This is a genomic window from Agrobacterium sp. A3-95, from assembly GCF_053521785.1.
Map to the genome: position 1 here is coordinate 219,851 of NZ_JBNWDR010000004.1, position 229,713 is coordinate 449,563.

The window sequence follows — 229,713 nt, forward strand, 5'->3', positions numbered from 1 at the left end:
GTTCCTGCTCGAGGATAGCGCCGAGTAGATCGGTTGTAGCCTCGCAGTTATCGTGGCCCCACAGGTTCGCGAGGATTATCGGGGCAGCCTGACAAGGTTCGCGACTCCGGACAGAAAATCGCCCGGCTCCTGCATCAATGCGATCTCGATACCGGCCAGATTGCCATATTTTTCCGCGAACTGCTCGAACGACTTCTCGATGTCGGTCGGCTCCAGTGCCTCAATCACGGTTTTTGACGTCTGTTTGGCGTTGATAGGGCTTTGGGTGCCGGAGTTCGTCGAAATTGCAACCGGGATAAAAACGCCTACCCACATTCCAAGCAACTGAATCGCGCCAATGAATGCGCTGCGGACCTCGACGAGGTCGTGCGGATGAGGTTCATCAGTGGGGATATCAAAGAATGCGCCCACACGCTGCATGGTCGCGCCGATGAATTTGACTGCCTCTTGGTCACATCTGAGGTCGGCGAGCGCAAAAGCCTCATCCTCGTGTCCTAGAGCCTTCTCGATGGGCCGCCAGCAACCTAGAAGTTCGAGAAATTCGTCCGCCTCCGATGTGTCCGTGGTAGAAGATTGATCGGATACTTCATATCCAAACGGTGGCGATCCGGCATCGTTTTCAAACCGCATGGTGAAATCGCGGTTCCCGATGATGGAAGCAAGCTTGAAGAACCCTGTCCACTGGTGGGCGGTATGCGCTTGGTCGGTTGCGTAATCGTCGGATTTTCGAAAAGCCCAGGAGTCCAGCCTCAGCACCACATCTCCATACGGCGTTTGTGCGAGAAAGCCAAAGTCCTCACCTTCACGCGCTGGCGGCACCACCGCGTAGTTCGCCTGCAGCATGACATAATCTGCAGAGTTGTCGCGACCACGATAGAACAGGATAATGCCCTTGGACGTAGGCGGGATGATGTTGACCATCTTTTTCGCCGACGTGGCGACGGGGAAATCTAAACCAAATCTCCGCTCATTGACGACGAGGTCATGAACTTCGACGGGCTCAAGCCCAAGGAGGCCGTCAATCGCGGCGCGTGATTGGGGAATGCTGAACCGCACATTGAACCGATTAGGGGTAAAGCCGAGCTCTCGAAGTTGATGCGATTTCTTCGCTGAATATTCCAACATTCCTTCTCCACCGAGATCGAAGAGCATTGTCCTGAAGAGATCCGGGTCTAAGGAAGCGCGTAATGCGTGGGTAGTTTTGAAAGTAATATTCTTGTTGTTGAGCGATTTTTCTCCTGCGGATGCCCGGCGTAGTGCTTTCAGAACCCTGGCGAGCTGATCATCGATCAGATGAAGTAGATACAATTCTACTGGTCGATCTTTGTGATCTACTTTAAATATGGCGATCACTGCGGGTCTTGTGTCTTTCGCCAGACGCTCGGCGACGGACAAGCTCAATTTCACGGTGTCATTCTTCAGTAAGATCGATTTGAGTTGAACAATCACCTGCAGAGGAGGAGAACGGGTGTCGATTGAAGCGCCGTCGCTGTTTGCTGCATCTTCCAGTCTCGATTCAACAACGAAATCTTTCCCAGTCATATCGGGCGTAAGCGAGCTGCACTCGAATTGCGACTGACGGCAAATCATCTCGAAGGCCAGCTCACCGATCCTGCCGATGTTTGCCAGACTGGCACCGTCGTTCCTGTATTCTGGCATAGGTGTCTGACTTTGCGAATTGCGTGAGGTTTTTTCTGGGACGCCTCATATCGTTGATATGCTACTGCGGTCTTAAGAGCGCGCGACCGTAGATGCGCGCCAGCGCACCAGATCCCTAAACCGACGCTATTTGGGTTTTACCGTACAAATCGTTTGACGGCATGTTTTTTGTTCACTATACGTTCCGATCATGAAGCTCACTCAACGACAATACCAACGACGCACCTGACGAACCGCCGCAAGCGCGGCAGTCCTTCAACCGTGTCGAGGTATTCTCACCATGAGTTCGGAACGCTTCCATCAGCGCGGCGGCGAAGCTGTACGCGTCGAGTACACAGCCCATCCTCCCAAAGCCACGATTTTCTGCAGAGGCACCGCCGCCTTCCGATCCCGTCTCGCACGCGATCTCGCCTGCCTCCTCGACGTCGATTCCGAGGTGGAGGGTTGGGAATGCCAGCCGTTCGAGCTGGCGGTGGGCGATACTCTTCATACGCCTGATTTCCTGGTGACCTACGTTGGGGGCGCCCGGTGGCTGCTGGATGCGAGCGATGCGGGCGGCGATCCCGACGTGACCGATGCGGCAACGTCGCGTGGGTTCAATCATCGATATGTGGCTCGCGACAAGATCGAGACCGGCTACCGGCTCCGCAACGCACGAGACCTTCTCCGATACGGCAGTTTTCGATGCCCTTTGGGTGACAGAATACGAGTGATGGCCGCTCTGGACGAAGTGGGCTCTTTCACCGTTGCCGAGGGCCTTGGTCTCTTCAGGGAGGGCCCGCCGATGGCTGGCCTAGCTTCCCTGGTGCTTCAACGGATCCTCTCTCTGGAGCTCGACGATGCCCTAATCAGTCCCGACACTCTCGTGCGACGCGCCGACAGATAGGAAGCCAGCCATGAACCTGACATTCGTAGACCGCGCTGCCACAATCGAGATCACGACTTACACGCACGGAGTCAAAAGCGCGCTTCGTAAAGCTGGTGTCTTTATCCGTCACGAAACATCCGTCGGCCTCGAAGTGCCTCCAGGCGCGAGTGCGAGCAGGTATGCAGACGCCGTCAGATCGGTGTTGAGAGCAAACAACAGGGCCGACCTTTACACGCAGATCACCGTGGAGGCCTCGAAGAAAGGGCATGGGGAGTGGCAGCCCGCCGCCGATGTGCTGATCTCGAAGCCGGGCGTTGTCCTGATCATTCCAAATGGGATTTCAGTTCCTCGAGAGATCAGGATCGCTTTGGACGAAATCATCAGGATCAAGCCCATGAAAGCTGCCCATGTGGCAGCCGCGATCAAATCCGCCACAGGAATCCCGGCTTCCATCGACGAGGCCGAGGCACTGATGCGCTATCCTCCAGAACTGATGTTTTCGGCGTTGAGACCAGGACGGAGCATCACGCATGCTCTGGCCCGGCTTTCCACCAACGACGAAGTGCAGCAGGAAGCCCCTCGAACGCCGGAACGTGGCGTCGAAGATCTGCCGGGCTTCGGCAAAGCAACCACTTGGGCTCTCGAACTGGCGGACGATATCCGGGCCTGGTCCGCAGGAACCCTCGAATGGCAGGACGTCGATTGCGGTCTGCTGCTCAGCGGGCCGCCGGGTACGGGCAAGACCACGTTCGCCGCCGCCGTGGCGGAGACCTGCGGAGCGTCATTCATCTCGGCATCTTGCGCGCAGTGGCAGTCACACGGTCACCTGGGCGACTTTTTGAAGGCTATGAACCGGTCCTTTGCGGACGCTGCGGAGAAAGCGCCTTGCATCTTGTTCCTGGACGAATTCGATGCCGTGGGCAACCGGTCCAAATTTCAGGGCGACAATGCCAGCTATGGCGTGCAGGTGGTCAACGGACTTCTCGAAGCCCTCGATGGATCGAAACGCCGGGACGGCGTTGTTGTCATCGCAGCGACAAACCATCCGGATGCGATCGATCCGGCGTTAAGGAGGCCGGGTCGGTTGGATCGACATATCGAAATCGAGCTCCCGAGCTTTGAGGCGCGGAAGGGAATCATTGCGCTGCATCTTCGTGCCGAGGTGCCCGACGATGTTCTTGCTGAAGCGGCGAGGGCGACGAGTGGCTATTCCGGCGCTGACCTCGCTCAGCTGGCCAAGGATGCCCGCAAGAGGGCTCGCCGCGGTCGACGCTCGGTATCGGCGGAAGACCTCAAGGCTGCCACGCCACCGCTGCTCGTGATCGATGATACGCTCAGATATGCCGCGTGCGTGCACGAGGCTGGGCATGCTGTGGTCGGTACCGAGCTGGGATTCGGTAGTGTGGAAATCATAACGGTGCTCCGAGAGCTGAGCCTATCTGGAGATCGTGCCGGGTATGTGGGATGGCTTCGTCCCAATCCGCTTTACCGATCGCGAGATTCCTACCTTAATGAAATCGCGATGTTCATGGCCGGGCACGCGGCAGAGGCTGTCATCGTGGGATCCGTTAGCGACGGTTTCGGCGGCAGCAAGGGATCTGACCTCCACCGGGCGACTGATGTCGCTACGTTGATGGAGGCGAATTTGGGTCTGGGGCAGGGGCTTTCCTACAGCAGCGTCAATAGCTCCGAGGAGCTCGAGAAGCTGAGGCGGTCGGACCCGGTGCTTCGGCGCCGTGTGGAGAGGTTGCTGGGGGCGGAGCTGGAACGTGCCAAATCCATTGTTCTTGCCAGGCGCCAGCACGTCGAGGCGCTTGCGAAAAACGTTTTTGAGACGGGGGTAATGGGTGGGCGCGATGTTGAGTTGCTTCTTGCACCATTTCGGTGACGCAGGCTTGGGCCGGATTGCCTAGAAGAGAATTTTTCCTATGCTTTGTCGAGCGACACAATCCAGTTCTAAATGGTCACGGGATCCATAAGCGAGCAGAAAGACACGTCCGAGGGCCGTTCGTTGGAGACCAGGCATGTCTTTCTTGACACCGATGCCTTCCGGCAGCTCGGCCACAATCCTGATGCGGCGCCTCTCGTGGAATTGGGCAAAAAGATTGCCGAAGGCCAGCTCATCCTGCACATGACCGACATAACTTTGGCTGAGATTAGACGCCAGTTATCGGAGCATATCGCTGAGGCCGCTCGAGAGGGGAAGGCCGCTCGGAAAAGTGTCTTCAAATGGCGCCAACGGCATCCTGCTCTCGTCGCGGACATACAGGACATCGATGTCGCGGCAGTTTCGGCTGCCGCGTTCGAGAAGTTCAGACATGCTGTCGAAGAAAAATGGAATGCGACCTGGCACGACGCTACGTCCATCTCATCGTTGAGCATCTTCGAAGATTACTTTGCGGGACGACCACCTTTCTCCCAACCAAAAAGCAAAGAGTTTCCGGATGCCTTCGTCATCAAGGCTTTGGACGAATGGTGCCAAGAGCGGGGCGAACGTCTCTATGTGGTCTCCAGAGACAAGGCTATGCAGCAGGCTGTCGAAGCATCCCCAAGATTGATTTCGGCCATAAATCTGAAGGATATCTTGGCGGCTGCCACGAAGGTCTGGACACCGGATATCGTCCGCAGGGCTGGTGGACTCCTGACGAAGAAGTCGGTGATCAATGACCTTCAAAATGCGATAGAATTAGAGATCGACGACCTGATCCCGGTGTACGGCGGAGACTTCTCAGAGGGCGAGGTGACAGGCCACTCGATGTCGGGAGACATTAGAATAGCGAGCTACGGTGTGATTGCGGCCACATCTGAGGAGTTAAGCGTCATAATGGATGTTTATGTGCCGCTGACGATCGAGCTCTCCTATGAAGATCGATCTGGCGCGGTTTATGAAAATGAGGACGACACCTACTATGGGGGCGAAACAGCGGAGACGGAATTCCAGGATGATCCTGCGGTCCGGATTTTCGCCCGGCTACGTCAGCAAGCTCCTCACGTCCAAGCCGTCGAGATCTTGACCGGCGAAGTAAGGGTTCACGAACCCGCCGAAAACTATAAGTAAAACGCGCCTTTTCAGTTCGCCAGGACAATTGGCGAGCCCGAAGCAAAGTTCCTGCGAAAGCCAGAATCGATCTAGGTTCCGTGGAAAGCGCATTGATTGACAAGAAGCCGAAATTGGAAAAACAACCAAAGAGTATGGGGCCGACTCCGAGCGTGAATCCGTGCTCGGTGATCGACCCTTCTCGAAATCTACACGTGGCTATCTCGAGAGCCGAAATAGAGCGAGACAGGATCATCGCCCCCGAAGTCGAATTGCGGAAGACCTATGCGCACGCCTTCGCACACCCGATGCTCGCGACATCGCCTCCCGTGGAAGAAAACACTCACCATCCAGCACCGTGGCACGTAATCTCCGCGCCCGGCGTTGTGGAGACCGCAACCGTCGAAATGGTTCTTTCCCCCCGAGAAACGAACAGCATTGATCGCCTCGGACATGCCCGGAATGTGGTTTCGCTCATTCGCCTTCTAGCAGGATCGCCCGTTCATGCCCCTGTGTATTCGGACATCGCGTTCTCAGAAATGGCAACAGCCAAGGGCATTGAGGTCTGGCAGTTCGAGGCGCCGATTGACTGGTCCATCTCTCGGGTAAAGCTCGATGATGAGATGCTCGCCGAAATCGAGACGATGCTTGTTCCACTACAGACACTGCTGCGCAATGAGGGGTTCAATTCTGCATTCCGCCTTGCCGACGCCATGTGGTGGCTTCCAACACTCGACGCACAGATGGTTGCCATCTGGACAGCTTCAGAAGCACTCATGAAGCCTGATCGGAATGACATGACGAAGCAGCTCGCCCGTTTGATCCGGGCCTACTCCGGCGTGTCCCGACAGGACGGCGACAACTGTTACCAGCGTGTCATTTCCCTCTGCCGCGCGCGCGGAGAGGCAGTCCACGCTGGTGTGCAGCCGCGACCGCAGGATGTTCAGGAATCGTATTATATGCTCCGGCGGCTTTTGCTCAGGGCTTTGGCTGAAGGCGCCGTTCCGGGCCGATTGGAAACGATTACGCCTGTGTGGCAGCATACCGCCAAAAAGGGTCAGGACTGACGCATGGGGACATCGATTGAGCTGACCATAGGTGGGGTTTCCCTGTCGTATGCGAAGAACAACATGGGCATCGATTTCGGCTTTCTGTTTCAGGAGGGAGACGAGACACGTCGAAAATTAGACGGCATAGACTACGAATATTATGCGGATCATCCGGAGTTGCAGGATAACTTGCATGAGCACGAAGCGGTCTTTGCCCGGCCACTTGCCCGCATGTTGCCTCGTCTCGCATTGCTGAATTACAGCATAGAAACGGCACGCGCCGAATACGAATCTATTGTCGCCGAGGCTACGGAGACGCGATCCTGGGGCCCGCCGCTGGCCGGCCCTTTTCTCACCTTTGACGAATACTGCGAACTCGTCTGCCGCTACCCGCTCGATAGTCTTTCCCGTGGCTACATAGAAAAGGATGAGGAGGCGAAAGGCCGCCTGAAATTGGAGACGGATTTCGATCGTGTTCCGTGGACGGATAATTCGGATATGTTCTGGTCCGAGGTCAGCTATTTCGGCGCGAAGCTGGCGATCCTGAGTGCGGAGTCGATGCTACACGTTTTCGCGCTCAATCCCGACAATCTCCCCGTCGACGTGGTGTGGGAGTTTGGTCCCCTTGTTCATGCAGGCTGGGAGTGTCGTGAGGCGTTCCATCCTGGGGTGAGGCGCAACCATAAAGTCTTGATAGCTACGGAGGGTGCTTCCGACGTTCGCATCATAAAGCGAGCGCTCGGTATTCTGCGTCCAGACGTCACCGATTTTTTCAACTTCGTGGATGTCGACGAGCGTCATCACTTCTGGGGCACTGGAAACCTAGTCAAGTTTGCAGAGGGGCTGCTACGCATCGACATCCACAATAAGGTGCTGTTCGTTTTCGACAACGATGCCGAAGGTGTGGAGGCTTATCGAAAACTCGAAGCGCTCAATTTGCCATCAAACATGCGTTCGATGGTTCTTCCCAGCCTCGACGAGCTTCGAAATTTTCCAGCACGCGGCCCGGAAGGGGTGAGTATCGCAGATATCAACGGGCGTGCTGCAGCCATCGAGTGCTATCTGGACCTTAATTTGCCAGCCTATCCCCCGGCGCGAATCCTCTGGAGCAATTACAAGGCCGACATCGATGCATGGCAAGGCGCTTTGGAATTCAAGGAATCCTACCAGCGTCATTTCTATGACCAGTCGCCTGAAGCGATCCGGACGGGGCCATACGACGCCACCAAGCTAGTGCAACTTCTCGACAGCTTGATTGCTGAAGCGGCCGCTGTTCGTCCGTCAGTCTGAAGTCCAGTCTCCAGATGCAAAGTTGGTTTTCCGCACCAGATTGGATCGCGGTATCGGCATGAGCCAGAGTTGAGAGGCCGTCGAAGCGCGAAGGCGAAACCTTACCCACTATCGTCTCTGTCGGTGCATGGCTCGGAGTACTGCCGCCGATCGGTACAGGAATTTCGATCCCGCTTTCAGAATCAGGATATCGTGGATCCAAGGAAAAGAATGCGGGATTGCCCATGGGATTTCTTCTGGAGGATTACGTTAGGTCAAGGGCGCGGTCGTCTGCAAAAGCCACCGGCATGTCGGCTGGCCGGATTTTAGAGCGCCAGGCAAGGTCGGCATTGCCACGCTATGATGTCTTCCTCTCCCAAGCGATTAGGGACGAGGATCTCGTACTTGGTGTTTTCAGCATCCTGACCGAGGATCTCGGCTTGTCCGTCTTTTGCGATTGGCTGGAGTCTTCACAAGCCGATCACAGCGTGACGACGCCTGCGGATGCCGAACACATCCGGCGGATGATGGTTGCCTCGACCGCGCTGATTTTCATCGACTCGGAGCATTCCAAAACCTCAACCTGGATGAGCTGGGAGATTGGCTGGTTTCACGGGGCCAAGAGGCGGGTTTGTGTCCTTCCCGTCGTTCGAAGCAAGGCTAGTCCACACCGGGGCCGAGAGTTTCTTGGTCTCTATCCGGCGGTCGAGGAGGACGATCGATTCACCCTGCGCGTTCCCGCGCGAATGACGGATATCGCTGCCCGCTTCCCGCCGGGAACGCCGCTCGGACTGGCGACATCGATGCCGTTACGGTTGTGGGCAACGGCCGAAGCACTCCCGGATATTTTCCTGGCGTGAACCTATCGCTTTAGCCAGGCAGACAGCTCCGTAGCAGTGTTTTTTCGGTGATCCCACACCATCCAGATTTCTTTCTGGTAGTCGCTATGCTTTCCCCACACGATACGATCGTAGAGGCCCAGATATTCAGAATTTGCCCATGCCTTGTCTTGGGCGCTGTCGGCTGACGGGAACAGTGCAATATTGGAAAGGTTCTTGTAGGCGTCCCCCAGACCAAGTTCCCACGGAACCCATTTGCTGTCCTTGCTGTTCTTGCTCGTGAGCAGCACGAACTTCTTTGATTGGCGGATCCTGGTTTTGAGGAGGTCTGCAGTCTTGACGTTCGTGTAAGGTGGCATTTCGGGATCTATCTCATCAATGTACACCTGCGCCCCATGCCCTTCCAAGACAAGAATCGCACCGACGACGAGGTCGTGATCCTTGCTCGAATGGGACAGGAACGTTGCGCCCTCTGGAGATCGTGACCGCGCGGTCATGCGGATGTGGGCCTGTTCGGCCGGCGTCCGCCGGCCGGAGAAGCCACGCAGTTCTGCGGATGTTATGAAGTCTACCAAGGTGCCTACCTGCTACGATGCCTTCGCCAGCCTGTCGAGAATGCTCTTCACCGTGGCCAGGAGTTCGGCGTCGGTCGCATCGGTGTCCAGCAGTGCGTTAATTTCGTGATCCAAAGGACGACCCGGGCGCGGGCCAGAGTAAGGCGTTGACGATCCCACTAGCTCTCGGGCGATTTCTTGTGCTGCGCCACCGAAGGCTCCTATTGGCAAGACGAAAGAACCCGCCTCTTGAGCAAACTTGAACTCCTCGAGCACGCCACCGGCGGCGCTTGGCGCAAGAGTATCCATCTTCAGGCCACCGAGGAAAATGCTGACCCCTGACATGCGCGCCATCTCGGCACGAAGCGCATCCCACTGAGCCTTGTTGGCTGGTTGGCCAGGAATTGGCTGAGGGAAGGGGCGGGCAATCAGCCTTCTGTCGATGTCCCAGCCACCATTTGCTCGCAGTGCGGTCATGAAGCCCGAGACCACTGCGGGGCCGAGGAGGAGACCAGTGCCCGTGACAAGATCTCGATTGTTTTCACCGATCATCCGGCCGATAGCCTCGGCAATGCCATAAATGCGAGCAGTGTTGTGGATCCCGGCATCGAGCGGCCAACTGCCGCTGACAAACACACGCTTCGCAGCCACACGCCTTTCCACTTCGCGAAGCAGCTCGGGAACTTCCTCATAGTCGTCTACTTCGACGGCAACGAGCCCATAACGTCTGAGATCCTTTGCCCACAGGTTGTGTTGGGCCAGGCGTGCCCTGAACTCGCCGTCTGTCTGGAAGTCTCCGGCCTTCGGTGGCTTGAGGATCGCGAAGTGCTCCGGCGGCGCATCCGTAAAGCTCTCTCTTATAAGAGATAGGACGTGGCGGATATTGGGATCCGTGAGGCTGAGGCCGACGAAGAGCATGGACATGCTGCTGAGGTGAGCCTCAAGCAGCGGGAGGAATGCCTTGCGTTTTGTCCGATACAGCTCGTAATCGTCGGTGGAGATGACGATGTCGTCGAGACGATCCACTGTGCCGTGCATTTTGTAAAGGCGCGCCGCGCCCGGCATCGACTTGAGCGAGAGGTCACGTCCGGTAGAAACCGAAGTCAACGGTCGTCCGATCTCGGTGAACGCGCGTTCGACCAGGCGGTCGTAGTTGGTCGTCCAAATGTGGCGAACGGGAAGCCGGGCGAGAGTCTGGACGACGTCCGGAAGGGGGCGCTCAAGTCCGATTTCCCGCCTGATAACGCTTCGAACGCCAGTAGCGGCACCAGTCTCCAGGATGTGCCATTGAGCCAGGGCTGCGAGATCCAGTATGTCGCGCGAGTTGACTCCGATCTCGGCGCCTATGTCAGTGAGAAGCTCTGACCACGATGGATAGCCCGCCGCCATCGATACTCCGGCGCCCACGAACACGGCGCCAGTGCCATCATGCAAGGATTCAGGAAACTCACGGAGAAATCGAGTCCTTGCGGCGTTGCCGGGCATCTTCATCTCCCCGCAGCGCGAGCTGCCCTCTCGATCCAGGAACTGATGTTGTTGTAGCCATCGTCATTGACCCAGTCGTAATCCCCATACCGGAAGTTCAGCGGTGAGCCATCTACGGCGAAGTTGGACAGTGGATTCCGTCCGGGGAAGTCCGAGCCAACCCGTGGGTCTCGAATGTTATGGATGTCGATGGCGAGCAGACCCTTGCCGAGCTTGTAGCTTCGCTCGATCTCGTAATTAACCCACTCACGGGTGGAGGTTTCATTTCCGTACAGAACGACTGTGACCGAGGTTCCCACGAGCTGCTCCTCGATCCAGTTCGCGATGCCGCCAGCACGGCGCTTTACCGTCTCGAATTCGGCCTTGTCGTAGAAGGGAGGGGCTTCGCCTCTTGCTCGAACGATCCACGAGTTTCGGACTTGGTTTACGCGAAATACGTCGCGGTCGTAGTGAAAGCTGAAGAATACCTTGCGCGTCAATTGATGTCCCCCGACTTGTACGCGAAATTCGACACTTGTCCTGTCTGCTGAACGTCTACTTTCCGAACAGCCACCCCATGATGCCTTTCCGACGTGGCTTCGAAGCGACCGCATCTACGACCTCTTGTGGCTGGCGAGATGGTGCGGTCCGTATGGGAGCGGCTGTTGGAGCCGCCTGAGGCGCTGCGGTCGGCCTGAGGTGGCTCGGACGCGCCGCGGTAGTTGTCTGTCGAGCCTCGACGCGTTCTCTCTGCGGCGGGATTCCACGCTCAATGAAGTCCGTGATGGAGGATGGTAGCTCCAGAGATTCTTTGGCGCGTGTTAGCGCAACATAAAGAAGTCGCATCTCGGCCGGATCAGGTCCGCTACTTTTCTTGTCGGTCGGACTGCTGCGGAGGAAGTCATCCATGAGCCGAACAGATTTCCACTCGCGTCCCTTTGACTTGTGAGCTGTCGATATGACGAGATCAGCCTTCTCCTCGTCCACGGTCTTGTTCAAAGCCCACATCAACTGCTTCTCGCCCCGTTTTTCGACAAGGTTGACGAACATGACGAGATGCGCGCCTTCGTCAGTGCGGGCGAACTCGACGACTTCGACCCACGACTTGAAGCCAAAAAACGCAGGGCACGTCGACGGTTCATTCTCCTTCAGGGCCTGGACGCCGCGGAGCATATCCATCAGCTCAGATTTGTCGCCCACGAGGTGTGGGCGACGGCCAGCGTCGAGTGCCTCGATTACGGCGCTGATGGTAGTGGCGTTCGTGCGCGCCAGAACCGCAACCGGATTGGCGATCGTGCCGATCCGGCTGGCAATGCCCGCGTTTCCTCTGACTGGCTGGGTCTCGCCGAGCTTCACCAGCATCTTGGTCGCCAAACCTGCTATTCCGTTTCCGAAACGGAATGAAGTCGTGAGATAGGTGCTTGCGTCAGTCTCTATGGATTCCATCGCATTCACGGCGCCCCGCCACTCGTAGATCTGCTGATATCGATCACCGACGTAGATCAGCTGACCGCGCTGCCGCTGCAGGATGTCGAGCACGACAGGATTGGTGTCCTGTGCCTCGTCCAGCATGATGTAGTCGGCGGCGATTATGGGACGCGATAGTCCCCAGAGCTTGAGATACCCGTCGTGTCCAAGCGGTAGGGGATCTCGCTCCGAAAGCATGCGGCTCCAGACTTCCCGGGCACCGTCGAGCGCAAAGCCCGTCACTTCCTCCAGAATATCGTCGGGGGCGGCTCGGAGCGCGCCGAGCGTCGGAACATGCTGAGGGCCAATCTCGTCGTCCGCACTCTGGGCGTAGCGCCTGATGGTCTCGAGATACAGGTAGCCCTGGGAATCGGGTGTAACGGCATATTTGTCGCCGAAGCGGCGGCGCTTGATGTCGAGAACCTCGACCAGTTGCTTTGCCGTGCACCTGTTCGTCAGCTTGCCGATATCCTGCTTGTATCCAGCGGGCGCCGCCCGAAATGCAAGGCTGTGGGACGTGGAGCAATCGACTGTGTCCGGAAACTTCTCGCCAGCGTCGGCGACGATGCTCTTGTTGAACGCCAGATACTGCCCCCGGAGTCCCGTGGCGTTCGCAAGAAGCTGGAGTGTCGACGTTTTCCCAGATCCGGCAAAAGCATTGATCTTCAGAGACTTGCCTTGCAGGAAGGAGTCGAGCGCAGCAGCCTGTTCGTCGGTTGGCGTGAACTTGGGCTTCTTGCGGGTGCGAGGCTTCGTGTGGACCGCACTGGCCTTGATGTCACCTCTACGTACTGAGCTCGATGCCGCTGACCGATCGAAGAGGTCGGTCTGCCTTGCTGGCGCTTTTGCAAGCGCGGCGGCAACCCTTTTCCTGAGGTCCGGAGTCTTCTGGTTCCTGTTCCGGAACGAGAGCTCATGATCCAGAAGCTTGAGGTATTCGTGGTCCTTGCCCCGTGACGCCTTGCGGAAAACATCCTCCAGTTCAAGAAAAGTCATGGAAATGAAAGGGCGCTGCACGATCTGTTATTCCAACGTGACTGATTGGGAGCACTATCAACCACGGGATGCACTTTCACAAGTGAGGAGAGGAGCCTACGGCCTCATCCACTTGATTTTCACGCATGGGAATTGTAGTGAGGTACCTGAAATCACGATAACCGGGTCGGCTGAGGCCGGACGGCCGTGAAAGCGCCCAGGGTGCCGGGACAGGCGTGAAATACCGCTCCTCCCGGCATTCCGACCACTTAATACTCCTCGAGAAGTCCCTGCGCGGCCATCTTATCGATGACCAGTACATTCACCTGTCCGCCACCAAGGACGCGCGGACCGCGGGCACCGTCTCTTGTACCAATGGCATCCGCAATCACAGCAGATATCTGGAATAGTTCTCTCGCATGTGCCGTCTGGAGTAATTGGGCATTGGGCCGCCTGGAATTGTCGCAGACTTCCCTGGTTCAAATGCAATTATTAGATGCGAATAGTTTTGCAGTGGATATTGACTTAAACGTGCATCCGTTCACCTTGAGCAAGCCTCGTGCGAGGCTGTTGAGGGGACAAGATAATGAATATCAAAATCATCGGAGCCATGATGGCATCGGCGATGTTGGTCACCGCGTGCGGAGGTCCGATCGTGGAAGCGCTGACAGTGGAGCAGGCTACCAGAAGCGCGCCAGGCGATGGCGCCTTCCAGCGATATTTCCTGCCGAAGGGCGAACTGGACGTAACCGTTGCCTATAATGGCGACTCTGGCTTCCAGCTAGAGTACGCGAAGACGGTCGTCGCAGATCTCGACCATCCACCATACTACATCAGGTTTCTGCATGACGGTCTCGGAAAGGAAACAGCGACCATATCAGTGGATCCGAACACGCAGCTCCTGACGACCGTGAAGTCTCAGGGCACGCAGCAATTCAAAGAGCTAATCGAGGCTGGCAACGCGATCCTCAAGGGGATGAAAGATCTGCGGGATACGCTAACCCACGCACTCGAGAAGAATTGCTCCGGCATCAAGTCGCTACTGAAGTTTGATATCCTAACGCGTGATGACATCAAACCAGTCGAACAGCCCATAGCGGTCAAAGGCGGCTGCAAGTTCAATGCGAGGCTCTCTGTCGTGGACGTGGACAAATATCCCAGCGTGGTAGCGTCCCAAAGCATCGCGCAGGGTCAGACCTCGCCGGGAGGGGTAGTCTATTTCCGTGCACCAAGGACCTACGAGCTCACGTTGACCCTCGACGTTAACGGTGACGCAAATGGCCCCGCGAAAATGACTGTTTCCGCTCCGGACACGAAAACGCTTGGCTACCTTCGCTTCCCCAGAGGCGTGTTCGCAAGCAGAAGCCTGTCGGTCACTTTCTCCAATGGCATGGTGTCGTCCCAGGAATTCAGCCGTGACAGCGAACTTATAGGTTTCCTCGCGATCCCAGCAGCTGGCCTCGCCACTGCGGCTCTCATCAAGCAGTTCTAGGGCGGAGTAGTTTCATTTACTCACGCCGATACCGCGCTTTTGCAAAGAGCGCCCAGCGCCTCGCAGCTCGGCAGCCGCTAGATCGAATAAACACTGATCGCGGCGCCGCGGCCGGGAACGAAATGACTGCCCACTGAGATGGTCGCGTCTCGTTCTTCCGCAAGTTTGAGGAAGGTTTCCTCATCCAGCAGGCGGCGGGTTCCGAGTGCCTTGTTCAGCGCTTCGAGCCGCTGCGCCGTATTTACGGCGTCGCCGTACAGGGTATAGCTTTGGCGATCGAAGCTTCCGACGGTTCCGGCCGCCACTTGACCGGACGCGATCCCTATCCGAACGCGCAAATTCTCGCCGTCGAAAGTTCGCTCTTTGACAAGTCGCAGGATTTCGCCTGCGCAGGACACTGCCCGTCGTTCGGGCCTGTCGATCGGCAGGGGAGCGTTGAACGAGATGAGCATCGCGTCGCCTACATGACTGATTACCAGGCCGCTGTTACTCGACACGATCCCGGTGACGGCTTCAAATAGCTCGTTCAGCATCCCCAGCACTTTTTCCGGGGCCTTCCTCTCAGATATCGAAGTGAAGCCTTCAAACAAAACTGCTGTGGCGCGAACTTCCTTTGTTCGATCAACTGGAAGATTGCACCTTCTGCAACTCTTGATAAGAATCGGGGGAATCGATCGAACATGGTCCCTTATGAGCGACACCAATGAAATCCTTGCGGGTCTACCCGGCCTCCTACATGAGCAACAGGAAAACCGGAAAGACTTGCCGCCGCAGCTATCGCACTATTGCGATCTATACGCTCTCCAATCCATTCTCACGCACAATCAGCTTTGGGGATCGAACATTCGCTTCCTGAACGACAAGCAAGAGATGGACTACGGGATTGCCGTGGCAAAAAACGTCATGGAGGAACTCCTGCTGCGGTTCTACAGGGGCACCACTGGTCCAAGTAGACGTCGCTGGCAGATACCGAATATTCCGGATGTCTATGCGGTTTGCTTTTGCCGAGAGCCGGATTTGCTTAGCCAGTGGCGCGGGTACGGTTCCCACAGCCAGAATGTCTCGATCCAGTTTGATGCCCTGAACGTGGCCGTCCTCGGATATATGAGGTCGTTTCTTTTGAAAAAGGTCATCTATGGCGAGAATGACGCAATCGAGAGGTTGCGTTCGGAATTGGATGCCATTCCGAATTTCGCCCAGCAGATCATGCAAACCAAGACAATCGATACGACGTCTGAACAACGCAACGTCATCCTCCGTCTCTCACCACAGTTCAAAAACGAGCATTTCCGTGAAGAACAAGAGTGGCGATTGATATCAACGGATGATCATTATGAGGTCAGCCATCGCCCTCGAGATAACGTGTTGCTTCCCTATGTGAAGATAGGCTTCCCGAATGATGGCCCCCTTCCAATCACAGGGATCACGGTCGGCCCTGGCAAGGACTCTGAACTTACCAAGAAGAGCATCGAGCACTTCTTGAAGACGAACCCCAACTATCGCGACGTCTGCGTTGAAGTCTCGAAGATCCCGTTCCGTGTCTGAATATTCTCTTTCCGAGGCGTCCAGCGCCTTTCGATCCACTTTGCAGGCTCATCAATGTCGCACCAAACGCAAGAACCTCGCCTTCGCGAAACCATCGTGGTCGAGAGCTTGGAAGCACTCGACTGGGATATGCTCAGCGACCATCTCAACACCCTAGTGCTCGATAAGGAGTCCGGCGAGAAGCTTGTCGAATTAATCATGCGCGCGGGCACGATGGTGTTTCGGTATCCGGGCAAAACTAAGAAGCGGGCGGCAATCTTGGATGGGGCAGCTGCAAAGATCCGCAGCGACGTCGGCGACGAAGCGGCAGAACACGCGATTTCCCGCTTCGCGCACTTCGAACTCATTGATGAGGGGTACGCGGGACTGCGGGGATACATCGAAGCGTTGCCCATGGCGTCCCTATCCCACGATGCTGCGTTGACTGCGTATCTATCCTTCGTCGCTCGGAATTGGATCGACCTGCAAGATCAGGTTGAGAAGGCGCTGCCAAATGCAGGCGGCCCGGCTGGCGTTATGCTGACGACGCCTGACGGTGAACGCTACGGCGCTGATGCTGCGCTAGGGCAGTTGGTCAACCTGATGTCGATGAACGTCAAGCTCTTGGCGTTTAGGGGCAAATGGTTCGGCGCGGATGACATCATCAGGGTGCCCGACTTGGCTGTGGTAACCGACGTGCAGATTGATCAAGCGGGCGCGGCAGACGTCACCGCGCTCAGTTGGCAACAATGGCAGCTCATCGAAGAACGCTGCCGCTTCCTGGATGGCAGTCTCAGCAAGTCGCCATCGACTGACGAGCGTTTTCCTCCCGGCACAGATGTCATTCGTCACGACGCCGACGGAATCGGCTGGGAGATGATCGATCTTGCGGCGAACGAACGCCTTGGCGATAGACTGTCGCAGACATTTCGGGACATGATGCTGAAGACGAATTTGTCGAGGATGGGGAAGGGCATCGACCCCGGCGCGGCGATGCCTCCTACTGAGTACATTTCGGCCGTAGAGGTGCATACGGTCGTGATGCTCAGCGAATACCTCGGCCTCGATGTTGCAAGCCATCCAGCCGACCTTGGGGGGCTTCGCCTGATTGAATGGATCCGCGGATTTGCAGTTCTGCAGCAACTGGCACACGATCGTCTCGAGATCACGGCCGACGACTTTGACAGGGTCTTCCCGAAACTCACTCTTTCTGAGCTAGAGGCGATCCTCAATCGAAATGGTGTTGTCGGACCGAAGGCGAGGATTTTCATCGACAATGCAAGTTTCCATAAGTCGAGCCGTGACCTGTATGACGCTCCGATCCTACGAGGTGACGGTGACTGGTGCCGTATTGCCGCGCCCGGCCTCGTCGGTGCGCTCATAATGCGTTTGGTTCTGTCGACGCTGGCGAACAAGGAAATCGATATCGAGGGCAAGGGCCCGGCGTTTGAGGTGCAGTTTCGCAATAGCCTCAAGGCGCAGGGCTTGTCTGTTTACAATTTTCAGGCGAACCGCGCAGGCGGCCCCTTCGAGTACGACGCCTTGGTTCCGTGGGGAGACTACCTCTTCGTTTTCGAATGCAAAAACCGATCGCTTTCGGGCAGTAATCCTGTGGCATCCTACAATCTGCTCCGGTCGATCGGCAGCCACCTCAAGCAGGTGAAGCGGTTGGCGAAAGCCCTGGAGGACTATCCCGATATCCTTTCTGAGTTCGTGGCTGAGGATTGCACGAACCGGACGATTGTTCCTGTAGTGATGAACTCGATGCCGTTCAGTACCAGCGGAAGCCTCGAGGACGTATTCTTCGCGGATGCGGCAGCTGTAGGTCGCTTCTTCGAGGAGCGAAACATGCACTTCTCGCAAGTCCATCAAGTCGGCGAGAAACTCGTGATTCACCGGGTGCCGACACATTCACAGTGGGCCGGAGAGACACCAACGGCCGACGATTTCATGCGGCATCTGGAAGATCCGCTTCCATTGAAGATCATGATCGCCCATTTGCACGAGCAGCCATTCCTTCTTTACATAGGGCCCAACCTGCTCGCAGAATCGCGGTCACCCCGTCGAGGTGAGATGACCATGGAATCCCTGGCCGGGCTGGCGGGCATGACGCTCGCGCAATATCAGGCAGAAGTGGATCGCTTCGTCGCCGGAGCGCTTCCACGCCTGCGAGCATCGTTGGACACGGACCCAAAACCAGCCCAGCCCAACTAGACTGTGCCTCAACGGAAAATTGGGCGCTCGGAAAACTGCTCTTCAAATGCTTCCGTTGTCGCCGGAAGAGTTTGTGTCTCATCTGATTCACTGCTGGTTCGAGCAAGGTTGATGAGAGCGACATGGACTCGGCCGACGGTTAGCCTCGTCGTATCAAGTACATTCGAAGGCGAGGGGCGCTTGAATTTGCAGGCAGTCCGCAACCATATCCAGCGACGGTGCCAAAACCGCTACCCGCGCCTTGTGTTCGTCCGGCCACAACAGAGCTTCCCAATCGATCAGCATGTTTCGCATAGCCCCGAAGAGTGCCAGTCCCGCTACCTGCCCGATCCGCGGGGGAACGGCATTCCCTATCTGTCGCGAGACGGCCACCTTGCCACCCGAGAAGGTCCAGTCATCTGGGAAGTTTTGCAGGCGCGCTTTCATTCGCATCGTTAGCTCCGGCTTGAACCCGTCTGCCGCGGCGTCTTCGTTAGTCGGCGCGTCGTTCGACAGTTTGGACATGTCGAAACCAAGCCCATCCCATTTCGTCTCGGCGTTCTTCCGGCGCTTGCCCCGGCTGGTTACGAGCGTCGATGCCTGCGCACCGTGAGCAACGACGTTTCCGTTTCTGTCGAGGACCGGGTGTTCGCGCATCTCTCTTGCCCAATCGGCGGCACCCGTCCAGCCGTTCTCGCTCATCAGATCGACAAGGGAATCACCCAGGTTGGCTCGACGGGAAGGGAACGCAGGCGGTAGTCGGAATGCCCCAGCGTACTCCTTTTTCAGGCCGACGATCAGGATGCGGGTCCGCGACTGGGCGATACCGAAGTCGCTAACCTCCAACCGGTGGATCTCGGTTTGGTATCCCGCCTTCCTAAAACCGCGCAGCACGTCAGCGAGATGATCCGCATGGCGTGCGTGCAGCAGGCCAATCACGTTCTCAAACAGAAAGGCCCGAGGGCGCACTTCCCGAACGATCCGGACAGCTTCAGGCAGCAGGTCGCGGGGGTCGTTCTTCCCCAGCTTCTTACCCTCCTGGGAGTAAGGCTGGCATGGAAGACCTCCCGCAACGAGTGCGATGTTCTGGTCACGATACGGGCGGAAGTCGACCGTGCGGATGTCGTCTGTGAATACCTGCCAGTCTGGCCTGTTCCGGCTCAGGGTAGCAGCCGCGTCCTTGTCGAACTCGAACAATCCCACATGCCGGAATCCCGCACGCTCGAGGCCGATGGACATGCCGCCGGCGCCTGCGCAGAGCTCCAAGGCCGTCAGTCTGACGTGGCGGGGCGGCTGCTCGATTAACAAGCGGTTTCGACCCTCCCTGCCACCCATCGGAACGGGAAGGCCCGCCATCTTGCGCAAGGCAGTCACCATGGCGAAGTCGGACGACAGCACCCCGCTATCGGCGCCATAGTGATCCGAATCCCCATATTTCCCTTCCGCGACACGGCAGAGGGCCTGATATCCGACCGGGACTACCTGCGTGGCACCTTGACAAGGCGGGTGGGCTTCAACGCCCTCGCTTCCAAAGATGGAAAGGCACTCGTCTCGCAGTCGCGATGCTAATCGGAGAACCTGTTTCGAGGCTGCAAGGATCGGAAGATCCGCCGCTTTCGCGTCGTCCAGCTTCTGGATCAGCGGGACCAGATTTCTCTGAAAGTCAGACGATGCCTCATTGCTTCGTTTCCGAGCTGCGGCTCGGACCGCACGATTGTTCGTCTCCATGAGCGGATGGAAAGGTGTCAGCTTCGCAAGCCGGAGTCTTTTCCGGATAGCGGTGATCTCCTGCGTGTCGATACGGGCTCCGATCTCCATTCGAGCGAGTATCTCCGCGCGGGCGTCATCTTCGGCAGCCACCAAGGCCTTCACGACTGGGAAGGATGCCCTGGCGGTCTCGAGGATCGCTTCCTTCCCTTTGAGCTTTGTGGCAAAGCCGACGTAGGTTGAGAGCTCGCTGGTGGGCAGATTGCAGGTTATCCGCAGGAAGTCCCTGGCTTCTTTCGCGGGCATCAGCGCTTCGAGTTTTTCAACTTCCGCTGCGATCTTCAGGATTCGGTCTGTCATCTGCCGCTGGAGGCTAATTACCCTTGTCTTGAGGTCTGCCAGTGCCTGCGCTTTCGAATCCATGCCTACGTCCGTCCGTGTATCATTTCAGGACGGCATATCCGGAGGCGTCTTAAAGGCCCGGGAACCTATTCGCTAAAATGCGAACCACATCAAAAATAGGCACTTTCTCAACTCTACGGCAACCCGGCTGCTTCCATATGCGCAAGGATTCGAAACGTGGAACTCACATGCGCGGCCAAGGATCTCCGCGGCTTGAAGGCGTTGTCGTGGTTGTCATCGACATGGCGGAAAGCGTTCGGATACGCAGGCAAGGGGGCGTCAGCGATCCGCAGTTGAAAGTTGTAATTTTGCGCGCGGCTTTCAGCGAATCCCGATACGGTTTCACCTTCTGGAAGGGCACGCTGTTCGGGAGGAGTTGTGAAGTCGGGTACCGCTTCAAAGGAAACAATCGCAGCCGCACTGGCTGATGGAAGCTTCATCGCGTCCATCGCTAACCTGACGTTCGAAGCAGCGGAAGCAGCGGGTGTCATTGCCGCCGAGATTCACGACGCGGGCACCGCTGACATCATATCGACAGCTGAGGGCTTGGTCTGGCCAGCGCTGGATCGTAGTCACGCGGTCCGTCTCACGTTTATGCTGCGCGGATTCATCGGCGCAACTGCGCAAACGGCATCAAGGCTGATCCCATTTGCGCATTCAATGATCTCGAAGTCGCCAGAGCACAGTTCTTATGGATATGAGCAGGCGATAGGTCGCTGGCTGGAGGGAGATGTCGCACGCTGCGTAGCGACGATGGACATTCTGCGCTCGAACAGCGAGAGCCCTTTCCTGGCGTTGTTGCTGGACAAATGGCGCCCAAAGGATCCGTCTGCCGCGCTGCGCGCCGCCCTAGGATTCAGCCTGGACATCCGTCCGTCTACAGCGAGGACTGCAATCATAGCACTCGGGGGGTACGCGGCAGCGCCCAAGGATGTCCGATCGAAGGCTGTCGAAGCTCTCGTAATCCGCCTTGCTGACGATCGACCCGAAATTCGGCATGCGGCGATCTTCGCGGCAGCCCGGCACCTATCTGAGGGCGATCAGCCGCCGAGCCTTGTAGCATCGTTGGAAGCGTTGGCCTGTGATCCGGATCCAGGTGACCGCGATCAGTTGATCACCTGTTTCGTCCAGAACAGGTATCCATATCCCGATCCGCTACGGCGCAGAACATTTGAACTGATGAAGGATGTAACCGCGAATAGCCGGCAGGCGCTAGGCTTGGTCGACGCCGCTTTGTCTGAAACAGGGCTTGCGAAGGATCGTCAGCTAGTTGCTGATACAATCGCTGCAATCGTCGGCAATCAAAATTCGGACGTAGAGCTGAAACACTTCCAAAGCAGCCTATATAGAATCCGTGAATCAGGCAGTGAAATGACGTTCTGGTTTGCGACGGAATGGCTGCTACATGGCGGGATTGCGATCCGCGATCAGGTCCACGACCTATTCGAGCCGCTAGACCAGAATATCGTTGATGTCAGAATCGAAACCTTCGCTCTTGATCTGGACGAGGTCTTCTTCATTGCAAGGAAGATTTTCGGTTTCATGCTAGTTGCCCACGGCCCTGCCGTTTCGCTTCTCTGCGCCTGCCTGAAAGCGCTCAGCGATAGGAACCGGAAGAACCTTGAAACTGGGATCGTTTCCTTCTGGCTGATGAACTATCCCAGTGACATTGATCTTTTCGAGAAAGCTGCGACAATTTCCAAGGATCGTCGACTGACGGCGTCCGTCGGACGCATCCGTAAGCAGCATGTCGCTCGCGAAGCAACCTATGAAGCGCTCCCGCGGAATCCTGCCCTCCAGCCATCGACAAGCGAGCGCCGCATCCAAGCCGAGATAGAGTTCGACGAACGGACCCGCATCGACAGGTCGTCCGCCGAGGGATCAATCTTTGGCAGTCTTTTCCAAAAAAGTACCATTTTGCATGGTCGGTCATCGGTCTTCTACATCGAAGATCCATCGAACGGAGAGCGCGTGAGGCAGGTTACGCCGTTGGCCAGCTTCGAGATCTCTACGCCCATTGCTCGCATGGGGGTGCTTCAACCTGGAATATTCGATCGATTGGTGAGATCGTTCAGAGTGGAAGAGCTGCCATCATGAAGCTAATGCTGAAGCAATATCTCGCGTCACTTAATGAACGCGACGAACTCGATGTTGTTCTACCCGACATTCTCAGCGAGCTGGGCTTCAATGTTATATCGAGACCAAAGCGGGGCACGACCCAGTATGGCGTCGACGTAGCTGCGATTGGGCCGCACCCAACGACCGGAGAAAACGCGCTCTATCTCCTTTCAATCAAGGCCGGAAATCTTGGTAGAAGCCATTGGGAAGACGGCAGCCAAGCCCTTAGAGTGTCGCTGGATCAGATATTGGAGGTCTACATCCCAACGCACGTAGCTGCGAGACATAAGGATCTTCCGATTGTAATCGCACTCTGTTTCGGAGGAGACATACAGGAAGAGGTTCGCCTTCGTGTCCAGAAGTACATGGACAAGAACATGGTCGCGGGCAAGGTCGAGTTCATCGAGTGGAACGGTGACAAGATCGCCGAAATGATGGTCTCGGGCCTCTTGCGGGAGAAGATGTTTCCAAAGGAAATGCAGGCTTCATTCCGAAAGGCGTTGGCTTTCGTCGATGAGCCATCTGTGTGTGTCGCTCATTTCTCCCAGCTGCTCTGGCAGCTTTTCGATGACTTGCCAAAGAACCATGAAACCCTGATGCGCAAGGCACGCCAAATCTATATCGCGGCGTGGAACGTCTTCGTATGGGCGCGCGATGCTCAGAACCTAGAGGCAGCTTACAGAACAAGCGAGCTGGCCGCGTTGTGGATGTGGGACCTCGGACGACGACACGTCGCAGACTCGGCAAAGGGCAGGGAGGTCGGCAGGGTGATGATGAGATGCGTGCATCTCCATCAGATGATTGCAGAGCAGTATATCCTACTCCATGTCGACGCGTACTCGGAGGTCGAAAACGGTCTCGCGATTGCCGTCCAATCGCGGGCGCCAATCGATGTGAACCTACGTGTGTTTGAAGTCCTTGGTCGAGCGGCGCTGCATGGCTTGTGGGTACTTAATGCCCGAGAAAATGTCGACAAGGGCGCGAGTGTGGAGGTCCGTGCGGCAGCCGACGCCGGGGTCGCGCGTGCTCATCGTATCGTGCGAGACATCATTCGCAATAACCGCGTTCTCGAATGCCCCGTGCGTGATGATCATGCAATCGAGATCACGCTCGCAGCGATGTTTCTGGCCCGGTGTGACGATCTTCAATTTCTCGCAGGGTGGATCGAGAGCGTCTTTCATGCGTCTGCGTTCGCTTACCGAACAGGAGGAGCGTATCCATGTATCCTCAGGGAATACAGCCAACTTGCTCTGCATCCGCAGAGATCCGAGGCCTATCGGAAAGACGTTACCGCTGGAAGCGACCTTTATCCTACCGTCGCGTTGTGGCTCGCGCTTCTTCAGAACAAAGCCGCCCTCGGGGAATTGGCAGAATTCCAAGCCAAGCATCTCTCACATTGCACCTGGCAGTTCTGGCTGCCTGACGAAATTTCGGAAGATCATCTTTACCGGAATACGAAGACCCACGGTGCCGCTATAACTGACATCAAGCTGTCCGGCGGCGAGGAAAAGCTTATTGAGCAGGTGAATCTGGAAATCCAGAGCTCGAAGGACTTCGGCAACCTATCCGCAGTTCGATTCAGCCATGACAACCTGGTGCTGGTCGCGTGCAGACTTTATCGGTTGCCGATCCCTCTTCATTTCCTCGCCGGGAAGGCGGATATTCCTGAGGCGAGTGAAAGCCAAACGCACGCTTGATGCGGCGGGAAGCGCGAATGAGATTTGTTCTAGGGATTGATGTCGCGTGGACCTAGCGGGCCGGGCGGCGTAGCGCTGATCGCCGACGTCGGATCCGGTTGGAGCTTGTCGAGGCAACGGCATCATATGCCGCTTTCCTTGGCTCTGATCACATAGGGCGCGTAGCATTGGAACGGGGCTGTCGCGCCCTCAGGCTATCCTTGCGATCTCGCCTCACGCTCGAATCATGATAATCCACGGTTGAAAATATCCGGTTCGCCACCCAGCTTTGGAACAGGTTCATGCACTACGATATCTATCCCGCATCCAGGGATTACCTCAGCTCGATCAAAGGGCAGGTCGCTCTGCAGCAGGATAACTGGGACGATTATAACTTCAAAACCACTTACCAGCTCTATTACCGCGCAGTGAATGCCACCGAGCCGGTGCTTATAGGTAGCGTGAAGATCCTGAAGCTTGGGCAAAAGGGTCGAGAACCCTTGCAAATTACGGAGCCTTTCGAGCGCCTCGATGAGCAATGGTGCTCTATCGGAGGGACCCTCGATTACTACGAGCGACTATCAACCATTGGCGACGGAGATCGGGCAGAGATTCTCGCCTCACTGAGGGATGTTGTCGCCAATCCATCCATCATTCCAGAATTCCAAAACGAACTCGGGTGGAGGAGGTCACTCTTCCGTGAAAATGGCCATTGGGATCGCTTTCTTGACGACGCGACAGCCATGCTGAACAAGGATTTCTCGAAGCTCGCCAACCTCGATACTCCATTTTCCTTTCGGCCTACCGAAGTTTCGGACATCCTCGATCTCGATTTTTCAGCTCCTTCTGTTCCAAACTATTATCGGCAAATGCGTATGCTCGGCCCTAGCCGGAAGGAAGTACTGCTCCCGCAGCGTATTGTCGCTCTGATCGGCCGAAACGGCTCGGGCAAGAGCACATTGCTTTCACGATTGTCGCATGTCGCGTTCGCCTCTGGTTCCGGCCGTCAGCGGGAGGAAGTACGCAAACTTGGTTTATTCGATCCACCCGACATCAATTTTTCAAGGATCATCACGATCTCCTACAGTGCTTTCGATAGCTTCGATGTCCCGGGGCTGGACGGACGTGACAGGATGCAAGTCGCCAAAGACATCACTCTGGGGCAGGGACGGTTCGCATACTGCGGACTACGTGACATCTCCGCTGAAGCTCAGGAACGCGAGAACACAGATGATGCTTCGGCAACGTCGAAAACCATCACCCGCCTGAAGTCTATCGACGCGCTTGCTACCGAGTTCGAGCAGTTGGTCAATGTCATAAGCAACGGTGGGCGGCGCCCGGTTTTTCTTGAGGCGCTCGCGCCCCTGCTTTCCGAACCATCTTTCGCTCAGCGAGGTGACGAGGGCGAAGCCGAGTTCATCCTCAATGAACCGAAGCGAGCATTTCTCAGTTGGAGTACCGGGCACAAGATTGCGCTGCACGTGATCGCATCCTTGACAGCGCGCTCGGCCAGGAAGTCGTTGGTGCTCTTCGATGAGCCCGAGATGCATCTCCATCCTCCTCTGACCGCCGCTCTGATGCAGGCAATCCGTATAATCTTGGAAGAGGTTGACGCGTTCTGCATCGTGGCTACTCACTCGCCAGTCGTTGTTCAGGAGACGCTCGCCCGTCATGTGCGGATCGTGACAAGGGCCGGAGATACAGTTCATTTCAAGCAGCCGAGGTTGGAAACTTTCGGCGAGAACGTGGGTATCCTCACCTATGATATTTTCGGTCTGGTAGCCTCCTCAACGGACTTTCATGAGGTCCTTGATCTTCTCGTGGGGGCCGATCTCGGCCTTGATGTGATTGAAAACCTCTTCACGCCAGCATTGAGCGGGCAAGCTCGTGGCTACGTTATGTCTCAGATAGCGGGGCGTTCGCGAACGAAATGAGAAACCTGCCGAAACCCTCGAGGGATACTGCAAAGGCGGATCTCGAAGAGGTTCTCTACACGTATACCTACAAGAACGAACAGCGTGGATATGCACCGACGGACGCTGAGATCCTCGACGTTCTGGCTATTTATGACCTTTACGACCAAACGCTCGGTGCCCCCGCAGCGGCTCTCAAGGGGCCGAATCTCACCGAAGGGCTGCGGGGAGCTATCAGACATGCTTATCCGCAAACCTACGAAAACGGGAAAATTCCCCACATTCGGGAAACGGCCTTTGAAAAGGTCGATATGTGCCCAATGTGCGGTATTGACCCGCCCGTTGAACTCGACCATCACCTCGCAAAATCGATCTACGAGCCGCTTTCCGTTTACTCCCGGAATCTCGTTCCGCTATGCGAGGCCTGCAACGGCGCCAAACTGGCGAGTGACTCCGGTAAATACGCTCACGCGTATTTCGACGAACTTCCAGATGTCCAGTTTCTTCGGGTTGAGGTCGACATTCATGACGGCGGTTTGGTCACTACCTACGAAATCGACGATGCCGCCGCGCTGCCGCCGCCTCTACTGGCAAAAATCAAATTCCAAATGGAAGCGTTGTCATTGAACGCCCGGTTCAAAAAAGACGTGAACAGTTACATGGTCGCGCATACGACCGGGCTCCACATGGCTGCCGACATGATGGGCGGCGGCGGCACTCGATATTATCTGCGGAAGCAGGCCGATATCGAAGCAGCGAAGTTCTATCGCAATCATTGGCGCCCTGTTCTGCTGTACGCACTGGCCGCGCATGACGGGTTCTGTGATGGAGGGTTCAGGACCGTCTTGCCTGATGTGCAGGCCGCCCGGCAGGCCGAGGATTTGATCGCCAAAGAGGCCGTCGAGGCTGCGTGAGGAGTGTTGACAGCTGACCCGGACTCGCGTTCTGGCTCCTGCAGGTTGCAATCAGGAGGCCTGCGTTGAGAAAACCCGAGTCCGACACCGCGCCCGTCAACTGGACGCCTATCGTTGTCCTGCCGAGCGTCGATGTTCGCACCAAGAAACTGGGAGGCGCCCATATTGCATTGATCGGATCTGGCGATCCTCGCTACGAGGCCTGTATCGAAGCGAACGCCGATCTCGAGACTTTCCTGACCCGGTTCACAGGGAGCCATGGCGAAACCGTTCGCCCAAGCTTGATCGCTACCAGTCGCGAATATGAGGGAAAGCCCGTCTCGCACGCGATAGCCAGCTTCAAGGACATCGTTGTCGCTGCGGTGACCCTCGATACTCGCATAGTCACGATCCTCTCCGATAACAACCGCGGCCCGTTCTACTCGAATTCATTCGACATCTACCCTTGGATGGTCACGACCCGCGGAGACAGGCTGATCGCGACCACTCCTGCTATTTCCGCTCTCCACCAGTTGAAGAATTTTCGCGGGCTGGCGTCACCCGGCGTGCCGATCCATCGAGTGGAGGACAGTCATGTTCACGCGGGCCTGTTCAATGGGCTTTATCGTCTATGGATGCGGCAATACCTTGAGGAGCAGTGCCTCGAGGCGCAGGACGCCTGGGAGGCGCGTTCTATCCTGCGGTCGTTAAATATGGCGACGACGGCGATGGAGGTGCCCAATACCAGCGTTACGGAGACCATATATGACTGGGGCAGGGTGATCGCCCACTGGGTCAGCGCGTTCGAGATTCTCGTCCATCCGGGCGCCGACGGCCGGGCCGATGAACTCAAGGTCCTCGAGATGCTGTCGCAAGTCGAATGGCGCCGTGGAAAGCTCATCGAAGCAAGCCATCCTGTCAAAATCGGCAGAAGCGCCGCTTCCGACCGAACGCTCGCCGAATGGCTCTATCATCGGCTCTTCAAGCTGAGGAACGATTACCTGCATGGCAACCCGGTTGAGGCGCGCGGGTTCAATATGGATAACGGCACATCGATTCTGGACGTGCCCGCCGCGCTCTACCGGATGGCTTTGACGACGAAGGTGCCGCCTGAGGATCCGATAACCCATGAGGATGTGACCGAGAAACGTCGGACGCATGCCGAGTACAGCCGATTCTACAAGTCCACGATGTTTCAGAACGATTGCGAGGATCTCCTGCTGCGCGCCGTCGATCCGGGTGCGCTGAAGGATGAGGAGTGAAATTTCGATATTTGCTGATCATCACTATTCCACCACGCAGGCTATAACTGGCTGACGCTGGCCCTCGCAAGGTGCGGTAACGACCAGCTTCAGTCATTCGCGCCGGCGGCGGATCATCTCTCCGAGAACGGAGAGTATAAATGAGCATTCATTCGTCGCCGGGCGCTGAGCCCATCAAAGATTTACGTCGATACAGCGCGGGCCAGTTCCATTTCCACCGCACGGGTCATGACAACTACGCAAGACCACCCTTCGAGCACGGCTATGTATGGTTGCCGCCAGCTGACTTCACAGACTTCTTGAGTGGCCAGCCCGAACGACTTGTGATCGTGCGGGAGGATCACGATTTCGTTGTTCGTGACACTAGGAACGGAGATATCTACAACACCGAGTTCGATGAGCAGGAAGTCGCGGCGAGGCTGTTTTCTGTAGCCCTCGCGCGCTTCAAAAACGAGATTTCCAAAGAATTCGGCGTCGACCTAAGGGAAGCTTCGATCAAATGCCGAAGCGACCATTTCGTTATGAAATGGGAAAACACTTCGGTGAAGTTTTCCAGTCCGTCCGAGTGGAGCCTTTATGACGGTTACGATCTCATCGAAACCGCCCGGACCATTCGCGAACTTCTGGACAACCATCCGGAAATTGCCATTCCGCGTAGAAATGACGGAGCCAATGTTTCCGAGTCTCGTGAACTTGAGGGCCTCACTCCGCGGAACCGTGTCACACCGCAGTTGCTACAGATGAAGAAGACCGACGACGTGTTCGCTTCGCCTCAACCCTTCTTCGAAAAGTTCGAGAAGGACAGAATTCTCGATCGCAGAAGAACTCCGCTACCTTGCATTTATGGCTACGATTGGATTCATCCTCGGAACTGGGAAGAATTTTTGTCCGATAAGGCCGAGAGAACCGTTGTCCTGCAGACGAAGCAAGGATTTGAAATCCATTCGCCGCGGTCCGATAGCGTGATCAAGGGGGAGGACTTCCGTGCGGGCGTCGACCAATTTCACCGTGAAGCACATGATCGATTCAGAGATAGTCTTCAGGCGAAATTCGGCCTCGATCTGTCCGGCGCCGAAGTCGTCGCCCATGCGGACGCGGTACGGATCGAGTGGGTGGAACTCGGCCTGAGTGCCGAGTACAGATTGGATATGGATGCCTGGTGGATTGTCGACGAGTGGTACTTCGACGAAGGCGATCTCACACGCGTTATCGGTGAGCGATACCCAGACTTACTGATCAACGGGCCGACGGCAACGGCAAGAACCTCCTGAGCGAGCAGGTCACCGCGTTCGCGACACAATGAAATAGGCCAGGATGCTCGGCTTGCTGGTGGAACACCTCAATTAGGCAGGCGACACTCCGGTAGCGACCCCGGAGTTCTGGACCATGCTTCGGCTAGCCTGCGCTGACAGCCTTCTTCAGAAAGGCAAACATTTCCGGGCCGTGTGGTGCACTTTCATAATCCGGCCCGGGACCAAACTCGTCGTCCTCCTCGTCGGGCAGAGGCTTCAGATACAGGTCGAAGAATTCCTCGCCCGAGTAGCCTATCAATTCGGCATCCTCGAGAAGCATTTCCGCTCTTCCCGGATCAGAGTCTACCAAGGCGATAGCCTTCTGCCGGATCGACGGCATCCCTGCAAAATGGAACTTCACTAAGGATTGGCAGCGCGGTCTAGCTGCTCTGCCCGCTTCGCAAAGATTGAGTACCAGTCGAAATGCCGTTTCCTGGTCGAGCGAGCGCCCAATGATCCGCTCGTGGCCAGGGTTCCACCTTTCGAATGCAGCCGATGCGAACAGCTCAGCCCGATCGTGATCGTAAGTTGCGGAGACCAACATTGATTTGGCCCGCCCCAGATGCGGATGGTCCGCGCCGAGCGCTCTCAAGAATGCCTCTGTTGCCAGCATCTTTCGAATGCAGGCGTCGAGCGTTAACCGAAGCCTGCCCGTTCCGTCGTCCATCACCCAGTAGAAGACTTCTCTAAGGGCGAACTCACGTTCCTCGTCGTCCAGCAAGAACTCGTTGATTATTGCGGCGAGGGCGGCATCGACTGAGTCATTGGATTTCTGACTGTGCCGACCCAGTATCGCCGGATCCTGCGCGATGATGTCAATCAACCACGAGCTTGACGGCGGTAAGGTCCGTCGTTCCAGCAAGGTCAGCGACAGGTATTTCTGTAGCTGGCTGTTCTGCTCGTTAGCCACCCAGCGCAGGAAGATCTCGGCATTGCGCTTGAAGCGAGGGCTGCCGGACTCGTGGTTCGCAACGATGGCGTTGATCACTTCCCAATGGGCGGCCGGGTCGCAGAGACTCAACTCGTCTCGCGTCGTATGCTCGTGCCCATAGGGCAGCGCTGCCGGGTACATGTCCACGTTAGTCATCTTGTGAAGAATTTCCGCGAGACCGTGCATTGCACTGATGAACCTGACTGAAAGGATTCGAGCGTGGCCGTTCGCGATCATCCGTCGGGCTTCGTCTTCACCAATGATGCAGCCGGACGCATGCGCCGCCTGATTTCTCGCCTCGTATAGATGCTTGAGATAGCGCTGCTGCTCGATGTCGAGCTTTCCCCAGTTGTCTGTCAGATTGAGCACGTCGTTCTCGTACGAACCTTGGTGCTTCCGGACCGTTTCGAGCTTCTGCGCGAGAGTCCTAGCAGTGCCATCGAATTGGGCGAAATCTGCAGCCTTGTGCCGAATGTCATCGAAGACCGCACAGGCCATCATCACAACTGAGGCCCGAAAAGCGCGAGCATTGAAGCAGTTGACGGCTTCGGTGAAATAGGGTCGCGACTCCTCGTTGTGAACTTCGAGAAGCATCTTTTCGAGGTCGAATGGGATGAATTTGTCAGTGGGGACGTGTGGTTGCATGGTGGCCTGCCTTTCTGCCACACGTGGTAGCCCGGCTGCCATGAATCTTGGCTTAGCGAGTTCAGTTAAAAGATTGCAAAGATTCAAACTCCCCTAACGTCATCTCCGCCGCGCTTCATGCGAATTCGAACACGAGACGGCGACCTGAGGACTAGCCTTTAATGCTCCGCTCAATTAGGCACCATTGACGAACAAGGAGGGAAGCATGCCGATCGACAATGCGCGCTGGGCGGAGATCAAGGGGAAGTCAATTTTTCCCGAAGCGAGATCGGTCGCGTCTTTCAAGTACCGTACGCAGATCATTGGCCTCGACGAAATCGACAAGGCGGAATTCGAAAGATTCGATGATGTTTCCGCATTCGGCTCCAAACGATCGGTCGTGTCGACAATCTACCATGAGCTTACCCATTGGTCCGACCTGCTTGGGACGATATGGGGCCGCCGTTATCTCCGAACGGTGCATTCGGCCCTGGGGATCATCACTAACCTGCGGATTTCCGGAATGGAGAAGCAGTTCTGGAAGATGGTTGCGCTGCATGATGCCGATCGCAGGCTCATGCTGCCTGGGTACTATCGCGTTCAGGAAGGTCACGGCGATTTGGGTTCGCCGAAAAACTGCAGGGTCGATTTCAGTGGAGGAATCGAATTCGATGCGAACGGGATACCGAACCCGGAACGTCCAATCCTCTTCGTCCGATTTTATGGAAGCGGAACGTTTTTCATAAGGCAGCCCCTTGTTGTTGGGGCGCTGCTCGAGACAACCGCAATGTGGTCGGAATTGAAGTCCGGCATTGAGGTTGCCGCCACGCTGGAAAGCGGAGCCGCAACTGTGGAGAACATTTTCATCGATAACGAGTTGCGCGGTCTGCTGGAAGATCCAACTCTGACTATCTATACCGCACCTGCCCGAATGGTCTCACATTTTGCCGACATCTCGGAATACCGCGCAGTCTACGAACTTGCCGCCAGCTTGGCATATGTCTGCCTAAATCTCCGCGAGCGGGATTATTCGAGGCTCCGCGTTCCCGCCCTCATGAACGTCTGGGGGAAACGGAACGACGCGTCCCGAAAAAACATGGACCCGGCCTACGCATTCGCAGCGATTTGCGTCCATGGAGGGCGGAAGGCTGCGGGGCAAGCGGTCGAAGATTGGCTTGACTTAGGTCTGGCCAGAGCCGGGTTGCCACAGGCCGCAGCAATCCGACAGGCTGCGGTAGATGCGATGCGGGGAGAAGCGCACTTGCCGCCATCGCCGTGGGCACTGCAGGGTAAGTACCTTCGAGAGGCAGGAATAATAGTCGCTGACGCTAGGTCCCGATCGTCGGACCCGGCCTTGACTATGTCGCTGGCGGTCGCAGAAAACCTTCCACTTCCACCCCTGGTCGACAGCAATCTCGAAGTCGGCCGACTTCCGTACAGCTCCTTCGAATATGACGAATGGGATCCGAACGAAATGTTCGATGTGGAGTATGAGCTCATAGACGCCGTGGGAAACATGCTTTCTGCATGCCGTTGACGTGCTCACGCTCAGCATGTCTCTCCGCAGCATCAGCAGCCATTTTCCGCACGGATCCCCGATATGTAATCCCGGCCGCCACGGTTTACGGTCGTGACGGTCGCGGAACCGTCGCAGGCCCGCTTGCCGTCGCTGAAGTGGTAACGTACGGAGAAGCGGCTGTTGCTCAAGCGGGAAACGTCAATCAGCGTGATCGCCTCTGATAGGGATCCATAGAAGCTAGTCAGCGCTTTCGAACTGAATGCACCTTTGTGGGTCTTCTCAGGAACGACGTAGGACGAAGCGAGCGCGCCATCACCAGAGTGCAAGGCTGCGTAGAACGCCTCAATGGTAGTCGCCGCCGTTCCGTAGCTGGAAGTGATGTCCCGAGCCGACGAGACGGATTTCACCCAAGCGAGCAATGGACGGTGGTGATGTCCTGTCATGGCGGGCATCGGATCGGTCACATCGACGTAGACATCTGCGTCCCGAAACTTCGCCATCTCCTTTGCAGTCGCTTCTGTAGGCACCAGCTGGACTTCGTCGAACATGTTCCTCGGGTCGGCAAACTCGTCCCCCACGATGCAAATCGGACGGTCGAGCTTCAACACATAACCTGGCTCAGGCGTATCGCCCTTCTGCACGTCCTCGAAATTTGGCGGCCCGGCGAATATTCGGTGGGTCAGATGGCCAATGAGAGACGATGGCTCCCTCTTCGAGACATTGTAGCAGGCTGCCTGCGCGGTTGATGCCAGCAGGGTGGCGGCTGCAGCCGTCAACAATAAGATCAGTGCTTTCATGCATCCCTCTCTTTTCGCTTGCGAACCCGCTATTCGTACGCCTTCTCCTCGCGCGACTGAATGTAGTCAACAAGCATATCGACATGATCGAGCGCTAGAAATAGATCGGCAGCACTGACCTCGACGCGGCGGCCGAACCAGGACACCGGATCATCCGGGTCGTGCTCTGTAGTGTCTCCGCCGACAAAGTACAGGCGCCGATGAGATCGGATTGAGTCCTCGTCATAGAACGCATCGAACCCGGAATAGTCCTTCATGTGCTGGGTGATGTTTCGGACAAGCACCACCTGTTCGATGATTGCGAAATCGGCCAGACAATCGCTCCAGTCGGTCCCAAGCACTTCTCCAAGCGTCTGCTTGTAGGCTGGCACGAAGCCCTTCTTGAACAGCTTACGCTTCTCTTTGTCCGTCGGTTTGAAGCCGAATTCCTCTTGGAAGTTTGTGAATGTGATCTTGAGCGAGTTCGACAGCATCGAAAGGCAAGAATAACCGACGACGTTCAACGCCATGTCTGCTTCCAACCATTCCTCGAGGTAGGCGGGCTCTCCGCTCTCGATATCGAAGTGCGGAGGCAGTTCGTCATAGGGTTCGCGCTCCTCCTCGATCGCCTTGCGGGTCTCGATGAACGGCTTGCTGGCCTCGCCATAATACCTGCGGATGAAGTCGGTTCGATGCTTCGAAAAATGCTGGACGTCCATGAGGCTCCCGACCGCGCGAGCGCGTTCGGGAGGGAATGATTGCACCCCGCAACATGCAACGCTTTTCACACGGGCAAAGGTGGCGGACAAAGCCCGTCGTGCATGGTGACGAGACGGGGGAACTCACCGTGCATTCTTTCGGTATCGAGTCGCCTTTCGAGGACATAGTCAGCCACGACCTGGTACAATTCGTATTGGGACGGCGAAAGTTGGCGTCCGGCATATCAGATGAACTCGCCAGAACGCTTTTCCAGGCGATCTCTCAATCCGCCGAGAGGTCCGGGAACATTGCGACCGCTACCCCGGATCAGACGCCTGTCGAATCCTATCTGGACGCCATGGAAAAGATCGAGTTCTTGGTAGAGGAGAGCGGGGAAGTCAGCCTTCCCACACCATACATGGATGCTGAAAGATGGGCGGCGATCGAAGCGCAGCTTAACGATCCGAGTTCGGAACACCATGCGAGGTGGGAGCGTATCAAGGCCGAAAAGAGCCTTTGCGCACGACAGCGGGAGAGCGAGCGCCTGGCCAAGTTTCCGGCGGCTTGGGCCGAGGAATACATATGCGAATAGTCATAGCGGTTGGCTGCGACACATATGAGAAGCCTCCACTGGATGCGCTTTCCGGGGCGGAGAATGATGCCAAAGCAGTGTTCGATCACCTTGTCACAGACGGCTTTGGTGATAGCAGCGCGAAGGATTCAAGGCTTCTTCTGTCACCATCGATGGACGATGTGCGATCAGCCGTCGCAGCCGTCCTGTTTTCGGGCAAACCCATCGAGGAGCTGACGTTCTTCTTTGCCGGGCACGGCGGGGTCAAGGACGGCACATATTTCCTCTGCCTGAGGGATACCGACGTCGACAGGATGTCCGTGAACGCGCTCTCAATGACGCAGCTGTTCGCATGGATCACCGAGGCGAGGATCGGTCACACCAATATTATCATCGATGCGTGCCAATCGGGCGGCGTTGTTCATGACATCGGGGTTCTCCTCAACCCCAGCGTCATCGGCAAGACCGGGTCGATGGCAGTCTCAATCCTCGCAGCGTCGAGTTCCAACGAAGCCGCTGGCGAGTCGGGCGGAGCGGGGCATTGCACGAGCGCGCTGATGAACTGCCTGAAAGGGACATCGATCGTCCAGACGACACGCCCGTCACTTGACCTAGTGGAAGTCGGACAGGTGGTTTCGCGAGCCATGCAGGGCGATCAGCAGACATCAGTGTGCTGGGGAATAAATCTCTTCGGCGTATCCCGTCTCGCGAAGAATCCGCGGTTTTCAGGAGACTCCGATACGATACCCGAGACTTTTCCAGGTTTCGCGGCTGATGCCTCTGGCAACGAGCACATCCGTGCCGCTTCGGACGCGATCTGGGCGCAGTATCTGGCTCTATCGAACGAGTTCGATGCGGAGCGCTTCCTCGATGTCATCCAACCCGTGTGCCAAAGACTGCATGATGAGCCCGCGATCGCAGCGGCCTTCATCATGGGGTTGTCGACGACATTCGGCGTGCGAGCGGAGACCTTGGATGATTCATTCGAAGTCGCCCGTGTCCACGCGGCTTGCGCCGTAGCGCTGCTTCCCCTGGCGGGGGCCAGTCCACTCTGCGGAAGCGCGATCGAGCAGTTGGCATCGAGGGTCGTGGATGCGGTCGTCCGGGGTGTGGAAGCTCTCACAGTCGAACTCGACCGCGAGAGCTATCATCTGCTGATCTCAGGCGCCGGTACCGCGGACTATTATTTCCTACCGCTGAGAGTCATGAGCATTCTTGGCTGGATTGGTGCTGCGGCCCATTTGGCAGGCGTCGCAAGTCAAGCCGCTGCTGAAAGGATGGCTCCGGCTCGTGATCTCGTTCGTGTGATCTGCTCGCACTACTGCAACTCGATTGTTCCCGTATCCGATGAGATTGCCCCGTTCTATGTCGCCTTCGCCTCGGTGGCAGAAGCTCTCGGATGCGGTGACGAGTTGGAGACTGTTTCTTGTCTTTTACTCAGGAAGCTTCGCGACCGGGGCGGCTATCTCGCGGCGCCCGGGTTGAACGGCGAGGAAGCCTTCCGGTTCCTGAACGCTTCCGCCATGGGGCAATACGAAGATTGCCGCAAGCTCCTCGCGAACCCGACAGGTCTTCTGCCAGCAATATTGCTTGTGTTGAAGCAGATCGGACTCTCCGAGCAGGCAGAAGGGGCAATGCGAGGATTCGACCATACGAACATCAACGTCTTTATCCCTGACAATTTCAGCGATTTCGGAGCTCGGGTGATCGAGAATGGCACCAATGTCACCCTGAACATTGGTCACACGATCTTCACTATCGACGATGTTTTCAGGGAGTGGGAGACAATCGCCGATGGCCTTCGATCCAACATCGTCTTGGCATCAACCTCCGTCAGGGTCGCCAGTTTACTGGCGTCTCTTCTGCGACCGGATCGAATTCCGTGGTTCCTGATCGCCGGGCAACAGGCAGCGAAGCCAGCCAGCATTAACGGCGCTGTTGAGGCATGACTGGACCGAAGTTGGGGGAAACGAATATGGATCCTTGCGACGCAGTTGCGGCGTACCTACCTTCACTAAGAGGGCCTTAAACCCTGCCTCATCAAACGCTCGAATCGAAGGTGACTGCGATGACGGAAAGAGACAGAGACAGCAGCCAAGGAAGTAGAAGCGTAACGCCACGCACGACCACTCCAGCACAGTCGGATAGGTCACCGGGCGAAGTGTCATCTAATCCCTTGACTACGGGCGAGGGCACCCGACCGCCACCGCCAGTTCGCTAATCGCCTTATAACGTCGATGGAAAGGGAACCCACATGTCCGGAAACGGAAGCGATTATGGCCAGAAGAGCGCAACTCCGCGAACCACGCAGGTTCAGCCACAAACGACGGGCGGCCTTGGCGCGGAACAAGGCTCAGTCCAGCCGCTGACGACTGGCTCTGGTGATCGCCCGCCACCACCGCGGCGCTGATCATTTCTTCCAGCCGATATCGATCTGCTTGATCTCCGACCGCGGGATATACGTGATGACGTTCTCGCCTGTTGGTGTCAGTTGGTCCAAGTCGCGGCTGTCACCCTCACTAGGGTGGATCGTGGTCACATAGAGCGCGATCCCATCATCATTGAGGATAACGGGTCTCGTGGGGATGCCTGCCTGTTCAGGCAAGTTGAGAGAGCTTTCGAGAACTTTGCCGTTGGCGAGATGAACTTGAACGAAGCTCCATCGCGTGTCCGCCGATAGAATGGACCTGAATGCCGATGTCTCGTGATCGTCATGGTAGATCTTCAGGCGTGACATAGCCGCCTTCACCCACTTCTCGAGATATTTGCGCCACAAGAGCGCAAAGCCGACCGATCCGACGATGGCGAGCACGCTGATAACGGCAACGCTTTTGTAGTCGGTTTCCACGACGGTCGTCGGCGCCCAGTAGCCCAGCTTCATCACCAGCCGCGCCACCACGTACGAGAAAACCCGCCCAAGCGTTCCGAATACCAGCACCTGCAACAGGAAATCTTCGGTCTTGTGCTCGACTTTCTTAGTCGCCGTCGTGAGCTTGTAGCCCAGATAACCCGCCACGAGGACAATCTGGATTTCGAACGGTAATTTCAGGAGCTCGTTCATCGGGACATCTACGCCACAAACTGGGGAATGACGGGTAGGGGTGCTGCGGCCGCTTTCGATTTGCGCTCTTCCGCCGATCGGGCCGCATCTCGCACGACCGCGACCTTTTCCTTGTCGTTGCCGAGGAGACGAAGAATGTCATTGTCGTCAGCAGTCACGATTTTTGCAGTTTCGGACAACCCGGCTTCGACCAGGGCACAATAGTCGCCGCGCGTAAGGGACGCTCCGGCCTCACGGGCGAGATCGGCGGCGCCGCCTGGCACGCCATATGTCAACCGCACGACGAGTCTCTGGATACGCTCTGCCAGGTCGAGTTCGGGATGCAGAATTTCCGCAACCCTCGCTGCAACACCGATCAGGTCCGCGGTACGCGACGAAACGCTCCGGATCGGTCCCGCGGATCCCCCAAACGCGCCGCCATGCTGCCCCATCGTCACCTCGATTTCGCTCATCGGCAGGCCGGAGACATACAGGAGGGAGGCCATAGCCTTCTTGGCTCTCAGGGTCGCGCTATGCTGATCGACCGCCTCCGAGTTCAGTCTGCGGATCACCTCCCAAGGTACCTGTTGCTGACCAAGCATCGATGGCCATGTGTGCGGTTCCTTGTGGATGCTCTTCCTGTTGATCGGGAAGTGGACCTCATCCAGTTCGACCGTGTTCTGAACCACCGTGAGGAGTAAAGGCTCGGTGATCTGGGACGGCGCCAGATCCCTAAGTGCACCGACAAGCCTGACGATCGATCCAACTTCGGTAGCGCTCTCTCCCGCAAGGCGCCCAAGCGGCGCCAATGAGTAGAGCCCTTCGCTGTTTTTCTGGATCAGCCCATTGGCCTCCAGGTTCGCAAGCGCACGGACGAGATCGTCATGCGACCAGCGCCATCCATCCCGTTGGCGTCCGGCGAGATATGCGCCGAAGCTGCTCTCAAGGAACGACACGATACTATCGCTGGCTACACCAGAGGCAGCGGAGCGAGGCAATGCCACGAGAACACGGACGACGAGGGAGCGGGGATCCGTGCCACTGGAAACAAAGCGTGAAGACAGGTCCTCCGGTTTGCCGATCACGTAGCGGCGCCAGAGGTAGTCCTCTTCGCGGGAGTTTATTGCCATCAGGTAGGATGTGCCTTGGTCCGCATATCCCAGACGGCCTGCACGACCAACCAAGTTCTTGTATTCGGCAACCGAATAGGGAACAGGGACTGGTCCGGGATGCTCAAGGCCAACGATAATCACGCTGTTGGCAGGCGTGTTGACACCCATCGCAAGCGTGGTCGTCGCAGAAATGACCTGGAGACCCGAGCCCTCACGCCGGAATTCCTCTTCGATCACCTGGCGTTCCGCAGCCTGTAGGTCGGCATTGTGAAATGCCACGCCGTGCTGGAGATCAGCGATCAAATCGCGGTGCGCCTGCGACGGGTCCAACCGAGGCATCCGACGAACTGCCTCGTCGGCAGGAGGAAGCCGTAGCTGGGCCGCTAGATAGTTTCCAACGTGGCGGGACTCGCTCTTCGACTCGCGGAAGACAATGACGTGCTCGCCAGCGGCCGTCAGCTTGCGCAGAAGCGGAATGATCCAATCCTGCGCCGTTTCCTTCAGTCCCATCCTGACGACAACACCATTCTCGATCTTCTCGCTCCCGTCGGAAGGATCGATATACCGAAAGGAGCCGTCGAAGCGCAGCACGCCCTCGCGCAATGGAACAGGTCGCTCCGTGCGCCGAAGCAGCCTGCCACCGAGCCACGTCTCGAAACCGCCGGTGTCGCCAATCACAGCGGAGAGGGCGATGATCTGCGGTTCGATGCCTTCGCGTCTGCGCATCCTGATCAAGGTCAGAATGAACTCAAGGTTGGCGCCACGCGACTGGTCGGCAATCATCTGGACTTCGTCGACCACGATCGTGCCTGCTTGCGCGAGGATATGAGGATATGCCAGCGCCAGAGCCGCGAACTTCTCGTAGGTGAGGAGCGCGATGTCATACTTGCCGCGGATCAACGGGGACACGTCGTCCGTTTCGCCGGTAGCCTCCAGAACCCGTAGGCCGAACCCGCCATAGACCTTCTCGAAATGACGGCGCTTGTCCGCAACCAGGGCCTTCAACGGCAAGAGGAATATCGCACGCTTCCTATCCACGACCTGACGCAGCGCAGCCAACTCGCCGACCATGGTCTTACCCGACGATGTTGGTGCGGAGACGAGAAGATGCTTTCCGTCGAGGATCCCGTACTCGTTTATCGCTTCGACCTGAAGGTCATTCAGTGATGGGATCGATTGTCCCCATGCAGTGACTATCTCGTCAGGGAAGCCATGGGCGGCCAAGCTCTCGATATCCGAAGTGACCGCTGCCGGGCGAACGGCTGGGAAGGCGGCCAAGAAGCGCTCGCCAGCTGCGAAGACGGGCCAGGAGAGGCCGCCGTCGATTTGGCCACGCATAGCCGGGTTCTGGCTCTTGCCGATCTGGTGGGCAGCAGCCTTCACGCGGCCGGTGACATATTCCAGCATGTGGTAGACGGACAGCCTTCCGGCCTGAACGATTTCTGCCGGTCCGCGCAGTGCTTCCAAAAGGTAGTAGGTCAGGAGCCCGTGACCGTGGCTCGAGAACTCCCAGGCTTCTTCGGACGCCGCCGAGGCGGTGAGGATCAGGCGTCCGTCTCCGGCGAGCTTCTGAAGCCGAGCCTCGGTCGAAGCCATGCTGCGAGGAATAGCCGGTACCTGAAGAACCTTCGCACCGAGGCCGCCCGAAAAGCAGCAGTCGAGAAACAGGATCACCCGGCGTGCCGGTATCTTCGAGAACCATTCCTGCAGCCGGTCGAGCGGAAGGGATGTGGCCTCGATATCGTCGTAATCGGTATCGTGGACGATCAGTTCATGTGTCTCCGACCCGTGGCCGGAGAAGGCGATGACGACGGTGTCTTCGGCATCGCACTGGGTCAGGTTATCGAGCTCAAACTTGATCCGAGCAAGGGTGGCGTCCTGATCAGTCAGGAGGACGGTCGGTCCGCCAAGGGTATCGGAGAAGAGTGCGTCGAGCGCGGTCGCATCGCGAGCAGCGCAAGACAGGTCACGGATACCGGGCGACTGATAGCGGTCGACGCCAACAAACAAACCTCTGAAAGCCATCGCATTCACCCTTTGTTCCGGAGTGGATTTTCCGGACGCAATCGGCGCCCGGAAAGATCTTGGTCTGCGACAGAACTGCCATTATGGCAAAGTTTACGTCAAAATGGCAAAGTTCATGTCATCTCACACAAACTAACAGAAGAGATATCTTACGAGCAACCGCTCGTCGCACCGCAAGTATCGCACTTCTCACAAGTGCCATTGCGCACCATCGTGAAGTTCTGGCATTCCGAGCACATGTTGCCGGTATAGCCTTGCGCGATCGAGCGCATGCGGCGTTCGTTTTCCTTCTTCTTGGCTTCCGCCTTTGCCGATGCCGCGTCGGCGGCGGCCTTGTCGGAGAAGAGGGCGGTGGCGGTCTGCTTGGCTTCCTGGACCACGTCGTCGATTACCTCTTCGGCAATCTCTTCCGCCAGTTCCTTGGCGCGTTCTTCATAATCGCGCTTGAAGGAGACGATTTCCGAGGTGGAGATCGCGACTGTCGGTTCCAGCTTGCGGGCGGCTGAGCCTGCAAAGGAAGTGACGTTGGCCGAGGCGCGGGCGGGGGCTGCCGTTGCCGAGCCCTTGGGTTCGGAAGCAGCACGTTCGCCTTCGTTGTTGGAAACCAGCGTCGGCTTGTAACCGCGTGTCCAGCCGGTGGAGAGCAGATTGGTCTTGCCTTCCTGGATACCCTTGCCGAGTGCCGTATTGGAGAAGTCAGACGTATCGACATGGGCGAGGTCGTGGCGGCCGAGATAGGATACGGCGAGTTCGCGGAACACGTAGTCGAGGATCGACGTGGCGTTCTTGATCGCGTCGTTGCCCTGCACCATGCCGGCCGGCTCGAACTTGGTGAAGGTGAAGGCCTCCACATATTCTTCCAGCGGCACGCCATATTGCAGGCCAAGCGAAATGGCGATGGCGAAGTTGTTCATCATCGCACGGAAGGCAGCGCCTTCCTTGTGCATGTCGATGAAGATTTCGCCGATGCGGCCGTCACCGAATTCGCCGGTGCGCAGATAGACCTTGTGACCGCCGACGGTTGCCTTCTGGGTGTAACCCTGACGGCGGTTCGGCAGCTTTTCACGCTCGCGCGATACCCGCTCGATGACGCGCTCGACGATTTTTTCGGTGATCGTCACGGCCTGCTGGGCGAGCGGCTGCTGGATCAGTTCTTCAACGAAGTCTTCGTCGTCCTCATCTTCCACCAGCGAAGCGTTGAGCGGCTGGGAAAGCTTGGAGCCATCGCGGTAAAGGGCGTTGGCCTTGAGCGCCAGCTTCCAGGACAGCATGTAGGCTGCGCCGCAATCTTCCACTGTTGCATCATTCGGCATGTTGATCGTCTTGGAGATCGCACCCGAAATGAACGGCTGTGCTGCCGCCATCATGCGGATATGCGATTCGACCGATAGATAACGCTTGCCGATCTTGCCGCAGGGGTTGGCGCAATCGAATACGGCCAAGTGCTCGTTCTTGAGGAACGGTGCGCCTTCCAGCGTCATCGCACCGCAGACGTGCACGTTGGCCGCTTCGATGTCCTTTTTGCTGAAGCCGAGGTGCTCCAGCAGGTTGAAGCTCATGTCGGACAACTGCTCGTCGGAAACCTTGAGCGTGCCCTTGAGGAAATCGGCGCCCAGCGTCCACTGGTTGAAGACGAACTTGATGTCGAAGGCGCTTTTCAGCGCGCCGTTGACGGCTTCGATCTTCTCATCGGTGAAGCCCTTGGCCTTCAGCGACGAGGGATTGATGGCAGGTGCCTGGTTGAGATTGCCGTGGCCAACTGCATAGGCTTCGATTTCGGCGATCTGGCTTTCCGAATAACCGAGCGAACGCAGGGATTCCGGAACGGCGCGGTTGATGATCTTGAAGTAGCCGCCGCCGGCGAGCTTCTTGAATTTCACCAGCGCGAAGTCCGGCTCGATGCCGGTCGTGTCGCAATCCATCACGAGACCGATCGTACCTGTCGGCGCGATCACGGTGGTCTGGGCGTTGCGGTAGCCGTGCTTTTCGCCAAGCTCCAGCGCCTTGTCCCAAGCGGCTGTAGCGTGGGCGACAAGGTCCTGATCCGTGCAATCGGAATGGATGAGGGCAACCGGGTTCACCGACAGGCCTTCATAACCGTAGGAAAGGCCATGGGCGGCGCGACGGTGGTTGCGGATGACGCGCAGCATGTTGTCGCGGTTCGGCGCAAAGCCCGGGAAGGGGCCAAGCTCGCCGGCCATTTCAGCCGAGGTGGCATAGGAAACGCCGGTCATGATGGCGGTCAGCGCACCGGCGATGGCGCGGCCTTCGTCGCTATCATAGGGAATGCCCGAGGACATCAGCAGGCCGCCGATATTGGCGTAACCGAGGCCGAGCGTGCGGTATTCGTAGGAGCGTTCGGCAATCTGGCGCGAAGGGAACTGCGCCATCATGACCGAGACTTCGAGAACGACGGTCCACAGGCGAACCGCATGTTCGTAATCGGCGATGTCGATGCGCTTCGTTGCCTGATCCTTGAACTGAAGCAGGTTCAGCGAAGCAAGGTTGCAGGCCGTGTCGTCGAGGAACATATATTCCGAGCACGGGTTGGAAGCGCGGATGGGGCCTTCGGCCGGCGAGGTGTGCCAGTCGTTCATGGTGGTGTTGAAGTGCAGGCCGGGGTCGGCCGATGCCCAGGCGGCGTGGGAGATCTTTTCCCATAGGTCGCGGGCCTTCAGCGTCTTCATGACCTTGCCGTCCTTGCGGGCGGTCAGGTTCCAGTCACCGTCGTTTTCAACAGCGCGCAGGAAGTCATCCTTCAGCGATACGGAGTTGTTGGAATTCTGGCCTGAAACCGTGAGGTAGGCTTCGGAATCCCAATCCGTGTCGTAGGTCTTGAACTGGATGTCCTTGTAACCCTGCTGCGCGAACTGGATGACGCGCTTGACGTAGTTTTCCGGCACCATGTCCTTCTTGGCAGCGCGGATTTCGCGCTTCAGGGCAGGGTTCTTGGCCGGGTCGAAGCAATCGCCGTTATCTGCCTCGCAATTGACGCAGGCCTTCATGATTGCCTTGAGGTGCTTGGCAACGATCTTGGAACCGGTGACGAGAGCGGCAACCTTCTGCTCCTCGTTCACCTTCCAGTCGATATAGGCTTCAATATCGGGATGGTCGGCATCAACGACGACCATCTTGGCCGCACGGCGGGTGGTGCCGCCGGACTTGATTGCGCCGGCTGCCCGGTCGCCGATCTTGAGGAAGCTCATCAGGCCGGAGGACTTGCCGCCGCCGGAAAGCTTTTCGCCTTCGCCGCGTAGGTAGGAGAAGTTGGAGCCGGTGCCGGAACCGTATTTGAACAGGCGCGCTTCACGCACCCACAGGTCCATGATGCCGCCTTCGTTGACCAGATCGTCTTCGACAGACTGGATGAAGCAGGCATGCGGCTGCGGATGTTCGTAAGAGGACTTGGACTTGGTCAGCTTGCCGGTGAAGGGGTCGACGTAGAAGTGGCCCTGGCCCGGGCCGTCGATGCCATAGGCCCAGTGCAGGCCGGTGTTGAACCATTGCGGGCTGTTGGGGGCTACACGCTGGGTCGCCAGCATATAGGCAAGCTCGTCGCGGAAGGCGAGTGCGTCTTCCTCGGTGGAGAAATATTTGCCCTTCCAGCCCCAGTAGGTCCAGGTGCCGGCAAGGCGGTCGAAAACCTGACGCGCATCGGTTTCGGAGCCATAACGCTCACCCTCGGGGACGTCCTTCATGGCCTTCTCATCGGCAACCGAACGCCACAGGAAGGAAGGAACATCGTTTTCCTCAACCTTCTTAAGCACCTTCGGCACGCCGGCCTTGCGGAAGTATTTCTGCGCCAGAACGTCGGTCGCGACCTGGCTGAACTGCGCGGGAACGTCGATATCCGCCAGACGGAACACGATGGAACCGTCCGGGTTCTTGATTTCACTGACGGCCTTGCGGAATTCGATTTCCGCATAAGACGATTGGCCGGGCTTCGTGAAGCGGCGTTCGATGCGCATGGTTTCGTGTCCTCGTCCATTGGGCGCCCGGCAAAGGGCGCAAAAATTCGTTCCAGCCGTGCGAACTATGCGCGCAGCCGGTTTTTGCCGATCTGTAAGGGATGTTCATCCTTGGATGTGATCCCTGTATCTCGTGGCTTATTCGGCTGCAAGAGTCATGTGAGTACTAAATATAGTATCAACAGCTTCCTGCCGCCAGTCCCCGCGTCATGTTTTTGGCGGTATCCGCAAGGCACGCAAAATCCACCGGCGAACCGCCCCCTGATGGTCGGGACGCCCCTTCTGGACTTGCGAACTGAGATTGAAAGGAACCGGCCTCGTTACTTTCCGGTCCGTTGCCGCCGCAACATAACTGTCACTTTCCTCCTGCGGCATAGATTCGTCAAGCCATAGATTGAAACCGTTTTTTAACCACAAGATATTGTGTGCAGCGCCTGTGGAAAACGGGGATAGCAAAAGCGTTCAAAAAAATCAGTGACTTGGCGTGAGACTTTGAAGCTTGCGCGAGGCTGGTTTCCGCAGCGGAAAGCAAAAACCCCGCATTTCCGGGGTGCGGCATAAAGGCGACACTGCGGTTTTTCCGTGTTTTTTTGCCGTTACCAAACAAGCATTTCCACACAAAAAAACCGCCCCGAAGGGACGGCTTTTCAGGCATGGTTTTGGGTTACGACAGGCGATCAGCCGCGCGATCCCTTGGCGATCGGTTCCTGATAGGCGAAGCCCATGTCCCAGGGGAAATAAATCCAGGTGTCCTGGCTGACCTCGGTGACAAAGGTGTCAATGGTCGGCACGCCCTTCGGCTTGGCGTAAACGCAGGCAAAATGCGCCTTCGGCAACATTTCGCGCACTTCCAGTGCGGTCTTGCCGGTGTCGGTCAAATCGTCAACGACGAGCACGCCTTCGCCGCCGTCAGACATCAGCTCCGGCGCCACGCCCTTCAGGAGAACCGTGTCGCCCTGGTTGACGTAATCGTGGCGGGTGGCGATGCAGACCGTATCGATCAGGCGGATGTTCAGCTCGCGGGAAATGATCGCTGCCGGCACGAGACCGCCGCGGGTGATACAGACGATCGCCCGGAACTCCCGGCCAAGGCCGGCAAGACGCCACGCAAGCGCGCGGGCGTCGCGGTGAAACTGATCCCAGGTTACGGGAAAGGCTTTATCGGGAAGGGACATGTCGTCTACCATCTGGTCAAAATTGTCGATGGCTTTGGCTAATAGCCGCAAGACCTGCAAAAAGGCAAGCATTGCGCGCAGGCTCTTGCGGCTTCATCCACGGCTACCGGTGTTTAACGCGACAAAAGCGTCATCGCCGTCATGGAATCGAGCAGCGTGCGCGTCACGCCGCCGAACAGCAATTCCCACCAGCGGGAATGGCCGTAGGCGCCCATGACCAGAAGGTCGATGCTGTGGTCTGACAGCCGGTTTTCGATAGCCGCCTGCGGCGAGATGCCGGCGATTTTTTCCTGCGAGGTTACCGTGACGTTGACGCCGTGGCGGGCGAGTGTTGCGGCCAGTTCGGTTCCGGCAAGTACAGACGATTGCGTTTCGCTCTCGGCCTGATCGACGGAGAAGATCTCGACGCTCTCGGCTGCAATCAGGAAGGGCAGGGCATCGAAGGTGGCGCGTGTTGCCTCGCGGGAGCCGTTCCAGGCGATCAGCACACGCTTGACCGGTTTGGCAACCGTCAGCACATGCGGAACGAGAAGAACAGGGCGGCCGCTTTCATGGAGAAAGCCGTCTATATCCGAGCGGCTGTCGGAGAGTGCGGAGGAGTTGCTCTGGCGGGCGACGATGAGATCGGCGCAGCGCGCGCTATCGATTGCCGATGACGAGGCGTAACCCACCGAGGTTACAAAGCTGCGCCACTCATGCGAGATGCCATTGGCAGACAGCGTGTGTTCGAAGAGGTTTCCAACATCCGTGGTTTCCTTGTGCGCCACGTCCTGAAGCACCTGAACGGTAGCGGGGTCGGGAATTTCCATCGGCGCGACGAGCGGAACGGCGGCCAGCGTTTCCATGTGCAGGCCAATCACATGCGAGGAAAACTGGTTGGCAAGACTTACCACGAAATCGCCGAGCTTTTGCGTGTTCTCCACATTGTCGATCACTGCCAGTATCGTTTTGTAACCCATTTTTTAGCTCCTCGGTGACGCGTCGTTTTGGGGAGAGTGGCTGCCTTTGCCGGGTGCCACCTTGATTTTGGTCAATCCGCTTCAGTCTCAGGCGGTTGCATCGCCCTTGCTGGCCGACAGTGTTTTTTCCTGACCAATGGTTTCGATCATCGTCGCCACTGCATCCGCCGCCGCTTTCAGGACGGTGGCATCACGGGCGCGCACGACGATCTCCGTCGAAAAGCGTTGTCCGTCATATTTCGGGTAGGAGCCGATGCTGGTTTCCGGGTGCGCTTTCTGGATTGCGGTCAGCGGCGTGCCGATGTCACCTTCGCCATAGGGAGAGCGCACCGACTGCGACATGACTTTCGCGCCGGTGCGCAGCGTTGGCATGACATTGTCCAGCATGGCCTGAAACACCTGCGGAACGCCGGCCATGACGTGGACGTTGCCGATGACGAAGCCGGGGGCGACCGAGACGGGATTGGCGACGTGGCTTGCCCCCCTTGGCATGCGGGCCATGCGCTTGCGCGCTTCGGTGAATTCCATCTCGCGCACACGGTACATGTCACCCAATATCCGCAAAGCCTCGGCATCGTGCTCGCAGGGCAGGCCGAAAGCCACGGATACCGCATCAGCGGTGATGTCGTCATGGGTCGGGCCGATGCCGCCGGAGGTGAAGACATAATCATAGCGGGCGCGCAGCGCATTCAGCGCTTCGACGATTGCGTGCTCCTCGTCGGCGACGATGCGCACTTCCTTCAAGTCTATTCCGGACATGGTGAGCACATCAGCGAGGTGCCCGATATTCTTATCCTTGGTGCGTCCCGACAGCAATTCGTCGCCGATGGCGAGCATGGCGGCGGTCACGACGGATGGGGTGGGTGAGGGATTGGACATGGGGGTACTCGCCAGCTGTTTTGTCCGACGTTAGTCCGCCGCCCGGTGAATGCAAAGCGGTTTTGAAAAAATGTCTATCTGTGAAAGGTTGACGTTCCGGCGTTTCGTTCACTGATTGCGAACAGTGCGTATGCGGATGCACCGCTGGTGTGGGACCGGCCTCTGGGCTACCTTTGCATCACATGCTTGTAACGGGTCACCACTAATGATCATCGCGTTCTTAAAAAGGCTTCTGGCTGGTACGCCTGAGACGATTAACCCTAAGGATACAAAGAAAATGACAAAAGTTCTGGTGCTTTATTATTCATCTTACGGCCATATCGAGACGATGGCATATGCCGTTGCCGAAGGCGTGAAGTCTGCCGGTGCGGAAGTTGTCGTCAAGCGCGTTCCGGAACTGGTTCCTGAGGAAGTCGCCAAATCCTCGCACTTCAAGCTCGATCAGGCTGCCCCCATCGCGACTGTCGACGAACTGGCAGAATACGATGCCATCATCGTCGGCGCCGGCACCCGCTTCGGCACGGTTGCCTCACAGATGCGCAATTTCTGGGACCAGACCGGCGGTCTGTGGTTCGGCGGCAAGCTTGTCGGCAAGGTCGGCTCTGCCTTCACCTCGTCGGCCACGCAGCACGGCGGTCAGGAATCGACCATCCTTGGTTTCCTCCCCACCTTCCTGCACCACGGCATGGCCGTTGTCGGTCTGCCCTATGCTTTCCAGGGCCAGATGGGCGTCGATGAAATCAAGGGCGGCTCGCCTTATGGCGCCTCCACCATCACCGATGGTGACGGCTCGCGTCAGCCTTCTGCTATCGAACTGGAAGCCGCACGCTATCAGGGCGCACATGTCGCCAAGCTGGCCGCCAAGCTTTCCGCTTGAGCCTGCATTGCTGGAAAAAGAAATGCGGCCCGAAAGGCCGCATTTTCTTACCCCGGCATCTAACGTCGCCGGTACCGCAGGGAATGATTTTTAAGGCGGGTCAGATCGGCAGGTTGACCATGAAAAGGCAGCTTGCAATCACGACGCCGAGCATGGAAATTTCGAGAAAACCATTCAATCCGTCACGCATTTCAATCCTCCTTGTTGATCGAAGAGAGAACGGAAAAGATTTATCGCGGTTCCATAACAGCAGAATGAAATTTAGGAAATTTTAATGCCCTGCCGCTCCGCCACAATACGGAGTGGACATCGGTGCTTCAGCCGGTAACGACGAAGGCGACCACGAGGTGACCGAGAAGGCCGATGGCGAGGCAGGAGAGGAGAAATATGAACAGGGCTTTTTTCATGTTTCCAGAAGCTTCCATCTGTTTTTACCCTTTAAACCTGTTGTCCTGACTTGTTTCGCCTCAGGACGCCATTTTAATTCTCGACCATGGGTCTTGAGGCCGTCAGGCCTTGATGTCGAGGCCAGCCTCGATTGCGGCGGCGATGAAGGCCTTGCGCGCATCCTCCGGCTTTTTCCTGCCGGCATCGACGGCGGCGCAGACCAGCAACGCCGCGTCCAACGCATCGCCGTCCTCTATCGGCCAATCCTCGATCATGGCCCAGGACGCCGCCTGCGTGGTCTCGATGCTCGTATAGTCGCCCGGCGTTTCGAACGCGATCAGGACGGGTTTTTGCCAGCGCGTGTTCATCGCTCATCCGTATTGGTTGTCGTGCCCGGCTCTAAACCAAGCGGGCAGGATGCGCAATTGGTTTCGGTTGGCTTGCGGTGCGGTCAGTCGTCGCGTCCGAACAGCCAATCGCGAATGATGCGGCGGTCTATGAGTTCGAGCGAGCGATCGGGCGCAATGCGATAGGTTTCCACCGCCCTCGTGCTGCCGTCGATGCGGAACTCGTGGCTGAAGGTGCTGCCGATCGGCGATTTCGTCAGCTTGGTGCGCGGCTGGCCCTTATAGGTGATGCTGCCGGGGATCGGTTCGACATAAGCGGCCGGGCCTGAGGTCGTGCAGCCCGCAAGCGTAAGCGCGATTGCGGCCAATGATACGAGCGTTTTCATCCTGTCCTCCGAAGTGCGTCTGCGAAAACGATATGGAGGCGCAACGGTTCCCCGCCGGTGACAAAGGGCAGAGCTATTCGCACCTGCTACTTTCGTCTCGGATTTTGAGTGTCGCGCGCGACCCAGCGGAAGAAAGCGTAGACGAGCAGGCCGAAGATGAAAAGCGGGATGAGGTTCGCAAAACCGGACATATGATTCTCATTTCTCCCTCCCGATCCGGGGTCTAACCGGAGAGAAAGAGGCAAGGCAAGCGTGGCGTGCAGCGCCGCAGGTAAAATGTCCGTGTGCCTGTTTGGGGAACGGTTTGCGTGCGGCGGGAAGATCGCCGGAGAAGAAGGAAACAGGTGAGACCTGGCGCACTGCCAGTGATACCAGGTCTCCCAGTCCCCCGCCAGTTTCAGGGAACGGGTGACTTGATTTAGTATGACGAACGGCATGCGATATACATAGACCGAGAAATTACCTCGAATAAATCGCTACCTTGGTCGATCACCCCGGGGCCTGGGCGTGGTGCGTAGCTAATTGCTGCCGCCATGCGCGCACGACCCGCCGCGTTGTCCGCAAATGCCGTTTAACCCGTTGAATCGGCTGGAGATGCATTCTCGGCCCACGCCATAAGCGGATGAAGTAAACGGAACTTTTTGCGTGTTTGATCATTAAATACAGCGCATACCTATTATTCATGGAGGGCTAAACATGATCGGCACCATTCTCGTTATCCTCATCATTCTTTTCCTGATCGGTGCTTTGCCAAGCTGGGGTTACCACAATTACGGTTATGGTCCCTCGGGTGGCCTCGGACTGGTTCTGGTCATCGTCCTCGTTCTTGTTCTGCTGGGTCGCATCTGATCGATCCGCATTGAAGATGCAGCGACTGCCCGCACCCGCGCAAAGCGCCGGCTGCGGGCATTGTTTCTTCTGGAATATGAGTGAGATACAAAAAATGTCGGAATCCGAAGGGCTTAGGACGTGGTCGATTGCCCTTTGTCCATCGGATCGGAAAAAACAGCACATTCGGAACGAACCCTCTTGCGCGCATAATGGATTCGTTCTAAATGCCCGCCATCGCTCGAATTCATGAGCGTGTGAGGCCTCGTGGCGGAGTGGTGACGCAGAGGACTGCAAATCCTTGTACCCCGGTTCAATTCCGGGCGAGGCCTCCAAAAATTTCACCGAATAGAACCTGTTTTTTTGAACCTTTGGCTAACCTTGCGGTCATCGGCTGCCCTTGCTGTTCTAAAAAATCCCGGCCATTTCGCTTTTTCCAGCACTTAGGGCTCACCGCGCTTGAAAGCGCAGGCTTGGGCAATTATGAGATTGTTTAAAGGCGAGGGGAGACCCGTGCCGTTTTGAGCTTTTGGGGCCGAGGCTTCCCGACCGGCATCCGCGAAATTGAGGCGATAACGATATGATGGATTTCGAAACCGCACGCGCCAACATGGTCGACAGCCAGTTGCGCACGACCGACGTGACGTCGCATTCTGTGCTGAAGGCGTTTTTGAGCGTGCCGCGCGAAGCTTTCGTGCCGGCGGGTGTGCGGCAGATTGCCTATGTGGACGAGGATCTGCAGATCTGTCCCGCCCGGGATGGTCGCCCGGCCCGTTACGTCATGAAGGCCTCGCCGCTGGCGAAGCTTTTGCAGCTTGCGGCGGTGACCAAGGAAGACGTGGTGCTGGAAGTCGGCGGCGGCGCCGGTTATACCGCGGCCATCCTGTCCCAGCTCGCCGGTTCGGTGGTTTCGCTCGAATGCGATGAAACGCTGGCAGCTGAGGCGACTGAGACGCTGGCCTCGCTCGGATATGACAATGTTGCTGTTGTCACCGGCGATCTCGAAAAGGGTTATGCGGGCGAAGCACCCTATGACCTGATTTTCATCAACGGCTCTGTCGAGGAAGTGCCGGCGGCACTGACTGACCAGCTGCGCGATGGCGGACGTCTGGTCGTCGTTGTCGGATACGGTAACGCTGCCAAGGCAACCGTTTACCGTCGCGATGGCAACAGCACCTCGGCTGCAACCTCTTTCAACGCGTCGATCAAGCCTCTGCCCGGTTTTGCCAAGGCGGCCGAATTCGTTTTCTGATCTTTAAAAGCGATCATTGTTCTGGACGCCGTGGTGGACTTTCCGCCCCGGCGTTTATTTTTGCGGGTGCCGCACGGCAGACCCGCTTCGCCCATCAATTGCCCCAAAAGACCATTCTCACAAAGCTGTGCATCACGGCGAAACTTGTCGAATCAGTGATTTAGTTCCTGACTATGCTGCCCTAGACTAAGGGTGATTCGGGGTGTGCGTATTTCTACCCCTTTTCAGGCCATCGGCCCGAAAACCGGAAGCGATTTTCGACAGGAACGGTGTGCAGATTTAAAATGTTGGAGCGTCCTTTGGGCGTCCGTATGGACGCAAGGCGGTCTAGAGAGTGGAAACCGGGGATTGATATGGCTCAGCCAAGCGTAGCGCGTGAACCGTCCATGGAAGAGATCTTGGCGTCGATACGCCGGATCATCGAAAGCAATGAGACCGGGCCTACCGGTGCGTTTTCCGGGCAGTTGCCGCCTGTCTATGACGACGAAGACGATGGCGCAGGCGAAGCGTCCTTCGTGACCGAGGCCATCAGCCCGCCGGCGCGCGTTCCCCCCGCCGCAAACCAGGCATTTGGCGCAAGGCCGGTGCAGGATTTTTCCACGGCCGCCGAAAAGCAGACGCCAGAACAGCAGGAAATCTCGGCCGAAAAAAGCATGTCGCTTGCCGATGTTGCCGCGCGCGTTCGCGCTGCCGCCGACCGCAACGCTGCCATGGGGCCGCAGGCATTTGCCGCCCAGGCGCAGCGTGAGCCCGCGCAGGCAGCCCCGGCCGCTCATTCCTCCAGCGTACCGCAGCCTTCTGCTGCGCAACAGGTTGAACGCCCTGCGCCGCAGCGCCCGACGGATGTGCGGCCGCTGCTGGCGGCCGCTGCCGCGAGCACCAGTGAACAGCCGGCAGCTTTTGCCGCCGAGGATCGTGCTGCTGCTGCCGCTGTCGAGAGCGCAGCTCTCGAGAACCGCTTCGACCAGCTGACGCTGCGTGGCGCCATCGAAACGCCTGCTGCCCAGGATCATTTCGAGATTTCGGTGCAGGAACCTGCTGTCGAGATGCCGTCATTCGATCTGGCCGAACCCAAGGAAGAGGGCGGTTTGTCGCTCAACCTCATTTCCGAGGCTGCCGGTGCGCAGATCGCCCGTTCCTTCAGCGAACTTGCGGAAATTTTCGATGGCGTCGAACGACGCTCAATCGAGGATATGGCCGCCGAAATGCTGCGTCCGATGCTGCAGGACTGGCTGGAAGACAATCTGCCGACCCTGGTGGAGCGTCTCGTGCGTGAGGAAATCGAACGTGTGGCGCGCGGCTCGCGCCGCTAGGCTCTGTTCGTCCGCGTCTTGTAACATGCGCAAGATAATGAAACAGAGGCCGCTCCGGCACCGGGGCGGCTTTTTTGTTGAAGATGAAGGCGCTATGGGGTCATAGTCGCTGACGGGTCGGTTTCTGTTGACTCTCGACCATCCATCCTTATTTAAAAAAATCCACACAAGAACTCTAAAATTCAGGTCAGGAAATGCTCGAAAAGACCTACGATTCCGCATCCGTCGAACCGAAAATCGCCAAAGCCTGGGACGAGGCGAACGCTTTTCGTGCCGGCGCCAACGCCAAACCGGGCGCGGAAACCTTCACCATTGTCATCCCGCCGCCGAATGTCACCGGCTCCCTGCATATGGGCCATGCGCTCAACAACACGCTTCAGGACATATTGGTCCGCTTCGAGCGCATGCGCGGCAAGGACGTGTTGTGGCAGCCGGGCATGGACCATGCGGGCATCGCCACGCAGATGGTCGTCGAGCGCAAGCTGATGGAACAGCAGCTTCCGGGCCGCCGCGAAATGGGCCGTGAGGCCTTCGTGGACAAGGTCTGGGAATGGAAAGCCGAATCCGGCGGCTTGATCTTCAACCAGCTGAAGCGTCTCGGCGCGTCCTGCGACTGGTCGCGTGAGCGCTTCACCATGGATGAGGGTCTGTCCGAGGCCGTTCTCGAGGTGTTCGTCACCCTTTACAAGCAGAACCTGATCTACAAGGACAAGCGCCTCGTCAACTGGGACCCGAAGCTGCAGACCGCGATTTCCGACATGGAAGTCGAACAGCTGGAAGTGAAGGGCAACCTTTGGCACTTCCGTTATCCGCTGGAAAAGGGTGTGACCTATCAGCACCCGATCGCATTTGACGAGGAAGGCAAGCCTACCGAGTTCGAAACGCGCGATTACATCGTTGTTGCTACCACGCGGCCAGAAACCATGCTCGGCGATACCGGTGTTGCGGTGAACCCGGAAGACGAGCGCTACAAGGGCATCATTGGCAAGCATGTCATCCTGCCGATCGTTGGCCGCAAGATCCCGATCGTTGCCGATGACTATGCCGATCCGACGGCCGGAACGGGCGCCGTGAAGATCACGCCTGCGCACGACTTCAACGATTTCGAGGTCGGCAAGCGTTGCGGTCTGCGCGCCATCAACGTCATGAATATCGATGGGACGATCTCCATCAAGGAGAACGAGGATTTCCTCGAGGGCCTCAATCATCCGGCGGCGCTGCACGGCGCATGGGATCGTCTGGAAGGACAGGATCGTTTCTTCGCCCGCAAGGTCATCGTCGAAATCTTCGAGGAAGCCGGCCTGCTCGACAAGATCGAGCCGCACAAGCACGTCGTGCCGCATGGCGACCGTGGCGGCGTGCCGATCGAGCCGCGCCTCACCGACCAGTGGTGGGTGGACAACAAGACGCTGGCTCAGCCGGCCATTGCCTCGGTTCGCGAAGGCCGCACCAATTTCGTGCCTAAGAACTGGGAAAACACCTATTTTCAGTGGATGGAGAATATCCAGCCCTGGTGTATCTCGCGGCAATTGTGGTGGGGACACCAGATTCCGGCATGGTACGGCCCTGACGGGCAGGTCTTCGTTGAAAAGACCGAGGAAGAGGCGCTTCAGGCCGCTATCCAGCATTATATCGCCCATGAAGGTCCGTGGAAGGCCTGGGTCGAGGAGAAGCTTGAAAACTTCAAGCCGGGTGAAATTCTGACCCGTGACGAAGACGTTCTCGATACTTGGTTCTCATCGGCGCTGTGGCCGTTCTCGACGCTCGGCTGGCCGGAAAAGACACCGGAACTGGCGCGGTATTATCCAACCAATGTGCTTGTCACCGGTTTCGACATCATCCCGTTCTGGGTCGTCCGCATGATGCAGATGGGTCTGCATTTCATGAAGGACGATGCCGGCAATCCGGTCGAGCCGTTCAGCACCGTCTACATCCACGCGCTGGTTCGCGACAAGAACGGCCAGAAGATGTCCAAGTCCAAGGGCAACGTCATCGATCCCCTGGAACTGATCGACGAATACGGTGCGGATGCGCTGCGCTTCACGCTCGCCATCATGGCGGCGCAGGGTCGTGACGTGAAACTCGATCCGGCACGTATCGCCGGTTATCGCAACTTCGGCACGAAGCTATGGAACGCCACGCGTTTTGCCGAAATGAACGGCGTAAAGCGCGATCCGCATTTCCTGGCCGAAACCGCATCGCTGACGATCAACCGGTGGATCCTGACCGAGCTTGCCAACACCGCGCGCGATGTGACGGCGGCTCTTGAGAACTTCCGGTTCAACGATGCATCCGGCATCCTCTACCGTTTCGTCTGGAACCAGTTCTGCGACTGGTACCTGGAACTGCTCAAGCCCGTGTTCGGTGGCGAGGATGAGGCGGCAAAGGCGGAATCGCAGGCCTGCGCGGCCTATGTTCTGGATGAGATCTACAAGCTCCTGCATCCCTTCATGCCTTTCATGACGGAAGAGCTGTGGGCGCATACGGCGGGCGAGGGCGAGGAGCGGGCTGATCTTCTCTGCCTTACCGACTGGCCGTCTCCGGAATTCCGCGACGATGCTGCGGCTGCGGAAATCAACTGGCTGATCGATCTGGTTTCGGGCATCCGCTCGACGCGTGCCGAGATGAACGTGCCGCCGGGCGCCACCGCATCGCTGGTGGTGGTCGGTGCCAATACCTCGACAGAAGCGCGGCTGGACCGCCATGCCGCCGCCATCCGGCGCCTGGCGCGTGCCGATGAAATCCGTGGTGCCGATGTGGCGCCAAAAGGTTCCGCGCAGATCATCATCGGTGAGGCCACCGTCTGCCTGCCGCTCGGCAACCTGGTCGATCTCGCGGCCGAAAAGGCCCGTCTCGAAAAGGCGATCGGCAAGGTGGACGCGGAGATGGAACGTATCGACAAGAAGCTGTCGAACGAAAAATTCGTGGCCAATGCCGATCCGGAGGTTGTGGCCGCCGAGCGCGAGCGTAAGGCGGAACTGGAAGTTCAGCTGACAAGTCTTCGAACCGCCCTGCAGCGGGTCAGCGAAGCAGGATAAGGTTCCAGTTGCGTGTAAAATCAAAACGCCCCGTGAAAACGGGGCGTTTTGCGTTTTGTAAGGGCCGGCTCAATTCATTGCTGCGTTGCAATGGCGAATCATGCACTGCGTGACAGCGCGATTATTTCTGCCGCGAGGCGCACAAAACCGCGCGGGAAGACGAAAAAGATCAATAAAAACGGCCTGATAAGCGATTTTCTTCGGAAACGTCCAACTGTGGTTATTTGGCGACATTTCCGGTGCGGATTGGGAGTTTGTTTCGTTTTGTGTCGTTTTTTCTAATTGGATTAGAATAATAGCCTAAAATGATTATGTAAGATGCCAAACATCAAAAACTTACGTAAAAAAATGGCCATCCGGTGGCAACCGCGCCGCGCCACGGCAGATTGTCATTTGCCGCAAAGCATTTCACTCTCTCAATGATCACATTGCCTTGATTGGGGAGAGAGATGGCAAAAACTGCATTTTTTCGCGGCGCAGTATGTTTCGTAGCCAGCATCGCGGCGGTCACGCCTTCACTGGCGGGCGGCCTCGAGCGCGGTGGCTACAATATCGACCTGCTGTTCGACCCGTCCGACTATGTTCTCGACAGTTCCGCTACATTCGTTGCGCCACAGCGCAAGGTTGAGAATGCGCGTGACAATCCGCTGAAGAGCGGTCCGCTGCCTGCGACTTGGTCAAGGAGCGCAGATGACTCTGAAAACTTCTGGTCGACCCGCATCGGCGCCAAGGCGGCAATCGGCGATTTCGGCGACTGCATGTTCGATTATTCGCAGCCTTGGGGCGCGCACCTCAATCCGGGCATCTGGCAGGGATCGAGCTACAATATCGAAACCAAGGTAAAGTCGCACAATTACGCCACCACCTGCCGTGTGAAGTTTGATCTTGGCAAGGGCGACTTCTCGATTATTGGCGGCGGCTTTTACCAGGAGATCAGCGGTTATAAATACCGTCAGGTTCTTGGCCCAGCTGTTCTTGGCCTCAATCCGGCCTGGTCCAGCTTCAGCGGCGTCGGCAAACTTGAGATGGAAGGTGACGGTTGGGGTTGGCGCGCCGGCGTTGCCTACGAAATCCCCGAGGTCGCCTTCCGGGCGAGCCTTGTTTATAACAGCGCCGTCGATCATGACCTGACCGGTTTCGCCGACGTCAGAGGAGTTCCGCAGACGCCGCCGTCCATCTCTCCGACGCTGGCGAAATACGGCGGCAAGCTGGTGCCGATATATGGCTCCGTTTCGATGCCAGACAGCATCGAACTCAAGGTGCAATCCGGCATAGCTCCGGACTGGCTGGCTTTCGGTTCGGTGAAGTGGACTGACTGGAGCCAGATTCAGGTCATTCCTTTCTGCGCGGTAGGGACGTCCCCCTGCGTTCCGAGCGGCGCTGACACGCTGAACACGCTAGACCTGTTTTATCGTGATGGCTGGACGATCTCCGGCGGCGTTGGTCACAAGTTCAACGAGCAGTGGAGCGGTGCTGTAAGTCTGACCTGGGATCGCGGTACATCGACGGTTATCGGCACCCAGACCGACACCTGGACGCTGGGCACGCAGATCGTCTACTCGCCGAACAAGAATATCGAGTTCAAGGTTGCCGGTGCTCTCGGCCTCCTGACCTCCGGTAGCTCATCCATCAACGGTGGACCTTGCGGTGCGGGCTTCACCTGCGGCAATGAGGCGGGCTACGACTTCGGCAACGATCTCGTGGCTGCGATCTCTACGGGCGTCAAGGTCAAGTTCTGACACCATTCGCCACACCTGAACGAAAAGAAAGGTCCGGTTTACCAACCGGACCTTTTTTCATTCCCGACTATGATTCCTGCTCGATAAAAATTTCTAGCCCGAAAGTTTTGTGACGATTTGGCAACACTTTTCTGCAAGCGTGGTGCCGCGTTGGAATGTGGGCATATCTGTCCATTTCCCGCCACAAACGAGGTGCTTGGCTTCTGTTTATGGACGCGGGGATGGAAGAACATGCAGGCGTTTGATGTGGGCCTGCGGAGTTGCGAAGAGTGAAAACGGGTTTGGATTCAGGGTTTAAGCAAGTAATACGGGAATTTGATCCGGGTTTCTTGTTTGGCGCTGACCGGCAGGCGGTCAAACGCCGTTATATTGCCGGAAATTATGCCTATATCTGTCTCACTGAAAATTTGGAGCAATTACCGCATATGACCACCGGCAGTGCGCTGGAAAGTGCTGCCGGAAAGACGCAGTGTGTTCGAAAAATCGCGACCCGGCGGGGTTCAGCTTTGCAGTATTCCGCAAGTATTGGCTATATGCCGGGAAGAGTGAGAGAAGTTCGCCTAAATGCTGAAATGTGAAGCACATGTTCTAAAGCCGCTCATCATGAGCCTTTTGCTTGCGTCGCTCGCAATGCCGGTGCTGGCTTTTGACATCAACGCAGGCGTTACCAAGGAATCCGGGCCCTTCGACCTGTTCAAGTTCGGCTTCAAGGCCTACAAGAACGGTAACAAGGACGAAGCCGTCGAGGCCTATCGCTATGCGGCCGAAAAGGGCCATACCGGCTCGCGCTGGGCGCTTGCCAATATGTATGCCTTCGGCGATGGAGTTGCCAAGAACGACTTCGAAGCCTTCAAGATTTACAGCGAAATTGCCAGCCAGGGCGTCGAGCCGGGCTCCGAGGATACCGGCTTCTTCGTCAACGCGCTGCTTTCTCTTGCCGATTATTACCGCCACGGCATTCCCGGCACTCCGGTAAAGATGGACCTGTCGCAGGCCCGCCAGCTCTATTTTCAGGTGGCTTCCACCTTTGGCGTGGCTGAGGCCCAGTTCCGTCTGGCGGAAATGATCCTTGCGGGTGAGGGCGGCCGGGCGGATGTGCAGCAGGCCAAGAAGTGGCTCAATCAGGCACGCAAGCACGGCCATGCCGGCGCCATGTCGATTTTCGGTAATCTGCTTTTCCAGGAAGGCCAGACGACGCAGGGACTCGCCTTCATGACGGCCGCGCTCGACAAGTGCACGGCGGTGGATTGCACCTGGATCCAGACCCTTCAGGAACAGGCTTTTTCGCTCGCGGGTGAAAACGATCGCCGCGCGGCTATCGCGCTGGCGCAGAACATGCAGATCGACGATCCGAACTGACAATTATGTCTATTGTGGCTGAGGCGACTTAGAGCACGTCCTGTTTAAACGGAATCGTTTGCCGTGCTCTAATTCGTCGTTTCGGAGCACTTTTACCGGAAATTCTCTAACTCGCCCGGCGAGCGCCGTTCAATTGATCGGCGTGAAATTGAAATAACCGCAGACCGGTACGTGGTCGGACGGTTTTTCCCAGGCCCGCACATGTTTTTCGATGCTGACCGATTGGAGCCTGTCGGCCGCTTCCGCCGACAGCATCAGGTGATCGATGCGGATGCCGTTATTCTTCGGCCATGCGCCAGCCTGATAATCCCAGAAGGAATAAAGTCCGGGTTCATCCGTCGTCGCGCGTGCGGCATCGGTAAAGCCGAGATTTTCCAGCCTGCGGAATGCCGAGCGCGTCTTGGGCAGGAACAGCGCATCGCCAGCCCAGACCCGCGGATCGTGGCAATCGAAGGGTTCGGGGATGACGTTGTAGTCACCCGCCAGAATAAGCGGCTCCTCAAGCGCAAGGCGATCTTCGGCAAAGCGGCGCAGCCGCTCCATCCATGCGAGCTTGTAGGGATATTTGACCGGATCGTCAGGCGGATTGCCGTTCGGCAGGTAGAGCGAGCAGACCCGGATCGCACCGCCATCAACGGAAAACACGCCCTCGATGAAGCGGGCCTGTTCATCGGCATCGTCGCCCGGCAGGCCGCGATTGATCTCGTCGGGCTTCATCTTCGACAGAAGGGCGACGCCGTTGAAGCCCTTCTGGCCATGGGTCTCGACGTGATAGCCGAGCGCTTCCAGCTCAAGGCGGGGAAAGCCTTCGTCAACCGACTTGATTTCCTGAAGGCAAACGATGTCGGGCGATGAATCCTTCAACCACTGGCAGAGGTTTTCGATACGCGCCTTGACGCCGTTGATGTTCCAGGTGGCAATCTTCATCGGAGTTTCCCTTTTGTGAGGTTACTTTTACCCGATGCAAAAGCGATTGCCACCGTTTTTGGAAACGGCTGGTGAGGATGTGGTGGATAGAGGGGAGGTTGGTAGAGTGAACTGGGCCGCGAAGTCAGCGTCATGTCTCTATCCCCTCATTCCTGTGCTTGTCACAGGAATCCAGCCGACGCGCGTCTGCGCGGCGGGGAGACAGGGATGAGGCAGGAGTGGGACGCGGATCACCTCAAAGCTGAGAGCATTGAGGCAGAGCCGCGGGCCGTTTCACTCAGATCGAGAAGCTGGTGCCGCAGCCGCAGCTTGCGACCGCGTTCGGGTTCTTGATCTGGAAGGACTGGCCGAGCAGATTGTCGACGAAGTCGATTTCAGAGCCGGCCATGTAGACAACCGACAGGCTGTCGATCAGCACCTTGGCGTCTCCGCGCGCAATCACGATGTCGTCATCGGCGGGGTCTTCCGCCAGATCGAACTTGTAGGAGAAGCCCGAGCAGCCGCCGCCTTCCACCGAAACGCGCAGAGCCTGCTTGCCCGCATCCGCTGCGACGATCTGGGCGATTCGCTTCGCTGCGGCTTCCGAAAGTGTAATGTCGCTGTTTTCCATGTCGTTCCTCGTGCCGGGGTCAAGAACCGGAGAGCAATAGATTTGTCGTCACCATTATAAACCAGTCAAATAAACGGTCTATAGCGATGTCCGCAACGGCCTTTGCAGCGATGATGCTTTGCGCCGACCTTTGCGATAGGTATGAAGGGTGGATGAAAAGGTCAATGGTCAAAGGCCATGGACTTCGGGTCAAAGGAAGTCCCGGCCAGAGAACAGTACAGGTGGATGAATGATTATAGACCAGCGCGCATTGGGTTTCGGAAGTGGCGAGAGGGCGGTTTTCGCCTCTGATCCATGGACCACGCGCGGGCGTCTTTTTGCCGAGGAGGGTAGCCTGACGCGCTCGGAGTTCCAGCGCGACCGGGACCGCATCGTCCACACCACTGCCTTTCGCCGGCTTAAACACAAGACGCAGGTTTTCATCAGCCCTGACGGCGACCATTACCGCACCCGGCTCACCCACACGATTGAGGTGGCGCAGATTGCCCGCGCACTCGCACGTGCTCTAAAGCTGGACGAGGATCTGGCCGAGGGCGTGGCTCTGGTGCATGATTTCGGCCACACGCCGTTCGGTCATACCGGTGAGGATGCGCTGGATGCGGTGTTGTTGCCCTATGGCGGCTTCGATCACAACGCGCAGTCGCTGCGCATCGTCACCAAGCTGGAGCGCCGCTACGCCGAATATGACGGCATCAACCTGACATGGGAGACGCTGGAGGGGCTGGTGAAGCACAATGGCCCGCTGGTCAATGCCGAGGGCGAGGGCGTGAAGGGCCCGGTTCCGCTGCCCATCCTCGAATATTGCGAGCTGCAGGATCTGGAAATCGGCAGCTATGCCAGCCTTGAGGCACAGATGGCGGCTATTGCCGACGACATCGCCTATAATACCCATGATATCGATGACGGCCTGCGTGCCGGTTATCTGAGCTTCGAGATGCTGGAAGAGGTGCCTTTCCTCAGCAAGCTGATGGCCGGGGTACGTGCGAAATATCCCGTGCTCGACAAGGAACGCTTCGCCAATGAAATCATGCGTCGCCAGATCACCCATATGGTCGAGGATGTAATCGGGGTCGCGCAGCAGAATCTTTCCCGGCTGAAACCGAAGAGTGCGGCCGATATCCGCGCCGCCGATTTTACCGTCGCGACTTTCTCGCCGGAAATGGCTGAAACCGACAGGCAGATCAAGAAACTGCTGTTTGCCCATATCTACCGGCATCCGGAAATCATGCGCATCCGCGCCGGCGCTACGCAGATCGTTACCGACCTTTTCCACCGTTATATGGAAGTGCCGGCAGAGATGCAGAGTCACTACTGGGTGGACAGCATTTCCGGTATGAGCAAGGCCGCAAAAGCCCGCCATGTGGGGGATTATCTGGCCGGTATGACCGACAGTTATGCACTGCGCGCCCACCAGCGGCTGTTTGACCACACCCCCGATTTGCGATAGGGCAGCGGGCGATCGCGAAGCCAACCCGGTTATGATGGCCGGACATGAACAGAAGCCCTTCGCGCAGGTTGGAACGATGAACATTTTTGCCGATTTCGATACCAGGATCAAAAACGCGCTCGAGACTCTCGATCTCGTGAAAGAGAACCGCGAAAAGGTCGATTTCAGTCGAATTACGGTCGAATCCCCGCGCGATCTGAGCCATGGCGATGTCGCAACCAATGCCGCTATGGTGTTGGCGAAGCCTCTCGGCACCAATCCGCGGGCGCTGGCCGAACTCATCGTGCCAGCACTTCAGGCCGATGGCGATGTCGATAGCGTCAACGTCGCCGGTCCCGGCTTCATCAATCTCAAGGTCTCTGTCGGTTACTGGCAGCGTCTTCTTGCCGACATGATCGGGCAGGGCATCGATTTCGGCCGCTCGAAGATCGGCACGGGCCAGAAGATCAACGTCGAATATGTCTCCGCCAACCCAACCGGTCCGATGCATGTCGGCCATTGCCGTGGTGCTGTCGTGGGTGACACGCTGGCGAACCTGCTCGCCTTCGCCGGTTATGGCGTGACCAAGGAATATTACATCAACGACGCCGGCTCGCAGATCGACGTGCTCGCGCGTTCGGTCTTCCTGCGTTACCGCGAGGCGCTTGGCGAAGATATCGGCGCCATTCCGTCGGGCTTCTACCCCGGTGACTATCTCGTTCCAGTCGGCCAGGCGCTGGCGGATGAATATGGCATCAAGCTGCGAGCCATGCCCGAGGAAAAGTGGCTGCCTATCGTCAAGGACAAGGCGATCGCCGCAATGATGGTGATGATCCGTGAGGATCTGGAGACGCTGAACGTCAAGCACGACGTGTTCTTCTCGGAGCGCACGCTGCATGAGGGCAATGGCGGACCCATTCTCTCGGCCATCAATGATCTCACCTTCAAGGGCCACGTCTACAAGGGCACCCTGCCGCCGCCGAAGGGCGAATTGCCGGAAGACTGGGAAGACCGCGAGCAGACGCTGTTCCGGTCCACCGAGGTGGGCGACGACATGGACCGCGCGCTGATGAAGTCGGACGGTTCCTACACCTATTTCGCCGCCGACGTCGCCTATTTCAAGAACAAGTTCGATCGCGGTTTTTCCGAGATGATCTATGTGCTCGGCGCCGACCACGGCGGCTATGTGAAGCGGCTTGAAGCGGTTGCGCGCGCCGTCTCGGAAGGCAAGTCGAAGCTGACGGTTCTTCTGTGCCAGCTCGTGAAGCTGTATCGCGATGGCGAGCCGGTGAAGATGTCGAAACGCTCAGGCGATTTCGTCACGCTGCGCGATGTGGTGGACGAAGTAGGTCGCGATCCCGTGCGATTCATGATGCTCTATCGGAAGAATTCCGAGCCGCTGGACTTCGATTTTGCGAAAGTAACCGAACAATCGAAGGATAATCCGGTCTTTTACGTGCAATATGCGCATGCCCGTTGCATGTCCATCTTCCGCCAGGCGCAGGAGGCGTTTCCGGGTCTTGCGCTCTCGCAGGACGACATGTCGTCTTCCGTTGCTTTGATTAGCGATATCAACGAGTTGCAGCTGGTTGCAAAGCTTGCTGAGTACCCGCGCCTGATCGAATCCGCAGCCCTTGCGCACGAGCCGCACAGGCTTGCTTTTTACCTCTACGATCTCGCCAGTTCCTTCCATGGACACTGGAACAAAGGTAAAGACCATCAGGAATTACGTTTTATTAACGATAAAAACCGAGAATTGAGCATTGCCAGACTCGGGCTGGTGAATGCTGTCGCGAATGTTTTGAAGTCTGGTCTTACGCTTTTAGGAGCGGACGCGCCTGACGAGATGCGATAACATATCACCATTATTTGCTCACAATACGCTGGCAAGAGCTGCAATGCGTAGATGGTGGAACACGTAATGGTCGAAAAAAATGTCGCGTATAACCGGGACGCCCGGTCTGAAGGGTTCGCTGACAACGATCCTCTGGCAGAACTGGCGCGTATCGTCGGTTTCGATGAGCGTCCTTCGCATGCGGGTTCCGAAGCTGCGCCACGCGCCGGCTCTGCGGCAACCCGCCGCGAACCCGAATTCAATCTCGAAGACGAGCTGCTTCGAGAGTTCGAGGTTTACGATGCGCCGCATGCCGATCCGGTCGTTCTTGACCCGGCAAACGATGTGCGTGCGGGCATCCACCCCAGCGACTTCATGCAGCGCGTCGAATCGGTTTTCGCCCGGCGTGAGCCTGAGCTTGCGCCAGCGGACGAACCCGTGTTCGAGGCAAGCCCCGCACCCGAAGTGAGCCAGGAGCCACTTCCCGAGGCCGATCAGGCCTACATTCACAATTACGTCGAGACGTCGACGCAGGACATCCGCGCGGATTTCCGTGATGATGCCGGTGCGGTTGCCGAGGTGTTCGATGTGCATTCGCGCCAGTCGCGCCCTGCCGAGCCGGTGGTTTACCAGCAGGCTGCATGGGAAGAGCCGCAGGCTGTCGAGCCGGCTCAAAGCACCTGGCACGCTATGCCTGAGCTTCCGGCCGATGTTTCGAGCAATATTGCGCATTCCGATCAGAGCCATGCGCCTGAGCCGCAGGCTTTCGATCTTGCCGATGAGGTAGAGATCGCCGTCGCCGAAGCGCCTGCACCGATTTCCGTGCGTCCGCCTTCGCATGGTGGCCGTTCTTCGCTGGAATTTTCCAGCCTGCGTCTGCCGCTTGCCAATTTCGGCGCGCGCCGTGATGTTGCGGCTGGTGATCCCCGGCGAATCGAGCCGAGGGCCGAAGCGCTGCCTGCAGCCCGGATCGAGCCACAGGCCGAACCAGTTCCGGCGCCTGAGCCCGTCTTCGTTCAGGCGGAAGAAACTGCGCCGACCTTTGCGCCTTCGGTTGCAGAAAAGCCGGTTGAAACAAATCTTTCGCCGATGGACGAGCTGATCTACGGCGTTGCGAAATATTCCATTCCCGGACGCGGCGAAGAGCCTGTCGTTCAGGATGCCCCCATCGCACAGGCTGCGCCTATCGTTCCGGCTGCAAGAGTGGAGCCGCCTTTGGTTGCCACGGCGCCGGTTGCCGCAGCCCCTGTAAAAGCAGCCCCGGTCGTAGCAGCGCCGCCCGTTCAGGAGCCGGACTTTGGGGATTTCGCAGGTTTCAACGACGATGACTTCGAGCTTGCGCTTGATGATCTCGATCTTGACCTCGACCTGTCCGAAATCGCTGCAGCGGAAGTCGCACCTGCGCCTGTGCCGCAGCCCGTTCGCCAGCAGCCGGTCGCTCCGGTAGCGGTTGCTGCCGCCGCGCCGCAGCCGGTGCGGGAACAGCCAGCACCTCAGCCGCGCCCGGCCCCGGTTGCTGCAATTCCGGTAGCCGCCCCTCCGGTTCAGCCGCGTCCGGTCGCAGCCGCACCGCAGCCGGTTGCACCACAAACGCTGGAAAGCCTGCCTTTCGATCCCTCGCAGATCGGTGAGACGGAAGAACATCCGGAAAATATTACCGAGATGGACGTGCCGGAATTGCCGGTCGGCGTTTTCGAACCCAAGCCTGTCGCCCGTCGTCACGAAGAAGACCTCGATATCGACACCGAGCTCGCAACGCTGTTTGCCCCGGCGGTTGCCGGTGGTCTTGACCGTCACAAACATGCGGAAAACCGGGCTGCTGCCCCGCAGGCGCGTCCTCAGGCACAGGGTCCGGAGGAGGTCGACGAATTTGAGCGGGCGCTGGAAGAAGATTTCCGCCGCTCCATGCAGGAGGCTGCTGCCTCGCGTGGTAATGCGCCGCGCGATGCCGAGAATACTTATGTCGACCATCAGCCGGCCTATCGCGAAGAAGAAGAACGCGGCGGTCGCCGCTGGATCATGCCGGTTGCCGCAGCAATCGGTCTGGTGCTTGTCGGTGGTGGTGTTTACGCGCTGATGTCGGGCGGTTCGTCCGGTGCGGGCTCCAATGGCGCGCCGGTCATCATTTCCGCCGATAACGACCCGATGAAGGTGGTGCCGGAAAATCCGGGTGGCCGCGTCGTGCCCAATCAGGACAAGGCGGTTTACGACCGCGTGGCCGGTGGTAGCGCTGCCGATCCGAAGCAACCGGCGCTGATCTCCAGCAACGAAAAGCCTGTCGATGTGGTCCAGCGTACGCTGATACCCGAACAGCTGCCGCTGGAAGGTGAAAACGACGCTGACATGGAAGCCACCGGCACGCCGGTTGGCGAGACTGAAGATCCGCGCCTGCTTTCTCCGGAAGAAAAGGCCAGCCAGAACGAAGGTGCCGGTGCGACGGGCGTTTCGCCGCGCAAGGTCCGCACCATGATCGTTAAGCCTGATGGTACGCTGGTTGCACAGGAAGTCGATGCGCCTGCTGCCCAGCCACCGAAGGCAGACAAGGTCGCGGAGCTTGCTGCACCGCAGGCAGCCAAGCCGGGTGAGGGCGCTCCCGCCGTCATCGCCGCTTCGCGTGTTCCGGTTGCGCCTGAACACCCGCAGGCCAATACGCCAGCCGCTTCCTCCACACCGGCCTCGCAGTCGGCTGCGCCCGTTCCTTCGGCGCGTCCGTCCGCACAGCCTTCCAATGTGGTGGCAACGGTGACCAATCAGGGCAACGTCCGTCCTGCTGCAACTGCTCCGGCCCAGCCGCAGGCTGCACAGCAGCAGACAGCAGCCGCCATGCCCGCAGCAACGAGCGCGCCGTCTTCGGGTGGTTATTACATCCAGATCGCGTCCCTGCCGAGCCAGGCGGAGGCCCAGAAGTCCTACCAGAACATGTCGGCCAAGTTCGGTTCGGTCATTTCTGGTCGGGGCGTCGACATCAAGGCCGCTGAGATCGCCGGCAAGGGCACGTTCTACCGCGTCCGCATCCCGGCAGGCGACAAGAACGAAGCCGTGGCGCTGTGCGAAAAGTTCCGCGCAGCTGGCGGCAGCTGCCTGGTGGCGCGCTGATAGCGGCTGATCCGGTTGAGTGAAGATTGGGGCTGCCGTCTAAGGCAGCCCTCGCAGTGGGGAAAGGCTTTCCTCACATTCGACGTCATCCTCGGCCCCGTGCCGAGGATCTGCCAACGTTTCGCCAACCGGTCGGTTGCAGATGCTCGGGAAAGGCCCGAGCATGACGGCGGAGGGGTTGTCGACTTATCCCCGACGCCTTGCGGTATAAGGCCATTTCCCCATTCTGTGAGCGTGACATCATGACCGATTGCAAAGCTATGATCCTCGGATGCGGCGGGCTTACGCTTTCCGCTGACGAGATTGCCCTTTACCGCAATGAGCGGCCCTGGGGTTTCATCCTGTTCGGGCGCAATATCGGTGATGCGCAACAGATTACCGATCTCGTCGCCTCAATGCGCGATGCCGTCGCGCGGCCGGATGCCCCGGTTCTGATCGATCAGGAAGGCGGGCGCGTTCAGCGCATCAAGCCTCCGCTTTTGCAGGCCTATCCGAATGCCCGCATTCTTGGCGAGATATACGAGCGTGACCGGGAGGAAGGGCTGCGTGCGGCGTGGTTGATGTCGCGTCTGCATGCCTTCGATCTCATGAAATTCGGCATCAATATCGATTGCCTGCCGGTGCTCGACGTGCCGGTGGAAGGCGCCAGCAACGTCATTGGCAACCGGGCCTATGGCTACAGCCCGACCATGGTGGCGGAGATGGGGCAGGCGGCGGCTGACGGTCTCAAGGCGGGCGGCATGTTGCCTGTCATGAAACACATGCCGGGCCACGGTCGCGGCATGGTGGATTCGCACCATGAATTGCCTGTTGTCGATGTGCCGCTGGACGAGCTGGACGCCCATGATTTTGTGCCATTCCGCGCTCTGAACCGTGAATTGATGGCGATGAGCGCGCATCTGGTGTTCAACGCCGTCGATCGGGAGCGTCCGGCAACGACCTCGCCAAAGGTGATCGAGGAGATCATTCGTGGGCGAATCGGCTTTGACGGTCTGTTGATGTCCGACGACAGTTCCATGAATGCGCTGAAGGGCACGCTTGGCCAGCGTGCCGCGAATATTGTTGCGGGTGGCTGCGATATAGTCTTGCATTGCAACGGTGTGATGGGTGAAATGCTTGAGGTCGTGAAGGAGGTTCCCGTTCTTTCCGGCCGTTCGCTGGAGCGGGTGCGGGCCGTGGAAGCGGGTTTTCCCGCCACTGATGCCTCCGACGAAGCTGAACTGAGAGCCGAATTCAACGCCATGTGGGCCGTTTCCTGACAATCGGGCGGCGGCCCGGTACTCGGGACGACAGGCCGGACGCCCGGCGGATGGAACAATGGCAGCAGACAAGTCTCGCACTTCAACGCCCATGGACAAGCTCTGGCAGGATGTGACGCCGGAGCGGCTGACGGGCGAGGCCGGGCTGGTGATCGATGTCGCGGGTTTCGAAGGCCCGCTCGATCTGCTGCTACACCTTGCCCGCACGCAGAAGGTCGATCTGTCGCGCATTTCGGTGCTGGCGCTTGCCGAGCAATATCTGCAATTCGTGGAAACAGCCCGCCGCGTGCGCATCGAGCTTGCTGCCGACTATCTGGTGATGGCGGCCTGGCTTGCCTTCCTCAAGTCCAAGCTTCTCATTCCGCAGCAGGCGAAGGATGACGGCCCCTCCGGCGAAGAAATGGCCGCGACGCTGGCCTTCCGGCTGAAACGTCTGGAGGCGATGCGGGAGGCGGCTGAACGCCTCGTCAACCGCGCCCAGCTTGGCCGCGATATCTTCGCCCGTGGCGCGCCGGAGCATATTCCGCATATCAACCGCTCGGCTTACGAGGCGAACCTCTACGATCTCCTGAGTGCGTATGCCAATCTGCGGCAAAGGCAGGCCATCACCCAGGTCACAATTGAAAAGCGGCAGGTCTGGTCGCTGGTGGAAGCCCGGGAACTGCTGAACAGTCTGCTCGGGGATGTCGGCGAGTGGACGGTGCTCGACCAATATCTGCTGCAATATGTGCCTGACCCCGCGATGCGCGTGACGGCAATCGCCAGCGCTTTCGCCGCCTCGCTGGAGCTCGTGCGCGAGGGATCGCTGCAAATCCGGCAGGAGGGCGCGTTCCAGCCCATCTATATGCGCAGGAGCGAGCGAGATGACCGCGCGCCTGATGCGGAAAGGACTGATAATGACGCATGACGACGAGACCGGCGAAGCCGCCATCGTGGCAGATGGGGCGGCGGATGTGGTTGGGGCCGAGCCCGCGGTATTTTCCGAGCGTCAGCTGAAGGAAGCCGAGCGCATTGCCGAGGCGCTGGTCTTTGCCTCGGCCGAACCGGTTTCAGTTGCCTTCATTGCCGAGCGGCTGCCGCGCGGCATGGATGTTGTTGCCATACTCCACGGGCTGAAGGCCGCTTATGGCGAGCGGGGTGTCAATCTGGTGCAGGTGGGCGGGCAATGGGCGTTCCGCACGGCCGGCGATCTCTCCTTCGTCGTCCATTCTGAGGAAAAGGAACCTAAGAAGCTTTCGCGTGCGGCGCTGGAGGTTCTGGCGATTGTGGCGTATCATCAACCGGTGACACGCGCCGAAATCGAGGAAATCCGTGGCGTGCAAACCTCACGCGGTACCCTCGATGTGCTGATGGAAGCGGGTTGGGTGCGTTTCAGAGGCCGCAGGCGCACGCCGGGCAGGCCGGTGACGATCGGCACCACGGTGGAGTTTCTCGACCATTTCGGCCTTGAGGAATTGCGGGACTTGCCGGGCCTTGAGGAACTGAAGGGTGCGGGCCTGCTTTCGGGCCGTATTCCTTCCAATTTCGGCGTGCCTTTGCCGATGATGAGCGACGAATTGCGCGAAGACGAAGACCCGATCACGCAGCTCGATCTGGAAGAGTTGGGCCTGCTTGCACCTGGTGGCGGCGATGGCGACGATTGATATCGTCTTCATGCGGGTGACAAGGCACGAAAACTTTATGCCCACAGCCTGTTGAAGCAACGATTTGTTGTTTGAAAAAGCCTTTCAAACGTCTTACATCGTCTGAAAGCGAAATTCAGGAGTTTCAGTTATGGGTTCTTTTAGTGTGTGGCATTGGCTGATCGTGCTGGTGATCGTTCTCGTTCTCTTCGGACGCGGAAAGATCCCGGAACTGATGGGCGATGTCGCCAAGGGCATCAAGAGCTTCAAGAAGGGCATGGCTGACGAAGATCAGACTCCGCCGCCGGCCGATGTCAACGCGAAGACTGTTGACCACAAGGCTGACGAGATCAAGTAAGCGGCTTGAACCTGCTTGTTTTGAGACTGGCGCTAGGGTCTCGGGAGCGTTTTGATGTTTGATATCGGTTGGAGCGAGCTTCTGGTGATCGCGGTCGTTTTGATCGTGGTCGTCGGTCCTAAGGACTTGCCGCCCATGATCCGCGCCTTCGGTAAGACGATGGCCGGCCTTCGCAAGATGGCGGGGGATTTCCGCACGCAGTTCGACGAGGCCTTGAAAGAGGCAGACATGGACGATGTGCGGCAGACGATCTCCGATGTGCGCAATCTCAACCCGACGAATTCCCTGCGCGATGCTATGAACCCGCTTCGCCAGCTCGGCAACGAAATCAAGTCTGATCTCCAGAAGGCGACAGCCGCTCCCGATGCGATGTCGTCGACAGCAGCACCTGCAACAAGTGAGCCGGTGGCTCCTCTTGTCAGTGTGCCGGAGCCCGCGATGAAGCTTCCGGATGTGGCGCCTGCGGTGGTTCCCACGCCTTCTGCGTCTTCGCCGGTTACTGCGGTTGCTGCTGCGGAAGAAAAGCCGAAGCGTGCGCGTGCGAAATCTGTTGCGACCGTTGAAGCCGAAGCGGTTGCCGCCAAGCCGAAGCGCACCACCCGCAGCAAGCCTGCCGCAGCGCCTGTTGAAGAAGCTGCTGTCTTGAAGCCGACCGTGAAGGCTGTCGCCAAAAAGGTTGCTGTCAGGAAAGCGGCAGCGGAGAAGGCGGTTGCCGTTGCGGATGCCAAACCGGCCAAACCGGCAAGAACCAAGGCTGCAAAGCCCAAAAAGGATGAAGCATGAGCGGGGACATCGAGGACAAGCCGCAGCCGCTTATCGAACATCTCATGGAGTTGCGCACGCGGCTGATCTGGTCGCTCGGCGCGTTCTTCGTCGCCTTCATCGCCTGTTTCGCCGTTGCCAAGCATCTCTTCAACCTGCTCGTCATTCCCTATAAGTGGGCGGTCATCTGGGCGGGGCTGGATGTGGCGAAATCATCGCTGATCTATACGGCGCCGCAGGAATTCTTCTTCACGCAGATCAAGGTTGCCATGTTCGGTGCCATGGTGATCTCCTTTCCGGTGATTGCCTCGCAGCTCTATAAATTCGTGGCGCCGGGCCTCTACAAGAACGAGCGCGCGGCCTTCCTGCCGTTCCTGATCGCATCGCCGATCCTTTTCCTTATCGGCGCGGCGCTCGTCTATTTCTTCTTCACGCCCATGGTCATGTGGTTCTTCCTCGCCATGCAGCAATTGCCAGTAGATGGCGAGGTGGCGATTTCCCTGATGCCGAAGGTGTCGGAATATCTCAGCCTCATCATGACGCTGGTTTTGTCCTTCGGCCTGGTATTCCAGCTGCCTGTCGTCACCACGCTTCTGGCGCGGGTCGGGATTCTGACCAGCGACTGGCTGCGGGAAAAGCGTAAGTTCGCCATTGTCATGGCCTTCGTGGTTGCGGCCGTGCTGACGCCGCCAGACCCCATGTCCCAGATCGGTCTTGCGCTACCTGCGATCATTCTCTACGAGATTTCCATCTACATGGCTCGACTCGTGGAGAGGAAACGTGCTGCGGAATCCAAAAGCACGGAGCTGGAAGAGACCTGACGCTTCGCCACGGTCTTCCTGCTCATCAAATTTCCTCGCGCCGGGCCTTTCGCCCGGCGTTTTGCTGATAAAACGCGAGCGACCAACAATAGTCTGGAACGACGATGCACGACATTAAATGGATACGCGAAAACCCCGAAGCCTTTGATGCAGCACTTGCACGGCGCGGCGCAGAGCCTGCCGCAAGCAGCCTGATCGCTCTCGACGAAAAGCGCCGTTCCGTCATCCAGTCCCTGCAGGACATGCAGTCGCGTCGCAATGCCGCTTCCAAGGACATCGGCGCCGCCATGGCGCAGAAGAACATGGAGCTGGCGGAAAAGCTGAAAGCGGAAGTCGCCGACATCAAGGAAAACATGCCGCGCGCCGAGGAGGAGGACCGCCAGGTCACCGCCGAGCTTAACGACGCCCTGTCGCGCCTGCCCAACATGCCTTTCGACGATGTTCCTGACGGCAAGGACGAACACGACAATGTGGTGACCCGCGTGGTCGGCCAGAAGCCCGGCTGGAACCATGAAGCAAAGGAGCACTTCGAGATTGGCGAAGCGCTCGGCTACATGGATTTCGAGCGGGCGGCCAAGCTTTCCGGCTCGCGCTTCACCGTGCTGACCAGCCAGCTGGCGCGTCTGGAACGGGCGCTCGGCCAGTTCATGATCGACCTGCACACCTCGGAACATGGCTACACGGAAGTTTCTTCGCCGCTGATGGTGCGTGATGAGGCGATGTTCGGCACCGGCCAATTGCCGAAGTTTTCCGAGGATCTGTTCAAGACTACCGATGGCCGCTGGTTGATCCCGACGGCGGAAGTGACGCTGACCAACCTGGTCTCCGGCGAAATTCTCGAGCAGGAAAAGCTGCCGCTACGCTTCACGGCACTTACGCCGTCCTTCCGTTCGGAAGCGGGCTCTGCCGGCCGCGACACACGCGGCATGCTGCGCCAGCACCAGTTCTGGAAATGCGAACTCGTCTCCATCACCGACGCGGAAAGTGCTGTTGCCGAGCATGAGCGCATGACGGCCTGCGCCGAAGAAGTGCTGAAGCGTCTTGGCCTGCATTTCCGCACCATGACGCTGTGCACCGGCGATATGGGTTTCAGCGCGCGCAAGACCTACGATCTGGAAGTGTGGTTGCCCGGCCAGAACACCTACCGCGAAATTTCGTCCTGCTCCGTCTGCGGCGATTTCCAGGCGCGGCGCATGAATGCGCGTTATCGCGGCAAGGACGACAAGGCGACGAAGTTCGTGCACACGCTGAACGGCTCCGGCACCGCCGTCGGCCGCTGCCTGATCGCGGTTCTCGAAAATTATCTCAACGACGACGGTTCTGTCACAATTCCAGACGTGCTGCTGCCCTATATGGGCGGTCTGACGCGGATTGAGAAAGCGGCCTGAGGGAGAGCAGCGTCGTGCTATTGGAAGGAGAATCTTCCAATACGCCGACGTCATCCTCGGGACAGGCCCGAGGATGACGTTGAGAGAACTGCACACCTCACTGCCGGTGGGGAGGATGCTCCGTCCCGGAAGATATGAAAAGCGGAGAGAGAAACATGCGGATTTTGCTGACCAATGACGACGGTATCCATGCCGAAGGGCTGGCGGTGCTGGAACGTATCGCCCGCACGCTGTCCGATGACGTCTGGATCGTGGCGCCCGAGACCGACCAGAGCGGTCTTGCTCACTCCCTGACTCTCTCCGAGCCGCTGCGGCTGCGCAAGGTTTCCGACAAGCATTTCGCGCTGCGCGGTACACCGACCGATTGCGTCATCATGGGCATCCGTGAAGTTCTGCCGGAAAAGCCCGATCTCGTACTCTCAGGTGTCAACGCCGGCGCCAATATGGCTGACGATGTCACCTATTCCGGCACGATTGCCGGCGCCATTGAAGGTACGCTGCAAGGGGTACGCTCCTTCGCACTCAGCCAGGCTTTCAGCCATTCCGAAGGCCGCGTCGTGCCGTGGGAGGTGACCGAGACCCATGCGCCGGATCTGCTGCGCAAGCTGATGAATGTGGAATTGCCTGATGGCACCTTCCTCAATCTCAATTTCCCCAATTGTGCACCTGATGATGTGCAGGGTGTCTCCGTTACCGGGCAGGGCAAGCTCGATTTCGGCCTGACGGTAGAAGAACGCCAGGATGGCCGCGGTCTTCCTTATTACTGGCTGCGCTTTGGCGAACGCCTCGGCACCTTCCGCGAGGGCACGGATATCCACGCTTTGAAGCACGGCAAGATTTCGGTCACGCCGCTAAAGCTTGACCTTACGGATTACACGGTCAAGGATCGGGTTGCGCAAGCACTTGGATTCGGAGTCGCCGATTGAAATCCGCAATGGTTGAAAAGGAAGGTTTTGCCGCTCTCGTTCTCCGCTTGCGGGGTGAGGGGATTTCCGATCTCGACCTTTTGACGGCGGTCGAACAGACGCCGCGCTCCAGATTCGTGCCGCCGCAATTCGCCGCTGATGCCTATTCCAGCCGCACAATCCCGATCGACTGCGGCGCCTTCATGGAGGGCGCTGACATGGCGGTGAAAATCCTGGCTCGCCTGCAATTGAAGCCGGGCCAGCGCGTGCTGGAAATCGGTACCGGCAGCGGTTTCATGACGGCGATCATCGCGCGCCGGGTGGAGCGGGTCTTTTCGCTGGAGCGCTACAAGACGCTGGTGCAGCAGGCGCAGAACTGTCTGGACGATCTTTCCATCCGCAATGTCGTCATCCGCCAGGCGGATGGCAGCAACGGTCTGGTGGGCGAGGGCACCTTCGACCGAATCGTCGCCACCGCCGCCTTTACCACCATGCCCCGCTTTTTCGCCGAGCAGATCGTCTCCGGCGGCATGATGATCGCGCCGATCATTCTGGAAGACGGGCGCTGCGTGATGACGCGCTTCTCTAAGACCGGCAGCCGCTTCGAGAAGGAAGAGCTGTTCGAGACGCCCTATCTGCCGCTTGGCAGCCATATTGCCCGGCATTTGTGACAAAATGAAAATATCGAAGGCGATTAATTTTCGTCTTAGAATATTCTAAATCATCACAACCAACTGATTTTCCATAATAATATTGCTCCGACATGACACATGCCGTTTTCGTCATGGTTATCGAAGTGTCAAAAAAGCGCCGAGCGGCTTAACGTTTTAACGGCGTGGTAACACTAACGCGCTTTAATCATAAACATCGACGCATGGTTTTCCCGGGATCGGGAAATGGGCCTTGCAAGAAGTGAAATTTGTGCCGGATCGACCTCGATGCGGCGGGTTGGCGTCAGTGTAGATCGAGTTATGCGTATGAGACATTCGTCTAAAATCGGAAAATCAGTCGCAAAAATGTTCGCAGCGGCATTGCTGGCAAGCGTCGCAACGGGCTGTAGCTCGGATGCAACGCGGTTCAGCGGCCTCTTTTCCAGTGGACCGGATCGGATGACGACAGCGTCAATTCCAGCCCGCCAGGGCGGCGGTGCTTATGGGCAGGCCCCGGTCCCGCAAGGCGACATGAACGGTGGTTATGCCTCTGCGGCACCCCAGGGCGGCTACGCCAATCAGAACATGGCGGCCAACTCCTATCCGTCTTCCGGCGGTTATGGCGGTGGCGTTCAGCCTTCGACGGCCCGTTCGGCTTCGGCCTCTCCGGTGCAGCGCTCCGAGCTGTCGGCTCCGCCGGCGGTGGCAAGCCGCGACCCGTCGACCCGCAACGAAGCCATGGCCCAGCCTTTCCCGTCCGCACAACGACCAGCCGCTCCGTCTCTCGCAGCACCTGCACAGCAGGCTGCCGCTCCCGTCGCCGACAATCTCACCACCGCAACCGTCCGTTCCGACAAGAACGGCTGGCATACGGATGGCGCCTCTTCGGTAACGCTGCGTCCGGGTGAAAGCATCGCGACTATCTCCAACCGTTACGGCGTTCCCGAAAAGGAACTGCTGCGGGTCAACGGTCTGAAGACCGCGGCGTCCGCGCAGGCTGGCCAGTCGATCCTTATTCCGAAATTCGGTCAGGTCCGCAATGCCGCTAAGGCTGCGGCTGGTGACATTGCGCTCAACCGCAACGGCGACGAGCCGAACCCGCTGCGCGGTCCAGACCAGAAGGTAGCCGTGCTGCCCTCGCAGAGTGTTGCCCGCGACAAGGTTTCGGCTGAAAACGGCAAGCTCACACCTCCCGGTGGCAAGCCTATGCCGCCAGCCGGTGGTTACAAGGTTCAGCCGGGCGACAGCCTGGCAAAGATCGCCCGTGAAAACGGCGTTTCGGTTGCAGCCCTCAAGGCCGCGAACGGCATTTCCACCGAAAGCATCCGTGTCGGCCAGACACTCGCCATGCCGGGTGCTTCGACCGACGCCATCAAGACAGCCTCCGTACCCGCAAAGGAAGCGGCCAAGGCAGTGGAAACCGCATCCGCCAAGCCGGAACCCTACAAGGCTCCTGCCGCAGCTGCGACCGTACCGTCCGCTCCTGCCGCAACGGCAAGCGTCGGCGATATCGAGAAGAAGTCCGATATGGCCTCGCTCGCTCCGGAATCCACGGGCATCGGCAAATATCGCTGGCCGGTTCGTGGCGCCGTCATCAACAATTTCGGCGACAACGTCGAAGGCAGCCGCAACGATGGCATCAACATCTCCGTTCCGGAAGGCACGCCAATCAAGGCCGCCGAAAATGGTGTGGTCATCTATGCGGGCAATGGCCTTAAGCAGCTCGGCAACACGGTTCTCGTCCGCCATGACGACGGCAAGGTCACCGTTTACGGCAACGCCGCCAATCTCGACGTGCAGCGCGGCCAGAAGGTTCAGCGCGGCCAGACCATTGCCACGTCAGGCATGACCGGCAGCGCCAAACGTCCTCAGGTTCACTTCGAAGTTCGCAAGGATGCGACGCCGGTGAACCCCTCCGGTTTCCTTGAATAGGTATTGCGTCTCAAGGAATGATGAAGCCGGGCCGAACGCCCGGCTTTTTCATTTTTGGGGGTAGGCCAAGCGTCCTCACACATTCGACGTCATCCTCGGGCTTGACCCGAGGATCCATGGTGCGGTCGGTTTGCGGGCCCTCGGGTCGAGCCCGAGGATGACGGAGGAGAGGAGGTTGCCGAAACGGCAGTTACGCCCTCACCAACCCAACCGTCTTCTCGATGAAGTCCGCAATCGTGGCGGTATCATCGAGGTCGAAGACGGGAAGGGTGGCGTCGGGCACCGCGTGGTCGGCGGCAATTGCGATGATGTGCGGATCGCTTCCGGCAAGCGGTTCGGTCTTGGCAGCTTCCAGCCGTCGCGCCTCGATCTTCGGTACCGGCTCGTATTTGTAACCCTCGATCAGTACGAGATCGCAAGGGGCGAGGCGGGAGAGGATTTCCTTAAAGGACGGTTCGGCTTCGCCGCGCAATTCATGCATGATGGCAAAGCGGGTGCCGGAGACGATGGTGACCTCGTGCGCGCCCGCCTGACGGTGACGCCAGCTATCGGCGCCGACCTTGTCGATATCGAAATCATGATGGGCATGCTTGATGGTCGAGACCCTATAGCCCCGGGCCGTCAGCTCGGTGACGATGCGGACCGCAAGGCCGGTCTTGCCCGAGTTTTTCCAGCCGGCAATACCGAAGACCTTTTGGCTCATCATGGTTCCATGCTCTCCAGATAGCTTCGAGCGAGCGCCAGTTCATCCGGCGTGTTGATGTTGAAGAACGGATCGAGGCTGCCTTTGGCCGTTTCCAGCGGCGGGAAGGCGATACCGATCGTGACGTGTCGTGCAAGATAGGCGCGGATGCGCCGGTTTGCATCGTTCTTCAGCCATTCCTCCAGATCGTCCGCGAGCGCCACGGGCCACAGCGCGAAAACCGGGTGCAACTGGCCGCTGGAGGCGGCGATGACGATTGCGTCTTCGGCCATGTGTTGGCAGAGGCGGTCGACGAGATCTTCGGGAAAGAACGGGCTGTCGGCGGGCACTGTCAGGAAGTGGCTTTTCCGGACGTGATGGTTCTGGAAATGCCGCATGCCGGCGAGAACTCCGGCTAGCGGCCCGGCATGGCCGTTCACGGTGTCAGGCAGCAACGGCAGGCCATAGCTTTCGGCCCAGCCATTCGCGGCATTGATGGTGACATCCGACACCTGTGGCGCGATGCGGCGCACGACATGGGAAAGCAGCGGTTCGTCGCCCAGCATTACGGTCGCCTTGTTGGTGCCCATCCGTCGCGACAGGCCACCGGCAAGCACAAGACCGGGTATTTCAAATCGCGCCGTCATTGCCGCTTTTCCTGCAGCCTTACAATATAGGTGGTGAGGAGGGCGACAAGGCCGGTCGCCAGCATCACGAGAAGAAGCGGCCAGGTTCCGTCCTCTTTGGACAGAACCGAGGAGGCAAGCACGGAAAGTGCCGCACCGCCGCCGATGGTCATGGCGCCGCCAAGACCGGAGGCGGAGCCTGCCAGATGCGGCTGGACGCTGACCATGCCTGCATTGGCACTTGGCAGGGTCACACCGTTTCCGACACCAATGAGCGCAAGCGGCACGAAAAACGCATAGGGGCTTTCCGCCCCGGTGAAGATCAGCGCTATGGCTGCGACAATCCCGGCGATGGCGACGACATTGCCCGACAGCATCATGCGGGTGATACCGATCTGGCTCGCATAACGGCCGGAGACGAAGTTGCCGAGCATGTAGCCGCTGGCCATGAAGAAGAATTGCAGGCCGAGCATGGCCGGGGCAAGGCCATAAAGCACGCTGCCGACGAAGGGGGCGCCGCCGAGAAACGAAAAGAACATGCCCGACGAGAAGGTCGAGGTCAGCGCATATCCCCAGAAGAGTGGCGAGCGCAGAAGTTCCGGCCAGGCGTGGAACTGCTGCGAGAAGCTTGCCGATCTGTTGTGATTGGTTTCGCCGAGATCAAACCAGGCGAGCACCAGAATGCCGACCCCGAGCAGGGCAAGAAGCGCAAAGCTGGATTGCCAGCCGGAGATATCGTTGAGCAGACCGCCGACCGTTGGGCCGACCATCGGCACCACCGACATGCCCATGGTCACATAGCCGATCATCGAAGCGGCTTGTTCCATCGGCACCATGTCGCGCACGATGGCGCGCGCCAGCACGAAACCGGAAACGACGGCCGCCTGCGCCACACGCCCGAACATGAAGACGGTGATATCTGGCGCCAGCATGCAGACGAGCGTGGCGACGATCATCATCGCGATGCTGGCAAGCATGACGGGCCGGCGTCCGAAAAGATCGGATAGCGGGCCGATGAGGAGTTGCAGGCAGGCGGTGGCGGCAAGATAGCCGGACACGGCAAATTGCATCACGGCGTAATCGGTCTCGAAATGGAGCGCCATCGCTGCAAGCGAGGGCAGGAACAGGTTCATGCAAAGCGCCGCGACGCCGGCGATAACGACGAGCGTGATGATGTGGGGCGGGGTGGTGCGATCCAGAAAGCGGGCGTTTTTCATGTCATTCTCCCGCTTTTTCCGTAAAGGCAGCTTTCGTTACGGAAGCTGGCCGCACGGTGGTCGCGGCAGTGGGCGTTGCGGCGGAGCGCTTGGCCATCTGCGAGCGCTTGCGCAGGCTTTCACGGTAGAAGGTGTAGAGGCCCGAGCCGATGACGATCATGGCGCCGACGATCGTGAAACTGTCGATCTTTTCGTTGAAGAAGAACACGCCGATCATGAAACCCCAGAGCAGGCTGGTGTAACGGAACGGCGCGACGAAGGAGATTTCGCCGGTTCGCATTGCCAGAATGATTGCCTGGTAACCGACCAGCACCAGAACGGCAGAACCGGCCAGATGCGACAGGATCATGAAGTTCATGGGCTGCCAGCCGCCGAAGGGCTGGATCAGCAGGCCACCCACCGCCATGTTGACGGAGGCGGTAACGAAGGTGACGGCAAGCGAGGGGACATCCGCATACATCTTGCGGGTCAGAAGATCGCGCGCGGCGGTGACCGCCAGCGAGGCGACGACCAGCAGCGCGCCTGAGGTAAAGCCTTCCGGGCCGGGCCGGATGATGACGAGCACGCCAATGAAGCCGACGATGATCGCCGCCCAGCGCCGCCAGCCGACGGGCTCGCGCAGGAACAGTGCGGCACCCAGCGTGACGATCAGCGGCAGGGATTGCAATATGGCCGAGGCGTTGGAAAATTCTATGAGTCCGAGCGCCGTCAGATAGAGAACGGCGGCTGTCACTTCGCAGAGACAACGCAGGATGATGATGGGGCGCATCAGGGTTTTCAGCGGCCGGAGCGCGCCGAAGTGCCGGGCGGCGATATAAATCAGCACCACCGTCATGATGCCGCGCACGAACATGATCTGGCCGGTATTGATGTAGGGGGTGACGGATTTCGTCAGGGCGTCGTTGGCCGTAAAGCTTGCCATGGCGAGCGCCATCAGAAGGGCGCCGCGCGTATTGTCCGTCAATGCCATTTCATACTGTCCCAGACCATGCGCAGCCTAACCCCAAATTCCTCTCAGGGGTCGCCCGCCGGGCGGGACCGCGCATTCCTCCATGCCAAGAGACCTGACACGGCCAAGCCGGCATTTCAACCGCTTAAATGGGTGGGTGGACGAGAAACAGGTTCAGCCGCCGGTCACACTCATATGGCGGGCGACAGCGGGGCGCTTGTGGGTGCGGTCAATGATGAAATCATGCCCTTTCGGCTTGCGCAGAATGGCCTCGTCTATGGCGCCCGAGAGATAGGCGTCGCTGTCGGAAGCGCGCAGCGCCGTGCGAAGGTCGGCCGCATCGTCCTGCCCGAGACACATATAGAGCGTGCCGGTGCAGGTGAGGCGGACGCGGTTGCAGCTTTCGCAAAAATTATGGGTCATGGGTGTGATGAAACCGAGCCTGCCGCCGGTTTCCTTTACCGTCACGTAGCGGGCAGGGCCGCCGGTCTGGTAGTCGTTGTCAACAAGCGTGAAGCTTTGTTCCAGATCGGCGCGCAGCCTGGAAAGCGGCAGGTAGCGATCGGTGCGATCTTCCTCGATCTCGCCCATCGGCATGGTCTCGATGACAGTCAGGTCCATACCGCGACTATGGGCGAAACGCATCAGCTCGGGAATTTCAGTCTCGTTGAAGTCCTTCAGCGCGACGGCATTGAGCTTGATCTTGATGCCGGCGGCCTGCGCGGCATCCAGCCCTTCCATCACACGGTCGATATCGCCCCAGCGGGTGATCTCGCGGAATTTCTGCGGGTCCAGCGTATCGAGCGAGACGTTGATGCGCCGCACGCCGCAATCGGCGAGTTCAGCGGCGAATTTCGCAAGCTGCGAACCGTTGGTGGTCAGCGTCAGCTCATCCAGCGCGCCGGTGCCAATATGGCGGCCGAGGTTCCTCACCAGCATCATGATGTTCTTGCGCACCAGCGGCTCGCCGCCTGTCAGCCTCAGCTTGCGCACGCCCCGTTGAATGAAGACGGAACAGAGCCGGTCGAGTTCCTCCAGCGTCAGAAGGTCCTTCTTCGGCAGGAAGGTCATGTGTTCGGACATGCAGTAGGTACAGCGGAAATCGCAGCGGTCTGTCACGGAAACGCGCAGATAGGTGATGGACCGGCCGAAAGGGTCCACCATCGGTGCTTTGTTTTCCGTCAGGGACTGCGCTCTTTCGAGCGATCCGGGGAAACTGTTCACGTCTCCGTCCTCACTGCGCGATGCGCCGGGCACAAGATTGCCGGGCATGTGCTTTACAGGTGATGTAGTGACTTGCCTATCGCGAGGCAAGTCCGTAATTCTGACGCATAAGACGAGCTTGCGGAAGTGAAAAATGAGTGATGCCTGGCCGACTGAACTGCTTGTGTCGAAAGACCGGCGGCAACTGACCGTTTCCTTCGATGATGGAAGCGTCTATCGGCTTGGTGCCGAGATGCTGCGCGTGCTTTCACCCTCCGCGGAAGTGCAGGGCCACGGGCCGGGCCAGAAGGTCACTGTTCCCGGCAAGCGCAACGTGACGATCCGCTCCATCATGGCGACGGGCAATTATGCCGTGCGCATCGTCTTCGACGACGGCCATGACAGCGGCATCTTCACCTGGAGATATCTGAAGGAACTGGGAGAGACCGGCGACGCATCGTTTGCCGATTATGAGCGACAGCTCGCCGAAAAGGGCTTGAGCAGGGAACCGCTATCCCGGTAGGCGGGCGCAAGGCCTGCGGACACTCCCCACCCTCATTCCTGTGACAAGCACGGGAATGAGGGGAGAAGGGCAGCGGCATCTCAAGCCCGCATGCCTTATGGACAAATAACCCGTTGAATCTGCGCATCGTCCATCTGTAAAATCATTTTCGATTTTCATACTGATGCGCTAGGAAGTGAGGGAGGGAACACCCTCGTTCTATCAATTTAAACGGGGTGATGTGTGGCGGTCGAAGCGAACGGGAATGATCTGGCCCAGGTGGTCGTGCTTTTGGCGGCGGGCGTGGTGGCCGCGCCGATTTTCAAGCGCATCGGCCTCGGTTCGGTGCTGGGTTATCTGGCCGCCGGTCTGGTGATCGGGCCATATGGCTTCGGTTTCTTCTCCGATTCGCAGGCGATCCTTCATATCGCCGAACTCGGCGTGGTGATGTTCCTGTTCATCATCGGCCTTGAAATGCAGCCGTCACGGCTGTGGTCCATGCGGCAGGATATTTTCGGGCTTGGCGCGCTGCAGGTGCTGGTCTGTATGGCGGGTCTGACGATGGTTGGCGTCAGTCTCGGCTTTCCGCTCATCATGTCATTTGTCGCCGGTACCGGCTTCGTGCTGACTTCCACGGCAATCGTCATGCAGATGCTGCAGGAACGCAACAGCATGTCCAGCCTCAAGGGCCAGCGCATCATCGCCATCCTGCTGTTTGAGGATCTCGCCATCGTGCCGCTTCTGGCGCTCGTTGCCTTCCTCGGTGCTGGTGGCGAGCACGTCACACCCTCGGAGCGCTGGATTTCCGTCGGCATCGCGCTCGCCGCCGTCGGCGCGCTCATTCTGGCCGGGCGTTATCTTCTCAACCCGTTCTTCCGCCTGCTGGCGGCGTCCGGTGCGCGCGAGGTAATGACAGCCGCAGCTTTGCTGGTGGTGCTCGGTTCGGCGCTGTTGATGCAGGTCAGCGGTCTTTCCATGGCGATGGGCGCGTTTCTGGCTGGTGTGCTACTGTCCGAATCGTCATTCCGCCATCAGCTGGAAGCGGATATCGAGCCGTTTCGCGGCATTCTGCTCGGCCTGTTCTTTCTTGGCGTCGGCATGGCGATCGATCTTGCCGTCATTGCGTCGAACTGGCAGCTCGTGGTCGTCAGCGTCGCAGGTTACATGCTGCTCAAGGCATTCCTGATCTACGGCGTGGCGCGGGCGCTCGGCACCACCAGGCGCGAAAGCCTGGAGCGGGCCGTGTTGATGGCGCAGGGTGGCGAATTCGCCTTCGTACTCTATTCCGCCGCTGTCAGCGCCGGCATCCTCGACCGCGAAGCCAACGCCATCCTGACGGCGACCATCATCATCTCGATGGTGCTGACGCCGCTGATGGTCATTCTGCACGACCGGCTGGTGCCGGCGGCCGTTCCCAAGACCGATGATCTCGATGTGCCGGAAAATGTCGAGGGCAGCATTCTGCTGATCGGTTTCGGGCGTTTCGGCCAGATTGTCAGCCAGCCGCTTCTCGCGCGTGGCTACACGCTGTCGCTGATCGACAAGGATGCCGACTTTGTGCGCGATGCTGCGGAATTCGGTTTCAAGGTCTATTATGGCGATGGCTCACGCGCGGAAATCCTGCATGCCGCCGGGGCAAGCACCGCGCGTGCGGTGCTGATCTGCGTCGACGACAAGGAAGCCGCTGTGCGGATCGCGGAGATCGTCAAGCATGAGTTTCCGCTGGTTCCCGTTCTTGCCCGTGCCTATGACCGTGGCCACGCAATCGATCTTGTGAAGGCCGGCGTAGATTACCAGATCCGCGAGACGCTGGAATCGGCGATGAATTTCAGCGAGGAAGTGCTTGGCGCCATGGGCGAGGAGCGGGAAGATGCTGCCCGCTTGGTGGAGGAATTCCGCGACCGCGACGAGGAACGTTTCGCGATGGAAGTCGTCGGCGGTATTTATGCGGGCCGGTCGCTGATCCGCGGCAATGCCCAGCCGGCGGACCTCGTTGCTGCACGCACCGCGCGCGAACGGGCGGAGCGGGAAAAAGCGGAAGCGGCAGAGGAATAACGCGCCCTGATTTATGGGGGGCAGATTGATTGCAGGAGTTGGAGCGGACAATGACGGTCATTCGCACGGTTGAGGAATTGAAGGCCATTTACGATGGCACAAGCGAGGCATCTATCGCGAAGGTGACAGCCACGCTGACCGCCGAATACCGGCAGATGATCGAGGCTTCGCCATTTCTGGCGCTGGCGACTGTCGGGCCGGAAGGCATGGACTGTTCGCCGCGCGGCGACAAGGGCGGTGTGGTAAGGGTGGCCGACGACAGGACGGTGCTTTTGCCCGACTGGCGCGGCAACAACCGCGTCGATTCGCTTTTGAACATCGTCCGCGATCCACGCGTGGCGCTGATGTTCCTGATCCCGGGCTCGAATACAACGATGCGCATCAACGGCCGCGCTGTCGTTTCGGTCGCACCCGATCTGCTGCAGAGCTTCGAAATGGACGGAAAACACCCGCGCACCGTCATTGTGGTCGAAATCGACGAGGTCTATTTCCAGTGCGCGAGGGCCTTGATGCGTTCGGAACTGTGGAACCCCGACAACTTCGTGGAACCCGCGTCACTGCCCACACCCGGCAGCCTGCTCAAAGCCGCCAAGGCGGAGTTCGATCAGGAGACTTATGACCGCGAATGGGCGGTTCGGGCGGCGAAGACCATGTGGTGACATGTGTTTTGCCGCAGCAACAGGTGCGCACGTAACAGCGCGTGGGGGCGGAGGGAGCACTGCATTTAATATGCTCCCTAACCGGCGCTATCCTTCTCACGTCCGATAAATCAGCCAGTTCTTGCCGATATAGTTCTTCTGCATGCCGTCCTCGTAAATGACGGAACGGTTCCTGCCGGTTTCCTTGGCGTGGTAAAGTGCCATATCGGCATGTCCGTAAAGTTCGCCCGGATTGTTTGCCTGCGAGGCGGAGGCGAAGCCGATCGAGATCGTCACCGTACCGTAGTCGGCGCCCGATCGTGAATTGCGGAACGGTGTGCTTTCCAGCGACAGGCGGATGCGCTCACAGATCACCATGACTTCTTCCGGCGTGTTGCCATCAAGAATGATGGCGAATTCCTCGCCGCCGCTTCTGGCGACGAAGCCGTCCTTGCGGACATTGGCGCGGATGACGGAGGCGACGGTGGCCAGTATCTTGTCGCCGACCGGGTGGCCGAACGTATCGTTGATCCGCTTGAAATGGTCGATGTCGAGCAGGATGAGCGTCGTATATTGCAGGCCGATGGAGCTGTTGTAGACGGAGGCCAGCCTGTCATCGAAAGCGCGACGGTTGGAAAGGCGCGTCAGCGAATCGGTATTGGCGATGCGCTTGTATTCATCCAGCTCCAGACGCACCTGTTGCATTTCCTCGGCATGGCGGTTGACGTCGTTGAACGCCTTTTCGCCATCGATGATTTTCGAGCCGGTGGCCTCGGCCAGCAGCGAGACCGCATTTTTCAGGATATTGGTGCTCGATACGGTCTTGTCGTCAATGCGCTGACGGGTCTCGCCGAGAATTCTGTTGTAGTTCTCGATGGAGGACTGTTCGCGCCTCAGCGTCCCGAGAAGCGCCTCCAGTTCACGCCGCAGCTTCTCGTGCGCGTCGTCGATCGAGGCGATGGGATTGCCTTCCCCGTACCGCGTGGATAGTTCGTCCAGATCCTCCTGCGTCACCCGGTTTCCCAGTGCCGCCAGATCCCTCGTCAGCGCCGGGTTCGAGCCGATATAGGCTTCGTAAAAAAGGCTATAGTTGCGCGGGATCGGCGACACACCCATGCTCCGCATGGCATAGGCAATCTGCCCGGCGATGTCGGGCCCCGTGGATTTGGGCGTGGATGCCGTGTTCATCAAGAAACTCCAGTGAGTCTGCTTATCGACTATGATTATTATTATGTAGGTCGTTTTGGAAAGCTTAATTTATGGGAAACTAATTTTTATTCCCTGAAATTTGATATTCGGCAATTTTTATCTTATTTAGTTGATAATTATAAGTAATTCTCATTTCCAGGAAGTTCCGGAGTTTTTTGATTTCTACTGCTCGTCTTGGTGCCAGCTTCGTATTTATTCTGTCAATCCCGATAGTGATTTTCGGGTGATTTATTTCGGCACAACAACGCAGGGTGATAGTCGGGAGTTGGTTGAGGCGCGGAGTTTTTCATCTGGCAAGACGCCGCTTATAAGCAACGAACTTCTTCGCGCATGTCCGGATACAGCAACGTTACAGTTTTTATTACGTCGTCTCAACAGAAGTGGCTGCAGCCCGTCTCATTTCTGTGACTACTTGCGGTGAAAATTGCGCAAGATTTTGAAACAATGCGTTGTTTTGTCTGCCGCCGGAATATGTCCCGTCAGGTTCTAAGCCGTATCACCGAGCATTCCGCACCGGCGTCAACTGCCGGCGCATTTGGCGGGCGCACGATCAGGCCGTCTGAATGTGCCAGTATGTTCATCATGGATGAATCCTGTTTGGCATAGGCTTGCGCCACCAGAGCGCCGTTGTAATCGGTGCTGAAACGGGCGCGAAGATAATCCTGCCGGTGATCGTTCGCCTTCAGCGGTGTGGCGGTTCGGGCCGTGGTGACGCGTTGCGGCGGAATGCGGCGGGCGATTCTGTGGAGCAATGGCTCGAGGAACAGCAGGCCGCAGACGAGGCTCGCGACTGGATTTCCTGGCAGGCCCAGAACCTGCATGGCATCGATGGCACCCACCATCAGCGGTTTTCCAGGACGCATGGCAATGCGCCAGAAATCGAGCTGCATGCCTTCGGCCTTAAGCGCCGCCTGAACGAGATCATGGTCGCCGACAGAGGCGCCGCCGAGCGTCACGAGCACATCGGCCTTTGCCACGACAGCCTTGCCGATGGCGGCGCGGATCAACGTGTCGTTGTCGGGTATAATGCCGAGATCGAGAACCTCCGCACCGGCTGCCCGCACAAGTGCGGCGACACCGAAGGTGTTCGAGGCGATGATCTGGGCGGGAAGGGGCGTGCTTCCGGGCGGCAGCAATTCGTCGCCGGTGGCAAGGATGGCGACCAGTGGCTTGCGATAGACTGCAAGCGTTGCGTGATTCATCGCCGCCGCAACGGTGAGATCGGTGAAGCCGAGTTCGCGCCCGGACGTCAAAACCATGTCGCCCTCGGCAAAATCCTGTCCGCGCGGGCGAATGTGTCTCCCGGCGGTGATGTCGAAAGCGGTGCGGATTCTGTCCTCGCCGAGAAGCTCGGCATCTTCCTGAATGAGAATGGCATCCGCACCCGCTGGCACCGGTGCGCCGGTAAAGATACGCACGGCCTCGCCTTTACCCACCGTGCCCGGGAAAGCGTGGCCTGCGGCAGCTTGGCCTATGACGGTGAGGACTGACCCGATTTGTGGCGCATCGGCACTGCGCAGCGCATAGCCGTCCATGGCCGAGGCATCGAAAGGCGGCTGGGTCAGACGCGCCGCAAGGTCAGCCGCAAGGACGCGGCCATCGCATTCGGCGAGCGGAAGGGTTTCGCTGTCAACCACAGGAACCGCCGCCTCCAGAAGGCGCGTTACGGCCTCATCCACGGGCAGCAGTGGCTTCATTCAGGTCTCCTGTCGCCGGAAATCGCCCGACTTGCCGCCGCTCTTTTCGAGAAGGCGGATATTGACGATCTCCATCGCCTTGTCGGCGGCTTTGGCCATATCGTAAATGGTCAGGCAGGCGATGGACACGGCGGTCAGCGCCTCCATCTCCACGCCGGTCTTGCCGGAAAGCTTCACCATGGCCTCCACCCGCAGGCCAGGCAGGGCAGCGTCTTCGGTAATGTCCACCGCCACCTTGGTCAGCATCAGCGGGTGGCAGAGCGGAATGAGGTTTGCCGTCTGCTTGGCTGCCATGATGCCCGCGAGCCGGGCTGTGCCGATGACGTCACCCTTCTTGGCATTGCCATCGCGGATGAGCGCCAGCGTTTCCGGCTTCATCTTCACGAAGCCTTCGGCAACGGCGACACGGACGGTCTCGGCTTTGTCGCCGACATCGACCATATGGGCCTCGCCGCTCGCATTGATATGGGTGAGCTTTGTCGCCTCGCTCATCGGCGCATCATTCCGCCGCCAGGACGCCGGATTGGCCGGTTAGCAGGGTTTTGGTAGCTGCCGTCACGTCGTCCTTGCGCATCAGGCTTTCGCCGACGAGGAAGGTGCTGATGCCGCTCTTTTCGAGGCGCTGGCAATCCTCATAGGTGAAGATGCCGCTTTCGCCGACAAGCAGCTTATCGGCGGGCACGAGGCCAGCCAGTTTCTCGCTGGTTTCGAGGCTGACCTCGAAAGTGCGCAGATTGCGGTTATTGATGCCGAGAAGCGGCGAGGCGAGCTTCAGCGCCCGTTCGGTTTCTTCCGCATCATGCACCTCGACCAGCACGTCCATGCCGAGTGAAAAAGCCTCGTCTTCAAGGCGTTTCGCCTCATCGTCGGAAAGAGACGCCATGATGAGCAGGATGCAGTCCGCGCCCCAGGCGCGGGCCTCATGCAACTGATAGGTATCGAACATGAAATCCTTGCGCAGCGCAGGCAGCGTGCAGGCATTGCGGGCAGCCGTCAGAAATTCCGGCGCACCCTGAAAGCTCGGCGTGTCCGTCAGCACGGAAAGACAGGCGGCGCCACCAGCCTCATAGGCGGCGGCCAGTGCCGGCGGATCGAAATCCGGGCGGATCAGCCCCTTGGAGGGGCTGGCCTTCTTGATTTCGGCAATCAGACCGAATTTGCCCTCAGCCTGCTTTGTCCGCAGCGCTTTGTAAAAACCGCGCGGCGCAGTCTGGCCTGCGGCCATCGCCTTGAGATCGGCAAGTGAAACCCTGGCCTTGGCGGCGGCAATTTCCTCGCGCTTGTAGATCTCGATATTTTTCAGAATGTCGCTCATGGTTTCGCTCTCATTCCTTTTAGTGGTCGGCCTGCCCGGAGACTGTTTCATTGGAGACGGCGACCAGGCGGTCGAGCGCTGCTGCCGCCGCGCCGCTGTCGAGCGCTTGGCTCACGGTCGTCATCGCCTCGCCAAGCGTTTCGGCCTTGCCGGCAATGACGAGGGCTGCCGCGGCGTTGCACAGCGATACGTCGCGATAGGCGTTGCGCTTGCCGGACAGAACCTCGCGAAGTGCCGCTGCATTGGCAATGCCGTCGCCACCCTTGAGGTCTGCCATGGAAGCGGGTTCAACACCGAAATCCTTCGGCGTCAGGTCGAAGGTGCGGATCTTGCCGTTTTCAAGCGCCGCCACATGGGTGACGCCTGTCGTCGTGACTTCATCCATGCCGTCGCCATGTACGACCCAGATGCTTTCCGAGCCGAGATCGCGCAGCACTTCGGCAAGCGGCACCAGCCAGCGCGGCGAAAAGACGCCGAGCAATTGGCGCTTCGCGCCCGCCGGGTTGGAAAGCGGGCCGAGCAGGTTGAAGATGGTGCGCGTGCCAAGTTCGACGCGGCTTGGACCGACATGGCGCATTGCGGAATGGTGCAGCTGCGCGAACATGAAGCCGAGTCCTGCCTCACTGATGCAGCGGGCGATAAGGTCAGGGCCGATATCCAGCTTCACGCCGAGTGCGGACAGCGCATCCGCCGTGCCGGATTTGGAGCTTAGCGCCCGGTTACCGTGCTTGGCAACGGGAAGGCCCGTGCCGGCAACGATGATCGAGGCGAGCGTCGAGATATTGTAGGTGCCGATGCCGTCACCGCCGGTTCCGACGATGTCGATCGCGTTTTCGGGGGCCGAAACCGGCAGCATGCGCGCGCGCATGGAGGAGACGGCGCCGACAATCTCGTCCACCGTCTCGCCGCGTACGCGCAGTGCCATGAGGAAACCGCCGATCTGCGACGGGGTTGCTTCGCCCGACATCAGAATGTCGAAAGCGGCCCGCGATTCCTCACGGTTCAGGCTTTCCCCGTTTGCGACCTTTGCGATCAGCGGTTTCAGTTCGGCCATCGTTTCCGCCCCCCGGTTAGAAGCCGACCATCGCCTGATCGGCGAGGGCCTGATTGATGGTCACACCGTAGTCGTTCTGCAGGCGGTTGACCATCTGGTCGAGCATGTCGTCGCCTGCCGCGCGGGCGATGGCTGCAAACTGCTGATCGTCATTGGCAAGCGCATCGGCAGGCGCGTTGGTGTCGACTGCCGTGACCTTGAAGAGGATGCGGCTGGAACCATCGGCGTCTGCCGCTGTGCCCGTCATGCCTTCAGCGCCGGAGAATACCGCCGTAATCGTTTGGCGACCGAAAATCGCGTCCTCGCTGGTGCGGCGCAGGCCGGATTTCTGCTCGACGGCAAGGCCGAGTTCGCCAGCCACCGCTGCCAGTGTCTCGCCCTTTTCAACGCGTGCCTTCAGCTCGTCGGCCTTGGTGGCAAGCGCCGTGCGCTGCTGCTCTGCCGTCCAGTCGGCCACGACATCGTCGCGCACTTCGGCAAGCGTGCGGTCGCGGGCGGGGATGATCTGATCGACGTCGAACCAGATGTAGCCTTCGCGGCCAAGATTGATCGGCAGGGCTTCGGTGCCGGGTTCGGTCTTGAAGACTTCCTGGGCAAGCTGCGGCGAGGGCAGGTCCTGAATGGCGTCGCCCTTTTCATCAAGACCGGCGGCATCGATGGCGTCGATGGTGACGGGCTTGAGGTTCAGCTGCTTTGCCGCATCGGCAAGCGAGGAGCCGCCGGCACGCAGGTCTTCGTAACGGTCATGCACATTGGTGACTTCTTCGGCTGCAGCAGCGGTGGCGAGGTCCTTGCGGATGTCCTCTTTCGCTTCTTCCAGCGTGCGGGTGGTTTCCGGCTTGATGCCGGTGATGCGCAGGATGACCGGGCCGAAGGACCCTGCCACGACCGGAGACACGCCGCCATCCTTCTGGACGGCGAAAGCAGCATCGGCAATCGACTGGTCGGGGATCGTGTCCTTGGTGAATTCGCCAAGCGTCACGTCGGAGGCGGTCTTGCCCTGATCCTTAACCACCTGATCATAGGTGGTGTTGCCGAGGCGGATCTGCTCTGCAGCGGCTTCTGCCATTTCCTTTTCCGGGAAGGTCAGCTGCTCGACGGTGCGGCGACCGGCGGTGCGGAAGCTGTCCTTGTGGCTGTTGTAATAGTCGGCGATCTGCGCATCCGTCACCGAAGCCTGATCGGCAATGTCCGATGGTTCCAGCTTCACATAGGTGAACTTGCGGAACTCGGGCGCGCGATATTTCGCCTTGTTGGTTTCAAACCAGGGTGCAAGCACGTCGTCGCCCGGCGCCTTGACCGGCGCAATGACGGCGTTGGACAGGATGAGGTAATCGACCGAGCGCTGTTCGTTGCGGTATTGCTTGAGTGCGTCCACCAGTACCTGCGGTGCCTTGAAACCATCGGAAACGGCTTCAACGATCTGGCTTCTGACCGCGACCTTGCTGCGTTCCTTGATATAGTCGTCTTCGCGCAGGCCGGAATTGCGCAGCCGTTCGGTGAACAGGGTGCGATCGAACTGGCCATTAACCGATTTGAATGCCGGGTCTTCGGCGATGAGATTGGCGAGGCGGTCTTCCGAAAGGCCGAGATTCATCTTCGACGCCAGTTCATCCAGCGAGGCACCCGCCGCAAGCTGGCTGAACACCTGACGGTCGATGCCGAAGGCCTTGGCCTGTTCGGTCGTCAGTCTCGCGCCGAACTGGCGGCTGAGATCGGAAACCTGACGCTGATAGGCGAGGCGGAATTCCTGCGGGCTGACCGTCTGGTCGCCGACGGTCATGACCGCATGCGAATTGGAGGTGACGAGTGATGCGGAGACGCCCCAGACGCCAAACGAAACAACAAGCAGGAGAAGCAGCAGCTTGGCTGCCATGGTTCGAGAAGCATTTCTCAGGGAATCGAGCATCGTTATGCAAACCTCACAGGAACGTCATTGCGGTCGCCAGCCGTCCGGCCCGCAACGTATCGGCGTTCCTTAAATCAATCCAATGGGAAATTGAAGGGAATTTGCCTTGGAAAAACGGGGTTTTGAAAACGCTTCTGTGATTGGCGCTAGGTTTTTACGCCTTCATCTTCGCCATACTGGCCTTTAACGCGGCAAAATAAAACCGCCCGGAGCGTCCAGGCGGTTGCGGAGAATCATATTCTGAAAGACGGCTAAGTCTGATGGTTGCGGTCAGAACGCGCGGTTGCGTCTTACCGAGGCCTTGAATTCCTCGTCTTCCCGTCGCATCTCGGCGACTGCGGAGATCATTGACGTCACGAACATAATGCTGATCAGGGCAAGAAGCAGAGTCAGGAATGTGAACATGATATCATCTCCGTTGGTAGCGAGGAAATCCTAGTTCCTCATCAGTAATAGGTCATGGACTGATAGCGGGCGGTCATCTGTGGATAGTCCGGTCCCTGGGCAGCAGGCTTCTGATCATAAAGGCTAAACGTTGTTGCTACCATTGCGATGACCAGTACTGTCCAGGCGGTGCTGATGACGCTGATTTTCGCCGAAGTAGACTGTTTTTCTCTTACAAACATCTGTCTGTTCCTTTGGTTTGATATTAACGCGCCACGTCCAATCATGTTCCGCGTCAACCTTAAAAATCGATTAGCATCGCGCCTGTGAAACTTCCTTGAATGGCTTGTTCATCTGGCGTTCAGGAAACCGGCGACTGGCCTCATTCGAGGAAAAGATACTCGGCTGCGAATGATGCGATGACCGAAAAGACGATCATAAAGGCCAGCATTTTCATTTCTCCGGGGGCTTAACGAGGTGAGGGGCATTTCGGTTTCCCGATGCCGTGTATTTATATAAATGAGCCCTGAAACCGCACTGAACGGCGCATTCATCCGTTGTTCAGACCGCACCGGGAGGGCGTCCGGGTTGTAAAAGTCTTGCGCCGCGCCCATCTCCGTGACAAAAGGCGGCACATAACGCCCACCACTTGAGAGCGATATGACGATTGCCTTTTATCCAGGATCCTTCGATCCGATGACCAACGGACATCTGGATGTGCTTATCCAGGCGCTGAACGTGGCGTCCAAAGTCATCGTCGCCGTCGGCATCCATCCCGGAAAAGCACCGCTGTTCAGCTTCGAGGAGCGGGCGACGGTGATAAGCCGGGCGCTTTCTGAAAGCCTGCCCGGTGAGGCGGCGCGCGTTGAGGTCGTTTCCTTCGACAATCTGGTCGTCGATGCAGCCCGTCAACATGGCGCGCGCCTTCTTCTGCGCGGCCTGCGTGACGGCACCGATCTCGATTATGAAATGCAGATGGCCGGCATGAACCGCCAGATGGCACCTGATATACAGACCGTGTTCCTGCCGGCGGGTACGTCGTCGCGACCCATTACAGCCACATTGGTCCGGCAGATCGCCGCCATGGGCGGCAATGTGGATGCCTTCGTTCCCAAAGCCGTGCTTGAAGCCCTCAACGCCAAGCTGAAGCGCTGACTTCAGCCTCACATTCCGGAGCCAATCCAATGAAACTCGTTCGATTTGCCTTTGCCGGCGCCCTGTTTGCGGGCGCGCTTGCCGCCAGCACCTTCGCTTCGGCTGCCGAATTCCTGACCGTCCAGCTGAAGGACGGCCCCGTCGTCATCGAACTGATGCCGGAAGTCGCGCCCAAGCACGTGGCGCAGATTGAAGCGCTGGCGAAAAAGGGCGCCTATGACAACGTGGCCTTCCACCGCGTCATTGACGGTTTCATGGCGCAGACCGGCGACGTGCAGTACGGCAACATGGAGAAGGGCTTCAACGCCCAGCGTGCCGGCACCGGCGGCTCTGACATGGCCGACATTCCGGCTGAGTTCTCCAAGACACCGTTCACGCGCGGCGTTGTCGGCATGGCCCGTTCCAGCGATCCGAATTCCGCCAATTCGCAGTTCTTCATCATGTTTGCCGACGGTCCGTTCCTGAACGGCCAGTACACCGTGGTCGGCAAGGTCGTGTCCGGCATGGAAGCCGTGGACAAGATCAAGCGTGGCGCCGGCGGCAACGGCGAAGTTTCCAACCCCGACCGGATGATCAAGGTCACCGTCGGCAAGAAGTAAGGTAGGGCAATAGAGCCCGAACAGAGGAGAATAATCATGGCCGAGATCAAGGATCCGGAAAACACCATCATCATGGAAACGACGACCGGCAAGGTCGTGATCCAGCTGCTTCCGGAAGTTGCTCCGGGCCACGTTGCCCGTATCAAGGAACTGGTATCGGAAGGCGCTTACGACGGCGTCGTGTTCCACCGCGTCATCGAAGACTTCATGGCCCAGACGGGCGATGTGAAGTTCGGCAAGAAGGGTTCGGAGAGCTTCAACCCGGCCCGCGCCGGCATGGGCGGCTCCGAGAAGCCTGACCTCAAGGCTGAATTCTCGGCTATTTCCCACGTACGCGGCACCTGCTCGATGGCCCGTTCGCAGAGCCCGAACTCCGCCAACTCGCAGTTCTTCATCTGCTTCACCGATTCGCCTTGGCTGAACAAGCAGTACACCGTATGGGGCCAGGTCATCGAAGGCATGGAAGCCATCGACAAAGTCAAGCGCGGCGAGCCTGTGAAGGACCCCGATTCGATCGTTTCGATGAAGCTTGCTTCGGCGGCCTGATAATAGCGTATAAAGTGTTTACCCGCTCCGCAGGAAACTGCGGGGCGTTTCACATTGATGATGGCGCCAACCTCTCAGACCTCATCCTAGGGACAAGCCGAGGATGAGGTCGAGTGTAGTCGGAAGCCTTGTCGTCACCCACCACCCGCCCCATGCCATGCAGGGCGGGTTTTGATATTTCGAGAGCCCTTGCAATGCGCGTAGACCTGTTCGATTTCGATCTCCCCGAGGAGAATATCGCCCTTCGCCCGGCGAACCCGCGCGATAGTGCGCGTCTTCTCGTGGTCGATCCGAATGCGAACCACATGGAAGACCGCATCGTATCCGACCTGACTTCCTTCCTGAAGCCCGGCGACGCGTTGGTATTCAACGACACCCGCGTCATTCCAGCCCAGCTTGAAGGCGTGCGGCTGCGCGAAGGTGCGCCTGAAACGGCAGTTTCAGCCACGCTGCACATGCGCGCCGACCAGTCGCGCTGGAAGGCTTTCGCGCGGCCGGGCAAGCGCATCAAGCAGGGGGACCGCATCCGTTTCGGTTATGAGCGCGACAATGCCTGCGGCCTTGCCCATCTGGAGGCCACCGTCGAGGAAAAGGGTGAGGAGGGCGAGATCACGCTGCTGTTCGACGTTTCCGGACCTGTTCTGGACGAGGCGATCGCCTCCGTCGGCCATATTCCTTTGCCGCCCTATATTGCCGCGAAGCGCCCGGAAGATGCGCAGGACCAGACCGATTACCAGACAATTTATGCCCGCGAGAAGGGCGCCGTTGCCGCACCAACTGCCGGCCTGCATTTCACACCCGATCTGTTTGCGGCGCTGGACGAAGCCGGCATCGAGCGACATTTCGTGACACTTCACGTTGGGGCAGGCACCTTCCTTCCAGTTAAGGCCGACGACACCGACGATCACAAGATGCATTTCGAGATCGGCCATGTTTCGCAGGAGACTGCGGCAAAGCTCAATGCCGTCAAGGCGCGCGGCGGGCGGATCGTTTCTGTCGGCACCACCTCGCTGCGGCTTATCGAAAGCGCCACTGATGAGAATGGCGTCATTCAGCCATGGTCGGGCGCGACGGGCATCTTCATCACGCCCGGATACCGTTTCCGCGCGGTCGATATTCTGATGACCAATTTCCACCTGCCGAAATCGACGCTGTTCATGCTCGTTTCGGCTTTTTGCGGTCTCGAGACGATGCGTGCCGCTTATGCGCATGCCATCGAAACCGGATACCGTTTTTATTCCTATGGCGATTCAAGCCTGTTGTTCCGGAAGAACTGATGCACGACAAATTCACCTTTACCTTGAAAGCCACGAGCGGCGGCGCCCGCCTTGGCGAAGTCGCCATGCCGCGCGGCGTCATCCGCACACCTGCCTTCATGCCTGTTGGCACTGTCGGTACTGTCAAGGCCATGTATCTCGACCAGGTGCGCGAGCTCGGGGCCGATATCATTCTCGGCAATACCTATCACCTGATGCTGCGGCCCGGCCCGGAGCGCGTGGCAAGGCTTGGCGGGTTGCATGAGCTTATCCGCTGGCCGCATCCGATCCTCACCGACAGCGGTGGCTTCCAGGTCATGTCGCTTTCAGGCCTGCGCAAGCTGGACGAGAAGGGTGTGACCTTCAAGAGCCATGTGGACGGTTCGCTGCACCATATGTCGCCGGAACGCTCGATCGAAATTCAGGGCATGCTTGATTCGGACATCCAGATGCAGCTCGATGAATGCATCGCGCTGCCGGCCGAGCGCAAGGAAATCGAGCGCGCCATGGAAATGTCGCTGCGCTGGGCGGAGCGTTGCCGCGTCGCCTTCGGTGAACAACCCGGCAAGGCCATGTTCGGCATTGTGCAGGGCGGCGACCAGCCGGATCTGCGCATTCGCTCCGCCGAAGGGCTGAAGCAGCTTGATCTCAAGGGTTACGCTGTCGGCGGCCTTGCCGTCGGTGAGCCGCAGGATGTGATGCTGGGCATGCTCGACATCACGCTGCCGGTGCTGCCCACCGAAAAGCCGCGTTACCTGATGGGCGTCGGTACGCCAGACGATATTCTGAAATCGGTGGCGCGCGGCATCGACATGTTCGACTGCGTGATGCCGACCCGTTCCGGTCGTCACGGGCTTGCCTTCACCCGTCGCGGCAGGGTCAATATACGCAATGCCCGCCATGCGGAGGATATGCGGCCGCTCGATGAGCAGTCAAACTGCCCGGCCTCGCGTGATTATTCCCGCGCCTATCTGCATCATCTCACGCGCTCCAACGAGGCGCTGGGCGGCATGCTGCTCTCCTGGCACAATCTTGCCTATTATCAGGAGCTGATGCAGGGTATCCGCAAGTCGATCGAGGAAGGCCGTTTCGCTGATTTTTATGCGGAAACCATAGAGATGTGGGCGCGGGGCGACATAGACCCGATCTGATTTTTCCCGACCCTTTCTCCTGTTCGGACGCTTTCCTTGGCACATGCGCCTTACGTTCTTTTCCGGGATGACACGACCGGCACGGTGACAGCCTTCACCGAGCCGGAGGAGATCATCGTCGCGGATGAGCCAGAGGCGTTTTTCGCGGCGCTGAAACGCATGGAGCAGCTGCGCCGCGCCGGGAAATACCTCGCCGGCTATATGTCCTACGAGGCGGGTTTCCTGTTCGAGCCGAAACTTGCGGACTTTGCTGCCGAGCCTCGCAACGTGCCGTTCCTTCGCTTCGGCGTCTTTTCCGGCCCACAACCGGATGAGGGGCGATTTGCGCGGCCCGAAAGTCTGCCGGATGCCGATGCGTTTCTGTCCGATCCCGCGCCCGCATGGGGCCTTGAAGACTATTGCCAGCGCTTCGAGCGGCTGCACGGGCATCTGCGTCGCGGCGACTGTTATCAGGGCAATCTGACGATGCCCGTTCACGCTCGCTGGAGCGGCGATCCGCTCACGGCCTTCTGGTCATTGGTTGAGCGCCAGCCGGTTAAATATGGCGCGCTGGTCGATCTCGGTGGACCGGTGATCCTGTCGCGCTCACCGGAACTGTTTTTCTCGGTGGACGGGCAAGGTTTCATTGAAACCCATCCGATGAAGGGAACGACGCCGCGCGGTGCGAATGCGCAAGAGGACCGGGCGATCATCGCGGCGATGCTTGAGGATGAAAAGACGCTTGCCGAAAACCGCATGATCGTCGATCTCCTGCGCAACGATATTTCCCGCATCACCGAAGTCGGCAGCCTCCATGTGCCGCGACTGTTCGATATCGAGACCTATCCCACCGTGCACCAGATGGTCAGCCATGTGCGCGCGAAGCTTTTGCCGGATGTGACGGTGGAGGATATTTTCGCGGCGCTTTTTCCCTGCGGTTCGGTGACCGGCGCGCCGAAAATGTGGGCGATGAAGATCCTGCGCGAACTGGAACAGACGCCGCGCGACGCCTATTGCGGCGCGATCGGCTTCATGTCTCCGAATGGAGAAATGCGTTTTTCGGTGGCGATCCGCACGCTGACCCTGTTCGATGGCGGCCGCGCGATCTTCAATGTTGGCGGCGGTATTGTGTTCGATTCCGATGCCGAGGCGGAATATGATGAGTGTCTGCTGAAATCCAAGTTTGCGGTTGGGGACAGGCTGTTACGGGGGTGATCTCCTTTCCTGTGACAAGCACAGGAATGAGGGAGGTTGAGGAGGCTCCGAGGTAAGCAGCCAAAAGTGTGCCCTTAGGAAAACCGGGTACGGGTTTCGCAACCACACATCCTCAGCGCCCTATCACCTCAAACGCACCATTCTCCACCAGCACTTCCTTCGCCGCCGGATGGCTGAGAAAACCCGAAGGGCTGGCGGTGGCGCCATAGGCGCCCGATTGCAGGATTGCCAGGAGATCACCAGCCTTCAGCTTCGGCAGGGCCGCATTGCGTGCCAGCGTGTCGAGCGGTGTGCAGAGCGGGCCGACAATGGTTGCCGTTTCCTCATTGTCTGCCTGCATCATGGCCGGTGCGACGATGGGGTAGTTACGCTTGACGATCTGGCCGAGATTGCCGGAGGCGGCCAGATGGTGATGCATGCCACCATCCGTCACCACGAAGGTGGTGCCGCGCGAGGTCTTTACCGAATTGACTTCCACCACATAGATGCCGCCGGGACCGGCGAGGAAGCGGCCGGGTTCGACGATGATATGAGCATTCGCAATCAGCGGATGCGCCTGCATCAAGGCCTTGAGGTCGGGAATGGCGGCACTGACCGCTGCAAGATCAAGCGGCGTTTCTCCGGCGAAATAGGGGATGCCGAGACCGCCGCCGAGATCGATGGTTTCAAGTGGCCTGCCGAGCATTTCGGCCATGCGTGCGGCAAGCAAAATGGAGTGTCTCCATTGGGAGACAAGCATGTCGGCATCGAGGATTTGCGTGCCGCCGTAAATATGGACACCGACGAGATTGATATGCCTGATGTCCCTGAACAGCGGCAGGACGTTTTCGAGTTCTTCCTCGTCAAAACCGAAGGCGGTGGCCTTGCCACCCATGCGCATGGCGCCTGCCTGCGCATCCGGCACCGGATTGATGCGGATCGAAGCCTTGACCGGTTTGCCGATCGCCTCGATGCGGGCAATTTCCTCGGCGCTCTCGATATGGATTTCGCCGATGCCGCTCTCGATCACCTCAAGCAATTCGGCCTGGCGCTTGCCGGGGCCGGCGAAGATGATATTTTCCGGCGGTATGCCCGCCTTGATGGCGGCGCGATATTCACCGACGGAGGCGATTTCCGCGCCAGCGCCTTCTTCGCGGAAAAGCGAGATGATGGCTGGCAGGGGATTGGCTTTCACCGAATAAAAGATATCGGCAAAACCACTGAGCGCGGTTGCGAGATCGCGATATGCGCGGCGCATGGCGCTGGCATCATAGAGGAAGCACGGCGTTCCGGTCTCAGCGACGATATCGCGCACGGCACGGCCACCGATGACAAGATCGTTTTCGTCGACTGCGAATTGCGCGGCGGCAAGGGCAGGGCCGTGGCTTTGGGGTTTATCCGTGGGCGCCATCATCCATCCGTTCGCGCACCAGCGCGCGGTAATCCACCTTGCCATTGGCCGTGACCGGAAGCCGGTCGACCAGTTCGATGGCGCGCGGAATCATGAAGGGGGCAAGCATTTCGGCGGCTTTTTTGAGAGCTGCCGAAACATCGATATTTTCGTTGGCGGCGGTTGCCACGGCATGCACCTTCTCGCCTGCAAAGGGGTCCGGCAGGCCGATGACGGCGACCTGCTGGAAAAGGCCAGTCGACATCAGGCTTTCCTCCACCTCGGTCGGGCTGATGCGATAGCCTGACGATTTTATCATCGCATCGTTGCGGGCAACGAAACTGAAAAAGCCGTCCTCGTCTTCCACCGCCAGATCGCCGGAATAACACACGGTCTCGCCGCCGCGTGCAGCCGGAATGAAAGGGTGAGGGCGCAGCACCTTGGCGGTATCTTCCGGCCGGTTCCAGTAACCCAGCGACACGGTCGGGCCGCGATGGACGAGAATGCCGGGCTCACCCGGTTTTGCCCTCTGTCCCTCGGCGGTGACGATGAAGATTTCACATTCCGGGATAGCCTTGCCGATGGAAGTCGGGCGGCGGTCGATTTCATCAGGCGGCAGGAAGGTGGATCGGAAGGCTTCGGTCAGGCCATACATCAGGTAGATTTTGGTGTCTGGCAGCTTTTCGCGCAACGCCCTCACGGTTTCCTGCGGCACGCGTCCGCCGGAGTTGGTGATGTATCGCAACTGTCGCAACGGCGTCTTCGCCAGCAACGGCGCGGCCCTCGTCAGGATCGCCCAGACAGTTGGTACGCCGGCAAGCCCGGTAATGGCATGGTCGCGCAAGTCCCTGACAATATCATCGCCGAGCCTGAAGGTGGAGATAACAATGGTCGCACCCTGTTCAACCGCCGTCAGCAACTGGTTCAGGCCGTAATCGAAACTGAAGGGCAAAATGGAGAGAAGGCGGTCTTTTCCGGTGATCTCCAGATAGGTGCGCACGATGCGCGCTCCGGCCAGAAGATTACGGTGCGACAGCATCACGCCCTTGGGCGAGCCGGTGGAGCCGGATGTGTAGAGGATTGCTGCAAGGTCCTCGCCAATTGATGGGGAGACTTTGGCAGGCACGGGCGGGCGGCGGTCGATTTGTTCCGCCAGCAGTACAGTGACCTCGGGCAGGTCTTCCACAGCCGCGTTCAGCTCATCCATCATCGTAGCACTGCTGATGACGATTTTTGCGCCGCAATCCGCGACGATATGGCGGATTTGCTGCGCCTTCAAAAGCGCGTTGACCGGCACGAAGACGCAGGAAGCCATGCTCACGCCGAAGATCGACCAGCATTCCTCGATGCCGCGCGGCAGGAAGATGACGACACGGTCGCCGCGCTCCGTTCCGGCCTCCTGCAATGCCGCCGCACAACGTGCGGCCGCTTCGGAAAATTCGCGATAGCTCAGTGATTTTTCTTTGTAGACAAGCGCCTCATCGCCGCTTTCCGCCCGCGCGGTGAGCAGGTGGTGCAGCAGGATGTGGGTTGTCATCTGCGCCGTTCCTGCGTGACGAAGGCAATCAGATCGGCCGGCGTGCTGAGATTTTCCGGGGTGAAATGTTCATCATTGAGAACGATGCCGAAACCTTCGCCGAGAAAGATCATCAGTTCGAGAAAACCGAGCGAATCGATCACGCCGCCTTCGAGCAATTGCGTATCTGCGGAAAACGGTGCATGAGCCGGGAAACGCTGCGAGAGGTAGGAATAGATGGTCTCGGAGACATCGACTTCCCTGGGTTTCGCTGAAAGCATGCTTATTCTCCGCTCGTTCGCGCAGTCGGGACTAGTCTCGGCCGAAGCGCATTTTCTTCTTTTCAGGCAAGGTTTAAGCGCGCGTCTTTTAAGAGCGTCCCAATACCCAGGGTGGCAATAACACCAATTCTGAATATGTTTCGTTAATAAACCGTGGGTTCCATGCTCCCTTTACTTGTATTGGCGAGGATTTGAGTATGGCAAATCCGCCGGCGTCTCGCTTCTCATCGGAAGCCGCCATGGTCAATGCAAGCCGGCCTTTGCCAAGAAGATGGCGGGCAACTGCCGAAATGTGCCTCTGGGCGACTTGCCTGTCCTCGCAATAGATGAGGCGGGCGGAGGGCAGCCTTTTGGTTATGGTTTTTAAAAACACCAGCGGATAATGGCTTCCGTCCGCCTCCATGACTGCCACGATGCAGCCGAAACGCGCATGATCTTCCAGCATGTCGCGCGTGGCGGCAGACAGCGTGCCCTGCGGCACTTCGGCAAGCGGGCGCAGCCGCGCCCTGGCCGGGCCGAATGCCTTTAAAGGCAGGGGATAAAAAAGCGTGCAATTCGTTATCGTTGTGAACCCCAGTCTCTCGTTCAGCCTGCAGGCTTCTGGAGACGGGGTGAGATCGGTGAAGATGTCTTCTTCGGAGGATGTCGCCATTTGCAGCATACGCGGTGCAAACCAGCGGCTGGAAGGTTCGACATACCAGCTGGACAGGTTGACGACTGTCCTGCCGGTCTCGGCAAGGCGGTTTCGGATCGTCAGAAGAACGCCAACGGCATCGTCGCCCTTCATCAGCAATTGCCCGATGGGGCCGAGATCCTGCCGCTGATGATGGTCGCTTATAAGGGACACGCCGAGCGCCCAGAAGGCCTCGCTCTTTTCCGGAAAACCTTTCGTCAGAAGTGCAACGGCAGCGACGCGGTTTCCGTTGTCGATCGGTACGGTTTTCAGAGGTCGCTCCCGCTATCTGGCGTCGTTTCGGGCAGGGAGGGATTTTTCAACTCCACCGCGCAATATCGGCATACGACGATAGATTTACCGTCCCGTTAATCGGCACGGCTGTAAGCGGAAAGGTCGGTCAATTCATATGGCAGACGCGCGGTGCGCGCCTGCCATTTTGTCAGCCGATCAATAGACCACGACGCCGCGGATGCTCTCGCCCTTGTGCATCAGGTCAAAGCCCTTATTGATGTCTTCGAGCGGCATCGTGTGGGTGATCATCGGATCGATCTGGATCTTGCCTTCCATGTACCAGTCGACGATCTTCGGCACATCGGTGCGGCCACGCGCGCCGCCGAAGGCCGTGCCCATCCAGTTGCGGCCGGTGACCAGCTGGAACGGACGCGTGGAGATTTCCTGGCCGGCACCGGCAACGCCGATGATGACAGACTTGCCCCAGCCGCGATGCGAGGCTTCCAGCGCCTGGCGCATGACCTTGGTATTGCCGGTGCAGTCGAACGTATAATCCGCACCGCCGATCAGGTCGCCATTACGCTTCGTCATGTTGACGAGATAGGGCACGATGTCGTCGCCCACTTCCTTCGGGTTGACGAAGTGGGTCATGCCGAACTTCTCGCCCCAGGCCTTGCGGTCATTATTGATATCGACACCGATGATCATGTCAGCGCCGGCAAGACGCAGGCCTTGCAGAACGTTGAGACCAATGCCGCCGAGACCGAAGACGATTGCCGTCGAGCCGATCTCCACCTTGGCGGTGTTGATGACGGCGCCGATGCCGGTCGTCACGCCACAGCCGATATAGCAGACCTTGTCGAAGGGCGCATCGGGATTGATCTTGGCAAGGGCGATCTCGGGCAGGACGGTGAAGTTCGAGAAAGTCGAGCAGCCCATATAGTGGTGGATCTTGTCCTTGCCGATCGAGAAGCGCGAGGTGCCGTCAGGCATCACGCCCTGGCCCTGGGTGGCGCGGATGGAGGTGCAGAGATTGGTCTTGCGCGATGTGCAGGAATAGCACTCGCGGCATTCCGGCGTGTAGAGCGGGATGACATGATCGCCCTTCTTGACCGAGGTGACGCCGGGACCGACATCAACGACGATGCCTGCACCCTCATGGCCGAGGATGGCCGGAAACAGACCTTCGGGATCGGCACCGGAGAGGGTGAAATCATCGGTGTGGCAGATACCTGTCGCCTTGACCTCGACCAGCACTTCGCCAGCGCGGGGACCTTCGAGTTGAACGGTCATGACCTCAAGCGGTTTTCCTGCCTGAATGGCAACTGCGGCGCGAACGTCCATATTCTATCTCCTCAGTCTTTTAATGTGCGAAGTAAAAGGTTTTGCCCGAGCGCGGCTGGCCGGGCAAGGCAAAATCCGGTGACCCGGAATGAAAAGCAGGTGTGCGGAAAACACGCCCCTTTATTTTGGCTGATAGATGCGGGCAGGGCCTATGGCGTTGCGTCGCTCTCTTGTTCCGTTGCGACGTGTTCCACGCCAAGCCACGTTGCACAATCCCTCAACGCCCGCGCTGCAACGAGCTGGCGTTTCATGATTGTCTTGTCCTTGCCGCGAAAACGTTTCACGCCTTCCGGCTTGACGATGGAGCCTGGCTCCAGTTCCGGGAAGAGGCCGAAATTGATGTTCATCGGCTGGAAGGAACGTTTGCCCGGCTCATCATTCGAGGAAAGATGCCCGCCGGTGATGTGGTTGAGAAGTGAGCCGAGGGCTGTCGTTGCGGGCGGCAGGCTCGGGGTCTCGCCTTTCCGTTCGGCGGCAGCGAAACGGCCGGCCAGAAGTCCGACGGAGGCGCTTTCCACATACCCTTCGCAGCCGGTGATCTGGCCTGCAAAACGCAGGTCAGGCCGGGATTTCAGCTTCAGCGATGGATCGAGCAGGACGGGGGAATCGATGTAGGTATTGCGGTGCAGGCCGCCCAAACGGGCGAATTCCGCATTTTCTAGACCCGGGATCATGCGGAATACATCCGCCTGCGCGCCGTATTTCAGTTTGGTCTGGAAACCCACCATGTTGTAAAGCGTGCCGAGCGCATTGTCCTGGCGAAGCTGGACCACGGCGTAGGCCTTGACGGTGGGGTTGTGGGCGTTGGTCAGGCCCATCGGTTTCATAGGGCCGTGCCGTAGCGTCTGGCGGCCGCGTTCAGCCATGATCTCGATTGGAAGGCAGCCGTCGAAATAGGGTGTGCCTTCCCATTCCTTGAAACCCACCGTGTCGCCGGCGATCAGCGCGTCGATGAAGGCGTTGTATTGTTCCTCGTCCATCGGGCAGTTGATGTAATCCTTGCCCGTGCCGCCGGGGCCAACCTTGTCGTAACGCGACTGGTACCAGCAGATATCCATGTTGATGCTGTCGCGGTGCACAATGGGGGCAATGGCGTCAAAGAATGCCAGGGCATCCTCACCCGTCTCGGCCTGAACCGCCGCCGCCAGATCCGGCGAGGTGAGCGGGCCGGTGGCGATGATGCTGCTGCCCCATTCCTTCGGCGGCAGGCCGGAAACCTCTTCGCGCAGGATCGTCACCAGTTGGTGACTTTCGAGCCGGTCTGTTACGGCCTGAGAAAATCCGTCGCGATCGACAGCAAGCGCGCCGCCGGCAGGCACCTGATGCCTGTCGGCGCAGGCCATGATCAACGAGCCGGCAAGCCGCATTTCCGCATGGATGACGCCCACTGCATTGGCGGTCGCATCGTCGGAGCGGAAGGAGTTGGAACAGACCAGTTCCGCCAGCGTATCGCCCTTGTGCGCTTCCGTGCCGCGCACGCCGCGCATTTCGTGCAGGATGACTGGAACGCCGCTTTCAGCGATCTGCCAGGCGGCTTCCGAACCGGCCAGTCCGCCGCCCACGACGTGAATGGGAGAATAGGTCTTGTCTTGCATGCTGGCGCCCATAGGCCGCGTGGGGGCAAAAGCTCCCCTCCGGCGGCTGTCTTTCGAGTGATTGTTCCGCGCGGGTCCCGAAGGACGCGTTTTTCAGGGCGATGCACTACCATGCATGGCTGCGACAGCCAAATGTTTTTGCGGGTGGCACGATTGGGGCGGAGGGAATGTGGTCTCTATGCTTGTAAGCCAAAAATCTCCGGCGAATACCGCCAGAATCAAAAACGGCGCCAGAGGCGCCGCTTTCTTTTACCTGTCGCTCAATCGTCGCGCCCTGGAGGTCGGGCAGCGGGACGATCTTTTACGCCTTAGCGGAACGAACGGGAAGCTACGTTACGGATGTCGTAACGTGTCAGGCCGATGTCGCTCAGGGCCTGGTTGGACAGGCTGCCAAGTTCGTTGATCGTGCGACGGTAGGAGATCCAGTTCTTTGCGATGCGGATAGGGTTCATGATCGTTTCCTCAATCTTTCTTTGATTTCGTCGGCCGGCTCAGTGTTTCTGTGCTCTCGGCTGTTGAGGTTTTATATATAGACATTGAGCCATGTTGTGCAGTGCAGAATTTAGGCGACTGCCATGCATTTGTGCACTATGTCGGCTAAATTTGCGGCTTTGACTACCGCATGAGCAAAATATGAGCGGAAATGCCTGTCTTTCGGGCGGTTTTGAAGGGGTTTGCGGCCATTGGCGGTGTTAGACCGGCTTTTTGCTCCCCTCAGCGGTGCTTGAAGGGCGTTCGGGCTCTCCAGACATGCCGGATGCAGCCGCCTAATCGATGCATTTTTCATCTGTTTGTCACGCGCACATGCCGGTGGGGCGGCGCGGCTCGGTTCCGAGAGGGTGCCAGAACGAAAAAAAAGGCCGGAGGCGGGAGCCTCTGGCCTTTTGGGAAGGTCGTCTCGCATCCGCCGCTTCAAGCGGCGGAGCGTATTAGATGCCGACGGCGGTGCGTGCGACGCGACGGATGTCCTGACGGCCAATGCCGAGGTCATTCAGTTCGCGGTCGGTCATGCGGCCGAGTTCGGTTACGGTCTGACGATACTTGCGCCAGTTGGTGAGCGAGCGTGTAATGTTCATTGTCATCTTCCTCTTCGTGCTGTCCAGCGTTTCCGGCCCGTCTTGGGAGGATTAGGCTCGGGGCTGAACTCGATCTCTGTATGACCATGAATATAATCGGTTTAATAAAAACAAAAACAGACAAAGCAAGATGCCACCTATGCATGGAACGCAAAGCAAGCCGGTAAATGACCCCAATTGCGGCGGATACTGCATAATTTGTGACCAATTTGTGTGCTTTTAGTGAACTTGGCGGCATCTGTCGCTGCCAAGCCGTGCGGTCCGGCTGAATACGAGGGGTTGGGCAGGGCAGCGGCGAGGATGGGGATGCAAAGGTCGTTCGTATAAGGGATTCGGCTGGAGGCGCACATTCTCGTAAAATGACTGGCGGCATGTCATATATATATAATGTCATGTAGCCGCATAAATGTTGCGCGTTTTTCCTGTCGGAACATGTGAAGCCGGACGGGAAAGAGGGAGACGGCGCGCGCAGTTTTGCGGCCTCTCGTGTCATCGTCTGCGGGCGCGCCGTTCCCTTTCATGCGGGCACGAAACGGCAAGAACGTACCGGGCGGCTTTTGCGGCTGGGGCGGGGACCCAAGAAAAGTCCGGGCGAAACCGGACGCGGCGATAAGGTGTGCTTGACCCTTTCAGAACATTGTGACATACCGCCGCCCAACGTGCGGGTATGGCGGAATTGGTAGACGCATTGGTTTTAGGTACCAACGCTTCGGCGTGGGAGTTCGAGTCTCTCTACCCGCACCACAAGTAAAGCATGGCTGTGCCACGCTTGTGCCAGAGTGCATCCTTAGTGATGCAGGGAGCTTTGGGGTTCATCATCCCCTTCGCGCCCTTGTCTCCGGCGCGAGCGCAATTTTGTCCGGCAGGCGCTTGTGTGAAGAAATAATGGAAGCCACGGCCGGGGAACGATGTTTCCGGCGCAGTGCTCGAAAGTAAACCAACGGCTGTCTGAGCACCGCCGCCATGATGTGAAGGTTTGAGAAAATGCAGGTTATCGAAACGCTGGCTGAAGGCCTGAAGCGCGAACTCAAGGTCGTTATCCCGGCTGCCGACATGAAGGCCCGTCTGGACGAGCGCCTGGTTGACGCCAAGGACAAGGTTCGCATCAACGGTTTCCGTCCCGGCAAGGTGCCGATGGGCCATCTGAAGAAGATGTACGGCAAGTCCATCATGGCCGACCTCGTCAACGAGCTGGTTCGTGAAAAGCCTTCCGAAATCCTTTCCAGCCGCGGTGAGAAGTCTGCAACGCAGCCGGCCATCTCCATGACCGAAGACGAGCAGGAAGCCGAAAAGATCCTTTCGGCTGAAACCGATTTCGAATTCACCGTTGCCTACGAAATCATTCCGGCCATCGAACTGAAGGCCAATGACGGCATCAAGGTTACCCGCGAAGTTGTTGAAGTCTCCGAAGACGAAATCAACGAGCAGATCCTCAAGATCGCTGAGAGCGCCCGTACCTTTGAAGCCAAGAAGGGCAAGGCCGCCGAAGGCGACCGCGTCACCATGAACTATCTCGGCAAGGTTGACGGCGAAGCCTTCGATGGCGGCGCTGCTGAAGACGCTGAACTGGTTCTCGGTTCGGGCCGCTTTATCCCCGGCTTCGAAGACCAGCTCGTTGGCGTCAAGGCCGGCGACGAAAAGACCATCACCGTGACTTTCCCGGCTGACTACCCGGCTGCGAATCTCGCAGGCAAGGAAGCCAACTTCGACATCACCGTCAAGGAAGTTGCTGCTGCCGCTGCTGTTGAAATCAACGACGAACTGGCGGAAAAGCTCGGTCTCGAATCGGCTGAAAAGCTGAAGGAAATCGTTCGCGGCCAGATCGAAAGCCAGTACGGCAACGTAACCCGCCAGAAGGTCAAGCGTCAGATTCTCGACCAGCTCGACGAAATGTACAAGTTCGACACGCCGGCTGGCCTCGTCGATGCCGAATTCGACAACATCTGGCGCCAGATCAACACCGATCTTGCCCAGTCCGGCAAGACCTTCGCTGACGAAGACACCACGGAAGAAGAAGCCCGCGAAGAATATCGCAAGCTCGCTGAACGCCGCGTTCGTCTCGGCCTCGTTCTCTCCGAAATCGGCGAAAAGGCCGGCGTCGAAGTGACCGAAGAAGAAATGCAGCGCGCGCTGTTCCAGCAGCTGCAGCAGTTCCCCGGCCAGCAGAAGGAAATCCTCGATTTCTTCCGCAACACCCCCGGCGCTTCCGCTTCGCTGCGCGCTCCGATCTTCGAAGAAAAGGTCATCGACAAGCTGCTCACGGAAATCTCGGTAACGGACAAGACCGTTTCCAAGGAAGAGCTTCTGGCTGACGACGGCGAAGAAGCAACGGAAACCAAGAAGAAGGCGCCCGCCAAGAAAAAGGCTGCTGCCAAGGCTGACGACGCCGCTGAAGGCGAAGAAGCCGCTCCGAAGAAGAAGGCTCCGGCCAAGAAGAAGGCCACTGAGGCCGACGCCGAATAATCTTGGCTGGCGAAAGCTGAATGAATGGAAGGGCCGTGGCGAAAGCTGCGGCCTTTTTTTGTTTCGTCTGCGCGATGCGGTCCATCCGCCTTGCGCGGTGGTCAGCGGGCCCAAACCGCGCCGCTGACCGATCTCGCCTGTTAAAATTGCTCCCGGCTATCGCTTCTGGGATCATTATTCACCTGATGAGGCGCATATAGATCGCTGCGGGCTTTTCGCCGCCATGGTCGTGCGGGATTTTCACGATCGATAGCAATGTCTGCTATTGCGATAGCCGGTAAACCGTTCATCGGGCATTGCGCCACCCAACGGCCATCCGGTGCGGCGATTCCCGAGGGAGCAGCTGTACTCTGAGCCGCCAAGGTGGAATAGCTGGCCCAATAGGTGTTGCTCACCGCATGCCCCAATATTTCGGCTGCAAATGCCTTGGCATTGGACGGGCCATCACCTGCGGTGGAAAACAGCACGCAATCGACGTTCAGCTTCTCGTATTCCATGAATATTTCTGGGTAGTGCGCCTCCATGCCGAGCGCGCAACCAAAACGGAAGCCATCGATTTCAAACGTCACCGGTACAGTTCCCGGCGAGTACATGAACGAGATTTTGGTGTTCGACAGCAGGCGCTCATCGTAGCGAGTTATAAGCTTCCCGCGATCGGAGATGACGTACAGGCTGTTATACGGTCGATGTGGCGGAGTAAGCTGATGGACGGACCCGAGAATCGTCCAAAGCTTCAGCCTTCGCGCCAGTTTTCTGCTCGCTTCCAGTTCTCTGCGCAGAGTTTCCCATTCAAAGCGCGTCCAGTCGGAAGGCCCGATTTCTCTCGGCCCAGTTTCGGACATGATGCGTTTATTGGGCCAACACGTTGCCCCTTCCGGAAAATGGATGAGACGGGCGCCGGCCTTATGGGCATCGCACATGAGGCGACGCATTTCTTGCCCGGCTGCTTTCAGTGCCGAAACCATACGAGGGTCGTCGACCAGCGACGTTTGCGCGACAGCCATTCGTAAAGAACGGCTAACTGGCATGTCGGGAGTTCGGCGGATATGCTTGAGCGCCGCCGTATAGGACTCGCCGGTTTTCGCTGCACGAGCTCTTACACGGCGTTTGAAATTATTATTTTGCGTCATGATCAGGCCTTTCACGTCCCGGACGCGATTCCCCAGCAACCCGCCCGAAACGATCGGACCAAGACAGCAGCCTGAGACAACGACAGTCCCTTTGCCTCCGTTCAAGACCATGCTGGGGAAGGTCTGGGAGGTTAGGCGCAGGCTTCGCCTTTTTGTCACTATCAGTGGGAAAACGTTGAGTCGTCAAGCTACCGCAATTCCGCATTACATGAACCGGAGAATTCGACACTCCGACATCTTCACGTCTTTCTCGAATATTATCTTCAGAAGGCATGACAGGGCGTTGGGCAGTCGCGGCGATGGGCAGAAGAAATTATTTGATCGAGGGTGTCTCCGGGGCTGGTAAAACCTCGGTTGCAACGGAACTTCAGCAACGTGGCCTTCATGTGATTCACGGCGACCGTGAACTGGCTTACAAAGGCGACCCCGAAACGGGCGAACCCATGGATGTCGCGCTGTTTCAGGGCGACGACACAAAAATCGCCTTCCGTCACCGACATCACATCTGGAATGTCGAAAAAGTTCGGCAGCTTGTGGCTGATCAAGAGCACGCCGTCACCTTCTTCTGTGGCGGATCGAGAAATTTTCGACGCTTTATAGATCTGTTCGATGAGGTCTTCGTTCTGGATGTCGACGCAGCGACCTTACAAAGACGGCTGGCTGCCAGGCCGGAGGATGAGTTCGGTGGCAATCTGGCCGAAAGACAATTTGTCCTGCAACTCCACGCAACGAATGAAGACCTTCCAGTCGGTGCATCTGCCATTGATTCATCGAGGTCTTTGGGAGTGGTGGTGGATGATATTCTGGCTCGTTGCAATGTTCCGAAGGCAGGAAATTAACACGCTGCGGTTCCCGTCACCTTCGTTTTGATCACAATGCGGTGCAGCATGATTTTTTGCTGCATCTGCTCTTGTTCATCTCCCGTTCATCTGGCACCCTGCGCAGCATGATTTGCCTTGGCTGCCGGTGCAGCCGTCAAGGAAACATGGCCGCCAACGCGCGGCTGTCATCGCTGCCAAAACCTTTGGCCTTAAGCTTTTACCGTGCCTGCCGGGTTCACCCGGTGCGCCCTTAATTTGCCAGGGGACAAGATATGTCGCCACGAACGGGCTTCGCCCTGTTGTTCTCTCTGTTCGCCGCGATTGGCACCAACGCCCGTGCCGATGAGCCGGAGTTGATCTGGAAGCCGGTCAAGAATTCCGACCGTTCCTATACGGCGCGTATCGGTGCGAAGCTGCCGGTCGAGACGCCGATCCGGGCGGGGCTGGAAATGGGCATGAATGCCTCCAAGACAGGGCAGCTTGTCGATACGCCGGTTCGGCTGTGGGGCAATGTCACGCTGCTGGCGGAGCAGCTGCCCGGCGTTTCGCTTGCCCGTGATGTCGGCGTCCTCTTCAACGCGTTGACGGGGTCGAGCAGCGTTTCCATGACGTCGCGACAGAAACGCATCGTTACGCCGGAACTGGATATCGAGGCCAACCGAAATTTCACGGTGCGTTATGACGGCACGGCGCAGCAATGGAACGGCCTGGATGTATCGCAGTCGCTGCGCCTTTCCCGCTCGGAAACCGGCACGGCCTTCGTGCTGACGGGGGCAAGCCGCAACAGCTTCAACGAGTTCAGCAGCGGCGTCGCCGTGGAGCAGAAGATCGGCGATCACCTGACAGTGCGCGGAACGCTCGATCAGGGATATGCGGATCATTTTCGGCCGGGTGTGAGTGCGCGGTATAGTATTCGATGGTGAGGGGCGTCACCGGTTATCGTATGGATGAGCAGAAAGTGATGGACGTTCTTGCGTCGCATTCGGCGTCATCCTTGGGCTTGTCCCATGGATCTAATCATGTCGCATAAAATCGCGACGTTGCAGAGGCTCGGGACAGGCCCGAGCATGACGGAGGAGAGGTTTGCGCACATTGCAAACGATCTCCACCCGCAACAGCCAACCTCAATCCTTCTTCAGCTCACCCATGCGGTTCCACGCGTCGAGACCGGCAATCTTGTAGGCTTCGGCAAGCGTGGGGTAGTTGAAGGTGTTCTCTACGAAATACTCCACCGTACCCTTCAGGTTCAGCACCGCCTGGCCGATATGCACCAGTTCGGTGGCACCTTCGCCGACGATGTGGACGCCGAGCAGACGGCGGGTTTTCAGCGAGAAGATCATCTTCAGCAACCCGCTGTCGAGACCCATGATATGGCCGCGTGAGGTTTCGCGGAAATGGGCGATGCCGCATTCATAGGGAATGTGGCGTTCAGTGACTTCTTCTTCCGTCAGGCCGCAGGTGGAGATTTCCGGAACGGCATAGATGCCGTAAGGGAAGAACTGCGGCGGTTCACCGGCCGGTGCGCCGACCGCGTGGCGGGCGGCGATACGGCCCTGTTCCATCGAGGTGGAGGCGAGGCTCGGAAAACCGATGATATCGCCGGCGGCGTAAATGTTCGGCACTGTTGTCTGGAAGGTCTCGGGATTGACCTTCAGGCGGCCGCGGCTGTCGGCTTCCAGCCCACAGGCGGAAAGATTAAGCGTATCGGTTGCGCCGACGCGTCCGGCGGCGAACAACACCGTCTCGGCTTTAAGGACGCGGCCGTTGCTGAGCGAAACGAGGCATTTGCCGCTGTCGTCGCGCTCCACCTTTTCCGCTTTCTGGCCGAAGATCAGCTTCATGTTACGGTCGCGCAACTGATAGGTGAAGTCCTCGACGATTTCCTTGTCGATGAATTCCAGCATGGTTTCGCGCGGTTCAACCACCGTTACCTGCGTGTCGAGCGCACTGAAGATCGTGGCATATTCGATGCCGATGACGCCCGCGCCGACAACGACCATGGAGCGCGGCAGTTCCTTGATCTCAAGTATCTCGTCCGAATCGAGCACTGCCGCGCCGTCGAAGGGAATATGCGGTGGCCGGTAGGGCCGCGTGCCGATGGCGAGCAGAATGGAAGCGCCGGTGACGTTCATGACTTCACCGTCGTTCTTCACCACCTTCACCGTGTTGGCATCGACGAAGCTTGCCGTGCCGCGAATGTGCTGCACGCGGTTGCGGGCGAACTGGTGTTCCAGCACCTCGACCTCGTGGTCGAGCGTGATCAGCAGGCGGCGGCGCAGATCGTCCGCGTCGATCTCCTGCTTGACGCGGTAGGAGCGGCCATAAAAACCGCGTTCGCGCCAGCCGGTGAGATTGAGCGCGGTTTCGCGCAATGTCTTGGAAGGGATGGTGCCTGTGTGCACCGAAACGCCGCCGACGCGGCTGCCCTTCTCGATGACCAGAACCCTCTTTTCGAGCTTGGCGGCCTGGATGGCGGCGCGTCTTCCCGCCGGACCGCTGCCGATAACAATCAGATCGAACTGGTACATGAAAACCCCGGAACAGAATGTATTGCAATGACCGGATGTCGCATCCGGGATGGCGCTGCCGCGAAATGGTCGTGATGCCATTTTGACCAGGGGAAGTGATTCCCTTGTCAGCCTTGCACACAAGAGTGCAATGCAACAAACGCCTGCGTCAATCTGTAGCGCAATAATCTGACGGATTCGTAACCGTTTTGTCCGCTTGTCGTTTTGCGACGCAAAGATGCGCCTTTGCGCCCGGCACGGCCTTCGCTGTCGGGTTTTCGTGGTTTTAGACGGGTTGTGCCCGGTCACGCGCTGATTGGGGTTGGAGTGGACGGATGCTTGCGCGACCGGGCCTTTCCAGAAAGCCGTATTTCGCAAGAGGCAGTGCACGGCCTTTTGCGAAATGGTCCTGTCACCATGAACGTGCCACCGTTCCCACCACCAGGACCGTCCTTCGGTTTACGCCACGTCTGGCGTCTACCTGGCAGGACTGCATTCAAGATAACAGGGTAAGGCGGGGCGGGGAAAAGCGGGGATGGATTTTCGCGCGCCGGTTCTTTTTCGTCAGTCTTCTTTCCGGGTCACATGGCGGTGAAGGGCAGCGAGGTCCTGCCTGAGTGCTGCCAGTTCGGCCAGTACCTTCACGTCGATCTTTTCGTGCAGAGACAGCACCTCAAGCTCGGCTTTCAGGTTCACCTCATAATCCTTGGCGGCCTCGAAACGGTCACGAGCGGCCTGCCGGTTCTGCGACATCATGATGATCGGCGCCTGAATGGCCGCGAGCATGGAGAGCAGAAGATTGAGGAAGATGAAGGGGTAGGGGTCGAAGGCCCGCGTCGTCAGCACGATCGTGTTGATGATTGCCCAGAACACCAGGAAAAAGCAGAAGCTGAGGATAAATCCCCAGGAGCCGCCAACCCTTGCAATGCTGTCGGCCAGCCTGTCGCCCAGGTTTGCCCCGGCGGAAAATTCCGCATTGGTGTCGGTCGAGACCAGCTTTTTCTGGTGCGACAGTTCCAGAATACGACGCTCCACCTCGCCGATTTCCCGGGAGGAGCGCTTGAAGTGCGAAACGATATAGTCGGAGATGTCTGACACGGTGCTTCTCGTGGTGCTGATGGTTCGTTACGGCCCTGTCGAGATAAACCCGCATGGCAATGGAATTCAAATGATTTCCGCTGCCATGCCGTTTAGACATCCAGCCCCATCAGACGGAGGGTGTAGCGTCATTTACCCAGTTGAAGCCGGGGAAGAAGCGCTCTCGGCCATATTGCTCGCCGAACATGATGTCGAATTGCAGCAGGCGGTAATTGCGCACCACGTCCGGAATGGAATTGGGTGAAATCGACCAGTCGGGCAGGGCCTTGCCATCCGTTGCCACCAGCATATGCCGGTCGACGACGGAAAACGCATCCTGCACTTCACCCAAAGTCCCCGTATAGAAGGGGTCTGAGAAACCGGCTGTTTTCAATACGTGATAGGGCAACAGCGCCGGGCTGATGGTGCCGATATTCTTGCGCACGCCCGTCTTCGAGGACCAGACGACAAGCGGCGTCTCGTGTTCCTTTTTCATGATTTCCAGCGGCGCGCGGCGACTGGCCACCATGCCCGGCATGTAGCCGCTTTCCACGAATGTCTGGCCAAGCGGCGGCAGGTGATCGCCGAAGAGCACGATGATGGTTTCGCGCTCGCGCTTTTTTGCCCAGCGCATCAGCTTCAGAAGGGCGTCGTCGGCCTCCGCCACGCCCTGCGCATAGGTACCAAGCGCCTGCGATGCGGAAGCGGAAAGATCGCCCTCTACGCCGATGGTGTCGCTGGCATAACGGCCCGCCTCGTAAGGTCCGTGTCCCTGCAGGGTGACGGCGAAGAGGAAGAGCGGGTTGCGCGCATCGTCCGCGGCCACCATGATCTGGTCCATCAGCGCGTCGTCGGAGGCGAAGTTGCCGCGCTTTTCCATGGGCGGCAATGTCTCTTCCGAGCGGAACTCCTCGAAGCCGAAATTCCTGTAGACTTCCTTGCGGTTCCAGAACCATTCCTGAAACGGATGCATGGCGATGGCCGAATATCCTTCGCCACGGAAGAAGCTGGCAAGCGAGGGCACCGGGCGGCGGATATATTGCTGATAAGGAATGCTGCCATAGGGCAGGAAGGCGTTGGAAAAGCCGGTCAGCGCCTCGAATTCCACATTCGCCGTCATGCCGCCGAATTCCGGCGAGAACACGTTGCCGGATTGCTTGGCGCGGATGTTGGGCATCGGATCGGCAGAGAGCTTCACGTTTTCAAGCCGTGTCGGATCCCACAGCGATTCGCTCATCAACATGATGACATCAGGGTAATCGCCCGTGTTGGCGGCAAAGGCGGCGGGTTCCGAGGTCAGGTCTGCGATGCTGTTTTGGCCGTAACCCTGCGGCGCCGAGACGTTGGCCATGGGAATATTGAAGGCAAAGGCCATCAGGAAACCGTTATGGCGGTAATTCTCCTGTTGATCCCACATCATGGGGATGATGTTGAGACGATCGCGCACCCACGAATAATGCGAATAGTCCATGAGCGAGGCGAGGCCGGCCAGAAGCGGCAGCGCCAGCACAAGACCTGCGGCGCGTTCGCGCCAGCTCAAGCCCGGCGAATAACGCCGCGCCAGCAGCCACAGGGTGGAAAGGGCCGCAACCGTGGCGCAAAGGCCAAGGCCGACCAGCACGGCCGTCAGCGGCTGGGCTTTCAGCATGGTGGGCAGAAGCTCGAGGATCTGCCGGCCGAACAGCAGGTCGGAGGGATAAAGCGGATCGGAGAGATAGGTCTGTTTCTGCGCGGAAATCAGCCCTGTCAGCGCGCAAAGCGGCGCAACGGCGATGAGCGACAGGTAACGGCGGCCGAGGATGGAATCCAGCGCTACGAGCACCACCAGCACGGCGGCGATGGTGGTCATGCCGGGGCGGGCGGATGAGGTGAGGAAGGTGCCGACATCAACTAGCGAACCGCGGGCGATCCATTCCAGCGCGACGACAAGCACGACTGACGAAAATGTCAGATTGGCAAGCGTGTAGGCCTTACCCGAAAGCTTGGAAAGGCTCCGCGTCCATGCAGGCGAAAAGACAAAATCAGCCTTTTCGGAAGCCGTTGTTTTTGGCGCCGAATTTCTCAAACTCATACTCCGGTATTACGAGGCAACACCGCGCAATTCGGGGAGGTGAATCGGGGCGTCGCAAAACTGTCATGTAACTGTCACATAAGCGCGATGAACGCGACATGAACTTTGCGGGGTGTGGCCGGTGCGGTGATAACCTTAGCGTGAATGCCGGTTGCGGCTTCATCCTATCAAGGTGGTGCGGCATGCAATTGCCGCGTTGCGGAGCGGGCACGGGCGCGGTATTGAAAAGCCATGAGCGACAGACACGACATCAAAAACCATCTTCGAATTGCCGTCGGGCAGTTCAATCCGACTGTTGGCGACGTGGCGGGCAATCTCGCCAGGGCGCGCGAAGCACGGGCCGATGCGGCGACGCAGGGTGCCGATCTCCTGCTTCTGACCGAGCTGTTCATATCCGGCTATCCGCCGGAAGACCTGGTATTGAAGCCGGCTTTTCTGAAAGCGTGCCTGAAGGCCGTGGAAGAACTGGCGGCGGAAACCGCCGATGGCGGGCCGGGCGTCGTCATCGGTTTTCCGCGTCAGGGCGAAACGGGCCGGCACAATTCGGTTGCGCTTCTGGATGGCGGCAAGATCATCGCGCTGCGCGACAAGATCGACCTGCCGAATTACGGCGAGTTCGATGAAAAGCGTGTTTTCGCCGAAGGTTCGATCTCCGGTCCCTATAATTTCCGCGGTGTCAGGATCGGCATTCCGATCTGCGAGGAAATCTGGAACGATATGGGTGTGTGCGAAACGCTTGCCGAAAGCGGGGCGGAAATCCTGCTGGTGCCGAATGGTTCGCCCTATTATCGCGGCAAGCTGGATGTGCGCCATCAGGTGGCGCTGAAACAGGTAATCGAAAGCGGCTTGCCGCTGGTCTTCGCCAATCAGCTTGGCGGGCAGGACGAGCTGGTTTTCGACGGCGCGAGCTTCGGTTTTAATGCCGACAAGACCCTTGCCTTCCAGATGAGCCAGTTCGAGGCGACCCTTGCCGTCACCGATTGGAAACGCACCGCAGAAGGCTGGCGCTGCGAGAGCGGTCCTTTCTCGAAAATCCCTGAAGGCGAGGAGGCGGATTACCGGGCCTGCATGCTGGGCTTTCGCGATTACGTCAACAAGAACGGCTTCAAGAGCGTGGTTCTCGGCCTTTCCGGCGGTATCGATTCGGCGATCTGCGCTGCGCTTGCTGTTGATGCGCTGGGCGAAGAGCGGGTGCGCTGCATCATGCTGCCCTATCGTTACACCTCCGAGGATTCGCTGAAGGACGCAGCCGATTGCGCCAGGGCGCTTGGCTGCCGTTACGATATCGTGCCCATTGCCGAACCGGTGGATGGGTTCCTGTCGGCGCTTTCGGAAATGTTCGAAGGCACGGAAGAAGGCATTACCGAAGAAAACCTGCAGAGCCGTACACGCGGCACCATTCTCATGGCTGTTTCCAACAAGTTCGGCTCGATGGTGGTGACAACAGGCAACAAGTCGGAAATGTCGGTGGGGTATGCGACGCTTTATGGCGACATGAATGGCGGTTTCAATCCCATCAAGGACCTCTACAAGATGCAGGTCTACGCCATCTCCAGCTGGCGCAATTCCCATGTGCCGCCGGGCGCGCTCGGGCCGTCCGGCGAAGTGATCCCCGCCAATATCATCTCCAAGGCGCCATCCGCCGAATTGCGACCCAACCAGACAGACCAGGATTCGCTGCCGCCCTATCCGGTGCTGGACGATATTCTGGAGTGCCTGGTGGAAAAGGAAATGTCGGTCGAGGAAATCCTCGCGCGTGGCCATGATATCGCGACGGTGCACCGGATCGAGCATCTGCTCTATCTCGCCGAATACAAACGCCGCCAATCCGCGCCCGGGGTGAAGATCACCAAGAAGAACTTCGGCCGCGATCGCCGTTATCCGATTACCAACCGGTTCAGGGACAGGTAGTCGAAGGAGGGCATGGAGGGAGCTTGCTGGACCCCGAATCTAGTTCGGGGTGATGGAGTGCGGATGCTGCGGCTTCGCCATATATCGATGGCGAAGAAGCATCCTTTTCCTCCAACGGCGCGGACACGCCGCGCCGTCTCCCTATCTCGTTAAATAACCTGCCCCACATCGATGCGGTTACCATCCGGGTCTTCGAAAACGAAGGCCCGCAGGCCATAATCCTTGTCCTGCAGACTTTTGATGATGCGAAGCCCGTGGCTTTTGCAAAGCGCGTGCAGCGCGCCGGCGTCGCTGACCAGCATATGCGCCACATTGAAGGGGGCCGGTTTGTGCGTCGACTGCAATGTCAGGTGCAACTCGGCATTACCTTGTTTCAGGATCATGAAACCGACAGGGTTGCCGTTTTCGAAGGTCTTTTCGAAGCCCAGCACACGGACATAAAAGTCATGGGCCTTCTCGATATTCTTGACAGGAAGCATTGCGGCGATCCGACCGAAGCGGATGCCGTGATCGGCGATGGTGTTCATCGCGGAACCTCGGATCTGGGAGAAACGGGCAGGGGAGCGGGCGGTGCCGGAACGCTGCTGTTTTTTCCTATTTGAATTTGCAGGGCGGTGCCTGCGGCAATAGGATCATAATCACGGCGGTGGCGGATGCAAACGGAATGTTTGTGCCATTCAACGCTCCACGCCAGACGATCGACAGGCCCGGGAGGCAGCATGCGCAGTTCCATCGAAATCTTCAACATCCGCACTCGGCAGATGCGGGTGGTCTGGCAGACGCCGGAGCTGTTCGAGGCTCCGAACTGGTCGCCGGACCGGAAATACCTGCTTCTGAACTGCGACGGTCTGCTTTATCGCCTGTCACTTGCCGGCGATCCTTCGCCGGAAAAGGTCGATACCGGCTTTGCGACAATCTGCAACAATGACCACGGCATTTCGCCTGACGGTTCGCTTTATGCCATTTCCGACAAGGTGGAGTTCGGCAAGAGTGCCATCTATCTGCTGCCTTCGACGGGCGGAACGCCGCGTCTGATGACTAAGAACCTTCCGTCCTACTGGCACGGCTGGTCGCCGGACGGGAAAGGTTTCGCCTATTGCGGCATTCGCGATCAGGTTTTCGATATTTATTCCATGGACATAGACAGCGGTGTTGAGACACGCCTTACCCATGGTGAGGGCCGCAATGACGGGCCGGATTATTCGCCGGATGGAGAATGGATCTATTTCAACTCCAGCCGCACCGGCCAGATGCAGATCTGGCGCGTGCGGGTGGATGGCTCGGCCGTCGAGCGTATCACCGACAGCGCCTACGGCGACTGGTTCCCGCATCCGTCCCCCAGCGGTGACAAGGTCGTCTTCGTCTCCTACGACGCCGATGTCTTCGACCATCCGCGCGACCTCAACGTGCGCGTGCGGCTGATGGATATGGAGGGCGGTAATGCCGAAACGCTGTTTGACCTTTTCGGCGGGCAGGGAACGATGAATTCGCCCAACTGGTCACCGGACGGGGATGAGTTCGCTTATGTGCGGTATTTTCCCGTTGGGTGATGCGGTAGAGGGTGCTTCAGCCGGCGCGCGTCTGCGCGGCGGCCGAAGGCCGCAATACGCAGGTGAGGTGGCCACGGTCACATTGCCGCATCGCTGCGCAAGATACTTGTATTTGCAATCTTTGTTGCTCATAAGCTTCTTCGTCAGGTGCCTGCCCTTTACGGCGGGAGAATCGGGAATCCGGTGCAAGACCGGAACGTGCCCAGCGCTGTGAGGCGGATGCCCTTTTTCTTGATGCCACTGAATCCATTCGGGAAGGCGAAAGTGGGCGGATGAAGCCGAGTCAGAAGACCGGCCTGACAGGATAGACCAGACCGCGTGGACGGCGGCAGGTTGTTGCAGCAGCGCGTCGTGCAGGTGAAAACCGGAGCCGGTTTTCGTGGCGGCGCGCCAGCATTGTTGGGGATAGACGATGCCGACCGATCCACTCGCGACCAGTTCGCTCGACGCCGATGCATTCGATCACGCGCTTTCGCCCGCCTACCCGTTTTCCGAGGGGGAGCGAGAGGCGATCTACCGTGCCATCGAAACCCGCCGTGATGTGCGCGACCAGTTCCTTCCGGATCCATTGCCGGAAGATGTGGTCGAGCGCTTGCTGAAGGCGGCGCATTCCGCGCCCTCAGTCGGTTTCATGCAGCCGTGGAATTTCACGCTCGTCACTGACGGTGCGGTCAGGCAGGCAGCCTGGGTTGCCTTCAGCCGCGCCAATGGCGAGGCGACGGCGATGTTCGAGGGGGAGCAGCAGGCGCTTTACCGCAGCCTCAAGCTTGAGGGCATCCGCAAGGCGCCGCTCAGCATCTGCGTCACCTGCGATCCGACGCGTGGCGGCAAGGTGGTGCTGGGCCGCACCCACAATCCGCGCACCGATGTCTATTCCACCGTCTGCGCCATCCAGAACCTCTGGCTTGCAGCGCGCGCCGAAGGCATCGGCGTCGGCTGGGTCAGCATTTTCCACGATAGCGACATTCGCACCATTCTGGAGATCCCCGACCACATCGAGATCGTCGCCTGGCTATGCCTCGGCCGCGTCGATACACTTTACACCGAGCCGGAACTGGCGGTGAAGGGTTGGCGCCAGCGCGTGCCGCTGGAGGAACTGGTGTTTCGCAATCGCTGGGGTGGGCGGTAAAGAGAAGACGCGACCGTCTTGTGAGTGAGATAGAGCGTTGCCAACTCCATACCGTGTGCCTGATGGGAGCTATTGCTGCGGCTGAATGCCCTTCAGCGCCGGGTTCTTCAGGTCGATCCGGCCTGTCTGGTCGGGCAGGAATTTAGGGCCGATGACGCGGACCTTGCTGTTGTTCGGGTCATAGTCGCGTTCCGGAACCGGTTGTTCCGGCGGCCTTGCGGCCTGCTGCAGTTCGGTGGGTTTTTTTGGGGTGTCACCTTGCGGTGATGGAATGGTCGTGATGCTGGAATAGGGTTTCTCAGCTTCCGGCCGCGCTGCCTCCTGCTGCTTCATCTCCTCGTGATAGGCGGCCATGTTGCAGGCGCAGCCTGGGGCTTTCGTTGAGGCATTTCGATAAGCAAAGGCGGTCGGCAGGTCCTTGTAGGGCTTTCCTGTTTCAGCCGAGACCATGTCAGCCGTTTCCTGCTCCGTCATGGAGTGGAAATAAAGCTCCGTCTGCGTACCCGGGCACATTTTCTGGCATTGTTCGGCCTGCGCACGGAAATCGAGCGGCGAGGCATTGGAAGCGATGGGGAAGAACGAGCCATCGCAGGTGCGCACGCACAGCGTCCTGAGCCCGCCTTCGGCAGCGGCATTGGGGTAGGGCGAAAGCCCTGCCTGTCCCGGCGGATTGCTCTGTTCGCCGAAGGCGTCGGGGTAACGTGTCACATCGGGTGCCGTCGGCTGGCGCGCTTCCGTTTCCGGAATGGCGCTGCAGCCATTGGCGTCAAGGGCGGCGAGAATGCGCTGGCGTCTGATGTCGCCATCATCGTTGCCCTGGGCCGCCATGGCATAGTCGCGGTCACGGATGATGGCATCGCGTTCGCTCTGCGCATCCGCCATCGCGTCGCTGATCTCCGCGCAGAGTTCGGCATTCGGGCTGCCATAAACGGTGACGCTTGCGGATGAACAGCCGTAACGGCGCAGATCGTTCCTGATCCTGCGGATCTCGATGTTCTGGCGGGTGAGCGCATTGGCGTAACGCCGTACCTCGGCGGTGTTGCCGATGACACGCGGCGGTTCGCGCAGCTGCGCATAAAGCGTATCGCAGACCTGATCCGCGAAAGCAGCGGCCGGGGCGATGAAAACAAGGGGAAGCAGGAGGCCGATAATGCTGCGGCGCCGGGTCAATGGTGCGATCCGTTCGATGTCCCCGGCCGGTGGCGAGGGTGTTATGCTTCGGGAAATCCGTGTTTCAGGAAGATAACATAAGCTGTTGCCGCAATGCGGCAACAGCATGTTCAAAACTGCGTTAATGCGCCTTCATCAGACCGAAGGGTGCGATGCCTGCACGACGGCAAAGGCCGCCATGTTGACAACGCCGCGCGAGGTGACGCTGGGCGACAGGATATGGGCGGGAAGTGCCGTGCCAAGCAGGATGGGGCCGACATGCAGGCCCTCCGTCAGCGTGCGGGTGACGCCGAGCGTGATGTTTGCGGCATCGAGGTTCGGGAAGACCAGCAGGTTCGCTTCGCCGGTCAGCACGCTGTTGGGCATGGCGCGCTTGCGCAGCGCTTCCGAAAGTGCCGAGCCGCCCTGCATTTCGCCGTCCACTTCCAGTTCGGGTGCCGCTGCCTGCACGATCTTCAGGGCGCGGCGCATCTTGCGGGCGCTTTCCGAATCGCGCGACCCGAAATTGGAGTGGCTGGCGAGCGCGATCTTCGGCGTGATGCCGAAGCGGCGGATTTCCTTTGCCGCGAGAATGGCCATTTCGGCCACTTCTTCGGAGGTCGGATCGTTGTTGACGAAGGTGTCGGTGAGGAACAGCGCGCCCTGCTGGGTGATGAGCAGGCTGAGGCCTGCGAAAGAGCGAACGCTTTCCTGCTTGCCGATGATCTGGTTCACGTCGCGCAGGTGCCGGTCGTAACGGCCTTCCAGACCGCAGATCAGCGCATCCGCCTCACCACGCTTCACCGACAGCGCGCCGATGACGGTGGAGTTGGTGCGCACGATGGTGCGGGCCGCCTCCGGGTTGATGCCGGCGCGGCCGACCAGGGCGAAATAATCATCGACGTAGTCGCGGTAACGTGGATCGTCTTCGGGATTGACCACCGCAAAATCGGTATTCGGGCGGATACGCAGGCCGAAGCGCTTCAGGCGCGTTTCGATGATCTGCGGGCGGCCGATGAGGATCGGGATGCCGGTGCCTTCTTCCAGAAGCACCTGTGCGGCGCGCAGCACGCGCTCGTCTTCGCCTTCAGCAAAGATGATGCGCTTCTTTTCGGCAACCTTGGCGGCGTTGAAGACCGGTTTCATGATGAAGCCGGAACGCCAGACGAAGCGGTTCAGCTGGTCGAGATAGGCTTCGAAATCGCTGATCGGCCGGGCGGCGACGCCGCTTGCGGCGGCAGCACGGGCAACGGCCGGCGCGATGCGCAGGATGAGACGCGGATCGAAAGGCGAGGGAATGAGGTAGTTCGGGCCGAAGATCGGCGTTTCGCCGCTATAGGCCTTGGCGGCGACTTCCGAGACCTCCTCGCGGGCAAGCTCGGCGATGGCCTGCACGGCGGCCATCTTCATTTCCTCGTTGATCGTGGTTGCGCCGCAATCCAGCGCGCCGCGGAAGATATAGGGGAAGCACAGCACGTTGTTGACCTGGTTCGGGAAATCCGAACGGCCGGTGCAGATCATCGCATCCGGGCGGGCAGCACGGGCCACTTCCGGCATGATTTCCGGATTGGGGTTGGCAAGCGCCAGGATCAGCGGGTTTTCCGCCATGCGCTCCAGAAGTTCCGGCTTCAGCACGCCTGCCGCCGAAAGACCGAGGAAGACATCGGCGCCGTCGATCGAGTCGGCCAGAACCCGCTTGTCGGTCTTCTGCGCGTAGACTTCCTTCCACTCGTCCATCAGCGAGTTGCGGCCGTCATAAACGAGGCCCTCGATATCGTGGACCCAGATGTTTTCTTTCTTTGCGCCCATGGCGACAAGCAGATTGAGGCAGGCAAGGGCTGCCGCACCGGCGCCTGAGGCAACGATCTTGACGCTCGAAAGCGATTTTCCGGCCAGTTCCAGCGCGTTGGTGACGGCGGCGGCGACGATGATCGCCGTGCCGTGCTGGTCGTCGTGGAAGACGGGGATGTTCATCTTCTCGCGCAGCTGGCGCTCCACCTCGAAACATTCGGGCGCCTTGATGTCTTCAAGGTTGATGCCGCCGAAGGTGGGTTCCAGCGCTGCGATGGTGGAGACCATGTCGTTGATGCCGGGCGCATCGATCTCGATATCGAAAACGTCGATGCCGGCGAATTTCTTGAAGAGGACGGCCTTGCCCTCCATAACAGGCTTGGACGCAAGCGGGCCGATATTTCCAAGGCCAAGCACTGCCGTACCGTTGGAAATCACTGCAACGAGATTGGCGCGGGCGGTATATTCCGCTGCCATTTCCGGATTTTCATGGATGGCGAGGCAGGGGGCGGCGACACCCGGCGAGTAGGCAAGCGCCAGATCGCGCTGGTTGCCAAGGGGCTTGGTGGCCTGGATTTCCAGCTTGCCGGGGCGCGGGTAGCGGTGGAAAAAGAGCGCCTGTTCCTCGATGTCGGCCTTTGCCGTGTTGGCGGGCGTGTTGTTCTTATCGTGAGAGGTCATGTCTTCCACCGTCATGTCTGGTTCAATTCCGGCCCTCTGAATACAACAAACTTTCCCGTGGTACAGCCGTTATTTGCCGCCCCCTTATGCAAATGCGGGCATGGCTTATTCGCGTTTTCGTGATGCCATCAGTCATATTCCATACAAAAACCGGCCATTGTCATGTTGCTGCAACACGAGTCTGGTTCTGAGAGGGAAGAAAGCCGCAGGGACGCAACCGAACAAGGGGATTAAATCCGTGGCCGGTCAAATTGAAACCAGACAGTTCAGAACGCTTTTCATTTCGGATGTCCATCTCGGTTCCAAGGCGGCCAAGACGGATTTTTTGCTCGACTTCCTGAAACATCACGAGGCCGATACGATCATCCTGGTCGGTGACATCATCGACGGCTGGCGCCTGCGCCGCAGCTGGTACTGGCCGCAGGGCTGCAACGACGTGGTGCAGAAGTTGTTGCGCAAGGCCCGCAAGGGAACGCGCATCGTTTACATTCCCGGCAACCACGATGAATTTCTGCGCGAGTTTCCGGGCATGCATTTCGGCGGTATCGAAGTGGCCGAGCGCATGATCCACGAGGCGGCAGACGGCAAGAAATACCTCATCATCCATGGCGACGAGTTCGATGTGGTGGTGCGCAATGCCCGCCTGCTCGCCTATCTCGGTGACTGGGCCTACGACGCGGCGATTGCGATCAACATCGTCCTTGCTGCGGTGCGCCGCCGCATCGGTCTGCCTTACTGGTCGTTCTCGGCCTGGGCGAAATTGCAGGTCAAACACGCCGTCAACTTCATCGGCGAGTTCCAGCGCGTAGTGGCCGACGAGGCGCGCCGCAACAATGTGGATGGTGTGATCTGTGGCCATATCCACCACGCCGTGATGGAAGACATGGACGGCATCCGCTACATCAACACCGGCGACTGGGTGGAAAGCTGCACAGCGATTGCCGAAAATGCCGATGGCACTTTCGAGCTGATCACCTGGCTGCAGACGAGCGATGTCCCTTCGCAGACATCGGACGAGATGGAGCCGGTGGATATTCCAGGTCTGATTGGCAAGCACGCGGCCTGATTGGGGTTTGTTCAACAGGCAGGGCGATCCCTAAGCGCGGGATGGTTCAGCTCTCTGTAGTCATCCTTGGGCTTGTCCCAAGGATCTGCAACCGATTGATTTCGCGCGACGTGGATAGATCCTCGGGACAAGCCCGAGGATGACGCCGAGTGTGAGGCAAGGCTGGTCATACAGTTTACGTGATACTGCAAAGACTATTGCGATGTGCGGCGTAGTGCTTTCACACGAAACCCGAACGAGGGCTCTTATCCCCACAACTCCGGCTGCGGCGGATAAACCAGCGAACCCTCGTAAACGAGGCCCGGCTGCCGGTCCTGCCTGAGAATCAGCGGGCCGTCGAGATCGGAGAAGGCGGCTCCCTGAGCGGCCAGAACGGCGGGAGCCATGCCGAGCGAGGTGCCGAGCATGCAGCCGACCATGATGATGAAGCCTAGCCGCTCCGCCTCTGCCTTCATGACAAGTGCTTCCGTGAGACCGCCAGTCTTGTCCAGCTTGATGTTGATCGCATCGTAACGGTCGCGCAGGTCTGCGAGGTCCTTGGTGGAATGCACGCTTTCATCGGCGCAGATGGGGACCGGGTGGTCGATGCGGGCCAGGATGGCGTCCTTGCCGGCGGGAAGCGGCTGTTCGATGAGCGCGATGTTCAGTTCCGCTGCGAGTTTCAGATAATATTCGATATTATCGTCGTTCCAGCCCTCATTGGCGTCGATGATGATGCGCGCGTCAGGTGCTGCGGTGCGCACGGCCCGCAGGCGCGCCTCGTCATCCGCCGTTCCTGTCTTGATCTTCAGCAGCGGGCGGCCCGCGTTTTCCGCCGTTTTAGCCGCCATGGTCTCGGGGTCGGCAAGCGAGATGGTATAGGCGGTAACGAGCGGTTTTGCCGCGTGTCCGAGACTATGTTCGGCAGCACTTTTGCCACTCATCTTGGCTTCGAGGTCCCATAGTGCGCAATCCACTGCATTGCGAGCGGCGCCGGGTTTCATCACCTGCTGCAATTCATGCCGTGTCAGGCCGCCCGCAATCTGCTCAGCCATAGCTTCGATATCGGCGATAACGCCTTCGATGCTTTCGCCATAACGCGGGTAGGGCACACATTCACCTCTGCCGGTAAAGGAACCATCGCGGATGGTGCACGTTACGACATCCGCATGTGTGCGAGTGCCGCGTGAAATAGTGAAGCTGCCAGCAACGGCGAAACGTTCTGTTGTGGCTTGAAGGTAACGGGGCATGTTTTTTCACTTCCTGACAGGCGTTAAAAGACACATGACGCCAAATTTATCGCGAATTGTCGGCTGTCACTGTGGCTTGCCGAAGGCCAAACCGTTATGAAACCTTTAAGAATCTCGTGACGGCTGCACTCGCTCGGAGCATTATGCAAGAACAGGATATACGGCAACAGGCGAACCCGGCCGCAATCACCGAAGACGACGCCGTCTCCGGCGGCGGCCAGCGGTATGCCTTGAGCGGTTCCTGGCGTAACAGCAATCTTTCAGGCATTTTTGCACGCCTCGAAAACATCGAGAAAAGCGGCCCTGCCGGTCCGGTGGAGATCGATCTTTCCTCGGTGGAGGCAATCGACACGACCGGCGCCTGGGTCATCCGGCGATTGCGCGAAGATATGGAAGCGAAGGGCGTTACCGTCACGCTTACCGGAAACGAGCGAATCGAGGATCTGATCGGCCAATTGCCGGATAAAGCGGCGATGGAGGGTGAGCCTGCCGCCAAGGTGGGACTTGCCGAGCGCTTCTTCTCGCCGATCGGCCAGGCTGTCGTCCAGAATGGTGCGGATTTCCTCGCGGGCATGTATATTCTGGGTTCTGCCGTGCGCGGCGCGCAGATGAAGCTCGGGCGCGGACGCGGCGTATCGCCGGCGGCCATCGTCAACCAGATCGACCATATGGGCGTGCGCGCCGTGCCGATCATCATGCTGATGTCGTTTTTGATCGGCGCCATCATCGCCCAGCAGGGCGCCTTCCAGCTGCGTTACTTCGGCGCGGAAGTGTTCGTCGTCGATCTCGTCGGCATCCTGCAATTGCGAGAAATCGGCGTGCTTCTGACCGCAATCATGATCGCCGGTCGCTCCGGCAGTGCGATCACGGCGGAAATCGGCTCGATGAAGATGCGCGAGGAAATCGACGCGCTGAAGGTGATCGGTCTCAACCCCGTTGGCGTGCTGGTGTTTCCGCGTCTCGTGGCGCTGACAATCGCACTGCCGCTTCTGACCATCCTTGCCAATTTCGCCGCACTTTTCGGCGCCGCCATCGTCACGCTTCTCTATTCCGGCATCACCTTCGAAGTGTTTCTGTCGCGTCTGCACGGCGCGGTCGAGGAATCGACCATCGCCGCAGGCATGATCAAGGCGCCGTTCATGGCGCTCATCATCGGCATCGTTGCGGCGGTTGAGGGTATGAAGGTCGGCGGTTCGGCGGAATCGCTCGGCAAACACGTCACGTCGTCGGTGGTCAAATCGATCTTCGTCGTCATTCTGGTGGATGGCCTTTTTGCCATCTTCTACGCAGCCATCGATTTTTAAGGAGGGCGCGTTGGAAACTTTGGACCAGAAGCCGCAAGAGACAAAAACTGCTAAGGACGGCCGTGAGACGGTTCTTTCCGTCGAGGGTGTGACTGTCGGTTTCAACGGCAGGAACGTGCTTGAGAATCTCGATCTGGATGTCTATCGCGGTGAAATCCTTGGCTTCATCGGTCCATCCGGCGCGGGTAAATCCGTCCTGATGCGTGCGATCTTGAGGCTTCTGCCACGCCAGGCGGGTGCAATCCGCATTCTCGGCACCGATTACGACAAGGCCAGTGAAGACGACCGCATGATGCTAGACCAGCGGCTCGGCGTGCTGTTCCAGCAGGGGGCGCTGTTTTCCGGCCTGACGGTGAAGGAAAACATCCAGCTGCCGATGCGGGAATATCTGGACCTGCCGAAAAAGCTGATGGACGAGCTTGCCTATCTCAAAATCGAGATGGTGGGCCTGAAGCCCGATGCGGGCGACAAATACCCGTCGGAGCTTTCCGGCGGCATGATCAAGCGTGCGGCGCTTGCGCGCGCGCTGTCGCTCGATCCGGACCTTGTCTTCCTCGATGAGCCGACATCCGGCCTCGATCCCATCGGGGCGGCGGAATTTGATATGCTGATCGCGCGCTTGCGCGATTCGCTCGGTTTGACCGTGTATATGGTGACGCACGACCTCGACAGCCTGTTCTCCGTCTGCGACCGCATTGCGGTGCTAGGGCAGAAGAAGGTGCTGGTGGAAGGGACATTGCAGGACATGTTTGCCTGTGACGACCCCTGGGTGCAGTCCTATTTCCGTGGCAAACGGGCGCGCTCTGTCGTTCTTCCGGACGACAGACACGAAAATCCGGTGGAGTAACAAGAAGCATGGAAACCAAGGCGAACTACACCATAGTCGGTATTTTCACGCTGATCGTGATCGCCGCCGCATTCGGCTTCGTTTACTGGATGGCGGAATTCGGCCGGGGTGGACCGACGGCCCAGCTCGTGGTGCGTATTCCCGGCTCTGCAAACGGCCTTTCCGTCGGCTCTCCGGTACGCTTCAACGGCATTCCTGTCGGCACGGTGCGCGGTCTTGCGATCGACCGTGACGATCCGGCCTATTCCATCGCCTTTACCGAAGTGCAGGCGGACGCGCCGGTTTTCCCGTCCACCCGCGCCGTGCTTGAAATTCAGGGCCTGACGGGCGCTGCCTATATCGAGCTCTCCGGCGGCAACAAGGATGGTGAGCGCATTCTGCAGAAATCGGTGGAGAGCGGCGTTCCCGCCGAGCTGACTGCCGATCTTTCCAGCGTCACCAACCTTCTTGCCACCGCCGACAAGATCCTGAAACGCGCCGATGGCGCCATCGGCGAATTGCAGGGTTTCGTGCAGGATGCCCGTGGACCGCTGACGCAGACGGTGCGTAACGCCGAGAAATTCTCCGATGCGCTGGCCGCCAATTCCGATGGTATCAAGAGTTTCATCGCCAGCCTCAGTTCGCTTTCCACCACCGTTCAATCGGTCTCGGTACGCCTGGACGGCACGCTGACCGCTGTCGAAGATCTGGTGAAGGCGGTGGATGCCGGCAAGATCGATTCCATCCTGTCTAATGTCGACAAGGTGACGAAGGACGTCGCTTCCGCTTCGAGCGATATTCAGGGCATCATGGAAACGGTGCAGAGCACGGCGCGCAACTTCGAGGCGGCGAGCACGGAAGTGCAGACAGTGGTAAAGCGCGCGGATGAGCTTTTGGCGTCAGTCGATCCCGCAAAGGTCAGCACCGTGGTGGGTGATGTTTCCGCAGCGACTGCCGATGCGCGCGATGCCGTCGCGAACTTCAAGCGGATTGCCGACGATGTCGGCGCGCGCCGGGCCGATATCGACCAGGCGGTCTCCGATTTCACCGACATGGGCCGCAAGCTGAACCTTGCCTCAAGCCGTGTCGATGGCATTCTTGCCAAGGTGGACGGGATGCTTGGAACCGACGATGCCAATTCGCTGTTTGCAAAGGCGCGCGAGACTTTGACCTCGTTCAAGGCCGTGGCCGACAATCTCAATGCCCGAATCGGGCCGATTGCCGACAATCTCACGCGCTTCTCCAGTTCGGGCCTGAAGGATTTCCAGGCGCTTATCGGCAGCACGCGGCAGACGGTCGACAATCTCAACAATGCGATCACCAATATCGACCGCGATCCGCAGCGGTTGATTTTCGGCGGCGAAACCGTGAAACAATATGACGGCAGAACAAGGCGCTAAAAGGGGTATGGGCCAATGACACGATTGATGAACGGCCATAAGCGCCGTGCCCTGCTTCTGGCTCCGCTGCTTGCGGTTGCGATGGCGGGCTGTGCGGGAACCCCATCGAACGATACGTTCGACCTTTCCGTCTCTTCGGCGACTGTAACGCAGGGGCCGTCGCTCAAAGGCCGGCAATTGCTGATCGCCGATCCGACGGCGCTGAAAGCGCTTGATAGCGAAAACATCGTGGTGCGCCTTTCCGGCTCGGAAGTGCAATATCTCGGCAATTCGCAATGGAGCGACCGCCTGCCGCGCATGGTGCAATCCAAGCTGGTGCAAGCATTCGAGGATACCGGCAAGCTCGGTGGAGTCGGACGGCCGGGGCAGGGGCTGGCGATCGATTACCAGGTGGTCAGCGATATTCGCACCTTCGAAATCGATACGGCAAAAAACACCGCCGATATCGAGATTTCGGTGAAGCTCTTGAACGATCGCAACGGCACGGTAAAGGCGCAGGAAGTATTCCGCGCCAGCGCACGCGTCAGCGGTTCCGGAAATGCCAATTTCGTCAAAGCGCTGGACCAGGCTTTCGCCGCCGCCACCCGCGAAATCGTGGCCTGGACGCTGAAGTCGCTCTAAGTCTGACGACGGTCATTTCCGCTACAAGAGATTGCTCTATGTTGCGGGTGAGGCCTGTTGGTGACGGCCTTGCATTCAATGTTTCCGATCCGCGGGTCCGTGATGCGATTTCTGGTGTTGCTTTGCCTTTCCCTTGTTTCCGCCATGTGCGGAACGGGCACCGTTCTGGCAGCCGGTCTTCGGTTGATCGAGATTACCTCGGCAGGCGGCAACCCTTCCATGAGGGCGGCGGTGTGGTCGCCCTGCGCGGCGACTCCGGTGGAGACCCGCATCGGCCCCTTCGCTCTGCAATCGGTGCGTGATTGCCCTGTTGTCGATGGGCAATATCCGCTCGTCATCATCTCCCACGGTTTCGGCGGTACGTATTTCAGCCATCGGGATACCGCGGCGGCGCTGGCGGATGCCGGTTTCATCGTCGCGGCGATCAATCATCCCGGCGATAACGCCATTGACATGAACCGGGCAGGCGATCTTTCCGCGCTGACCGAACGACCGGCCGATATCGTCCGCCTGCTCGACCATATGCTGGCGAACTGGAACGATGCCCGTTTTATCGATGCTGGAAGGATCGGGGTGTTCGGATTTTCGCGCGGCGGTTATACGGCGCTGGTGCTTGCCGGTGGCGTTCCGGATTTTCCAAATACCGGATTGCCGTGCCCTGATGGGCAGGCGGCGGTGTGTGCTCAGATGCTGGAAAGGTCTGCTTCGCCTGAGGACCGGGTCTACGATGCGCGGGTGAAGGCTGTGGTTGTTGCAGACCCCCTCAACGCCTTTCCAGGGCGGGCCGATCTGCGAGATATCAAAATCCCCGTTCAGCTCTGGAGTTCAGAGCGCGGCGGCGAAGGTGTGGCGCCGGAGGATATTTTAGGACTGCGCGACGACCTGCCAGCAAAACCGGACTATCAGACGGTGAAAGGGGCAGGGCATTTTTCGTTCATAACACCTTGCCCCGCCGAGATGGAAAAAGCCCTGGCCGAGATATGCGGCGATACTCCGGGGTTTGACCGGGCGGAGTTTCATCGTCGACTGAACAGCGAAGTCATCCGCTTTTTCACGGCTTCGCTACCCTGACGCACACGCCGGTGCCGCCGTCGATCAGACGGCGTCCTGCGACTGCCATTCCGGCAGCGGGAAAAGCCGGTCGTAGCCCCAGTTGAAGACGAAGGCATAGACTACGTAGAACAGCGCAAAGGAGATATCCATCACCAGCGCCTGGGCAAGGCTGATGCTGAGATACCAGGCGATGAAGGGCATCAGCACGATCAGCAGACCCAGTTCGAACAGCAGGGCATGGGCGACGCGGATAGCAGGCGTCTTCAGCGTCGTGCCTTTCAGGCGCTGCATGGCATGGTCGAAGCCGAGATTGTAAAGATAGTTCCAGGCGGTGGCGAGCGTGGCGCTGACGAGGCCGACAACGCCGATATCTTCCATGGGCATGTGAAATACGAATGCACCCAGCGGCACGACCAGCAGAAGGCCGATGATTTCGAAGCTGAGAGCGTGGCGGATACGATCGGGCAGGGAACGCAATTTATTCTCCGGTATGTGACCGGGCCGTCCCGCATGCTGTCGCCATAATGGCCGAGGTCGTCCTCTCGCAAAGCCATATAGCGGTTTCGGGCAAAATTTCAAGCCTTGGGTCATGGTTGGGTTTGGGAGCGCTCTTCTCAGCGGGAGCGGGATGAGGCGGCGAGGCCGGAGTTATGCGGCGAGACTTCGCCTTCATGCGACTATTCGTGCCACCGTATCACCGGCGTGGAGACGAAGCACGCGGCGGTGCCTTATCTTTTCAATTGTCCGCCGTTTCGCCGCTGCGGAACAAGACCGGTGTTTTTTCGTTATCGCTCATGGAAGGAGGCGTGCCATGCAGCATAATTCTCCAGATGGACGAACGATAAAGGCCGCCAACGCGGCACAGGCCACGACTTACAAGCCTAGCCTCATTTCCCTGAAGGGAAGTTATGTGGCGATGATATTCCGCAGGCCGCTTTGCCAAAATCCGCTGGATCTGCGGAAAAAATAAAGCGGCACGCCTCACCCATTGCCACCGATGACGACTGCCGCAATGACAGAGAGCTTTAGATGTCTCTAAAGTGTGATTTTCAATCCGGACCGTCTCCCCTTAGATTGGGAGATCGCCACGAAAGCGAAGGGAGAATGACATGAAATCAGTTCTCATTATCGCCGCTGTACTTGGTTTTTCCGCCAGTGCAGCGTTGGCGGAGTGCGCAGGTCATGAAAAGATCAACGCTTCCGTTCCTGCTGTCGACCGTGAATTCAAAACTGCAAGCATCGTTCCGCCGACGGATCCGGTGGACAAGCCCATCGTCATACTGAAAAAGACCGATCGCCTTCCGGCGGCAACGGTTGCGACGACTGGCGAACCCGAAGCCGCAATGCAACGCATGCAATAAGACAAGACAATGATCGTTTCATTCTGAAAATCCCGTGTGTGAGGTAATCCGCACGGGATTTGCTTTTTGCCATCTAGCTGTCGAGTTTCAGCGACAATTGCTTCGGGCCTTCATTCTTTTTCAGCACGTAGAGCGGCCGGGCGATGATGACTTCCGTTCGCCGCTGCAATTCCCGTCGTCTCTCGAGCGCGCGCTCGCGCATATCGCGGGAGCGAGCGACCACGGACAGGGCATTTTCTATGGTTGCGTCTGCTGCGTTCATCGCTGACCTCCATAATGTTCACTTTATGTTCTCATTATCGGTCGCTTATGTCAACACTGTGACAGCGATACTTAAAGGGCAGCTGAAATGCCCTGGAGTTGGTCTGTGACGGGGGCGCTACCGGCTGCATTGAGGGGGCAGGGCTTTGCCTGGAGCGTTTTCTCCCCTCGCGCTTGCGACGGAGCATCCAACGCCCTTGCGGGCGCGACGGGGGATACTCCGGCCTGCTCAATCAATTTTCGGGATGCTTTGGCAATCATGCCGGGTGCCGATCGGCTCCGGCGGGCGGGAGGCTGTCAGGACAGGGGGCGTTGATCGGGTGCGGTGAGGCCGGGAAGCAGGTCACTCAGATGTTCACTGGCGAGCGCGACGATGGCAAGCGCGGCTTGCTGGCGGTTCCAGCCAGCGTCTTCCGCTTTTTCGATCAGCCCTTGAATGGAGGGCTCCAGCGCGAACTGGCACTCGGCCTGATAGTCCATGGTATCGATAGAAAGCGATGGAGAATTAATTGCGGCCCGCATCGTTTGGTCTCCCTGTTTTCCGCCATGCACGTCGTTAAGCGACGCACAAATCGGAAACATGCACATTCAGAGGCCTATGATATCGGGCAGGCCCGTATATCAATGGCAGCGAATCCCCCAGCAGGCGGGACGTTAACGGCAAGTCTCGATGGCTGTCAACGAACGTCCGGTAGCGACGGCGTCGTCTTACCTATTTCAGAGCCTTCCGTTCCGGAAAGGTTTTCGTCTCCAGACCAGCAATGCCATGACATAAAGCGCAAAAAGCACGAACCATGTGACGGGCAGCACCATGAAAAGCGCCGCATAGGCACAACTTCCCTCGAAACAGGAACCGAGAAATCCGGAATCGGCAAGCGTACCCGACAATAGAAACGCACATACGCCGCTTCCGACTGCGCCGAGGGCGAAAAGCAATATGTTGACGATCAATCTCATCACGCCAATCATAGGCATGATTAAGACCGCTTTGCGGAGCGGGTGGCACTGCCGCGCTGATATTTCGTCGTTTCAGTAGCTGTGTTGCAAAACCGGCGTTGCCGGAGCGGCTGGTTTTTTTGAAGGCCGCTTGTTGGTGCAGGCCCCGCCATGATCGGGCAGGGCCGTTATTGCCGGATTCTTACTCGGTGATGGTATACTCGCCGAGTTCGCACAGGTTCTGCGTATCCTCGAGGTCTTCCAGCTCATCGCCCTGGAATTCGAAACGCATGTCGTATTTGCACACGCGGCGGCCATCGGCGATGGTGATCTCCATCGTTTCGCCCGGACCAAGCGCCTTCTTTCCGAAAACGTCGTCCTCCCAGTCATCGACGCCGACCGGCGAGGTGTAGAAGGCATTGAGAACGGAGTTCGTTCCGTTCTTCAGCGAAAAGACGAGGTCGTCCGCCTGCGCCGCACCCGCAACCGTCAACGTAGCCCCGAAAAATACCGCCGTTACCCATTTTGATGTCATGATATCCCCCTTTTGCGCCATCGTTCTGGCTGGGCAATGCATACAACCAAACCAGTGGCTTGCAATGCAAACTGCGGGTTTTGGTTAAATTGCGAAGGGTTCGTTATGGGTAACTTTTCGAGATATCCAGTCTATTTTAAATATTACAAATATATATAAATAAATATTTCCAATTTTTTCCTTTATTTGTAATTTTATTTTTATGAAACCAATATATTATTTTTATATTCCGAAACTGTTTTTTTATTTTCAATTGTTTTGTCATTTATTTTGAGGTTTATTTTGATTTATTTATGATTTTTCTGTGTGTATCGTGGACTTTATTATTTTGTATATATCGATTGCTGAATCAGCGAAGAGTTTTTACTGACAAAAATATTTTTTCAAAAATGGCGTTAATTGGTGGATGGGCCAGGCTGATCGCTTTCCGACAGAGGATAATGGATTTGATCAAGCGCTCGTTTTTATTCTTCTGCGGCCTCAAGCTGCCGGGTATCGTGGCACTGGCCACCCTGTACGCGGGTTTTCTGACGCAGGCTTTGGGCCAGTCGCGGGTCTGCAACGATCCTGCTCCGGTCAGCAACCTCAAAGAAATGTTCGATGCGATTTACGCATGCTGGGTGCCGCCGGAAGACACGGAGGGGTTTGTCGTGACGCTGCAGTTCATTCTGCATAAGGATGGGCAGATAAGGGGCAAGGTGGTCGTCACAGCCGCGCGCCCGCAGGAAGGCAGTCCAAGACGGCAAGCCTTTATCGATTCCGCCATCGACGCGGTGAAGCGGGCAACGCCTGTTCCTTTCACCGAGGAATTCGGGCGCCGTATTGCCGGGCGGCCCTTGGGGCCACGCTTTATCGGGACAAAAATCATACCCGAAACGAAGTTGTAGGTTTTCTTGGGAGCTAGGTCCGCTGTCGCGACCGCATGTTCAGGGGCGCCGAATGCGAACTGTTTTTTCAGTCCCCAGCGTCGAAGGCGATGCTTTAACTTAGCACCGCAACGTCTTGTCATTTTTGAAGAATTTGGTGGGTGATGTAGGGCTCGAACCTACGACCCGCTGATTAAGAGTCAGCTGCTCTACCAACTGAGCTAATCACCCGACCGACACCGTGTGGCGGCGTGAGGGGGGCTATAAAGGGGAAGTTTCGGCTTGTCCAGCGCGGAAATGAAATTTCTTCGATTTTTGTGACGAAAAAATTTCAGTCGCGCTGGAAAAGGCTGGAAATCCGGGATTTTACGGATTTTTGTCTTTTGCTATCCTCGCCGGAAGGCTCTGCCGATGACGATGAGGATGCAGGCGCCGATGAAGCCGGCGATGAGATAACCGATCCATCCGGTCAAAACGATTCCGAATACCGAGAGAATGGCGTTGGCGACGATCGCGCCGACGATTCCAAGTAGGATGTTCATGAAAACACCCATATTGCTTTTCATGAATTGTTCGGCGAGCCACCCGGCGACACCACCGATGATGATAGCTGCGATCCAGCCAATACCAGCAGATTCCATGATTTCCTCCCATGATTGCTGCACTATTGAAGGTGATGATTCTCCGGGTGAAAAGCAAGGTAGACTCCCGAAAACCTCGCTTTTTGCGGGTGGTTTTCCGCGCGGCAGGCGATAAATAGCCTGATGCTGGGTGAAGATATGAAAGGCATGGATGTGCGGTTGATGTTTGGCGGAATGATTGACGGTAGGCGGATGTTCGGCGGGCCTTTATCCGGCCGGCGGCGAAAGGCCGCCATGGCTGCGATAATGGTCGCGGTATTCACCCTCCTTGGCAGCTTTCTGTCGTCCGCAACCTTGGCGTCGGCGCAGGATGCGCCAGCGGCCGCACCAGTCGCTATCCAGGCTTCCATCGTCGAGCAGGCGCGCACGGATCTGGAAAAATGGAAGGCCGATATTTCGGCAATCGCCAAACAGGTTGAGGCGGGCGGCAGCGATGACGTGCAACTGGTGGACCTGAAGGGACGCGCCGATACCATTGCAGCCGATGCTGCCGCCGCCAACACCAAGCTGCGGACCCGTCTGGACCAGATCAAGACGCGTCTCGACGCGCTTGGTGCTGCCCCGGCGGAAGGACAGCCACCCGAAGCGAGCATGGTGACGGAGGAGCGCTCCCGGCTGACGGCGGAGCGTGCCGAGGTGAATGCCATTGCCGGCGAGGTGGAGAGCACTGCCACCAACGCCGCGCAGATTTCCAACAACATTACGGCGGTTCGGCGGGCGCTTTTTGCCGCGACCCTGTTCAAGCGCACCGAAGTCTCTTCCCAGACGCTGGGCGACGCCTCTTCCGCCTTCGTGAGCGAGCTGACCAATCTCAACAACGCCTTCAGCAGTTGGGCGGGTTTCGTCTGGAACTACAAACGCCTGCCGATGTTCGGGGCGGTGATGCTGTCGATCATGGCGGCGCTGCTGTTTCTGGTGGGCGGTTATCGCTTTTTCGGCAGCCGCATGGAAAGGCGGGCCTTTTCCGGCGAGCCTTCCTATCTGCGGCGGCTTTCGGTGGCCTTCTGGTCAACCATGGTGCAGTCGCTGTCGCTTTTCCTGTTTCTGGTAACCTCGGCGTTTTTCCTCGATAATTTCAACGTGCTTCGTTCCGATATCGCGCCGATCCTGTTCGGGGCCATGGCAGTTACGGGCTTCGTCTATTTCGTGTCGCGGCTGAGCTACGCTATCTTTGCGCCGACGCAGCCGGAATGGCGTCTGTTGCAGGTTTCCAATCGCGGAGCGCACACGCTGTCCTCGGCCGTGCTTTTGATGGCGCTCGTCAACGGTCTCGATTATCTGTTCGGCACGATCAGCGAGACGCTCTATTCGCCGCTGATCGTCACCGTTGCCAAGAGCTTCATTGCCTCCATCATCATTGGCATCATCCTGCTCACCGTGTCGTTCCTGCGCCCGGTGATCGGTGAGGGGCAGGACTACGAGACCGGCAACCAGCGCCTGCCGCGCTGGCTGGTCATTCTGCTCAGGGTCGGCGGGCTTGTTCTCATCGGTGCCTGCCTGACGGGTTATGTGGGGCTGGCGCGGTTCCTTGCCACGCAGATCGTCGCCACCGGTGCGGTGCTCGCAACGATGTATATCGGCATTCTTTCCGGCAAGGCGATTTCGCGACAGGGCGCCTTTTCCGAATCCCTGGCCGGGCGTTATCTCGGGCGGCGCTACGGTCTCGGCCCGGTTGCGCTGGATCAGGCCGGTCTTGCGGCGGGGCTCGGCATCTATGTCATCGCACTCGCCTTCGGCGTGCCGCTCATCCTGTTTTCCTGGGGGTTCCAGCCGGGCGATATCGAAAGCTGGGCCTATCGTCTGCTGACCGGCATCACCGTCGGCAATGCCTCCATCTCGCTGATCGGCCTGTTCGGCGGCGTCCTTGTCTTTGCCATCGGCTACATCATCACACGCTGGTTCCAGAAGTGGCTGGACAACAACGTCATGGCGCGCGGGCAGGTGGATGCGGGCGTGCGCAACTCGGTCAAGACCGGCATCGGTTATCTCGGTATCGCGGTTGCGGCCATTTTCGGCGTCTCTTCCGCAGGTCTTAACCTCTCCAGCCTGGCGCTGGTGGCGTCTGCCCTTTCGGTCGGTATCGGTTTCGGCCTCCAGAACATCGTCTCGAACTTCGTCTCCGGCCTCATCCTGCTGGTCGAGCGTCCCTTCAAGGTGGGTGATTGGGTGGTGACAGGCACGACTGAAGGCACCGTCAAACGGCTTTCGGTGCGCGCGACCGAGATTGAAACCTTCCGCGGCCAGTCGATCATCGTGCCAAATTCGGAATTCATCAATTCCTCCGTCGGCAACTGGACACACCGCAACCGTATCATGCGTGCGGAAATTCCGGTCTCCGTTGCCTATGAATCCGATCCGCAGCAGGTGATGGATATTCTGCTAGAACTGGTGCGCACCCAGCCGCCCGTACTGCGCAACCCCGAACCGCACGTGGAATTCCTCCGTTTCGGCGACTTCTCGCTGGATTTCGAATTGCGTTTCCACCTCGCAGATCTTTCGAACGGGCTTGGCGTGAAAAACGCGCTGAGGATCGCAATCCTGAAACGCTTCCGCGAAGAGGGGATCGCCATCCCGTTCCCGCAGCGTAACCTCAACATCCACGTGGAAGGCGATGCAAATCCGCAAATGCTGGCGGCGCTGCTTTCGGAAGAGGGTGACAAGGCGGTGGCGGCGCATACTGGCGCGGCGGCGCCTGCCGCGGCAACTGCACCGGAAAAGGATGCGGGCAAGGCGGGTGACAAAACCGTGGTGGAGCCGAAGGCGACGTTGAAGGCGGCCGGCAAGGACAGTTAATCTGCGGCTACCGCGGCTGCGGCGACGCAGCCGATACGGGCGTTGACGGGCGCGGGGAGTTATCCTCGCGCCCTATTTGCATTGTGGCGGATGAGACGCCGGGGGGAAACAAAGGTGACGTCCAGAAGACTGTGGATGGTGCGGACGTTGCCGCGACCACAGGCCCGCAGGGCCAGCAGCCGGCGGCCGAAAACATGGCCGGCAATGACAACACCATTCGCAGCACGAACAGTTCCGGCCTCTTTTCCGATAGCCAGTTTGCGAGGCCGCTCGTCATAGGCTTCAACAGCGTTTCCATCGGTATGCGCAACAGCACGCCCGCATGGCTGGACGCCGCGGCAAAAGCTGCCGCTGGCAAGGACGTAAAAGACCGCGCCAAGATTTGTGCATCTTCGCAGGAGGTTGCGAAATGAGACTGGCTATTTTTCTCTTCGGTATGTTTTTTCCGTTTCTGGCAAATGCGCAGGATGTGGTTCGCCCGTCTGCGAGTGGAGATATTGCGCAATTCAACGATGATTGCATTTATCGTATTCCACCTTGCAGCAAGGATGATGGTGGCGGCGTTTTTCCGCCGCCACCACCTCCGCCCGGTGGCGGCGGCGGGATACACAATCTGCCAGGCGGTCCTGTCCTCAAGAACTCGATTATCGTTCCCGGCAATGACGTTATAAAGGGGTTAAACTTGGACGGCCCGGATGTGCGGGGAATGCAATTGCAGCTTCAGACCAGATAGACGGTTTATCCGGCGCTTCAGGCTCCAATCCGTCTTGGCTGACACTTGATCTGTTCCGGTTGGTATTTTCCCATATGTGCGCCACCGTCGTCTTCAAAAGGCGACGGTGGTTTGAATCCCGCCTCCAGCGACGGCATTTTCGCCCCTGTCGCAGCACCCTATGGCCATGTCGCAATCAGGCGGCTGAACGGCCGCCGCGCGCTTCATATTCCATCCCATCGATTTGGCAGCACGACAGGCAATGCCGGCGCTTTTTAGGGGTTCTGTAAATGAAGACACATGCACGGGCGGTGGTGATCGGTGGCGGCGTCGTCGGCGTTTCGACGCTTTATCATCTTGCCAAGAAGGGCTGGAGCGACAGCGTCCTTATCGAGCGCAAGGAACTGACCTCCGGTTCCACCTGGCACGCAGCCGGTCTTTTGCCGCTGTTCAACATGAGCTACTCGGTCGGCCAGATCCACAAATATTCGGTGAAGTTCTACGAGGAGCTTCAGGAAGAGACCGGCATGAATGTCGGTTTCTCCAAGGTCTCCAACATTCGTCTCGCCCGCACCAAGGATCGCTGGGACGAATATATGTATTATGCCGGCATTGCCGAGACTATCGGCGTGCGGGTCAACATGCTGACGCCGGAGCAGGTGAAGGAAATCTGGCCGCTTTGCGAGACGGACGGCCTGCTGGGCGCAATCCAGCACCCCGATGATGGTTATATCCAGCCCGCCGACCTGACGCAGGCGCTGGCGAAGGGCGCGCGAGACCGTGGCGCCACCATCTATCGCAACACCACCGTCACCGCCATCGAGCAGCTGGAAGACGGTCACTGGAAGGTGACGACGGATAAGGGCGAGATCATCGCCGAACATATCATCTCCTGCACCGGCTCCTTTGCCCGCAAGACCGGCGAGATGGTCGGCATCAATATTCCGGTCATCCCGGTTGAGCACCAATATATCGTCACCGAGCCGCACCCGGCCATTCTGGAGCGCCGCCGTCAGGGTCTGCCGGAAATGGGCGTTCTGCGTGAATCGGATTCGGCCTGGTACATGCGCGAGGAGGCCGGCGGTCTGATCCTCGGCCCTTACGAAGTCGGCGCTCCGGTCTGTTATGTCGACGGTCCCTCTGACGATAGCGAATATGAGCTGTTCCAGGAGGAACTCGACCGGCTTATGCCGCATATCGAAACGGCGATGGTGCGTGTTCCGGCTTTCGGCGAAGTCGGTATCAAGAAGGTCTATAACGGCGCTATCGCCTATACGCCTGATGGCAACCCGATCGTCGGTCCGGCACCGGGCCTGAAGAATTTCTGGCTGAATGAAGGCCACTCGTTCGGCATCACCGCTGCCGGTGGTGCTGGCTGGCAGCTTGCCGAATGGATCGTTGATGGTGAGCCTACACTCGATCTGATGGGTGTCGATCCGCGACGCTTCGGCCCTCACGCGACGGAAGGTTACCTCATTGCCAAGAATGAGGAAGCCTATGCCAACGTCTTCACCATGCATTACCCTGATGAAGAACGTTCCGCTGCCCGTCCGCTGAAGACGACGCCGGTTTACGACCGTCTGAAGAAGCTTGGCGGCGTGTTCGGTTCCGTTTACGGCTGGGAACGTGCCAACTGGTATGCGCCGGAAGGTTATGCGCTGCGCGAAGAGGACCTCGGCGTCGGTGCGGATGTCATCACCAGCCACAACTATGCGCCGCCACTGGATGATGGCCGTATCGTTGAGAAGTGGTCGTTCCGCCGCTCGAACTATTTCGAACATGTCGGCAACGAGGTGAAGAACGTCACCCAGAATGTCGGCGTGCTTGACATGTCGGCCTTCGCCAAGATGGAAGTCTCCGGTCCAGGCGCGCGCGCCTGGCTGGACAGCATTCTCGCCAATATCGTGCCGAAGAAGCGCGGCCGTATTGCGCTGACGCATCTTCTGACTCCAAATGGCGGCGTGAAGGTGGAGTTCACCGTCTATGAATGGGCGCCGGGCCGGTTCTATCTTGTGTCCGCCGGTGGTCTTGAGGCGCACGATCATGACGTGCTCCAGCGGCTTGCGCCCACCGACGGTTCCGTCGTGCTGCAGCCCATCACCCAGAAATACGGCGTGCTGGTGCTTGCCGGTCCGAAGTCGCGCGATCTCCTGAAGAAGCTGACCCGTACCAGCCTCGAGAACAAGGATTTCCCGTGGCTGACGGCGAAGCAGATCTCAGTGGGTGTGGCGACGGCGCATGCGCTGCGCGTCAACTTCGTCGGTGAACTGGGCTGGGAGTTGCACCATCCTATCGAAATGCAGAACTACATCTTCGACCGGCTGATGGAAGCGGGCGCCGAATTTGGCATCAAGCCATTCGGTATTCGTGCGATGGTGTCGATGTCGCTTGAAAAGTCGTATCGCAACATGGGCCGCGAGCTTTCGGTCGAATATAACGCCTATGAATCCGGTCTCGACCGTTTCCTGCGTCCGGAGAAAAACTTCATCGGCCGCGATGCGCTGGTGGCATACAAGGAAGCCGGCTTGAAATCGGTATTCTCGACGCTGACCGTTTCGGGCAATACGGATGTCGATGCCCGTGGTTCTGAAGCTATCTTCGACGCAGATGGCGCACTTGCCGGCCGTGTGACGAGCGGCGGCTTTGGCTGGCGTATCGGCAAATCGATTGCGCTTGCCATGCTGAAACCCGAATATGCCACGATTGGCACGAAGCTGAAAATCCGCATTCTCGGCACGCTTTATGATGCCGAGGTGGTGGAAGAAAGCCCCTTCGATACTGAAAACGCGCTGCTGCGCGCCTGAGGGATTTTCCTGGAAGCATTCGAAACACGGCCCTCCCTCGGGGGCCGTGTTTTCTTTTGGGTAAGCATGTATGCCGACTGTTTTCGGGCAAAAGTGTTATTAATCATTCTGAAAAATACGCCTGCTAATTTCCCGTGAAAGACGACGGGGGACTGGGACAAAATGAATTTTCTGGGCATTACGGGCATGCAATATTCTGGTGTGCCATTTACCAATTGCCGCATTTTGCTTGCGGAAGATACCAATGTGTTCACCCAGATGGTGAGCATGCGCCTGAAAGAATTGCTGGGCGTTTCCGTGGAGGTGTGCCGTAACTTCGAGGAGTTGCAGGCGTGCTACGAACACTCGGCCGAACCCGTGACGCTTGCGATTTCCAACATCAATCTTCCGGGGGCGGAAAATGGCGAGGCGCTGGAATATCTGATCGATCTTTCGATCCCGACCATCGTTTTCACCAGCACGTTCCATGAGGCGACCCGCGAAACGCTGATCGCCAAGAATGTGGTCGACTACATTCTGAAAGACAATATCTTTGCCGTGGACATGCTGACGGAATCCATCTGTCGGTTCCTCACCAACCACCGCCACCATGTGCTGATCGTGGATGACAGCCCAACGGCGCGGGCGCTGCTTTCCAGCCGCCTCAAGCGTTATAATTTCCGCGTCAGCCTTGCCGATAGCGGTGCGAAGGCGCTCGAAATCCTGAAGGCCAATCCCGATATCGGGCTGGTGGTGACCGACTACAATATGCCCGATATCGACGGTTTCGAACTGACACGGCGCATCCGCACCGTGCGCGGCTCGCACGAGTTGCGCATCATCGGCGTTTCCTCTTCCACCAACCGGCTTTTGTCGGCGCGGTTCCTGAAGGCGGGCGGTAACGATTTTATGCTTCGACCCTTCATCGACGAGGAATTTTATTGCCGCGTCAATCAGAACCTCGACACGCTGGTGCAGATACAGCTGGCCAAGGCTGGCGTGAGACCGGCGGCCTGACCGGACTTTTCGTTATCAAAGCCGCGATAAGTCAAAGCTGAGACTCGAGCGGCAGGAACCGCATGATGCCGGCGACGATCCGGCGGCTGATGGCAGCGTCCGGTTCGCGTCGGTATGTCTTCGGCTGGCCGTGTTCTTCGGTCATCCAGACGATGCGATTGCCGTTGTCTATATCCAGCTCGAAGCTCATTGAGCGGCGGATCTCTTCGCTGAATATCTCGTCCATGCGCGCAACCAGCGGGGCTGAGGTGAAAACGACGCCCATTTCCGTGTTGAGAGACGCGGAGCGTGGATCGAAATTGAGCGAGCCAATATAGCCGGTCTTGCCGTCGCGGGAAAAAGCCTTGGTGTGAAGGCTCGCCTGTCCTGAACCGCGAAGCGTAAAGCTTGGCTGGTCCGCCTGTGCACGCAGTTCATGCAGTCGCACCCCGCCCAGCAGAAGCGGCTTTCGATACCGTGCGTAACCGGCGTGAACGGCGGCAACATCTGTAGCAGCCAGCGAGTTGGTGAGGATGGCAACCGAGACGCCGCGCTCGGCAAGGTTTGCGAAAATGTCCAAGCCCTGTTTGCCGGGAATGAAATAGGGGGAGGTGATGTGCAGGCTGTCATTTGCCGCCTGCATCAGCGGCAGCAGGCTCTCCATCAGGAAGTTGTGGCCGTTGCGGCGTTTTCCCGCTGCTTTTTCCGGCGGGTCGGCAAGCACGTCAGCTTCATCGACCCAGTGCAGGCGGTCCGACATCAGGAAATGTCCGCTGCCATATTGGTTTTCGACGCGCTCGAGATAAGGTTTGGCAGCCTCGCCTTTCGGCAGCGCAGCAAGCTCGCGCCTTAACCTGGCAAGCTTGCTCGGCCTGCGCGCCAGAAGCGAGCGCACGGGAACGGAAACGGCGCTGTTCCAGTAGTCGTCGAAGATTTCGGTGGCATCCGCAACGATCCTGCCGAAACCGAGAATGTCGAAATCGTGGAAATTGGCCCGTTCGGCGGCATCGAAATAGGCGTCGCCAATATTACGGCCGCCAACGATCGCGGCGCGTCCGTCGGCAATCCACGCCTTGTTGTGCATGCGCCGGTTGACGCTTCGGAACCGGAGGACCAGTTCCAGGCTTCGATACAGGATGTTTTCCCGCGCCCTGGTTGGGTTGAAGAGCCGCAACTCGATATTGGGATGGCTGTCGATGGCGTGGAAAATGCGGTCAGACATCGAGACGCCGAGATCGTCCAGAAGCAGCCTCACGCGCACGCCGCGATCAGCCGCTGCAATGACCTCGCGCATCATCAGCCGACCGGTCAGATCGGCGTTCCACATATAATACATCAGATCAAGGCTGCGCCCAGCCGCCCGCGCCGCAGCCATGCGCACTGCAAAGGCATCCAGATTGGAATGCAGCAGGCAGAGCGCGTTTTTCTCGTTCCAGCCGTCCCTTATCGACTGCCAGTGGCGGTCGAGCCCGGTCGCATCCTCGGCAACGGGCAGGGCAGTTGAGGGGCGTTTGGGAATGGCCTTTTCCCGCTGCTTGCTGATGACAACAAACAGGGCTGGTCCGACGACCAGCAGCACCATGGCGATAAAGACCGTAAATGCAGTCACTTGTTTTGATCACTCCCGGCCTGAAGGTTATCAGGCCAGGTGAAAACGCGCGAGCACATAAAGCGTTCACGGCAGAAGAGGGCGCGGGAGCGAAAAAGCCTGCCTTGCGAAGCGAATGCAGGAGGCGGGACTTGTGAATCACATAAGTGTATGCTTATCTGTTGTCATGACAGAGAATGATATTTTCCGGGCGCTGGCCGATCCGACACGCCGCGCTATTTTCGAAAAGCTCGCGGATGGTGCCCAGAACGCTTCCGCCTTGCGTGAGGGTATCGATATCAGCCAGCCGGCCATGTCGCAGCATCTTGCCGTGCTGCGGGGGGCGGGGCTGGTCGTCGAACGGCGGCAGGGTCGTTTCGTCAATTACGAGGTCGATCCGGATGGGCTGACACGGATTGCGACATGGCTTGGCAAATACCGCGCCTACTGGCCGCAGCGCGTAGAAGCACTCAAGCTCTTGCTGAAGGATATGGATCAATGAACAGGGAACTGCCCGCAGCACCGAAACCCGGTATCGAGCTGGAATATGATCTCGATGAGCCGCCGCAAAAAGTCTGGCGTGCGATCAGCATTCCGGCCTTCCGTGAAAACTGGTTGCCGAAGGAGGCTTTGGCTGAACCCGAGGCGATCAGGATCACCCCGGGGAAGGAGGTCTGCTACAGGATACGGGATGACGTTCCGCCATTTTTGGAAAGCACCGTCACCTTCAGTATTGCATCCAACGCGAGCGGCGGCACCAGCCTGCGGGTCATTCATGAGTTGCCCATCACCGGTTCCGGTCGGATGACAAAGGCCGCCGCAAACCACAACCGTTCGCCCATCAAGCTCGCCGCCTGATCCACCACATTTCCTTACATTTTCAAACGACAGGAGTTCGCCGATGCGCGAAGCGATGCAACTCGTCCCTATGGTAGTTGAACAATCCGCTAGGGGAGAAAGGTCCTTCGACATCTATTCCCGGCTGTTGCGGGAAAGGATCATCTTTCTCAACGGTGAGGTCAACGACGCTGTTTCCGCGCTTGTCTGCGCGCAACTGCTGTTTCTGGAGGCGGAAAACCCGAAGAAGCCGATCCATCTCTACATCAATTCTCCAGGCGGCGTCGTGACCAGCGGTCTCGCAATGTATGACACCATGCGCTACATCCGCGCGCCGGTTCATACTCTGTGCATGGGGACCGCCCGTTCGATGGGCTCGTTCCTGCTTATGGCGGGCGAACCGGGCGCGCGGGCGGCATTGCCCAACGCCAGCATCCTCATTCACCAGCCGTCCGGCGGGTTTCAGGGGCAGGCGTCGGATATGCTCATCCATGCTGAAGAAATCAGGCAGACAAAGCACCGAATGACGCGGCTTTATGCCGAGCATTGCAAACGCAGCTATGACGAGTTTGAAGCGGCAATGGATCGCGACCGTTTCATGACGGTGGAAGAGGCACTGGAGTGGGGTTTGATCGACCGCGTTCTGGACGTTCGCGAAGATGTGGCGGCGGCATGACTCAAATCGTCCCGGTTGGCGCATGGCTGGCCGGGACGGTTGATCAGATATCCAGATTATCCGCGAAGGCAGCGCGTTCCTGAATGAAGCGGAAGCGGGCATCCGCCTTGGTGCCCATCAGATTGTCGACCGCCTCGCGGGTGCCTTCGAAATCCACGTCGTCGATCTCGACGCGCAGCAGGGTGCGCTTTTCGGGATCCATGGTGGTTTCCTTCAACTGGGCCGCCATCATTTCGCCAAGGCCTTTGAAGCGGCCGATTTCGACCTTCTTGCCCTTGAAGACGGTTTCCATCAATTCGGCGCGGTGGGCGTCGTCGCGGGCATAGGCGCTCTTGGCACCCTGACGGATGACGTAGAGCGGCGGCACCGCGAGATAGAGGTGGTTGCCACGAATGAGTTCCGGCATTTCCTGATAGAAGAAGGTGATGAGCAGCGAGGCGATGTGAGCACCATCGACGTCGGCATCCGTCATGATGATGATGCGTTCGTAACGAAGATCCTCTTCGCGGTACTTGGTGCGCGTGCCGCAGCCCAGCGCCTGGATGAGATCGGCGATCTGCTGGTTGGCGGAGAGTTTTTCACGGCTGGCGCTGCCGACGTTGAGGATCTTGCCGCGCAGCGGCAGGATGGCCTGATTGGCGCGGTTGCGCGCCTGTTTGGCCGAGCCGCCAGCCGAGTCACCCTCAACGATGAAAAGCTCGGCATTCTCAGCCGTGTTCTGCGAGCAGTCCGCCAGCTTACCGGGCAGGCGAAGCTTGCGCACCGCCGTCTTGCGGTTGACTTCCTTTTCCTTGCGGCGGCGCAGGCGTTCTTCGGCGCGCTCGATCACCCAGTCCAGCAGCTTCGCCGCTTCGCCCGGATTGCCGGTGAGATAATGGTCAAAGGGATCGCGTAGCGCGTTTTCGACGATGCGCTGGGCCTCGACGGTCGCGAGCTTGTCCTTGGTCTGGCCGACGAATTCCGGCTCGCGGATGAAGACGGAGAGCATGCCCGCTGCCGAGATCATCACGTCATCGGTGGTGATTTCCCTGGCGCGCTTGTTCTGGGTCAGCTCCGCGTAGTTCTTCAGACCCTTGGTGAGCGCGATGCGGAAACCGGCCTCATGCGTACCGCCTTCAGGCGTCGGGATGGTATTGCAATAGGAATGGATCTGCGTGTCGCCGCCATACCAGGTCACAGCCCATTCCAGCGCGCCGTGGCCACCGGTCTTTTCGGTGCGGCCGGAGAAAATCTCGCGGGTGACGGTGAATTCCTTGCCGAGCGTGGCGGCCAGATAGTCCTTCAGACCACCGGGGAAATGGAACACGGCCTTTTCGGGGATTTCGCCACCGGCGGGCACCATGCCGGGATCGCAGCTCCAGCGGATTTCGACGCCGCCGAAGAGATAAGCCTTGGAGCGGGCCATGCGGAAAATACGGGCCGGTTCGAATTTTGCGTGATCGCCGAAGATCTGCGGGTCCGGATGGAAACGCACGCGGGTGCCGCGTCGGTTGTGCACGTCACCCAGTTCTTCGAGACCGCCGATCGGCGCACCGCGCGAAAAGCGCTGGCGGTAAAGCTTGCGGTTACGGGCGACTTCCACTTCCAGAAGATCGGACAGCGCATTGACCACGGAAACGCCGACGCCGTGCAGGCCGCCGGAGGTTTCATAGGCCTTGCCATCGAACTTGCCGCCGGCATGCAGCTTGGTCATGATGACTTCGAGCGTCGACTTGCCCGGAACCTGCGGATGGTTTTCCACCGGAATGCCGCGTCCGTTATCGGTCACGGTGAGGAAACCCTCGGTATCGAGATGGACCTCGATGAAATTGGCGTGGCCTGCGACGGCCTCGTCCATGGAGTTGTCGATGACTTCGGCAAAGAGGTGGTGCAGCGCCTTCTCGTCGGTGCCGCCAATATACATGCCGGGTCGCATGCGCACCGGTTCCAGCCCTTCGAGCACGCGGATCGACGAGGCACCGTAGTCGTCACCGGAAGGAGACACGGGCGCTGGGGGCGGGGGCGTCGTGACGGCCGCAACGGCTGCTGGTTTCGGCTGCACGTTCACGTTCGCGGCTGCGGACACCGGGGCCTTCACGGGTTTTGCCGTGTCCTCGTTCTTTTCCGTTTCGCTGTTTGGTGCCACCGGAAGACCGGAGAAGAGATCGTTGCTATCGTCCATCATGTCCAAGGTTCAAAAAAGCGTGTCGTCAGAATTTCGCCAAGCGAATCAGTATGCCAATAGGGGCAAGTATAGCGCCAAACGTGCAGGGCGTGTGGCCTAACGCGGCGCACCCTATGCCACGACTATGTCAGGGTTTCGCAACAGGAGGATTGCGCTGCCGCCCTGGCAATGGCAAGTCTCGCAGCCACGAATGAACGGTTAACCAAGTCATGTCCACAGCTCATTTCACGTTTTGTACTCTTTTCTGCCTGACTGTTGCGGCGATGCCGGGCGGTGCCGGGGCGGCGGACGGGCCGCTGCGGCCGTTCAAGGACGAGCTGTTTTCCAGCCAGACAGTGCTTTCCACGGCCGATGGCGGCGCATCTGAGGTGATCGATTATCAGGAGATGCGCGATATCAACGGCCGCGACGAGGTACCGGAACGCCGGGTGAAGCGGCAATATGTGGATATGGCGCCCAAGACAGCGCAGGCGATGGAATCCGTGACGGTTGAGGGCAGGGCGCTTGAGGTGGGCCGAGTCGGGCCATCATCCGGGCAGGCCTTCACCGTGATCTTCATTCACGGGCGCGGCGGCGACCGGCGGCTTGGCATGAACGACTATACGTTCGGCGGCAATTTCAACCGGCTGAAAAATCTGGCTGTCGCCAATGGCGGCACCTATTATGTGCCGAGCGTACGATCCTTCGATGCCAATGGCGTTGCCGACGTTTCCGCGCTGATCGCCTATGCTGCTAGCAAATCCGGCGGCAAGCCGGTGGTGTTGGCCTGCGCCTCCATGGGCAGCTTCATCTGCTACGGCATCAGCCGCGACAAGGCGACGGTCGGCAATCTCAAGGGCATGGCGATCCTTGGCGGCGCGGTCGATCCCGATTTTCCGAAAAGCGCCTTTGCGAAAGCCAAAAAGCCGGTGTGGTTCACCCATGGCAGCGCCGACAAGGTCTATTCCGCCGACAGTCAGGCGACCATCTTCCGCACCTTGCTGAAGGCGGGAGAGCCGGCGCGCTTCACGCTTTTTGAGACAGGCACGCATGGAACGCCGGTGCGCATGACCGACTGGCGGGCGGTTTTGAACTGGATTTTGAGCCGATGAGGTCCAGTTTTGGTTCGACAGGCGCGAATTTCGGCACATTGACTGACGTTTTGAAGCTTATGACTGCTTTTTTGTACCAATTGTCATCAGCTGCGTTTAAGGAAATATTCCGGGATTTCCGGCAGGGTTTCTGTCGCGATTAGGGGCCGCCTGGCGGCTGAGGTAAGGGGTGTTCGCGCAAGCGGCTCTCCGAGACAAAGGGAATGGGATACGCATGACGCCGAATGTTCGACCGCTTGTAGCCGGAAACTGGAAGATGAACGGCACCCGTTCGTCGCTCGATCAGATCAAGGCCATGGCAGAGGGCGTCAAGGGCGCGCTTTCCGAAAAGGTGGATGCGCTGATCTGCCCGCCATCGACGCTTCTTTATGTGGCAACCGCGCTCTGCGACGACAGCCCGCTGATGATTGGCGGACAGGATTGCCACCAGAATGTTTCCGGCGCGCATACGGGTGACATTTCCGCCGAGATGATTGCCGATTGCTTCGGCACCCATGTCATCGTCGGCCACTCCGAGCGTCGCACCGACCATGCCGAGACGGATCATCTGGTCCGCGCCAAGGCCGTTGCCGCCCATCAGGCCGATCTTATCGCCATCGTCTGCATTGGCGAGACGGCGGATGAGCGCAAGGCGGGCCAGACGCTCGATATCCTCAAGCGCCAGCTCGCCGGATCGCTTCCGGACGAGGCAACCGCCGAAAACACCGTCATCGCTTATGAGCCGGTCTGGGCGATCGGCACGGGTCTGACGCCGACCACGCAGGATGTGCGCGAGGCCCATGCCTTCATGCGCGACGAGCTGGTCAAGCGCTTTGGCGATGAAGGCAAGACCATGCGGATTCTTTACGGCGGCTCGGTGAAGCCTGCCAATGCGCTGGAACTGATGGGTGTCGAGAATGTCGACGGCGCATTGATCGGCGGCGCGAGCTTGAAAGCCTCCGACTTCCTTTCCATCTATGCGGCATACGAGCAACTGACGGCTTGAGACACGCTTTCCTGCCACAGTGGCGGGAAAGGGGCTTGGAATAAGCCTTCGCCTCATGTAAAGAGCCGCGAAACCTTCTTTGTAGTGCTCCGCGCGGGGCATGGAATGGATTGTCATGCAGACCGTTTTGATTGTTATTCACCTCATGATCGTGCTGGCGCTTGTCGGCGTGGTTCTGATCCAGCGTTCCGAAGGCGGCGGCCTCGGCATCGGCGGCGGTTCGGGCTTCATGTCCGCGCGCGGAACGGCCAATGCGCTGACCCGCACGACGGGTATCCTTGCCGCGCTGTTCTTCGTGACGTCGCTCGGACTTGGTCTTCTGACCCGGTACGAATCGCGCCCGACGGATATTCTGAACCGTATTCCGGCCACGCAGGGTCAGGGCAACGGCATTCTCGACACGCTCGGCCCGGCACAGACGCCGGCAACGCCGGCTCCGGCTGAGAATGGCGTTCCGACCAACAGCGGCGCTGCAGCACCTGCGCAGACCGCGCCTGCGCCGGCCACTGCTGGTGAAGCCGCTCCGGCACCGGCCAAGCCCGCCGATCCGAACGCAGTTCCGACCGGTCAATAAGCCCGGTTATGATTTAACGCTCCGGCAGGCCAAAAGCCTGCCGGTTTTCTTTTGTTCGCATTTCGCCACATCCCATTGCCAATTCGTCAACAGCGAATTTGCAACAGCATGAAATTTGGGCTGGCGGAATCAGAGGTAAAAAGGTATCCGGTGAATCCCATGGCGCGATATGTATTCATCACAGGCGGCGTGGTCTCCTCTCTCGGTAAGGGCATCGCAGCTGCGGCACTCGGAGCATTGCTGCAATCCCGTGGTTATCGGGTGCGGCTTCGCAAACTTGACCCCTATTTGAACGTCGATCCCGGCACGATGAGCCCGACACAGCACGGCGAAGTGTTTGTGACGGACGACGGTGCCGAGACGGACCTCGACCTTGGCCACTATGAACGCTTTACGGGGCGTTCGGCGACCAAGACCGACAACATCACCACTGGCCGCATCTACAAGAACATCATCGACAAGGAACGCCGCGGCGACTATCTCGGCGCGACCGTTCAGGTCATTCCGCATGTCACCAACGAGATCAAGGATTTCGTGACCGAAGGTAATGACGAGTACGACTTCGTCATCTGCGAAATCGGCGGCACGGTGGGTGATATCGAGGCGATGCCGTTCATGGAGGCGATCCGCCAGCTCGGCAACGACCTGCCGCGCGGCACTGCAATCTATGTTCACCTGACGCTGATGCCTTACATTCCGGCGGCCGGCGAATTGAAGACCAAGCCGACCCAGCATTCCGTGAAGGAACTGCAGGCGCTTGGCATTCATCCCGACATCCTGCTGGTGCGCGCCGACCGGGAAATCCCGGAAGCGGAACGCCGCAAGCTTTCGCTGTTCTGCAACGTGCGTCCTTCCGCCGTCATTCAGGCGCTGGATGTTGCCAACATCTATGACGTTCCGATCGCCTACCACAATGAAGGTCTCGATTCGGAAGTGCTGGCCGCTTTCGGTATCGAACCGGCGCCGAAGCCGCGTCTGGAACAGTGGGAAGAGGTCTGCAACCGTATCCGCACGCCGGAAGGCGAGGTAACGATTGCGATCGTCGGCAAATATACCGGCCTCAAGGACGCCTACAAGTCGCTGATCGAGGCGCTGCATCACGGTGGTTTTGCCAACCGCGTCAAGGTCAAGCTGGAGTGGATCGAGTCGGAAGTCTTCGAAAAGGAAGATCCGACGCCCTATCTCGAAAAGGTCAACGGCATTCTGGTGCCGGGCGGTTTCGGCGAGCGCGGTTCGGAAGGCAAGATCATGGCGGCGCAGTTCGCCCGTGAGCGCAACGTGCCCTATTTCGGGATCTGCTTTGGCATGCAGATGGCAGTCGTGGAAGCGGCGCGTCATCTGGCTGGCATCGAGAATGCCTCCTCCACCGAATTCGGTCCGACGGCTGAGCCCGTCGTTGGCCTGATGACCGAGTGGGTAAAGGGCAATGAGCTGGAGAAGCGCTCCACCAAGGGCGATCTCGGCGGCACCATGCGTCTCGGCGCTTACAAGGCAGCGCTGAAGAAGGACACGAAGATCGCCGAAATCTACGGTTCCACGGATATTTCCGAGCGCCACCGCCACCGTTACGAGGTGAATGTGGACTATAAGGACCGGCTGGAAGAGTGCGGCCTCGTCTTCTCGGGCATGTCTCCTGATGGTGTGCTGCCGGAAACGGTGGAATATCCTGACCATCCCTGGTTCATCGGTGTGCAATACCACCCGGAACTCAAGAGCCGCCCGCTCGATCCGCATCCGCTGTTTGCCAGCTTCGTCGAAGCGGCGGTGGAGCAGAGCCGGCTGGTTTGACGGTTTGAATGAGATGAAGAGGGCCGCTTTTGCGGCCCTTTTTTATTGGGGTGCGCAAAGAAAGCGTCAGGCCAGAAGGTTGTGCTTCCTCAGCCATGCCTCATACCATCCAGGCCATTCTTGCGTGGGGGTTCCGGGCTTGCCCATGCCGAAGCCGTGGCCGCCAGAAATGATTGGGTGAAATTCGACATCGACATCCGCCTTCTCGCACGCCTGCTGCATGATACGGCTATTGGCGGGATTGGAAATCCGGTCGTCATCCGCCTGCGTGAGGAAGACCGGAGGGCAATCTTTGCTCACATGGCTTTCCACTGACCACTCTCGTGTTGCCTCCTCTGTCGGGTGCCTGCCGATAAGTGACCTCCGGGTCGATGTGTGGTCATAGGGCGCTGCAAGCGTGATGACCGGATAGATCAGGGCCGCAACATCCGGCCGGGCTGATTGCCTGTCGATGTCATCGACTGCTTCGTAAGACGCAAAAGCCGAGCGAGCGGCGGCCAACCCCATCAAGTGCCCGCCCGCAGAAAAACCAAGTGCGCCGATCCTGTGCGGATCGATCTGCCGGTCCGAAGCGCGTGCACGCACCAGACGAAATGCGCGCTGCGCATCCTGAAGCGGTGCCAGCGGTCCAGCAGCCCATCCTTCAATCGGCAGACGATAGGTGAGGACAAAAGCATAAATGCCTCTGGCCGCGAGCCAGCGTGCGGCGGGATAGGACTCCTTGCCTTCCTCGATGCGTTTATATCCACCGCCACCTGCAATGATCATTGCGGAACCATTTGGCTTTGCGGGAGCGAAAACCTCCAGGCTCGGTACGGCAATGTTGGTGACAGCGCCTTTTTTGCTTATATCCGGGACGCCGTTCGGACCACCGCCTCCCGGAGGCGGGCCGGGCCAAAGCGAAATCCATTGCCGATCGCCTTGCGCAAACAGACTTGGGACTTTCATGGCCGTGGCGAGGAAGGCACCACCAAGAAGCAGGCTGCGGCGGCAGATCATGATGTCATCCTCAATCGTGCACCTGGTTTCGGCATTCTCTCCGGAAGAACAGCTTACGGGGACGATTTAAAAACACCAAGAGTGGTCAGTACCGGGACATCCCAATGCTATGACCAATCGAACAAACAAAAAACGGGCCCGAAGGCCCGTTCTCTATTCCAGCGATAATCCCGACCGGCTTACTTCGGGCCGATCATGTTTTCCGGGCGCACATACTGGTCGAATTCCTCGTTCGTGAGGTATCCGCCGCCGACGGCCTCGTCGCGCAGTGTCGTGCCGTTCTTGTGCGCGGTCTTGGCGATCTTGGCGCAGATGTCGTAGCCGAGCTTGCTGTTGAGAGCCGTGACGAGCATCAGCGAGTTCTCGACGCCCTTCCTGATGTTGTCTTCGCGGGCTTCGATGCCGACGACGCAGTTGTCGGTGAAGGAGACGGCGGCATCGCCCAGAAGCTGGACCGACTGCAGGAAATTGTAGGCCATCATCGGATTATAGACGTTCAGTTCGAAGTGCCCCTGCGAGCCTGCGAAGGAGAGCGCTGCATTGTTGCCGAAGATGTGGGCGCAAACCTGCGTCAGCGCTTCCGACTGCGTCGGGTTGACCTTGCCCGGCATGATCGATGAGCCGGGTTCATTTTCCGGCAGCGACAATTCGCCAAGACCGGCGCGCGGGCCGGAGCCGAGGAAGCGGATGTCGTTGGCGATCTTGAACAGGGCTGCTGCTGCGGCATTGATCGCGCCATGCGAGAACACCATGGAATCGTGCGAGGCAAGCGCTTCGAACTTGTTCGGCGCCGTCACGAACGGCAGGCCGGTGATCTTGGAAATCTCTTCGGCAACCTTTTCAGCGAAACCGACGGGGGCGTTCAGGCCCGTGCCGACCGCCGTGCCGCCCTGGGCAAGCTTGGAAAGTGCGGGCAGGGTGAGTTCGATATTGGCAATCGCCGAGGCGACCTGCGCGGCATAACCGGAAAACTCCTGGCCGAGCGTCAGCGGCGTGGCATCCTGCGTGTGGGTGCGGCCGATCTTTATGATCTTTTCGAACTGCTTGACCTTGGCTTCCAGCGCCGTGTGCAGGTGCTTGAGGGCCGGCAGCAGGTGGTGAACGATCTCTTCCACGCAGGCGATGTGCATTGCCGTCGGATAGGTGTCGTTCGAGGACTGGCTCATATTGACGTGGTCGTTGGGGTGAACCGGCTTCTTGGTGCCCATTTCTCCGCCGAGCATCTCGATTGCGCGGTTGGAAATCACCTCATTGGCATTCATGTTGGATTGCGTGCCGGAGCCGGTCTGCCAGACGACCAGCGGGAAATGCTCGGTCAGCTTGCCGTCGATGACTTCCTGTGCAGCTGCGATGATTGCGTCGCCTACCTTGGGGTCGAGGCCTGCAAGCGCCATGTTCGCACGGGCGGCGGCCTGCTTGACGATGCCGAGCGCGCGAACGACAGAGGCGGGCTGCTTTTCCCAGCCGATCTTGAAGTTGCCGAGCGAGCGCTGCGCCTGCGCGCCCCAATAGCGATCGGCCTGAACTTCAATGGGTCCAAATGTATCGGTTTCCGTCCGTGTGGCTGTCATCAATCTTGCCTTTTTACTCGTTTTCCTCCGCCAAAACGGCACTTCGCCCGCCTTGCGCGCGCCGATATATAGAATCATCGCGCTGGCAATGAAAGCGTTGCGAGGCATGCCTGGCAGATATTTCCCTTGGGACAGGGCGATTTTGGCGCTCATCCTGCCCGGTTAAGAAAAAGACCTTGGCGTGTCATTTTTACTACGTCGATAAAAGCCCGGAAAACCGGGGTTTCACCGGCTTGGAACGGCTTGGCCAACCACGGCAAAGTGAATGAAATAAATAGAAATTTAACCATTCTCGCCAATTCTGGAAATTACGTTTTTATGGTTTTGGCCGTAATATGAGGTTCATTTCGGGTGCGTTCTGGACTTCGGCGTTTTCTTTTCAACGGGCCGTCTATCGGCTAGACAAGCATGAAACTGGATGCTCCGTCTTCGTTGGCGGCGCTGGGTGCTACGAGGATCAAATTGCAAGTCACATCTGGAAAAACATCGGCAGCGCTGGTGCTGGCTCTCGGTCTTTCCGTTTCCACCGCTCTTCCCGGCAGCGCCGGCGCGGTAACGCTGATGGACCTTTTGCGTGGCGGGCCTGGCAAGGTTGCGCGCGATCGCGGTGAAATGCCGCCAGCCGGTATCGTCACCTCGCCGCCGACGGTCGGACCGAGCGCCGATGCATCCGATCCCGAGCCTCTGCCGCGTGTTTCCGGTCCACGTTATTACGATTACAAGGCCGATACCGCACGCGCTGTGAACACCGCCAATTTCGGCGAGGGTCTTGCCAATGTGAAGTTCAGCGCCACCCCCGAAATCGGCAAGGCTCTGGAAGCCTATTACGGTGCCGGCGGCAAGGCGCTCTGGGTTTCGGACGGCGAGCTGACTGCCCGCGCGAACGCCGTCATGGCGTTTTTGGAGACTGTTGGCGAAAGCGGCCTCGATCCGGCCGATTACAGCATTTCAGTACCCGCAAAGGACGTAACCGCCAGCATCAGCGCAGGCGCGAACGCATCCGGCACGCCGGTGGAAGTGGCTTCCGCATCGACCTCCGACGCCTATCAGCGCGCGCAGATGCAGTTCGAGCTTGCGCTTTCCGCCAAAGTCCTGGCCTATGTGCAGGATACGACGCGTGGCCGTGTCGATCCGAACCGGCTGTCCGGTTACCACGATTTCAAGCGCAAGACGGTGAACCTTGCGCCCGTGCTGAAGCTTGCAGGCCTCAGCCCGGATATCGCAGCCTATCTGCGCAGCCGTGAACCTTCGAACGCCGAATATCTGGCGCTGAAGGCCGAACTGGCCCGGTTGCGCAGCGAGGGTGATGCGGCCAACACGGTCAAGGTCCCCGCCGATCTGGTGCTGAAACCCGGCAACAGCAGCGGCGACATGGCGAGCGTCGTCAAGGCAATCGAACATCGCGCTTCGCCTGCCTTCAAGGCGGAACATGCGGCGATCATTTCCGGCTACCAGCAGACGCCGGATTATACGCCTGATCTCGTTGATCTGGTGAAGGCATTCCAGAGCGAAAACGGCCTGAAGGCCGACGGCGTCATCGGCCGCGCGACCGTGCGTGCCATGGTCGGCGAAAGCAACGACGCCCGGATTGCCAAGGTGCAGGTGGCGATGGAGCAGATCCGCTGGCTGCCAGCCGATCTCGGCCAGCGCTACGTCTTGATCAACCAGCCCGCCTTCATGGCCTATTACCACAATGACGGACAGGAACAGTTCGGCATGAAGGTGGTGGTCGGCTCCAAGGCCAACCAGACCTACTTCTTCCAGGACGAAATCCAGACCGTCGAATTCAACCCCTATTGGGGCGTTCCGCAGTCGATCATCGTCAACGAGATGCTGCCGAAGCTGCGCCGCGATCCGTCCTATCTCGACCGTCTGGGTTATGAGGTGCAGGTGGGTGGCCGTGCGGTTTCTTCCACCAGCGTCAACTGGTTCGGCTCGACCAATGCCGTTTCGGTGCGTCAGCCGCCAAGCAGCGACAATGCGCTGGGCGACCTGAAAATCCTGTTCCCGAATGCGCATGCTATTTACATGCATGATACGCCTGCCAAAAGCTTCTTCAACCGCGATATGCGGGCGCTGAGCCACGGCTGTATCCGTCTGGTCGACCCGCGCCGCATGGCGGCCGCTGTTCTTGGCACCAGCGTCGACAAGGTCAACGAGCAGATTGCAGCGGGCAAGAACCGCGCCGTGCAGGTGCCGGTGAAGATACCGGTCTACGTGGCCTATTTTACCGCCTGGCCGGACAAGGCCGGCAAGGTGCAGTTCTTCGACGACGTCTACGACCGTGACAGCTACGTCCAGAAGGCGTTTGCGGTAACGACGAAGGCGCGGGCCGCGTCGATTTGATAGAAATCACATTGAGAAAAGAAAGCGCCGGAAACGGCGCTTTTTTTGTTTCTGCGACTGCCAGTTACTATCGTAGCGACGATGCCGTAAAAAGCGTGAATGCCAGTTCGCCATCGCCGTCGAGCATGTTTGCGCTCAACAGCGCATCTTCCAGCGATGATTTGCGGATGAGGAGTTGGTAAAAGAATAGATGAACGAAAAGCGGTGTTGCCGCACCATCGGGATAGCCGTGTGAGGCTATGTAGGCGTGCGCTCGACCTTCGATGAATACTTTGGCGAAATCCTGCGAACCCGTGCAGCAGGCGGTGCTGAACACCACTGTGTCCCGCAGGTCGATGTTACCAGAGAGAATGTCGGCGTGCATGCTGCCGTCTTTCAGTTCTGTTCGGGTTATCTCCGTGTCGCACTCGCCGACGACTAGGCCGTTTTCATCGCCATGACCGCTGATGATGAGGTAGGGCGGCGGGTTGTCTGGCTGTTTCAGGCAGACCAGAATGTCTTCCGGCGTGCCGGGGAGATAAAGCCTTACCGATGCGCCTAGGCTTTCCAGCATTGCCCTCAAAAGCAGGGCCTCGCCAGAATCGCCGACGGCGACAATGCCGACGGCGGTGCGAGGGAAAAGGAAATTGCGATCGACCATGGCGAGCCTGAGAGTGTTCCGATTTATGCAGCGGCGTTGCGTTCTATCAGCAGCCTTCCCACTAGATCTGGCGTTAGCGTTGCAAAATCATCTATCACGACATCTGGTTCGAGTTCGGCCATCGGCACATCCGAATAACCGAAGGTGACGCCGATCGATGGGACTGCCGCATTTTTGGCGGCGAGAATGTCGTTGATGCTGTCACCTACCATGACCGAGCGCTGCGGGTCGCCGCCAGCCTTTTCGATGGTGCCGAGAATATGGCGCGCATCAGGCTTGCGGAAGGGGAAGGTGTCGCCACAGGTGATGGCGGCGAAATATCGGGTGAGATCCAGTTTTTCGAGCAGCGGGAGCGCAAGGATTTCGGTCTTGTTGGTGCAGACCGCGAGCGTGATGCCAGCTGACGAAAGCGCATCCAGTACGCTGACGATGCCGGGGTAGGGGCGGCTGTCGCCGGGCATTTCCGCGCGATAATGGTCAATGAAACGCTCGTACAGCGGCTCCAGTTCGGCTTCCGGCAATTCTACCTGACGCAGCGCGAAGGCCCGCTTGATCATCACGCGCGCGCCCTGGCCGACGAGATGCGTCAGGTCGTCATAGGTAACGGGGGCAAGACCAGCTGCGGCGATGGTGTGGTTGAGGCTCGAAACGAGATCGGCGGCGGTGTCGACGAGCGTACCATCGAGGTCGAAGATGGCGAGCGGGCGGGATGTCACGGGAACTGGCCTCTTGAGAGAATGCTTTTGGCGATGATATCGATGCGTTCGTTGTGGCCAAGCCTAGGCAAACGGCTTTGTCTTTGCAACCGCGCCACAACGTTCTGTTCGTTGCCTGCAAAAATGCTTTCGTTTGGCTTTCGACCCGTGTAAACAGCACGGCGACGACAAAGCTACCGGAGTTTCAGGCACATGGATGCCCGCCAGATGAAGATCAAGGCCGCCGAGGCCGCATTGTCCCATGTGCAAGACGGGATGCGACTTGGTATCGGCACGGGCTCTACAGCTGAGGAATTCGTCAGGCTTCTGGCGGAAAAGGTTGCTGCAGGCCTGAAGGTCGAAGGCGTACCGACATCCGAGCGTACTGCGCGCCTTTGCGTGGAGCTTGGTGTGCCGCTGAAATCCCTCGATGAATTGCCGGAACTGGACCTTACCATCGATGGTGCGGACGAAGTGGATCACGGCCTGCGACTCGTCAAGGGTGGTGGCGGTGCGCTTCTGCGCGAAAAGATCGTGGCGGCGGCATCCGCCCGCATGATCGTCATCGCCGACCAGAGCAAGGTTGTGGAGACGCTTGGCGCCTTTCCGCTTCCCATCGAAATCAATCCGTTCGGTCAGGTGGCGACACAGATCGCCATCGAGAAACTGGCGGCGCGGTCCGGCCTCTCGGGCGACCTGACGATGCGTTCGTCGGGCGACGGCGCCTTCATGACGGATGGTGGACACCTCATTCTCGACGCATCTTTTGGCCGTATTCCTGATGCAGAAGCGCTTGCACGCGAGCTGAACACTATCCCCGGTGTTGTCGAGCACGGACTTTTCATAAATTTGGCATCGCTTGCCATCATTGCGGGTCCTGAAGGCGCCCGCGTGATGCAGGCAGTATAACAGGAGCGAGATTTTCATGATCAAACTAGCGGGACTGGGCAAAGCTGCCGCTGCTTCGATCCTCATTTCCGGCATCGTGTTCGGTACTGCCGCACGCGCTCAGGAAATTTCGGAAGCGCATATCGCTGCCGCACGGCAGGCGATCGCCTCTCTTGGCGTTACTGACCGTTTCGACGATATCCTGCCGGGTCTGGCGGAACGTCTGAAGGCCGAACTCATTCAGGCATCGCCGAATGTGCAGGACGTGATCACCGCGACTGTCGACGCCAAGGCACTTGAGCTTGCGCCGCGCCGCGCCGATCTGGAACGCGAGGCAGCACTCACCTACGCGCGCGCCTTCTCCGTCGAAGAGCTGAACGCCATCTCCACCTTCTACAGCAGCGAAGCCGGCAAGAAGCTTCTGAAGGACGGCCCTATCGCCACGCGCGAACTGATGAAGGCTGCCGACATCTGGGCCGCGGGCATCAACCGCGATCTGAACACCTCCAGCATGACCGAATTGCAGAAGGTGGCCGGCGCTGATCTGAAGCCGCTTCCGGCCGATCAGGGCAACACCGGTGGCGCTCCGGCTCACAAGCCCTGAGTGAAATAGATAGAGCGTCGGGTCCCAAAGCTCACGTTCAGAAATATTCAAAGCCCGGCCGCAAGGTCGGGCTTTTCATTTGTGCGTCGCAGCACCTATATGTGCCATGAATACGCCACAGCCCGCCTTGAGGCCGATGGCACGTGGTTTTGATCAGGGGTTTTGACTATGACAGCTTATGACTACGATCTTTTCGTTATCGGTGGCGGCTCGGGCGGGGTGCGCAGCGCTCGCGTGGCCGCCTCACTCGGCAAGCGTGTGGGAATTGCCGAGGAATACCGTTACGGCGGAACCTGCGTCATCCGTGGTTGCGTGCCGAAGAAGCTGTTCGTTTATGCCTCGCAATTTCCTGAGCATTTCGAGGATGCCGAAGGTTTCGGCTGGAGCGTTGGCGAGCGTCGTTTCGACTGGAAAAAACTGATCGAAGCGAAAGACAGGGAAATCACCCGTCTCGAAGGGCTGTACCGCAAGGGTCTGGATAACGCCAAGGCCGATATTTTCGACAGCCGTGCAGAGCTTGTCGATGCGCATACCGTGAAGCTGACGAAGACTGGTGAGACCTTCACGGCCGAGCGTATCGTGATTGCCGTTGGCGGTACGCCGAACGAACACAAGGCGCTGCCCGGCCACGAGCTGACGATCTCCTCCAACGAGGCTTTCGACCTGGAAGAGCTGCCGAAATCGATCCTGATCGCTGGCGGTGGTTACATCGCCGTGGAATTCGCCAATATCTTCCACGGACTCGGTGTCGAAACGACGCTGATCTATCGCGGCAAGGAAATCCTTTCGCGCTTCGATCACGATATGCGCAAGGGCCTTCATGAAGCGATGGAAGCCAAGGGCATTCGCATCATTCTTGAAGACGTCATTCAGGAAGTGGGCAAGGACGGTGCGGGCGGCTTTGTGGCACGGACGAAGCAGGGCAACTCGCTGCATGTCGGCCTGGTGATGCTGGCGCTCGGTCGCGATCCGAATACGCATGGTCTAGGCCTTGAAAATGCCGGTGTGAAGGTGGATGCGCGCGGCGCGATCATCGTCGATGAGTATTCGCGCACGAGCGTTCCTGGTATCTTCGCACTGGGCGACGTCACCGACCGGGTACAGCTGACGCCGGTGGCGATCCACGAGGCCATGTGCTTCATCGAAACCGAGTACAAGAACAACCCGACCAAGCCGGACCACGAGCTTATTGCCACTGCGGTGTTCTCGCAGCCGGAAATCGGCACGGTTGGACTTTCTGAAGAGGAAGCGGGCAAGAAATACCCGGAACTGGAAGTCTATCGCGCGCAGTTCCGTCCGATGAAGGCAACGCTGTCCGGGCGTCAGGAAAAGACGATCATGAAGCTGATCGTCAATGCCGCCGACCGTAGGGTCGTCGGCGCGCATATTCTCGGCCACGAGGCGGGCGAAATGGCGCAGCTCCTCGGCATCACGCTGAAGGCCGGATGCACCAAGGACGATTTCGATCGCACCATGGCGGTTCATCCGACAGCGGCCGAGGAACTGGTGACGATGTATTCGCCAAGCTACCGCGTGGTGAACGGCGAGCGCGTGTAACGCCGTCGCTTGCGCGACGTGATCACGTCTCCGCCTTGCTCGCCACCACTTGAAAACCGTTGTTTTCCGGGTGGTGGCGGGTTTATTAAATCGTTTGAATTGACTTTTATGCACGTTAAACGCCCAAAACGGGCGGAATGGGCCCGATGGCCCTGACATCGGCTATGCAAAGCCTGTGCTTGGAGCTATAAGCCGCTCAATTTTTCGAGGCGGTCGTGCACAAATGCGCGGGCGAGAAAAGGGTAAGGACATGGCACAGAATTGGACACCCGGCAGTTGGCGGCAGAAACCGATCCAGCAGGTTCCCGAATATCCTGACGCGGCAGCGCTTGCGGCGACGGAAGCCACGCTTGCGACCTATCCGCCGCTCGTTTTTGCCGGTGAAGCCCGCCGCCTGAAAAAGCAGCTTGCCAATGTGGCAGACGGCAACGCCTTTCTGTTGCAGGGTGGCGATTGCGCCGAAAGCTTCCTCGAGCATGGCGCGGATAATATCCGCGACTTCTTCCGCGCTTTCCTGCAGATGGCTGTCGTCCTGACCTATGGTGCGCAGCTGCCGGTGGTAAAGGTCGGTCGTATTGCCGGTCAGTTCGCCAAGCCCCGCTCTTCGAACGTGGAAGTGCTCGATGGCGTGACGCTGCCGTCCTACCGCGGCGACATCATCAACGGCATCGAGTTCAATGAGACCTCGCGTGTGCCGAACCCCGAGCGTCAGCTCGACGCGTACCGCCAGTCGGCGGCGACGCTTAACCTGCTGCGCGCTTTCGCAATGGGCGGCTACGCCAACCTTGAAAACGTCCACCAGTGGATGCTCGGCTTCATCAAGGACAGCCCGCAGGCGGATCGTTACCGCAAGCTGGCTGACCGGATTTCCGAGACCATGAACTTCATGCAGGCAATCGGCATCAGCGCAGAAAACAATCCTAGCCTGCGCGAAACCGATTTCTTCACCAGCCACGAGGCTCTGCTGCTCGGTTACGAAGAGGCGCTGACCCGCGTCGATTCGACCTCCGGTGACTGGTATGCCACGTCGGGCCACATGATCTGGATCGGCGACCGCACGCGTCAGCTCGACCATGCGCATGTGGAATATTTCCGCGGCATCAAGAACCCGATCGGCCTGAAGTGCGGACCGTCGCTGACGCCGGATAATCTGATCGAGCTGATCGACGCGCTGAACCCTGCAAACGAGGCCGGCCGTCTGACGCTGATCTGCCGTTTCGGCCACGACAAGGTGGCGGACAGCCTGCCGAAGCTCATCCGTGCCGTGGAGAAAGAGGGCCGCAAGGTCGTCTGGTCGTGCGATCCGATGCATGGCAACACCATCACGCTCAACCACTACAAGACGCGTCCGTTCGAGCGCATCCTGTCGGAAGTCGAAAGCTTCTTCCAGATCCACCGTGCCGAAGGCACACATCCGGGCGGCATCCACATCGAGATGACCGGCAAGGACGTGACCGAGTGCACCGGCGGCGCCCGCGCCGTGACGGCGGATTCGCTGTCGGATCGTTACCACACCCATTGCGATCCGCGTCTCAACGCCGATCAGGCACTGGAGCTGGCTTTCCTTCTGTCCGAGCGCATGAAGAGCGGCCGGGACGAGAAGCGTCTGGCAATTGCTACTGCCTGACAGAGGCAGATCGAACAAAAAAGCCGCCGGATACTGCCGGCGGCTTTTTTTATGGTTGTCGGCCTGACTACTGGACGAGTGCCGGCTGCTGGCAGCGAACGTCAGTGACGCGCACATCGGCTTCGCCGATCTTGACGCCGAGTACCAGCAGCACGTTTGTAGAGCAGCTGATCCACGGGCGCCGTGACTGCCGCGAGCGTGTTGGCAAGCGCTGACTGGATGCCCGCCAGACCTCCCAGATCGATGTTGAGGAAGAGAAGCCTGATATCCAGATTGAGGTTCTTCAGCAGTGAACTGACAAGAGTGGTAACGGTATCCTTGGTGGAAACACTCTTGATCTTGGCCTGGGTGATATCCGACTGGGTAAAGGTCAGCTTGGTCTTCGTCATGTTCGTGGCATTGATGAGGGCGCTGCCATTGATGGCGAGCAGGGCCGAATCCACGATCGCGGTCTTGGTGACGCGCGGATCCTTGCCGAAATTGGCAAAGGCCGTGGTATCGACATTGCCAAGCGCGATTTCTGCGACGCCGGGAACGACTTCGACATCGACCGTACCCTGTCCGCCGCCCGTGCAGCGAATGTCGGCGAGCCGCGCTTCAGCATGGGCGACTTCCACATAAAGCGGAATATTGACCTTCAGACCGGCAATCGCCTGAAGCCCGTCAACCACGACACTGACCGCCAGACGGGTTTGTGCGGTGCGCACCACGGTGCCCTGGCCGCCGACGGCAAGCGACGGCGTTTCGACGGGTGGCTCACCGATGGCGAGCGTCGTCTTGACCGAGGCTAGACCGAGAAGATTGGCGTTGAGGTTGAGCGCCAGCTGGTTGCCGCCATTGCCTGCCACGGCGGCGGCGTTGAGGAGATCGAAGACGCCTGCGGTGACCTTGAGGTTTTCGCCGCTACCGATCAGCTTGTCCGAGAACGGGCCGAGATTGAGAATTTCTTCAAGCTTGAGCTTGATGTTGCTCTTGTTGGCGGTTTTTGCCAGCGTCTTCAGAATGTTGGCCACAGCCGGCTGCAGGCCGGTGGTCTTCGTCAGCGCGTCCAGGAATTTGCCGTAGGTGATTTCCGTCTTCAGGACATCCTTGTAGGTGCCGGCTGTCAGGTTGAGATCGACAGCCAGCGCTTCGATGACATGCAGCGCGTTGACATCAGCAGCCACAAGCGCCTGGTAATCCATAACCTTGAGCGAGACCGTGGTGCCGAGCAGGCCGCCGAGCAGGCTGTTCAAAATGCCTTCATCGAGGCTCGCCAGTCGCGAGCCCACCGAAAATGCCGCGATCTTTTGGGATGAGGCCGTTCCGACCGCGGAAATCTTGGGCGGCGTGGTGAAGGCGGAGGCAAAGAATATCTGGCCCTTTTCGACGATATTCACTTTCATCGCATTGGTGGGAAGTGCATTTTCGACAAAACGCTGGCCAACAGGCAGGGTCGCGTCCGGCTCATAGTGACCTTTGACGACTTCGGCATAACCGTTGCTCTTGGCAAATTCGTTCAAGGGGTCGAAAGGTTGAAGACCGTCCACGGTCAAGAGGCCATTCGGTGTCTTGACCCCGAGATTCATGCCGTTGAGGGCGAAATATTGCTGGACCGCCTTTTCGGGATCAGCGGCATTGGCCGCCGCTGATATGGCCGCAAGATCGGCGGTCTGCTGCAATTGCCGCTTCTGCAGGGTCAGATAGCCATAATCGACGCCAAGCGCCAATATGCCGATGAAAAGCGGTGCGGTAAGCCCGGCCGAGATGGCGATGTTGCCTGTGCGATCCTTCAGGAAACGGGGAAGCAAAGAAGAGATATTTTGCATGTCATGCTCCTCCGATCCGGATTGTGGAAAAACGCCGGATGACCGGCTCGGGCAGGGTGTAGCTGTAGAGGCTCCAGATCGGCAGATCACGGGCGTCATATTCCACCTTGACCGTGAACTGGTTGGCATTGGCGGGATCGGTGGCGACGTTGACCGTGAAACGCGTCTTGTCCATGAAGGCGTAGCTGAGGTCACTTTTGGTGACGAAATCACGGGCCAGCTGCTGGCGCTCGGTCGTATTCAGTCCGGCAACAGCCGTCCTTGCCGCGTCGGCGGCGATCTGCTGCACAGAATAGGCGGCCATCAGGTAGATACCGTAGGCAATCATTGTCAGCAGGACGAGAAAGAAAATCGGCGCGACGATGGCGAACTCGACAGCGGACGAGCCGGATCGATCACGAAGGAAATGCACTCCATTACGCATAAAGCACCCCCGTTTCTTCAGGCACCAAAGTCAGATGCCTTTATTCTTATTTTCGGAAATGCTAATTTATAGGTGTTAATTTTGTATTGATGTCGCTCTTATGGGTTGCAGGCCGGGAAAGGCCTTCGCGTTAATGCCCATGGATTTCAGATCAGCCGAAGCCCTTTGAAGCTGGCGTGGCCGTCTTTGCCGATGATGATGTGGTCGTGCACCGCTATCCCCAGCGGCTTTGCCGTATCGATGATGGTTTTGGTCATCTCGATATCGGCACGCGAGGGGGTAGGGTCTCCACTCGGATGATTGTGTATTAAAATCAAAGCCGTAGAGGAAAGTTCGAGGGCGCGGCGCACCACTTCGCGCGGGTAAACCGGCGTGTGGTCCACGGTTCCCTGACCCTGCACCTCGTCGGCGATCAGGACGTTGCGCTTGTCGAGGAACAGGATGCGGAATTGCTCACGGGTTTCATGGGCCATGGCGGCATGGCAATAGTCGATGACCGAAGACCAGGAGCCGAGAATCTGCTTGTTGCGGATTTCGCCCTTCAGCATGCGCTGGGAAACGGAGGCGACGAGCTTCAGATCGAGCGCCACGGCCTCACCCACGCCCTTCACCTCCTGCAACAGCGGCAGCGGCGCGCCAAGCACCCCGCCAAGGGTACCAAAGCGGGCGATCAACGCCTTGGCGATGGGTTTGGTATCACGCCTTGGTATCAGCCGGAAAAGCAGAAGCTCCAGCAGTTCGTAATCGGCAAGGGCGGTATCGCCGCCGTCGCGATAACGCGCCCGCAACCTGTCCCGATGGCCGTGATAGTGTGCGATCTCCGCTTCCGGCTCCGCAACGGCTGCGGGGTGTTCCGAGGTCTTATTCACCGCACTTCGCGGTTCGGCAAAGAAGCCGCGCTCATCCGTTGCGTCGAACAGATCGCCGTTTCCCGCCTGAAAGCCGGAGGTCGATGGAAGATCGGCGGAAGGCGGGGCAGGGCGTTTTGCCATGGCGGTCTGGCCTTATGCGAGTGGCGGCAGGCCCGGACGGTCAAAGCCGCCCGGCGACAGTGTGAAGATTTCGCAACCGGTCGCGGTTACGCCGACCGCATGTTCGTATTGCGCGGAAAGGGAGCGGTCGCGCGTTACTGCCGTCCAGCCATCGGAGAGCACCTTCACATGCGGCTTGCCGAGGTTGATCATCGGCTCGATGGTGAAGATCATGCCCTCGCGAATCTCCGGGCCTTCGTCCGGGCGGCCGTAGTGCAGGATATTGGGGGTGTCGTGGAACAGGCGTCCAACGCCGTGGCCGCAGAAATCACGCACCACCGAGCAGCGTTCCGCCTCGGCATAGGCCTGAATAGCCGCGCCGATCGCGCCGGTGCGCACACCCGGTTTCACTGCCGCGATGCCGAGCATCAGGCATTCATAGGTCACTTCCATCAGACGTTCAGCTGCGCGCTTGATCGTGCCAACCGGATACATGCGGCTCGAATCGCCGTGCCAGCCGTCCAGGATATAGGTCACGTCGATGTTGACGATTTCGCCTTCGCGCAGCGGCTTTGCGTCCGGAATGCCGTGGCAGACCACATGGTTGATAGAGGTGCAGACGGATTTCGTATAACCACGGTAATTCAGTGTTGCCGGCAAAGCGCCATGGTCGGCGCCGAACTCGAAGACGAAACGGTCGATGGCATCAGTCGTCACACCCGGCTTGACGATTGCCGCCAGTTCGTCGAGGCAACGCGCCGTCAGCTGGCACGCCTTGCGCATCCCGTCGAAATCCTCAGGGGTATAAAGGCGGATGACGCCGGTATTCTTGAGGGGGGCGGAGGCTGCGTCGATATAGGTGACCATCATAGTGCTTTCTGTCTCTTTACGTCCCTGTTCATAAAACAGCCGGACGCCATTCGTCCATCTTAACCGTTCCCGTGACTGAAATTTGTGCCGGGGAAACGTCGCATTTCACCGCATAGGCCTCCACGCCGCGCGACATGGCCCGCTGAAACGCCAGCGCATAGACCGGATCCAGATCATCGCAGATGCGCATCTGGTCGCAATCGTTGCGCTGAATGAGATAGAGCATCACCGCGCGGTGACCGGCCTCCGCTGCGTCGCCCAGCTCCTCCAGATGTTTGGCGCCGCGTTTGGTGGCGGTATCAGGGAATTCGGCCAGACCTTTTTCGCGCATGAAATGAACGTTCTTTACTTCCACATAGGCATCCGGCCGCCCAATTTCGGAAAGCAGGAAATCGATACGGGAATTGCGGCCGTATTTCTGCTCGCGCCGGATCGTCGAATAGCCGGCAAGCTGCGGGATGCGGCCATTGAGGATCGCTTCTTCCGCCAGCCGGTTCGGCATGCCGGTATTGATGCCGACCACGGTGCCATCGGCCTCGACCATTTCCAGCATATGCCGGTACTTGCGGGTTGGGCTGTCATGCTCGGACATCCAGATACGCGAGCCGGGCGTGGTCAATCCGCGCATGGAGCCGGTATTGGGGCAGGAGCCTGTAATCGCCGTGCCGTCCTCCAGAACAGCGTCGAAGAGGAAACGCTTGTAGCGGGCGATCAGCGTTGCGGGAACGAGTGGGGGCTTGAAGAGCATGTGGCCTGAAAGGTGAGAGGTGGGGGCTGGTCAGGACAGAACGTAGGTTCCGGGTGCATCACCGAGCACTGGTCGCTTGCCGTCTCCCGGCGTCCTTGCCTTTACCTTCTCGCCATTCTGGCTTTCGATCCAGTTTTGCCAGTGCACCCACCATGATCCCTTGTGGGCCGTGGCTGCGGCCTGCCAGGCATCGAAGTCTCCGGATGGTGATGCGCCTGTCCAATATTGGTATTTTTCGGATTGCGGCGGATTGACCACACCGGCTATGTGGCCGGAAGCGCCGAGCACGAATTCCACGGGGCCGCCGAACAGTGCCGCCCCCGTGAAGACCGATTTCGCTGGCGCGATATGGTCGTCGCGCGTGGCGAGATCATAGATGGGGATTTTTATGTCGCCGAGGTTGATCCGCTTGTCCGCCACGCGCATCAGCCCGCGGGCGAGATTGTTGTCGAGATAACAATTGCGCAGATAGAAGGAATGGCAGGCAGCGGTCACTCGGGTCGAATCGGAATTCCAGTAGAGGAGATCGAAGGGCAGGGGTTCCGTGCCGCGCAGATAATTATCGACCATATAGGGCCAGATAAGATCGGAGGCGCGCAGCATGTTGAAGACTGTGGCCATGATCGAGCCATCGAGATAACCGACGGCCTGCATGTGCCTGTCGAGCGCGGCGAGCTGGCCTTCATCGATGAAGACCTTGAGGTCGCCCGCATGGATGAAATCCGTCTGGGCGGCGAGAAGTGTGGCGCTGCGAATGCGCTCATTGCCTTCCTGCGCATGCAATGCCAGGGCCGAAGACAAAAGCGTGCCGCCGACGCAATAGCCGATGGCGTTGATCTCTTTTTCGTCGGTTTGCTCCTCGATCGTGTCGAGGGCAAAATCGATACCTTCGCGAATATAGTCCTCCCAACCCTTGTCGGCCAGCCTGGCGTCCGGGTTGATCCACGAGACCATGAACACGCTGTGACCCTGATCGAGACACCATTTAACGAAGGATTTCTGTGGGTTGAGATCGAGGATATAAAATTTGTTGATCCATGGCGGGACGATGAGCAGCGGCCGTTTGAAGGCCTTTTTCGTCGTCGGCGCGTAATGGATGATCTCGCAGAGCGGGCTTTTGGCAACCACCTTGCCTGATGTGATGGCGATGTTCTGGCCGATGACGAATTTGCTGTAATCGGTCTGGCGCAGTTTCAGATGGCCGTGGCCGGCCGCGACATCTTCGGCAAGCTGTGCCATGCCCTTGACGAGATTGGCGCCGCTGGACGCGACCGTCTCGCGGAAGACCTGCGGATTGGTGAAGACGAAGTTGGCTGGCGAGAGGGCTTCCGTCACCTGGCGCATGTAAAACAACGCTTTGGTGCGGGTGTGCTCGTCCAGTCCTTCGGCTTCCATAACCATCCGGTCGGCAAAACCGACGGTGGTCTGATAGGCTTTGAGGAGAAAATCGAAAAACGGATTGGCCTGCCAGTCCGCGTCGGCAAAACGCCTGTTCTTTCGCTCTGCCGGGCCGGTCTCCGCCGCCTTTTCCGAGCGGGAATCGGCATCTTCCGAAAACTGTGCCACCGATTTTGTCCACAGATCGAAATAGCTGGAAAGCAGGTGCGTCTGCGCTTCGAGTGAACGCTTCGGTTCTGCCATCCAGTATTCGGCGACATCGGAGAGCGTCTTGACGATGTCGGTCATCGGATCGGCGCTGGTCTGCGGAATTTCACCGCGTTCGCGGGGCGCCAGCCATTCGGACGCGGCTTTGCCGAGGTTTTCCAGCGCGCGGGCGATGTTGACCGCAAAGGCTTCCGGGTCGCGGATCAGGTAAGCCTCGGCGGATGTGGCGTCGAAACCGGGCGTTTTGCCACCCTTTTTCTCTGCCCCGCCGTCAACACCTGCCATGCGCTGTCCTCCACCAAATTTGTGTTTGCACATTCTGCATGAAAACGAATACAAGTTCCACCAGCAAGGGGAGGCCACGAAGAGCCGAACCGCAGTCGAATTCGATATCGGCGATATCCTTACAGGCGGAACATGACGATGGGCAAGCACATGGGTACATGGGGAAGATTTGCGGAAAACGCTGGAAGGATCGCCCTTCTTTCGCTTTCCGGCGCCATGCTCGTTACAGTACTTGCCGCCTGCAAGACCCCGGCACCGATCGTCGCACCGGCCCATATGCCCCACCCGCAAGCCCAAATCGTCGGCCCGCGCCCCGTCAGCGACAATGTGGTGAGCCAGAGACGCGATACCGGCACCTATCCAAGCTTTTCAGCGCCTATTACGGCTGCCGGCAGCCAGATGGGGGATGATGAAGCGTCCAAAATGGAATCGAACCTGTCGCGCCTGGGTGCTGCACGCCGCAACGGCCAGATTTCGGAAGCTGAATACAAACGCCGAGTCGCGGAATTGCGGGCGCTTGGCGAAAACCAGAAGCCGGTTGCGACGCCTGTTACGCAGTAAGGTTCTTCCGTTCGTCGTTCTGGGGCCTTTACCGAGAATCGACAACCTGTGGATCTCGGGATTCGCTCGGCACAAGGCCGAGGATAACGGCAATCCTTGTGCTTCATTCTGTACCAAGCCGCTCTCATAACCCCTTATTTACCCTGCCTTTGAACCATATGCTTACTGAAGATGTTAAGCGGATGGATGCGCTTTGCCGCTTATGATGCGGTCATAACAAACAGGCCGCTGAAAAAGCGGTAGACAGGGTGAAATATCATGAGATGCATCGCTGCTTTGCTGGTTCTTGCCGGTTTTGCGCTCGCACCCGCGCAGGCGCGGGCGCCGTACATCAACATCGGAACGTCAGCGCCGCAGGGACGATGAAAAGTTGAAAAACGCCGGTCAGTCGTTTCCGGCGGCTTCGCTGAGCATATCGAGGTCCGGCACTGTAATATGACGGTTGTTCTCGATGCTGATCGTGCCTTCCTTGCGCAGCTTAGTCATTTGCCGGCTAACTGTTTCGATGGTGAGACCAAGGAAATCGGCTATATCTGCGCGCGATAGCGGCAGGTCGAACGTTGATTTATCGTCCTTTTCCGGATCGATATGCGTGGCGATCATATAAAGGAAGCTGGCAACCTTTTCCTGTGCCGATTTTCGGCCAAGTGTCAGCATCCAGTCGCGCGCCTCATCCAGTTCCTTCAGAGACTGGCTGTGAAGCTTGCGTTCCATATCCGGCACTTCGGAAACCATGCGGTCGACGATACGGCGCGGGAACAGGCAGATTTCCACATCGGTTGCGGCTTCCGCCGTCATCTTGCTTTCCGCCATGAACGGGCGGCCGAGAAAATCCGGTGCAAATTGCAGGCCGACGATCTGCTGGCGGCCATCCGACATCATCTTCGAGAGCTTCACCACGCCGTTGAGAATGTTGCCGTAGGAGCTGACGAGCTCCCCCTGGGCAAGCAGCTCGTTGCCCGCTTCCAGCTTCTTACGGCTGGAATGACGGTTGAGGTCGCAGAGCTGCTGCGGCGTCAACGTGCTGCAAAGACCACCGTGACGCGCCTCGCAGGAGCGGCATACGACGGGATATTCCGAATTGTGGATGGTCTTCTGTAGCGTGTCCATCAGCCTTTTCCGATGCTGGCTTTAAGGGACGAATGCGACCGCAGGTGTAAAATCCGGTCTTTTCGAAGGCTTGCGCCGCGTAGTCGTCGCCCCCGCGTCTACTTTAGCAAGAACTTAAGGTGCAATTTGATTGAAGTCAAAGTTGCAAACTGTCGCAGCCGTTACTGAAGGGGAGGAAATCGACATTTTCTTGATAAAAGGCAAATCCGGGGATGAATACCGAACTTCTTCGCAAATATTCGGGCGCCGTGCCGCGTTACACGAGCTATCCTACCGCGCCGCACTTTCACGAGGGAATCGATAATGGCACCTATCGCCGCTGGCTCGGCGAGCTTGGCCACCGGAACCGGATATCGCTTTACCTGCATATTCCCTATTGCGACCGGCTGTGCTGGTTCTGTGCCTGCCACACCAAGCACACGCTGAAATACGAGCCGATTGCCGTTTATCTTGAGGCACTTAGGCGGGAGATAGAAGCCGTCGGCTCGCTTGTTTCCCCCGATGCAGTGGTCAGCGCGGTGCATTTTGGCGGCGGTTCTCCCACTATGCTGAGGCCTGAAGACATGGTGGGCCTGATGGACTGTCTAAGACGCCATTTCACCTTTGGTCTGGCGCCCGAAATCAGCGTGGAAATGGACCCGAACGATCTTGACGAAAGTCGCTATGACGCGCTTGCCGTCATCGGCATGACGCGCGCGAGCCTCGGTGTGCAGGACTTTGATGACAAAGTGCAAAAAACCATCAACCGGATTCAGACCTTCGAGCAGACGGAATCGGTGGTAGATGCCGTGCGGGCAAGGGGCGTTCACTCGGTCAATTGCGACATTCTCTATGGCCTGCCGTTCCAGACCTGCGAGACATTGCAACAGACGGTTGACCAGATCATCTCACTCGACCCCGACCGGATCGCGCTGTTCGGTTATGCGCATGTTCCGTGGATGAAAAAACACCAGTCGCTGATCTCTGAGCAGGCATTGCCAGATATTGCCGAGCGCTACCGCCAGATGACGATGGCGGCGGATATGCTCGGCAAGGCGGGTTACAGGGCAATCGGGATCGATCACTTCGCCAAGCCCGCCGACACTTTAAGCCGGGCGGTCGAGACGGGGGAGCTGCGGCGGAATTTTCAGGGCTACACCACTGACACGGCCGATGCCCTGATCGGGCTTGGTGCATCCGCGATCGGCCGGTTGCCCCAGGGCTACGTGCAGAACATGGTGGCGACGGGGGAATATCAGCGGATGGTGGGCGAGGGTGGTTTCGCGGTTCTAAAGGGAATAGAATTGTCCGAGGACGATCACCTGCGCTCCTATGTCATCGAGCGGCTGATGTGCGATTTTTCGCTCGATCTGGGCGATTTGAAGCGGCGTTTCGGCAAGGCCAGCCATTCCGTCAGCATGGAGGCGCAGCTTTTCGCTGGCGGCGACAGGGACGGTGTGGTGCGGATGGATGGCGATGTTTTTGCCGTGACGGAGGCGGGAAAACCCTTTGTCCGTCATATTGCGGCAACCTTCGACGCCTATCTCGGCAGCGGACGCGGCCGTCATTCGGTTGCTGTTTAGGCAACAGTTTCAAGGCAAATTTCAAAGTTACGTCACGAAACCATTGGCTTTTTTGTGCGACTTGCCTATGTGGTGCGTCAGACAGGATATTTAATACGAACGACAATAAGGATTATGGGCGTGACAGCTACATTCGACAAGGTTGCCGACATTATCGCCGAAACCAGCGAAATCGACCGCGAAACCATTACGCCGGAAAGCCACACGATCGACGATCTGGGCATCGACAGCCTCGACTTTCTGGATATCGTTTTCGCCATCGACAAGGAATTCGGTATCAAGATTCCGCTCGAGCAGTGGACGCAGGAAGTCAACGAAGGCAAGGTTACCACCGAAGAATATTTCGTGCTGAAGAACCTCTGTGCCAAGATCGACGAATTGCGCGCAGCCAAGGGCTGAGGCGATAATGCCCGCTTCGAGCGGGCATTTCTTTTTCTGGACCTGACCTTCAGGGACGGGTCGTAACCGACCAGAAACGGGCCGGACGGATGCTGCTTGAATATTTTCAGATGATCGACAAGGTCGAAGCCGTGGATATGGCGACGCGCACATTGAAGGCGCGGTCTGTCGTTCCCGACAAAAGCCCGGTTTTCGAGGGACATTTCCCCGGCATGCCGCTGGTTCCGGGCGTGCTTCTGATCGAGACCATGGCGCAGGCTTCCGGCATGATGGTTCTGGCGTTCAGCGATTTTTCCGCAATGCCCTTCCTGATGTCGGTTGACGGCGCCAAGATGCGCACCTTCGTGGAGCCGGGCGCGGTTCTCGATATCGAGGCGGTGCTGGAACATGACGGTTCGGGTTTTGCAGTCACCAAGGCGAAGATCACTTGCGAAGGCAAGAAGGTCTGCGATGCGCAGCTGAAGCTCAGGACAATGCCTTTCAGCGAAATTCCGCTCGCGCCTATCGTCAGGAAGCGGGCCGAGGAAGTCGGCCTGATGGCGGCGATTGCCGCGGATGCGCAAAAATAAGCGCTTCCGCTGATGCCGGGAGACGGCATTTTTCCCCTAGACCCGGTTTTGATTCACGAAAATCGTGGGCTTGTGCTGGCGGATCGGGCCTTCACCATTGCCAATCCGCATCGCGCGCTTTATTCCGCAACGCATGGAGTGGTCGTTTGCGACCGCTGTTGGATAGCCGTGACCGCTTCAATAGGTCAGGCTGCAAAGGATGACAGACGATGAAATCTGACAATGATGTGGTGATAACCGGGGTCGGCATCGTGACCTGTCACGGCGTCGGCAGCCAGGCGCATCTTGCGCTTCTTTCGGGAACTGCGGCGCCGGCAACGGTGATCGAGACCGAAAAGTTCAAACCCTATCCGGTTCATCCCATGCCGGAGATCGACTGGTCCACGCAGATTGCCAAGCGCGGCGACCAGCGCCAGATGGAAAACTGGCAGCGTCTCGGCGTTTTTGCCGCCGGCCTCGCGCTTGATGATGCAGGGCTGAAGGAAAACGCGGAAGCCTGCGCTACCATGGACATGATCGTGGCTGCGGGCGGTGGCGAGCGCGACATCAATGTCGATACGCTGATTGTCGATGAGGCGCTGAAGCGCAACGACCGCGAAGTGCTGCTCAACGAGAAGCTAACGACGGAATTGCGTCCGACCCTGTTTCTCGCCCAGCTTTCCAATCTGATGGCCGGTAACATTTCCATCGTTCACAAGGTCACAGGGTCCTCCCGTACCTTCATGGGCGAGGAAGCAGCCGGCATTTCCGCAGTCGAGACTGCGTTTCACCGTATCCGTTCCGGCGAATCCAGCCACGCCCTGGTGGGCGGCGCCTTCTCGGCCGAGCGCCCGGACATGATCCTGCTGTTTGAAGCGATCGGCGCGCATGCGCAGGGCGATTGGCAGCCGCTTTGGTCGCGTGGCGGCCAGGACGGCGGCGGCATGATTTCCGGTTCGCTGGGAGCCTTCCTGGTGCTGGAATCGCGCAAGCACGCCAGTGAACGCGGCGCACGCATCTATGCCCGCATCGACGCCATCGAGGGCGATCGCGGTAGCCGTGATGACGGCAAGATGGAAAAGCGCATGGAACGGCTGCTTGCCCCTGCAAAGGACAGTGCTGCGACCGTCGTGTTTTCCGGTGCGAGCGGTTACGACGCCGTGACGCAGCGTGAAAAGAATATTCTGGAAAAAGCTTTGCCGCAGGCCGTCATTCGCGGTTTCGGCGGTATCACCGGCCATGGACTTGAAGCACAGTTCCCGCTTGGGCTGGCGCTTGCCGCCCTGACGCTTGAAAGCGGCGCGAAGGTTCCTACTTTCGATGGCGCCGCGGAAAAGCCCATGGGCGAGGCGGCCAGCGAAGCGGTCGTCACCACCGTCGGCCATGTGCGCGGCGAAGGTGTCGCCGTTCTGTCCCGTGACGTGTGAGGAGAAAAGACCATGACTTCCAACTTCAAGGATCATCTCGGTCGCCCGATCGTTGCAGTCACCGGTATGGGCATCATCACATCGCTTGGGCAGGGTCTTGCCGATAACTGGGCGGCTCTGACTGCGGGCAAGTCGGGCATCCACAAGATTACCCGCTTCCCGACGGAGGGGCTTTCCACAAGGATCAGCGGCACCGTCGATTTCATCGACATCCCGGTTCCGAATTCCGTCGAGCGCTCTTATGCCTTTGCACGCGAGACAACCATTGAGGCTTTGGCGCAGGCCGGCATATCGGGCGATTTCGATGGCCCGCTGTTTCTGGCTGCACCACCGATCGAGCCGGAATGGAGCGCCCGTTTCGAGCTTGCCGACCGGTCTCCGCCGGCCGCCCAGCCGGGTGATGCCTATGAACGGTTCCTGACGGCTTTTCGTCAACGTCCGGACCCGGCGTTTCAGGAAGCGGCTCTTTTCGGCGCGATTTCGGAGCGTCTTTCGGACCGCTTTGGTACACGCGGCCTGCCGGTCACGCTCTCGACGGCCTGTGCATCCGGCGCGACCGCAATCCAGCTTGGTGTCGAGGCTATCCGCCAGGGCCGCACCGAGCGCGCGCTGACGGTTGCGACAGACGGTTCGGTCAGCGCCGAAGCGCTGATCCGCTTTTCGCTTCTTTCGGCGCTGTCGACCCAGAATGAGCCGCCGGAAAAGGCATCCAAGCCGTTCAGCAAGGACCGCGACGGTTTCGTGATCGCCGAAGGTGCGGCAACGCTGGTGCTGGAATCGCTGGAATCGGCAATTGCGCGCGGCGCGAAGGTTCTCGGCATCATCAAGGGCGCCGGCGAGAAGGCTGACAGCTTCCACCGCACGCGTTCCTCGCCAGATGGCGGCCCGGCGATCGCGACGATCCGCGCCGCACTTGCAGATGCGGGTGTTGCTGAAAGCGATATCGGCTACATCAATGCCCACGGCACCTCGACGCCGGAAAACGACAAGATGGAATATGGCTCGATGCTTGCCGTCTTCGGCGAAGGCCTGAAAGACATTCCGCTGTCATCCAACAAGTCGATGATCGGCCATACGTTGACGGCGGCCGGCGCGGTTGAGGCGGTGTTCTCGTTACAGACCATGCTGACCGGCACCCTGCCGCCGACGATCAACTACAACAACCCTGATCCGACCATTTCGCTCGATGTGGTGCCGAATGTGAAGCGGGACGCGACGGTCAATGCCGTGCTTTCCAACTCCTTCGGGTTCGGCGGGCAGAATGCCAGCCTTGTCATGACGCGTGAACCGGCTTAACCGGTTCCGCCAGAAGACAGGGGCGTTTCCGGCCTGAACGAAGCCCGGGAACGCTCTCGCTGGTGTGACTACACATTCCGACCGCAAAACCGTTACAGAGTTTTGCTGGAATTACTCTTGAGATAGACGCCTCCGGGCGAAGGACTAAAAACATGCGCGCTCTTCAACTCGTGGACGACCGGAAGCTTGAAAAAGTGGACCTGCCTGAACCCGATGCACCAGGTCCGGGCGAGGTGACGCTGCGCGTCAAGGCCGTGGCGCTGAACCACATCGACGTCTGGGGCTGGCGCGGCATGGCTTTTGCCAAGCGCAAGATGCCGCTGACGATCGGTGCTGAGGCTTCCGGAGTGGTGGAAGCCATTGGCCCGGGCGTTTCGAATGTGCTGCCTGGCCAGCTCGTTGCGATCTACGGCGCGCGCACCTGCGGGATCTGCAAGCCGTGCCGTGAAGGCCGTGACAATCTTTGTGAACATGTTCAGGGTGTACACGGTTTCCATCTCGACGGCTTTGCGCAGGAAAAGATCAATATTCCCGCCCGCCAGCTCGTTCCGGCTCCGCATGGCGTCGATGCCATCGGCGCGGCTCTGGCGCCTGTGACCTTCGGCACGGTCGAACACATGCTGTTTGACAATGCCAAGCTGGAATCGGGCGAAACGATCCTCGTGCATGCCGGCGGTTCCGGCATCGGCACGGCGGCGATCCAGCTGGCCAAGAAGATGGGCTGCACCGTCATCACCACCGTCGGCTCCGACGACAAGATCGAACGGGCGAAGGCCCTGGGTGCCGATCACGTCATCAACTACCGGACCGACCGTTTCGAAGGCGTCGTGCGCAAGCTCACGAAAAAGAAGGGTGTAGACGTGGTGTTCGAGCATGTCGGCAAAGACACCTGGGCGGGATCGATGTTCTCGCTGAAGCGTGGCGGCCGTCTCGTCACCTGCGGCTCCACGTCAGGCGTATCGACCGATATCAACCTGATGATGCTGTTCCAGCAGCAGCTGAAGCTGCTCGGCTCCTTCGGTTGCCGCATGGAAAACATGGCCAACGCCATGCAGAAGATGGCGCGCGGCATCGTTCATCCTGTTATCGACACAGAAGTCACCTTCGAGGATATCGACCGGGCGCTGGAGCGCATGGAAACGCGCCAGGTATTCGGCAAAATCGTTCTGCGGATGGATTGACGCCTTGAAACTGTTCATTACGCGGATCGTCCTGAAGCTGGACCATTTCCGGCAATGGCTGATTGCGACGTTTGCCTTCGGCCTTCTCAATCTGCTGAAGATATTTCCAGCTGACGCGGGAATTCGCGCTGCCGACAGGCTGGCGCGTTTCGTGGGGCCGAAAACCGGCCGTCACAAGCTGATGCTCTACAATCTGGCGCGCGCCTTTCCGGAGAAATCCGAAGAGGAGCGGCTTACCATCGCAATGGACAGCTGGGGCAGCATGGGGCGGCTTGCGGCGGAATATGTCTTTCTCGACAGGCTGTTCGATTTCGATCCGGAAAATAGCGAGCCGGGCCGTATCCGGGTCGAGGGTATTTCGACCTTTATCGAGCTTCGCGATAACCCGCGGCCCTTTATCGTATTTACTGCCCATAGCGGCAATTTCGAATTGTTGCCGGTGGCCAGTTCTGCCTTCGGTCTGGATGTGACGGTGCTGTTCCGGCCGCCGAATAATCCTTTCGTGGCCGACAAGGTGTTCAAGTTCCGCAAGGAACGCATGGGCAATCTCGTGCCGTCGCATGCCGGCTCTTCCTTCGCGCTTGCGCGGCAGCTGGAAAGGGGCGGCGGTGTCGGCGTGCTCGTCGACCAGAAGTTCGGCAAAGGCTTGACGACGAAGTTCTTCGGCCATGAGGTGCGCACCAACCCGCTTCTTGCCAAGCTGGTGCGGCAGTTCAATTGCGATGTCTATCCCGCCCGCTGCGTGCGCCTGCCCGATAACCGCTACCGGCTGGAAATAGAGCCGAGGGTTGAAATTCCGCGCGATGAAAAAGGAAATGTCGATATTCAGGCGACGGCGCAGCTTTTGAATGACAAGGTGGAAAGCTGGGTCCGCGAATATCCCGAACAATGGCTGTGGTATCACGACCGTTGGGACGTTAAACACCAGATCTAATTATTTGCAGCGCGGCCGAATTTCTAGTGATTTTTTACAGAATTCGGCCGTAAAATCGCGTTTTTAAGTATTTTTACTTATTAGTGGAACCTTATTTTTCGTTCATGGATTATCGAAATTGAAAAAATAGCAGTAGCTATGATATTTTAGAGATTAATCCCTGCAGCGGTCCTGCGTGTCGTTACGTCATTTTTTAATGCACAGACGCTACAATGAGGGGATAAGTGTCTATCCATTCGGATTGGGAGCGGGCTGTTTACCCGTTCAGGGAGAGTTGGGTTGAAAGATTTGATTGAGCTGTTCTGGCTGCGTTATACGGAACTGCAATCAGCGGTTGGTAAGAACGAGGCCGACAAGATCGCAGTGCTGGAGCGTGAACTGGAGCTGCTGCTTGATCGGGTCATCGGGCGTAAGACCGGCAGTTCCGAGGACATTCGTGAGCAATTCCGTTTCGCCATCGACCTCCTCAATCACGAGGCGGAAGATCTCGGCTGCGTGCAGCGCAATTCCGATCTTTTGAGAACGCTGGTCGACCGCTATGTCGGCATGCCGCTCAAGGCAAAGGTGATCGGCGACGAGGACGAGGACATCCTGGAGTGGCACCACCGCCATCTTATTCTCGATGAGGATATGCTGAACGACCTCGACGAGCCCGTGGTCGTCGTCTCTCCCGGTTATCGGGTATCATTCTCCAACGGGATCGATGCTTTTCCGCGCAATACGCCGGAAGGGCCTTTGGGATGTCATATCGCCGAGCTTGTCGGAGTGCACCGTTTTCAGAACGATCTGCGGGAGAGGCTCGACAATTGCTTCAAGGGCGGTACGTCGAAATACACCTATGCCGAAGATCATGACGGCCATACGATCGTAAAATCGCTGGAAATGTCGCCCTGCTATTCCTCCAACTACAAGCTGGTTGGCGCAATGGTGGTCATCCGCGAAATCGCCGATCGTAGGCGCCGTCGCGCCACGGCATAAATTCACGGTTCGAACGCAAGCGTCGAGCCGTGTCCTCTTCCTGTCATTTCGGGAAGATGGTTTCCCAGATCGTGGCGATTGACCATGCGGATGATGCATCCGCAAGAAGCTTCGTCGCCATTGCCAGACAGGAAAGAACCAAAAGCGGGCGGATGATCTTCGCGCCGTTTTTCATCGCGAAACGCGATCCGATCTGCGCGCCGACGAACTGGCCGATGCCCATGGCGATGCCAAGCTTCCAGAGAACCGCGCCTCCAGCCGCAAAAACAACAAAGCCGCCGAAATTCGAACCCAGGTTCAGAAGCTTGGTATGGGCGGTTGCCTTCAGCATGCCGAAGCCGGCAAGCCCCACGAAGGCAAGCATGTAGAAGGAACCCGCGCCGGGGCCGAAAACGCCATCATAGAAACCCACGAGCGGTGCGGCGGTGAGGCCGAACACGAAAGGCGTGATGCGGCGATGGCTGTCGATATCGCTGAGCTGCGGCTTGAAGGCGAAATAGAGGGCAATCGCGATCAGCAGGAAGGGCATGATGGTACGCAGGAGGTCTGACGGCACGAAGGCGGCGGTGAAAGCACCGAGCCCGCCGCCGATCATCGCCATGATCGCCATCGGCAATTGTTCCCTCAGATTGACATGGCCGCGGCGGGCATAGGCAATGGTGGCCGACGCCGAGCCGAACTGCGATTGCAGCTTGTTGGTGCCGAGCGTATCGAGCGGCGGAATTCCCATGATCAGCATGGCCGGGATAGTGATGAGACCGCCGCCGCCGGCGATGGAATCGATAAATCCGGCAAAGATGGCGACGCAGAAAAGAACGAGGAAAACGTTGAGGGCGATGTCTTGCACTTGGCATGTCCAGGCGGGCTTAAGGGAGAGGGCCTCTTCTTTCACCGAAAAGATCGCCACGCAATATTTTTCTCTCCGATCCGGGACGGGCAGGGGGATTGCGGTGTTGCCGCTTATGGGTATGTTTCCGTGGCGCACCGCCAGACGCGGCGATGACGAGACATCAGGATGAGGGCATTATGCATAAAGTGATATTCGATACGGACCCCGGTGTAGATGATGCCATGGCGCTTCTTTTCCTGCACCGTCACCCCGATATCGATCTGATCGGCGTCACCACCGTCTTCGGCAATGCGCCCATCGATATCACCACCCGCAATGCGCTCTTCCTGAAACGGGAATGGCAGATGACGGCGCCGGTAGCGAAAGGTGCGGGCGTGACCTTCGATCCGGCCCGCAAGGAAGGCCACTGGCCGACTTTCATCCATGGCGAAAACGGTCTCGGCGATATCGATATTCCAGAGACCATCGATCTGCCGCTCGATCCGCGTCCCGCGCATCGCTTTATTATCGAGACGGTCAAGGCCAATCCCGGCGAGGTGACGCTGATCGCTGTTGGTCGCATGACCAATCTGGCCTTGGCGCTGCGCGAAGAGCCGGATTTTGCGGCATTGGTGAAGCAGGTGATCGTCATGGGCGGCGCCTTCGATATCAACGGCAATGTGTCGCCGGCGGCTGAGGCCAATATTCACGGTGATCCGGAAGCGGCCGATCTCGTCTTCACCGCGCCCTGGCGCGTGGTCGTCGTCGGCCTGGACGTGACGACGAAAACGGTGATGACGAGCGCCTTCATGGCCGAGATGGCAGAGGCGGGCGGCAAGCCGGTGCAGCTGCTTTCCGATCTGTCGCAATTCTACATCGATTTCTACAAGACCCGCACCGGCGATGGCATGGTGGTGCATGACAGCTGCGCCTGCGTTTACCTTGTTGCGCCCGAACTGTTCGAGACCCGCAGCGGCCCTATACGCGTCGTCTGCGGCGGGCTTGCCGATGGCCAGACCATTCAGAAGCCGGATGGCCGCGCCTTTCCGCCGGGCGACTGGGACGGGCATCCGAGCCAGCTCATCTGCACCGATATCAAGCCGGAGCAGGTGCTTTCCGTCATCCGCGCGGCAATTGTGAAGGGCGAGCGCGACTGAACGGCCGGAATGGCCTTTCTTGAGCATGGTCTGCCTTGCAATTTCCAAGAATCTGGCGTTATGCAGGTTTCCTGATTACATTGCGCAATTCGCCTTGCCTGTGGTCTGAAAAGGCCGCGCCGGAGCCACAAGGCGGATGATCGCGATGCCGCGTGGACCGAGAAAACCGCTGTAGGTTTTCTTGTGCTTTGCGGTACAATGAATAGCGCCCGCCGGATCGGTTCGTGTCGGCGGCGTTTAACAACAAGAACGAACTTCGTTATGGGCCGGCAGAACCGGTCCATTTCCATGAGGAAAGTGATGGAAGAGTTTCATAAGGTCCGGCGTCTGCCGCAATACGTCTTCGAACAGGTCAACCGTTTGAAAGCGAGCGCGCGAGCGGCCGGGGCCGATATCATCGATCTCGGCATGGGCAATCCCGACCTTCCGACCCCCAAGGCGATCGTCGACAAGCTGTGCGAAGTCGTTCAGGACCCTCGCACCCATCGCTATTCCTCGTCCAAGGGCATTCCCGGCCTTCGCCGCGCGCAGGCTGGTTATTATGCCCGCCGGTTCGGCGTGAAGCTGAACCCCGATACGCAGGTCGTCGCGACCCTTGGTTCCAAGGAAGGTTTCGCCAATATGGCGCAGGCCATAACCGCGCCTGGTGACGTGATCCTGTGTCCGAACCCCACCTATCCGATCCACGCTTTCGGCTTCCTGATGGCGGGCGGCGTTATCCGTTCCATGAATGTGGAGCCGGACGAGAGCTTCTTCGGGCCTCTGGAGCGGGCGGTGCGCCACTCCATTCCGAAACCGCTGGCGCTTATCGTCAACTATCCGTCGAACCCGACGGCGCACGTTGCCTCGCTCGATTTCTACAAGGACGTGATCGCATTTGCGAAGAAGCACGAAATCATCGTGCTTTCCGACCTTGCCTATTCGGAAATCTATTTCGACGACAACAATCCGCCGCCTTCGGTTCTCGAAGTTCCCGGTGCAATCGACGTTGCGGTGGAATTCACCTCCATGTCGAAGACCTTCTCCATGCCCGGCTGGCGCATGGGCTTTGCCGTTGGCAACGAGCGGCTGATCGCGGCACTGACCCGCGTGAAGTCCTATCTCGATTACGGTGCCTTCACGCCGATCCAGGTTGCGGCGACGCACGCGCTGAACGGCGACGGCTCCGACATCGCGGAAGTACGCAGCGTTTATCGGCGCCGTCGCGACGTCATGGTCGATACGTTCGGCAAGGCGGGCTTCGAAGTTCCACCGCCGGCGGCGACGATGTTCGCCTGGGCGAAGATCCCGGAAAAGTTCCGCCATCTCGGCAGCCTGGAGTTTTCCAAGCTTCTGGTCGAGAAGGCAGACATTGCCGTTGCTCCCGGCATCGGCTTCGGCGAAATGGGCGATGATTACGTCCGCCTCGCGCTCGTTGAAAACGAGCATCGAATTCGTCAGGCAGCGCGCAATCTGAAGCGTTTCCTGTCGAGTGCTGACGAAACGATGCACAATGTCGTTTCGCTCAATGCCCACAGATAAGGGCAACCGAAGGCGGCCGGGCCCCGGCCGTCACCATCACCAGCAAATCAGGAACATACCCATGGCAGATTCATTGAGAATCGGCATAGCGGGGCTCGGCACTGTCGGCGCTTCGCTCGTGCGCATCCTCCAGCAGAGAAGCAACGAACTTGCGATTACCTGCGGACGCGCGATTGAGATTATTGCAGTGAGCGCGCGCGACCGTTCGCGTGACCGCGGCATCGATCTCAAGGGTATTACCTGGTTCGATACGCCGGAGCAGCTTGCAAACGAAGCCGATATCGACGTGTTGGTGGAACTGGTCGGCGGTGCTTCCGGCCAGGCGGAAAAAGCTGTGCGCGCAGCACTTTCGCGCGGTCTCCATGTGGTGACAGCCAACAAGGCGCTGCTTGCCAAGCATGGCGTCGAGCTGGCGACGATTGCCGAAGACAAGGGTGCGCTTCTCAATTTCGAAGCGGCTGTGGCCGGCGGTATTCCCGTCATCAAGGCGCTGCGTGAATCTCTCACCGGCAACAACGTGTCGCGCATCTACGGTATCATGAACGGCACCTGCAACTACATCCTGACCAAGATGGAGAAGGAAGGGCTGTCGTTCGAGGTCTGTTTGAAAGAAGCGCAGCGGCTGGGTTATGCCGAAGCCGATCCCGCCTTCGATATCGAGGGTAACGACACCGCCCACAAGCTCGCCATTCTGACGACGCTTGCCTTCGGCAACAAGATTTCGGCCGACGACATCTATCTCGAAGGCATCACCAACATCTCCAGCGAGGACATTCAGGCGGCCGCCGAGCTCGGTTATCGCATCAAGCTTCTCGGCGTGGCGCAGGTGACCGAATCCGGTATCGAGCAGCGGGTGCATCCGACCATGGTGCCGCTCGATTCCGTTATTGCGCAGGTTGATGGCGTCACCAATGCGGTGGCGATCGAGTCCGATATTCTTGGCGAGCTTCTGATGGTGGGCCCAGGTGCGGGCGGCAATGCCACGGCCTCTGCCGTGCTCGGTGACATCGCCGATATCGCCAAGAGCCGTCCCGGTGCCCAGCAGGTTCCGGTGCTCGGCCGTCCGGCGAAGTCGCTGACCGATTATCGTCGCGCCAAGATGAAGAGCCATGAAGGCGGCTATTTCATCCGGCTGACGGTGAAGGACCAGGCGGGCGTCTTCGCTTCCATCGCTACCCGCATGGCGGATAACAACATCTCGCTGGAATCCATCGTGCAGCGCCAGCGCGTGCATGTGGAGGGCGCGCCGCAGACGATTATCCTCGTGACCCACGCGACGATGGAAGATGCGATCCGCAAGGCCGTCAAGGCGATCAAGAACGAGAAATATCTGGTCAGCGAGCCGCAGGTCATCCGCATCGAGCGGACCTGAGACGCTTTACGATTTTTCTGAATTTGAGGGCCGCGCCTCCACATGGAGGTGCGGTCTTTTTTCTACCGAAACCCATTTTGGCGGCCACAGGATAAAACCGCCGTAAAATTTGAGGGGATCGCCTCAGAACCGCTGGAAAACAACGCGATTCGGCTCTATGGTTAATCATGTTACCAAGCGAGGGAGGCGTGGCTGTGACATCGATTATCCTTTTCAAGGACAGTAAGCGCGAAAGCGTTCTGGCCGCCCATCATCGGGCGCGGCCTCACAATGCCAACGACAATATTCGAGGCATGGAATTCGATATTGCCGAATATGAGCGCAACTGGTGTTCACTTGCGGTGTTTTCCCTGTTGCTGCTGGTCGGCGCGGTATCGATCGTCAGCCCGTTTTTCTCGATTTTCTCGGTGTGAAACCTCATACGGGCGTTTTTGCTTGAAAAAGGCGCCATCGCCATTTAGCCCGTTGTCATGACAAGGCGCGGATACGCATTCGCATGACAGGACGATGGACAGGATGGCAATGATGGAGCCGGCCGATACGGTGGTCCGCGCATTTCTAAGCGTGGAGCGGTCGGCGACAGAGCAACGTTGGGTTTCGCGGCTGGATCAAGCCGCACAGAACCGTGCGCTGGCCATGTCCCAGATCCATGCCATTCCCGAACTGATTGCCCGGGTGCTGGCCGGGCGAGGGGTGGGGGTGGATGAGGCTCTCGCTTTCCTCGATCCGACCATTCGCTCCTTGATGCCCGACCCGCATGTGCTGACAGATTGCGAAAAGGCTGCCGAAAGGCTGGTCCGCGCCATCGAGACCGGTGAGAAGGTGGCGATCTTCGGCGATTATGACGTTGATGGCGCCGCGTCTTCCGCGCTGATGTATCGGTTTCTCGCGCATTTCGGGCTGACGCCGGAAATCTATATTCCAGATCGTATTTTCGAGGGTTATGGGCCGAACCCGGCGGCGATGCAGCAGCTTGCCGCCAATGGCGCGACCCTGATCGTGACGGTCGATTGCGGCTCCACCAGCCATGAATCGCTGAATGCCGCAAAGGATGCGGGAACAGATGTGGTGGTGATCGATCACCACCAGGTCGGTTCGGAACTGCCGCCGGCGGTGGCGCTGGTCAATCCCAACCGCGAAGACGATCTTTCGGGGCAGGGGCATCTCTGCGCCGCAGGCGTGGTGTTTCTGGTTCTGGTCGCCACCCTCAGGCTGTTGAAGGACAGGCGCAACAGACAGGCGTTCACGATCGATCTGCTGGCGCTGCTGGATATAGTCGCACTCGCAACCGTATGCGACGTGGTGCCCTTGAAGGGGCTGAACCGCGCCTATGTGGTAAAGGGGTTGATTGCCGCGCGCCATATGAACAATGCCGGGCTGGCGGCGCTGTTCAGAAAGGCGGGGTTGGGCGGGCCGGTGACACCGTATCATTTCGGTTTCCTGATCGGACCGCGCATCAATGCCGGTGGCCGTATTGGCGATGCCGCACTGGGTAGCCGTCTGCTTACACTCGACGACTCGTCACAGGCGGACGTGATTGCCGAAAAGCTGGATGAGCTGAACCGCGAGCGACAGGCGATGGAAGCCGTGATGCTGGCGGAAGCCGAAGCGGAAGCGCTTTATGAGTATGGCGACGGGTCTGGCGCTGGCGTCATCGTTACCGCACGGGAAAACTGGCATCCGGGGATCGTCGGACTACTCGCCTCACGCCTCAAGGATCGTTTCCGCCGCCCGGCCTTTGCCATCGCTTTCGATCCCTCTGGTAAGGGCACAGGCTCCGGCCGCTCGATCAATGGTTTCGATATGGGCAGAATGGTCCGCGCCGCTGTGGATGCCGGCCTGCTGGTCAAGGGTGGCGGTCACGCCATGGCCGCGGGCCTGACGGTTGAACGCGCCAATCTCGGCAAACTCCGGACCTTCTTCGAGGAAGCCGCCGCAAAGACGGTGAGCGAGCTGGTGGAAAGTAGCGTGCTGAAGATCGACGGCGCAATCGGCGCGTCTGGCGCGACCCTGCAGCTTGTCGATCAGCTAGAACAGGCTGGTCCTTATGGCTCCGGCCATTCTCAGCCCATTTTTGCCGTGCCTGCCCACCGGCTGCGCGATGTGCGTCTGGTCGGCACCTCACACGTCAAGATCACGCTGGAGGCCATGGATGGTTCACGGCTGGACGGCATCGCATTCCGCGCCGCAGAGGCCCCTCTGGGGCAGATGCTGCTGAATGCGCGTGGCAGGTCTATCCACGTGGCAGGCTCCGTGGGTGCCGATCTCTGGCAGGGCCAGAGGCGTGTGCAGCTGCGTGTTCTGGACGCGGCTTTCGCGCCCTGACAGTCGGCACAGATCGAGACTTGATTTTACGGGAAAAGCTGAAGGACGGCCGGAAACGGCATGAATTCTCTATCTCACACATCACGTGAAGATTTGAACGCATAATACTGATTTTCAAGGAGAAGCAAGTGGCACGCCCTAGGGGAGTCGAACCCCTCTTTTCAGAATGAAAATCTGACGTCCTAACCGATAGACGAAGGGCGCGTGCGCTTGTGGTGTGGCGCCCTTATAGTCAGGCTCCCGTTGCTCCGCAAGCGGAAAAATTGATTTTTTCCGCTTCGTGACGAGTTTTTTTATGGAGGCCGGAACGGCTGTGGAAAACTGCGCCGGGACTGGCCAAGGCCTTGAAATTTCGCCGCTATCACGGCGCGCCGGCAATGCCTTCATGACTCGTGGAAGTCCTCGGGGCGTGGTTTTCCAACCCTTAGCTGGCATCTGCTGCCCGCCAGAAAGAACCGACACTGTGATTTGGCTGGAAGGGGAAAGGCAAGCCGGTCGATTTGCCCGCTGGCGATTCATCCGGCTTGCCTTCCATCGGGGGGGACAGCACTCTAACGTATCGCCCGGGAATCGGTTCCGGCGCATCGATCACGCGTGACGAATCCGCTGTCTGCGAAGCTGCTTTATATTTTCGAAGGGGGAAACACGAAGGCAAGTGGCACGCCCTAGGGGAGTCGAACCCCTCTTTTCAGAATGAAAATCTGACGTCCTAACCGATAGACGAAGGGCGCGTGCGCTTGTGGTGTGGCGCCCTTATAGTCAGGCTCCCCGTGGTCCGCAAGCGGAAAAATGCATGATTTGACAAAAAAATGACATTGGCTGTCAGAACCCTTGGAAAACAAGGATTTCCGTTTCGTAACAAATGGTTAAACCGAGGTCGGCTTGGCAGTTTCAGTGCTTCTTGCGGATGAAGAACGATGTGAGACGACGATTTGCAGGGGCCGGTGATTCACTCAACGGGGCTTATGGTGCGAAAGAAGCCATCAAAATGAATGGCGAACCTTACCAAACATTTCGGCGTCACCCTTGGGTTTTTGCCGAGATCTTCAACCGCTCGATTTTGTTGACTTAGATACTTAGGACAAGCCCACGGATGAGGTCGAGCGTGGAGAGGCTGTCGTCAAATGAAAACGGGGCCGAAATGGCCCCGTTCCATGATGTTAGCTGATTGCAGCGTCTCAGTGCAGGATCTGGCTGAGGAACAGCCTCGTGCGCTCGTGCTGGGGATTGTCGAAGAATTCGGCGGGCGAATTCTGTTCGACGATCTGGCCCTGGTCCATGAAGATGACGCGGTTTGCGACCTGGCGGGCAAAGCCCATTTCGTGGGTCACGCACAGCATCGTCATGCCGTCTTCGGCAAGGCTGACCATGGTATCAAGCACTTCCTTGACCATTTCCGGGTCAAGCGCCGAGGTCGGCTCGTCAAACAGCATGATCTTAGGCTTCATGCACAGCGAGCGGGCGATCGCCACGCGCTGCTGCTGACCGCCGGAGAGCTGGCCAGGGTATTTATGCGCCTGTTCGGGGATCTTGACGCGCTTCAGATAGTGCATCGCCACTTCTTCGGCTTCCTTTTTGGGCATCTTGCGAACCCAGATCGGCGCCAGTGTGCAGTTCTCAAGGATTGTCAGATGAGGGAAGAGGTTGAAGTGCTGGAACACCATACCGACTTCACGACGCACCTCATCGATCTTCTTAAGATCGTTGGTGAGTTCGATACCGTCGACGTTGATCGTGCCCGACTGATGTTCTTCCAGCCGGTTGATGCAGCGGATCATGGTCGATTTTCCCGATCCCGAAGGACCGGCGATGACGATACGCTCGCCCTTCATCACCTTCAGGTTGATGTCGCGCAGGACGTGGAAGTCGCCATACCACTTGTTCATGCCGACGAGTTCGATTGCCACGTCCGTTGTCGAAACGGCCAGTGTTTTTGTTTGGGTTTCTGCCATTTTGAGCATCCCTTATCGTTTATGCCCGGTGTCGAGGTGCCGTTCCATGAACAGCGAATAACGCGACATGCCGAAGCAGAATATCCAGAATATGAACCCGGCGAAAATATAGCCCGTCATTGCGGTGACAGGTGTCGCCCAGTTCGCATCCGATTGGTTGAGTGTGACAATGCCAAGCAGGTCGAACATGCCGATGATCGAGACCAGCGACGTGTCCTTGAAAAGACCGATGAACGTGTTGACGATGCCCGGAATGACGAGCTTCAGCGCCTGCGGCAGCACGATCAGCCGGGTTTTCTGCCAATAGTTCAGGCCGAGCGAGTCTGCCCCTTCATATTGCCCCTTCGGGATGGCCTGCAAGCCGCCACGGATCACCTCCGCCATATAGGCGGACGAGAAGAGCGACACGCCGACCAGAGCGCGCAGGAACTTGTCGAAGGTCCAGCCGTCGGGAAGGAACAGCGGCAGCATGATGCTGGCGAAGAACAGGACGGTGATCAGAGGAATACCTCTGATAACTTCGATGAAAAGCACGCACAGCATTTTTATTACCGGCAGGTTCGACCGGCGGCCAAGCGCCAGAAGAATGCCGAAGGGCAGGGACACTGCAATTCCGAAGAAAGACAGGATCAGGGTGACCATCAGGCCGCCCCAGAGCTGCGTTTCCACCACCGGCAGGCCGAAGACGCCGCCGATGAGGAGGAAAAACGCAATGACTGGCAGGATGATGAAAAGCGCCAGCGCATTGAGCCGCTTGAACGGCGCTTTCGGAATGAGCATTGGCACCAGGAGGATGGTGAACATGACCATCACAAGGATAGGACGCCAGCGCTCATCGATCGGGTAACGGCCGAACATGATCTGGCCGAACTTCGCCGAAACGAAGGCCCAGCATGCGCCGGACTGGCCATCGGCCAGCGCACCGCCCTGGGAGGCGGTGAGGCAGGCGATGCGATCCGTACCGGTCCATACCGCGTCTACGAACAGCCACTTGAAGATTGGTGGCAAAAGATAGGCGAGGAACGCGATGGCAAGAACCGTAAGGACGGTGTCCTTCGGCGTGGCGAAAAGTTTGGTGCGCAGCCAATGGCTGATGCCAACCGCGCTTGAAGGCGCGGGTTTGGCTTCTTCAATGGTGTGGCGCACGAACGCGTGATTGCTGATCGTCATCTATTATCTCTCCACCAGGGCCATTTTCGCGTTCAACCAGTTCATGACCACGGCCGTGAGAATGGACAGCGAGAGATAGAGAACGAGCCAGATAGCGACAACTTCGACCGCCTGTCCCGTCTGGTTCAGGATCGTACCGCCAACGGAGACGATGTCGGCGAAACCGACCGCGACCGCAAGCGATGAGTTCTTGGTCAGGTTGAGATACTGGCTTGTCAGCGGCGGGATGATGATGCGCATCGCCTGAGGAACGACGATCAGACGCGTCGTCGTGCTGGCGCGAAGCCCCAATGCCTCCGCTGCCTCGGTCTGCCCTTTTGCCACGGCCTTGATGCCGCCGCGAACGATCTCGGCGATAAAGGAAGCGGTGTAGAAGGAGAGCGCCAGAAACAGCGACATGAATTCAGGTGCGACGACCGAACCGCCCGCAAGGTTGAACCGCCCGGCAATCGGGTAATCGAATGTCAGGGGTGAGCCGAGCGCGAGGAATGTCGCAGCCGGAAGGCCGATGATGAGAAGTGTTGCGGTGATGCCGGTGCGGAACTGCTCGCCGGTTCTTTCCTGCCTAGCCTTCGCCCAGCGATAAATGAAGACGCTGATGACGATGGCGACCACAAAAGCGAGCGGTATCAGCCACGTCCCTTCGCCCCAGAGAGGCTTTGGAAAGAAGAAGCCGCGATTGTTGAGGTAGGTCCCAAGTGGAAGCTGCAGCGAATCGCGGGCCTGCGGCAAAACGGAGATGACGCCCTTGTACCAGAAGAAGATAACAAGCAGGGGCGGGATGTTGCGGAAGATTTCCACATAGGCCTGCGCCAGCTTCGAGATCAGCCAGTTGTTGGACAGCCGGGCGATACCGACGATAAAACCGATGATCGACGCGGCGATGATGCCAAAAAATGCGACCTGAATTGTGTTGAGAATACCAACGAGCAATGCCCGACCATAGGTCGCATCGCTGGTGTAAGCGATCAGCGACTGGCCGATATCGAAGCCGGCTCTTCCATTGAGGAAGCCGAAGCCGGACGAAATGTTTGACCGTTGAAGATTTGTGATCGTATTCGTCACGATGATCCAGACGAAGGCGGTCAGGATGACGACTGTCAGAACCTGATAAAAAATTCCGCGTATGCGTGGATCGTAGATGAGTGACGACGCGCTTTGCGCGCGCGATCGTTGCGAACTGACCGCGTTGCCTGCCATAGGCACCTTTCCCTTTTATATGCTCTTTGCGAGCTTATTCTATAATTTCAAGTGGAGGCCGGGCATTGCCCAGCCTCCCTTCAGTCCTTAGCCAACGATAGTGCCGATCAACGAACCGGCGGTGCGTATTGCAGGCCGCCCTTGGTCCAAAGCGCGTTCTGGCCACGCTCGATCTTCAGCGGCGAGCCGGCGCCAACGTTACGGTCGAAGACTTCGCCGTAGTTGCCGACCTTCTTGACGATGTTGTAGGCCCAGTCGTTCGTCACGCCGAGATCGGTACCGATCTTGGTGCCTTCTTCAGTGCCAAGCAGACGCTTGATATCAGGGTTGGCGCTGTTCTTCTGCTCGTCGACGTTTTTCGACGTGATGCCCAGCTCTTCTGCGTTGACCATCGCGTAGTGAACCCACGTGACGATGTCGAACCACTGGTCGTCGCCCTGGCGAACGGCCGGTCCAAGCGGCTCCTTGGAGATCACTTCAGGCAGAACGATGTTGTCATCGGGGTTCTTCAGCTTGAGACGGATAGCGTACAGACCGGACTGGTCGGTGGTGTAAACGTCGCAACGGCCGGAATCATAAGCCGAAGTAGCATCGGATTCCTTTTCGAAAACAACCGGGTTGTACTGCAGGTTGTTGGTCTTGAAGTAGTCGGCAAGGTTGAGCTCGGTGGTCGTGCCGGTCTGAACGCAGACGGCGGCGCCGGAAAGCTCAAGCGCGGACTTCACGTTGAGGCCCTTCTTGGCGATGAAGCCCTGGCCATCATAATAGTTGACGGTACGGAAGTTGAAGCCGAGCGATGTGTCGCGGCTGATCGTCCAGGTGGTGTTACGGGTCAGAACGTCGACCTCGCCAGACTGGAGAGCCGGAAAACGGTCCTTGCTCGAAAGAGCGACAAATTTAGCCTTTGTAGGATCGCCGAAAACCGCAGTGGCAATACCGCGGCAATAGTCCACGTCGATGCCGGACCATTCGCCCTTGTCATCGGGATTGGAAAATCCCGGAATGCCAGCGCTCACGCCGCAGGTGACGAAACCTTTCGACTTCACGTCCTGAAGCGTCGCAGCCGAAGCGACCGAGGCTCCTCCCAAAACTGCTGCGCCGATAACGGCCGACAGAATTGCCTTTTTCATTTTTCCCAACCTTTGTTTGTTATCGTCAATCGGAAGAGGACCGGCATATTGTTTTTGCCCCAGCTCCCCCCTTCAGCAGATCTTTTCGATCCGCTTTTTCTATCACAATCGTAATTGGCAGCGGGGTCAAGACATGCTGACAATAATTGTGCCTATAAAACGGAATTTTCCAAATTTTGGTCTGGAAGTGTGCAAAGGGTGAAAATATAAGCATATTTTTGCGGAAAAATACACTTGCACGAATTTTGTATACTTCTTGTATGCTGTTGACGGGTGGATCAATCCTCTCATCTACGAATGTTCTGCGGGACTTGACCTTGCCTCCGGCTCTCCGCATTGTCGCTCGCGTCAATATCCCTTCGAAAGCTGATCTGAAATGACCAAGACCAATGACCTGCTTTCCACCGCAGGTATGAATACGCGCCTGACCCATGGCGGCAACGATCCCGCCGACTGTTTCGGTTTCGTCAATCCGCCCATCGTGCGCGGTTCTACCGTGCTTTTCCCCGATGCCGAGACGCTTTCGACCGAAAACCAGAAATACACCTATGGCACCCACGGCACGCCGACGACCGATGCGCTATGCAATCTCGTCAATGAGCTGGAGGGTTCTTTCGGAACCATTCTCGTGCCATCGGGCCTTGCGGCGATCACCGTGCCGTTCCTCGCCTATCTTGGCGCCGGCGATCATGCGCTGATCGTCGATTCGGTTTATTTTCCCACACGCCGCTTTTGCAACACGATGCTGAAGAAGCTTGGTGTGGAGGTGGAGTATTACGACCCGGCGATCGGGACGGGTATCGAAGCGCTGATCCGCCCGAATACCAAGCTGGTGCATCTTGAAGCGCCGGGTTCCAATACCTTCGAGATTCAGGACGTTCGGCTGATCACCGAGATTGCCCATAGGCACGATTGCGTCGTGACGATGGACAATACCTGGGCGACACCGCTTTATTTCAAGCCGCTCGATTTCGGTGTCGATGTTTCCATCCATGCCGCCACCAAATATCCGTCAGGTCATTCCGATGTCCTGATGGGCTTTGTTTCCGCCAATGAAAAGCACTGGAAGACGCTTTATCAGGCGAACACCAATCTTGGCATCTGCGTGACGCCTGATGACGCCTATCAGATCCTGCGCGGCATGCGCTCCATGGGCATTCGGCTTGCGCACCACCAGAAAAGCGCCCTCGACATCGCCACCTGGCTGGAAAGCCGCGACGACGTCGTGAGCGTTCTGCATCCGGCCCTGCCGAGCTTTGCCGGGCATGAACTCTGGAAGCGCGATTTCAAGGGCGCGAGCGGCGTATTTTCCTTCGTGCTGAAGGCCGAAGAGGGCAAATACAAGCAGACTGCGGCGGCATTCCTGAATGCGCTGACCTTCTTCGGGCTCGGCTATTCCTGGGGTGGATACGAATCGCTTGCCGTGTCGGTGTCGCTTGTCGACAGGACGATTGCCAAAGGCCCGTCGGAAGGTCCGGTCATCCGTCTGCAGATAGGGCTTGAAGATATCGCCGACCTCAAGAAGGATCTCGAGGCCGGGTTTGCGGCGGCAGCCGCGGTCTAACCTCAGCCTTTGGCGCGGTAGCCGTATAGCCAGTCGAAGTCCTTCAGGAAGGCTTCCCTCGGACGTGTCGAGAAGACGAAGTCCCGGGCAAGCCGAACCGGGCCTGTGGCGTGATAGGCGAAACGATTGAGAGAGGCCCGCTTGCGGGCCTTTTCTATGCGCGGCAGACGCAGGGCTTCGAAGGCGGCAAGGGCCTGTGGTACGGGCAGGGATGTTCCGGTCAATGTGCCCGCCAGTTCAAATGCATCCTCGATGGCCATCGCCGCCCCCTGTGCGGCAAAGGGCATCATCGCGTGGGCAGCGTCGCCGATCAGCACCGTATCGCGACCATTGTGCCAGCGTCCGGCACCGGCCTGATAAAGTGGCCAGAAGGTCGGATTTTCCGACGATGCCAGCAGCCGAACGATATCCGGGCTCCAGCCGCGAAACTGCGCGAGCAGCATGGCTTTCTGTTGGCCGCTCGATTCCGCCCGCCATGTTGCGCCGGGATCGGCGCCGAGTGCGATGGCCACAATGTTGAAGCCGCCGACTTCCTTCAGCGGGTAGGCGACGATATGGCCACCCGAACCGAGATAGGCGGTGACGGCGCTTTTGTTGATAGCTGACGGCACATCTTTTGCCGCGACCGTGAAGCGCCAGGCAATATTGCCGGAGAAAGTGGCCGTGGGGGCGGAGGGGACAGCGAAACGGGCCGCGGACCAGACACCGTCTGCGCCGACGATCAGGTCGTGATCGCGGAACGTGGTTGCAGCGATGACGTCTGTCGTCGCGTTTTCGATACGTTTGCCAAGATGCAGGCGGCAGAGCGGATTGCGCGTTACCGCATTGAGAAGCGCGTTTTGCAACGTCGAGCGATGCAGCACGCCGTAAGGTGCGCCCCAGCGTGTGCGGGCCGTCGCACCCACGGGTAAGGACAGCAACGTGGCAAGCGATTTGCCATCGGCCAGATCGACACTGACCGGCTCGGTCCAACGCGCCTCTACCTCAGTCATCACGCCGAGTTCGGCAAGGATGCGGGCGGCATTGGGCGATACTTGCAGGCCCGCACCGACTTCCGTCAGTTCGCCGGCCTGTTCAACGATGTCAGAGCTGATGCCCTGGCGGGCAAAAGAAAGCGCTGCGGTGAGACCGGCGATGCCGGCACCGACGATGGCTACGGATTTGATGGGCATGTCGCGCCCCGATCAGGAAAGGTGGAAGGTCAGGCGGCCTTCACATGGAAGACGCAGCCTGGAGGATTGGTCTGCTCGGCCTTCAGCGACGGATTGTAGCGGTAAAGGGTGGAGCAATAGGAACAGACCTTCTCGTTTTCGTCGCCCATGTCGATGAAGATGTGGGGATGATCGAAAGGCACCGAAGCGCCGGTGCACATGAATTCCTTGACGCCGATCTCGATCACGCTGTGTCCGCCATCGTTCTGGAAGTGGGGAATGGAATGCCCGGCCATGTTCGTCTCCAAATGCAATATCGTGGTTAAGCCGCAGGTCGTCATCGAGCATCGGCTTATTGATGCGGATATGTAGCCTCAAACGCATTGCATCTCCATAAAAATCGTCAGGAAAACATGTTCAAAATTGCGATTTCCTGCCATATGGTCCGGCAAAAAGGATGTCCTTGATGAATCTCAACATGCCGCAATTTTCCGATTTTTCCCATGACGGCCTTCGCCTTGCCTATTTCGATGAAGGTGATCCGGCGGGCGATCCGGTTCTGTTGATTCACGGCTTTGCTTCCAGCGCCAACGTCAACTGGGTGCATCCAGGCTGGCTGAAAACGCTTGGTGACGCCGGTTACCGGGTGATTGCCATCGACAATCGCGGCCATGGCGCAAGCGACAAGCCGCATGATCCGCAAGCCTATTATCCGCCCGTCATGGCCGGCGATGCGGTGGCGCTGCTTAATCATCTCGGCATCGCGGAGGCTCATGTGATGGGCTATTCCATGGGCGCACGCATTTCGGCCTTTCTGGCGATGGCACATCCGGAGCGTGTCCGCTCACTGGTTTTCGGCGGACTTGGCATCGGCATGGTGGAAGGTGTGGGCGACTGGGATCCGATCGCTGAAGCGCTGCTGGCCCCCTCGCTCGATGTCGTCACGCATGAGCGCGGCCGTATGTTCCGCGCCTTTGCCGACCAGACGAAAAGCGACCGGCTGGCGCTTGCAGCCTGTATCGAGACGTCGCGTGTCCTCGTCAGCCGCGAACAGGCCGCAAAGATCGATGCACCGACGCTGATCGCGGTCGGAACCAATGACGATATCGCCGGATCGGGTGCCGAACTTGCGGCGATCATGCCGCATGCGCGCGCTATCGACATTCCCGGCCGTGACCACATGCTGGCCGTTGGCGACCGGGTGTTCAAGGCGGCGGTTCTGGAATTTTACCGCAGCCTTTGATGGGTGGCGGCAAGAAACGGTTTTTCATGCTGCATGAAGAAAAACTGAAGCCTTGCCGCCTTTAAAGTCGTCATTCGAATCCCATTTCTTATGCACGTCTTTTTCTGTATAAAGAACGACTACTGCAAACGAGGAGACCATTCATGGTCGCACGTACCGAGGCCCGTCAGCCGGAACAGCTGGCGATCGTCGATCCGATCTGGGGCAGCCTGCTGCATGAGGCACGAAGCGCCGTGGCGCAGGACCCGCTGCTTTCGGCTTTCCTTTATTCGACAATCCTCAATCACCGGTCTCTGGAAGAATGCGTGATTTATCGCATCTGTGAACTCCTCGATCATCCCGATATGCAGGCCGTTCTTCTGCGCCAGACCTTTCAGGACATGCTGGATGACTGGCCCGAATGGGGCAGCGTGCTGCGCGTCGATATTCAGGCGGTTTACGATCGCGATCCGGCCTGCACGCGCTTCATGGAGCCGCTCCTTTATTTCAAGGGGTTTCAGGCCATCCAGACGCATCGCCTTGCCCATTGGCTGCTGCAAAAGGGCCGCAGGGATCTGGCGCTTTATCTGCAAAGCCGCTCGTCCAGCATTTTCCAGACGGATATCAATCCGGCAGCACGCATCGGCAAGGGTATCTTCCTCGATCATGCCACCGGGCTTGTGGTCGGCGAGACGGCCGTTATCGGCGACAACGTTTCCATCCTGCATGGCGTGACGCTTGGCGGCACCGGCAAGGAGGGGGCGGACCGTCATCCGAAGATCGCCAATGGCGTGATGATCGGAGCGGGCGCGAAAATCCTCGGTAATATCGAGATCGGCAGTTGCTCGCGCATCGCCGCCGGTTCTGTGGTGCTGAAGCCGGTCCCGCCGAAGACCACCGTTGCCGGTGTGCCGGCGCGGGTGGTGGGAGAGGCAGGGTGTTCCGAACCCTCGCGCCTGATGGATCAGGTCATCGGAGCCGATATCTGACGGGTCCGATATTTTCTCAATCGTCCGTGTTGAAGGCTCCGCGTGAAAGACACGGCCTGTGAAAGACATTGGCGATGTGCCGCTTTCACTTTACTTTCGCCTTTGTCCCATGCCAAAAGCGGCGCAACCCGAACCGCACAGGAGAATAGTGGTGAAAGCCGACGAAATCAAAAAACTCGACGCCTATTTCAAGCGCACCTTCAATGAAAAGATGGTTGTGAAGGCGCGTCCCCGTAAGGACGATTCCGCCGAAGTGTATCTTGGCGAAGAGTTCCTTGGCGTTGTCTACATCGATGACGAGGACGGCGACCGCTCGTACAACTTCTCCATGGCAATCCTCGACGTCGATCTTTGATCGTCACTGCCCGGTGACGGGTGGTTTTCCCGGATTAATAGTCGCCCGCGGTGGTTCACGCCGCGGGCGATTTGTTTTTGCGGTCGGTGATACGCATCATCAAGCGGCTTTGCGGCCGCAACGTCACCCTCATCAGTGGCTCCGCCGGACTTGCCGATCTGTTTTCGAGATGGACGTTCTGCAACAGCACCGCCAGGATCGACACGGCCTCCATCATCGCAAATGCATTGCCGATGCAGACACGCGGACCTGCACCGAAGGGCATATAGGCGTAACGGTGGCGCGCCTTGGTCTTTTCCGGCTCGAAGCGGGAAGGGTCGAAACGTTCCGGTTCGTCCCACAGCGCCGTGTGCCGGTGGACAGCGTAGATCGGCACATAAAGAACGGTTCCGGCAGGAATATCATGGTCGCCGAGCTTGAAATCCTGCAACGCCGTGCGGGTAACGACCGGGGCAGGTGGGTAAAGCCGCATCGCCTCGGAAAATACCTGTCTGGTATAGGTCAGTTGGGCGATGTGCTCTGCGGCGACGGGATTTCCACCCGTGACGGCTGCGATTTCCTCGACGACTTTCCGCTCCACGTCGCTGTGTTGCGACAGCAGATTGAACGTCCATGCCAGACCGAGCGCGGTCGTTTCGTGACCGGCGGTGATGAAGGTGAGCAGATTGTCGATGATTTCCTTGTCGCTCATCATGCGTCCCGTCTCGGGGTCCTTCGCCTGAAGTAGCATGGACACCAGATCGTTTCTCTCGACAGGGTTCTGCCGCCGGTCCGCAATCACCGTCGACAGGCTGGAGCGCAGATAACCGACAGCGGCCCGGGCCTTGCGCCGACCGGGGTGGGGGAGCCATTCCGGTGCGCCCAGCATGGCGAGCGCGAAGGTCCAGCCTGTCGGTTTCAGATAGTCGGTAATGCTTTGCTCCACGCGCCCGATATCGATCCCGTGGCCGCCGGACATCATGGTCTCAACGATGATGTCGAAGGTGGTCCGCATCATTTCATGGCCGATATCGATGTCAGCGAAAGGAGATACGCGCCAGCGCCTGCCGGTTCGCTCCGCCGCCTCGATCATGACGGGCAGCAGTTCCAGCAGCTTTTCGTGCCGGAAGGCGGCGGCAACCGATTGCCGTTGCCATTTCCAGTGATCGCCATCGGCGGTCAGAAGGCCCTGTCCGAGAGCGGGGCCAAGCGCGCGGCGCACGTCCTCACCCTTGCCGAGCAGATGGGCGTTCTTGACGAGGGCCTCATGAATAAGGACAGGATCGGCAAGATGGACGCGCATCGTACCGCCGACACGGATAAACACTGCCGGTTCGTTGAAAATCTCCGGTGGCAATGCGTTCAGCGGGTTGCGGATGAGTGAGAGGGCCAAACGTGCTGTGGCGAATTTCGATACGGGTGCCGCAGCGGATGTATCCGGGAGCGGGGTGCGAAGGTCGGTTCCGGGCATCGACAGGTCCTTTATTCGCGTTGAACACTCAAATTTATTTGTTAAGGTGTGTACCTTATTTTATTCATTTAAGGTGTGCACCTTAGGTTTCAATAGCGGGGTCCGATATCAATGAAGAAAAGCGAGGCCGGACGATCGACGGGGCGTCCTTCCCCCACACGACAGAGAATAATCGCTGCCGCACTCCAACTATTTAACGAGAGGGGGCCTGATCACGTAACCACAGCCGAGATCGCAAGGGCAGTGAATATCAACGAGGGTAATCTTTATTATCATTTCCGCACCAAGGAGGCATTGGTGCTGGCGCTGTTTGCCCTGTTCGAGACCGACGCACTGGCGGTTGTCGCAAAGATCGACGAAGAGGACGAAGTTGCCGCATCGACGTATGCTGGCTTTCTGCGGCTCTGGTTTTCGCTGGTGTGGAACTACCGCTTTCTGTTTCGCGATTTTGTCGGCCTTCTTTCCTCCGCGCCTGGGCTGGTGGAGCCGGTTCGCGGCATAAGCGCGGCAATGCGATTTGCCGTTGATGATATCGTCAGCCGGATGGAGAGGGCAGGGCTTGCAGAGATTCCAGAAACCGAGCGGGCGACCCTTCTTACCAATCTCTGGATCGTCTCGACCTATTGGGCGGCGTATCTCAACCTTCAGGAAGGCGTCACCGAATTCGGGCCGCAGCAACTGGACTGGGGACTTCGGCAGGTGTCCAGCCTGTTTCGACCCTATCTCTCACCATTGGCCACCTCCGAGCTGGAGGCGATGCTTGAAGTTGATCCATGATTTCACCTGATGATGACAATGTGAATGCAGGCAAAAACGCCCGCGACAATATCTATCGCGGGCGTTTCCCATCTCGCGGGTCTTAAGCCGCCGGTATCAGGCCGACTTCAGCAGATCGCCGTGCGGATCGAGCACGAACTTGGTTGCGGCACCCTGGTCGAAGCTTTCATATCCCTGTACGGCGTCGTCGAGTGCGATGATCTTGGCGTTGACGATGTCGGCAATGGGCAGGCGGTCGTGCAGGATCGACTGCATGAGCTGGCGATTGTATTTCAGCACCGGCGTCTGGCCGGTATGGAAAGATTGTGCCTTGGCCCAACCGAGGCCGAAGCGAAGCGACAGGCTGCCCTGTTTTGCTGCGGCATCGACCGCACCCGGGTCTTCGGTGACGTAAAGACCGGGAATGCCGATCGAGCCGGCGGCACGGGTGATTTCCATCATCTGGTTGAGAACGATGGCCGGCTGTTCGCCGCCCGAATGGCCACGCGCTTCGAAACCGACGGCATCGATGGCGCTATCGACCTCGTTGGTGCCGACGATCTCGGCAATCATGTCGCCCAACCGATCACCCTTGGAAAGATCGACGGGCTCGAAGCCGACCTTGGCGGCGTGCGCAAGGCGATCCTTGTTGAAATCACCGATCATGACGACGGCGGCACCGAGAATACGGGCAGACGCGGCAGCCGCCAGACCGACCGGACCGGCGCCCGCGACATAGACCGTGGAGCCGACACCGACGCCGGCCTTCACCGCGCCATGAAAGCCGGTCGGCAGGATGTCCGAGAGCATGGTGAGGTCGCGGATCTTGGACATTGCCCTGTCGCGGTCGGGAAATTTCAGAAGGTTGAAGTCGGCATAGGGAATGGTGACGTATCTGGCCTGTCCGCCGATCCAGCCGCCCATGTCAACATAACCGTAGGCGCCGCCGGCACGGGCGGGGTTCACCGTCAGGCACACACCGGTATCCTGCGACTTGCAGCAGCGGCAGCGACCGCAGGCGACGTTGAACGGCACCGAGACGATATCGCCGATATCAAGCATCTCGACGTCGACGCCTTTTTCAATGACTTCGCCGGTGATCTCATGGCCAAGGACGAGGCCGGGCATCGCCGAGGTGCGGCCGCGCACCATATGCTGGTCCGAACCGCAGATATTCGTGGAAATAACCTTGAGAATGACACCGTGCTCGATACGGCGGCCATCCGGCGCCTCCAGCTTCGGATCATCGATGTCGCGGACCTCGACCTGGCCGGGGCGCAAATAGACGACGCCTCTGTTTTTGCTCATATCCATCTCCTCCTTGGGTTGAACACCAATACCGGCCCGCTCCTCCGCGGACAGGATATCGTCAAAACTCATGCGCGGACCCGTATGCGGCTCGCGTGGAATCTCAATCGGCGAGGGGATGGAAAGAAGAACAATCGGCGCGTCTGGACAAACGTCGCCTGCCTCTTGATCACCGCCCGCCGCAGATACCCGGCATTACGCCGGATATGTGCAGCAAACCATTTGGCGGGCGATGTGGCGGTCGGGAATACGACAACGCCTATAGCCGCAACGACACCGGCTCTCGCCAGATGTCACGGTGGCGTTATCTGTCGATCGATTTTCTCAGGCGCCCGGCGGCATCCTGAATATATTGCCAGGCGACGCGACCGGAGCGGCCGCCGCGCGTGGTCGCCCATTCCAGCGCCTCGTGATGCAGGGTTTCGCGATCAAGGCCGAGATCGAAATGTTCGGCATAGCTGTCAATCATCGTCAGATAGTCTTCCTGGCCGCATTTGTGGAAGCCGAGCCACAGGCCGAAGCGGTCCGAGAGCGAGACCTTTTCCTCAACAGCTTCCGAAGGGTTGATGGCGGTCGATTGCTCGTTCTCCATCATGTGGCGCGGCAGAAGATGACGGCGGTTGGACGTGGCATAGAACAGCACATTGTCCGGACGCCCCTCTATGCCGCCATCGAGTGCTGCCTTCAGCGACTTGTAGGCCGTGTCGTCGTGATCGAAGGAGAGGTCGTCGCAGAAGACGATGACGCGTTCGCCGGAAGCTTTCAATATATCCAGCAAGGCGGGCAGGGTGTGGATATCTTCGCGATGCACCTCGACCAGCTTCAAGGGAACGCCGCTTGCGGCGCGCACATCTTCGTGAACGGCCTTGACCAGCGAGGATTTGCCCATGCCGCGTGCGCCCCAAAGCAGCACGTTGTTGGCGGGAAAACCATCGGCAAAACGCAGCGTGTTCTCGTGCAGGATATCGCGCACATGATCGACGCCGCGAATGAGTTTCAGCGCAATGCGGTTCGGACGCGAGACCGGCTGCAGAAAGGAATTGACCGGCGTCCAGACAAAGCAATCCGCCGCATTCCAGTCGTTCACGGCAGGTGCCGGGCCTGCCAACCGTTCCATGGCGACGTTAAGCCGGCGCAGTTCGGCAAGAAGCAGGGTGGCCGTCTCTTCTCGAATCATGGTGTTTCTTCCGCTTATCCGATGTTCATAACGATGTTTTCAACCCGGCCTAGCATGGCGTTTCAGGCCCATAAAGGTTAAGAGGTCCGGAATCGGTACGGCGTGGCTTCTGCATCTGTTGCATTCCCGGCGTTCCCCACTATATTCCGGCGGCTTGAAAGCTGGGGCGGCATACGAGGTCGTGCTGTAATCGTTGAGGAGTTTTATATGTTCATTAGTCAAGCTTTTGCCCAGGACACGGCGGGCGGCGCGTCTGCATTCGGTTCCGGCCTTGAGATGCTTTTCCTGTTTGCACCGCTTATGGTGGTCTGGTACTTTTTCCTCATTCGCCCGCAGCGCGCGCAGATGAAGAAGCGTCAGGAAACGTTGACCAATATTCGCCGTGGCGATCAGGTCGTTCTTGGTGGCGGCATCGTTGGCAAGGTGACCAAGGTCATCGACGACAATGAACTCGAAGTCGAAATCGCCGAAGGCGTGAAAATCCGTGCCGCTCGTGCTTACATTGCGGAAGTGCGCGTGAAGGGCGAAGTGGTCAAGACGGAAGCCGCTTCCTGATCCTGCCGGATAATTGAACGTCCGCTTCCGAATTTGACGGGTTGCGCATCGCGCAACCCCAACCCTGACCGAGATCGAAATGCTTCATTTTTCCCGTTGGAAAACAGTCTTTATCTGGTTGCTTGTGCTGGCAAGCGTCTTCATCGCATCTCCCAACCTGTTTTCGGACAAGCAGCTGGAGGGCATGCCTGCCTGGTACAAGGACAACAAGGTAACGCTCGGTCTCGACCTTCAGGGCGGCTCGCACATCATGCTCAAGATCGAGCGTTCCGACATCGTCAAGGAACGGCTTGAAACGATCGTGGGTGACGTGCGCACGCAGCTTCGCGACGCCAACATCCGCTATTCGGGGCTTACGGGCAACGGCCAGCAGATCCAGGTTCGCATCAGCGATCCCGCTCAATATGAAGCGGCGAAAACCGCGCTTCGCGACCTGACGCAGCCGGTGTCCGCCGGAACGCTGGTCGGCGGTTCCATCACAGAAGTGACGATGAACGACGGCGGCGACAATCTGCTGCGGCTCAACCTGACCGATGAAGGCGTGGATTATCGCCTGTCCTCGGCCGTGTCGCAGTCCATCGAAGTCGTGCGCCGCCGTGTTGACGAAGTCGGCACCACCGAACCTCTCATCCAGCGTCAGGGTTCCGACCGCATCATCGTACAGGTGCCGGGCCTCCAGGATCCGCAGCGCCTGAAATCGCTTCTCAACCAGACGGCAAAGCTGTCCTTCCGCATGGTCGATACCACCATGCCGGTGCAGGAAGCGATGAATGGCCGTCCGCCCGCGACCTCAGAGGTTCTTTATTCGCAGGACGATCCGCCGGTTCCCTATCTGGTGGAACGCCGCGCGCTCGTTTCCGGCGACAACCTCGTCGATGCGCAGGCAAGCTTCAACCAGCAGACCAACGAACCCGTCGTCACCTTCCGTTTCGACAGCCGCGGTGCGCAGCGCTTTGCGCAGGCGACGCAGCAGAATGTCGGCAAGCCTTTCGCCATCGTGCTCGACAATCAGGTCATTTCTGCACCTGTAATCCGTGAGCCGATCATCGGCGGTTCGGGACAGATTTCCGGCAGTTTCTCGGTTCAGGGCGCCAACGACCTTGCAGTCCTGTTGCGTGCGGGCGCACTTCCGGCCACGTTGACCGTGGTTGAGGAACGCACCGTCGGTCCGAGCCTTGGTAACGACTCCATCACCGCCGGCCTCACGGCAAGCGCCATCGGCGCCGTCGGCGTTCTCATCTTCATGTTCGTCTTTTATGGGTTCTTCGGCCTGCTTGCGAACATCGCCCTCATCGTCAACGTGGTCATGCTGATCGCCGTCCTCAGTGTGATCGGATCTACGCTCACCTTGCCCGGTATTGCGGGTATCGTCTTGACGATCGGTATGGCGGTGGACTCCAACGTTCTGATCTACGAGCGAATACGCGAAGAGGTGAAGAGCGGAAAACCGCTGATCCAGTCACTGGATAATGGTTTCACACGCGCCTTTGCGACCATTATCGACGCCAACCTGACGACGCTGATCGTTGCAAGCGTGCTGTTCTACATGGGCACGGGTCCGGTCAAGGGCTTTGCCGTCACGCTTGCGGTCGGTATCATCACCACCGTCTTCACGGCCTATACGCTGACGGCCTGGATGTTTGGCTACTGGGTTCGCCGCAGCCGTCCGAAACATCTGCCGAAGGGTGTACGCACCGCCATGTTCGACGGTCGCGACATTCCGTTCATGCGTTATCGCCGTGTGGTTTTCATGATCACCGGTGTGATCATGCTCGCCTGCGTCGGCGGCTTCGTGGCCAAGGGCCTGAACCTCGGCATTGATTTCCAGGGCGGCTCGGTTATCGAAGTGCGCGCCAAGCAGGGTGAGGCCGATCTCGCAGATATTCGCGAGCGTCTGAACCAGCTGAACCTCGGTGAAATCCAGGCACAGAATTTCGGCACGCCGCAGGACGTTCTCATCCGCATTCAGGCGCAGGACGGCGGCGAAAATGCCGAGCAGTCGGCAATCACCCTGGTGCGCGGCGAGTTGCAGGACAAGTATGATTTCCGTCGCGTGGAAGTCGTTGGTCCGGCCGTGTCCGGTGACCTGACCGTGACCTCCACGATCGGCGTTGTGCTCGCCATGGCGGCGATCATGATCTACATCTGGGTTCGCTTCGAGTGGCAGTTTGCACTGGGTGCGGTCATCTCGATGGTGCACGACGTGGTCTTCACCATCGGCCTGTTCGTCTTCCTGGGTATAGAGTTCAACCTGACCAGTATCGCGGCAATCCTGACGATCATCGGTTATTCGCTGAACGATACGGTGGTCATCTACGACCGTGTCCGTGAAAACCTCCGGCGATACAAGAAGATGCCACTTTCGATGATCATCGACGTATCGCTGAACCAGACCCTTTCGCGCACGATCCTTACCGGTCTGACCGTGCTTCTGGCACTGCTGGCACTGTATCTGTTCGGTGGCGAGGTCATTCGTTCCTTCACCTTCGCCATGTTGTTCGGCGTCGGTATCGGCGTGTTCTCCTCGGTCTATATCGCGGCTCCGGTGCTGATCGCCTTCAAGCTGCGTCCCGACAGCAAGGATGCGGAAGACGAGAAGGATGAGAAGTCCGGCAATGCCATCGGCGGCAAGCCTGCCGTCTGATGGCCGGCGGGATTGAAATACGCCCGGCCCATTTTCCCGGCCGGGCGCCCATCGATGCCTATGGCAATGGCGGTTTCCGTTTCGCAGACATGTCGCACCGCGGCTCTCTCCTGTTGTTGCCTTCCGGCATTCACGGCTGGAGCCCGGTTGATGTGAAAGAATTGACGCTTGAGCATTTCGACAAGGTTCTGGCTGATGCGCAGGATATCGAAGTTCTTTTGATCGGCACGGGTGACGGCATGCGGGTCTTGCCGAAGGAATTGCGCGAAGCCTTCAAGCAAGCGGGCATTTCGGTCGATCCGATGAGCACGGGTGCTGCCGTTCGCACCTATAATATCATGCTTTCGGAATCGCGCGCCGTGGCTGCGGCGCTGATTGCCGTCGAAGGCTGACAGGACGTTTCGCGCGGGGAAACATGGCACCCACAGAGAATCTAGACGTCTGCCTCGCGACGCTGCGCGACACCGATCGCGACCGCTATCTCGCGTGCCTTCTGTCTCCGGCCGACAAGCGCGCAGCACTTGCCGCGCTTTATGCCTTCAATGCCGAAATTGCCCGAATCCGCGATTCCGTGCGCGAGGCGCTGCCTGGCGAAGTTCGTATGCAATGGTGGCGCGATCTCCTTGATGGCAATGCGCATGGGGACAGCCAGTCTCACCCCGTTGCTGCCGCTCTTTTGTTGGCGATCGAGCAACATCGCCTGCCGCGACCGGTTCTTGCCAATATGATCGAGGCGCGCATCTTCGATCTTTATGACGATCTGTTCGTGGATCGTAACGCGCTCGAAGGCTATGCGGGGGAGACCGCCTCGGCACTGATCCAGTTGGCGAGCCTTGTGCTTTCGCCGGAAGACACTCCAGCAAGTGCGGAAGCTGCGGGACATGCGGGGGTTGCGCAGGCCATGGCCGGCATTCTAATGCTGATGCCGCTGCACCGTCGTCGTGGGCAGGTCTATATCCCCGCCGATATGCTCGCGGCTGCCGGGCTTAATCGCGAGACGTTTCTGGAAGGCGACGACAAACAACGCATCGGCATCGCCATCGAGATTTTTGCAACGCACGCGCTTGATCACATCGAGAAGGCGAGACGCGCCAAGATGTCCCGGAATGTCTTTGCGGCCTATCTTCCCGTTGCCTTGTCCGGCCCGTTCATCGCCGCTGCCAGAAAGGCGGGAGCGGGCGTGTTTGAAGGCGAAGTGCAACTGTCGCAGCTTCGCCGGCAATGGCTGCTGGCAAAGGCGTCTTTCCTCAAGCGTTTCTGATTGCTCGAACTGCACATCGCGCAGACAGATCGGAGCAATTTTCGCGTCGAGGCCGAAGAGCCACACTTCACGCAAGCCTCGGTGTTTAAGAGCTTGAGCCGGGTTCGCATCGTTTCGATTCGCGAATCGCGATGTTTCTGTGCTGAGGGAGCCTTCCCGCATGAATATGGCGGTCTGGATAATCGTTTTCGTGCTGCTTGCGGTCTTCGCTGTTTATGCCTGGCGCATGACACGGGCAACGGATGAGGACAATAACCACGATGTGGGGCAGGCGATCATGGATTTTGCCCGCGCGTTTCCCACCGAGGCGATCAGAAGCCTGCATATGACGGTGGATGGCGGCGCAGCCTTCGTGCGGCTGCACGACAACAAGGCCGGCTTCATGCGCAATATGGGATCCCATTACGTGTGTCTGATGATCGATCCCGAGCGGATAAGGGTCGAGAGTCTGGAAAGCGGTGACGGTTTCGTCGTTACGTTTTTCGATACGCCGAAATATAGCGGCTCATACCGCTTCAAATCCGCCGGAGAGGCCGCCGAGGTTTCGCTGTGGCTGCTCGGTAGCCTTGTGGAGGCGCAGGACCATCACGACGAAGGACCGCAGCCCTCGGGCGCCTGAAAGCGTTCTGGGTGTCATTGTCCGTCGAGCGGCGGGTTCGCTTCAGTCTGCACACGCTCGCGCCAGATTATGAAAAGGCCCGATGCAACGATGATGAGGATGCCGAGCCATTTCGATGGCGTCGGAAAATCCGAAAACAGCGCATAACCGAGAACCGTCGCCGAGATGATTTCGAAATACTGGAATGGTGCCAGAAGCGACAGCGGCGCCAGCCTGAAGGCCCTGACGATCAGGAGATGCATATAGCCGGATATCGACCCTAACATGATGAGCAGGGTAATGGTGAAGCCGGATTGCGGAAGCGAGATCGCGAAATCCTTGTCACCGTAGGCGTCGCCGGCCAGAAGGGCTGCCGCCATGAACACCGTGCCGGCAATGCCGGACATGGTCTGCATGACAAGCGGACTGTCGGCATCGCCGATAGCGCGGTTAAGGAACAGGTAGAGCGTGTAGAGAAATGCGCAGGCGACCGGCAGGAGCGATGTCCAGCCGAAAATCTCAAAACTCGGCTGAATGACGATCAGAGCGCCGCCGAAACCCACCGCAATCGCTGTCCAGCGTTTCCAGCCGACCCTGTCGCCAAGGAAGAGGGCCGACATCATCGTCAGCATGAATGGCTCGACGAAATAGATGGCAAAGACATCGGCAAGTGGCATGTATTTGACGGCGGCGAAGAACATCAGGCTGGCACTGGCATGCAGCACGCCGCGCAGGCAGTTCATCCACGGTCGTCTGGCGCTGAACAGCGCTTTGGGTGAGACCAGCAGCAGCAGGGGCAGGGTGCACAGAAGCTGGAAAAAGAAGCGGTAGAAAGTGACCTGCGCCGGTGACATTCCGCCGCTCACCGCCATGTATTTGGCGATGGCATCCATGACGGGCAGCACGAACATGCAGCCCGCCATGATCATCATGCCCTTGGCGACATCGTTCAAACCGGTCTGGCTGGTCATGGGTAGGGCTGCGCTTTCAACCAAAAGGTCCGACGAGGAAACGGGAGCGCCAGAGGGCGCTCCCCCTCGACGAGGTCAGGCGGCCTTCTGGCGTGGCAGGCTCTTCATATCAATGACGAAGCGATAACGCACATCGCTTTTTATCATGCGTTCATAAGCCTCATTGATCTGATCGATATTGATCATCTCGATTTCGGCGGCGATGCCTTTTTCGGCGCAGAAATCCAGCATTTCCTGGGTTTCGGGAATGCCGCCAATCATCGAGCCGGCGAAGGTCTTGCGGCCGGGGATGAGGCTGAATGCGTGCACCGAAAGCGGCTTCTCAGGCGCTCCGACCTGCACCAGTGCGCCATCTCGCTTCAGCAACGCAAGATAGGCGTTGATGTCGTGGTCGGCGGCAACCGCGTCGATGATAAGATCGAGGCTGGAAGCCGCTTTCTTCATCTGGTCGGCATCGCGTGAAACGATCACCTCATGGGCACCGAGCTTTTTCGCGTCTTCTGCCTTGCCGGGGGAGGTGGTGATCATCACGACCGTGGCGCCCATGGCATTGGCGATCTTGACTGCCATATGGCCGAGGCCACCGAGACCGACGACGCCGATGCGCTTGCCGGGACCTGCATTCCAATGCCGCAGCGGCGAATAGGTGGTTATGCCGGCGCAGAGCAGGGGTGCTGCGGCTGCTGGATCGAGGCCTTCGGGGATCCGCAGCACATAGCGATCATCGACGACCACATGGGCGGAATAACCACCAAGCGTATGTGCGCCGCCGCCCATGGCCTTGTCAGGCGAGTTGTAGGTGCCGGTCATGCCGTTTTCGCAATATTGCTCCAGCCCTTCGGCGCAGCTTGCGCATTCACGGCAGCTGTCGACGATACAGCCGACGCCGACGCGGTCACCCGCCTTGAATTTCGTGACCTGCGCGCCCACCCGACCGACGCGGCCGATGATTTCGTGGCCGGGGACGCAGGGGTAGAGAGAACCCGGCCATTCGCTGCGGGCCGTATGGATATCGGAGTGGCAGACGCCACAGAACTCGATTTCGATTTCGACATCGCGCGGGCCGGGATCGCGACGCTTGATGGTCGCGAGCTTCATCGGCGAAGAACCGTCATCGCAGGCATAGGCTGACGTTGTGAACATGGTCGTTCCTCCTCTTGTGGTGATCGATATTGCATGCACTGGCAGGCGATAAAAAAGTTGCGGCGGGTTTCAGCCGCCGGAGCCGGCTTCGGGCACTGCCGGGCCAAAGACCTCCTCAAAGGCTTCTCGCAGCAGAACATCGACATCGCCGATCATAACCGGCAATCCAAGATCGACAAGGCTGGTGACGCCATAGGCACTGATGCCGCAGGGAACGATGCCGGAAAAATGCGCGAGGTCGGGATCGACATTTATCGACAGCCCGTGAAAGCTCACCCATTTGCGCAACCGGATGCCGAGCGCGGCGATCTTGTCCTCTGCCATGCTACCATCGGGAAGCAGGGGTTTTTCCGGACGCCTGACCCAGACACCAACCCGGTCTTCGCGCCGTTCGCCACGGACATTCATCTTGTCGAGCGTGCGGATGATGACATTCTCCAGCGCGGCAACATAGGCGCGGACATCCTGGCGCCGGCGTTTCAGGTCGAGCATGACGTAAACGACGCGCTGTCCCGGCCCGTGATAGGTATATTCGCCACCGCGACCGGTGGCGAAGACCGGAAAACGCTCCGGCTCGATGAGGTCGGCAACATCGGCACTGGTGCCTGCCGTGTAGAGTGGCGGGTGCTCCAGAAGCCACACGAGTTCGTCGGCCTCGCCATTGGCTATGGCGGCGACTTCGCGTTCCATCTCTTCTATAGCCAGTTCGTAAGGCACGAGACCTTCCGAGATTCGCCAGCGAACAGGCGGCGAGCCGGGAACGGGCAGCATATTTGTCTCGATATCCGTGCGTGTGAGCATGAAAAAGTCCTTTCCACAGCCTTCTCGCAAAATGATGAGAAGGCTGCAACCCCAGCATTTCCGGGCTTCCTGCATATAGGGTGGGCCGGGCCGATTTTTAATTTCAAAAAACTGTCACGACGCTCTTGTGCACCCAAAATCCTTTTGCTACATGCACCCCCGTCGGCGCAAGTCGACGCCTACCACGATGCGGTCGTGGCGGAATTGGTAGACGCGCAGCGTTGAGGTCGCTGTGGGGCAACCCGTGGAAGTTCGAGTCTTCTCGACCGCACCAAAGAAACCCGCTTCGGCGGGTTTTTTCTTTTTCTGCCAATTGTTTGGCGCTGCATTCTCCCAAAAAAATTGAAATATTTGACGTCGATGAAATCCGTCAATTGCTTTAGACGAGCTGAAGCGCGTCCGGTTTAAACAAACCATTGGACGCGCTCGTGATCTCTGGTTCCACGTATTTTGGCACGTGAAACCGTTATGCAATTTTGCTGGAGCTGCTTCAGCGCCGAATGATATTCGAAGCCGTGCCGTTGTCCTGATGATTACCGTCACCGACCCGGTAAGGATCGCCATCCATGACTTGATCCATCCGCCATCCGCTTCCGCGATAAGGACTTTCCCATGTCTGGCACCCGGCGAGAAAAACAGTTACCGACAGCAATCCAAAAGTAAGAGCGGTTCGCAGCATATGAGCCTCCTTCGAAATTTCATTACTTGCTCATGTAGGTGCAAGCGGTTGGCTTTGCGACGGTTTCCCTGAAATTATCGTGCTTTCAAAACCGGCCCACTGATCATTCGTCAATAAATTTCGGTGGATATCGATACACGTTGTAGTAGCCGGTTAAATACCCCCTCAAAACAAGGGGTGGAATATTAGAGGTCTGATGTTAGCGTTTGTCAGAAAAAAAGGTCTGGAGGTTTTCGTGCAGGGGGACAAGGCGGATTCAGACAATGCGCTCGGCTATTATATGTGGAGCATTTCCGACAATAGGTTGATCATGGACACCGTCACCGCGAAGTGTCATGGCTTTTCCGAAGCGGTGGCATCGCGAGGTGTGTCGATTGAGGATATTCTCGAAAGAATTGATGTGGAAATGCGCGATCAGGTGGCGCGGGCAATTTTCGAAAGCATCACTACCGGCGTGTTTTTCGACCAGCGCTACAAGGTGCATCTGCCTGATGGTTCCATCCGCTGGATCGTGGCGAAGGGCAGGGCGATTTTCGATGCTGAAAATACGCCGTTTCTTGGTCTCGGCAGCGTTCGCGATATCACTCTCAAAAAAACCTACCAGTTCGAGCCACGCCAATAGCTATCGAGTGTCATGAAAATGGCGAAAAAAGAGGCGGCTTTCGCCGCCTTTTTCTGTTCGCACGCTACCGTGATATCAGAAGACGGCGAGATATTTCAGCAGCGAAATAATGCCGATGATGATGACGATGACTTGCGCGATCTGTTTCGCGCCGCCGCCGACGGGCAGTCGTGCGATGAGCCACAAGACGAGCACGATCACCAGGAAGGTGATCAGAATGCTGACGAGCGTAGATGTAACCATAGGTCCCAGCTCCCTGTATAATAAAGGTTCAACGGTCGTTCACCGTTGTGTGAGTAAAAAGCGCCAGACAGGTTTTGGTTCCATGCGATTGGTTGCACGCGATTAAATTAGGAATATTTGAATGATAGATGGTGGAAAGGTGAAGTTGAGGCCGGTTGGCGCCACCGCCAAGGTCGGGCGGCTTGGGCGCCCACTGATATCGACAGTGACCGGCGGCGCCCTGGAAATTGTGACGGGTGTCTCTGAACCGGGCTTCAATCCGATCGACCTCCTTTATTCGTCGCTTGCGGCATGCCTGGCGCTCAGCGCCCGGATTGCGGCGAGCCGCATGGGGTTGCTGGACGGCTTCGAGAGCGTGCTCGTTGACGTTTCCGGTGAGAAATCCGCGCAGGAGCCCTATCGCATCATTCGTTTCGATATCAGGATGGAGATTGCCGGGAGTTTCGATGAGGCGACGCGCGCCGCAATTGCCCATGCGGCCGAAGATATCTGCACCGTCAGCAACACTTTGAAGGGCGACGCGGACTTTGCACTTTCGATCGCTAGCTGATCGTCACGGCTTTCGGGATTTTTCCCATTTCTTCACCAGCCGGTCGCGTTTCAGCTTCGACAGGCGCTTCAGCCAGAACACACCATCCAGCTGGTCGATCTCGTGCTGGATGCAGATGGCGTGAAATCCCTTGGCGCTTTCTCGATGTTCCACGCCCGCTACGTCCTGAAACCTCACCTCGACCTCAGACGGACGTTCCACCTCTTCGGTGAAGCCCGGCATTGAGACGCTGCCTTCTACATGCCGCATGGTCTGCGCGGAGTGACTGACGATTTCGGGATTGATGTATGTCAACACGGTTCCCGGCGTCAGCTCAAGCACGAAGACGCGCTGTTTTACACCGATGTGAGCCGCGGTGATGCCGACGCCGGGGGCGGCGCGCATGGTGTCGATCAGGTCCGTGACCAGATTTTGCAGGTGGTCGTCAAAAACAGTGACCGGCGCGCAAATCTCGGAAAGGCCGGCATGGGGGTAGGACAGGATCGGCCTGATTGCCAAGGAATGCTCCGTTCGTTTCAGGTTTGAGAGGATAGCGCGGCGAGCGCCTGTCCTTCCGCTGTGACCTCCAGCCAACTGCGCTGGGTGCGGGCGTCGCGTTTCGTCACCCGCACAAAGCGCGGTGACAGGGCGGAGATTTCGCGCAGGACGAGGGCATGCGCAAGTCCCAGCCGATTGGCGATGCTGCGGCTGTCGGTGGCGATATCCATATTGATGGCAAGAAGGATCGCCGCGCACGTGGCCGAAAGCGCCTGCGACGATCCTTGCACGATCTGCTCCACCGCTGCCATGAAAGCCGCTGCAGATTGTTCCTCACCCATCAAGCCATCCTGTTCAAGAGGCGGAACCGGCAAGCAGGCGGAAGGAGACGAGTACCGATTTCGACGTTGGCGTGAAGCTGCCTTCGCCATAGCTTGACAGCGGCACCAGCACGTTCAGTTCGGGATAATATCCGCCGACACTGCCGCGCGGAATATTGTAGGGGACCAACCGGAAATTTTGGGCGATCCGCTCCACGCCATCGCCATATTCGCCGATGACATCGACCCGCTGGCGGGAGTGGGCGCCCAGCGCCTCCATATCCGCAGGATTCATGAAGATGACCTGGCGTTCGCCATAAACACCGCGATAACGGTCGTCCATGCCGTAAATCGTAGTGTTGTATTGGTCGTGGCTGCGGAATGTCTGCAGCACGAAAAGATTGTCGCCCGTGAGCGCCTGCTGATGCTCGGTCTGTTCGGGAAGCGGGCCGCTATAAAAGACGGCCTTTTTTGCCGGTGTGTTCCATTCCCGTTCGGAGGCCGTGTTGCGCAGGCGAAAACCGCGCGGCACGCGGACGCGTTCGTTGAAATTGTCGAAACCCGGGATGACCCGCTCGATCATGTCTCGGATGAGATCGTAATCCTCGGCAAGCGCTTTCCAGTCGACCTGCGCATTGCCAAGGGTCGCTTGCGCAATGCCGGCAACGATGGCGACTTCGGAGCGTAGTTCTTCCGAGGCTGGCGGATTGATGCCGCCGGAACCATGCACCATGCTCATGGAATCCTCGACCGTGACGATCTGCGGCTTGCCCGCAGAATTACGGTCGATTTCCGTTCGGCCAAGGCAGGGCAGCACGAAGGAGATTTCGCCCGGCACCAGATGCGAATGGTTGAGCTTGGTGGCGATATTGACCGTCAGTTTCTGATTTTCAAAAGCCTTGACGATCAGCGGACTGTCGGGCGTTGCCCGCATGAAGTTGCCGCCGAGCGCGATGAAGGTTTGCGCCTTGCCATCCAGCATGGCGGCTACGGCCTCCACGGTGTTGTGGCCGGGTTTGCGCGGCATGGCGACGCCGAGTTCTTTTTCCAGTGCGTCTAGCAGCGCCGGCGGCGCTTTTTCATCGATACCGACGGTGCGGTCACCCTGAACGTTGGAATGGCCGCGTACCGGGCAAAGACCGGCACCGGGGCGGCCGATATTGCCGCGCAGCAACATGAAGTTGGTGATTTCGCGAACCATGATGACGGAGTGGCGATGCTGGGTGACGCCCATGGCCCAGGTGGCGATGACGGAGCCGGCATTCATGTAGATGCGGGCGGCTTCTTCGATTTCTGCGCGGGTGAGGCCGGACTGGTCGAGAATGCTTTCCCAGCTGGTCGCCTCGACGGCATCACGATAAGCCTCGAACTCGACCGCATGTTCGGCGATGAAGTCGTAATCGATGATGGCAGATTCTCCGGCAGTCCTTGCGGCGTCGTCGGCTGCAAAGATCGCCTTGCTCATGCCGCGCACCACCGCCATGTCGCCGCCTTGCCGGGGCTGGTAATAATTGGTGGCGATCTTGGTGTTGCCGCCGGTGATCATCTCGATCTTGTCCTGCGGATCGGCGAAGCGCTCCAGCCCCTTTTCCTTGATCGGATTTAGGACGACGATTTTCGCGCCGCGAAGCGCTGCCCGGCGCAGGTCGCCCAGCATGCGCGGGTGGTTCGTGCCAGGATTTTGGCCGATTACGAAGATCGCGTCTGCCTGCTCGAAGTCTTCCAGGAGCACCGTGCCCTTGCCGACGCCGATCGAGGCTTTCAGGCCGACACCGCTTGCCTCGTGGCACATGTTGGAGCAGTCGGGAAAATTGTTCGTGCCGTAAAGCCGAACCATCAATTGATAGATGAAGGCTGCCTCGTTGGAGGCGCGGCCGGATGTGTAGAATTCCGCCCGGTCCGGGCTGTCGAGGCTATTGAGAACGCCGCCGATTTCGGCAAAGGCGTCGTCCCAGGAGACCGGCAGATATTTGTCGCTCGCCCGGTCGTAACGCATCGGGTGGGTGAGGCGGCCCTGCTTTTCCAGATCGTAGTCAGACCAGCCGCGCAGTTCGGAGACGGTACGGGTGGCGAAAAAATCCGGCGGCACCCGGGCTTCCGTCGCTTCCCATGCGACCGCCTTGACGCCGTTTTCGCAGAATTCGAAGGAGGAGCCATGCTCCGGATCGCCCCATGCGCAGCCCGGGCAATCGAATCCATCCGGCTGGTTTGCCTTCAGCAGCGTGCGTGCGCCGGAAATCGGCGCGCCGGATTCCATCAGCCGTTTGCCAACGCTTTTAAGCGCGCCCCAGCCACCTGCGGCGGCGGAAGCCTTGCCGATGAAATCTGTCTTGCTCATTGTCGTGATTTTCCTGAAATTTTCCTGGCCGCCCAGGGATACTTACCGTTTGGCAACGGCCAATCATATATAAAAAAAGCTCTTTCAGAATCGTCTATGGGCGACATATGTCAATCTCTATCTTACCGGTTCCGACGGAACGGCAAGGGCTTTCCGGACGTTGTGCGGATTGAGGTGCACTGCCTGTCGCTGCATCATCATGGAGTGCTGCGCTCTTCGATCATGGTCTTGCGAAAGGGCGGTACATGACATTTTCGTCGCAGTTCCGAAGCCCGTTGTTTTTCACCTATCCGGTTGTTGACAATATACTTTTTAACGCCATTCTGCCTGCAAATTCGTGCACTGCGGCATTTAAAGAAGGGGACGCCAGATGACAGACCGTGACGACGATCTTCTCGCGCCCGAAGAGTTGAAACCGACAGAGGCACCCTCCGATATCTACGCCGAGGACGGCTCTGTCCGATCCGACTTTCTGGCGATGGTGGGGGCGGCGATTGCCGACCGCGATCTGCTTTTCCTGCGCAAGAATGTGGCGCGGCTGCATGAGTCTGAACTCGGCGACGTGCTGGAGTCGATCATGCCGGAGCAGCGCCACGCGCTCGTGCGGTTGCTGGGTTCCGATTTTGACATGACGGCGCTGACCGAGGTGGATGAAGGCATCCGTCTCGATATCGTCGACCAGATGTCGAATGAGCAGATCGCTGCCGGTATCGGCGAACTGGATTCGGACGACGCCGTCTACATTCTCGAGGATCTCGACGACGAGGACCGCGAGGACATCCTCTCGCAACTCCCGTTCACCGAACGGGTTCGGCTGATGCGGGCGCTGGATTATCCGGAAAGCTCTGCCGGCCGTCGCATGCAGACGGAATTCGTTGCCGTGCCGCCGTTCTGGACCGTGGGACAGACCATTGATTATCTGCGTGAGGAGGAGGAGTTACCGGATTCCTTCACGCAGATCTTCGTCATCGACCCCACGTTCAAGCTTGTCGGCGCTCTCGATCTCGACAAGGTGCTGCGCGCCAAGCGTCAGGTGAAGATCGAAACGATCATGCACGAGACCAACCACTCCATTCCGGCCGAAATGGACCAGGAAGAAGCGGCGCAGCTTTTCGAACAATACGACCTTCTATCCGCCGCCGTGGTGGACAATAACGGCCGTCTGGTTGGCGTACTCACCATCGATGACGTGGTCGACGTCATTCAGGAAGAAGCCGAAGAGGATCTGCTGCGCCTTGGCGGTGTGGGCGACGAAGAACTGTCTGACAGCATCACCAGCACCTCGCGCTCGCGCGTGCCGTGGCTTGCGGTCAACCTCCTTACCGCCTTTCTGTCTGCCTCCGTCATCAGCCTTTTCGATGCGACCATCCAGCAGATCATTGCTCTGGCGATTTTGATGCCGACGGTTGCCGGCATGGGCGGCAATGCCGGATCGCAGACCATGACCGTGTCCGTGCGGGCGCTGGCTACCAAAAGCCTAGATATTCACAACGCTGCCCGCATTATCAGGCGTGAAGCGGGCGTTGGCATCCTGAACGGACTGTTGTTCGGCTGTGCCATCGGCATCGTTGCAGGCGTGTGGTTCCAGGATGTCCATATCGGCGGCATCATTGCTGCCGCCATGTGTCTCAACATGCTGGCGGCGGCGCTGGCAGGCATTCTCATTCCGCTGGTTCTCGACAGGTTCGGGGCAGACCCCGCCGTTTCCTCTGCTGTCTTCGTGACGGCGGTAACGGACATTGTCGGCTTTTTTTCGTTTCTGGGCATCGCTACCTGGTGGTACGGTATTTCGGGATAGGCCAGAGCAGGCGAAAGCGGCAGGAAAAATTGACTTTTACGTGAAGGTCAAATAATAATTGTCCGGTTATGAATCGGATAGGCCCTTGGACAAGTATTATAGCATAACCGAACTGACGCGCGAATTCGGTGTTTCCACCCGCACCTTGCGATTCTACGAGGATGAGGGCCTCATTCACCCTGAGCGACGCGGGCGTACGAGGCTTTTCAGGTCTGCGGATCGGCGTCTCATTCAGGAAATCCTGCGCGGCCGCCGTATCGGTTTCACGATCGCAGAAATTCGCGAGATCATTCACGTCTACAAGGAGCCGCCGGGCGAATCAGGCCAGCTTGTGCTTCTGATGAAGAAGGTCGATGAGAAGCGCGCCGATCTCAGGCAAAAGCGCAAGGATATCGAAGAGACGCTGGCTGAACTCGACAATGTCGAAGAGGCCTGCCTGACGCGCCTTGCCGAAATCGGCGTAGGGACCTGATGCAGGTTTCCCGCCGTCGCGCTTGACGTGATGGCCCTGGATTTCCCGCGGAGAGGAAAACCTCTCACTCCGTGATGCTTTTGATTTTACGCGACGTGGATAGATCCTCGGGTCAAGCCCGAGAATGACGCCGAGCGTAGATTGGGCGTGTGTCGTTCTTTATTGCGCCTCAACCGTGCACTGTTGCGCCACGTCGCTGACTTTCGTCTGCTGCTCCGCACTGAGCTTGCCTTCCATCATGATGTCAAACAGGCTTTCCGCTTGCAGCTTTTCAAGCGTGCAGCCGCAGAAACGTTGGCATAATTCCTGGCCGTTAGCCTGCTGGACGCAGCTTTTTTCACAGCTCGATTTGTAAAGCTCCACCTGGTCGACAGGAGGAGGCGGTGCCACAAGTGATACCGCGTAGACGATGCCAATCAGCGCCGGCTGATGAATGAGGTAAAAGGCAAGGCTGTGACGGCCCGCTGTTGCTATCAGATTGCGGGGGGAGCTTGGGTTGCGAAAACGGTCCAGCCAGCTGCGCGGTGTGACGAATTGCGAAACCGCAAGTCCGGCAAGAAAGGGCGCAAGCCACGGCAACAGCGGCACATAATCGTTCGAGCGCGGCGGCATGGTGGAGAAACCGACCCATGCCAGCCATTTGCTGTTGAAAAAATCCGACTGGACGTATTGCGGCAGCGCAAAGGCAAGAGCCGCGAAAAGCAGCGTCACCAGCGGGGGTGCCCGCAGGAACAACAGCCCGACAAGGCTTGCAGCGGCTATGTTGTGCAGGATTCCGAAAAAGATGAAACTATCCGGAAAGGCGGCATAGGTGGCGATGGTGATGAGCAGCGCCGAGCCCGCCACCATTGCAAAACGCTTGCCGAAGGACGGCCAGTTTATGGCTTTGCCATGGGCGAGAAACAGGCTGAAACCGGCGAGGAACAGGAACGAGCTGGCAATGGCGCGCGCATAGAGCTTCCACAGGCCGGTGGTTGCCGTACCCGGCTCCAGATAGCCGAAATACTCCAGATTCCATGTGAAGTGGTAAGACGCCATGGCGATGAGCGCCAGCCCGCGCAGTGTATCGAGACCGCCCATGCGGCCCTTGCGGCGGGTGTCGATTGCAGCTGTTTCTGTTTCCATAATTCCTGCTGTTTCAGCTGTCTGAAGCCGTTGTCTACTCAAGGGCTTGGCCCGTGAAGTAAGGCTATTTCAAGGCCCGGGCCTGTCCATGATGGCGCGGCGTGCCTCGGAGAAGAACTGGCGGCGCAACAGCGCCACTATGATGATGACCGTGCTTGCGATGAAGACATAGGGGCTGATGAACCAGCCGAGATAACCGATCGACAGGAAGATCGTCCGCAGCCCATCATTGAAGTTCTTAGCAGCGATGATGTTCATCTTTATGACGTTTTCAGCGGCACGCTCGGCAGCGTCGCGATCCGCGTTGACATCATGGACCATTGGTATGGCACCGAACAGGATCGTGCAATAATTGAACAGGCGGTAGGACCAGCCGAACTTGAAAAACGAGTAGCCGAAAAGGCAGGTTAGCCCCATGACCTTCAGTTCGAAGGCCGTGCGCCCGGCATATTGCACGAAGGGCAGGTCGCGAAACACGGTTTCGACCCGATCTGTCGCCCCCAGCAGAGCAAAGCAGCCGCCGATGGCAAAGATCGAGGTAGACGCGAAAAAAGCGGTACCATTCTGCAAACCCGCCATGATCTGCGTGTCGATCATCTTCAAGTCGCGTTTGAGAGAATTGTAAATCCAGTCGCGCCGGCGCTCCGCCATCGCCTGATTGAGGCTGGTTCGCGAAAACAGCGTCGTTCCCGTCGTGAGGTGGGTATAGGTGGCCCATAACACGATAAAAACGACGATCGAGATATAGTCCATGACGGTCATCACGGGCAGGTCACCTTGCTGTTTGCGAATCTTCGCGGCCATATTGATTTGAAGGCCATGGCAAGGCAATGGCAGCGGCCTCCATGGGCAAACATTCTCCCGCCGCGTTGCAGCTTCGTCATTTCGTTTTCTGCTAACGTTCCGGTAACCAAGTGGCTTTATCAATCCCGTCGCGGACGGAAAGGTCTGCCGGTTCCGGGTCAAGGTTTTGCGTACCGGTTCCGCTTGATTTTTCGTAGACACCGCTCGCCGATTGACAGAATGACCGTTCGCACCTAGCTTTTTGTCAGGACCGGTGTTTCCGGCATCCGGAGTTGCCAAGGCTGTCATATGTCCCGCATCGTGCGGACAGGTTTTGTCGTCTCCGACCCGGTATCATCGGCAGTCCGGCGTGAATAACCGGGGGACGCCTTTTTCTACGAATCGTTCCCTTCATGTACGGCTGTCTCTGGCTTGCGAAACCGCAATGATGCCGGTCCGTCTTATTCTTTTCTTCCAGGTTCTTCATGACAGATAAAAACCGCTCCGTTTTCATTCTAGGCGGCGCGCGCTCCGGCAAGTCCCGTTTTGCCGAGGACCTTGCGGGCAAAGCCAACGGGCGCCTGCATTATCTGGCCACCGGCCGGGCATGGGATGACGAGATGCGCGATCGCATCGACCATCATCAGGCCCGGCGCGGCGAGGAGTGGACGACACACGAGGCGCCCGTTGATATCGCTGCCGTGCTCGCATGGCTGGATGCGCCGGACAATGTCATCCTGATCGATTGCCTGACATTGTGGCTCACCAATCTGATGATGGAGAACGCCGATATCGAGACGGCGTTCGCCACGCTGGCAGCGGCAATCGCGTCCACCAAGGCGAAACTGATTCTCGTCTCTAACGAGGTCGGCCTTGGCATCGTGCCGGAAAACCGCATGGCGCGCGAATTCCGCGATCACGCCGGAAGGTTACACCAGCGCGTCGCGGCCATCGTCGATGAAGTCTATTTCGTCGCAGCCGGGCTGCCACTGAAAATGAAGGGCTGACGCAAGCCCTATAAAGCGGGTGTCGCGCGTCGGCGTCCGTTCTTTCAGTTTCTATGCACTTCTTATCGCCAAATCCCGGCTCGGTTTTGCCGGTGCTGCGACAGCTTCTCTTTCTTGATCTGGATCAAGGTGGCTTCCCCACGCCGGTGGCAATGCTCCAACCGACGCAAAGGCCCGTTTCCGCTTCGTAAAGCGCGCGCCAAGCCTTTCGTCGGTCTGCTTGCACGTTGGGGGAAACCAACAATGAATTACACGTTAGAAACCGCGATCGTGGCCCTTGGGGCTTTTCTCGCGCTGCTCGGGGCTGCTTTCGCTCACGACAGTCTTTTCGCCGCCCATATGTGGGTGCTGTTCTTTACGCTTCTGGTCAGCACGGTGCTTCTGCTGCGCCGTGTTTCTTTCGCGCCTGTCGATCAGGCCGCGCGCGCCCGGCTGAAATCCGAATATTTCGATGAGGTCGTGAAATACGGCGTCGTCGCTACCGTGTTCTGGGGCGTGGTCGGGTTTCTGGTCGGGGTCGTGGTGGCGCTTCAGCTTGCCTTTCCCGATCTCAACATCGCGCCCTATTTCAATTTCGGCCGGATGCGGCCGCTGCACACCTCCGCGGTGATCTTCGCTTTCGGGGGAAATGCGCTGATTGCCACGTCATTTTACGTGGTGCAGAGAACCTGTCGCGCACGCCTGTTCGGCGGCAATCTCGGCTGGTTCGTGTTCTGGGGCTACAACCTCTTCATCGTCATGGCTGCCACTGGCTATCTGCTTGGTATCACGCAGGGCCGCGAATATGCCGAGCCGGAATGGTATGTCGATATCTGGCTGACGATAGTCTGGGTCGCCTATCTCCTCGCATTTCTCGGCACGATCCTGACGCGCAAGGAGCCGCATATCTATGTGGCAAACTGGTTCTATCTGAGCTTCATCGTGACGATCGCCATGCTGCATATCGTCAACAACCTCGCCATTCCGGTGTCGTTCCTCGGCGTCAAGAGCTACTCCGCTTTCTCGGGCGTGCAGGATGCGCTGACGCAATGGTGGTACGGCCATAACGCCGTCGGCTTTTTCCTCACCGCCGGCTTCCTCGGCATGATGTATTATTTCATTCCCAAGCAGGTGAACCGCCCGGTCTATTCCTACCGCCTGTCGATCATCCACTTCTGGGCTTTGATCTTCATGTATATCTGGGCCGGTCCGCACCATCTGCACTATACGGCGCTGCCGGACTGGGCGCAGACGCTCGGTATGGTGTTCTCGATCATGCTGTGGATGCCGTCCTGGGGTGGCATGATCAACGGCCTGATGACGCTATCGGGCGCCTGGGACAAGATCCGCACCGATCCCATCGTGCGTATGATGGTAATGGCGGTGGCCTTCTACGGCATGGCGACCTTCGAGGGTCCGATGATGTCGATCAAGGCTGTCAACTCGCTCAGCCACTATACCGACTGGACCATCGGCCACGTGCATTCCGGCGCTCTCGGCTGGAACGGCATGATCACCTTCGGTGCCATCTATTATCTGACGCCGAAACTGTGGGGCAGGGATCGTCTCTACAGCCTGCAACTGGTCAACTGGCACTTCTGGCTCGCCACGATCGGCATCGTCATCTACGCCGCCGTGATGTGGGTGGCCGGCATCCAGCAGGCCTTGATGTGGCGCGAATACGATACGCAGGGCTTCCTCGTCTATTCCTTCGCGGAATCGGTCGCAGCGCTGTTCCCCTATTACGTGATGCGTGCGCTGGGTGGCCTGATGTTCCTCAGTGGCGCGCTGATCATGGCCTACAACGTCACCATGACCATCCTCGGTCGTCAACGCGAGGAGGGCGTCCGAAATGACGCCGCACCTTCGCTGCAGCCCGCTGAATAAGGAGGGGCCGATGTCCATACTCGACAAACACGGCGTCATCGAACGCAACGCCACTCTGCTTCTGGTCGGTTCGCTGCTCGTCGTCTCAATCGGCGGTATCGTGGAAATCGCGCCGCTTTTCTATCTCGAAAACACTATCGAGAAGGTGGAGGGCATGCGGCCCTACTCGCCGCTGGAACTGGCCGGACGCAACATCTACATCCGCGAGGGATGTTATGTCTGCCACAGCCAGATGATCCGGCCGTTCCGCGACGAGGTGGAGCGTTACGGGCATTACAGCCTGGCGGCGGAATCCATGTACGACCACCCGTTCCAGTGGGGTTCCAAGCGCACGGGGCCGGACCTCGCGCGCGTAGGCGACCGCTATTCGAATGAATGGCACGTGCAGCATCTGGCCGATCCGCGCTCCGTCGTGCCGGAATCGATCATGCCGTCCTACGCGTTCCTTAAAACCACGCCGTTGAAGATTACGGATATCTCGATGGAGCTGAAGGCTAACCGCGCCGTTGGCGTGCCCTATAGCGACGAGATGATCGAGAAATCAGCGGCTGATCTTCACGCGCAGGCCGATCCGAACGCCGATACGACCGAGCTTCTGGCGCGTTACCCGAAAGCGAAAGTCGGCGATTTCGATGGCGATCCAGCCAAGCTTACCGAAATGGATGCGCTGGTTGCCTATCTGCAGATGCTCGGCACGCTGGTCGATTTCTCGACCTATGACGATGCCGCCGGATATCGGTGAGGAGGCGACACGATGGAAACCTACACGGCCATGCGCCACTTCGCCGATAGCTGGGGCCTGCTTGCCATGACCCTGTTCTTCGCCGGCGTCGTCGTTTTCACCCTTCGTCCCGGATCGAAAAAAGCTGCGGACGACGCCGCCAGCATTCCGCTTAAGGAGGACTAGGATATGTCCGAAAAACACATTGATGACATCAGCGGCGTCGAAACCACCGGCCATGAATGGGACGGTATTCGCGAGCTTAACAATCCGATGCCGCGCTGGTGGGTCTGGACCTTCTACTTCACGATCCTCTGGGCCATCGGCTACACCATCGCCTATCCGGCATGGCCGCTAATCAATGGCGCAACGCAAGGGTTGCTCGGCTGGAGCAGCCGTTCCGAGATCGCCGCCGATATGGCGGACGCCAGACAGGCGCAGAGCGTCTATTCCGACAGAATCGCCAGTTCCTCGCTCGCCGAGATTGAGGCCGATCCGACGCTAAGGCAATTTGCCCTTTCCGGCGGTGCCGCCGCCTTCAAGGTCAATTGCATCCAGTGTCACGGTTCAGGTGCGGAAGGCGGGCAGGGATACCCCAACCTCAACGACGATGACTGGATGTGGGGAGGCAGCGTCGAGGATATCTATACGACGGTAAAGCACGGCATTCGTTTTGCCGACGATCCCGATACGCGCCTGTCGGAAATGCCGGCCTTCGGCGATATCCTCAAGTCCGAGGAAATCCGCGAGGTCGCCGCCTATGTCGTCAGCCTGACAGGAACGCCTTCCAACCCGGCACTCGTAGAACCCGGTAAACAGATTTTCGCCGACAATTGCGCCTCGTGCCACGGTGAGAACGCCAAGGGCAACCGCGAGTTCGGCGCGCCCAACCTGGCCGACGCGATCTGGCTGAAGGCCAGTGGCGAGCAGGGGATCGTTGCACAGATACGGTCGCCAAAACACGGGGTCATGCCCGCCTGGGGTGAACGGCTTGGTGATACCACGGTCAAGCAGCTTGCGATCTTCGTGCACTCGCTGGGCGGTGGCGAGTGAACGTCACAGCCAACAAATGGAAAGGGCCGCTCGATGCGGCCCTTTTTCTTAGCGATCAGACCAGACGGCCAGTTCGTATCCATCCGGATCGGTGAAATGAAAACGGCGTCCGCCGGGAAAGGCGAATATGGCGACGCTGATCTGCCCACCGGCTGCCTCGACACGCCGGTGCGCATTCTCGATATCGGCGGCGTAAAGAATGACAAGCGGTCCACCCTTGGCTGACACAGGTGCCGTGGTGGTGAACCCGCCGGTCAGCCGGCCGTCGGAAAACTCGCAATATTGCGGGCCGTAATCCTTAAAGGACCAGCCGAAAGCGCCGCCGTAAAATTCCTTGCTGCGCTCGATATCGGCGACGTTGAATTCGACATAGTCGATGCGCCGGTCATTCGTATTCGTGGTCATCGTTTTATCCTTCAATCCGTTTCGAGCAGCGACTTCAGTTTCTCCAGATCGACCCGGACCATCTCCGCATCCCGTTCGAAATCCTCGTCCGTCATGTCCGGCAGGCGAAGCAGGGTAAAGCTGACTTCGGCACCGCTGCCATTCGGTGTTACCCGCAGCGCGTTATACACCTTCATGCCATCCGGCAATGTCACGACGTGGTCTATCACGCCGAATTCGTTTAAGGGCGCGAAATTGACGCGGACCTCACCCAGCGGGCCGCCATCGGCGATCCAGTCCTCGCCGTCTGGTTTCAGACCGCCTGCTAGACCGGCGGCCCAGTGCGGCATGTTTTGCGGGTCGGAGGCGAAATCAAAGACATGGCTCCATGGTTTTTCCACCGACAGATGAATGATTTTTGACTGCATGACTGGCATCTCATCCTCCCTGTTTTAATGCAGGCCGCAGGCTGCGCCACTTTGTCCGCGCTTGATGTAAGTCAAGGATGTTTCGCCGGTGAGATGGGAGAAAGCAAGGAGATAAAAACGGACTGCAATCATGAACATCTATCCCGTCGGACAGGACCGCCCGCAACAGCCCGTCGAAAGGCTGGAAGCGGAGGCTGTCAATTCCGCAAAAACGCGTAAACCCCTTTATGAAGCGCGCAAGAAAATTTTCCCGAAGCGCGCGGAGGGCCGGTTCCGGCGGTTCAAGTGGCTGGTTATGCTGGTCACGCTCGGCATTTATTATCTGACGCCGTTTCTGCGCTGGGATCGCGGTCCCTATGCGCCCGACCAGGCGGTGCTGATCGATATTGCCAACCGGCGCTTTTATTTCTTCTTCATCGAAATCTGGCCGCAGGAGTTCTTTTTCGTCGCGGGATTGCTGGTCATGGCGGGTCTGGGGTTGTTTCTCATAACCTCCGCCGTGGGACGCGCGTGGTGTGGTTATACCTGTCCGCAGACCGTCTGGGTGGACCTGTTTCTGGTCGTCGAGCGGGCGATCGAGGGCGACAGGAATGCCCGCATGAAGCTCGATGCAGCACCTTTCACGTTCGGCAAGCTGCGCAAGCGGGTGATGAAACACGCAATCTGGCTGGTGATCGGCGTTCTGACCGGCGGCGCATGGATCTTCTATTTTGCCGATGCACCGACGCTGGCGAGGGAGTTCTTGACGGGGCAGGCACCGATGATCGCCTATACGACCGTCGCGATACTCACCGCCACGACCTATGTTTTCGGCGGGCTGATGCGGGAGCAGGTCTGTACCTATATGTGTCCCTGGCCGCGCATTCAGGCGGCGATGCTGGATGAGAACTCGCTGGTCGTGACCTATAATGACTGGCGCGGTGAACCTCGCACGAGGCACGCCAAAAAGGCTGCGGCCACAGGGGAGAGCGTCGGCGATTGCGTCGATTGCAATGCTTGTGTCGCAGTCTGTCCCATGGGCATCGACATCAGGGACGGGCAGCAGCTGGAATGTATCACCTGCGCGCTCTGTATCGATGCCTGCGATGGGGTGATGGACAAGATTGGTAAGCCACGCGGGCTGATCGCCTATGCGACGCTGTCCGAATACCAGTCCAACATGGCGCTTGCGACCGGCAACGGCCAGCACGCAATCCGGCCTGCGAATGTGCGCAACGAGGACGGCGGGTTCAAAAACAGCATTCGCCATTTCGACTGGCGCATCGTCTTTCGCCCGCGCACGCTTCTTTACACAGCAATATGGGCTGCAGTCGGCATCGGCTTGCTGGTGGCTCTGGTGACGCGCGAGCGGCTGGCTCTGAACGTGCTGCACGACCGCAACCCGCAATATGTGCTGGAATCGAATGGCTCGATCCGCAACGGCTATACCGTTCGCATCCTCAACATGGTGCCGCAACCGCGCCTAATGAGCCTGACGATAGAGGGCATTCCAAGTGCGGTGATGAAGATAAACGGCATGCCGGATGCAGCCTCTCGCAGCTTCGAGGTGATGGTGGAACCGGACGAGGCGACAACGCTGAAGGTGTTCGTCACCCTGCCGGGCAGTCACGTCGCGCGGGCTGCTGAAAATTTCGAATTCATCGTCAGCGATACGGGCGGCCATGAGACGGCCCGTTACGACGCCGTCTTCAACGCTCCGGGAGTGAAAAAATGACAACGACCAATCGCCAGACGTCCGGTTTCATTTTCACCGGCTGGCATATGCTGGGTGTTATGGTGATGTTTTTTGGCATCGTCATCACAGTCAACATGGTGATGGCCTGGAACGCTGTCACCAGCTGGAGCGGGCTGGTGGTGCCCAATACCTATGTTGCCAGCCAGCAGTTCAACGCCAAGGCCGAGGCCGCCAAGGCAAGGGCCGCGACCGGTATCAAGGGCAGGCTGGTGGTGAATGAAAAGACCGTGCGCTACGAGGTGTTTCATCCAGATACCGGCCCTGTGGATACGGATACCGTAACGGCGCGTTTTCGCCGGCCGGTCGGCGAGCACCAGAATTTCGACATGGAGCTGATCCCGGTGTCTACCGGGGTCTTCACCGGCCCGCATGACATGCTGCCCGGCCAATGGATCGTCGAGGTCACTGCCGTAAAAGACGGCAGGATCATCGTGCATGAAGGCACGCGGATCGCGGTGATCAGGGGGCGTCAATGAGCTGCTGTGCACCGGGAACGGAAGGATCGCTTCAACTCGGAGAACCGGTCAACCCACCATCATCAGAGGAGCTGATGCTGGCAAGCCGCGATCTGGGGCAGGGGCTGCGCCAGACAGATCTCAGCGTGCCCGGCGTTTATTGCGGCGCCTGCATCACCACCATCGAAACGGCGCTGCGCCGTCTCCGCCAGGTGGAGCAGGCGCGCGTGAACCTGTCCTCAAAACGGGTGGCGATTGTCTGGAAAGAGTATGTCGATGGCATCAGGACAGATCCCGCCGAACTTGCCCGCGCAATCCTTGCAACCGGATACCGGACGCATCTTTTCGCGAGCGGACAGGATGCTTCGGACGTGTTGCGCTCGCAACTGATCAGGGCGGTGGCGCTGTGCGGTTTTGCTTCCGCCAATATCATGCTGCTGTCCGTGTCCGTCTGGTCCGGGGCCGATGCCGCGACGCGTGACATGTTCCACTGGATTTCGGCGATGATTGCCGCGCCGGCACTGATCTATGGCGGCCGGTTCTTCTATCAGTCGGCCTGGAATGCGCTGAAGCACGGGCG

At 58.6% G+C, this 229,713-nt stretch carries 204 protein-coding genes, 6 tRNA genes, 1 pseudogene and 1 riboswitch (2 of these 212 only partly in view); of the genes and pseudogenes, 118 read left to right on the plus strand and 93 right to left on the minus strand.

Going from position 1 to position 229,713, the window contains the following annotated elements; genetic code table 11:
* On the plus strand, positions 1-28 hold the 3' portion of the coding sequence (locus ACQZ5Y_RS13420; protein ID WP_174049558.1) for a hypothetical protein. It extends 173 nt beyond the left edge of the window; only the last 28 of its 201 coding nucleotides appear in the window; its start codon lies off the left edge, out of view; it ends in the stop codon at positions 26-28.
* A gap of 47 nt (positions 29-75) precedes the next feature.
* Here the strand turns inward: ACQZ5Y_RS13420 and ACQZ5Y_RS13425 are convergent, their stop codons facing one another.
* A complete protein-coding gene (locus ACQZ5Y_RS13425; RefSeq protein WP_174049557.1) occupies positions 76-1,659 on the minus strand; it encodes a hypothetical protein in 1,584 nt (527 codons plus the stop codon).
* Between the two features lie 280 nt (positions 1,660-1,939).
* Between ACQZ5Y_RS13425 and ACQZ5Y_RS13430 the strand changes: the two genes are divergently transcribed.
* The 6 genes from ACQZ5Y_RS13430 to ACQZ5Y_RS13455 all read left to right on the plus strand — a co-directional run bounded on the left by ACQZ5Y_RS13430 (position 1,940) and on the right by ACQZ5Y_RS13455 (position 8,742).
* Positions 1,940-2,545: a hypothetical protein gene (locus ACQZ5Y_RS13430; RefSeq protein WP_174049556.1), complete on the plus strand. Its 606-nt coding sequence runs from the start codon at positions 1,940-1,942 to the stop codon at positions 2,543-2,545.
* Positions 2,546-2,555: 10 nt separating this feature from the next.
* Positions 2,556-4,415, plus strand: coding sequence for an AAA family ATPase (locus tag ACQZ5Y_RS13435; protein ID WP_174049555.1), 1,860 nt, complete (start codon positions 2,556-2,558; stop codon positions 4,413-4,415).
* A 123-nt stretch (positions 4,416-4,538) separates the two neighbouring features.
* Entirely contained in the window at positions 4,539-5,585 is a 1,047-nt protein-coding gene (locus tag ACQZ5Y_RS13440; protein ID WP_174049554.1) for a PIN domain-containing protein, read from the plus strand.
* 92 nt (positions 5,586-5,677) lie between these two features.
* Positions 5,678-6,631, plus strand: a complete 954-nt coding sequence (locus ACQZ5Y_RS13445; RefSeq protein WP_174049553.1) for a hypothetical protein — start codon at positions 5,678-5,680, stop codon at positions 6,629-6,631.
* A gap of 3 nt (positions 6,632-6,634) precedes the next feature.
* The gene (locus ACQZ5Y_RS13450) at positions 6,635-7,903 is read left to right on the plus strand and encodes a HEPN/Toprim-associated domain-containing protein (protein ID WP_174049552.1); all 1,269 of its coding nucleotides are present in this window, start codon (positions 6,635-6,637) and stop codon (positions 7,901-7,903) included.
* A gap of 287 nt (positions 7,904-8,190) precedes the next feature.
* Entirely contained in the window at positions 8,191-8,742 is a 552-nt protein-coding gene (locus ACQZ5Y_RS13455) for a hypothetical protein (RefSeq protein WP_174049551.1), read from the plus strand.
* A 2-nt stretch (positions 8,743-8,744) separates the two neighbouring features.
* Here the strand turns inward: ACQZ5Y_RS13455 and ACQZ5Y_RS13460 are convergent, their stop codons facing one another.
* The 4 genes from ACQZ5Y_RS13460 to ACQZ5Y_RS13475 are packed head-to-tail and all read right to left on the minus strand — an operon-like array spanning position 8,745 to position 13,223.
* Positions 8,745-9,296 (minus strand): toll/interleukin-1 receptor domain-containing protein, encoded by a 552-nt coding sequence (locus ACQZ5Y_RS13460; protein WP_211380933.1) that lies wholly within the window; start codon positions 9,294-9,296, stop codon positions 8,745-8,747.
* Positions 9,297-9,308: 12 nt separating this feature from the next.
* The gene (locus ACQZ5Y_RS13465) at positions 9,309-10,760 is read right to left on the minus strand and encodes an SIR2 family protein (RefSeq protein WP_236762887.1); all 1,452 of its coding nucleotides are present in this window, start codon (positions 10,758-10,760) and stop codon (positions 9,309-9,311) included.
* Positions 10,761-10,762: 2 nt separating this feature from the next.
* Positions 10,763-11,239, minus strand: coding sequence for a TIR domain-containing protein (locus ACQZ5Y_RS13470; protein WP_174049549.1), 477 nt, complete (start codon positions 11,237-11,239; stop codon positions 10,763-10,765).
* A gap of 55 nt (positions 11,240-11,294) precedes the next feature.
* On the minus strand, positions 11,295-13,223 hold the full coding sequence (locus tag ACQZ5Y_RS13475) for a UvrD-helicase domain-containing protein (protein WP_174049548.1): 1,929 nt from the start codon (positions 13,221-13,223) through the stop codon (positions 11,295-11,297).
* Positions 13,224-13,767: 544 nt separating this feature from the next.
* On the opposite strand from ACQZ5Y_RS13475, the gene ACQZ5Y_RS13480 reads away from it, so the two are divergent.
* Positions 13,768-14,673, plus strand: a complete 906-nt coding sequence (locus ACQZ5Y_RS13480; RefSeq protein WP_174049547.1) for a hypothetical protein — start codon at positions 13,768-13,770, stop codon at positions 14,671-14,673.
* A gap of 77 nt (positions 14,674-14,750) precedes the next feature.
* Here the strand turns inward: ACQZ5Y_RS13480 and ACQZ5Y_RS13485 are convergent, their stop codons facing one another.
* Complete coding sequence (locus ACQZ5Y_RS13485) at positions 14,751-15,374, minus strand: adenylate/guanylate cyclase domain-containing protein (RefSeq protein ID WP_336509968.1); 624 nt, start codon at positions 15,372-15,374, stop codon at positions 14,751-14,753.
* Here ACQZ5Y_RS13485 and ACQZ5Y_RS13490 point away from each other — a divergent pair.
* Positions 15,364-16,218 (plus strand): DUF2971 domain-containing protein, encoded by an 855-nt coding sequence (locus ACQZ5Y_RS13490; protein ID WP_174049545.1) that lies wholly within the window; start codon positions 15,364-15,366, stop codon positions 16,216-16,218. The two genes, ACQZ5Y_RS13485 and ACQZ5Y_RS13490, sit on opposite strands and share 11 nt — an antisense overlap.
* A gap of 54 nt (positions 16,219-16,272) precedes the next feature.
* Positions 16,273-18,411, plus strand: coding sequence for a nuclease-related domain-containing protein (locus ACQZ5Y_RS13495; protein ID WP_174049544.1), 2,139 nt, complete (start codon positions 16,273-16,275; stop codon positions 18,409-18,411).
* A 153-nt stretch (positions 18,412-18,564) separates the two neighbouring features.
* On the opposite strand, the gene ACQZ5Y_RS13500 is transcribed toward ACQZ5Y_RS13495, so the two are convergent.
* The gene (locus ACQZ5Y_RS13500; protein ID WP_174049543.1) at positions 18,565-20,520 is read right to left on the minus strand and encodes a DNA cytosine methyltransferase; all 1,956 of its coding nucleotides are present in this window, start codon (positions 20,518-20,520) and stop codon (positions 18,565-18,567) included.
* Positions 20,521-20,877: 357 nt separating this feature from the next.
* On the opposite strand from ACQZ5Y_RS13500, the gene ACQZ5Y_RS13505 reads away from it, so the two are divergent.
* From ACQZ5Y_RS13505 to ACQZ5Y_RS13530, 6 genes are all read left to right on the plus strand, one after another.
* Entirely contained in the window at positions 20,878-22,596 is a 1,719-nt protein-coding gene (locus tag ACQZ5Y_RS13505) for a hypothetical protein (protein WP_174059875.1), read from the plus strand.
* Positions 22,593-24,314 (plus strand): hypothetical protein, encoded by a 1,722-nt coding sequence (locus ACQZ5Y_RS13510; protein WP_174049541.1) that lies wholly within the window; start codon positions 22,593-22,595, stop codon positions 24,312-24,314. Before ACQZ5Y_RS13505 ends, ACQZ5Y_RS13510 begins: the two co-directional genes overlap by 4 nt.
* 281 nt (positions 24,315-24,595) lie before the next feature.
* Entirely contained in the window at positions 24,596-26,227 is a 1,632-nt protein-coding gene (locus ACQZ5Y_RS13515) for an AAA family ATPase (protein ID WP_174049540.1), read from the plus strand.
* Positions 26,224-27,120, plus strand: coding sequence for an HNH endonuclease (locus ACQZ5Y_RS13520; protein ID WP_174049539.1), 897 nt, complete (start codon positions 26,224-26,226; stop codon positions 27,118-27,120). The genes ACQZ5Y_RS13515 and ACQZ5Y_RS13520 overlap by 4 nt, the downstream gene beginning before the upstream one ends.
* 65 nt (positions 27,121-27,185) lie before the next feature.
* Positions 27,186-28,361: a hypothetical protein gene (locus ACQZ5Y_RS13525; protein ID WP_174049538.1), complete on the plus strand. Its 1,176-nt coding sequence runs from the start codon at positions 27,186-27,188 to the stop codon at positions 28,359-28,361.
* A 140-nt stretch (positions 28,362-28,501) separates the two neighbouring features.
* Entirely contained in the window at positions 28,502-29,632 is a 1,131-nt protein-coding gene (locus ACQZ5Y_RS13530; RefSeq protein WP_174049537.1) for a hypothetical protein, read from the plus strand.
* A 124-nt stretch (positions 29,633-29,756) separates the two neighbouring features.
* On the opposite strand, the gene ACQZ5Y_RS13535 is transcribed toward ACQZ5Y_RS13530, so the two are convergent.
* The gene (locus ACQZ5Y_RS13535; protein ID WP_174049536.1) at positions 29,757-31,229 is read right to left on the minus strand and encodes a hypothetical protein; all 1,473 of its coding nucleotides are present in this window, start codon (positions 31,227-31,229) and stop codon (positions 29,757-29,759) included.
* Between the two features lie 205 nt (positions 31,230-31,434).
* On the opposite strand from ACQZ5Y_RS13535, the gene ACQZ5Y_RS13540 reads away from it, so the two are divergent.
* Complete coding sequence (locus tag ACQZ5Y_RS13540) at positions 31,435-32,745, plus strand: hypothetical protein (RefSeq protein ID WP_174049535.1); 1,311 nt, start codon at positions 31,435-31,437, stop codon at positions 32,743-32,745.
* 32 nt (positions 32,746-32,777) lie between these two features.
* On the opposite strand, the gene ACQZ5Y_RS13545 is transcribed toward ACQZ5Y_RS13540, so the two are convergent.
* Both ACQZ5Y_RS13545 and ACQZ5Y_RS13550 read right to left on the minus strand, forming a co-directional pair.
* Positions 32,778-33,524, minus strand: coding sequence for a hypothetical protein (locus tag ACQZ5Y_RS13545; protein ID WP_174049534.1), 747 nt, complete (start codon positions 33,522-33,524; stop codon positions 32,778-32,780).
* Positions 33,525-33,553: 29 nt separating this feature from the next.
* Entirely contained in the window at positions 33,554-34,222 is a 669-nt protein-coding gene (locus tag ACQZ5Y_RS13550) for a hypothetical protein (protein WP_174049533.1), read from the minus strand.
* A 35-nt stretch (positions 34,223-34,257) separates the two neighbouring features.
* Here ACQZ5Y_RS13550 and ACQZ5Y_RS13555 point away from each other — a divergent pair, with 35 nt between their 5' ends.
* Both ACQZ5Y_RS13555 and ACQZ5Y_RS13560 read left to right on the plus strand, forming a co-directional pair.
* Positions 34,258-34,794, plus strand: coding sequence for a hypothetical protein (locus ACQZ5Y_RS13555; RefSeq protein ID WP_174049532.1), 537 nt, complete (start codon positions 34,258-34,260; stop codon positions 34,792-34,794).
* Entirely contained in the window at positions 34,785-36,722 is a 1,938-nt protein-coding gene (locus tag ACQZ5Y_RS13560) for a caspase family protein (RefSeq protein WP_174049531.1), read from the plus strand. Before ACQZ5Y_RS13555 ends, ACQZ5Y_RS13560 begins: the two co-directional genes overlap by 10 nt.
* Positions 36,723-37,183: 461 nt before the next feature.
* Here ACQZ5Y_RS13560 and ACQZ5Y_RS13565 read toward each other — a convergent pair whose 3' ends face one another.
* From ACQZ5Y_RS13565 to ACQZ5Y_RS13590, 6 genes are all read right to left on the minus strand, one after another.
* Positions 37,184-37,834, minus strand: coding sequence for a hypothetical protein (locus ACQZ5Y_RS13565; protein WP_174049530.1), 651 nt, complete (start codon positions 37,832-37,834; stop codon positions 37,184-37,186).
* 8 nt (positions 37,835-37,842) lie between these two features.
* On the minus strand, positions 37,843-40,950 hold the full coding sequence (locus tag ACQZ5Y_RS13570) for a DEAD/DEAH box helicase (protein ID WP_174049529.1): 3,108 nt from the start codon (positions 40,948-40,950) through the stop codon (positions 37,843-37,845).
* 149 nt (positions 40,951-41,099) lie between these two features.
* A complete protein-coding gene (locus ACQZ5Y_RS13575) occupies positions 41,100-44,918 on the minus strand; it encodes a vitamin B12-dependent ribonucleotide reductase (protein ID WP_174049528.1) in 3,819 nt (1,272 codons plus the stop codon).
* A gap of 677 nt (positions 44,919-45,595) precedes the next feature.
* Entirely contained in the window at positions 45,596-46,093 is a 498-nt protein-coding gene (gene gpt, locus ACQZ5Y_RS13580; RefSeq protein ID WP_111788326.1) for a xanthine phosphoribosyltransferase, read from the minus strand.
* Between the two features lie 113 nt (positions 46,094-46,206).
* Positions 46,207-47,052, minus strand: a complete 846-nt coding sequence (locus ACQZ5Y_RS13585) for a universal stress protein (RefSeq protein ID WP_174049527.1) — start codon at positions 47,050-47,052, stop codon at positions 46,207-46,209.
* 87 nt (positions 47,053-47,139) lie between these two features.
* Positions 47,140-47,931: a competence/damage-inducible protein A gene (locus ACQZ5Y_RS13590; RefSeq protein ID WP_174049526.1), complete on the minus strand. Its 792-nt coding sequence runs from the start codon at positions 47,929-47,931 to the stop codon at positions 47,140-47,142.
* Positions 47,932-48,208: 277 nt separating this feature from the next.
* Here ACQZ5Y_RS13590 and wrbA point away from each other — a divergent pair, with 277 nt between their 5' ends.
* Positions 48,209-48,808: an NAD(P)H:quinone oxidoreductase type IV gene (wrbA, locus tag ACQZ5Y_RS13595; protein WP_019566148.1), complete on the plus strand. Its 600-nt coding sequence runs from the start codon at positions 48,209-48,211 to the stop codon at positions 48,806-48,808.
* Positions 48,809-49,317: 509 nt separating this feature from the next.
* On the opposite strand, the gene ACQZ5Y_RS13600 is transcribed toward wrbA, so the two are convergent.
* Entirely contained in the window at positions 49,318-49,563 is a 246-nt protein-coding gene (locus ACQZ5Y_RS13600; RefSeq protein WP_003515635.1) for a DUF982 domain-containing protein, read from the minus strand.
* Between the two features lie 83 nt (positions 49,564-49,646).
* The gene (locus ACQZ5Y_RS13605) at positions 49,647-49,928 is read right to left on the minus strand and encodes a hypothetical protein (RefSeq protein ID WP_003515633.1); all 282 of its coding nucleotides are present in this window, start codon (positions 49,926-49,928) and stop codon (positions 49,647-49,649) included.
* A gap of 696 nt (positions 49,929-50,624) precedes the next feature.
* On the opposite strand from ACQZ5Y_RS13605, the gene ACQZ5Y_RS13610 reads away from it, so the two are divergent.
* The 8 genes from ACQZ5Y_RS13610 to exoR all read left to right on the plus strand — a co-directional run bounded on the left by ACQZ5Y_RS13610 (position 50,625) and on the right by exoR (position 59,457).
* On the plus strand, positions 50,625-50,777 hold the full coding sequence (locus tag ACQZ5Y_RS13610; RefSeq protein ID WP_003515628.1) for a DUF3309 family protein: 153 nt from the start codon (positions 50,625-50,627) through the stop codon (positions 50,775-50,777).
* Between the two features lie 240 nt (positions 50,778-51,017).
* Positions 51,018-51,091, plus strand: a tRNA-Cys gene (locus ACQZ5Y_RS13615).
* Between the two features lie 245 nt (positions 51,092-51,336).
* A complete protein-coding gene (locus ACQZ5Y_RS13620) occupies positions 51,337-52,008 on the plus strand; it encodes a protein-L-isoaspartate O-methyltransferase family protein (RefSeq protein ID WP_003515626.1) in 672 nt (223 codons plus the stop codon).
* A gap of 353 nt (positions 52,009-52,361) precedes the next feature.
* Positions 52,362-53,321: a cell division protein PopZ gene (popZ, locus tag ACQZ5Y_RS13625; protein WP_174049525.1), complete on the plus strand. Its 960-nt coding sequence runs from the start codon at positions 52,362-52,364 to the stop codon at positions 53,319-53,321.
* Between the two features lie 194 nt (positions 53,322-53,515).
* Positions 53,516-56,359: a valine--tRNA ligase gene (locus tag ACQZ5Y_RS13630; protein ID WP_174049524.1), complete on the plus strand. Its 2,844-nt coding sequence runs from the start codon at positions 53,516-53,518 to the stop codon at positions 56,357-56,359.
* A gap of 449 nt (positions 56,360-56,808) precedes the next feature.
* A complete protein-coding gene (locus ACQZ5Y_RS13635) occupies positions 56,809-58,098 on the plus strand; it encodes an outer membrane protein transport protein (protein WP_003515621.1) in 1,290 nt (429 codons plus the stop codon).
* Between the two features lie 269 nt (positions 58,099-58,367).
* Positions 58,368-58,676 (plus strand): hypothetical protein, encoded by a 309-nt coding sequence (locus ACQZ5Y_RS13640; protein WP_233283652.1) that lies wholly within the window; start codon positions 58,368-58,370, stop codon positions 58,674-58,676.
* On the plus strand, positions 58,663-59,457 hold the full coding sequence (gene exoR, locus ACQZ5Y_RS13645; RefSeq protein ID WP_003515620.1) for an exopolysaccharide production regulator ExoR: 795 nt from the start codon (positions 58,663-58,665) through the stop codon (positions 59,455-59,457). Before ACQZ5Y_RS13640 ends, exoR begins: the two co-directional genes overlap by 14 nt.
* A 129-nt stretch (positions 59,458-59,586) precedes the next feature.
* Here the strand turns inward: exoR and xth are convergent, their stop codons facing one another.
* A complete protein-coding gene (gene xth / locus ACQZ5Y_RS13650) occupies positions 59,587-60,384 on the minus strand; it encodes an exodeoxyribonuclease III (protein ID WP_097172086.1) in 798 nt (265 codons plus the stop codon).
* Between the two features lie 277 nt (positions 60,385-60,661).
* Positions 60,662-60,994 (minus strand): iron-sulfur cluster insertion protein ErpA, encoded by a 333-nt coding sequence (gene erpA / locus ACQZ5Y_RS13655; protein ID WP_003515615.1) that lies wholly within the window; start codon positions 60,992-60,994, stop codon positions 60,662-60,664.
* Positions 60,995-61,223: 229 nt separating this feature from the next.
* Between erpA and ACQZ5Y_RS13660 the strand changes: the two genes are divergently transcribed.
* The 13 genes from ACQZ5Y_RS13660 to ACQZ5Y_RS13720 all read left to right on the plus strand — a co-directional run bounded on the left by ACQZ5Y_RS13660 (position 61,224) and on the right by ACQZ5Y_RS13720 (position 77,047).
* Positions 61,224-62,441, plus strand: a complete 1,218-nt coding sequence (locus ACQZ5Y_RS13660; RefSeq protein WP_174059873.1) for a deoxyguanosinetriphosphate triphosphohydrolase — start codon at positions 61,224-61,226, stop codon at positions 62,439-62,441.
* A 76-nt stretch (positions 62,442-62,517) separates the two neighbouring features.
* Positions 62,518-64,275 (plus strand): arginine--tRNA ligase, encoded by a 1,758-nt coding sequence (gene argS / locus ACQZ5Y_RS13665; RefSeq protein WP_003515610.1) that lies wholly within the window; start codon positions 62,518-62,520, stop codon positions 64,273-64,275.
* Positions 64,276-64,341: 66 nt separating this feature from the next.
* Positions 64,342-67,350, plus strand: a complete 3,009-nt coding sequence (locus tag ACQZ5Y_RS13670) for an SPOR domain-containing protein (RefSeq protein WP_174049523.1) — start codon at positions 64,342-64,344, stop codon at positions 67,348-67,350.
* Positions 67,351-67,592: 242 nt separating this feature from the next.
* Entirely contained in the window at positions 67,593-68,609 is a 1,017-nt protein-coding gene (gene nagZ, locus ACQZ5Y_RS13675) for a beta-N-acetylhexosaminidase (RefSeq protein WP_003515605.1), read from the plus strand.
* Between the two features lie 58 nt (positions 68,610-68,667).
* Positions 68,668-69,516, plus strand: coding sequence for a segregation and condensation protein A (locus tag ACQZ5Y_RS13680; protein WP_174049522.1), 849 nt, complete (start codon positions 68,668-68,670; stop codon positions 69,514-69,516).
* Complete coding sequence (gene scpB, locus ACQZ5Y_RS13685) at positions 69,506-70,252, plus strand: SMC-Scp complex subunit ScpB (protein ID WP_019566157.1); 747 nt, start codon at positions 69,506-69,508, stop codon at positions 70,250-70,252. Before ACQZ5Y_RS13680 ends, scpB begins: the two co-directional genes overlap by 11 nt.
* A 130-nt stretch (positions 70,253-70,382) precedes the next feature.
* Positions 70,383-70,589 (plus strand): twin-arginine translocase TatA/TatE family subunit, encoded by a 207-nt coding sequence (locus tag ACQZ5Y_RS13690; protein WP_003515599.1) that lies wholly within the window; start codon positions 70,383-70,385, stop codon positions 70,587-70,589.
* A 54-nt stretch (positions 70,590-70,643) separates the two neighbouring features.
* The gene (tatB, locus tag ACQZ5Y_RS13695) at positions 70,644-71,372 is read left to right on the plus strand and encodes a Sec-independent protein translocase protein TatB (protein WP_174049521.1); all 729 of its coding nucleotides are present in this window, start codon (positions 70,644-70,646) and stop codon (positions 71,370-71,372) included.
* A complete protein-coding gene (tatC, locus tag ACQZ5Y_RS13700; RefSeq protein ID WP_003515595.1) occupies positions 71,369-72,172 on the plus strand; it encodes a twin-arginine translocase subunit TatC in 804 nt (267 codons plus the stop codon). Before tatB ends, tatC begins: the two co-directional genes overlap by 4 nt.
* 104 nt (positions 72,173-72,276) lie before the next feature.
* On the plus strand, positions 72,277-73,560 hold the full coding sequence (gene serS, locus ACQZ5Y_RS13705) for a serine--tRNA ligase (protein ID WP_065687302.1): 1,284 nt from the start codon (positions 72,277-72,279) through the stop codon (positions 73,558-73,560).
* 155 nt (positions 73,561-73,715) lie between these two features.
* A complete protein-coding gene (gene surE / locus ACQZ5Y_RS13710) occupies positions 73,716-74,486 on the plus strand; it encodes a 5'/3'-nucleotidase SurE (RefSeq protein ID WP_003515592.1) in 771 nt (256 codons plus the stop codon).
* Positions 74,487-74,494: 8 nt separating this feature from the next.
* Positions 74,495-75,136 carry a protein-L-isoaspartate(D-aspartate) O-methyltransferase gene (locus ACQZ5Y_RS13715; RefSeq protein ID WP_029658770.1) on the plus strand — a complete coding sequence of 214 codons (642 nt, stop codon included), beginning with the start codon at positions 74,495-74,497 and terminating at the stop codon, positions 75,134-75,136.
* Between the two features lie 345 nt (positions 75,137-75,481).
* On the plus strand, positions 75,482-77,047 hold the full coding sequence (locus tag ACQZ5Y_RS13720) for a LysM peptidoglycan-binding domain-containing M23 family metallopeptidase (RefSeq protein ID WP_019566161.1): 1,566 nt from the start codon (positions 75,482-75,484) through the stop codon (positions 77,045-77,047).
* Between the two features lie 190 nt (positions 77,048-77,237).
* Here ACQZ5Y_RS13720 and mobB read toward each other — a convergent pair whose 3' ends face one another.
* From mobB to moaA, 5 genes are all read right to left on the minus strand, one after another.
* Entirely contained in the window at positions 77,238-77,753 is a 516-nt protein-coding gene (gene mobB / locus ACQZ5Y_RS13725) for a molybdopterin-guanine dinucleotide biosynthesis protein B (RefSeq protein WP_174049520.1), read from the minus strand.
* Positions 77,750-78,376, minus strand: a complete 627-nt coding sequence (mobA, locus tag ACQZ5Y_RS13730; RefSeq protein WP_174049519.1) for a molybdenum cofactor guanylyltransferase MobA — start codon at positions 78,374-78,376, stop codon at positions 77,750-77,752. The genes mobB and mobA overlap by 4 nt, the downstream gene beginning before the upstream one ends.
* On the minus strand, positions 78,373-79,572 hold the full coding sequence (locus ACQZ5Y_RS13735; protein WP_065660876.1) for a multidrug effflux MFS transporter: 1,200 nt from the start codon (positions 79,570-79,572) through the stop codon (positions 78,373-78,375). Before ACQZ5Y_RS13735 ends, mobA begins: the two co-directional genes overlap by 4 nt.
* A 1-nt stretch (position 79,573) precedes the next feature.
* On the minus strand, positions 79,574-80,542 hold the full coding sequence (locus tag ACQZ5Y_RS13740) for a DMT family transporter (RefSeq protein ID WP_111782470.1): 969 nt from the start codon (positions 80,540-80,542) through the stop codon (positions 79,574-79,576).
* A gap of 153 nt (positions 80,543-80,695) precedes the next feature.
* Complete coding sequence (gene moaA, locus ACQZ5Y_RS13745; RefSeq protein ID WP_174049518.1) at positions 80,696-81,793, minus strand: GTP 3',8-cyclase MoaA; 1,098 nt, start codon at positions 81,791-81,793, stop codon at positions 80,696-80,698.
* An 85-nt stretch (positions 81,794-81,878) separates the two neighbouring features.
* Here moaA and ACQZ5Y_RS13750 point away from each other — a divergent pair, with 85 nt between their 5' ends.
* From ACQZ5Y_RS13750 to ACQZ5Y_RS13760, 3 genes are all read left to right on the plus strand, one after another.
* Complete coding sequence (locus tag ACQZ5Y_RS13750) at positions 81,879-82,247, plus strand: gamma-butyrobetaine hydroxylase family protein (protein ID WP_174049517.1); 369 nt, start codon at positions 81,879-81,881, stop codon at positions 82,245-82,247.
* A 222-nt stretch (positions 82,248-82,469) separates the two neighbouring features.
* On the plus strand, positions 82,470-84,281 hold the full coding sequence (locus tag ACQZ5Y_RS13755; RefSeq protein WP_013636269.1) for a monovalent cation:proton antiporter-2 (CPA2) family protein: 1,812 nt from the start codon (positions 82,470-82,472) through the stop codon (positions 84,279-84,281).
* A 50-nt stretch (positions 84,282-84,331) separates the two neighbouring features.
* Positions 84,332-84,940, plus strand: a complete 609-nt coding sequence (locus ACQZ5Y_RS13760) for a pyridoxamine 5'-phosphate oxidase family protein (protein WP_003515570.1) — start codon at positions 84,332-84,334, stop codon at positions 84,938-84,940.
* A gap of 96 nt (positions 84,941-85,036) precedes the next feature.
* On the opposite strand, the gene ACQZ5Y_RS13765 is transcribed toward ACQZ5Y_RS13760, so the two are convergent.
* The 8 genes from ACQZ5Y_RS13765 to ACQZ5Y_RS13800 all read right to left on the minus strand — a co-directional run bounded on the left by ACQZ5Y_RS13765 (position 85,037) and on the right by ACQZ5Y_RS13800 (position 92,729).
* A complete protein-coding gene (locus ACQZ5Y_RS13765) occupies positions 85,037-86,107 on the minus strand; it encodes a GGDEF domain-containing protein (RefSeq protein ID WP_013636267.1) in 1,071 nt (356 codons plus the stop codon).
* Positions 86,108-86,607: 500 nt separating this feature from the next.
* Positions 86,608-87,825 (minus strand): molybdopterin molybdotransferase MoeA, encoded by a 1,218-nt coding sequence (locus tag ACQZ5Y_RS13770; protein WP_174049516.1) that lies wholly within the window; start codon positions 87,823-87,825, stop codon positions 86,608-86,610.
* A complete protein-coding gene (gene moaC, locus ACQZ5Y_RS13775) occupies positions 87,826-88,317 on the minus strand; it encodes a cyclic pyranopterin monophosphate synthase MoaC (RefSeq protein WP_174049515.1) in 492 nt (163 codons plus the stop codon).
* 7 nt (positions 88,318-88,324) lie between these two features.
* Positions 88,325-89,140 (minus strand): indole-3-glycerol phosphate synthase TrpC, encoded by an 816-nt coding sequence (gene trpC, locus ACQZ5Y_RS13780; protein ID WP_174049514.1) that lies wholly within the window; start codon positions 89,138-89,140, stop codon positions 88,325-88,327.
* A 19-nt stretch (positions 89,141-89,159) separates the two neighbouring features.
* The gene (trpD, locus tag ACQZ5Y_RS13785; RefSeq protein ID WP_013636264.1) at positions 89,160-90,194 is read right to left on the minus strand and encodes an anthranilate phosphoribosyltransferase; all 1,035 of its coding nucleotides are present in this window, start codon (positions 90,192-90,194) and stop codon (positions 89,160-89,162) included.
* A 16-nt stretch (positions 90,195-90,210) separates the two neighbouring features.
* Positions 90,211-92,103 carry a peptidylprolyl isomerase gene (locus ACQZ5Y_RS13790; protein ID WP_174049513.1) on the minus strand — a complete coding sequence of 631 codons (1,893 nt, stop codon included), beginning with the start codon at positions 92,101-92,103 and terminating at the stop codon, positions 90,211-90,213.
* 270 nt (positions 92,104-92,373) lie between these two features.
* Positions 92,374-92,508, minus strand: coding sequence for a hypothetical protein (locus ACQZ5Y_RS13795; RefSeq protein WP_003515556.1), 135 nt, complete (start codon positions 92,506-92,508; stop codon positions 92,374-92,376).
* 41 nt (positions 92,509-92,549) lie between these two features.
* The gene (locus tag ACQZ5Y_RS13800; RefSeq protein WP_003515553.1) at positions 92,550-92,729 is read right to left on the minus strand and encodes a hypothetical protein; all 180 of its coding nucleotides are present in this window, start codon (positions 92,727-92,729) and stop codon (positions 92,550-92,552) included.
* Positions 92,730-93,147: 418 nt separating this feature from the next.
* On the opposite strand from ACQZ5Y_RS13800, the gene coaD reads away from it, so the two are divergent.
* The 6 genes from coaD (at position 93,148) to ACQZ5Y_RS13830 (ending at position 98,388) form a co-directional block, all read left to right on the plus strand.
* Complete coding sequence (gene coaD, locus ACQZ5Y_RS13805) at positions 93,148-93,642, plus strand: pantetheine-phosphate adenylyltransferase (protein WP_174049512.1); 495 nt, start codon at positions 93,148-93,150, stop codon at positions 93,640-93,642.
* Positions 93,643-93,671: 29 nt separating this feature from the next.
* Positions 93,672-94,241 carry a peptidylprolyl isomerase gene (locus ACQZ5Y_RS13810; protein ID WP_019566173.1) on the plus strand — a complete coding sequence of 190 codons (570 nt, stop codon included), beginning with the start codon at positions 93,672-93,674 and terminating at the stop codon, positions 94,239-94,241.
* 36 nt (positions 94,242-94,277) lie between these two features.
* Positions 94,278-94,787 (plus strand): peptidylprolyl isomerase, encoded by a 510-nt coding sequence (locus tag ACQZ5Y_RS13815; RefSeq protein WP_003515547.1) that lies wholly within the window; start codon positions 94,278-94,280, stop codon positions 94,785-94,787.
* 194 nt (positions 94,788-94,981) lie between these two features.
* Positions 94,982-96,064, plus strand: coding sequence for a tRNA preQ1(34) S-adenosylmethionine ribosyltransferase-isomerase QueA (gene queA, locus ACQZ5Y_RS13820; RefSeq protein WP_065660882.1), 1,083 nt, complete (start codon positions 94,982-94,984; stop codon positions 96,062-96,064).
* Complete coding sequence (gene tgt / locus ACQZ5Y_RS13825) at positions 96,064-97,194, plus strand: tRNA guanosine(34) transglycosylase Tgt (RefSeq protein WP_003515541.1); 1,131 nt, start codon at positions 96,064-96,066, stop codon at positions 97,192-97,194. Before queA ends, tgt begins: the two co-directional genes overlap by 1 nt.
* Positions 97,195-97,230: 36 nt before the next feature.
* Positions 97,231-98,388 carry an aminodeoxychorismate synthase component I gene (locus tag ACQZ5Y_RS13830; protein ID WP_174049511.1) on the plus strand — a complete coding sequence of 386 codons (1,158 nt, stop codon included), beginning with the start codon at positions 97,231-97,233 and terminating at the stop codon, positions 98,386-98,388.
* A 112-nt stretch (positions 98,389-98,500) separates the two neighbouring features.
* On the opposite strand, the gene ACQZ5Y_RS13835 is transcribed toward ACQZ5Y_RS13830, so the two are convergent.
* From ACQZ5Y_RS13835 to ACQZ5Y_RS13870, 8 genes are all read right to left on the minus strand, one after another.
* Complete coding sequence (locus ACQZ5Y_RS13835; protein WP_174049510.1) at positions 98,501-99,778, minus strand: type III PLP-dependent enzyme; 1,278 nt, start codon at positions 99,776-99,778, stop codon at positions 98,501-98,503.
* Complete coding sequence (locus ACQZ5Y_RS13840) at positions 99,762-101,294, minus strand: AMP-binding protein (protein ID WP_174049509.1); 1,533 nt, start codon at positions 101,292-101,294, stop codon at positions 99,762-99,764. Before ACQZ5Y_RS13840 ends, ACQZ5Y_RS13835 begins: the two co-directional genes overlap by 17 nt.
* Positions 101,291-101,554, minus strand: a complete 264-nt coding sequence (locus ACQZ5Y_RS13845; RefSeq protein ID WP_003515534.1) for an acyl carrier protein — start codon at positions 101,552-101,554, stop codon at positions 101,291-101,293. The genes ACQZ5Y_RS13840 and ACQZ5Y_RS13845 overlap by 4 nt, the downstream gene beginning before the upstream one ends.
* Before the next feature lie 88 nt (positions 101,555-101,642).
* Complete coding sequence (locus ACQZ5Y_RS13850; RefSeq protein ID WP_174049508.1) at positions 101,643-102,401, minus strand: hypothetical protein; 759 nt, start codon at positions 102,399-102,401, stop codon at positions 101,643-101,645.
* A 276-nt stretch (positions 102,402-102,677) separates the two neighbouring features.
* Entirely contained in the window at positions 102,678-103,805 is a 1,128-nt protein-coding gene (locus ACQZ5Y_RS13855; protein ID WP_025593598.1) for an S-(hydroxymethyl)glutathione dehydrogenase/class III alcohol dehydrogenase, read from the minus strand.
* Between the two features lie 149 nt (positions 103,806-103,954).
* Positions 103,955-105,412, minus strand: a complete 1,458-nt coding sequence (gene trmFO / locus ACQZ5Y_RS13860; RefSeq protein ID WP_174049507.1) for a methylenetetrahydrofolate--tRNA-(uracil(54)-C(5))-methyltransferase (FADH(2)-oxidizing) TrmFO — start codon at positions 105,410-105,412, stop codon at positions 103,955-103,957.
* 296 nt (positions 105,413-105,708) lie between these two features.
* Complete coding sequence (locus ACQZ5Y_RS13865; protein ID WP_003515516.1) at positions 105,709-105,852, minus strand: DUF1127 domain-containing protein; 144 nt, start codon at positions 105,850-105,852, stop codon at positions 105,709-105,711.
* 477 nt (positions 105,853-106,329) lie between these two features.
* Positions 106,330-106,476 (minus strand): DUF1127 domain-containing protein, encoded by a 147-nt coding sequence (locus ACQZ5Y_RS13870; RefSeq protein WP_003502992.1) that lies wholly within the window; start codon positions 106,474-106,476, stop codon positions 106,330-106,332.
* A gap of 661 nt (positions 106,477-107,137) precedes the next feature.
* Between ACQZ5Y_RS13870 and ACQZ5Y_RS13875 the strand changes: the two genes are divergently transcribed.
* Together ACQZ5Y_RS13875 and tig are read left to right on the plus strand one after the other, a co-directional pair.
* Positions 107,138-107,220 (plus strand) — tRNA-Leu (locus tag ACQZ5Y_RS13875).
* A 240-nt stretch (positions 107,221-107,460) separates the two neighbouring features.
* On the plus strand, positions 107,461-108,939 hold the full coding sequence (gene tig / locus ACQZ5Y_RS13880; RefSeq protein WP_003515514.1) for a trigger factor: 1,479 nt from the start codon (positions 107,461-107,463) through the stop codon (positions 108,937-108,939).
* A gap of 140 nt (positions 108,940-109,079) precedes the next feature.
* Here the strand turns inward: tig and ACQZ5Y_RS13885 are convergent, their stop codons facing one another.
* Positions 109,080-110,069, minus strand: coding sequence for a carbon-nitrogen hydrolase family protein (locus ACQZ5Y_RS13885; RefSeq protein WP_174050010.1), 990 nt, complete (start codon positions 110,067-110,069; stop codon positions 109,080-109,082).
* A 299-nt stretch (positions 110,070-110,368) separates the two neighbouring features.
* On the opposite strand from ACQZ5Y_RS13885, the gene ACQZ5Y_RS13890 reads away from it, so the two are divergent.
* Both ACQZ5Y_RS13890 and ACQZ5Y_RS13895 read left to right on the plus strand, forming a co-directional pair.
* Entirely contained in the window at positions 110,369-110,908 is a 540-nt protein-coding gene (locus ACQZ5Y_RS13890) for an AAA family ATPase (protein ID WP_174049506.1), read from the plus strand.
* A gap of 254 nt (positions 110,909-111,162) precedes the next feature.
* Positions 111,163-111,813 carry a hypothetical protein gene (locus tag ACQZ5Y_RS13895; protein WP_111796367.1) on the plus strand — a complete coding sequence of 217 codons (651 nt, stop codon included), beginning with the start codon at positions 111,163-111,165 and terminating at the stop codon, positions 111,811-111,813.
* 201 nt (positions 111,814-112,014) lie between these two features.
* On the opposite strand, the gene sthA is transcribed toward ACQZ5Y_RS13895, so the two are convergent.
* From sthA to ACQZ5Y_RS13910, 3 genes are all read right to left on the minus strand, one after another.
* Positions 112,015-113,418, minus strand: coding sequence for a Si-specific NAD(P)(+) transhydrogenase (gene sthA, locus ACQZ5Y_RS13900; RefSeq protein WP_003515506.1), 1,404 nt, complete (start codon positions 113,416-113,418; stop codon positions 112,015-112,017).
* A 543-nt stretch (positions 113,419-113,961) separates the two neighbouring features.
* Positions 113,962-114,495: a DUF1003 domain-containing protein gene (locus ACQZ5Y_RS13905; protein ID WP_003515504.1), complete on the minus strand. Its 534-nt coding sequence runs from the start codon at positions 114,493-114,495 to the stop codon at positions 113,962-113,964.
* A 109-nt stretch (positions 114,496-114,604) separates the two neighbouring features.
* Complete coding sequence (locus ACQZ5Y_RS13910) at positions 114,605-116,545, minus strand: LTA synthase family protein (protein ID WP_174049505.1); 1,941 nt, start codon at positions 116,543-116,545, stop codon at positions 114,605-114,607.
* A 231-nt stretch (positions 116,546-116,776) separates the two neighbouring features.
* On the opposite strand from ACQZ5Y_RS13910, the gene ACQZ5Y_RS13915 reads away from it, so the two are divergent.
* Positions 116,777-118,456, plus strand: coding sequence for an NAD+ synthase (locus ACQZ5Y_RS13915; RefSeq protein WP_013636243.1), 1,680 nt, complete (start codon positions 116,777-116,779; stop codon positions 118,454-118,456).
* A gap of 149 nt (positions 118,457-118,605) precedes the next feature.
* Here ACQZ5Y_RS13915 and ACQZ5Y_RS13920 read toward each other — a convergent pair whose 3' ends face one another.
* The gene (locus ACQZ5Y_RS13920) at positions 118,606-118,983 is read right to left on the minus strand and encodes a VOC family protein (protein ID WP_065660897.1); all 378 of its coding nucleotides are present in this window, start codon (positions 118,981-118,983) and stop codon (positions 118,606-118,608) included.
* Between the two features lie 192 nt (positions 118,984-119,175).
* On the opposite strand from ACQZ5Y_RS13920, the gene ACQZ5Y_RS13925 reads away from it, so the two are divergent.
* Both ACQZ5Y_RS13925 and bluB read left to right on the plus strand, forming a co-directional pair.
* Positions 119,176-120,006, plus strand: coding sequence for a TolB family protein (locus ACQZ5Y_RS13925; RefSeq protein WP_174049504.1), 831 nt, complete (start codon positions 119,176-119,178; stop codon positions 120,004-120,006).
* A gap of 128 nt (positions 120,007-120,134) precedes the next feature.
* Positions 120,135-120,320, plus strand: a riboswitch (cobalamin riboswitch).
* Positions 120,321-120,418: 98 nt separating this feature from the next.
* Positions 120,419-121,135: a 5,6-dimethylbenzimidazole synthase gene (bluB, locus tag ACQZ5Y_RS13930; protein ID WP_111790270.1), complete on the plus strand. Its 717-nt coding sequence runs from the start codon at positions 120,419-120,421 to the stop codon at positions 121,133-121,135.
* 69 nt (positions 121,136-121,204) lie between these two features.
* Here bluB and ACQZ5Y_RS13935 read toward each other — a convergent pair whose 3' ends face one another.
* Entirely contained in the window at positions 121,205-122,305 is a 1,101-nt protein-coding gene (locus ACQZ5Y_RS13935; RefSeq protein ID WP_174049503.1) for a DUF2865 domain-containing protein, read from the minus strand.
* A gap of 135 nt (positions 122,306-122,440) precedes the next feature.
* On the minus strand, positions 122,441-124,756 hold the full coding sequence (locus tag ACQZ5Y_RS13940; RefSeq protein ID WP_003515491.1) for an NADP-dependent malic enzyme: 2,316 nt from the start codon (positions 124,754-124,756) through the stop codon (positions 122,441-122,443).
* Between the two features lie 229 nt (positions 124,757-124,985).
* On the opposite strand from ACQZ5Y_RS13940, the gene ACQZ5Y_RS13945 reads away from it, so the two are divergent.
* The gene (locus ACQZ5Y_RS13945; RefSeq protein WP_174050009.1) at positions 124,986-125,822 is read left to right on the plus strand and encodes a metallophosphoesterase; all 837 of its coding nucleotides are present in this window, start codon (positions 124,986-124,988) and stop codon (positions 125,820-125,822) included.
* 245 nt (positions 125,823-126,067) lie between these two features.
* Here ACQZ5Y_RS13945 and dgcA read toward each other — a convergent pair whose 3' ends face one another.
* Positions 126,068-127,051: an N-acetyl-D-Glu racemase DgcA gene (gene dgcA, locus ACQZ5Y_RS13950; protein WP_013636238.1), complete on the minus strand. Its 984-nt coding sequence runs from the start codon at positions 127,049-127,051 to the stop codon at positions 126,068-126,070.
* 143 nt (positions 127,052-127,194) lie between these two features.
* Here dgcA and ACQZ5Y_RS13955 point away from each other — a divergent pair, with 143 nt between their 5' ends.
* The 5 genes from ACQZ5Y_RS13955 to ACQZ5Y_RS13975 all read left to right on the plus strand — a co-directional run bounded on the left by ACQZ5Y_RS13955 (position 127,195) and on the right by ACQZ5Y_RS13975 (position 132,273).
* The gene (locus ACQZ5Y_RS13955) at positions 127,195-128,355 is read left to right on the plus strand and encodes an ABC transporter permease (protein ID WP_003515483.1); all 1,161 of its coding nucleotides are present in this window, start codon (positions 127,195-127,197) and stop codon (positions 128,353-128,355) included.
* A 10-nt stretch (positions 128,356-128,365) separates the two neighbouring features.
* Positions 128,366-129,202, plus strand: coding sequence for an ABC transporter ATP-binding protein (locus ACQZ5Y_RS13960; RefSeq protein WP_003515481.1), 837 nt, complete (start codon positions 128,366-128,368; stop codon positions 129,200-129,202).
* 8 nt (positions 129,203-129,210) lie between these two features.
* Positions 129,211-130,581, plus strand: a complete 1,371-nt coding sequence (locus tag ACQZ5Y_RS13965; protein ID WP_003515479.1) for an MCE family protein — start codon at positions 129,211-129,213, stop codon at positions 130,579-130,581.
* Positions 130,582-130,596: 15 nt separating this feature from the next.
* A complete protein-coding gene (locus tag ACQZ5Y_RS13970; RefSeq protein ID WP_019566194.1) occupies positions 130,597-131,202 on the plus strand; it encodes an ABC-type transport auxiliary lipoprotein family protein in 606 nt (201 codons plus the stop codon).
* 102 nt (positions 131,203-131,304) lie between these two features.
* Entirely contained in the window at positions 131,305-132,273 is a 969-nt protein-coding gene (locus tag ACQZ5Y_RS13975; protein WP_174049502.1) for an alpha/beta hydrolase family protein, read from the plus strand.
* Positions 132,274-132,297: 24 nt separating this feature from the next.
* On the opposite strand, the gene ACQZ5Y_RS13980 is transcribed toward ACQZ5Y_RS13975, so the two are convergent.
* Positions 132,298-132,732, minus strand: a complete 435-nt coding sequence (locus tag ACQZ5Y_RS13980) for a PACE efflux transporter (protein WP_174049501.1) — start codon at positions 132,730-132,732, stop codon at positions 132,298-132,300.
* A gap of 632 nt (positions 132,733-133,364) precedes the next feature.
* On the opposite strand from ACQZ5Y_RS13980, the gene ACQZ5Y_RS13985 reads away from it, so the two are divergent.
* A complete protein-coding gene (locus ACQZ5Y_RS13985; RefSeq protein WP_003515471.1) occupies positions 133,365-133,616 on the plus strand; it encodes a hypothetical protein in 252 nt (83 codons plus the stop codon).
* 73 nt (positions 133,617-133,689) lie between these two features.
* Here the strand turns inward: ACQZ5Y_RS13985 and ACQZ5Y_RS13990 are convergent, their stop codons facing one another.
* The 4 genes from ACQZ5Y_RS13990 to ACQZ5Y_RS14005 form a co-directional block, all read right to left on the minus strand.
* A complete protein-coding gene (locus ACQZ5Y_RS13990; RefSeq protein ID WP_003515469.1) occupies positions 133,690-133,878 on the minus strand; it encodes a hypothetical protein in 189 nt (62 codons plus the stop codon).
* Between the two features lie 296 nt (positions 133,879-134,174).
* Positions 134,175-134,399, minus strand: coding sequence for a hypothetical protein (locus ACQZ5Y_RS13995; RefSeq protein ID WP_013636232.1), 225 nt, complete (start codon positions 134,397-134,399; stop codon positions 134,175-134,177).
* A gap of 195 nt (positions 134,400-134,594) precedes the next feature.
* Positions 134,595-134,846, minus strand: coding sequence for a hypothetical protein (locus tag ACQZ5Y_RS14000; RefSeq protein ID WP_019566197.1), 252 nt, complete (start codon positions 134,844-134,846; stop codon positions 134,595-134,597).
* A gap of 169 nt (positions 134,847-135,015) precedes the next feature.
* The gene (locus ACQZ5Y_RS14005) at positions 135,016-135,348 is read right to left on the minus strand and encodes a hypothetical protein (RefSeq protein WP_003515455.1); all 333 of its coding nucleotides are present in this window, start codon (positions 135,346-135,348) and stop codon (positions 135,016-135,018) included.
* Positions 135,349-135,788: 440 nt separating this feature from the next.
* Between ACQZ5Y_RS14005 and ACQZ5Y_RS14010 the strand changes: the two genes are divergently transcribed.
* Positions 135,789-136,235, plus strand: a complete 447-nt coding sequence (locus ACQZ5Y_RS14010) for an energy transducer TonB (RefSeq protein WP_065658591.1) — start codon at positions 135,789-135,791, stop codon at positions 136,233-136,235.
* Between the two features lie 134 nt (positions 136,236-136,369).
* Here the strand turns inward: ACQZ5Y_RS14010 and ACQZ5Y_RS14015 are convergent.
* Positions 136,370-136,445: transfer RNA gene (locus tag ACQZ5Y_RS14015), tRNA-Lys, on the minus strand.
* Positions 136,446-136,600: 155 nt separating this feature from the next.
* The gene (locus ACQZ5Y_RS14020; RefSeq protein WP_003515453.1) at positions 136,601-136,855 is read right to left on the minus strand and encodes a GlsB/YeaQ/YmgE family stress response membrane protein; all 255 of its coding nucleotides are present in this window, start codon (positions 136,853-136,855) and stop codon (positions 136,601-136,603) included.
* A 123-nt stretch (positions 136,856-136,978) separates the two neighbouring features.
* Here ACQZ5Y_RS14020 and ACQZ5Y_RS14025 point away from each other — a divergent pair, with 123 nt between their 5' ends.
* From ACQZ5Y_RS14025 to ACQZ5Y_RS14040, 4 genes are all read left to right on the plus strand, one after another.
* A complete protein-coding gene (locus ACQZ5Y_RS14025) occupies positions 136,979-139,648 on the plus strand; it encodes a mechanosensitive ion channel family protein (RefSeq protein ID WP_041694439.1) in 2,670 nt (889 codons plus the stop codon).
* A 131-nt stretch (positions 139,649-139,779) separates the two neighbouring features.
* Positions 139,780-140,061 (plus strand): hypothetical protein, encoded by a 282-nt coding sequence (locus ACQZ5Y_RS14030; RefSeq protein WP_041694438.1) that lies wholly within the window; start codon positions 139,780-139,782, stop codon positions 140,059-140,061.
* A gap of 589 nt (positions 140,062-140,650) precedes the next feature.
* Positions 140,651-143,164, plus strand: a complete 2,514-nt coding sequence (locus tag ACQZ5Y_RS14035; RefSeq protein ID WP_003515448.1) for a GcvT family protein — start codon at positions 140,651-140,653, stop codon at positions 143,162-143,164.
* A gap of 162 nt (positions 143,165-143,326) precedes the next feature.
* Positions 143,327-144,160, plus strand: a complete 834-nt coding sequence (locus ACQZ5Y_RS14040) for a response regulator (RefSeq protein WP_003515447.1) — start codon at positions 143,327-143,329, stop codon at positions 144,158-144,160.
* Between the two features lie 31 nt (positions 144,161-144,191).
* Here ACQZ5Y_RS14040 and ACQZ5Y_RS14045 read toward each other — a convergent pair whose 3' ends face one another.
* The gene (locus tag ACQZ5Y_RS14045) at positions 144,192-145,748 is read right to left on the minus strand and encodes a phospholipase D family protein (protein WP_174049489.1); all 1,557 of its coding nucleotides are present in this window, start codon (positions 145,746-145,748) and stop codon (positions 144,192-144,194) included.
* Between the two features lie 166 nt (positions 145,749-145,914).
* Here ACQZ5Y_RS14045 and ACQZ5Y_RS14050 point away from each other — a divergent pair, with 166 nt between their 5' ends.
* The 3 genes from ACQZ5Y_RS14050 to ACQZ5Y_RS14060 are packed head-to-tail and all read left to right on the plus strand — an operon-like array spanning position 145,915 to position 147,240.
* On the plus strand, positions 145,915-146,229 hold the full coding sequence (locus tag ACQZ5Y_RS14050) for an ArsR/SmtB family transcription factor (RefSeq protein ID WP_026330922.1): 315 nt from the start codon (positions 145,915-145,917) through the stop codon (positions 146,227-146,229).
* Positions 146,226-146,585: an SRPBCC family protein gene (locus ACQZ5Y_RS14055; protein ID WP_174049488.1), complete on the plus strand. Its 360-nt coding sequence runs from the start codon at positions 146,226-146,228 to the stop codon at positions 146,583-146,585. Before ACQZ5Y_RS14050 ends, ACQZ5Y_RS14055 begins: the two co-directional genes overlap by 4 nt.
* Positions 146,586-146,628: 43 nt before the next feature.
* Positions 146,629-147,240, plus strand: coding sequence for an ATP-dependent Clp protease proteolytic subunit (locus ACQZ5Y_RS14060; RefSeq protein WP_013636224.1), 612 nt, complete (start codon positions 146,629-146,631; stop codon positions 147,238-147,240).
* 43 nt (positions 147,241-147,283) lie between these two features.
* Here ACQZ5Y_RS14060 and parE read toward each other — a convergent pair whose 3' ends face one another.
* The gene (parE, locus tag ACQZ5Y_RS14065; protein ID WP_013636223.1) at positions 147,284-149,404 is read right to left on the minus strand and encodes a DNA topoisomerase IV subunit B; all 2,121 of its coding nucleotides are present in this window, start codon (positions 149,402-149,404) and stop codon (positions 147,284-147,286) included.
* 209 nt (positions 149,405-149,613) lie between these two features.
* Between parE and ACQZ5Y_RS14070 the strand changes: the two genes are divergently transcribed.
* From ACQZ5Y_RS14070 to ACQZ5Y_RS14085, 4 genes are all read left to right on the plus strand, one after another.
* Positions 149,614-150,495, plus strand: a complete 882-nt coding sequence (locus ACQZ5Y_RS14070) for a dienelactone hydrolase family protein (RefSeq protein ID WP_174049487.1) — start codon at positions 149,614-149,616, stop codon at positions 150,493-150,495.
* Positions 150,496-150,709: 214 nt separating this feature from the next.
* Positions 150,710-151,480, plus strand: coding sequence for a triose-phosphate isomerase (gene tpiA / locus ACQZ5Y_RS14075; protein WP_003515430.1), 771 nt, complete (start codon positions 150,710-150,712; stop codon positions 151,478-151,480).
* 115 nt (positions 151,481-151,595) lie between these two features.
* Entirely contained in the window at positions 151,596-152,054 is a 459-nt protein-coding gene (gene secG, locus ACQZ5Y_RS14080; RefSeq protein WP_003515429.1) for a preprotein translocase subunit SecG, read from the plus strand.
* Positions 152,055-152,204: 150 nt separating this feature from the next.
* Complete coding sequence (locus ACQZ5Y_RS14085; protein WP_035198927.1) at positions 152,205-153,842, plus strand: CTP synthase; 1,638 nt, start codon at positions 152,205-152,207, stop codon at positions 153,840-153,842.
* Positions 153,843-153,908: 66 nt separating this feature from the next.
* On the opposite strand, the gene ACQZ5Y_RS14090 is transcribed toward ACQZ5Y_RS14085, so the two are convergent.
* Together ACQZ5Y_RS14090 and fumC are read right to left on the minus strand one after the other, a co-directional pair.
* A complete protein-coding gene (locus ACQZ5Y_RS14090; protein WP_174049486.1) occupies positions 153,909-154,841 on the minus strand; it encodes an alpha/beta hydrolase in 933 nt (310 codons plus the stop codon).
* Positions 154,842-155,020: 179 nt separating this feature from the next.
* On the minus strand, positions 155,021-156,412 hold the full coding sequence (gene fumC / locus ACQZ5Y_RS14095) for a class II fumarate hydratase (protein WP_026330925.1): 1,392 nt from the start codon (positions 156,410-156,412) through the stop codon (positions 155,021-155,023).
* A gap of 408 nt (positions 156,413-156,820) precedes the next feature.
* Here fumC and ACQZ5Y_RS14100 point away from each other — a divergent pair, with 408 nt between their 5' ends.
* Positions 156,821-158,758 carry a L,D-transpeptidase family protein gene (locus ACQZ5Y_RS14100; RefSeq protein WP_236762884.1) on the plus strand — a complete coding sequence of 646 codons (1,938 nt, stop codon included), beginning with the start codon at positions 156,821-156,823 and terminating at the stop codon, positions 158,756-158,758.
* 67 nt (positions 158,759-158,825) lie between these two features.
* On the opposite strand, the gene ACQZ5Y_RS14105 is transcribed toward ACQZ5Y_RS14100, so the two are convergent.
* Together ACQZ5Y_RS14105 and ACQZ5Y_RS14110 are read right to left on the minus strand one after the other, a co-directional pair.
* A complete protein-coding gene (locus tag ACQZ5Y_RS14105) occupies positions 158,826-159,398 on the minus strand; it encodes a hypothetical protein (RefSeq protein ID WP_111796382.1) in 573 nt (190 codons plus the stop codon).
* A gap of 23 nt (positions 159,399-159,421) precedes the next feature.
* The gene (locus ACQZ5Y_RS14110; RefSeq protein ID WP_174049485.1) at positions 159,422-160,114 is read right to left on the minus strand and encodes an HAD-IA family hydrolase; all 693 of its coding nucleotides are present in this window, start codon (positions 160,112-160,114) and stop codon (positions 159,422-159,424) included.
* A 192-nt stretch (positions 160,115-160,306) separates the two neighbouring features.
* Between ACQZ5Y_RS14110 and rpiA the strand changes: the two genes are divergently transcribed.
* The 4 genes from rpiA (at position 160,307) to ACQZ5Y_RS14130 (ending at position 164,769) form a co-directional block, all read left to right on the plus strand.
* The gene (gene rpiA, locus ACQZ5Y_RS14115; RefSeq protein WP_003515412.1) at positions 160,307-161,002 is read left to right on the plus strand and encodes a ribose-5-phosphate isomerase RpiA; all 696 of its coding nucleotides are present in this window, start codon (positions 160,307-160,309) and stop codon (positions 161,000-161,002) included.
* A gap of 16 nt (positions 161,003-161,018) precedes the next feature.
* The gene (locus tag ACQZ5Y_RS14120) at positions 161,019-161,585 is read left to right on the plus strand and encodes a DUF2059 domain-containing protein (protein WP_003515410.1); all 567 of its coding nucleotides are present in this window, start codon (positions 161,019-161,021) and stop codon (positions 161,583-161,585) included.
* 168 nt (positions 161,586-161,753) lie between these two features.
* Complete coding sequence (gene gor, locus ACQZ5Y_RS14125; protein ID WP_174049484.1) at positions 161,754-163,142, plus strand: glutathione-disulfide reductase; 1,389 nt, start codon at positions 161,754-161,756, stop codon at positions 163,140-163,142.
* A 250-nt stretch (positions 163,143-163,392) separates the two neighbouring features.
* A complete protein-coding gene (locus ACQZ5Y_RS14130) occupies positions 163,393-164,769 on the plus strand; it encodes a class II 3-deoxy-7-phosphoheptulonate synthase (RefSeq protein WP_003515403.1) in 1,377 nt (458 codons plus the stop codon).
* A 67-nt stretch (positions 164,770-164,836) separates the two neighbouring features.
* Here the strand turns inward: ACQZ5Y_RS14130 and ACQZ5Y_RS14135 are convergent.
* The 6 genes and pseudogenes from ACQZ5Y_RS14135 to ACQZ5Y_RS14160 all read right to left on the minus strand — a co-directional run bounded on the left by ACQZ5Y_RS14135 (position 164,837) and on the right by ACQZ5Y_RS14160 (position 171,480).
* Positions 164,837-166,577 (minus strand): annotated as a pseudogene (locus ACQZ5Y_RS14135) (TadG family pilus assembly protein).
* A 1-nt stretch (position 166,578) separates the two neighbouring features.
* Positions 166,579-167,001 (minus strand): TadE/TadG family type IV pilus assembly protein, encoded by a 423-nt coding sequence (locus tag ACQZ5Y_RS14140; protein ID WP_003515401.1) that lies wholly within the window; start codon positions 166,999-167,001, stop codon positions 166,579-166,581.
* A gap of 146 nt (positions 167,002-167,147) precedes the next feature.
* Complete coding sequence (gene radC / locus ACQZ5Y_RS14145) at positions 167,148-167,993, minus strand: RadC family protein (RefSeq protein WP_174049482.1); 846 nt, start codon at positions 167,991-167,993, stop codon at positions 167,148-167,150.
* A 12-nt stretch (positions 167,994-168,005) separates the two neighbouring features.
* Positions 168,006-168,839, minus strand: coding sequence for a type I methionyl aminopeptidase (map, locus tag ACQZ5Y_RS14150; RefSeq protein WP_026330927.1), 834 nt, complete (start codon positions 168,837-168,839; stop codon positions 168,006-168,008).
* A gap of 31 nt (positions 168,840-168,870) precedes the next feature.
* Positions 168,871-169,590 (minus strand): DNA/RNA nuclease SfsA, encoded by a 720-nt coding sequence (sfsA, locus tag ACQZ5Y_RS14155; RefSeq protein ID WP_174049481.1) that lies wholly within the window; start codon positions 169,588-169,590, stop codon positions 168,871-168,873.
* A 30-nt stretch (positions 169,591-169,620) separates the two neighbouring features.
* Complete coding sequence (locus ACQZ5Y_RS14160; RefSeq protein WP_174049480.1) at positions 169,621-171,480, minus strand: class I poly(R)-hydroxyalkanoic acid synthase; 1,860 nt, start codon at positions 171,478-171,480, stop codon at positions 169,621-169,623.
* A gap of 138 nt (positions 171,481-171,618) precedes the next feature.
* Between ACQZ5Y_RS14160 and ACQZ5Y_RS14165 the strand changes: the two genes are divergently transcribed.
* Positions 171,619-172,041 (plus strand): hypothetical protein, encoded by a 423-nt coding sequence (locus tag ACQZ5Y_RS14165; protein ID WP_003515396.1) that lies wholly within the window; start codon positions 171,619-171,621, stop codon positions 172,039-172,041.
* Positions 172,042-172,425: 384 nt separating this feature from the next.
* On the opposite strand, the gene fnrN is transcribed toward ACQZ5Y_RS14165, so the two are convergent.
* Positions 172,426-173,151: a transcriptional regulator FnrN gene (gene fnrN, locus ACQZ5Y_RS14170; RefSeq protein WP_003515395.1), complete on the minus strand. Its 726-nt coding sequence runs from the start codon at positions 173,149-173,151 to the stop codon at positions 172,426-172,428.
* Positions 173,152-173,363: 212 nt separating this feature from the next.
* Between fnrN and hemN the strand changes: the two genes are divergently transcribed.
* The 8 genes from hemN (at position 173,364) to ACQZ5Y_RS14210 (ending at position 181,476) form a co-directional block, all read left to right on the plus strand.
* Entirely contained in the window at positions 173,364-174,713 is a 1,350-nt protein-coding gene (gene hemN, locus ACQZ5Y_RS14175; protein WP_174049479.1) for an oxygen-independent coproporphyrinogen III oxidase, read from the plus strand.
* A 114-nt stretch (positions 174,714-174,827) separates the two neighbouring features.
* Complete coding sequence (locus tag ACQZ5Y_RS14180; protein WP_019566223.1) at positions 174,828-175,112, plus strand: acyl carrier protein; 285 nt, start codon at positions 174,828-174,830, stop codon at positions 175,110-175,112.
* 89 nt (positions 175,113-175,201) lie between these two features.
* On the plus strand, positions 175,202-175,681 hold the full coding sequence (locus ACQZ5Y_RS14185) for a hotdog family protein (protein WP_019566224.1): 480 nt from the start codon (positions 175,202-175,204) through the stop codon (positions 175,679-175,681).
* 209 nt (positions 175,682-175,890) lie between these two features.
* Positions 175,891-177,087, plus strand: coding sequence for a beta-ketoacyl-ACP synthase (locus ACQZ5Y_RS14190; RefSeq protein WP_038491088.1), 1,197 nt, complete (start codon positions 175,891-175,893; stop codon positions 177,085-177,087).
* 12 nt (positions 177,088-177,099) lie between these two features.
* A complete protein-coding gene (locus ACQZ5Y_RS14195; protein WP_003515389.1) occupies positions 177,100-178,383 on the plus strand; it encodes a beta-ketoacyl-ACP synthase in 1,284 nt (427 codons plus the stop codon).
* 152 nt (positions 178,384-178,535) lie between these two features.
* A complete protein-coding gene (locus ACQZ5Y_RS14200; protein WP_003515388.1) occupies positions 178,536-179,564 on the plus strand; it encodes a zinc-binding dehydrogenase in 1,029 nt (342 codons plus the stop codon).
* A 4-nt stretch (positions 179,565-179,568) separates the two neighbouring features.
* Positions 179,569-180,498: a lipid A biosynthesis lauroyl acyltransferase gene (locus tag ACQZ5Y_RS14205; protein WP_019566226.1), complete on the plus strand. Its 930-nt coding sequence runs from the start codon at positions 179,569-179,571 to the stop codon at positions 180,496-180,498.
* 279 nt (positions 180,499-180,777) lie between these two features.
* On the plus strand, positions 180,778-181,476 hold the full coding sequence (locus tag ACQZ5Y_RS14210; protein WP_013636202.1) for a hypothetical protein: 699 nt from the start codon (positions 180,778-180,780) through the stop codon (positions 181,474-181,476).
* A gap of 43 nt (positions 181,477-181,519) precedes the next feature.
* On the opposite strand, the gene ACQZ5Y_RS14215 is transcribed toward ACQZ5Y_RS14210, so the two are convergent.
* Positions 181,520-182,323: a TSUP family transporter gene (locus tag ACQZ5Y_RS14215; RefSeq protein ID WP_026330928.1), complete on the minus strand. Its 804-nt coding sequence runs from the start codon at positions 182,321-182,323 to the stop codon at positions 181,520-181,522.
* A 179-nt stretch (positions 182,324-182,502) separates the two neighbouring features.
* Between ACQZ5Y_RS14215 and ACQZ5Y_RS14220 the strand changes: the two genes are divergently transcribed.
* The 5 genes from ACQZ5Y_RS14220 to recJ all read left to right on the plus strand — a co-directional run bounded on the left by ACQZ5Y_RS14220 (position 182,503) and on the right by recJ (position 188,680).
* A complete protein-coding gene (locus ACQZ5Y_RS14220) occupies positions 182,503-183,462 on the plus strand; it encodes a nucleoside hydrolase (RefSeq protein WP_065687344.1) in 960 nt (319 codons plus the stop codon).
* A 300-nt stretch (positions 183,463-183,762) separates the two neighbouring features.
* Positions 183,763-184,983: an LL-diaminopimelate aminotransferase gene (locus ACQZ5Y_RS14225; RefSeq protein ID WP_003515379.1), complete on the plus strand. Its 1,221-nt coding sequence runs from the start codon at positions 183,763-183,765 to the stop codon at positions 184,981-184,983.
* A gap of 61 nt (positions 184,984-185,044) precedes the next feature.
* Entirely contained in the window at positions 185,045-186,355 is a 1,311-nt protein-coding gene (locus tag ACQZ5Y_RS14230) for a homoserine dehydrogenase (RefSeq protein ID WP_003515377.1), read from the plus strand.
* Positions 186,356-186,543: 188 nt separating this feature from the next.
* Complete coding sequence (locus ACQZ5Y_RS14235; RefSeq protein WP_025593517.1) at positions 186,544-186,768, plus strand: hypothetical protein; 225 nt, start codon at positions 186,544-186,546, stop codon at positions 186,766-186,768.
* Positions 186,769-186,871: 103 nt separating this feature from the next.
* Complete coding sequence (gene recJ, locus ACQZ5Y_RS14240) at positions 186,872-188,680, plus strand: single-stranded-DNA-specific exonuclease RecJ (RefSeq protein WP_419457021.1); 1,809 nt, start codon at positions 186,872-186,874, stop codon at positions 188,678-188,680.
* A 129-nt stretch (positions 188,681-188,809) separates the two neighbouring features.
* On the opposite strand, the gene ACQZ5Y_RS14245 is transcribed toward recJ, so the two are convergent.
* The 6 genes from ACQZ5Y_RS14245 to ACQZ5Y_RS14270 all read right to left on the minus strand — a co-directional run bounded on the left by ACQZ5Y_RS14245 (position 188,810) and on the right by ACQZ5Y_RS14270 (position 194,132).
* A tRNA-Glu gene (locus ACQZ5Y_RS14245) sits at positions 188,810-188,884 on the minus strand.
* Between the two features lie 452 nt (positions 188,885-189,336).
* Positions 189,337-189,411 (minus strand) — tRNA-Glu (locus tag ACQZ5Y_RS14250).
* Between the two features lie 447 nt (positions 189,412-189,858).
* Positions 189,859-190,632 (minus strand): amino acid ABC transporter ATP-binding protein, encoded by a 774-nt coding sequence (locus tag ACQZ5Y_RS14255; protein WP_174049478.1) that lies wholly within the window; start codon positions 190,630-190,632, stop codon positions 189,859-189,861.
* 12 nt (positions 190,633-190,644) lie between these two features.
* Complete coding sequence (locus tag ACQZ5Y_RS14260; protein WP_013636194.1) at positions 190,645-191,802, minus strand: amino acid ABC transporter permease; 1,158 nt, start codon at positions 191,800-191,802, stop codon at positions 190,645-190,647.
* 3 nt (positions 191,803-191,805) lie between these two features.
* Positions 191,806-193,002: an amino acid ABC transporter permease gene (locus tag ACQZ5Y_RS14265; RefSeq protein ID WP_003515368.1), complete on the minus strand. Its 1,197-nt coding sequence runs from the start codon at positions 193,000-193,002 to the stop codon at positions 191,806-191,808.
* Between the two features lie 107 nt (positions 193,003-193,109).
* Positions 193,110-194,132 (minus strand): amino acid ABC transporter substrate-binding protein, encoded by a 1,023-nt coding sequence (locus ACQZ5Y_RS14270; RefSeq protein ID WP_003515366.1) that lies wholly within the window; start codon positions 194,130-194,132, stop codon positions 193,110-193,112.
* Positions 194,133-194,508: 376 nt separating this feature from the next.
* On the opposite strand from ACQZ5Y_RS14270, the gene ACQZ5Y_RS14275 reads away from it, so the two are divergent.
* Positions 194,509-195,696, plus strand: coding sequence for a cystathionine beta-lyase (locus ACQZ5Y_RS14275; RefSeq protein ID WP_003515364.1), 1,188 nt, complete (start codon positions 194,509-194,511; stop codon positions 195,694-195,696).
* Positions 195,697-195,698: 2 nt separating this feature from the next.
* Here ACQZ5Y_RS14275 and ACQZ5Y_RS14280 read toward each other — a convergent pair whose 3' ends face one another.
* Both ACQZ5Y_RS14280 and ACQZ5Y_RS14285 read right to left on the minus strand, forming a co-directional pair.
* Entirely contained in the window at positions 195,699-196,868 is a 1,170-nt protein-coding gene (locus ACQZ5Y_RS14280) for an FAD-dependent monooxygenase (RefSeq protein ID WP_174049477.1), read from the minus strand.
* Between the two features lie 29 nt (positions 196,869-196,897).
* Entirely contained in the window at positions 196,898-197,143 is a 246-nt protein-coding gene (locus ACQZ5Y_RS14285) for a zinc-finger domain-containing protein (RefSeq protein ID WP_065658544.1), read from the minus strand.
* A gap of 170 nt (positions 197,144-197,313) precedes the next feature.
* Here ACQZ5Y_RS14285 and ACQZ5Y_RS14290 point away from each other — a divergent pair, with 170 nt between their 5' ends.
* The 3 genes from ACQZ5Y_RS14290 (at position 197,314) to ACQZ5Y_RS14300 (ending at position 199,413) form a co-directional block, all read left to right on the plus strand.
* Positions 197,314-198,090, plus strand: a complete 777-nt coding sequence (locus ACQZ5Y_RS14290; RefSeq protein WP_025593509.1) for an alpha/beta fold hydrolase — start codon at positions 197,314-197,316, stop codon at positions 198,088-198,090.
* 143 nt (positions 198,091-198,233) lie between these two features.
* On the plus strand, positions 198,234-199,058 hold the full coding sequence (gene cysE, locus ACQZ5Y_RS14295; protein ID WP_003515358.1) for a serine O-acetyltransferase: 825 nt from the start codon (positions 198,234-198,236) through the stop codon (positions 199,056-199,058).
* Between the two features lie 151 nt (positions 199,059-199,209).
* The gene (locus ACQZ5Y_RS14300; RefSeq protein WP_003515356.1) at positions 199,210-199,413 is read left to right on the plus strand and encodes a DUF3126 family protein; all 204 of its coding nucleotides are present in this window, start codon (positions 199,210-199,212) and stop codon (positions 199,411-199,413) included.
* Between the two features lie 55 nt (positions 199,414-199,468).
* Here ACQZ5Y_RS14300 and ACQZ5Y_RS14305 read toward each other — a convergent pair whose 3' ends face one another.
* Positions 199,469-200,863 carry a cytochrome P450 gene (locus ACQZ5Y_RS14305; RefSeq protein ID WP_174049475.1) on the minus strand — a complete coding sequence of 465 codons (1,395 nt, stop codon included), beginning with the start codon at positions 200,861-200,863 and terminating at the stop codon, positions 199,469-199,471.
* A 111-nt stretch (positions 200,864-200,974) separates the two neighbouring features.
* On the opposite strand from ACQZ5Y_RS14305, the gene ACQZ5Y_RS14310 reads away from it, so the two are divergent.
* Complete coding sequence (locus ACQZ5Y_RS14310) at positions 200,975-201,640, plus strand: TetR/AcrR family transcriptional regulator (RefSeq protein WP_174049474.1); 666 nt, start codon at positions 200,975-200,977, stop codon at positions 201,638-201,640.
* Between the two features lie 96 nt (positions 201,641-201,736).
* Here the strand turns inward: ACQZ5Y_RS14310 and fdhA are convergent, their stop codons facing one another.
* Positions 201,737-202,927 (minus strand): formaldehyde dehydrogenase, glutathione-independent, encoded by a 1,191-nt coding sequence (gene fdhA / locus ACQZ5Y_RS14315; protein WP_025593503.1) that lies wholly within the window; start codon positions 202,925-202,927, stop codon positions 201,737-201,739.
* Between the two features lie 304 nt (positions 202,928-203,231).
* Positions 203,232-204,104, minus strand: coding sequence for an ATP-binding protein (locus ACQZ5Y_RS14320; RefSeq protein WP_013636188.1), 873 nt, complete (start codon positions 204,102-204,104; stop codon positions 203,232-203,234).
* Positions 204,105-204,311: 207 nt separating this feature from the next.
* On the opposite strand from ACQZ5Y_RS14320, the gene yajC reads away from it, so the two are divergent.
* The 5 genes from yajC (at position 204,312) to ACQZ5Y_RS14345 (ending at position 209,183) form a co-directional block, all read left to right on the plus strand.
* Positions 204,312-204,659, plus strand: a complete 348-nt coding sequence (gene yajC, locus ACQZ5Y_RS14325; protein ID WP_003515350.1) for a preprotein translocase subunit YajC — start codon at positions 204,312-204,314, stop codon at positions 204,657-204,659.
* A gap of 79 nt (positions 204,660-204,738) precedes the next feature.
* On the plus strand, positions 204,739-207,303 hold the full coding sequence (gene secDF, locus ACQZ5Y_RS14330) for a protein translocase subunit SecDF (RefSeq protein WP_003515348.1): 2,565 nt from the start codon (positions 204,739-204,741) through the stop codon (positions 207,301-207,303).
* Entirely contained in the window at positions 207,303-207,695 is a 393-nt protein-coding gene (locus ACQZ5Y_RS14335; RefSeq protein ID WP_025593500.1) for an Mth938-like domain-containing protein, read from the plus strand. The genes secDF and ACQZ5Y_RS14335 overlap by 1 nt, the downstream gene beginning before the upstream one ends.
* A 23-nt stretch (positions 207,696-207,718) precedes the next feature.
* The gene (locus tag ACQZ5Y_RS14340) at positions 207,719-208,564 is read left to right on the plus strand and encodes a phytoene/squalene synthase family protein (RefSeq protein WP_174049473.1); all 846 of its coding nucleotides are present in this window, start codon (positions 207,719-207,721) and stop codon (positions 208,562-208,564) included.
* A gap of 160 nt (positions 208,565-208,724) precedes the next feature.
* The gene (locus ACQZ5Y_RS14345) at positions 208,725-209,183 is read left to right on the plus strand and encodes a hypothetical protein (protein ID WP_003515343.1); all 459 of its coding nucleotides are present in this window, start codon (positions 208,725-208,727) and stop codon (positions 209,181-209,183) included.
* A gap of 14 nt (positions 209,184-209,197) precedes the next feature.
* Here the strand turns inward: ACQZ5Y_RS14345 and ACQZ5Y_RS14350 are convergent, their stop codons facing one another.
* The 3 genes from ACQZ5Y_RS14350 to lipB all read right to left on the minus strand — a co-directional run bounded on the left by ACQZ5Y_RS14350 (position 209,198) and on the right by lipB (position 212,077).
* Complete coding sequence (locus ACQZ5Y_RS14350; protein WP_174049472.1) at positions 209,198-210,133, minus strand: DMT family transporter; 936 nt, start codon at positions 210,131-210,133, stop codon at positions 209,198-209,200.
* 75 nt (positions 210,134-210,208) lie between these two features.
* Positions 210,209-211,276, minus strand: coding sequence for an NAD(P)-dependent alcohol dehydrogenase (locus ACQZ5Y_RS14355; protein WP_003515339.1), 1,068 nt, complete (start codon positions 211,274-211,276; stop codon positions 210,209-210,211).
* Between the two features lie 69 nt (positions 211,277-211,345).
* On the minus strand, positions 211,346-212,077 hold the full coding sequence (lipB, locus tag ACQZ5Y_RS14360) for a lipoyl(octanoyl) transferase LipB (RefSeq protein ID WP_003515336.1): 732 nt from the start codon (positions 212,075-212,077) through the stop codon (positions 211,346-211,348).
* A gap of 189 nt (positions 212,078-212,266) precedes the next feature.
* Between lipB and ACQZ5Y_RS14365 the strand changes: the two genes are divergently transcribed.
* Positions 212,267-212,351 (plus strand) — tRNA-Leu (locus tag ACQZ5Y_RS14365).
* 216 nt (positions 212,352-212,567) lie between these two features.
* Here the strand turns inward: ACQZ5Y_RS14365 and ACQZ5Y_RS14370 are convergent.
* A complete protein-coding gene (locus tag ACQZ5Y_RS14370) occupies positions 212,568-212,756 on the minus strand; it encodes a hypothetical protein (protein ID WP_080580964.1) in 189 nt (62 codons plus the stop codon).
* Between the two features lie 196 nt (positions 212,757-212,952).
* Here ACQZ5Y_RS14370 and ACQZ5Y_RS14375 point away from each other — a divergent pair, with 196 nt between their 5' ends.
* Entirely contained in the window at positions 212,953-213,378 is a 426-nt protein-coding gene (locus ACQZ5Y_RS14375) for a PAS domain-containing protein (RefSeq protein WP_174049471.1), read from the plus strand.
* Between the two features lie 75 nt (positions 213,379-213,453).
* Here ACQZ5Y_RS14375 and ACQZ5Y_RS14380 read toward each other — a convergent pair whose 3' ends face one another.
* Positions 213,454-213,621, minus strand: coding sequence for a Thivi_2564 family membrane protein (locus ACQZ5Y_RS14380; RefSeq protein ID WP_003502827.1), 168 nt, complete (start codon positions 213,619-213,621; stop codon positions 213,454-213,456).
* A 121-nt stretch (positions 213,622-213,742) separates the two neighbouring features.
* Here ACQZ5Y_RS14380 and ACQZ5Y_RS14385 point away from each other — a divergent pair, with 121 nt between their 5' ends.
* Positions 213,743-214,171, plus strand: coding sequence for an OsmC family protein (locus ACQZ5Y_RS14385; protein ID WP_003515329.1), 429 nt, complete (start codon positions 213,743-213,745; stop codon positions 214,169-214,171).
* Positions 214,172-214,174: 3 nt separating this feature from the next.
* Here the strand turns inward: ACQZ5Y_RS14385 and ACQZ5Y_RS14390 are convergent, their stop codons facing one another.
* Genes ACQZ5Y_RS14390 through ACQZ5Y_RS14400 form a run of 3 tightly spaced genes read right to left on the minus strand, consistent with a single transcriptional unit; the run spans position 214,175 to position 217,306 of the window.
* Positions 214,175-214,669 (minus strand): peptide deformylase, encoded by a 495-nt coding sequence (locus ACQZ5Y_RS14390; RefSeq protein ID WP_065702495.1) that lies wholly within the window; start codon positions 214,667-214,669, stop codon positions 214,175-214,177.
* Positions 214,670-214,686: 17 nt separating this feature from the next.
* Positions 214,687-214,989, minus strand: coding sequence for a hypothetical protein (locus tag ACQZ5Y_RS14395; protein WP_013636181.1), 303 nt, complete (start codon positions 214,987-214,989; stop codon positions 214,687-214,689).
* Positions 214,990-215,002: 13 nt separating this feature from the next.
* Positions 215,003-217,306, minus strand: coding sequence for an FdhF/YdeP family oxidoreductase (locus ACQZ5Y_RS14400; RefSeq protein ID WP_145166288.1), 2,304 nt, complete (start codon positions 217,304-217,306; stop codon positions 215,003-215,005).
* A 370-nt stretch (positions 217,307-217,676) separates the two neighbouring features.
* Between ACQZ5Y_RS14400 and mgtE the strand changes: the two genes are divergently transcribed.
* Together mgtE and ACQZ5Y_RS14410 are read left to right on the plus strand one after the other, a co-directional pair.
* Positions 217,677-219,104 (plus strand): magnesium transporter, encoded by a 1,428-nt coding sequence (mgtE, locus tag ACQZ5Y_RS14405; RefSeq protein ID WP_013636179.1) that lies wholly within the window; start codon positions 217,677-217,679, stop codon positions 219,102-219,104.
* 85 nt (positions 219,105-219,189) lie between these two features.
* Positions 219,190-219,576: a MerR family transcriptional regulator gene (locus tag ACQZ5Y_RS14410; protein WP_003515319.1), complete on the plus strand. Its 387-nt coding sequence runs from the start codon at positions 219,190-219,192 to the stop codon at positions 219,574-219,576.
* 159 nt (positions 219,577-219,735) lie between these two features.
* Here the strand turns inward: ACQZ5Y_RS14410 and ACQZ5Y_RS14415 are convergent, their stop codons facing one another.
* Together ACQZ5Y_RS14415 and ACQZ5Y_RS14420 are read right to left on the minus strand one after the other, a co-directional pair.
* On the minus strand, positions 219,736-220,701 hold the full coding sequence (locus ACQZ5Y_RS14415; protein WP_174049470.1) for a heparan-alpha-glucosaminide N-acetyltransferase: 966 nt from the start codon (positions 220,699-220,701) through the stop codon (positions 219,736-219,738).
* 69 nt (positions 220,702-220,770) lie between these two features.
* Positions 220,771-221,463: a DUF599 domain-containing protein gene (locus ACQZ5Y_RS14420; protein WP_013636176.1), complete on the minus strand. Its 693-nt coding sequence runs from the start codon at positions 221,461-221,463 to the stop codon at positions 220,771-220,773.
* Positions 221,464-221,969: 506 nt separating this feature from the next.
* On the opposite strand from ACQZ5Y_RS14420, the gene cobU reads away from it, so the two are divergent.
* The 5 genes from cobU (at position 221,970) to ccoP (ending at position 226,131) form a co-directional block, all read left to right on the plus strand.
* On the plus strand, positions 221,970-222,491 hold the full coding sequence (gene cobU, locus ACQZ5Y_RS14425; RefSeq protein ID WP_065702497.1) for a bifunctional adenosylcobinamide kinase/adenosylcobinamide-phosphate guanylyltransferase: 522 nt from the start codon (positions 221,970-221,972) through the stop codon (positions 222,489-222,491).
* Between the two features lie 243 nt (positions 222,492-222,734).
* A complete protein-coding gene (gene ccoN / locus ACQZ5Y_RS14430; RefSeq protein ID WP_003515308.1) occupies positions 222,735-224,357 on the plus strand; it encodes a cytochrome-c oxidase, cbb3-type subunit I in 1,623 nt (540 codons plus the stop codon).
* Positions 224,358-224,367: 10 nt separating this feature from the next.
* The gene (ccoO, locus tag ACQZ5Y_RS14435) at positions 224,368-225,099 is read left to right on the plus strand and encodes a cytochrome-c oxidase, cbb3-type subunit II (protein WP_003515307.1); all 732 of its coding nucleotides are present in this window, start codon (positions 224,368-224,370) and stop codon (positions 225,097-225,099) included.
* A gap of 12 nt (positions 225,100-225,111) precedes the next feature.
* Entirely contained in the window at positions 225,112-225,264 is a 153-nt protein-coding gene (locus ACQZ5Y_RS14440) for a CcoQ/FixQ family Cbb3-type cytochrome c oxidase assembly chaperone (protein ID WP_003502810.1), read from the plus strand.
* Between the two features lie 3 nt (positions 225,265-225,267).
* Positions 225,268-226,131: a cytochrome-c oxidase, cbb3-type subunit III gene (gene ccoP / locus ACQZ5Y_RS14445; protein WP_080798493.1), complete on the plus strand. Its 864-nt coding sequence runs from the start codon at positions 225,268-225,270 to the stop codon at positions 226,129-226,131.
* Positions 226,132-226,179: 48 nt separating this feature from the next.
* On the opposite strand, the gene ACQZ5Y_RS14450 is transcribed toward ccoP, so the two are convergent.
* Together ACQZ5Y_RS14450 and ACQZ5Y_RS14455 are read right to left on the minus strand one after the other, a co-directional pair.
* Positions 226,180-226,536, minus strand: a complete 357-nt coding sequence (locus tag ACQZ5Y_RS14450; protein WP_003515303.1) for a VOC family protein — start codon at positions 226,534-226,536, stop codon at positions 226,180-226,182.
* An 11-nt stretch (positions 226,537-226,547) separates the two neighbouring features.
* Positions 226,548-226,952 (minus strand): SRPBCC family protein, encoded by a 405-nt coding sequence (locus ACQZ5Y_RS14455; RefSeq protein ID WP_019566249.1) that lies wholly within the window; start codon positions 226,950-226,952, stop codon positions 226,548-226,550.
* A gap of 121 nt (positions 226,953-227,073) precedes the next feature.
* On the opposite strand from ACQZ5Y_RS14455, the gene ccoG reads away from it, so the two are divergent.
* The 3 genes in view from ccoG to ACQZ5Y_RS14470 are tightly spaced (each overlapping or abutting the next) and all read left to right on the plus strand, a layout consistent with a single transcriptional unit that may run on beyond the window.
* Positions 227,074-228,657 (plus strand): cytochrome c oxidase accessory protein CcoG, encoded by a 1,584-nt coding sequence (ccoG, locus tag ACQZ5Y_RS14460; protein WP_174049469.1) that lies wholly within the window; start codon positions 227,074-227,076, stop codon positions 228,655-228,657.
* The gene (locus ACQZ5Y_RS14465; protein ID WP_019566252.1) at positions 228,654-229,154 is read left to right on the plus strand and encodes a FixH family protein; all 501 of its coding nucleotides are present in this window, start codon (positions 228,654-228,656) and stop codon (positions 229,152-229,154) included. The genes ccoG and ACQZ5Y_RS14465 overlap by 4 nt, the downstream gene beginning before the upstream one ends.
* A protein-coding gene (locus ACQZ5Y_RS14470) for a cation-translocating P-type ATPase (protein WP_174049468.1) crosses the window boundary here: on the plus strand, positions 229,151-229,713 show its beginning. The gene runs 1,729 nt beyond the window's last position; the window shows 563 of its 2,292 coding nt (coding positions 1-563); it begins with the start codon at positions 229,151-229,153; its stop codon lies off the right edge, out of view. The genes ACQZ5Y_RS14465 and ACQZ5Y_RS14470 overlap by 4 nt, the downstream gene beginning before the upstream one ends.

Excerpts from the sequence above, each read along its gene's own strand:
- ACQZ5Y_RS13425 (WP_174049557.1), bottom strand. The coding sequence starts at position 1,659 with ATGCCAGAATACAGGAACGACGGTGCCAGTCTGGCAAACATCGGCAGG.
- ACQZ5Y_RS13430 (WP_174049556.1), top strand. The coding sequence starts at position 1,940 with ATGAGTTCGGAACGCTTCCATCAGCGCGGCGGCGAAGCTGTACGCGTC.
- ACQZ5Y_RS13435 (WP_174049555.1), top strand. The coding sequence starts at position 2,556 with ATGAACCTGACATTCGTAGACCGCGCTGCCACAATCGAGATCACGACT.
- ACQZ5Y_RS13450 (WP_174049552.1), top strand. The coding sequence starts at position 6,635 with ATGGGGACATCGATTGAGCTGACCATAGGTGGGGTTTCCCTGTCGTAT.
- ACQZ5Y_RS13455 (WP_174049551.1), top strand. The coding sequence starts at position 8,191 with ATGTCGGCTGGCCGGATTTTAGAGCGCCAGGCAAGGTCGGCATTGCCA.
- ACQZ5Y_RS13465 (WP_236762887.1), bottom strand. The coding sequence starts at position 10,760 with ATGCCCGGCAACGCCGCAAGGACTCGATTTCTCCGTGAGTTTCCTGAA.
- ACQZ5Y_RS13480 (WP_174049547.1), top strand. The coding sequence starts at position 13,768 with ATGAATATCAAAATCATCGGAGCCATGATGGCATCGGCGATGTTGGTC.
- ACQZ5Y_RS13490 (WP_174049545.1), top strand. The coding sequence starts at position 15,364 with ATGAGCGACACCAATGAAATCCTTGCGGGTCTACCCGGCCTCCTACAT.
- ACQZ5Y_RS13495 (WP_174049544.1), top strand. The coding sequence starts at position 16,273 with ATGTCGCACCAAACGCAAGAACCTCGCCTTCGCGAAACCATCGTGGTC.
- ACQZ5Y_RS13500 (WP_174049543.1), bottom strand. The coding sequence starts at position 20,520 with ATGGATTCGAAAGCGCAGGCACTGGCAGACCTCAAGACAAGGGTAATT.
- ACQZ5Y_RS13510 (WP_174049541.1), top strand. The coding sequence starts at position 22,593 with ATGAAGCTAATGCTGAAGCAATATCTCGCGTCACTTAATGAACGCGAC.
- ACQZ5Y_RS13515 (WP_174049540.1), top strand. The coding sequence starts at position 24,596 with ATGCACTACGATATCTATCCCGCATCCAGGGATTACCTCAGCTCGATC.
- ACQZ5Y_RS13520 (WP_174049539.1), top strand. The coding sequence starts at position 26,224 with ATGAGAAACCTGCCGAAACCCTCGAGGGATACTGCAAAGGCGGATCTC.
- ACQZ5Y_RS13530 (WP_174049537.1), top strand. The coding sequence starts at position 28,502 with ATGAGCATTCATTCGTCGCCGGGCGCTGAGCCCATCAAAGATTTACGT.
- ACQZ5Y_RS13535 (WP_174049536.1), bottom strand. The coding sequence starts at position 31,229 with ATGCAACCACACGTCCCCACTGACAAATTCATCCCATTCGACCTCGAA.
- ACQZ5Y_RS13540 (WP_174049535.1), top strand. The coding sequence starts at position 31,435 with ATGCCGATCGACAATGCGCGCTGGGCGGAGATCAAGGGGAAGTCAATT.
- ACQZ5Y_RS13545 (WP_174049534.1), bottom strand. The coding sequence starts at position 33,524 with ATGAAAGCACTGATCTTATTGTTGACGGCTGCAGCCGCCACCCTGCTG.
- ACQZ5Y_RS13550 (WP_174049533.1), bottom strand. The coding sequence starts at position 34,222 with ATGGACGTCCAGCATTTTTCGAAGCATCGAACCGACTTCATCCGCAGG.
- ACQZ5Y_RS13555 (WP_174049532.1), top strand. The coding sequence starts at position 34,258 with ATGATTGCACCCCGCAACATGCAACGCTTTTCACACGGGCAAAGGTGG.
- ACQZ5Y_RS13560 (WP_174049531.1), top strand. The coding sequence starts at position 34,785 with ATGCGAATAGTCATAGCGGTTGGCTGCGACACATATGAGAAGCCTCCA.
- ACQZ5Y_RS13565 (WP_174049530.1), bottom strand. The coding sequence starts at position 37,834 with ATGAACGAGCTCCTGAAATTACCGTTCGAAATCCAGATTGTCCTCGTG.
- ACQZ5Y_RS13570 (WP_174049529.1), bottom strand. The coding sequence starts at position 40,950 with ATGGCTTTCAGAGGTTTGTTTGTTGGCGTCGACCGCTATCAGTCGCCC.
- ACQZ5Y_RS13575 (WP_174049528.1), bottom strand. The coding sequence starts at position 44,918 with ATGCGCATCGAACGCCGCTTCACGAAGCCCGGCCAATCGTCTTATGCG.
- gpt (WP_111788326.1), bottom strand. The coding sequence starts at position 46,093 with ATGTCCCTTCCCGATAAAGCCTTTCCCGTAACCTGGGATCAGTTTCAC.
- ACQZ5Y_RS13585 (WP_174049527.1), bottom strand. The coding sequence starts at position 47,052 with ATGGGTTACAAAACGATACTGGCAGTGATCGACAATGTGGAGAACACG.
- ACQZ5Y_RS13590 (WP_174049526.1), bottom strand. The coding sequence starts at position 47,931 with ATGTCCAATCCCTCACCCACCCCATCCGTCGTGACCGCCGCCATGCTC.
- wrbA (WP_019566148.1), top strand. The coding sequence starts at position 48,209 with ATGACAAAAGTTCTGGTGCTTTATTATTCATCTTACGGCCATATCGAG.
- ACQZ5Y_RS13600 (WP_003515635.1), bottom strand. The coding sequence starts at position 49,563 with ATGAACACGCGCTGGCAAAAACCCGTCCTGATCGCGTTCGAAACGCCG.
- ACQZ5Y_RS13605 (WP_003515633.1), bottom strand. The coding sequence starts at position 49,928 with ATGAAAACGCTCGTATCATTGGCCGCAATCGCGCTTACGCTTGCGGGC.
- ACQZ5Y_RS13610 (WP_003515628.1), top strand. The coding sequence starts at position 50,625 with ATGATCGGCACCATTCTCGTTATCCTCATCATTCTTTTCCTGATCGGT.
- ACQZ5Y_RS13620 (WP_003515626.1), top strand. The coding sequence starts at position 51,337 with ATGATGGATTTCGAAACCGCACGCGCCAACATGGTCGACAGCCAGTTG.
- popZ (WP_174049525.1), top strand. The coding sequence starts at position 52,362 with ATGGCTCAGCCAAGCGTAGCGCGTGAACCGTCCATGGAAGAGATCTTG.
- ACQZ5Y_RS13630 (WP_174049524.1), top strand. The coding sequence starts at position 53,516 with ATGCTCGAAAAGACCTACGATTCCGCATCCGTCGAACCGAAAATCGCC.
- ACQZ5Y_RS13635 (WP_003515621.1), top strand. The coding sequence starts at position 56,809 with ATGGCAAAAACTGCATTTTTTCGCGGCGCAGTATGTTTCGTAGCCAGC.
- exoR (WP_003515620.1), top strand. The coding sequence starts at position 58,663 with ATGCTGAAATGTGAAGCACATGTTCTAAAGCCGCTCATCATGAGCCTT.
- xth (WP_097172086.1), bottom strand. The coding sequence starts at position 60,384 with ATGAAGATTGCCACCTGGAACATCAACGGCGTCAAGGCGCGTATCGAA.
- erpA (WP_003515615.1), bottom strand. The coding sequence starts at position 60,994 with ATGGAAAACAGCGACATTACACTTTCGGAAGCCGCAGCGAAGCGAATC.
- ACQZ5Y_RS13660 (WP_174059873.1), top strand. The coding sequence starts at position 61,224 with ATGATTATAGACCAGCGCGCATTGGGTTTCGGAAGTGGCGAGAGGGCG.
- argS (WP_003515610.1), top strand. The coding sequence starts at position 62,518 with ATGAACATTTTTGCCGATTTCGATACCAGGATCAAAAACGCGCTCGAG.
- ACQZ5Y_RS13670 (WP_174049523.1), top strand. The coding sequence starts at position 64,342 with ATGGTCGAAAAAAATGTCGCGTATAACCGGGACGCCCGGTCTGAAGGG.
- nagZ (WP_003515605.1), top strand. The coding sequence starts at position 67,593 with ATGACCGATTGCAAAGCTATGATCCTCGGATGCGGCGGGCTTACGCTT.
- ACQZ5Y_RS13680 (WP_174049522.1), top strand. The coding sequence starts at position 68,668 with ATGGCAGCAGACAAGTCTCGCACTTCAACGCCCATGGACAAGCTCTGG.
- scpB (WP_019566157.1), top strand. The coding sequence starts at position 69,506 with ATGACGCATGACGACGAGACCGGCGAAGCCGCCATCGTGGCAGATGGG.
- ACQZ5Y_RS13690 (WP_003515599.1), top strand. The coding sequence starts at position 70,383 with ATGGGTTCTTTTAGTGTGTGGCATTGGCTGATCGTGCTGGTGATCGTT.
- tatB (WP_174049521.1), top strand. The coding sequence starts at position 70,644 with ATGTTTGATATCGGTTGGAGCGAGCTTCTGGTGATCGCGGTCGTTTTG.
- tatC (WP_003515595.1), top strand. The coding sequence starts at position 71,369 with ATGAGCGGGGACATCGAGGACAAGCCGCAGCCGCTTATCGAACATCTC.
- serS (WP_065687302.1), top strand. The coding sequence starts at position 72,277 with ATGCACGACATTAAATGGATACGCGAAAACCCCGAAGCCTTTGATGCA.
- surE (WP_003515592.1), top strand. The coding sequence starts at position 73,716 with ATGCGGATTTTGCTGACCAATGACGACGGTATCCATGCCGAAGGGCTG.
- ACQZ5Y_RS13715 (WP_029658770.1), top strand. The coding sequence starts at position 74,495 with ATGGTTGAAAAGGAAGGTTTTGCCGCTCTCGTTCTCCGCTTGCGGGGT.
- ACQZ5Y_RS13720 (WP_019566161.1), top strand. The coding sequence starts at position 75,482 with ATGTTCGCAGCGGCATTGCTGGCAAGCGTCGCAACGGGCTGTAGCTCG.
- mobB (WP_174049520.1), bottom strand. The coding sequence starts at position 77,753 with ATGATGAGCCAAAAGGTCTTCGGTATTGCCGGCTGGAAAAACTCGGGC.
- mobA (WP_174049519.1), bottom strand. The coding sequence starts at position 78,376 with ATGACGGCGCGATTTGAAATACCCGGTCTTGTGCTTGCCGGTGGCCTG.
- ACQZ5Y_RS13735 (WP_065660876.1), bottom strand. The coding sequence starts at position 79,572 with ATGAAAAACGCCCGCTTTCTGGATCGCACCACCCCGCCCCACATCATC.
- ACQZ5Y_RS13740 (WP_111782470.1), bottom strand. The coding sequence starts at position 80,542 with ATGGCATTGACGGACAATACGCGCGGCGCCCTTCTGATGGCGCTCGCC.
- moaA (WP_174049518.1), bottom strand. The coding sequence starts at position 81,793 with ATGCCCGGCAATCTTGTGCCCGGCGCATCGCGCAGTGAGGACGGAGAC.
- ACQZ5Y_RS13750 (WP_174049517.1), top strand. The coding sequence starts at position 81,879 with ATGAGTGATGCCTGGCCGACTGAACTGCTTGTGTCGAAAGACCGGCGG.
- ACQZ5Y_RS13760 (WP_003515570.1), top strand. The coding sequence starts at position 84,332 with ATGACGGTCATTCGCACGGTTGAGGAATTGAAGGCCATTTACGATGGC.
- ACQZ5Y_RS13765 (WP_013636267.1), bottom strand. The coding sequence starts at position 86,107 with ATGAACACGGCATCCACGCCCAAATCCACGGGGCCCGACATCGCCGGG.
- ACQZ5Y_RS13770 (WP_174049516.1), bottom strand. The coding sequence starts at position 87,825 with ATGAAGCCACTGCTGCCCGTGGATGAGGCCGTAACGCGCCTTCTGGAG.
- moaC (WP_174049515.1), bottom strand. The coding sequence starts at position 88,317 with ATGAGCGAGGCGACAAAGCTCACCCATATCAATGCGAGCGGCGAGGCC.
- trpC (WP_174049514.1), bottom strand. The coding sequence starts at position 89,140 with ATGAGCGACATTCTGAAAAATATCGAGATCTACAAGCGCGAGGAAATT.
- trpD (WP_013636264.1), bottom strand. The coding sequence starts at position 90,194 with ATGGCCGAACTGAAACCGCTGATCGCAAAGGTCGCAAACGGGGAAAGC.
- ACQZ5Y_RS13790 (WP_174049513.1), bottom strand. The coding sequence starts at position 92,103 with ATGCTCGATTCCCTGAGAAATGCTTCTCGAACCATGGCAGCCAAGCTG.
- ACQZ5Y_RS13795 (WP_003515556.1), bottom strand. The coding sequence starts at position 92,508 with ATGTTCACATTCCTGACTCTGCTTCTTGCCCTGATCAGCATTATGTTC.
- ACQZ5Y_RS13800 (WP_003515553.1), bottom strand. The coding sequence starts at position 92,729 with ATGTTTGTAAGAGAAAAACAGTCTACTTCGGCGAAAATCAGCGTCATC.
- coaD (WP_174049512.1), top strand. The coding sequence starts at position 93,148 with ATGACGATTGCCTTTTATCCAGGATCCTTCGATCCGATGACCAACGGA.
- ACQZ5Y_RS13810 (WP_019566173.1), top strand. The coding sequence starts at position 93,672 with ATGAAACTCGTTCGATTTGCCTTTGCCGGCGCCCTGTTTGCGGGCGCG.
- ACQZ5Y_RS13815 (WP_003515547.1), top strand. The coding sequence starts at position 94,278 with ATGGCCGAGATCAAGGATCCGGAAAACACCATCATCATGGAAACGACG.
- queA (WP_065660882.1), top strand. The coding sequence starts at position 94,982 with ATGCGCGTAGACCTGTTCGATTTCGATCTCCCCGAGGAGAATATCGCC.
- tgt (WP_003515541.1), top strand. The coding sequence starts at position 96,064 with ATGCACGACAAATTCACCTTTACCTTGAAAGCCACGAGCGGCGGCGCC.
- ACQZ5Y_RS13835 (WP_174049510.1), bottom strand. The coding sequence starts at position 99,778 with ATGGCGCCCACGGATAAACCCCAAAGCCACGGCCCTGCCCTTGCCGCC.
- ACQZ5Y_RS13840 (WP_174049509.1), bottom strand. The coding sequence starts at position 101,294 with ATGACAACCCACATCCTGCTGCACCACCTGCTCACCGCGCGGGCGGAA.
- ACQZ5Y_RS13845 (WP_003515534.1), bottom strand. The coding sequence starts at position 101,554 with ATGCTTTCAGCGAAACCCAGGGAAGTCGATGTCTCCGAGACCATCTAT.
- ACQZ5Y_RS13855 (WP_025593598.1), bottom strand. The coding sequence starts at position 103,805 with ATGGACGTTCGCGCCGCAGTTGCCATTCAGGCAGGAAAACCGCTTGAG.
- trmFO (WP_174049507.1), bottom strand. The coding sequence starts at position 105,412 with ATGGGCGCCAGCATGCAAGACAAGACCTATTCTCCCATTCACGTCGTG.
- ACQZ5Y_RS13865 (WP_003515516.1), bottom strand. The coding sequence starts at position 105,852 with ATGAACCCTATCCGCATCGCAAAGAACTGGATCTCCTACCGTCGCACG.
- ACQZ5Y_RS13870 (WP_003502992.1), bottom strand. The coding sequence starts at position 106,476 with ATGAACATTACACGCTCGCTCACCAACTGGCGCAAGTATCGTCAGACC.
- tig (WP_003515514.1), top strand. The coding sequence starts at position 107,461 with ATGCAGGTTATCGAAACGCTGGCTGAAGGCCTGAAGCGCGAACTCAAG.
- ACQZ5Y_RS13885 (WP_174050010.1), bottom strand. The coding sequence starts at position 110,069 with ATGACGCAAAATAATAATTTCAAACGCCGTGTAAGAGCTCGTGCAGCG.
- ACQZ5Y_RS13890 (WP_174049506.1), top strand. The coding sequence starts at position 110,369 with ATGGGCAGAAGAAATTATTTGATCGAGGGTGTCTCCGGGGCTGGTAAA.
- ACQZ5Y_RS13895 (WP_111796367.1), top strand. The coding sequence starts at position 111,163 with ATGTCGCCACGAACGGGCTTCGCCCTGTTGTTCTCTCTGTTCGCCGCG.
- sthA (WP_003515506.1), bottom strand. The coding sequence starts at position 113,418 with ATGTACCAGTTCGATCTGATTGTTATCGGCAGCGGTCCGGCGGGAAGA.
- ACQZ5Y_RS13910 (WP_174049505.1), bottom strand. The coding sequence starts at position 116,545 with ATGAGTTTGAGAAATTCGGCGCCAAAAACAACGGCTTCCGAAAAGGCT.
- ACQZ5Y_RS13915 (WP_013636243.1), top strand. The coding sequence starts at position 116,777 with ATGAGCGACAGACACGACATCAAAAACCATCTTCGAATTGCCGTCGGG.
- ACQZ5Y_RS13920 (WP_065660897.1), bottom strand. The coding sequence starts at position 118,983 with ATGAACACCATCGCCGATCACGGCATCCGCTTCGGTCGGATCGCCGCA.
- ACQZ5Y_RS13925 (WP_174049504.1), top strand. The coding sequence starts at position 119,176 with ATGCGCAGTTCCATCGAAATCTTCAACATCCGCACTCGGCAGATGCGG.
- bluB (WP_111790270.1), top strand. The coding sequence starts at position 120,419 with ATGCCGACCGATCCACTCGCGACCAGTTCGCTCGACGCCGATGCATTC.
- ACQZ5Y_RS13940 (WP_003515491.1), bottom strand. The coding sequence starts at position 124,756 with ATGACCTCTCACGATAAGAACAACACGCCCGCCAACACGGCAAAGGCC.
- dgcA (WP_013636238.1), bottom strand. The coding sequence starts at position 127,051 with ATGCCCCGTTACCTTCAAGCCACAACAGAACGTTTCGCCGTTGCTGGC.
- ACQZ5Y_RS13955 (WP_003515483.1), top strand. The coding sequence starts at position 127,195 with ATGCAAGAACAGGATATACGGCAACAGGCGAACCCGGCCGCAATCACC.
- ACQZ5Y_RS13965 (WP_003515479.1), top strand. The coding sequence starts at position 129,211 with ATGGAAACCAAGGCGAACTACACCATAGTCGGTATTTTCACGCTGATC.
- ACQZ5Y_RS13970 (WP_019566194.1), top strand. The coding sequence starts at position 130,597 with ATGACACGATTGATGAACGGCCATAAGCGCCGTGCCCTGCTTCTGGCT.
- ACQZ5Y_RS13975 (WP_174049502.1), top strand. The coding sequence starts at position 131,305 with ATGCGATTTCTGGTGTTGCTTTGCCTTTCCCTTGTTTCCGCCATGTGC.
- ACQZ5Y_RS13985 (WP_003515471.1), top strand. The coding sequence starts at position 133,365 with ATGAAATCAGTTCTCATTATCGCCGCTGTACTTGGTTTTTCCGCCAGT.
- ACQZ5Y_RS13990 (WP_003515469.1), bottom strand. The coding sequence starts at position 133,878 with ATGAACGCAGCAGACGCAACCATAGAAAATGCCCTGTCCGTGGTCGCT.
- ACQZ5Y_RS13995 (WP_013636232.1), bottom strand. The coding sequence starts at position 134,399 with ATGCGGGCCGCAATTAATTCTCCATCGCTTTCTATCGATACCATGGAC.
- ACQZ5Y_RS14000 (WP_019566197.1), bottom strand. The coding sequence starts at position 134,846 with ATGATTGGCGTGATGAGATTGATCGTCAACATATTGCTTTTCGCCCTC.
- ACQZ5Y_RS14005 (WP_003515455.1), bottom strand. The coding sequence starts at position 135,348 with ATGACATCAAAATGGGTAACGGCGGTATTTTTCGGGGCTACGTTGACG.
- ACQZ5Y_RS14010 (WP_065658591.1), top strand. The coding sequence starts at position 135,789 with ATGGATTTGATCAAGCGCTCGTTTTTATTCTTCTGCGGCCTCAAGCTG.
- ACQZ5Y_RS14020 (WP_003515453.1), bottom strand. The coding sequence starts at position 136,855 with ATGGAATCTGCTGGTATTGGCTGGATCGCAGCTATCATCATCGGTGGT.
- ACQZ5Y_RS14025 (WP_041694439.1), top strand. The coding sequence starts at position 136,979 with ATGCTGGGTGAAGATATGAAAGGCATGGATGTGCGGTTGATGTTTGGC.
- ACQZ5Y_RS14035 (WP_003515448.1), top strand. The coding sequence starts at position 140,651 with ATGAAGACACATGCACGGGCGGTGGTGATCGGTGGCGGCGTCGTCGGC.
- ACQZ5Y_RS14040 (WP_003515447.1), top strand. The coding sequence starts at position 143,327 with ATGAATTTTCTGGGCATTACGGGCATGCAATATTCTGGTGTGCCATTT.
- ACQZ5Y_RS14050 (WP_026330922.1), top strand. The coding sequence starts at position 145,915 with ATGACAGAGAATGATATTTTCCGGGCGCTGGCCGATCCGACACGCCGC.
- ACQZ5Y_RS14055 (WP_174049488.1), top strand. The coding sequence starts at position 146,226 with ATGAACAGGGAACTGCCCGCAGCACCGAAACCCGGTATCGAGCTGGAA.
- ACQZ5Y_RS14060 (WP_013636224.1), top strand. The coding sequence starts at position 146,629 with ATGCGCGAAGCGATGCAACTCGTCCCTATGGTAGTTGAACAATCCGCT.
- parE (WP_013636223.1), bottom strand. The coding sequence starts at position 149,404 with ATGATGGACGATAGCAACGATCTCTTCTCCGGTCTTCCGGTGGCACCA.
- ACQZ5Y_RS14070 (WP_174049487.1), top strand. The coding sequence starts at position 149,614 with ATGTCCACAGCTCATTTCACGTTTTGTACTCTTTTCTGCCTGACTGTT.
- tpiA (WP_003515430.1), top strand. The coding sequence starts at position 150,710 with ATGACGCCGAATGTTCGACCGCTTGTAGCCGGAAACTGGAAGATGAAC.
- secG (WP_003515429.1), top strand. The coding sequence starts at position 151,596 with ATGCAGACCGTTTTGATTGTTATTCACCTCATGATCGTGCTGGCGCTT.
- ACQZ5Y_RS14090 (WP_174049486.1), bottom strand. The coding sequence starts at position 154,841 with ATGATCTGCCGCCGCAGCCTGCTTCTTGGTGGTGCCTTCCTCGCCACG.
- fumC (WP_026330925.1), bottom strand. The coding sequence starts at position 156,412 with ATGACAGCCACACGGACGGAAACCGATACATTTGGACCCATTGAAGTT.
- ACQZ5Y_RS14100 (WP_236762884.1), top strand. The coding sequence starts at position 156,821 with ATGAAACTGGATGCTCCGTCTTCGTTGGCGGCGCTGGGTGCTACGAGG.
- ACQZ5Y_RS14105 (WP_111796382.1), bottom strand. The coding sequence starts at position 159,398 with ATGGTCGATCGCAATTTCCTTTTCCCTCGCACCGCCGTCGGCATTGTC.
- rpiA (WP_003515412.1), top strand. The coding sequence starts at position 160,307 with ATGGATGCCCGCCAGATGAAGATCAAGGCCGCCGAGGCCGCATTGTCC.
- ACQZ5Y_RS14120 (WP_003515410.1), top strand. The coding sequence starts at position 161,019 with ATGATCAAACTAGCGGGACTGGGCAAAGCTGCCGCTGCTTCGATCCTC.
- gor (WP_174049484.1), top strand. The coding sequence starts at position 161,754 with ATGACAGCTTATGACTACGATCTTTTCGTTATCGGTGGCGGCTCGGGC.
- ACQZ5Y_RS14130 (WP_003515403.1), top strand. The coding sequence starts at position 163,393 with ATGGCACAGAATTGGACACCCGGCAGTTGGCGGCAGAAACCGATCCAG.
- ACQZ5Y_RS14140 (WP_003515401.1), bottom strand. The coding sequence starts at position 167,001 with ATGCGTAATGGAGTGCATTTCCTTCGTGATCGATCCGGCTCGTCCGCT.
- radC (WP_174049482.1), bottom strand. The coding sequence starts at position 167,993 with ATGGCAAAACGCCCTGCCCCGCCTTCCGCCGATCTTCCATCGACCTCC.
- map (WP_026330927.1), bottom strand. The coding sequence starts at position 168,839 with ATGGTCACCTATATCGACGCAGCCTCCGCCCCCCTCAAGAATACCGGC.
- sfsA (WP_174049481.1), bottom strand. The coding sequence starts at position 169,590 with ATGCTCTTCAAGCCCCCACTCGTTCCCGCAACGCTGATCGCCCGCTAC.
- ACQZ5Y_RS14160 (WP_174049480.1), bottom strand. The coding sequence starts at position 171,480 with ATGGCAGGTGTTGACGGCGGGGCAGAGAAAAAGGGTGGCAAAACGCCC.
- ACQZ5Y_RS14165 (WP_003515396.1), top strand. The coding sequence starts at position 171,619 with ATGGGCAAGCACATGGGTACATGGGGAAGATTTGCGGAAAACGCTGGA.
- fnrN (WP_003515395.1), bottom strand. The coding sequence starts at position 173,151 with ATGGACACGCTACAGAAGACCATCCACAATTCGGAATATCCCGTCGTA.
- hemN (WP_174049479.1), top strand. The coding sequence starts at position 173,364 with ATGAATACCGAACTTCTTCGCAAATATTCGGGCGCCGTGCCGCGTTAC.
- ACQZ5Y_RS14180 (WP_019566223.1), top strand. The coding sequence starts at position 174,828 with ATGGGCGTGACAGCTACATTCGACAAGGTTGCCGACATTATCGCCGAA.
- ACQZ5Y_RS14185 (WP_019566224.1), top strand. The coding sequence starts at position 175,202 with ATGCTGCTTGAATATTTTCAGATGATCGACAAGGTCGAAGCCGTGGAT.
- ACQZ5Y_RS14190 (WP_038491088.1), top strand. The coding sequence starts at position 175,891 with ATGAAATCTGACAATGATGTGGTGATAACCGGGGTCGGCATCGTGACC.
- ACQZ5Y_RS14195 (WP_003515389.1), top strand. The coding sequence starts at position 177,100 with ATGACTTCCAACTTCAAGGATCATCTCGGTCGCCCGATCGTTGCAGTC.
- ACQZ5Y_RS14200 (WP_003515388.1), top strand. The coding sequence starts at position 178,536 with ATGCGCGCTCTTCAACTCGTGGACGACCGGAAGCTTGAAAAAGTGGAC.
- ACQZ5Y_RS14220 (WP_065687344.1), top strand. The coding sequence starts at position 182,503 with ATGCATAAAGTGATATTCGATACGGACCCCGGTGTAGATGATGCCATG.
- ACQZ5Y_RS14225 (WP_003515379.1), top strand. The coding sequence starts at position 183,763 with ATGGAAGAGTTTCATAAGGTCCGGCGTCTGCCGCAATACGTCTTCGAA.
- ACQZ5Y_RS14230 (WP_003515377.1), top strand. The coding sequence starts at position 185,045 with ATGGCAGATTCATTGAGAATCGGCATAGCGGGGCTCGGCACTGTCGGC.
- recJ (WP_419457021.1), top strand. The coding sequence starts at position 186,872 with ATGGCAATGATGGAGCCGGCCGATACGGTGGTCCGCGCATTTCTAAGC.
- ACQZ5Y_RS14255 (WP_174049478.1), bottom strand. The coding sequence starts at position 190,632 with ATGGCAGAAACCCAAACAAAAACACTGGCCGTTTCGACAACGGACGTG.
- ACQZ5Y_RS14260 (WP_013636194.1), bottom strand. The coding sequence starts at position 191,802 with ATGACGATCAGCAATCACGCGTTCGTGCGCCACACCATTGAAGAAGCC.
- ACQZ5Y_RS14265 (WP_003515368.1), bottom strand. The coding sequence starts at position 193,002 with ATGGCAGGCAACGCGGTCAGTTCGCAACGATCGCGCGCGCAAAGCGCG.
- ACQZ5Y_RS14270 (WP_003515366.1), bottom strand. The coding sequence starts at position 194,132 with ATGAAAAAGGCAATTCTGTCGGCCGTTATCGGCGCAGCAGTTTTGGGA.
- ACQZ5Y_RS14275 (WP_003515364.1), top strand. The coding sequence starts at position 194,509 with ATGACCAAGACCAATGACCTGCTTTCCACCGCAGGTATGAATACGCGC.
- ACQZ5Y_RS14280 (WP_174049477.1), bottom strand. The coding sequence starts at position 196,868 with ATGCCCATCAAATCCGTAGCCATCGTCGGTGCCGGCATCGCCGGTCTC.
- ACQZ5Y_RS14285 (WP_065658544.1), bottom strand. The coding sequence starts at position 197,143 with ATGGCCGGGCATTCCATTCCCCACTTCCAGAACGATGGCGGACACAGC.
- ACQZ5Y_RS14290 (WP_025593509.1), top strand. The coding sequence starts at position 197,314 with ATGAATCTCAACATGCCGCAATTTTCCGATTTTTCCCATGACGGCCTT.
- cysE (WP_003515358.1), top strand. The coding sequence starts at position 198,234 with ATGGTCGCACGTACCGAGGCCCGTCAGCCGGAACAGCTGGCGATCGTC.
- ACQZ5Y_RS14305 (WP_174049475.1), bottom strand. The coding sequence starts at position 200,863 with ATGCCCGGAACCGACCTTCGCACCCCGCTCCCGGATACATCCGCTGCG.
- ACQZ5Y_RS14310 (WP_174049474.1), top strand. The coding sequence starts at position 200,975 with ATGAAGAAAAGCGAGGCCGGACGATCGACGGGGCGTCCTTCCCCCACA.
- fdhA (WP_025593503.1), bottom strand. The coding sequence starts at position 202,927 with ATGAGCAAAAACAGAGGCGTCGTCTATTTGCGCCCCGGCCAGGTCGAG.
- ACQZ5Y_RS14320 (WP_013636188.1), bottom strand. The coding sequence starts at position 204,104 with ATGATTCGAGAAGAGACGGCCACCCTGCTTCTTGCCGAACTGCGCCGG.
- yajC (WP_003515350.1), top strand. The coding sequence starts at position 204,312 with ATGTTCATTAGTCAAGCTTTTGCCCAGGACACGGCGGGCGGCGCGTCT.
- secDF (WP_003515348.1), top strand. The coding sequence starts at position 204,739 with ATGCTTCATTTTTCCCGTTGGAAAACAGTCTTTATCTGGTTGCTTGTG.
- ACQZ5Y_RS14335 (WP_025593500.1), top strand. The coding sequence starts at position 207,303 with ATGGCCGGCGGGATTGAAATACGCCCGGCCCATTTTCCCGGCCGGGCG.
- ACQZ5Y_RS14340 (WP_174049473.1), top strand. The coding sequence starts at position 207,719 with ATGGCACCCACAGAGAATCTAGACGTCTGCCTCGCGACGCTGCGCGAC.
- ACQZ5Y_RS14345 (WP_003515343.1), top strand. The coding sequence starts at position 208,725 with ATGAATATGGCGGTCTGGATAATCGTTTTCGTGCTGCTTGCGGTCTTC.
- ACQZ5Y_RS14350 (WP_174049472.1), bottom strand. The coding sequence starts at position 210,133 with ATGACCAGCCAGACCGGTTTGAACGATGTCGCCAAGGGCATGATGATC.
- ACQZ5Y_RS14355 (WP_003515339.1), bottom strand. The coding sequence starts at position 211,276 with ATGTTCACAACGTCAGCCTATGCCTGCGATGACGGTTCTTCGCCGATG.
- lipB (WP_003515336.1), bottom strand. The coding sequence starts at position 212,077 with ATGCTCACACGCACGGATATCGAGACAAATATGCTGCCCGTTCCCGGC.
- ACQZ5Y_RS14370 (WP_080580964.1), bottom strand. The coding sequence starts at position 212,756 with ATGCTGCGAACCGCTCTTACTTTTGGATTGCTGTCGGTAACTGTTTTT.
- ACQZ5Y_RS14375 (WP_174049471.1), top strand. The coding sequence starts at position 212,953 with ATGTTAGCGTTTGTCAGAAAAAAAGGTCTGGAGGTTTTCGTGCAGGGG.
- ACQZ5Y_RS14380 (WP_003502827.1), bottom strand. The coding sequence starts at position 213,621 with ATGGTTACATCTACGCTCGTCAGCATTCTGATCACCTTCCTGGTGATC.
- ACQZ5Y_RS14385 (WP_003515329.1), top strand. The coding sequence starts at position 213,743 with ATGATAGATGGTGGAAAGGTGAAGTTGAGGCCGGTTGGCGCCACCGCC.
- ACQZ5Y_RS14395 (WP_013636181.1), bottom strand. The coding sequence starts at position 214,989 with ATGGGTGAGGAACAATCTGCAGCGGCTTTCATGGCAGCGGTGGAGCAG.
- ACQZ5Y_RS14400 (WP_145166288.1), bottom strand. The coding sequence starts at position 217,306 with ATGAGCAAGACAGATTTCATCGGCAAGGCTTCCGCCGCCGCAGGTGGC.
- mgtE (WP_013636179.1), top strand. The coding sequence starts at position 217,677 with ATGACAGACCGTGACGACGATCTTCTCGCGCCCGAAGAGTTGAAACCG.
- ACQZ5Y_RS14415 (WP_174049470.1), bottom strand. The coding sequence starts at position 220,701 with ATGGAAACAGAAACAGCTGCAATCGACACCCGCCGCAAGGGCCGCATG.
- ACQZ5Y_RS14420 (WP_013636176.1), bottom strand. The coding sequence starts at position 221,463 with ATGACCGTCATGGACTATATCTCGATCGTCGTTTTTATCGTGTTATGG.
- cobU (WP_065702497.1), top strand. The coding sequence starts at position 221,970 with ATGACAGATAAAAACCGCTCCGTTTTCATTCTAGGCGGCGCGCGCTCC.
- ccoN (WP_003515308.1), top strand. The coding sequence starts at position 222,735 with ATGAATTACACGTTAGAAACCGCGATCGTGGCCCTTGGGGCTTTTCTC.
- ccoO (WP_003515307.1), top strand. The coding sequence starts at position 224,368 with ATGTCCATACTCGACAAACACGGCGTCATCGAACGCAACGCCACTCTG.
- ACQZ5Y_RS14440 (WP_003502810.1), top strand. The coding sequence starts at position 225,112 with ATGGAAACCTACACGGCCATGCGCCACTTCGCCGATAGCTGGGGCCTG.
- ccoP (WP_080798493.1), top strand. The coding sequence starts at position 225,268 with ATGTCCGAAAAACACATTGATGACATCAGCGGCGTCGAAACCACCGGC.
- ACQZ5Y_RS14450 (WP_003515303.1), bottom strand. The coding sequence starts at position 226,536 with ATGACCACGAATACGAATGACCGGCGCATCGACTATGTCGAATTCAAC.
- ACQZ5Y_RS14455 (WP_019566249.1), bottom strand. The coding sequence starts at position 226,952 with ATGCCAGTCATGCAGTCAAAAATCATTCATCTGTCGGTGGAAAAACCA.
- ccoG (WP_174049469.1), top strand. The coding sequence starts at position 227,074 with ATGAACATCTATCCCGTCGGACAGGACCGCCCGCAACAGCCCGTCGAA.
- ACQZ5Y_RS14465 (WP_019566252.1), top strand. The coding sequence starts at position 228,654 with ATGACAACGACCAATCGCCAGACGTCCGGTTTCATTTTCACCGGCTGG.